The sequence below is a fragment of the Ensifer canadensis genome (assembly GCF_017488845.2).
GTDB lineage: Bacteria > Pseudomonadota > Alphaproteobacteria > Rhizobiales > Rhizobiaceae > Ensifer > Ensifer canadensis.
In genome coordinates this window covers 1,311,759-1,542,444 of the sequence record NZ_CP083371.1, presented here as the reverse complement: position 1 = coordinate 1,542,444, position 230,686 = coordinate 1,311,759, and the positions used below count along the sequence as shown (strand labels likewise).

At 61.8% G+C, this 230,686-nt stretch carries 205 protein-coding genes and 2 pseudogenes (2 of these 207 only partly in view); 115 read left to right on the top strand and 92 right to left on the bottom strand.

Going from position 1 to position 230,686, the window contains the following annotated elements; all coding sequences use genetic code 11:
* From J3R84_RS26885 to J3R84_RS26855, 7 genes are all read right to left on the bottom strand, one after another.
* A protein-coding gene (locus J3R84_RS26885) for an ABC transporter ATP-binding protein (protein ID WP_025428413.1) crosses the window boundary here: on the bottom strand, nt 1-10 show its 5' portion. The gene continues 899 nt to the left of window position 1, outside the view; 10 of the gene's 909 nt are visible here — the first part of the coding sequence; the start codon lies at nt 8-10; its stop codon lies off the left edge, out of view.
* Nucleotides 7-810, bottom strand: a complete 804-nt coding sequence (locus J3R84_RS26880; protein WP_025428414.1) for an ABC transporter ATP-binding protein — start codon at nt 808-810, stop codon at nt 7-9. Before J3R84_RS26880 ends, J3R84_RS26885 begins: the two co-directional genes overlap by 4 nt.
* On the bottom strand, nt 807-1,697 hold the full coding sequence (locus J3R84_RS26875) for an ABC transporter permease (RefSeq protein WP_025428415.1): 891 nt from the start codon (nt 1,695-1,697) through the stop codon (nt 807-809). The genes J3R84_RS26880 and J3R84_RS26875 overlap by 4 nt, the downstream gene beginning before the upstream one ends.
* A 1-nt stretch (nt 1,698) precedes the next feature.
* Nucleotides 1,699-2,676 carry an ABC transporter permease gene (locus J3R84_RS26870; RefSeq protein WP_025428416.1) on the bottom strand — a complete coding sequence of 326 codons (978 nt, stop codon included), beginning with the start codon at nt 2,674-2,676 and terminating at the stop codon, nt 1,699-1,701.
* Nucleotides 2,677-2,840: 164 nt separating this feature from the next.
* The gene (locus J3R84_RS26865) at nt 2,841-4,487 is read right to left on the bottom strand and encodes an ABC transporter substrate-binding protein (protein WP_025428417.1); all 1,647 of its coding nucleotides are present in this window, start codon (nt 4,485-4,487) and stop codon (nt 2,841-2,843) included.
* A 35-nt stretch (nt 4,488-4,522) separates the two neighbouring features.
* A complete protein-coding gene (locus J3R84_RS26860) occupies nt 4,523-5,545 on the bottom strand; it encodes a glycoside hydrolase family 3 N-terminal domain-containing protein (RefSeq protein ID WP_203529274.1) in 1,023 nt (340 codons plus the stop codon).
* 24 nt (nt 5,546-5,569) lie between these two features.
* On the bottom strand, nt 5,570-6,049 hold the full coding sequence (locus J3R84_RS26855; protein ID WP_057208907.1) for a GNAT family N-acetyltransferase: 480 nt from the start codon (nt 6,047-6,049) through the stop codon (nt 5,570-5,572).
* 521 nt (nt 6,050-6,570) lie between these two features.
* Here J3R84_RS26855 and napE point away from each other — a divergent pair.
* From napE to J3R84_RS26825, 6 genes are read left to right on the top strand one after another with little or no spacing between them, the layout of a single operon-like run.
* On the top strand, nt 6,571-6,762 hold the full coding sequence (gene napE / locus J3R84_RS26850) for a periplasmic nitrate reductase, NapE protein (RefSeq protein ID WP_025428420.1): 192 nt from the start codon (nt 6,571-6,573) through the stop codon (nt 6,760-6,762).
* Between the two features lie 8 nt (nt 6,763-6,770).
* Complete coding sequence (gene napF, locus J3R84_RS26845) at nt 6,771-7,265, top strand: ferredoxin-type protein NapF (protein WP_081788922.1); 495 nt, start codon at nt 6,771-6,773, stop codon at nt 7,263-7,265.
* Entirely contained in the window at nt 7,258-7,545 is a 288-nt protein-coding gene (locus J3R84_RS26840) for a chaperone NapD (protein ID WP_025428422.1), read from the top strand. The genes napF and J3R84_RS26840 overlap by 8 nt, the downstream gene beginning before the upstream one ends.
* Nucleotides 7,520-10,024 (top strand): periplasmic nitrate reductase subunit alpha, encoded by a 2,505-nt coding sequence (napA, locus tag J3R84_RS26835; protein WP_025428423.1) that lies wholly within the window; start codon nt 7,520-7,522, stop codon nt 10,022-10,024. Before J3R84_RS26840 ends, napA begins: the two co-directional genes overlap by 26 nt.
* On the top strand, nt 9,994-10,494 hold the full coding sequence (locus J3R84_RS26830) for a nitrate reductase cytochrome c-type subunit (RefSeq protein ID WP_038577799.1): 501 nt from the start codon (nt 9,994-9,996) through the stop codon (nt 10,492-10,494). Before napA ends, J3R84_RS26830 begins: the two co-directional genes overlap by 31 nt.
* 4 nt (nt 10,495-10,498) lie before the next feature.
* Nucleotides 10,499-11,194: a NapC/NirT family cytochrome c gene (locus J3R84_RS26825; protein WP_025428425.1), complete on the top strand. Its 696-nt coding sequence runs from the start codon at nt 10,499-10,501 to the stop codon at nt 11,192-11,194.
* Nucleotides 11,195-11,234: 40 nt separating this feature from the next.
* Here the strand turns inward: J3R84_RS26825 and J3R84_RS26820 are convergent, their stop codons facing one another.
* On the bottom strand, nt 11,235-11,603 hold the full coding sequence (locus J3R84_RS26820; RefSeq protein WP_025428426.1) for a YbaN family protein: 369 nt from the start codon (nt 11,601-11,603) through the stop codon (nt 11,235-11,237).
* 19 nt (nt 11,604-11,622) lie between these two features.
* Nucleotides 11,623-12,324, bottom strand: a complete 702-nt coding sequence (locus J3R84_RS26815) for a DUF2161 domain-containing phosphodiesterase (protein WP_025428427.1) — start codon at nt 12,322-12,324, stop codon at nt 11,623-11,625.
* Nucleotides 12,325-12,568: 244 nt separating this feature from the next.
* Here J3R84_RS26815 and J3R84_RS26810 point away from each other — a divergent pair, with 244 nt between their 5' ends.
* Nucleotides 12,569-13,933, top strand: a complete 1,365-nt coding sequence (locus tag J3R84_RS26810; protein WP_203529271.1) for an NfeD family protein — start codon at nt 12,569-12,571, stop codon at nt 13,931-13,933.
* 26 nt (nt 13,934-13,959) lie between these two features.
* Nucleotides 13,960-14,733 (top strand): slipin family protein, encoded by a 774-nt coding sequence (locus tag J3R84_RS26805; RefSeq protein ID WP_113567715.1) that lies wholly within the window; start codon nt 13,960-13,962, stop codon nt 14,731-14,733.
* Between the two features lie 22 nt (nt 14,734-14,755).
* Here the strand turns inward: J3R84_RS26805 and J3R84_RS26800 are convergent, their stop codons facing one another.
* The 4 genes from J3R84_RS26800 to J3R84_RS26785 form a co-directional block, all read right to left on the bottom strand.
* Complete coding sequence (locus J3R84_RS26800; protein ID WP_025428430.1) at nt 14,756-15,568, bottom strand: inositol monophosphatase family protein; 813 nt, start codon at nt 15,566-15,568, stop codon at nt 14,756-14,758.
* 122 nt (nt 15,569-15,690) lie between these two features.
* Nucleotides 15,691-16,752, bottom strand: coding sequence for an ABC transporter ATP-binding protein (locus J3R84_RS26795; protein ID WP_025428431.1), 1,062 nt, complete (start codon nt 16,750-16,752; stop codon nt 15,691-15,693).
* Complete coding sequence (locus tag J3R84_RS26790) at nt 16,749-18,986, bottom strand: ABC transporter permease (protein ID WP_203529268.1); 2,238 nt, start codon at nt 18,984-18,986, stop codon at nt 16,749-16,751. The genes J3R84_RS26795 and J3R84_RS26790 overlap by 4 nt, the downstream gene beginning before the upstream one ends.
* Before the next feature lie 136 nt (nt 18,987-19,122).
* Nucleotides 19,123-20,151 (bottom strand): ABC transporter substrate-binding protein, encoded by a 1,029-nt coding sequence (locus J3R84_RS26785; protein WP_057220161.1) that lies wholly within the window; start codon nt 20,149-20,151, stop codon nt 19,123-19,125.
* 192 nt (nt 20,152-20,343) lie between these two features.
* Between J3R84_RS26785 and J3R84_RS26780 the strand changes: the two genes are divergently transcribed.
* On the top strand, nt 20,344-21,345 hold the full coding sequence (locus J3R84_RS26780) for a LacI family DNA-binding transcriptional regulator (protein WP_057216274.1): 1,002 nt from the start codon (nt 20,344-20,346) through the stop codon (nt 21,343-21,345).
* 39 nt (nt 21,346-21,384) lie between these two features.
* Here J3R84_RS26780 and J3R84_RS26775 read toward each other — a convergent pair whose 3' ends face one another.
* Complete coding sequence (locus J3R84_RS26775) at nt 21,385-22,182, bottom strand: phosphatase PAP2 family protein (protein WP_203529267.1); 798 nt, start codon at nt 22,180-22,182, stop codon at nt 21,385-21,387.
* A gap of 277 nt (nt 22,183-22,459) precedes the next feature.
* On the bottom strand, nt 22,460-22,948 hold the full coding sequence (gene fabZ / locus J3R84_RS26770) for a 3-hydroxyacyl-ACP dehydratase FabZ (RefSeq protein ID WP_025428436.1): 489 nt from the start codon (nt 22,946-22,948) through the stop codon (nt 22,460-22,462).
* Between the two features lie 354 nt (nt 22,949-23,302).
* Between fabZ and J3R84_RS26765 the strand changes: the two genes are divergently transcribed.
* From J3R84_RS26765 to J3R84_RS26750, 4 genes are all read left to right on the top strand, one after another.
* Nucleotides 23,303-23,998, top strand: a complete 696-nt coding sequence (locus tag J3R84_RS26765) for a response regulator (protein ID WP_057216216.1) — start codon at nt 23,303-23,305, stop codon at nt 23,996-23,998.
* On the top strand, nt 23,995-25,167 hold the full coding sequence (locus J3R84_RS26760; protein ID WP_171521349.1) for an ATP-binding protein: 1,173 nt from the start codon (nt 23,995-23,997) through the stop codon (nt 25,165-25,167). Before J3R84_RS26765 ends, J3R84_RS26760 begins: the two co-directional genes overlap by 4 nt.
* Nucleotides 25,168-25,383: 216 nt before the next feature.
* Nucleotides 25,384-26,388 (top strand): DUF535 family protein, encoded by a 1,005-nt coding sequence (locus tag J3R84_RS26755; RefSeq protein ID WP_225906475.1) that lies wholly within the window; start codon nt 25,384-25,386, stop codon nt 26,386-26,388.
* A 144-nt stretch (nt 26,389-26,532) separates the two neighbouring features.
* On the top strand, nt 26,533-26,925 hold the full coding sequence (locus J3R84_RS26750) for a GFA family protein (protein ID WP_057216210.1): 393 nt from the start codon (nt 26,533-26,535) through the stop codon (nt 26,923-26,925).
* Nucleotides 26,926-26,950: 25 nt separating this feature from the next.
* On the opposite strand, the gene J3R84_RS26745 is transcribed toward J3R84_RS26750, so the two are convergent.
* From J3R84_RS26745 to J3R84_RS26735, 3 genes are all read right to left on the bottom strand, one after another.
* Nucleotides 26,951-27,580, bottom strand: coding sequence for a LysE family translocator (locus J3R84_RS26745; protein WP_025428441.1), 630 nt, complete (start codon nt 27,578-27,580; stop codon nt 26,951-26,953).
* 3 nt (nt 27,581-27,583) lie between these two features.
* Nucleotides 27,584-28,033, bottom strand: a complete 450-nt coding sequence (locus tag J3R84_RS26740) for an Lrp/AsnC family transcriptional regulator (protein WP_025428442.1) — start codon at nt 28,031-28,033, stop codon at nt 27,584-27,586.
* An 89-nt stretch (nt 28,034-28,122) separates the two neighbouring features.
* Complete coding sequence (locus J3R84_RS26735) at nt 28,123-29,181, bottom strand: LacI family DNA-binding transcriptional regulator (protein WP_057208922.1); 1,059 nt, start codon at nt 29,179-29,181, stop codon at nt 28,123-28,125.
* Nucleotides 29,182-29,423: 242 nt separating this feature from the next.
* Here J3R84_RS26735 and J3R84_RS26730 point away from each other — a divergent pair, with 242 nt between their 5' ends.
* The 8 genes from J3R84_RS26730 (at nt 29,424) to J3R84_RS26695 (ending at nt 37,875) form a co-directional block, all read left to right on the top strand.
* Nucleotides 29,424-30,416: an autoinducer 2 ABC transporter substrate-binding protein gene (locus tag J3R84_RS26730; protein ID WP_025428444.1), complete on the top strand. Its 993-nt coding sequence runs from the start codon at nt 29,424-29,426 to the stop codon at nt 30,414-30,416.
* Between the two features lie 183 nt (nt 30,417-30,599).
* Nucleotides 30,600-32,114 carry a sugar ABC transporter ATP-binding protein gene (locus tag J3R84_RS26725; RefSeq protein ID WP_203529264.1) on the top strand — a complete coding sequence of 505 codons (1,515 nt, stop codon included), beginning with the start codon at nt 30,600-30,602 and terminating at the stop codon, nt 32,112-32,114.
* Nucleotides 32,107-33,108 (top strand): ABC transporter permease, encoded by a 1,002-nt coding sequence (locus J3R84_RS26720; RefSeq protein ID WP_025428446.1) that lies wholly within the window; start codon nt 32,107-32,109, stop codon nt 33,106-33,108. Before J3R84_RS26725 ends, J3R84_RS26720 begins: the two co-directional genes overlap by 8 nt.
* Nucleotides 33,105-34,103 carry an ABC transporter permease gene (locus tag J3R84_RS26715; RefSeq protein WP_025428447.1) on the top strand — a complete coding sequence of 333 codons (999 nt, stop codon included), beginning with the start codon at nt 33,105-33,107 and terminating at the stop codon, nt 34,101-34,103. The genes J3R84_RS26720 and J3R84_RS26715 overlap by 4 nt, the downstream gene beginning before the upstream one ends.
* A 2-nt stretch (nt 34,104-34,105) precedes the next feature.
* Entirely contained in the window at nt 34,106-34,954 is an 849-nt protein-coding gene (locus J3R84_RS26710) for a sugar phosphate isomerase/epimerase family protein (RefSeq protein ID WP_025428448.1), read from the top strand.
* A gap of 93 nt (nt 34,955-35,047) precedes the next feature.
* Nucleotides 35,048-36,493, top strand: coding sequence for an FGGY-family carbohydrate kinase (locus tag J3R84_RS26705; protein WP_113567735.1), 1,446 nt, complete (start codon nt 35,048-35,050; stop codon nt 36,491-36,493).
* Between the two features lie 20 nt (nt 36,494-36,513).
* Complete coding sequence (locus tag J3R84_RS26700) at nt 36,514-37,209, top strand: class II aldolase/adducin family protein (RefSeq protein ID WP_025428450.1); 696 nt, start codon at nt 36,514-36,516, stop codon at nt 37,207-37,209.
* 78 nt (nt 37,210-37,287) lie between these two features.
* Nucleotides 37,288-37,875, top strand: coding sequence for a gluconokinase (locus J3R84_RS26695; RefSeq protein WP_203529262.1), 588 nt, complete (start codon nt 37,288-37,290; stop codon nt 37,873-37,875).
* A 370-nt stretch (nt 37,876-38,245) separates the two neighbouring features.
* Here J3R84_RS26695 and J3R84_RS38560 read toward each other — a convergent pair whose 3' ends face one another.
* The gene (locus J3R84_RS38560; protein ID WP_025428452.1) at nt 38,246-38,368 is read right to left on the bottom strand and encodes a hypothetical protein; all 123 of its coding nucleotides are present in this window, start codon (nt 38,366-38,368) and stop codon (nt 38,246-38,248) included.
* Nucleotides 38,369-38,988: 620 nt separating this feature from the next.
* Between J3R84_RS38560 and bcsN the strand changes: the two genes are divergently transcribed.
* From bcsN to J3R84_RS26630, 13 genes are all read left to right on the top strand, one after another.
* Nucleotides 38,989-39,966, top strand: a complete 978-nt coding sequence (gene bcsN, locus J3R84_RS26690; RefSeq protein ID WP_025428453.1) for a cellulose biosynthesis protein BcsN — start codon at nt 38,989-38,991, stop codon at nt 39,964-39,966.
* Nucleotides 39,967-40,078: 112 nt separating this feature from the next.
* On the top strand, nt 40,079-42,259 hold the full coding sequence (bcsA, locus tag J3R84_RS26685; protein ID WP_057208928.1) for a UDP-forming cellulose synthase catalytic subunit: 2,181 nt from the start codon (nt 40,079-40,081) through the stop codon (nt 42,257-42,259).
* Nucleotides 42,256-44,604, top strand: a complete 2,349-nt coding sequence (locus J3R84_RS26680; protein ID WP_203529260.1) for a cellulose biosynthesis cyclic di-GMP-binding regulatory protein BcsB — start codon at nt 42,256-42,258, stop codon at nt 44,602-44,604. The genes bcsA and J3R84_RS26680 overlap by 4 nt, the downstream gene beginning before the upstream one ends.
* Nucleotides 44,601-45,656, top strand: a complete 1,056-nt coding sequence (locus tag J3R84_RS26675; RefSeq protein WP_025428456.1) for a family 8 glycosyl hydrolase — start codon at nt 44,601-44,603, stop codon at nt 45,654-45,656. Before J3R84_RS26680 ends, J3R84_RS26675 begins: the two co-directional genes overlap by 4 nt.
* A complete protein-coding gene (locus J3R84_RS26670; RefSeq protein WP_025428457.1) occupies nt 45,653-47,863 on the top strand; it encodes a hypothetical protein in 2,211 nt (736 codons plus the stop codon). The genes J3R84_RS26675 and J3R84_RS26670 overlap by 4 nt, the downstream gene beginning before the upstream one ends.
* Before the next feature lie 283 nt (nt 47,864-48,146).
* A complete protein-coding gene (locus J3R84_RS26665; RefSeq protein WP_025428458.1) occupies nt 48,147-49,310 on the top strand; it encodes an isovaleryl-CoA dehydrogenase in 1,164 nt (387 codons plus the stop codon).
* Between the two features lie 53 nt (nt 49,311-49,363).
* Nucleotides 49,364-50,971 carry a carboxyl transferase domain-containing protein gene (locus J3R84_RS26660; protein ID WP_025428459.1) on the top strand — a complete coding sequence of 536 codons (1,608 nt, stop codon included), beginning with the start codon at nt 49,364-49,366 and terminating at the stop codon, nt 50,969-50,971.
* A gap of 10 nt (nt 50,972-50,981) precedes the next feature.
* Entirely contained in the window at nt 50,982-51,365 is a 384-nt protein-coding gene (locus J3R84_RS26655) for a RidA family protein (RefSeq protein WP_057208934.1), read from the top strand.
* 16 nt (nt 51,366-51,381) lie between these two features.
* On the top strand, nt 51,382-53,370 hold the full coding sequence (locus J3R84_RS26650; protein WP_203529283.1) for an acetyl/propionyl/methylcrotonyl-CoA carboxylase subunit alpha: 1,989 nt from the start codon (nt 51,382-51,384) through the stop codon (nt 53,368-53,370).
* Complete coding sequence (locus J3R84_RS26645) at nt 53,367-54,236, top strand: hydroxymethylglutaryl-CoA lyase (RefSeq protein ID WP_057208936.1); 870 nt, start codon at nt 53,367-53,369, stop codon at nt 54,234-54,236. The genes J3R84_RS26650 and J3R84_RS26645 overlap by 4 nt, the downstream gene beginning before the upstream one ends.
* Entirely contained in the window at nt 54,233-55,030 is a 798-nt protein-coding gene (locus J3R84_RS26640; protein ID WP_203529280.1) for a crotonase/enoyl-CoA hydratase family protein, read from the top strand. The genes J3R84_RS26645 and J3R84_RS26640 overlap by 4 nt, the downstream gene beginning before the upstream one ends.
* A 61-nt stretch (nt 55,031-55,091) precedes the next feature.
* Nucleotides 55,092-55,463, top strand: coding sequence for a DUF2384 domain-containing protein (locus J3R84_RS26635; RefSeq protein ID WP_025428464.1), 372 nt, complete (start codon nt 55,092-55,094; stop codon nt 55,461-55,463).
* A complete protein-coding gene (locus J3R84_RS26630) occupies nt 55,463-55,969 on the top strand; it encodes an RES family NAD+ phosphorylase (protein WP_025428465.1) in 507 nt (168 codons plus the stop codon). The genes J3R84_RS26635 and J3R84_RS26630 overlap by 1 nt, the downstream gene beginning before the upstream one ends.
* Before the next feature lie 15 nt (nt 55,970-55,984).
* Here J3R84_RS26630 and J3R84_RS26625 read toward each other — a convergent pair whose 3' ends face one another.
* From J3R84_RS26625 to J3R84_RS26600, 6 genes are all read right to left on the bottom strand, one after another.
* Nucleotides 55,985-57,349, bottom strand: a complete 1,365-nt coding sequence (locus J3R84_RS26625; protein ID WP_203529258.1) for an FAD-binding oxidoreductase — start codon at nt 57,347-57,349, stop codon at nt 55,985-55,987.
* A gap of 105 nt (nt 57,350-57,454) precedes the next feature.
* Entirely contained in the window at nt 57,455-58,579 is a 1,125-nt protein-coding gene (locus J3R84_RS26620; protein WP_107027179.1) for a sulfate/molybdate ABC transporter ATP-binding protein, read from the bottom strand.
* A gap of 15 nt (nt 58,580-58,594) precedes the next feature.
* A complete protein-coding gene (gene cysW, locus J3R84_RS26615) occupies nt 58,595-59,467 on the bottom strand; it encodes a sulfate ABC transporter permease subunit CysW (RefSeq protein ID WP_084815706.1) in 873 nt (290 codons plus the stop codon).
* Nucleotides 59,457-60,323: a sulfate ABC transporter permease subunit CysT gene (gene cysT, locus J3R84_RS26610; protein WP_225968517.1), complete on the bottom strand. Its 867-nt coding sequence runs from the start codon at nt 60,321-60,323 to the stop codon at nt 59,457-59,459. Before cysT ends, cysW begins: the two co-directional genes overlap by 11 nt.
* A gap of 239 nt (nt 60,324-60,562) precedes the next feature.
* The gene (locus J3R84_RS26605; RefSeq protein WP_373688559.1) at nt 60,563-61,600 is read right to left on the bottom strand and encodes a sulfate ABC transporter substrate-binding protein; all 1,038 of its coding nucleotides are present in this window, start codon (nt 61,598-61,600) and stop codon (nt 60,563-60,565) included.
* Between the two features lie 329 nt (nt 61,601-61,929).
* Nucleotides 61,930-62,988, bottom strand: coding sequence for a D-TA family PLP-dependent enzyme (locus J3R84_RS26600; protein WP_057211367.1), 1,059 nt, complete (start codon nt 62,986-62,988; stop codon nt 61,930-61,932).
* A gap of 160 nt (nt 62,989-63,148) precedes the next feature.
* Here J3R84_RS26600 and J3R84_RS26595 point away from each other — a divergent pair, with 160 nt between their 5' ends.
* The 4 genes from J3R84_RS26595 (at nt 63,149) to J3R84_RS26580 (ending at nt 66,175) form a co-directional block, all read left to right on the top strand.
* Complete coding sequence (locus J3R84_RS26595) at nt 63,149-63,988, top strand: transporter substrate-binding protein (RefSeq protein ID WP_025428471.1); 840 nt, start codon at nt 63,149-63,151, stop codon at nt 63,986-63,988.
* A 72-nt stretch (nt 63,989-64,060) separates the two neighbouring features.
* On the top strand, nt 64,061-64,723 hold the full coding sequence (locus tag J3R84_RS26590; RefSeq protein WP_203530078.1) for an amino acid ABC transporter permease: 663 nt from the start codon (nt 64,061-64,063) through the stop codon (nt 64,721-64,723).
* A 5-nt stretch (nt 64,724-64,728) separates the two neighbouring features.
* Nucleotides 64,729-65,391, top strand: coding sequence for an amino acid ABC transporter permease (locus J3R84_RS26585; RefSeq protein WP_057211365.1), 663 nt, complete (start codon nt 64,729-64,731; stop codon nt 65,389-65,391).
* A gap of 13 nt (nt 65,392-65,404) precedes the next feature.
* On the top strand, nt 65,405-66,175 hold the full coding sequence (locus J3R84_RS26580; RefSeq protein ID WP_057211363.1) for an amino acid ABC transporter ATP-binding protein: 771 nt from the start codon (nt 65,405-65,407) through the stop codon (nt 66,173-66,175).
* 160 nt (nt 66,176-66,335) lie between these two features.
* Here J3R84_RS26580 and J3R84_RS26575 read toward each other — a convergent pair whose 3' ends face one another.
* From J3R84_RS26575 to J3R84_RS26550, 6 genes are all read right to left on the bottom strand, one after another.
* Nucleotides 66,336-67,421, bottom strand: coding sequence for an ABC transporter ATP-binding protein (locus J3R84_RS26575; RefSeq protein ID WP_025428474.1), 1,086 nt, complete (start codon nt 67,419-67,421; stop codon nt 66,336-66,338).
* A complete protein-coding gene (locus tag J3R84_RS26570; RefSeq protein ID WP_057218278.1) occupies nt 67,418-68,353 on the bottom strand; it encodes a PfkB family carbohydrate kinase in 936 nt (311 codons plus the stop codon). Before J3R84_RS26570 ends, J3R84_RS26575 begins: the two co-directional genes overlap by 4 nt.
* A 3-nt stretch (nt 68,354-68,356) precedes the next feature.
* Nucleotides 68,357-69,382 (bottom strand): SIS domain-containing protein, encoded by a 1,026-nt coding sequence (locus J3R84_RS26565; RefSeq protein ID WP_162771110.1) that lies wholly within the window; start codon nt 69,380-69,382, stop codon nt 68,357-68,359.
* A complete protein-coding gene (locus J3R84_RS26560) occupies nt 69,379-70,224 on the bottom strand; it encodes a carbohydrate ABC transporter permease (protein WP_025428477.1) in 846 nt (281 codons plus the stop codon). The genes J3R84_RS26565 and J3R84_RS26560 overlap by 4 nt, the downstream gene beginning before the upstream one ends.
* The gene (locus tag J3R84_RS26555; RefSeq protein ID WP_057218272.1) at nt 70,224-71,105 is read right to left on the bottom strand and encodes a carbohydrate ABC transporter permease; all 882 of its coding nucleotides are present in this window, start codon (nt 71,103-71,105) and stop codon (nt 70,224-70,226) included. The genes J3R84_RS26560 and J3R84_RS26555 overlap by 1 nt, the downstream gene beginning before the upstream one ends.
* Nucleotides 71,106-71,308: 203 nt before the next feature.
* A complete protein-coding gene (locus J3R84_RS26550; protein ID WP_113567569.1) occupies nt 71,309-72,547 on the bottom strand; it encodes an extracellular solute-binding protein in 1,239 nt (412 codons plus the stop codon).
* A gap of 231 nt (nt 72,548-72,778) precedes the next feature.
* Here J3R84_RS26550 and J3R84_RS26545 point away from each other — a divergent pair, with 231 nt between their 5' ends.
* Complete coding sequence (locus J3R84_RS26545; protein WP_057220130.1) at nt 72,779-74,008, top strand: ROK family transcriptional regulator; 1,230 nt, start codon at nt 72,779-72,781, stop codon at nt 74,006-74,008.
* Nucleotides 74,009-74,040: 32 nt separating this feature from the next.
* On the opposite strand, the gene J3R84_RS26540 is transcribed toward J3R84_RS26545, so the two are convergent.
* Nucleotides 74,041-74,961: a LysR family transcriptional regulator gene (locus J3R84_RS26540; protein ID WP_057220129.1), complete on the bottom strand. Its 921-nt coding sequence runs from the start codon at nt 74,959-74,961 to the stop codon at nt 74,041-74,043.
* Between the two features lie 125 nt (nt 74,962-75,086).
* On the opposite strand from J3R84_RS26540, the gene J3R84_RS26535 reads away from it, so the two are divergent.
* The 3 genes from J3R84_RS26535 (at nt 75,087) to J3R84_RS26525 (ending at nt 77,399) form a co-directional block, all read left to right on the top strand.
* A complete protein-coding gene (locus tag J3R84_RS26535; protein ID WP_113567567.1) occupies nt 75,087-75,962 on the top strand; it encodes a pirin family protein in 876 nt (291 codons plus the stop codon).
* A gap of 93 nt (nt 75,963-76,055) precedes the next feature.
* Nucleotides 76,056-76,682, top strand: coding sequence for an isochorismate family cysteine hydrolase YcaC (gene ycaC / locus J3R84_RS26530; protein ID WP_113567596.1), 627 nt, complete (start codon nt 76,056-76,058; stop codon nt 76,680-76,682).
* 27 nt (nt 76,683-76,709) lie between these two features.
* Nucleotides 76,710-77,399 (top strand): isochorismatase family protein, encoded by a 690-nt coding sequence (locus J3R84_RS26525; protein ID WP_025428484.1) that lies wholly within the window; start codon nt 76,710-76,712, stop codon nt 77,397-77,399.
* Nucleotides 77,400-77,456: 57 nt separating this feature from the next.
* On the opposite strand, the gene J3R84_RS26520 is transcribed toward J3R84_RS26525, so the two are convergent.
* From J3R84_RS26520 to J3R84_RS26475, 10 genes are all read right to left on the bottom strand, one after another.
* Nucleotides 77,457-78,716 (bottom strand): Zn-dependent hydrolase, encoded by a 1,260-nt coding sequence (locus J3R84_RS26520; protein ID WP_203528130.1) that lies wholly within the window; start codon nt 78,714-78,716, stop codon nt 77,457-77,459.
* Complete coding sequence (locus J3R84_RS26515; protein ID WP_025428485.1) at nt 78,713-79,249, bottom strand: L-2-amino-thiazoline-4-carboxylic acid hydrolase; 537 nt, start codon at nt 79,247-79,249, stop codon at nt 78,713-78,715. Before J3R84_RS26515 ends, J3R84_RS26520 begins: the two co-directional genes overlap by 4 nt.
* A 235-nt stretch (nt 79,250-79,484) precedes the next feature.
* Complete coding sequence (locus tag J3R84_RS26510) at nt 79,485-81,980, bottom strand: fused MFS/spermidine synthase (RefSeq protein ID WP_225968516.1); 2,496 nt, start codon at nt 81,978-81,980, stop codon at nt 79,485-79,487.
* A gap of 137 nt (nt 81,981-82,117) precedes the next feature.
* Nucleotides 82,118-83,665 (bottom strand): arylsulfatase, encoded by a 1,548-nt coding sequence (locus J3R84_RS26505; protein ID WP_225906310.1) that lies wholly within the window; start codon nt 83,663-83,665, stop codon nt 82,118-82,120.
* 242 nt (nt 83,666-83,907) lie between these two features.
* The gene (locus J3R84_RS26500; RefSeq protein WP_063978341.1) at nt 83,908-85,272 is read right to left on the bottom strand and encodes a BatD family protein; all 1,365 of its coding nucleotides are present in this window, start codon (nt 85,270-85,272) and stop codon (nt 83,908-83,910) included.
* A complete protein-coding gene (locus tag J3R84_RS26495; RefSeq protein WP_113567563.1) occupies nt 85,269-86,840 on the bottom strand; it encodes a vWA domain-containing protein in 1,572 nt (523 codons plus the stop codon). Before J3R84_RS26495 ends, J3R84_RS26500 begins: the two co-directional genes overlap by 4 nt.
* On the bottom strand, nt 86,837-87,841 hold the full coding sequence (locus J3R84_RS26490; protein WP_203528126.1) for a vWA domain-containing protein: 1,005 nt from the start codon (nt 87,839-87,841) through the stop codon (nt 86,837-86,839). Before J3R84_RS26490 ends, J3R84_RS26495 begins: the two co-directional genes overlap by 4 nt.
* Nucleotides 87,828-88,355, bottom strand: a complete 528-nt coding sequence (locus tag J3R84_RS26485) for a DUF4381 domain-containing protein (protein ID WP_057211353.1) — start codon at nt 88,353-88,355, stop codon at nt 87,828-87,830. Before J3R84_RS26485 ends, J3R84_RS26490 begins: the two co-directional genes overlap by 14 nt.
* A 2-nt stretch (nt 88,356-88,357) precedes the next feature.
* Nucleotides 88,358-89,353, bottom strand: a complete 996-nt coding sequence (locus J3R84_RS26480) for a DUF58 domain-containing protein (protein ID WP_057218252.1) — start codon at nt 89,351-89,353, stop codon at nt 88,358-88,360.
* A gap of 16 nt (nt 89,354-89,369) precedes the next feature.
* A complete protein-coding gene (locus J3R84_RS26475) occupies nt 89,370-90,341 on the bottom strand; it encodes an AAA family ATPase (RefSeq protein WP_203528124.1) in 972 nt (323 codons plus the stop codon).
* 324 nt (nt 90,342-90,665) lie between these two features.
* On the opposite strand from J3R84_RS26475, the gene J3R84_RS26470 reads away from it, so the two are divergent.
* On the top strand, nt 90,666-91,595 hold the full coding sequence (locus J3R84_RS26470) for a formylglycine-generating enzyme family protein (protein ID WP_113567559.1): 930 nt from the start codon (nt 90,666-90,668) through the stop codon (nt 91,593-91,595).
* Nucleotides 91,596-91,738: 143 nt separating this feature from the next.
* Nucleotides 91,739-92,701: an HAD family hydrolase gene (locus J3R84_RS26465; RefSeq protein ID WP_057218326.1), complete on the top strand. Its 963-nt coding sequence runs from the start codon at nt 91,739-91,741 to the stop codon at nt 92,699-92,701.
* 61 nt (nt 92,702-92,762) lie between these two features.
* Here the strand turns inward: J3R84_RS26465 and J3R84_RS26460 are convergent, their stop codons facing one another.
* On the bottom strand, nt 92,763-93,446 hold the full coding sequence (locus tag J3R84_RS26460; RefSeq protein ID WP_057218245.1) for a hypothetical protein: 684 nt from the start codon (nt 93,444-93,446) through the stop codon (nt 92,763-92,765).
* Nucleotides 93,447-94,040: 594 nt separating this feature from the next.
* Here J3R84_RS26460 and J3R84_RS26455 point away from each other — a divergent pair.
* The gene (locus J3R84_RS26455; protein WP_038577818.1) at nt 94,041-94,313 is read left to right on the top strand and encodes a hypothetical protein; all 273 of its coding nucleotides are present in this window, start codon (nt 94,041-94,043) and stop codon (nt 94,311-94,313) included.
* Between the two features lie 223 nt (nt 94,314-94,536).
* Nucleotides 94,537-96,306, top strand: a complete 1,770-nt coding sequence (locus J3R84_RS26450) for a tetratricopeptide repeat protein (protein WP_203528122.1) — start codon at nt 94,537-94,539, stop codon at nt 96,304-96,306.
* 226 nt (nt 96,307-96,532) lie between these two features.
* Here J3R84_RS26450 and curA read toward each other — a convergent pair whose 3' ends face one another.
* From curA to J3R84_RS26435, 3 genes are all read right to left on the bottom strand, one after another.
* Nucleotides 96,533-97,561 (bottom strand): NADPH-dependent curcumin/dihydrocurcumin reductase, encoded by a 1,029-nt coding sequence (curA, locus tag J3R84_RS26445; RefSeq protein ID WP_113567555.1) that lies wholly within the window; start codon nt 97,559-97,561, stop codon nt 96,533-96,535.
* Nucleotides 97,562-97,782: 221 nt separating this feature from the next.
* Nucleotides 97,783-99,144 (bottom strand): O-acetylhomoserine aminocarboxypropyltransferase/cysteine synthase family protein, encoded by a 1,362-nt coding sequence (locus tag J3R84_RS26440; RefSeq protein ID WP_081788924.1) that lies wholly within the window; start codon nt 99,142-99,144, stop codon nt 97,783-97,785.
* A gap of 42 nt (nt 99,145-99,186) precedes the next feature.
* Nucleotides 99,187-100,224, bottom strand: a complete 1,038-nt coding sequence (locus J3R84_RS26435) for an isopenicillin N synthase family dioxygenase (RefSeq protein ID WP_113567553.1) — start codon at nt 100,222-100,224, stop codon at nt 99,187-99,189.
* 508 nt (nt 100,225-100,732) lie between these two features.
* On the opposite strand from J3R84_RS26435, the gene J3R84_RS26430 reads away from it, so the two are divergent.
* From J3R84_RS26430 to J3R84_RS26420, 4 genes and pseudogenes are all read left to right on the top strand, one after another.
* On the top strand, nt 100,733-101,026 hold the full coding sequence (locus J3R84_RS26430) for a hypothetical protein (RefSeq protein ID WP_225906296.1): 294 nt from the start codon (nt 100,733-100,735) through the stop codon (nt 101,024-101,026).
* A 96-nt stretch (nt 101,027-101,122) separates the two neighbouring features.
* A pseudogene (locus J3R84_RS38555) lies at nt 101,123-101,455 on the top strand (ABC transporter substrate-binding protein); the annotation flags it as partial.
* Nucleotides 101,341-101,649: a hypothetical protein gene (locus J3R84_RS38550; protein ID WP_255569846.1), complete on the top strand. Its 309-nt coding sequence runs from the start codon at nt 101,341-101,343 to the stop codon at nt 101,647-101,649. The pseudogene J3R84_RS38555 and the gene J3R84_RS38550, both read left to right, overlap by 115 nt.
* Nucleotides 101,627-101,872 (top strand): hypothetical protein, encoded by a 246-nt coding sequence (locus J3R84_RS26420; RefSeq protein WP_225906295.1) that lies wholly within the window; start codon nt 101,627-101,629, stop codon nt 101,870-101,872. The genes J3R84_RS38550 and J3R84_RS26420 overlap by 23 nt, the downstream gene beginning before the upstream one ends.
* A gap of 81 nt (nt 101,873-101,953) precedes the next feature.
* Here the strand turns inward: J3R84_RS26420 and J3R84_RS26415 are convergent, their stop codons facing one another.
* The 5 genes from J3R84_RS26415 to J3R84_RS26390 form a co-directional block, all read right to left on the bottom strand.
* Complete coding sequence (locus J3R84_RS26415) at nt 101,954-102,235, bottom strand: hypothetical protein (RefSeq protein WP_128090383.1); 282 nt, start codon at nt 102,233-102,235, stop codon at nt 101,954-101,956.
* A gap of 75 nt (nt 102,236-102,310) precedes the next feature.
* Complete coding sequence (locus tag J3R84_RS26410; protein ID WP_203528120.1) at nt 102,311-103,036, bottom strand: TfuA-like protein; 726 nt, start codon at nt 103,034-103,036, stop codon at nt 102,311-102,313.
* Nucleotides 103,033-104,283, bottom strand: a complete 1,251-nt coding sequence (locus J3R84_RS26405) for a YcaO-like family protein (protein WP_113567549.1) — start codon at nt 104,281-104,283, stop codon at nt 103,033-103,035. Before J3R84_RS26405 ends, J3R84_RS26410 begins: the two co-directional genes overlap by 4 nt.
* 277 nt (nt 104,284-104,560) lie before the next feature.
* The gene (locus tag J3R84_RS26395) at nt 104,561-106,417 is read right to left on the bottom strand and encodes an AfsR/SARP family transcriptional regulator (protein ID WP_162771107.1); all 1,857 of its coding nucleotides are present in this window, start codon (nt 106,415-106,417) and stop codon (nt 104,561-104,563) included.
* A 29-nt stretch (nt 106,418-106,446) separates the two neighbouring features.
* Complete coding sequence (locus J3R84_RS26390; protein ID WP_025428516.1) at nt 106,447-106,905, bottom strand: helix-turn-helix domain-containing protein; 459 nt, start codon at nt 106,903-106,905, stop codon at nt 106,447-106,449.
* A gap of 258 nt (nt 106,906-107,163) precedes the next feature.
* Between J3R84_RS26390 and J3R84_RS26385 the strand changes: the two genes are divergently transcribed.
* The 6 genes from J3R84_RS26385 (at nt 107,164) to J3R84_RS26360 (ending at nt 115,961) form a co-directional block, all read left to right on the top strand.
* Nucleotides 107,164-109,749, top strand: coding sequence for an SH3 domain-containing protein (locus J3R84_RS26385; protein WP_113567545.1), 2,586 nt, complete (start codon nt 107,164-107,166; stop codon nt 109,747-109,749).
* A 119-nt stretch (nt 109,750-109,868) separates the two neighbouring features.
* On the top strand, nt 109,869-112,010 hold the full coding sequence (locus J3R84_RS26380; protein WP_373688523.1) for a mechanosensitive ion channel domain-containing protein: 2,142 nt from the start codon (nt 109,869-109,871) through the stop codon (nt 112,008-112,010).
* 27 nt (nt 112,011-112,037) lie between these two features.
* Nucleotides 112,038-113,486, top strand: a complete 1,449-nt coding sequence (locus J3R84_RS26375; RefSeq protein ID WP_113567541.1) for an MltF family protein — start codon at nt 112,038-112,040, stop codon at nt 113,484-113,486.
* Nucleotides 113,487-113,721: 235 nt separating this feature from the next.
* On the top strand, nt 113,722-114,006 hold the full coding sequence (locus J3R84_RS26370) for a hypothetical protein (RefSeq protein WP_113567539.1): 285 nt from the start codon (nt 113,722-113,724) through the stop codon (nt 114,004-114,006).
* Between the two features lie 90 nt (nt 114,007-114,096).
* Complete coding sequence (locus J3R84_RS26365) at nt 114,097-115,194, top strand: glycosyltransferase family 4 protein (protein WP_203528117.1); 1,098 nt, start codon at nt 114,097-114,099, stop codon at nt 115,192-115,194.
* Nucleotides 115,191-115,961, top strand: coding sequence for a polysaccharide deacetylase family protein (locus J3R84_RS26360; RefSeq protein WP_057211321.1), 771 nt, complete (start codon nt 115,191-115,193; stop codon nt 115,959-115,961). Before J3R84_RS26365 ends, J3R84_RS26360 begins: the two co-directional genes overlap by 4 nt.
* On the opposite strand, the gene J3R84_RS26355 is transcribed toward J3R84_RS26360, so the two are convergent.
* On the bottom strand, nt 115,948-116,778 hold the full coding sequence (locus J3R84_RS26355) for an MBL fold metallo-hydrolase (RefSeq protein ID WP_025428523.1): 831 nt from the start codon (nt 116,776-116,778) through the stop codon (nt 115,948-115,950). The two genes, J3R84_RS26360 and J3R84_RS26355, sit on opposite strands and share 14 nt — an antisense overlap.
* Before the next feature lie 412 nt (nt 116,779-117,190).
* Between J3R84_RS26355 and J3R84_RS26350 the strand changes: the two genes are divergently transcribed.
* Complete coding sequence (locus J3R84_RS26350) at nt 117,191-118,351, top strand: DUF3095 domain-containing protein (protein WP_107027197.1); 1,161 nt, start codon at nt 117,191-117,193, stop codon at nt 118,349-118,351.
* Here the strand turns inward: J3R84_RS26350 and J3R84_RS26345 are convergent.
* Complete coding sequence (locus tag J3R84_RS26345; RefSeq protein ID WP_225906294.1) at nt 118,341-119,678, bottom strand: nucleotide sugar dehydrogenase; 1,338 nt, start codon at nt 119,676-119,678, stop codon at nt 118,341-118,343. The two genes, J3R84_RS26350 and J3R84_RS26345, sit on opposite strands and share 11 nt — an antisense overlap.
* Nucleotides 119,679-120,067: 389 nt before the next feature.
* Here J3R84_RS26345 and J3R84_RS26340 point away from each other — a divergent pair, with 389 nt between their 5' ends.
* From J3R84_RS26340 to J3R84_RS26300, 9 genes are all read left to right on the top strand, one after another.
* Nucleotides 120,068-121,417 carry an adenylate/guanylate cyclase domain-containing protein gene (locus tag J3R84_RS26340; RefSeq protein ID WP_107027199.1) on the top strand — a complete coding sequence of 450 codons (1,350 nt, stop codon included), beginning with the start codon at nt 120,068-120,070 and terminating at the stop codon, nt 121,415-121,417.
* An 8-nt stretch (nt 121,418-121,425) separates the two neighbouring features.
* Nucleotides 121,426-122,376, top strand: coding sequence for a polysaccharide lyase family 20 protein (locus J3R84_RS26335; RefSeq protein WP_107027200.1), 951 nt, complete (start codon nt 121,426-121,428; stop codon nt 122,374-122,376).
* Nucleotides 122,377-122,498: 122 nt separating this feature from the next.
* Nucleotides 122,499-124,391: an ABC transporter ATP-binding protein gene (locus J3R84_RS26330; RefSeq protein ID WP_025428529.1), complete on the top strand. Its 1,893-nt coding sequence runs from the start codon at nt 122,499-122,501 to the stop codon at nt 124,389-124,391.
* Nucleotides 124,388-126,289, top strand: coding sequence for an ABC transporter substrate-binding protein (locus J3R84_RS26325; RefSeq protein WP_057218195.1), 1,902 nt, complete (start codon nt 124,388-124,390; stop codon nt 126,287-126,289). Before J3R84_RS26330 ends, J3R84_RS26325 begins: the two co-directional genes overlap by 4 nt.
* Before the next feature lies 1 nt (nt 126,290).
* The gene (locus tag J3R84_RS26320; protein WP_057218193.1) at nt 126,291-127,289 is read left to right on the top strand and encodes an ABC transporter permease; all 999 of its coding nucleotides are present in this window, start codon (nt 126,291-126,293) and stop codon (nt 127,287-127,289) included.
* Nucleotides 127,286-128,461 carry an ABC transporter permease gene (locus J3R84_RS26315; protein WP_025428532.1) on the top strand — a complete coding sequence of 392 codons (1,176 nt, stop codon included), beginning with the start codon at nt 127,286-127,288 and terminating at the stop codon, nt 128,459-128,461. Before J3R84_RS26320 ends, J3R84_RS26315 begins: the two co-directional genes overlap by 4 nt.
* Before the next feature lie 75 nt (nt 128,462-128,536).
* Nucleotides 128,537-129,754, top strand: a complete 1,218-nt coding sequence (locus tag J3R84_RS26310; RefSeq protein WP_025428533.1) for a glycosyltransferase family protein — start codon at nt 128,537-128,539, stop codon at nt 129,752-129,754.
* 4 nt (nt 129,755-129,758) lie between these two features.
* A complete protein-coding gene (locus J3R84_RS26305; RefSeq protein ID WP_025428534.1) occupies nt 129,759-131,003 on the top strand; it encodes a glycosyltransferase family 4 protein in 1,245 nt (414 codons plus the stop codon).
* Nucleotides 131,003-132,166 carry a glycosyltransferase family protein gene (locus J3R84_RS26300; RefSeq protein WP_107027259.1) on the top strand — a complete coding sequence of 388 codons (1,164 nt, stop codon included), beginning with the start codon at nt 131,003-131,005 and terminating at the stop codon, nt 132,164-132,166. The genes J3R84_RS26305 and J3R84_RS26300 overlap by 1 nt, the downstream gene beginning before the upstream one ends.
* On the opposite strand, the gene J3R84_RS26295 is transcribed toward J3R84_RS26300, so the two are convergent.
* Nucleotides 132,144-132,818, bottom strand: coding sequence for a class I SAM-dependent methyltransferase (locus J3R84_RS26295; RefSeq protein ID WP_113567535.1), 675 nt, complete (start codon nt 132,816-132,818; stop codon nt 132,144-132,146). The genes J3R84_RS26300 and J3R84_RS26295 overlap by 23 nt on opposite strands.
* 317 nt (nt 132,819-133,135) lie before the next feature.
* Between J3R84_RS26295 and J3R84_RS26290 the strand changes: the two genes are divergently transcribed.
* From J3R84_RS26290 to nadE, 8 genes are all read left to right on the top strand, one after another.
* On the top strand, nt 133,136-135,838 hold the full coding sequence (locus tag J3R84_RS26290; protein ID WP_057211311.1) for an ABC transporter ATP-binding protein: 2,703 nt from the start codon (nt 133,136-133,138) through the stop codon (nt 135,836-135,838).
* A gap of 91 nt (nt 135,839-135,929) precedes the next feature.
* Nucleotides 135,930-136,394, top strand: a complete 465-nt coding sequence (locus tag J3R84_RS26285; RefSeq protein WP_025428538.1) for a cyclic nucleotide-binding domain-containing protein — start codon at nt 135,930-135,932, stop codon at nt 136,392-136,394.
* Between the two features lie 99 nt (nt 136,395-136,493).
* Nucleotides 136,494-137,264 carry an FkbM family methyltransferase gene (locus J3R84_RS26280; protein WP_113567533.1) on the top strand — a complete coding sequence of 257 codons (771 nt, stop codon included), beginning with the start codon at nt 136,494-136,496 and terminating at the stop codon, nt 137,262-137,264.
* 209 nt (nt 137,265-137,473) lie between these two features.
* Entirely contained in the window at nt 137,474-137,677 is a 204-nt protein-coding gene (locus tag J3R84_RS26275; protein ID WP_025428540.1) for a hypothetical protein, read from the top strand.
* A 143-nt stretch (nt 137,678-137,820) separates the two neighbouring features.
* Complete coding sequence (gene asnB / locus J3R84_RS26270; RefSeq protein ID WP_025428541.1) at nt 137,821-139,758, top strand: asparagine synthase (glutamine-hydrolyzing); 1,938 nt, start codon at nt 137,821-137,823, stop codon at nt 139,756-139,758.
* Nucleotides 139,759-139,785: 27 nt separating this feature from the next.
* Nucleotides 139,786-140,052, top strand: coding sequence for an acyl carrier protein (locus tag J3R84_RS26265; protein WP_025428542.1), 267 nt, complete (start codon nt 139,786-139,788; stop codon nt 140,050-140,052).
* Nucleotides 140,053-140,077: 25 nt separating this feature from the next.
* Nucleotides 140,078-141,625, top strand: a complete 1,548-nt coding sequence (locus J3R84_RS26260) for a class I adenylate-forming enzyme family protein (protein ID WP_025428543.1) — start codon at nt 140,078-140,080, stop codon at nt 141,623-141,625.
* Entirely contained in the window at nt 141,622-142,629 is a 1,008-nt protein-coding gene (nadE, locus tag J3R84_RS26255) for an NAD(+) synthase (RefSeq protein WP_057211307.1), read from the top strand. Before J3R84_RS26260 ends, nadE begins: the two co-directional genes overlap by 4 nt.
* Nucleotides 142,630-142,666: 37 nt before the next feature.
* Here nadE and J3R84_RS26250 read toward each other — a convergent pair whose 3' ends face one another.
* Together J3R84_RS26250 and J3R84_RS26245 are read right to left on the bottom strand one after the other, a co-directional pair.
* Nucleotides 142,667-143,782 carry a hypothetical protein gene (locus J3R84_RS26250; RefSeq protein WP_025428545.1) on the bottom strand — a complete coding sequence of 372 codons (1,116 nt, stop codon included), beginning with the start codon at nt 143,780-143,782 and terminating at the stop codon, nt 142,667-142,669.
* A complete protein-coding gene (locus tag J3R84_RS26245) occupies nt 143,779-144,450 on the bottom strand; it encodes a N5-glutamine methyltransferase family protein (protein WP_081789000.1) in 672 nt (223 codons plus the stop codon). The genes J3R84_RS26250 and J3R84_RS26245 overlap by 4 nt, the downstream gene beginning before the upstream one ends.
* Before the next feature lie 287 nt (nt 144,451-144,737).
* On the opposite strand from J3R84_RS26245, the gene J3R84_RS26240 reads away from it, so the two are divergent.
* The 11 genes from J3R84_RS26240 to J3R84_RS26190 all read left to right on the top strand — a co-directional run bounded on the left by J3R84_RS26240 (nt 144,738) and on the right by J3R84_RS26190 (nt 158,066).
* Nucleotides 144,738-146,060, top strand: coding sequence for a lipopolysaccharide biosynthesis protein (locus tag J3R84_RS26240; RefSeq protein WP_057226718.1), 1,323 nt, complete (start codon nt 144,738-144,740; stop codon nt 146,058-146,060).
* Nucleotides 146,050-147,189, top strand: coding sequence for a GNAT family protein (locus tag J3R84_RS26235; protein ID WP_057211301.1), 1,140 nt, complete (start codon nt 146,050-146,052; stop codon nt 147,187-147,189). Before J3R84_RS26240 ends, J3R84_RS26235 begins: the two co-directional genes overlap by 11 nt.
* Before the next feature lie 127 nt (nt 147,190-147,316).
* Complete coding sequence (locus J3R84_RS26230; protein WP_203528113.1) at nt 147,317-148,930, top strand: GumC family protein; 1,614 nt, start codon at nt 147,317-147,319, stop codon at nt 148,928-148,930.
* A 13-nt stretch (nt 148,931-148,943) separates the two neighbouring features.
* The gene (locus tag J3R84_RS26225; protein ID WP_057226712.1) at nt 148,944-150,275 is read left to right on the top strand and encodes an O-antigen ligase family protein; all 1,332 of its coding nucleotides are present in this window, start codon (nt 148,944-148,946) and stop codon (nt 150,273-150,275) included.
* On the top strand, nt 150,268-151,029 hold the full coding sequence (locus tag J3R84_RS26220) for a polysaccharide deacetylase family protein (protein ID WP_203528111.1): 762 nt from the start codon (nt 150,268-150,270) through the stop codon (nt 151,027-151,029). The genes J3R84_RS26225 and J3R84_RS26220 overlap by 8 nt, the downstream gene beginning before the upstream one ends.
* Nucleotides 151,030-151,039: 10 nt before the next feature.
* A complete protein-coding gene (locus tag J3R84_RS26215) occupies nt 151,040-152,284 on the top strand; it encodes a glycosyltransferase family 4 protein (protein WP_225968515.1) in 1,245 nt (414 codons plus the stop codon).
* A 371-nt stretch (nt 152,285-152,655) separates the two neighbouring features.
* Complete coding sequence (locus tag J3R84_RS26210; protein ID WP_225906306.1) at nt 152,656-153,756, top strand: glycosyltransferase family 4 protein; 1,101 nt, start codon at nt 152,656-152,658, stop codon at nt 153,754-153,756.
* Nucleotides 153,757-153,841: 85 nt separating this feature from the next.
* Nucleotides 153,842-154,231, top strand: coding sequence for a VanZ family protein (locus tag J3R84_RS26205; RefSeq protein ID WP_025428554.1), 390 nt, complete (start codon nt 153,842-153,844; stop codon nt 154,229-154,231).
* A 158-nt stretch (nt 154,232-154,389) separates the two neighbouring features.
* Nucleotides 154,390-155,388, top strand: a complete 999-nt coding sequence (locus tag J3R84_RS26200) for a glycosyltransferase family 2 protein (RefSeq protein ID WP_025428555.1) — start codon at nt 154,390-154,392, stop codon at nt 155,386-155,388.
* Nucleotides 155,388-157,553 (top strand): glycoside hydrolase, encoded by a 2,166-nt coding sequence (locus J3R84_RS26195; RefSeq protein WP_203528109.1) that lies wholly within the window; start codon nt 155,388-155,390, stop codon nt 157,551-157,553. Before J3R84_RS26200 ends, J3R84_RS26195 begins: the two co-directional genes overlap by 1 nt.
* 90 nt (nt 157,554-157,643) lie before the next feature.
* Nucleotides 157,644-158,066 carry a CBS domain-containing protein gene (locus tag J3R84_RS26190; RefSeq protein WP_025428557.1) on the top strand — a complete coding sequence of 141 codons (423 nt, stop codon included), beginning with the start codon at nt 157,644-157,646 and terminating at the stop codon, nt 158,064-158,066.
* A gap of 197 nt (nt 158,067-158,263) precedes the next feature.
* Here J3R84_RS26190 and J3R84_RS26185 read toward each other — a convergent pair whose 3' ends face one another.
* The 7 genes from J3R84_RS26185 to J3R84_RS26155 form a co-directional block, all read right to left on the bottom strand.
* The gene (locus J3R84_RS26185; protein WP_025428558.1) at nt 158,264-158,968 is read right to left on the bottom strand and encodes an OmpW/AlkL family protein; all 705 of its coding nucleotides are present in this window, start codon (nt 158,966-158,968) and stop codon (nt 158,264-158,266) included.
* A 175-nt stretch (nt 158,969-159,143) separates the two neighbouring features.
* Complete coding sequence (locus tag J3R84_RS26180; protein WP_025428559.1) at nt 159,144-159,890, bottom strand: ABC transporter ATP-binding protein; 747 nt, start codon at nt 159,888-159,890, stop codon at nt 159,144-159,146.
* Complete coding sequence (locus J3R84_RS26175) at nt 159,884-160,696, bottom strand: ATP-binding cassette domain-containing protein (protein ID WP_025428560.1); 813 nt, start codon at nt 160,694-160,696, stop codon at nt 159,884-159,886. The genes J3R84_RS26180 and J3R84_RS26175 overlap by 7 nt, the downstream gene beginning before the upstream one ends.
* Nucleotides 160,693-161,544 carry an ABC transporter permease gene (locus J3R84_RS26170; RefSeq protein WP_057211290.1) on the bottom strand — a complete coding sequence of 284 codons (852 nt, stop codon included), beginning with the start codon at nt 161,542-161,544 and terminating at the stop codon, nt 160,693-160,695. The genes J3R84_RS26175 and J3R84_RS26170 overlap by 4 nt, the downstream gene beginning before the upstream one ends.
* Nucleotides 161,541-162,506 (bottom strand): ABC transporter permease, encoded by a 966-nt coding sequence (locus J3R84_RS26165; protein WP_203528142.1) that lies wholly within the window; start codon nt 162,504-162,506, stop codon nt 161,541-161,543. The genes J3R84_RS26170 and J3R84_RS26165 overlap by 4 nt, the downstream gene beginning before the upstream one ends.
* A gap of 306 nt (nt 162,507-162,812) precedes the next feature.
* Entirely contained in the window at nt 162,813-164,270 is a 1,458-nt protein-coding gene (locus tag J3R84_RS26160; protein ID WP_225906304.1) for an ABC transporter substrate-binding protein, read from the bottom strand.
* Nucleotides 164,271-164,566: 296 nt separating this feature from the next.
* Nucleotides 164,567-165,247 (bottom strand): YoaK family protein, encoded by a 681-nt coding sequence (locus tag J3R84_RS26155; RefSeq protein ID WP_107027210.1) that lies wholly within the window; start codon nt 165,245-165,247, stop codon nt 164,567-164,569.
* Between the two features lie 250 nt (nt 165,248-165,497).
* Between J3R84_RS26155 and J3R84_RS26150 the strand changes: the two genes are divergently transcribed.
* The 7 genes from J3R84_RS26150 to J3R84_RS26120 all read left to right on the top strand — a co-directional run bounded on the left by J3R84_RS26150 (nt 165,498) and on the right by J3R84_RS26120 (nt 173,063).
* Entirely contained in the window at nt 165,498-166,601 is a 1,104-nt protein-coding gene (locus tag J3R84_RS26150; RefSeq protein WP_082523803.1) for a LacI family DNA-binding transcriptional regulator, read from the top strand.
* The gene (locus J3R84_RS26145; RefSeq protein WP_025428566.1) at nt 166,598-167,620 is read left to right on the top strand and encodes a polyamine ABC transporter substrate-binding protein; all 1,023 of its coding nucleotides are present in this window, start codon (nt 166,598-166,600) and stop codon (nt 167,618-167,620) included. Before J3R84_RS26150 ends, J3R84_RS26145 begins: the two co-directional genes overlap by 4 nt.
* Before the next feature lie 110 nt (nt 167,621-167,730).
* Nucleotides 167,731-168,558: an ABC transporter permease gene (locus J3R84_RS26140; protein ID WP_025428567.1), complete on the top strand. Its 828-nt coding sequence runs from the start codon at nt 167,731-167,733 to the stop codon at nt 168,556-168,558.
* Nucleotides 168,555-169,334, top strand: coding sequence for an ABC transporter permease (locus J3R84_RS26135; protein WP_025428568.1), 780 nt, complete (start codon nt 168,555-168,557; stop codon nt 169,332-169,334). The genes J3R84_RS26140 and J3R84_RS26135 overlap by 4 nt, the downstream gene beginning before the upstream one ends.
* Nucleotides 169,327-170,355 carry an ABC transporter ATP-binding protein gene (locus J3R84_RS26130; protein ID WP_203528105.1) on the top strand — a complete coding sequence of 343 codons (1,029 nt, stop codon included), beginning with the start codon at nt 169,327-169,329 and terminating at the stop codon, nt 170,353-170,355. Before J3R84_RS26135 ends, J3R84_RS26130 begins: the two co-directional genes overlap by 8 nt.
* 6 nt (nt 170,356-170,361) lie before the next feature.
* Nucleotides 170,362-171,285: a nucleoside hydrolase gene (locus J3R84_RS26125; protein ID WP_057220114.1), complete on the top strand. Its 924-nt coding sequence runs from the start codon at nt 170,362-170,364 to the stop codon at nt 171,283-171,285.
* 17 nt (nt 171,286-171,302) lie between these two features.
* A complete protein-coding gene (locus J3R84_RS26120; RefSeq protein ID WP_207207594.1) occupies nt 171,303-173,063 on the top strand; it encodes an adenine deaminase in 1,761 nt (586 codons plus the stop codon).
* A 363-nt stretch (nt 173,064-173,426) separates the two neighbouring features.
* On the opposite strand, the gene J3R84_RS26115 is transcribed toward J3R84_RS26120, so the two are convergent.
* Nucleotides 173,427-174,608 carry a M20 aminoacylase family protein gene (locus tag J3R84_RS26115; RefSeq protein ID WP_203528101.1) on the bottom strand — a complete coding sequence of 394 codons (1,182 nt, stop codon included), beginning with the start codon at nt 174,606-174,608 and terminating at the stop codon, nt 173,427-173,429.
* Between the two features lie 193 nt (nt 174,609-174,801).
* Between J3R84_RS26115 and J3R84_RS26110 the strand changes: the two genes are divergently transcribed.
* Entirely contained in the window at nt 174,802-175,482 is a 681-nt protein-coding gene (locus J3R84_RS26110; protein WP_057211279.1) for a phosphoribosyltransferase, read from the top strand.
* Nucleotides 175,483-175,508: 26 nt separating this feature from the next.
* Here the strand turns inward: J3R84_RS26110 and J3R84_RS26105 are convergent, their stop codons facing one another.
* The 11 genes from J3R84_RS26105 to J3R84_RS26055 all read right to left on the bottom strand — a co-directional run bounded on the left by J3R84_RS26105 (nt 175,509) and on the right by J3R84_RS26055 (nt 184,608).
* Nucleotides 175,509-175,973 carry a DUF411 domain-containing protein gene (locus J3R84_RS26105; RefSeq protein WP_203528140.1) on the bottom strand — a complete coding sequence of 155 codons (465 nt, stop codon included), beginning with the start codon at nt 175,971-175,973 and terminating at the stop codon, nt 175,509-175,511.
* 81 nt (nt 175,974-176,054) lie between these two features.
* Entirely contained in the window at nt 176,055-176,327 is a 273-nt protein-coding gene (locus J3R84_RS26100; RefSeq protein WP_057211277.1) for a copper-binding protein, read from the bottom strand.
* A gap of 26 nt (nt 176,328-176,353) precedes the next feature.
* The gene (locus J3R84_RS26095) at nt 176,354-176,839 is read right to left on the bottom strand and encodes a cupredoxin domain-containing protein (protein WP_057218308.1); all 486 of its coding nucleotides are present in this window, start codon (nt 176,837-176,839) and stop codon (nt 176,354-176,356) included.
* 38 nt (nt 176,840-176,877) lie between these two features.
* The gene (locus J3R84_RS26090) at nt 176,878-178,227 is read right to left on the bottom strand and encodes a multicopper oxidase family protein (protein ID WP_203528099.1); all 1,350 of its coding nucleotides are present in this window, start codon (nt 178,225-178,227) and stop codon (nt 176,878-176,880) included.
* A 14-nt stretch (nt 178,228-178,241) separates the two neighbouring features.
* Entirely contained in the window at nt 178,242-179,693 is a 1,452-nt protein-coding gene (locus tag J3R84_RS26085) for a TolC family protein (RefSeq protein ID WP_203528097.1), read from the bottom strand.
* The gene (locus tag J3R84_RS26080; RefSeq protein ID WP_063963374.1) at nt 179,690-179,920 is read right to left on the bottom strand and encodes a hypothetical protein; all 231 of its coding nucleotides are present in this window, start codon (nt 179,918-179,920) and stop codon (nt 179,690-179,692) included. Before J3R84_RS26080 ends, J3R84_RS26085 begins: the two co-directional genes overlap by 4 nt.
* Nucleotides 179,921-180,012: 92 nt before the next feature.
* On the bottom strand, nt 180,013-180,441 hold the full coding sequence (locus J3R84_RS26075; RefSeq protein WP_113567519.1) for a hypothetical protein: 429 nt from the start codon (nt 180,439-180,441) through the stop codon (nt 180,013-180,015).
* Between the two features lie 90 nt (nt 180,442-180,531).
* Complete coding sequence (cueR, locus tag J3R84_RS26070) at nt 180,532-181,002, bottom strand: Cu(I)-responsive transcriptional regulator (protein WP_025428581.1); 471 nt, start codon at nt 181,000-181,002, stop codon at nt 180,532-180,534.
* 108 nt (nt 181,003-181,110) lie between these two features.
* Nucleotides 181,111-183,633: a heavy metal translocating P-type ATPase gene (locus tag J3R84_RS26065; RefSeq protein ID WP_113567517.1), complete on the bottom strand. Its 2,523-nt coding sequence runs from the start codon at nt 183,631-183,633 to the stop codon at nt 181,111-181,113.
* 111 nt (nt 183,634-183,744) lie between these two features.
* On the bottom strand, nt 183,745-184,260 hold the full coding sequence (locus tag J3R84_RS26060) for a DUF4396 domain-containing protein (RefSeq protein WP_057211269.1): 516 nt from the start codon (nt 184,258-184,260) through the stop codon (nt 183,745-183,747).
* Nucleotides 184,261-184,410: 150 nt separating this feature from the next.
* Entirely contained in the window at nt 184,411-184,608 is a 198-nt protein-coding gene (locus tag J3R84_RS26055; protein WP_057218150.1) for a heavy-metal-associated domain-containing protein, read from the bottom strand.
* Nucleotides 184,609-185,041: 433 nt separating this feature from the next.
* On the opposite strand from J3R84_RS26055, the gene J3R84_RS26050 reads away from it, so the two are divergent.
* Entirely contained in the window at nt 185,042-186,334 is a 1,293-nt protein-coding gene (locus tag J3R84_RS26050; RefSeq protein ID WP_025428585.1) for an NCS2 family permease, read from the top strand.
* Nucleotides 186,335-186,465: 131 nt separating this feature from the next.
* Here the strand turns inward: J3R84_RS26050 and J3R84_RS26045 are convergent, their stop codons facing one another.
* Nucleotides 186,466-186,786: a 2Fe-2S iron-sulfur cluster-binding protein gene (locus tag J3R84_RS26045; protein ID WP_025428586.1), complete on the bottom strand. Its 321-nt coding sequence runs from the start codon at nt 186,784-186,786 to the stop codon at nt 186,466-186,468.
* A gap of 68 nt (nt 186,787-186,854) precedes the next feature.
* Nucleotides 186,855-188,108: a cytochrome P450 gene (locus J3R84_RS26040; RefSeq protein WP_057211383.1), complete on the bottom strand. Its 1,254-nt coding sequence runs from the start codon at nt 188,106-188,108 to the stop codon at nt 186,855-186,857.
* A 112-nt stretch (nt 188,109-188,220) separates the two neighbouring features.
* Between J3R84_RS26040 and J3R84_RS26035 the strand changes: the two genes are divergently transcribed.
* Nucleotides 188,221-189,069: a helix-turn-helix transcriptional regulator gene (locus J3R84_RS26035; RefSeq protein ID WP_057211266.1), complete on the top strand. Its 849-nt coding sequence runs from the start codon at nt 188,221-188,223 to the stop codon at nt 189,067-189,069.
* A gap of 71 nt (nt 189,070-189,140) precedes the next feature.
* Here the strand turns inward: J3R84_RS26035 and J3R84_RS26030 are convergent, their stop codons facing one another.
* Genes J3R84_RS26030 through puuE form a run of 3 tightly spaced genes read right to left on the bottom strand, consistent with a single transcriptional unit; the run spans nt 189,141 to nt 192,103 of the window.
* Nucleotides 189,141-189,626, bottom strand: a complete 486-nt coding sequence (locus tag J3R84_RS26030) for an ureidoglycolate lyase (protein ID WP_057211263.1) — start codon at nt 189,624-189,626, stop codon at nt 189,141-189,143.
* 29 nt (nt 189,627-189,655) lie between these two features.
* Entirely contained in the window at nt 189,656-190,678 is a 1,023-nt protein-coding gene (alc, locus tag J3R84_RS26025) for an allantoicase (RefSeq protein ID WP_084814347.1), read from the bottom strand.
* 9 nt (nt 190,679-190,687) lie between these two features.
* Nucleotides 190,688-192,103: an allantoinase PuuE gene (puuE, locus tag J3R84_RS26020; RefSeq protein ID WP_203528095.1), complete on the bottom strand. Its 1,416-nt coding sequence runs from the start codon at nt 192,101-192,103 to the stop codon at nt 190,688-190,690.
* Nucleotides 192,104-192,273: 170 nt separating this feature from the next.
* Between puuE and uraH the strand changes: the two genes are divergently transcribed.
* Genes uraH through xdhC form a run of 4 tightly spaced genes read left to right on the top strand, consistent with a single transcriptional unit; the run spans nt 192,274 to nt 197,366 of the window.
* Nucleotides 192,274-192,645 carry a hydroxyisourate hydrolase gene (uraH, locus tag J3R84_RS26015; protein WP_025428592.1) on the top strand — a complete coding sequence of 124 codons (372 nt, stop codon included), beginning with the start codon at nt 192,274-192,276 and terminating at the stop codon, nt 192,643-192,645.
* A gap of 6 nt (nt 192,646-192,651) precedes the next feature.
* Nucleotides 192,652-194,133, top strand: coding sequence for a xanthine dehydrogenase small subunit (gene xdhA, locus J3R84_RS26010; protein ID WP_057211257.1), 1,482 nt, complete (start codon nt 192,652-192,654; stop codon nt 194,131-194,133).
* Nucleotides 194,134-194,145: 12 nt separating this feature from the next.
* A complete protein-coding gene (xdhB, locus tag J3R84_RS26005; protein WP_203528093.1) occupies nt 194,146-196,497 on the top strand; it encodes a xanthine dehydrogenase molybdopterin binding subunit in 2,352 nt (783 codons plus the stop codon).
* Entirely contained in the window at nt 196,497-197,366 is an 870-nt protein-coding gene (gene xdhC / locus J3R84_RS26000; protein ID WP_162771104.1) for a xanthine dehydrogenase accessory protein XdhC, read from the top strand. Before xdhB ends, xdhC begins: the two co-directional genes overlap by 1 nt.
* Before the next feature lie 3 nt (nt 197,367-197,369).
* Here xdhC and J3R84_RS25995 read toward each other — a convergent pair whose 3' ends face one another.
* On the bottom strand, nt 197,370-197,747 hold the full coding sequence (locus J3R84_RS25995) for a winged helix-turn-helix transcriptional regulator (RefSeq protein WP_057218139.1): 378 nt from the start codon (nt 197,745-197,747) through the stop codon (nt 197,370-197,372).
* A gap of 99 nt (nt 197,748-197,846) precedes the next feature.
* Between J3R84_RS25995 and J3R84_RS25990 the strand changes: the two genes are divergently transcribed.
* On the top strand, nt 197,847-198,827 hold the full coding sequence (locus J3R84_RS25990; protein WP_113567511.1) for a quinone oxidoreductase family protein: 981 nt from the start codon (nt 197,847-197,849) through the stop codon (nt 198,825-198,827).
* A gap of 34 nt (nt 198,828-198,861) precedes the next feature.
* Here the strand turns inward: J3R84_RS25990 and J3R84_RS25985 are convergent, their stop codons facing one another.
* Nucleotides 198,862-199,776 (bottom strand): LysR family transcriptional regulator, encoded by a 915-nt coding sequence (locus tag J3R84_RS25985; protein ID WP_025428598.1) that lies wholly within the window; start codon nt 199,774-199,776, stop codon nt 198,862-198,864.
* A 147-nt stretch (nt 199,777-199,923) separates the two neighbouring features.
* Here J3R84_RS25985 and J3R84_RS25980 point away from each other — a divergent pair, with 147 nt between their 5' ends.
* Nucleotides 199,924-201,162 carry a urate hydroxylase PuuD gene (locus J3R84_RS25980; RefSeq protein WP_113567509.1) on the top strand — a complete coding sequence of 413 codons (1,239 nt, stop codon included), beginning with the start codon at nt 199,924-199,926 and terminating at the stop codon, nt 201,160-201,162.
* Nucleotides 201,159-202,514: a guanine deaminase gene (guaD, locus tag J3R84_RS25975; protein ID WP_203528091.1), complete on the top strand. Its 1,356-nt coding sequence runs from the start codon at nt 201,159-201,161 to the stop codon at nt 202,512-202,514. Before J3R84_RS25980 ends, guaD begins: the two co-directional genes overlap by 4 nt.
* 107 nt (nt 202,515-202,621) lie before the next feature.
* On the opposite strand, the gene J3R84_RS25970 is transcribed toward guaD, so the two are convergent.
* Nucleotides 202,622-203,443, bottom strand: coding sequence for an IclR family transcriptional regulator (locus tag J3R84_RS25970; protein WP_025428601.1), 822 nt, complete (start codon nt 203,441-203,443; stop codon nt 202,622-202,624).
* A gap of 169 nt (nt 203,444-203,612) precedes the next feature.
* On the opposite strand from J3R84_RS25970, the gene gcl reads away from it, so the two are divergent.
* From gcl to J3R84_RS25950, 4 genes are all read left to right on the top strand, one after another.
* The gene (gene gcl / locus J3R84_RS25965; RefSeq protein WP_113567505.1) at nt 203,613-205,397 is read left to right on the top strand and encodes a glyoxylate carboligase; all 1,785 of its coding nucleotides are present in this window, start codon (nt 203,613-203,615) and stop codon (nt 205,395-205,397) included.
* 26 nt (nt 205,398-205,423) lie between these two features.
* Nucleotides 205,424-206,239, top strand: a complete 816-nt coding sequence (gene hyi / locus J3R84_RS25960) for a hydroxypyruvate isomerase (RefSeq protein ID WP_057211251.1) — start codon at nt 205,424-205,426, stop codon at nt 206,237-206,239.
* 5 nt (nt 206,240-206,244) lie between these two features.
* Nucleotides 206,245-207,129 carry a 2-hydroxy-3-oxopropionate reductase gene (gene glxR / locus J3R84_RS25955; protein ID WP_057211249.1) on the top strand — a complete coding sequence of 295 codons (885 nt, stop codon included), beginning with the start codon at nt 206,245-206,247 and terminating at the stop codon, nt 207,127-207,129.
* 123 nt (nt 207,130-207,252) lie between these two features.
* Nucleotides 207,253-208,521, top strand: coding sequence for a glycerate kinase type-2 family protein (locus tag J3R84_RS25950; protein ID WP_113567503.1), 1,269 nt, complete (start codon nt 207,253-207,255; stop codon nt 208,519-208,521).
* Nucleotides 208,522-208,560: 39 nt separating this feature from the next.
* Here the strand turns inward: J3R84_RS25950 and hpaH are convergent, their stop codons facing one another.
* The 7 genes from hpaH to J3R84_RS25915 all read right to left on the bottom strand — a co-directional run bounded on the left by hpaH (nt 208,561) and on the right by J3R84_RS25915 (nt 220,565).
* Nucleotides 208,561-209,376 carry a 2-oxo-hept-4-ene-1,7-dioate hydratase gene (hpaH, locus tag J3R84_RS25945; protein WP_057211245.1) on the bottom strand — a complete coding sequence of 272 codons (816 nt, stop codon included), beginning with the start codon at nt 209,374-209,376 and terminating at the stop codon, nt 208,561-208,563.
* A gap of 146 nt (nt 209,377-209,522) precedes the next feature.
* Nucleotides 209,523-210,134: a LysE family translocator gene (locus J3R84_RS25940; RefSeq protein ID WP_025428607.1), complete on the bottom strand. Its 612-nt coding sequence runs from the start codon at nt 210,132-210,134 to the stop codon at nt 209,523-209,525.
* A gap of 207 nt (nt 210,135-210,341) precedes the next feature.
* Entirely contained in the window at nt 210,342-211,001 is a 660-nt protein-coding gene (locus J3R84_RS25935; RefSeq protein ID WP_057211243.1) for a response regulator, read from the bottom strand.
* A 317-nt stretch (nt 211,002-211,318) separates the two neighbouring features.
* The gene (gene pbpC / locus J3R84_RS25930; RefSeq protein WP_057218119.1) at nt 211,319-213,400 is read right to left on the bottom strand and encodes a penicillin-binding protein 1C; all 2,082 of its coding nucleotides are present in this window, start codon (nt 213,398-213,400) and stop codon (nt 211,319-211,321) included.
* Between the two features lie 8 nt (nt 213,401-213,408).
* Nucleotides 213,409-218,865: an alpha-2-macroglobulin family protein gene (locus J3R84_RS25925; RefSeq protein WP_207207586.1), complete on the bottom strand. Its 5,457-nt coding sequence runs from the start codon at nt 218,863-218,865 to the stop codon at nt 213,409-213,411.
* A gap of 150 nt (nt 218,866-219,015) precedes the next feature.
* Entirely contained in the window at nt 219,016-219,681 is a 666-nt protein-coding gene (locus J3R84_RS25920; RefSeq protein WP_025428611.1) for a GntR family transcriptional regulator, read from the bottom strand.
* 383 nt (nt 219,682-220,064) lie between these two features.
* Nucleotides 220,065-220,565, bottom strand: a complete 501-nt coding sequence (locus J3R84_RS25915) for a thermonuclease family protein (RefSeq protein WP_113567501.1) — start codon at nt 220,563-220,565, stop codon at nt 220,065-220,067.
* 222 nt (nt 220,566-220,787) lie between these two features.
* On the opposite strand from J3R84_RS25915, the gene J3R84_RS25910 reads away from it, so the two are divergent.
* Nucleotides 220,788-220,991 carry a cold-shock protein gene (locus tag J3R84_RS25910; RefSeq protein WP_113567499.1) on the top strand — a complete coding sequence of 68 codons (204 nt, stop codon included), beginning with the start codon at nt 220,788-220,790 and terminating at the stop codon, nt 220,989-220,991.
* A 50-nt stretch (nt 220,992-221,041) separates the two neighbouring features.
* On the opposite strand, the gene J3R84_RS25905 is transcribed toward J3R84_RS25910, so the two are convergent.
* The gene (locus J3R84_RS25905) at nt 221,042-221,320 is read right to left on the bottom strand and encodes an HU family DNA-binding protein (RefSeq protein ID WP_113567497.1); all 279 of its coding nucleotides are present in this window, start codon (nt 221,318-221,320) and stop codon (nt 221,042-221,044) included.
* Nucleotides 221,321-221,668: 348 nt separating this feature from the next.
* On the opposite strand from J3R84_RS25905, the pseudogene J3R84_RS25900 reads away from it, so the two are divergent.
* Nucleotides 221,669-222,571 (top strand): annotated as a pseudogene (locus tag J3R84_RS25900) (MBL fold metallo-hydrolase).
* A 108-nt stretch (nt 222,572-222,679) separates the two neighbouring features.
* On the opposite strand, the gene wrbA reads toward J3R84_RS25900, so the two are convergent.
* Nucleotides 222,680-223,309, bottom strand: a complete 630-nt coding sequence (wrbA, locus tag J3R84_RS25895) for an NAD(P)H:quinone oxidoreductase (protein ID WP_113567495.1) — start codon at nt 223,307-223,309, stop codon at nt 222,680-222,682.
* A gap of 306 nt (nt 223,310-223,615) precedes the next feature.
* Between wrbA and J3R84_RS25890 the strand changes: the two genes are divergently transcribed.
* The 7 genes from J3R84_RS25890 to J3R84_RS25860 all read left to right on the top strand — a co-directional run.
* Nucleotides 223,616-224,779, top strand: a complete 1,164-nt coding sequence (locus tag J3R84_RS25890) for a VOC family protein (protein ID WP_203528089.1) — start codon at nt 223,616-223,618, stop codon at nt 224,777-224,779.
* Nucleotides 224,780-224,821: 42 nt separating this feature from the next.
* Entirely contained in the window at nt 224,822-225,940 is a 1,119-nt protein-coding gene (locus J3R84_RS25885) for an iron-containing alcohol dehydrogenase (RefSeq protein WP_113567491.1), read from the top strand.
* Entirely contained in the window at nt 225,941-227,335 is a 1,395-nt protein-coding gene (locus tag J3R84_RS25880) for an amidase (protein WP_113567489.1), read from the top strand.
* 12 nt (nt 227,336-227,347) lie between these two features.
* The gene (locus J3R84_RS25875) at nt 227,348-227,776 is read left to right on the top strand and encodes a CBS domain-containing protein (protein WP_113567488.1); all 429 of its coding nucleotides are present in this window, start codon (nt 227,348-227,350) and stop codon (nt 227,774-227,776) included.
* Between the two features lie 97 nt (nt 227,777-227,873).
* Entirely contained in the window at nt 227,874-228,494 is a 621-nt protein-coding gene (locus J3R84_RS25870) for a glutathione S-transferase family protein (protein ID WP_113567486.1), read from the top strand.
* A 518-nt stretch (nt 228,495-229,012) separates the two neighbouring features.
* Nucleotides 229,013-229,726: a nitroreductase gene (locus tag J3R84_RS25865; RefSeq protein WP_113567484.1), complete on the top strand. Its 714-nt coding sequence runs from the start codon at nt 229,013-229,015 to the stop codon at nt 229,724-229,726.
* 114 nt (nt 229,727-229,840) lie between these two features.
* Nucleotides 229,841-230,686, top strand: partial view of a LysR substrate-binding domain-containing protein gene (locus tag J3R84_RS25860; protein ID WP_113567482.1) — the 5' portion only. Its footprint extends 72 nt past the window's final position; the window shows 846 of its 918 coding nt (coding positions 1-846); its start codon is at nt 229,841-229,843; its stop codon lies beyond the right edge, outside the window.

Genomic DNA, 230,686 nt, shown 5'->3' with positions numbered 1-230,686 from the left:
GGGCGGTCATAGCAGGACACCTCCATGGAGCGACGGGAAGGAGGTCCAAAGTTGTTTTGTGTAGTCGTGCTGCGGCGATCCGTAGATCGCCTCCGCCGTGTTCTGCTCGACGAGCTTGCCGGCGAGCATGATGCCGATCCGGTCGCAGAACTGCACCATCAGCCCGAGATCGTGGGTGATGAACAGAACGGCGAAGCCGAGGGTTCGCCGCAATTCGTTGATTCGCTGGAGGATTTCACGCTGGACGACGACGTCGAGCGCCGTCGTCGGTTCATCCATGACCACCAGCCTCGGATCGAGCGCCAGGCAAATGGCGATGACGATGCGCTGGCGCATGCCGCCGGAAAACTGATGCGGGTAGTCGCGCATGCGGTCCGGGGCGATATCGACGAGTTTCAGCATTTCGGCGGTGCGGTCGCGCGCCTGCGCACGGCTCATGCCTTTGTGGGTCTTCAGCACGTCGTAGAATTGCTGCTCGATGCGCAGCACCGGATTGAGCGAGTTCATCGCGCTCTGGAACACCATGGCGACCTCGCGCCAGCGAAAATCGCGCAAGGCCTTGTCATCTAGGTCGAGCACGTTGCGGCCATTGAGCAGAATGGTGCTTTCCCTCCTGATCAGCGCTGGTGGCTTGTGTAGCCGGCTGATGGCAAAGGCAATGGTGCTCTTGCCGCAACCGGATTCGCCGGCAAGGCCGAAGACCTCGCCGGGAGCGACGTCGAAGCTGACATTGTCGACGGCGCGAAAGTCCTTTTCCTCGCCGATATAGTCGATCGTCAGGTTTTTGACGGATAGCAGTGGCGCGGTCACAGGCGACCCTCCCCGGATCGGATGAGTGCGGACCAGCGACCGAGCCGATTGCCGGTGCGCAGCCGCGGGTTGGCGATCTCGTCAACGGCGAAGTTCAGAAGCGACAGGCCGATGCCGAGGAAGGCGAGCGCAAAGCAGGGCGTGAGAATGTCCCACCACGCGCCGACCGAAAGCGCCGACGCCTTCTGCGCGGCATAGAGCATGGTGCCCCAGGAGACGACCTTCGGGTCGCCAAGGCCGAGAAACTCGAGCGTCGCCTGGGTGATGATCGCGAAAATGACGCTGCCGATGAAGTTGATGCCGACGATCGAGATCAGGTTGGGGAAGATCTCGAAGGTCATGATGCGCCAGCGCGGCTCGCCCATCATCTCCGCCGATTTGACGTAGTCCTTCTGCTTGACGGAAAGCGTCTCGGCGCGGGTGACGCGGGCGCCCCAGGCCCAGGAGGTTCCGCCGAGGATCAGCGCGATGACCCAGGGGCTGGCCTGACCGATGAAGGCGGCGAGCACCAGGAGCAGCGGCAGGTTGGGAACCACTAGCACCATGTTGGTGAAGAAGCTGATGACTTCGTCGACCTTGCCGCCGCGATAGCCGGCGAGAATGCCGAGCGCCGTGCCGACGATTGTTATGAGCAGGCCTGCGCCGAAGCCGACGGCAAGCGAGGTGCGGGCGCCATAGATCAGCCGCGTGAACACATCCTGGCCGATGCGGGTGGTGCCGAGCCAATGGGCAAACGACGGCGCCTGATGCGGGCGGCCGACGCGGGCACCCGGATCGTAAGGGGTAAGCAGCGGTGCGGCGATCGCCACGATGAGGATGAAGGCGATGATGGCGACGCCGACCAGAGCCTTGCGATTGCGGATCAATCCGAAGGGTTGGGTCTTCATCTCACGCCTTCTTCAGTCGGGGGTCGAGCAGCACATAGCTGACGTCGACGATGAAATTGGCAACCAGCATGGTCGCAGTCATGATCAGCAACTGCCCCTGGATAACGGGATAATCACGGGCGAGGATCGCCTGATAGAGGATGTTGCCGAGACCCGGATAATTGAACACGACTTCGGTGACGAGCGAGCCGCCGAGGATCGTGCCGATGGCGATGGCAAGGCTCGATACGGTCGGCAGCAGCGCATTGCGCGCCGCGTACCAAAGCATCACATGTCCGTCCGATAGGCCCTTGGCGCGGGCCATGACGATATAGTCCTCGCCGAGCAGGTTGATCATGTTGTTGCGCATGGTGACGGCGAAACCGCCGGTCAAGACCGTGCAGAGCGTCAGCATCGGCAGAATGCCGTGATAGAGGACGCTGCCGAGATATTGCAGCGTAAAGGCCGGGTCGAGCGCCGGATCGGCAGCGTAGCCCGTCGGGAACCAGTTCAGCGTAAAGCCGAAGAAGAAGACGACGATCAGCGAGGTGACGACGGCCGGAACCGAGGTCGCGAAGATCGCACCGACCGAAACGATGACATCGAAAAGGCTGCCGCGGCGCCAGGCGGCGAGAATGCCGAGGAAGGTTCCCAGCGTGAAGCTGATGATGGTCGCCGTGCCCATCAGGCCGACCGTCCAGACCAGCGCGTTGCCGAGAACCGTCGTCACCGGAAGCGGGAAATATTTGATCGAGCGGCCGAGGTCGCCGCTGAAGATGCTGCCGAGATAGGTCAGATATTGCTGCCAGAGCGGGCCATCGACGAAACCGAAGGTGAGCTTCAGCGCCTGCAGGCTTTCGGGGGGAAGCTCCGCGCCCGCGCTCGAAAACATGATCTGCACGGGGTCGCCGGGCATCAGCCGTGGCAAAAAGAAGTTGATCGTCGCCGCCGCGACGAAGGCTGCCAGATAGAAGCATAGGCGGCGAAGCAGGAAAGCCATGGGGACTCCATCGACTGCGCCATGGCCCTGTTACCGGCAGGAAAGGCGGCAGAAACGCTTTGAAATGGCGCAAGCCTTTAATCGCGGAGCTATTGTGCTCCCGAGGCCGGCGCGAAAGCGGGAGCGGCCCGGTGATGAGCCACTCCCGCCAGTCCTGGGGGTGTTTAGTTGACCGGTTCGAGTGCCAGCAAATGCAGCAGGCGCGCCGGGTTGGTCCGCGAGATCGACGGATTGACGAACGGGGTCTCGGCCGTCACCCAGCCTTTGAAGCGCTTGGTGTTGTACTGGTACCAGTTTGGATTGTTGAAGACCGGCATCATCGGCAGGTTCTCGGCGACGATGCGCTGAGCCTTGTTCATGGCCTCCTTCTGCTTGGCGAGGTCAGCCGTGTGGGTGAACTCGGTCAAAAGCTTCTCGACATCGTCATTGAACCAACGCTGCGCGGTAAAGCGCGTCTTGCCCTTGTCCGAAGCACTGAAGGCGCGCTTGTACGGATAGTAGGGCGAGGCGGAGGCCGGCAGGCTGTTGATCGCCGCGTCGAACGTGCCGTTGATGAGATTGCCGGTCCAGACCGCTTCTTCCGGCGTCTCGATCTTGGCATCGAGGCCGACGGCTTGCAGGCCCTCGACGGCGATCGTCACCGTGTCGATCCAGTCGGTCCAGGAGCTCGGCACGATGATCGAGAAGGAGATCTTGCTACCGTCAGGATTGTCGCGGAAACCGTCGCCGTCCTTGTCGACATAGCCGGCCTCGTCGAGCAGAGCCTTGGAAGCATCGGCGTCGTACTTGCCGTAGGTGCCGAAGTCGGTCGCGACCGACGGATCAGCCCAGCTCTTGTAGAGTTCGCCCATGCCGGCCGGATCTTCGTTGAGCGTCGGATAGCCGTAGCCGGCAACGTCGACCATGGTGCCACGGTCGAGCGCCATGCTGGCCGCACGACGGAATTTTACGTCGTTGAAGGCCTTGCGGTTGTTCTCGTTGGCGGTTTCCTGGTTGAAGAGGAATGCCACCATGCTGCTCGGCGAGTACCAGAAATGGAAGTGCTCCGGATCCTTGGCGACGTAGACGTTCTCGATATCCGGGATGAAGGAAACGCCCCAGTCGAGCGTGCCCGACGCGGTCGCGGTCAGGATCTGGTTGTTGTCGGCGAGCTGCGGGAAGCGCATGCAATCGACCTTGAGCGCGGCGTCCCAATAGTGCGGGTTGCGGCACTGGTCGTAGGTCTGGCCGGTGAAGCGCGGGATCTCCGTCATCGGGCCGCTGCCAACAGGTGTTTCGTTGGCGAAGGTCACCGGTTCGGCGACATCCTTCCAGACATGCTCCGGCACGATCGGCAGCTGGGCAAGCTGTTCGGCAGCAAGCGAGCTTGGATTGGCGAGCGTGAAGCGAACGGTCTGGCCGTCGACGGCCTCGACGCCGGTGATGAAGGTCCAGATGCTGACGAAGTCGAGCGCCGGGAACTTCTTCAGGTAGTCGTAGGTGAACTTGACGTCAGCAGCCGTCAGCGGCTTGCCATCGGACCATTTCAGGTTTGGGCGCAGCTTGAACTCGATGCTTTTCAGATCGTCGGCAAGCTTGAAGCTTTCGGCAAGCCGGAAGACCGGTTTGTTGTCATCGAAGCGATTGAAGACGACCAGCGGCTCGTAGATGAAGTCGAGCGTGCTTTGGCGCGCCGACGTCTGGTTGAACGGGTTGAAGTTGCGAACCCAGGTCGTGGCCGGCTCGATATTGACCGTCAGGATCGACTGCGCCATGGCCGGTGCAGCGAAAAGGGTCAGCGCGGTCGCTGCCCAGAGAATGGATTTTTTCATTGTTTCTCCCCTCTTGATTTGTGAGTGGCGTCTCGTCAGGCGACGAGAACGCTCTTGAACATCTCTTCGACTTCGGCGTGGGCCGCGCGAATGTCGACCTTGAGCTTGCCGAGCCGGCTCTGGCCGGCGGCGATGCGCTTCTGGGCGGCCTCTGTCAGCGGACGGGCGGCCTTGGCGGCAGCCTCGCTCTCGGCCAGATCGCCGTGGCTGTGAAGTGCGACGTCGGAGCCGGCGTCGAGCACCTGCTTCACACGCTCGGGCAAGGTGCCACGCAGCGATTCCATGAAGATGCAATCGGACACCAGCACGCCCTCATAGCCCATGTCGTTGCGGATCACTTCATGCATCGTCGGCGAGATCGAGGCTGGCAGCTCGCTGTCATAGGCGGGGTAGACGACGTGAGCGACCATCGCCCAGGGCGTGTCCTTGAGGGCAACGAAAGGCTTGAAGTCGGTCGCGACGAGCGTTTCTCGCGATGCATCGACGACCGGGCGCTCCTTGTGAGAGTCGCGTGTGGCGCGGCCATGACCGGGGATGTGCTTCATGACAGGCATGTTGCCGGTCTCAAGCAGGCCATCGACCACCTCGCGGCCGAGGGCGGCGATGAAGTCCGGATCCGAACCGAAGGAGCGCGCACCGATGACGGCGCTGGTCGTTTCGAACACGAGATCGAGGACCGGCGAGCAGCCGCTGGTGAGGCCGAGTTCGCTCATCATCGTGCCCATTGCCTGGGACGACAGGCGAAGCGCCTTCTTGCCGAGCGCAAGGTCATGGCGCGCCAGTTCGGCAAACTGGCCGAAGCTGCGGAAAAGCGGCCAGGGACCGGCGTCGAGATGCTGGACGCGGCCGCCTTCCTGGTCAGTGAAGACAGGTGCGTCTTCGCGCCCGACCGCCTCGCGGAAGCGCTCGATCAGGATCTTGACCTGGCCGGGCTCGCGCAGATTGCGCCGGCCGACGAAGAGGCCGAGCGGGTTGGTTTCGCGAAACAGGGCGAACTCGTCGTCCGAGAGTGTTGGGTTTGGTAGGCCGACGAAGAGGGCGAGCGGTGTCGATGCCATTGGAGAGCTCCGATGTTCAGATGATTATTTGGATGGATTACGAAGCATGCCTTCGTAGATGCCTTTGTCGGCGGCGGGGATGGCAACGGCGCCGATGGTCTTGGCGTAGAAATCGACCGGGCCGGCATCGCCGATAAAGGCATAGGCATGGCCGAGCGTCTTCATGGTCTCGAGCGATGCGGTCAACAGATCGACGCCAATACCGCGCCCACGGCTCTCGCCGGCGACCCCGGTTGGGCCGAAGAAGCCGCGCGCCGTCGTGTCGTAGCAGGCAAAGCCAAGCAGCTTGCCACCTTCCACCGCGATCAGGCAGGCGATTGGCTGGCGGGAGAAGGCGACCGAAACCTCGCTCGCCCAATTCTCACTGAAGTTCTGCCTTACCCAGTCGACGACGACATGCATTTCCGGCGGAAGCGCCGGGCGAATGCGAATGCCGGTCGTGTCGGTTTTCCGCTTGAGATTGGCGAGCGTCGGCGAATACAAGCTGACAAGCAAGTCCGGCACCCCTAGTCCTCCGTATATTCCTTTATTAAGGAATTGATCCCTTTGTAATGCAATATGTGTCCTCATCTCCGGCGGGTTGTCAACCGGCAATCGCGGCGATGGGGTGGGAGGGTTGACGCTTCACCATGACGGCAGCGAGAACAGTCGGCTGCGCAAGTATTATCGCGTCACAGAGTCTTGGCTCCGGCGAACTCGTCGGCGGTCAAACGACGAATCATCGAGTTGCCTTCGAAAACCAATGGCTTCGAGACCGAACATGCGCGCACTGCCAGCACACGCGTCAAGCTGTCGCCGCCGCTCTCTGTTCTGCTATTGTTCTTTTCATATTGTAATTTACAAAAATACTAAGTTTGATTTTCGCTGTTTTTCTCCAAGGAACCACTGCAATTCCCAGGGCAAATATCTTGTTGAATTGACAGATGTTATTTTTATTCTTGATTACAAAAGTAGAGTTTGTTCCGCTTTATTTTCTGTCACGGATTGTTACTATGCTTTCGGTTCAACGAGCCCGGGAGCCAGGCGTGTCAGAGTTACCTCCACAGCACTTGACCGAGCAGGAGCCGCGATCTCGCCGGCGCCAGGAGCTTTTGACATTTCTTGTTCTTGCCTTTGGCATCTGGCCGTTGGTCGCCGTCGGCGTGGTCGGCGGTTACGGCTTCATCGTCTGGATGCTGCAGATCGTTTACGGCCCGCCGGGCCCGCTTGGGCATTGAGGTGATCGATGGGGGCAATGACAACCAGACGAGGATTGTTCTTGGGCCGGCAGGCGGAGCGAAGGCGCGTCCTGCCGCCGGGCGTCACGCTTGAAAGCCTGACGGCATGCACCGGTTGCGGCCAATGTGTGGAAAAGTGTCCCACCCGCATCATTTCGCTCCTGGACGAGCGTCCATCGCTCGATTTTTCAGGCGGCGAATGCACCTTCTGCGGCGACTGTGCGCGGGCCTGTCCGGAGCCGGTATTCGCAGCCGAAGGCGTAACGCGGCTTGCCCATGTCGTTGCGATCGGCGACGGCTGCCTCGCGCGCAACAACGTCGCCTGCCAATCCTGTCGCGATGCCTGTCCGCAGCAGGCGATCCGCTTTCGGCCCCGGACCGGCGGGCCGTTCCTGCCAGAGGTGGATGTCAACAGTTGCAGCGGATGCGGTGCCTGCATCGGCGTCTGTCCTGTCGGTGCAATCGGCATTGCGGATCGGGTTCAGGAGGGCGTCCATGCCTGATCCCTCCCGGCAATATCATATCTCAAGCGCCGTCGTCGTCGCTCTTCCGGCGATGAAGGATGCTGTCCTTGCCGCGCTGGCGCGCATGGCAAATGTCGAGGTTTACGGCCATGAGGGCGGCAAGATTGTCGTCGTCATCGAGGGAACGAGTACCGGCATGCTTGGCGAATGCCTGTCGACGATCTCCACGCTCGAGGGCGTGGTAGCGGCCAATATGGTTTTCGAACATGTCGAAACGGAAGGAGTGACGGACGATGACCACCGAACTGACGCGGCGTGATATCCTGAAGGCGCACGCGGCCGGCATCGCCGCCGCCACCGCCGGCATCGCACTGCCCGCCGCCGCTCAACCGGTGCCCGGCGGTATCAGCGCGCTCGAAATCAAGTGGTCGAAGGCGCCCTGTCGCTTCTGCGGCACCGGCTGCGGCGTCATGGTCGGCGTCAAGGAGGGGCAGGTCGTTGCCACCCATGGCGACATGCAGGCCGAGGTCAACCGCGGCCTCAACTGCATCAAGGGCTATTTCCTCTCCAAGATCATGTATGGCTCCGACCGGCTGAAGACGCCGATGCTGCGCAAGCTGAACGGCGCCTACAGCAAGGACGGCGAGTTCGAGGCGGTGAGCTGGGACGAAGCCTTCGACGTCATGGCCGAACAGTGCAAGAAGGTGCTGAAGGAAAAGGGGCCGACGGCGGTCGGCATGTTCGGATCCGGCCAGTGGACGATCTTCGAGGGCTATGCTGCGACGAAGCTGATGCGCGCCGGCTTCCGCTCGAACAACCTCGACCCCAATGCCCGCCACTGCATGGCCTCGGCGGCCTACGCCTTCATGCGAACCTTCGGCATGGACGAGCCGATGGGCTGCTATGATGACTTCGAACATGCGGACGCCTTCGTGCTCTGGGGCTCGAACATGGCGGAGATGCATCCGATCCTGTGGACAAGGCTTGCTGATCGCCGCCTGGGCCAGTCGCATGTGAAGGTGGCTGTTCTGTCGACCTTCACCCACCGCAGCATGGACCTCGCCGACATTCCGATGGTGTTCAAACCCGGCACCGACCTGGTGATCCTCAACTACATCGCCAATTACATCATCGAGAAGGGCCGGGTGAACGAGGACTTCGTTCGTAAACACACCACCTTCATGCGCGGCGTCACCGATATCGGCTATGGCCTGCGTCCGGACAATCCCATCGAAGTTAAGGCGGCCAATTCATCCGACCCCGGCAAGATGGAGCCGATGGACTACGAGGCGTTCAAGGCGTTCGTGTCGGAATACACTCTGGAGAAGACCGCCGAGATGACCGGTGTCGACCCGGCGTTTCTGGAGGAACTCGCCGAACTCTACGCCGATCCGCAGCGCAAGGTGATGTCGTTGTGGACCATGGGGTTCAATCAGCATGTGCGGGGCGTCTGGGCCAACCAGATGGTCTACAACATTCACCTTCTGACCGGAAAGATCTCGGAGCCCGGCAACAGCCCGTTCTCGCTGACCGGCCAGCCGTCGGCCTGCGGCACCGCGCGCGAGGTTGGCACCTTCGCCCACCGTCTGCCCGCCGACATGACCGTCACCAATCCGGAGCACCGCAAGCACGCCGAGGAGATCTGGCGCGTTCCGCATGGGATCATCCCGGAAAAGCCCGGCTATCACGCTGTCGAGCAGGATCGCATGCTCAAGGATGGCAAGCTCAGCTTCTACTGGGTTCAGGTCAACAACAACGTCCAGGCCGCCCCCAATACCAGCAACGAAACCTACCAAGGCTATCGAAACCCGGAGAATTTCATCGTGGTCTCGGATGCCTATCCGACGATCACGGCCATGAGCGCCGACCTCATCCTGCCGGCGGCCATGTGGGTGGAAAAGGAAGGCGCCTACGGCAATGCCGAGCGGCGGACCCATGTCTGGCACCAGCTGGTGCAGGCGCCGGGCGAGGCGCGCTCGGATCTCTGGCAGATGGTCGAGTTCTCCAAGCGCTTTATAACCGACGAAGTCTGGCCGGCCGAAATCCTCGCTGCCAACCCAGAGTTCAAGGGCAAGAGCCTGCATGACGTCCTGTTCCAGAACGGTGAGGTCAACCGCTTCCCCTTAAGCGAAGTCAGCGGCGACTACGCCAACAACGAGGCCGAAGCCTTCGGCTTCTACCTCCAGAAGGGGCTGTTCGAGGAATATGCCACCTTCGGTCGCGGCCATGGTCACGATCTCGCGCCCTACGACCGGTACCACGAGGAACGCGGTCTGCGTTGGCCGGTGGTCGACGGCAAGGAGACGCGCTGGCGCTATCGCGAGGGCTACGACCCCTACGTCAAGGCCGGCGAGGGCGTGAAATTCTACGGCCGCCCGGATGGCAAGGCGGTCATTCTTGCGGTGCCCTACGAGCCGCCGGCGGAATCGCCCGACGAGGAATTCGATCTCTGGTTGGTGACGGGTCGCGTGCTCGAACACTGGCATTCGGGTTCGATGACGATGCGTGTGCCGGAGCTCTATCGCGCCTTTCCGGGCGCCCGCTGCTTCATGAATGCGGATGACGCCCGCAAGCGCGGCATCAATCAGGGAGCGGAGGTGCGGATCATGTCGCGGCGCGGCGAGATCCGCTCACGCATCGACACGCGCGGACGCAATCGCATGCCGCCCGGCGTGATCTTCGTGCCGTGGTTCGATGCGAGCCAGTTGATCAACAAGGTGACACTCGACGCAACGGATCCCATCTCCAAACAGACGGATTTCAAAAAATGCGCAGTCAAGATCGTCTCAGTCGCTTGAAGCGACCAGAATGGGTGGTCGTTGCCATCGGCCTCGTCATGTTTGTCACGACGACGGCGATTGCCCAGGTCGTCCAGCAAATGGTGCCGCAGCTTGAAGGCCCGACACCACAGATGGAAACCGGGGCTGCCGCGAGCTTGCCGAAATGGGTGGTCGATGACAAACGCAAGATGCGCGCCTACCCGGACCAGCCGCCGATCATCCCGCACTCGATCGAGGGTTACCAGCTTTCGGTCAATACCAACCGCTGTCTCTCCTGCCACAAACGCGAGTTCACGCAGGATAGCGGCGCACCGATGATCAGCGTGACGCACTACATGACGCGCGACGGGCAGATGATCGCCGACGTTTCGCCGCGGCGCTACTTCTGCACGGCATGTCATGTGCCGCAGGCGGATGTTCGCCCATTGGTCGACAATGTCTTCAAGGACATGAGCGAACTCGGCGTCAAGCCGGCCGGAAGCGAGTGAGCCCATGCAGCGGATCCGGAGACTTATCCTGTGGGCGTGGCGGCTTGTCAGCACGCCGGCGGGCACGCTCAGCCTCGGCTTTCTGACGCTGGGCGGCTTCATCGGTGGCGTGATGTTCTGGGGCGCCTTCAATACGGCGCTGGAGATCACCAATACCGAGAAGTTCTGCACTTCCTGTCACGAGATGAAAGACAACGTCTATGAGGAACTGACGCGCACGATCCATTTTTCCAATCGTTCCGGCGTGCGCGCCTCCTGCCCGGATTGTCACGTTCCGCATCAGTGGACCGACAAGATCGCCCGCAAGATGCAGGCGTCGAAGGAGGTCTGGGGCAAGATCTTCGGCACCATCAACACCCGCCCCAAATTTCTGGAAAAACGGCTTGAACTGGCCCAGCACGAATGGGCGCGGCTGAAGGCCAACGACAGCCTGGAATGCCGCAACTGCCATTCCTCTGTTGCCATGGATCTGCAGAAGCAGACGGAGCGGGCCGCCACCATTCACACGCGCTACCTGCTATCGGGCAAGGCGACCTGCATCGATTGCCACAAGGGCATCGCGCACGAACTGCCGAACATGCAGGGTATCGATCCCGGCTGGAAGATGCCGAAGGAGCTGGAAGGCACAAGCACCTCGGGCATGACGCCGATCGACGATCTTCGCCGCGCGATGATGGAGCTTCACGCCAGCAATCTCTGACCGTCGCTTCCGGTAAATGCGCCGCGAAGGGGGTGACCCCTCAGGCGGTCGGCCTGGTGATGATAAAAAGGGCCGGGAGCAGCATCGCCCCGGCGACAACCGACGCAAGCGGCAGGCTCGGTTTGCTGACGATGCAGAAGAAGGCGAAGCTCGTAGCCATCAGCGAAATGGCTATGATCTTTGCCCGAGCCGGTATCGCACCTTTTTCCCGCCAGAGCCGCAAGGATGGACCGAAGGTCGGGTGTTCCAGCAGCCAGCGCTCAAGTCGCGGCGACGCGCGAGCGAACAGGCCGGCCGCCAGGAGAAGAAAGGGCGTGGTTGGCAAGATCGGCAAAAAGATGCCGGCGACGGCGAAACCGATCATCAGCCATCCAAGACCAAGACAGAGCAGCCGAAGAGGAAGGTTCATAGCTGGTCTCCAAGCCGGGTCAATCTTCGGAACATGTCGACATCGCCGCGGTATCATTCTCACCCGATACTCGGCCTTGCGGCCAGCGCCGAAGTGCTTCAGCTCCCATTCCGGTCAGCGCATAGATGCCGCGGTCGACCCGTTCGAACCAGCCATAGACATTGCCTTGCAGGATCTTGGCGGCATCGGGTGCGGCCTCACGCAGGTCGCGAGGACGTAGATTGCCATCCTGCAATGCCGCCGCGCAGGCGAGGGCCTGCTGGCGATAGGCGGTCATGATCGGCGCGCGCGTGCTGCCGCCGAGCGTCGGGTCGCCCTTGCGACGGCGGTGTTCCTTGATGAGACGCGCTCGCTTTTTCAGGTTCCTGCGCGGCATGGCGGCCGATGCCGCAACAATCACGTCGACCGTGCCGTTGTCGGCAACGGCGAGCATGCCGAACCCGAGCCGGCGGCAGAGATCGCGAAAGCGGCGGTCGCTCTCCCGCCCTTTGCCCTTGGCCGAGACACGCGCTGCGATCCAAACTTCGTCACCGGCATTGGCGCGATCCACTGCCTGCAGCACCAGTTCCAGATTGAACGTCAGCTTCAGCTCGCAGATAACGACGAGCGGCGGCTCGTCGTCGCTGAGCGCAAGGATATCGCAGCCCCCGACCTCACCTTTGACGGAGTATCCCGCCTCTTCGAGGAAGCGCTTGATCGGAAGATAAAGTGTTGTCTCCAAGCGGATGGGTTCCTGTCGAGATCGAAGGCGGTTCGTCTTGGCAAGTGCCGCCATGGTCGTTTGTTACGCGAGCCGGGGCAATTGTTCTGACATGCAGATAGCCCCGATCCGGGGCTTTGTCATCCGGTTGTCCGGTCGCAGCGCGGTGGTGCGTTGTGCTTCGTCTTAACTTTATGGTGTGTTAATATTGCTGCGTGGGCGGCCTTCGCCGGAGGGCGCCCGGTATCCGAGGCTTTGACGACAGATGTTGCGAGTCCTCACCCTGTTGCTGTCGCTGATATCAGCATTCGTGTTTCCCGCCGCGTCCGCGCCAGAAACCGAGAAGGTTGTTTTGGTGCTGTCTTTGAAGGGGGCGATCGGTCCGGCATCGGCTGAATATATCAAACGCGGATTGCAGAAGGCCAATGATCGGCACCTGCCGCTTGTCGTTCTCCAAATGGATACGCCGGGTGGTCTCGATACCTCCATGCGCGAAATCATCCAGGCGATCCTGGCATCATCCGTTCCAGTCGCGAGCTTCGTTGCACCCAGCGGAGCACGTGCGGCAAGCGCCGGCACCTACATTCTCTATGCAAGCCATATCGCTGCCATGGCGCCGGGAACCAATCTCGGGGCGGCAACGCCGATCGCCATCGGCGGAGACATGTTCGGCGGCCAGAAGGACGAGCGTCCCGACGAGAACGACAAAGATACTGCTGCCCAATCTCGGCCAACCCAGACGACAATCGAGGCCAAGCTCATCAACGATGCCGTCGCCTATATCCGCGGGCTGGCCGAGTTGCGCGGGCGCAATGCCGATTGGGCCGAACGGGCTGTGCGCGAGGCTGCGAGCCTGTCTGCGGCGGCTGCCGTTCAGGAGAAAGTCGTCGATTTCACTGCCACTTCGGTCGACGATCTGCTGAAGCGGGCGCAGGGACGAATTGTCCGTGTCGGGCAGACGGATATCGCGCTTGAAACGGCTGGGCTCGGCGTGGAGACTTTTGTGCCCGACTGGCGCACGCGCCTGCTTGGGGTGATCACCGATCCGAACATCGCGATCATTCTGATGATGATCGGCGTCTATGGACTGATCTTCGAGTTCCTGACCCCCGGATCGGTCGTGCCCGGCACCGTCGGCGGGATCTGCCTGCTGCTCGGGCTCTACGCTCTGGCCGTCTTGCCGGTCAGCTATGCCGGTCTCGGTTTGATCCTGCTCGGTATCGGCCTGATGGTCGCGGAGGCGCATTCGCCTTCTTTCGGTGTGCTCGGTGCCGGCGGCGCCCTGGCGCTGGTTCTCGGCGCTGCGATTCTTTTCGATACCGACACTCCGGGGCTGCAGGTCTCATGGGCGATGCTTGCCGGCGTCGGCATTGCCAGCCTCGGTTTCAGCCTGCTCGTCGCCCGTCTCGCCTTCAGCGCGCGGCGCCATGCGGTGGTGACCGGCGGCGAGCAGATGATCGGGCTGCCGGGCAAGGTCGATAGCTGGTCCGGCGCAAACGGCTATGTGATCGCCCACGGCGAACGGTGGCAGGCTGTCAGCAGCCAGACACTGGATGCGGGAGAAAATGTGAAAGTTGTCGGCCGCAACGGGCTGACGCTTGAGGTCGCGCGCGACGAGGCAAAGGCCTGACGCATGCGGTAGAAGGAGTAAAGATCATGGACATGCTTGGGAGCCTCGCTCCCTATCTCGCGATCCTGTTGTTCCTCCTGATCGTCATCGCCTATGCGATCAGGATCCTGCGCGAATATGAGCGCGGCGTCATCTTCACACTCGGTCGCTTCACGGGCGTCAAGGGTCCGGGGCTGATCCTGCTTCTTCCCTATGTCCAGCAGATGGTGCGGGTCGATCTTAGAACCCGCGTGCTCGATGTTCCAAGCCAGGACGTCATCTCGCACGACAACGTGTCGGTCCGCGTCAGCGCGGTCATCTACTTCAGGGTGATAGATGCCGAAAAGTCGACGATCCAGGTCGAGGATTTCATGATGGCGACGAGCCAGCTCGCCCAGACGACATTGCGCTCAGTACTCGGCAAACACGACCTCGATGAGATGCTGGCAGAACGCGACCGCCTGAACGAAGACATCCAGAAGATCCTCGACAGCCAGACCGATGCCTGGGGCATCAAGGTTGCCACGGTCGAGATCAAACATGTCGACATCAACGAAAGCATGGTCCGCGCCATTGCCCGCCAGGCAGAGGCCGAACGGGAACGTCGTGCCAAGGTCATCAACGCCGAAGGCGAGCAGCAGGCGGCGGCCAAGCTGCTCGAGGCCGCCGAGATCCTCGCCCGGCAGCCCGAAGCCATGCAGTTGCGCTATTTGAGCACCTTGAACGTGATCGCCGGCGAAAAGAACTCGACGATCGTGTTTCCGTTCCCGATGGAGCTCGTCAACCTGCTGTCGGCCAAGGTCGATAAGTCGACGAGCTGATCACGTTTGGGGTCTCGATGTTTCAGGCTGCCTTGCGTTCGAGTTGTGCGACCTTGAGCAGGTCGTCGATAGCACCGGGCGCTGCGACCAGAACAGCGCTTCCCCGGGTCAGGGCTTCGCCCTGTGTCGGGAAGGGCAGCGACCAGCCGCCTGCCTCGTTGACGAGGCAATAGCCGGCCAGGCAATCCCAGGCATGCATGTAGGGTTCGTAGTAGCCGACGAGCCGACCGGCGGCCACATAGGCGATCATCAGCGCGCCCGAACCGTTGCGCATGAAGTTGCCGCCGGCGGCAAGAAGGCGCTCGACGATCCCCGCGACTTCGGCCGGCGTCACGTGATTGTTGGCGCCAAGTCCTGTCACGGCATCGCGGATCGTCCGTGTCGCATCGAGGCGCAGGGTCTTGCCGTTCAGTGTCGCGCCCAGTCCGGAAGCAGCCGCATAGAGCTCGTCGTGACACGGCGACTGGATCACGCCGATCACGGGTTTGTCGGCATAAAGCACGGCGATCGAGATGCACCAGTTGGGCATGCCGTTGACAAAGGGCGTCGTTCCATCGATCGGATCGATCACCCAGGTGAAGCCCGAAGTGCCACTGACAAGGCCGTGTTCTTCGCCGAGCACACCGTCGTCCGGGAACGAGGCGCTGATGCGATCGCGGATCAGCGTCTCGACGTTCCGGTCGGCGATTGAAACAACGTCATGGGCGTCGGCCTTGGTTTCGATGACCAGAGTCTCGCGCTGCAGGAAGTAGTCATGGGCAAGCCGTCCGGCTTCCTCGGCAATGGTCTTGGTGAGCGCGAAGCGAGCTTCAAGGCCCGCGATTGGCGAAGTCATGCAATAGTCCTTCCTGTGTCGATCTCAAGACATCATACGCTACAGAGGCGCGCGTCAGTTGGGCGCGCAAAAGATGCTGTAACGCTCTAAATTTGCTGCATAATGTTCCCGGGTTTAAGGAGTTATGCAGTAATCAAAGCAAGGCCGCGGTTGCGGAAGCCGATGGCGACTTCGGTCGAGGGAGATAACATCTCCTCGATCGCATCATCAACCACGAATAGCAATCCATTCTGTGTTTCAACTTCATACTCGATGTGGCCGCCGAGATAGGCGGCGGTGCTGATCGTACCGGGCAGTGCTGCACCAGTCGCCGGCGTCAGCGTCACGGCATTGGGGCGCACGGCGAGCTTCGATGGGCCGGGCCGAGCATCGCGCGATGGCAGCCTGTGTTCGAGGCCGCCGACACGGATGGTGGCAAGGCCGGCGTCGGATGCGGTGATCTCGCAAGGCAGCACATTGGCCTCGCCCATGAAGTCGGCGATGAAGGCCGATGCCGGCGCCTCGTAGAGTTCGCGCGGCGCCCCCTCCTGGGCGATCTCGCCATCCTTCATGACGATGATCCTATCGGAGACGGCAAGCGCCTCGTCCTGGTCGTGCGTGACGTAGACGGCGGTAAAGCCGAGCCGTTGTTGCAGCTCGCGGATTTCGGTGCGGACGCGCCGGCGCAGCCGCGCGTCAAGGTTGGAAAGCGGTTCGTCGAGCAGCAGCACCTGCGGCTCGAGCACCAGCGCGCGGGCGACGGCGACGCGCTGCTGCTGTCCACCGGAGAGTTCGGCCGGAAGCCGCTGGCCCAGGCCGCCGAGGCCGACGAGCTTCAGGCCTTCCTCGGCCCGATCGCGCGCCTCCTTCTTCTTCATGCCGGAGGATTCAAGCCCGTAGGCGACATTGTCGAGCGAGGTCATATGCGGGAACAGCGCGTAGGATTGGAACACCATCGACACGTCGCGCTCGTTGGCCGGCAGCATGGTGACGTCCTTGCCGCCAATCAGGATTCGGCCGGCGGATGGATGCTCCAGGCCGGCGAGCATGCGCAGCGTGGTGGTCTTGCCGCAGCCTGATGGCCCGAGCAGGGTGACGAGAGTGCCGGGTTCGATGGTCAGCGACAGATCGTGGATGGCGGTGAAGGCGCCGAACTGCTTGCGCACGTTCTGGAAGACGACCGAGCCGGTGCGTGGGGTGCTCATGCGGGGTTCTCCTGGGAAAGGGTCTTGGTGGCAGCGCGGACCGGAGCCGCGCCGAAGACGCGGTTCTCCCGCCGGAGCTTGCGCTCGCCGACAAGCAGTTGCAGGCAGGTGATGACAGTGATCATCACCACGATGAGGGCCGACGAATAAGCGATCGCCACGCCGAACTCGCCGTTTTCGACGAGGCCGACGATATAGGACGTCGCCATGTTGTATTCGGCGCTCACAAGGAAGACGACGGCGCTGATCGAGGTAATCGCCCGGACAAAGGAGTAGACGAGGGCGGCGACGATGGCCGGACGCAAGAGCGGCAGGATGACCTTGCGCAGCGTGCGGAAGCTGGTGGCCCGCAGCGTCAGCGATGCCTCGTCCAGGCTTTTGTCGAGCTGGCTCATCGCCGCGATGCCGCCACGTACGCCGACGGGCATGTTGCGGAAGACGAAGCAGGCAACGAGGATCAGTGCCGTGCCGGTCATTTCGAGTGGCGGCAGGTTGAAGGCGATGATGTAGCTGATGCCGATGACCGTGCCGGGAATGGCAAAGCTCAACATCAAGGCAAATTCGAAGATATCCCGCCCGGCAAATCGCTGCCGGACGATCAGGTAGGCGGTCAGCAGCCCGACGAGGGCCGTCAGTGGCGCCGAGATCAGCGCGATTTCCATCGTCGTCCAGAACGAATTCCAGGCGACGCCGGTCCAGGCGATGACGCCGTCGGTGACCGAGAACGAGAAGGCCTTGATATAGTGCTCAAACGTCAGCGAGTTATCGAGACCCCAGGTTTTCACGAAGCCGCCAAACAGGATCATGCCATAGACGACGACCGTGAAGATCATCCACGGGATCACCACGGCGTGGACGCCGATCGACAGCGAGCGGGGCAGAGCGATATGCGAGCCTGAATCGCCCTTGCCGGTCACGGTCGAATAATTCTTGCCCGCCAGCCAATAGCGCTGGGCAAGGAACGCCGACAAAGTGAAGCACAAGAGGATGATGGCGAGCACGGCGGCGCGTGACGGGTCGTTCTGCGCGCCGACGACGGCAAAGAAGATTTCCGTCGAAAGCACGCCATGGCTGCCGCCAAGCACGAGCGGATTACCGAAATCGGCCATGCTCTCGATGAAGCCGATCAGGAAGGCGTTGGCAAGGCCCGGCTTCATCAGGGGGAGCGAGACGTTCCAGAATGTCCGCCAGCGGTCGGCCCGCAACGTCTGCGATGCCTCTTCCATCGAGGGACTGACGCCCTCGACGACGCCGATCAGCACCAGGAACGAGATCGGGGTGAAGGACAGCACCTGCGCGATCCAGATGCCGGTGAGGCCGTAGAGCCAGCGGCCCGGTTCGATGCCAAAAGCATCGGACAGGAACTCCGTAATGACGCCGGCGCGGCCGAAGAGCAGGGTGAGCGCCAGGCCGATGACGAAGGGCGGCGTGATGATCGGCAGCACCGTCAGCATGCGCATACCCTTCTTGAAGGGGAAGCGGGTGCGCGTTGCGACAAGGGCAAACGCTAGGCCGAGCAAGGTCGAGCCGGAAGCGGTCATCAGCGCCAGCCACAGCGTGCGCCAGGCGACGCCGCAGCGCTCGCCCCCGGTGACGCAGCCAAGGCTCCAGATCGAGCCGTCCTGGATGTTGCGCAGGAAACCATCAGGCTTGAACGAACCGTCGAAGTCCTGGACTGAAGCCGCAAACATGCTGCCGACAGGATAGAAGACGAAGACGACGACGAGGCAGACGAGCAGCGCGATGGAGGCGACGATGAAGGCATCGCCCTTCATGACGCCGCGCTCCGCCAGCCCAAATGCGAAGATGAGGATGAAGGCGAGGGAGGCGAGAACGGCGCCGGCGCCCATCGAGGGCTGTCCGTCGGCAAGCGGGCCGAACAGGGTTTCGCTGATCGTCCAGGTCCAACCGGTAAAGCCGATCGCCAGACCCTGGGCAGCGATGAAGAGAAGGCCGAGCGCGCCGGCTGCCGCCAACACCAGGCCGCGGCGGGCCGGATCGCGGACGAACCGGGCAACCGCGCAGATGCCGAGCAGGACGAGCGCGACGACGAGCCATGAACGCCCGTGGGCAAAGATTTGCGCAAGGCCGGGTGCCACGGCAGCATCGGAGGGGAAGCCGGAAAGCCAGCCAAGCCCGAAGAAGCCTCCCTCGATGCGGTACCAGGGCACAGCCAGGAATGCGGCCAGCCCGAGCCCGAGTGTGAGGTCGAGCCTACGGTTGCGATGTTCCATCACGGTCCTCGCGTCTCTTCAATATTGGAATGTCGATTTGTTGCAGGGCCGGCTTTCGGCCGCCGGAAACGCGTGCGGTCTTTCGAGATGTGATCGACCGGATCGTTCGATCCGGCCGATCGCAAACCGAATGCCGTCAGTTGGCGCTGGCGCCGACTTCGCGGTCCCAGCGCTCAAGCAGTGCCTTGCGCTTTTCGGAATCGCCATAGGTGGCGAAGTCGTAGTCGATCAGCTTGATATCCTCGAACTTCGGCGCTTCCTTCGGCACTTCCGCACTCTTGTTGGACGGCAGCTGGAAGGACTTGGCATCCTTCATGCGCGACTGAACGTCTGCCTTCAGCGCCCAGTCGTACCAGGCCTTGGCATTGTCAAGGTTCTTGGCGCCGCGAATGATCGACATCGAGCCGATCTCGTAGCCGGTGCCTTCACAAGGGGCGATCGCCTTGATCGGGAAACCCTCGGCCGTCTGGGCGACGGCATCATGCATGAAGACGATGCCGAGGCCGGCCTCGCCGCGTGCTGCCGACTTGACCGGCGCCGAGCCTGACTTGGTATATTGCGCAACGTTGGCGTTGAGCTTTTTCAGGTAATCGAACGCCTGATCTTCGCCCATGATCTGCACCAGCGATGCAAGCGCCGTATAGGCTGTACCCGACGAGTTGGGGTTTGCCATCTGGATCTCGCCCTTCAGCGACGCGTCCAGCAGATCGGCCCAGCATTTCGGCTCCTTGAAGCCCTTCTTCTGGAAGATCTCGGTGTTGTATCCCCAGCCGAGCGCGCCGGCATAGACGCCAACGGTGCGATAGCCCGAGCCTTCGGCCTGCTTCTTCGCCCAATCCTGGAGCTGGTCGAGCATCGGCGACTTGTATTCGAGCGTCAGTCCGTCGGATGCGGCCTGCAGATGCGGGTCGCCGGTGCCTGCCCACCAGATATCGGTCTTGGGGTTGCGCGCCTCGGCGCGAACCTTGGCATAGGTTTCGCCAGAAGACAGGCGAACCATGTTGACCTTGATCCCGCTTTCCTTCTCGAAATCGGCGGTCATCTGCTCGCAAATGACGACGTCTGCCGAGCAAATCAGATTGAGACTGCCTGCCGCCTGCGCCTCAGACGCCGCGAATGCTAGGCCGGTTGCGGCGAGCGCAACCGAAATGGATACAGCTTTCATAACTTCCTCCCAATGATGCGATGCCTCCACACCGCAGTAATGCAAGCGCGTGCAAGGTGTCACATGGATTGGAATGTTGTCAATCCAAGTCCAAACAAATACGGAAAGTTTAATCTATTGGGTTTGATCGAGCTTGCACAGACTTGAGATTTGTTGCAAGAAGTTTGCAAGGCCGTGCAAGATTGGTTCCCGATGAGCGACAAGATATTCGTCAGTGCCGAGGAAGTAGCAAGGAAGGCCGGCGTTTCCCGGTCCGCCGTTTCACGCGCGTTTACAGCGGGTGCAAGCATTGCACCGGAGACGCGCCGCAAGGTCATGGAGGCGGCTGAAGCGCTCGGCTATCACGTCAATCATCTTGCCCGCGGACTGATGCGCAACGAAAGCGGCATCGTCTGCCTCGTCGTTTCCGATATGGGCACGCCTTATCGTTCTGCGCTGATCAAGGCGCTGACGCAGCAACTGCAGAACGCCGGCAAGATCGCGATGCTCGTCAACACCGACCGCTCCGACGAACGTGTCGATATGGCGTTGCGGCAGGCGATCCGGTACCGGGCCGATGCCTCGATCGTGCTGTCCGGCATGCCGGACAAGTCGCTCGTCGACCTCTGTGTCAGGAATGGCCAGCGGTTGGTTCTGATCAATCGAAACGACGAGCATCAGGGACCGCTCCGGATAAACCTCGACGAGGACGACACGGCGCAGAGCGTTGTGACGGCGTTCCTGCGGGCAGGCTGCCGCCGTCTCGCCTTTGCCAATTCGGAAGCGGGAACGCCGAGCCTCATGGCGCGCGAAGTGGGCTTCGTTGCCGCCGCGCGGGAGCAGGGGCTCGATGTGACCGTCGAGCGCTTCGGCCCGACGGGTTACGAAAGCGGCAAGGTTCTCGCACAACGGCTGATGACCCGCCGCGAGCGCCCGGATGCAGTCTTTTGTGTCACCGATCTCGTTGCGCTCGGCTTCATGGACGCGGCCCGGCACCAGTTTTCGCTGTCGATCCCCGACGATCTCTGCGTCGTCGGCTTCGACGACATTCCGCAGGCGGCCTGGAACTCCTATGACCTGACGACATTTGCCCAGCCGATCGAGGAGATCGCGGCAGCGGCGGTCGCGTGGCTGATGAGTGATGATGTCGGGCAATCGCAGTCGCTGCGGCTCAACGCCCCCTTCGTCTGGCGCCGGTCCGTGCGCAGCGCCTGAGTAAGCAGAAACCGACCGGCAGCGAGGCTGCCGCCGATCTCATGTTTCGAGATGGCGTTGGCCGCGTGTCAGAGCGGCATCGATGCGCGTGCCTTGGGCTGCAAAGGCCGACCATAGCCACAGCATGATCCAGAGCATCAGCAACCAGGCGAGCACAACATCCGAGAGAAAATGGGCGCCGAAGGCGATGCGATTGAGCGAGAAGGCGAGCACGACGGGGATCAAGGCGATTATCGTCGTCAAGCGCCATCGTGTTGGTAGAAAGACCACCAATGCAATCAACGCAATCGCTGTCGCCGCCTCGCCGGAGGCGAACGAGCAACTGCGCGAACAGGCGCCGGACACCTGCCAGGCGGGCGTAAACGGCAGGGTTCCGCCGAACTCGATGATTTCGGAGGGGCGGGCGCGACCGACCAGTCTTTTCAGAAGCTGGATGGCAAGGCCCGGGCCGGCCGCATAGAAGGTCAGGAAAAACAACATGTTGTGCGGGCGTGGCAGCCAGGCGCGCGGCGCGCGCATCTGCACGGCTAGCGTGACTGCTACGGCAGGCAGGATCAAAATCGGGATCAGACGGTTGAAATCGCGCAGCAAACGCAGCGCGTGTTCTCGCGATAGCGGAAAATCCGCGTCACCGGCCGCCGCCCAGCGAGACACGGTGAGATCGATGCCGGGAAACGCCATGAAAATGAAGCCTACGAAGATCGTTGCCGATGCGGCTGCCTGGACCGGCTGTTCCTGGACGTAGGCGTAGCATCGCGCAAGCCATGTCTGGGGATTGGCAGCCTGCCACCGGCGGCCGGCGGCAGGTGTGATGGTGGATTGCAGGAAGCTGGACATTCCGAATGCTCGCGATGAAAAAATCTGAGGAGGTGCGAGCGGGAGAGTTGCGGTTGTCTGTCAAGGAAGGGCGGGGAACTCGAGAAGGCTCGGAGCGGACGGAAAATCAACCATTCGAAGTGGTGCTTAGGGCCGCTGGGGCAGGCATTCCTCCCCACGCGGCGCTGGGCAAGGCTGCGCCACCGCGAGCGCCAAAGTGACTGCTAAGCGGTTAACGCAAGCATCGATAAGAAACGGACGACCCATCGAATCGCCACGCGTGGCTGTCATGGCAAGCTCAAGCCGCCGCCACGGGTTGCTTCCCTTCGGTCTCCAGGTATGCCGAAATCTCGGCCTCGGCAACGAGCGCGCCGTCGACCAGGGCCTCGCCGCGGTAACGCCAGATATTGCGGCGATAGGCGAGCTTGGTCATGTGATAAGCGATGGCGTCGCCAGGGCGGACGGGCTTGCGGAACCGTGCCTTGTCCACCGTCAGCATGTAGATGATTTTGGGCGTCAACCCTTGCGCCAGCTTGGAGGCGGCACACATGACGCCTGCCGTCTGCGCCATGCCCTCGATGATGAGCGCTCCGGGAAAGACCGGATTGCCGGGGAAATGCCCTTGAAACTGCGGCTCGTTGATCGAAACATTCTTGATCCCTACGCAGCTTTCTTCGCCACGGATCGAGACGAGCCTGTCGACGAGCAGGAATGGATAGCGATGCGGGATGCATTGCAGAATCCTGGCAATGTCGGCCGACGTAAGATGGTTCGTTTCAAGAGGCATGAAAGTTTCCTTGTGGTTTTTAATGGTTGGCCCGCGTCCGGCCATGCGAGAAGAGGTGGCGGTCCGCCATTCGGCCCGATCCGGATGAGCGAGCCAGGCGTGTGCAGTTTCGATCGGTCGTGTTGGATGGGGCCGCAAGTTAGCGTTACCGGCACATGCACCGTGCTCGACAGCTATGGTCCGGGGGCGTCGGCGGGGACACTCTGTTCGATTTGTCAAGAAATGGCGGAGAAACGAAGAACGCTTGATGCGGAACGCTCTGTGATGCTGTCGAGCACTGCTCGGATGAATTGCATGCCGGATTTTTTCGTCCCATAAGTTCGAGACCACAACACATGCGCGAGGAATTTGCAGATGGTCGACAAGGGGCTCATCCTTTTGGTCGAGGACGAACCGGAGATCGCGCAGATCCTCGATGCCTATCTCGTGCGCGATGGCTTCAGGACTGTGCGTGCCGCGGATGGTGAAACCGCGCTTACCCACCATTCCGTGCTTTCGCCCGATCTCATTCTTCTCGACGTGCGCATCCCGCGGCTCGACGGTTTCGAAGTGCTGGCGCGCATCCGTCGCGAGAGCAACACTCCAACGATCATGGTGACGGCCCTTGCCGAGGATCTCGATCGACTGGCTGGCCTTAGGCTCGGCGCCGACGACTATGTCGTCAAGCCGTTCAATCCGCAGGAGGTCGTGGCTCGCGTCAATGCGGTGCTGCGGCGGACGCGAAACGGCGCCGGCGCCACGATATTGCGCTTCGAAAACGTCGAGGTCGACCTCGACGCCCATGCCGCCTTTATCGACAACAGCGGCAAGCGCCGGTCCCTGCCGCTGACGCTCAGCGAGTTCCGTATCCTGGCCCACATGATCCGCCGCCCGACGCACGCCTTTGATCGGGCCGACATACTCGACGCCTGCCTTCCGGATAGTGACGCGCTGGCGCGCACCGTCGATACCCACGTCGCCAACCTTCGGCGCAAGCTTGAGGATCTCGGAGCCTGCGGATTCTTCACCGCGGTTCGCGGCGTCGGCTACCGGTTCGTGGAGCCGAGATGAAAATCAGAATGTCGCGGCTGCCGCTCAGCGTTCTCACCGCCATGCTTCAGGCGGTCCTGCTCGTGGTCAGTGTTTGTATCGTCTATTTCGGGGTCATGTGGGTCGAGTCGGACCTTGAGGAGCGGATGCTCAAGCGGATGCCGTCTGGCGCGGCCCAGGCATATACCGACCTCAATGCCGGCCGCATGCCTCAGGAGGAGCACCTTCGGTCGCTCGTCACCAACATCCCGCAGATTGAGGAATGGGGCAACAACGAGATCGACCTGTCGATCATCACGTTCGGTGTCATCGCTGCGGCAACCTGCAGCCTGATCGGCTATTGGCTTGCCCGCAAAATCAGCCGCCCATTGGAATTGCTCGCGCAGGCAACCGAGGATCTGCGCGCGGGCGATTTCGCAGTCCGTGTTGGATCCGTGCGGAAGGGGGCGAAGGAAGTGGCGACGTTGATCAGGACTTTCGATGAACTTGCGGCGGAACTTGAAAGCATGGAAAGCCGTCTGCGCTTCAACACGATGGCCGTCGCCCACGAACTGCGCACACCGCTGACGATATTGCAGGGCAATCTGCAGGGCATGGCCGACGGGGTCTTTCCGCTGGAACAGGAGCGTGTGCGGCAGCTCCTCGTGCAGGTGGAAGGGTTGTCCGCCCTGGTCGAGGATCTGCGCACACTCTCGCTGGCGGCGGGCCAGAAGCTGGTCACCCAGCTCAGCGCCGTCGATCTTTCTGCCGAGGCGACACAGGTGCTCGGCGCCTCCCGCACCATTCTGGCATCCGCAGGCCTCTCGCTTGAGGCAGCGCTCGAACCAGCGGTCGTGTCGGGCGATTCCCAGCGCCTGCGCCAGGCCCTGCTCGCGCTCGTCGAAAATGCCTGCCGCTATGCGGCCTCCGGTGGCGTGCTTCGCTGCGAAACCGGTGCGCGTGGAGCCGATGAAGCCTTCATCCGCGTGCTCGATCGCGGGCCAGGGCTCCCGGACGACGTGTCGACCCATTCGATCGACCTGTTCTGGCGCGGCGATGCGTCACGATCGCGAGCAACCGGCGGAACAGGCCTTGGCCTCTCCGTCGTGCAGGCGATTGCCAAGGCCCACGGCGGCCGGCTGGAGTTCGCAGCGCGCCCCGGCGGCGGAGCGATGATCACCATAATGCTGCCGCGCGAAAGCGCCGCCTGATCACTATCTGAATGACCTTGAATAGGGCCGGGTCAGGTCCTGTGCAGCGTTCGGCGAAAGCCGAGCGGCGATTTGCACGCGGAGATGGATGCGCCACAAACGGCGCTCAATTCCCGATCACATCTCCGCATTCCCTTGACAAACAGAAGGCAAACCCAGCGGCGCCGGATATCCCGGCGATGCTTGGACAAGCATTTGCTTTCAAGGAATTGCATCATGTCCCTGGAAGGTCGTTTGCAGGAATACAGCGCTCGATCGGGTTTGCCATCGCTCCCCTTAGATGGCGGTGACACAGTAGAGGCCCTGCCGCCATCGGTGGGCTTTGTCGCTGCCGCCAATATGCCGGAGCGCGGTCGCTCGGGCCGGCAGATCCTGTGGCAGGTCCTCAAACTCGGCGGGCGGCTCACGTTGAAGCGAGCGGCCGTGTTCTCGATGCGCCTTTTGCTTCAGCCGGTGCTGACGACGCGCTGGCTCGCCTTTCTCGGCGCGTTCGGCGATCGCTACAAATTGGGGCTTCCGCATGACGATCTCATCCGCAAGTCGGTCCCGACCTTTCTGCTGCATGGCGCGTCCTCGCGGCGGCGTCTTGAACTGTTGATGGACCACTTCGATGTGGCGAGCGAAGTCCTGTCCCGCCGCTCGCTGATGGCGCTTTGGCGCGGCACACCGATGGAAATGGGCACCGTTGGCGGGCGCGACGAAAACTATCGCATCCAGTTGCTGCTGGCCGACCACTGCGGCGGCCGCCATGAGGGCGCCTTTGCGATCAGGCTCAGCCGGCAAAGCGATCGCTATGCGCTGTGTACCGTCAGTTTTGCCTTCGTGCGCTGCGGTGAAGGCGCCTATAGCCTGGCGATCGGCGGTATGCAGGGGCCGCGCGGAGGCGATGCGAAACGTGCGTTGATTACCGCGACCCGCGATCTTGGTGGTTTGCGGCCCAAGGACGCCGTTTTGCTGACGCTTCAGGGGCTCGCCTCCGAGGGCAACGCTCCGCACGTCTATGCCGTCTCCAACGAAAGGCATGTGATCAATCGCAGGCGGCGCAAACGCCGCCGGATGATGAGGGCCGATCTCGATGCCTATTGGCGCGACAGGGGAGGCGAGCCGTCTGATCCGTTCGGCTTCAGTCTTCCGACCGGCGAGGGCCAGGCCGCGCAAGGCGGAAACAGGCGCGACCAGAGCAAACGTGCGTTTCGCGACATCGGCGCGTGGTTCTACTGACCGCCGGCGCATGACTGCTCTTTTCCTGGACCTCTGACGGAGTGTGTCAATACAGCGCTACGCCAAGTTGCGTGCTGCACGCTATGTTGTGCGAATCGAAACTGCAACTGAGGGTAAAGAGTGACAAGAGCCGTGACCAAGAGGATGAAACCACATACTGGTGGATGCCTTTGCGGGGCGATCCGTTTTGAGGCGCAGGGGCCGGCTGGAAAGCCGCACACGTGCTCCTGCAAACTGTGCCAGCGGCATTCGGGTGCACTGACCGTCGCCTGGGTTGAATTCCCAACGGAAGCTGTTGCCTGGATCGGGCCGGGCGGTGCGCCCTCGACCTATCGCTCCTCGGACTATTCCAGTCGCGCCTTCTGCGGGAAGTGCGGGAGCACGATCGGTGCGCTCGATGACGCACCCGTCGTGGCATTGGTGCTCGGCTGTTTCGACAAGACCGGTGCCATTGATCTGATCCCGGTCTCGCATAGCTACCGCGGCGGACGACCGAAATGGTGGCATGTCGAATGCGTCAAGCCAGCGGCTGAATAGCCGTTGGCAGCTGTTGGCGTAGCTCTTAATCTGAGGCGAGGTTCACAACGACCGATCCGATGGCTATCGCACCGAAGGCAATCAGGACGATACCCGAAAGGCGTGAGACCCAGCTGACAAAACGGTCGGGCAGGCGTTGCCGGGCAAGGGCGATCCCGCCGCTCAAAAGCATCCACCAGGCGAGTGAACCGAGGAATACGCCGGCAACGACGATGGCGGCGTTCGCAAGCCCACCGGCTTTCGCCAGGCCGAGGACGGCGAAGAACGCGGCAAAGGACAGGATCGTCAGCGGATTGGCGATCGTCAGCGCGAAGGTCGCCGCGGTTGTCTGGATGAGGTCGCGCGCACCGACCTGGGCCGCGGCTGTGACCGGGCTCGGTTGAAGCCCACGCCAGCCAAGCCAAATCATGAAGGCGCCGCCGAGCAGGCTGAGCGGTGTCGATACCGTGGCGAGCAGGGTCGCAAAGGCAGCAAAGCCGGCGGCCGCTAGCAGCGCATAGCTGGCGTCAGCAAGCGCCGTGCCCAAGCCGCCGGCGACACCGGCCCAGAAGCCGCGCTCGAGCGTGCGGTTGATGCATAGCACACCGATCGGGCCGAGCGGGGCAGCAATGGCCAGGCCGAGCAACAGGCCTTTTCCAAACAGCAATGCAGACATGGATCAGCGCTCCGGGCTGGTGAACTGGGTTTCCCTTACAGTCGACAAGGCAATCACCGTCTCGCTACGAGCCAGGAAGCGGCGGTGCTTGAGCTCTGCCAGGAAGGGCTCGATATCGCCGAGCGATGGCATGCGTACCTTGACGCAATAGGACCAGGCGCCGGTGACGTGATGGCACTCCGCCACGCAAGGGTGATCGGCCATGAAGGTGCGAAACGCGGCTTCATCCGCATCGGGGGATAGTCCGACCCAGACATAGGCGAGCACGTCGAGCCCGAGCGCGCTATGGTCGGCGTCGATGGTGAAGCGGCGGATCACCCCGCTAGTGACGAGCCGGCGGATACGTTCGTTGACCGAGGAGGGCGAAAGCTCGACCGCAGCACCAATGTCGGTCAAAGACCGGCGGGCGTCCTGCGCGAGAATTCCAATGATTTTTCTGTCTATTTCGTCCATATCCAATGAATACGTGGAAATAGAATAGATGTACAGAAAAATCATCGGTGGAAATATTGCGCAGCCGAAAAATCAACGGAGATCGTAGCTCAGTCGATGTCCTTGAGGGCATCGAGCGGGCCAGTGAGCGCCGTGCGCGGTTGGACCAGCTCGGGGCTGATCAGGTGAATGCGTGGCTGGGGCCGCCCTTCTTCGATGACCTCGAACGCCTTGGCGATCATGCCTTCGACGTCCTGCCGGATCATGATGACCGGGAAGGGCAGGAAGGACGCGAAGGGGTCGTAGTCATAGCAGCCGACGGTGAGGTCGGCGAAGTTCTCGTGCGGATGACCGGCCATGAAACGCAACAGGCCCTCGAAGTTGATCGAGGAGTTGACGAACAGGGCGCGCGGCAGCTTGCCGTGTTTTTCGTAGAAGGCTTCGAAGGCGAGCCTGGCATTGTTGGGAGCGTAGCCTGTCGGCTGGATGCAGCCGTCCGGATCCTCTCCCAACAGCTCGCGTTTGACGGCGCGGAAGCCACGGATGCGCTCACGGCTGGCGTGGTCGTCGCGGCCACCGAAGAGGTAGAGCTCATCCGGCCGCAGTGGCTGATCCGCCGGGAAATGGCGGATGATCGCCTCGGTCAGCATCCGGCCGCCTTCGTAGTTGTCGCTGATGACGGACGGAACCTTGGTGCCGGGTAGGTCGATATTGATATGCTTCAGGCCCACGGTCTCGCAGACTTCGTGCACGCCGTCCGGGTCTGTCGCTCCGCAGATGAATAGCTCGTCGATCGAGTAGGAGATCAGCGTCTCTGCAGTCCGGCGCTCTTCTTCCGGGTCGCGACTGGCGCTGACGACGATCGGGCATTGTCCCTTGCTTCTGACATGCGCTTCGAAGGTCTGCGCCATCGAAGAGAAGTAACGGTTGTCATGGACGGGCAGCAGCAGGCCGATGAGGCCCGAGCGCGAACTGCGCAGGCCGCGTGCCTGGCGGTTGGCGGTGTATTGGTGGGTTTCGGCCAGGTCGCGGATCAGCGCCGCCGTGCTCTCCTTGATCCGCCGCTTCTGCCAGGTTCCATTCAGAACCGCACTCACGGTTGAAGGCGAACTGCCTGATAGCACCGACAAGTCGTAGATCGTCGCCTTCTTCTTGCTGCTCTTCGTCATCCACGTGCCTCCCTCATCGTCTTAGTGCCGATTTCCCCTTGACGAAAGATTAAGTCTGCACAATAGTCTTTGCACCATCGATTGTGCAAACAAGAAATATCGATTGTGCATGCGATGGTGTCGTCTGAGGAGGCGGCGATCAGGGAGGCGGGAATTCGTTCCCAGCCAGTTGCGATTTGAAACTGGAGGCCGGCGCTTTTGCAGCCGGGCGTGTCCCCTATGGGGGCGAGTGGAGGAGAGACATGATCAAGAAAATTCTGGTCGCCGCCCTGGCGACATCGCTGTCGCTTGCCGGTGCGGCTGCCGCATTCGCTCAGGACGCCGGAAAGGTCGGCGTCGTGGTCAAGATTGGCGGTATTCCGTGGTTCAACGCCATGGAGGCCGGTATCAAGGAACGTGGCCAAAAGCTCGGCATCGACGCCTTCATGGTCGGCCCGACGAGCGCCGACCCGGCGCTGCAGGTACGCGCCATCGAGGATCTGATCGCCCAGGGCGTGAAGGTCATCGGCGTCGTGCCCAACGATGCCAAGGTTCTGGAGCCGGTTCTGACCAAGGCGAAGGAAAAGGGCATCATCGTCATTACGCATGAATCGCCGAGCCAGAAGGGCGCCGACTGGGATTTCGAGCTGGCGTCCTCGACCGGCTTCGGCGAAGCGCATGGCAAGCTGCTCGCCGAGAAGATGGGCGGCAAGGGCGAATATGCCGTCTTCGTCGGCTCGCTGACCGTGCCGCTGCACAATGCCTGGGCCGATGCAGCGATTGCCTACATCAAGAAGAACCACCCGGATATGACGCTGGTCGGCGAACGCTACGGCGTTGCCGAAGACGTCGACAAGAGCCGCTCGACCGCGCTCGACCTGATTTCCGCCCATCCGGACCTCAAGGGCTTTCTTGCCTTCGGCAGCCAGGGACCGATCGGGGCAGGCCGCGCCGTGGAAGAGCGCCGCAAGGTCGGCGAGATCTTCGTGCTCGGCCCGTTCTCGCCGGGCCAGGGGCAGAAGCTGGTGAAGTCGGACGCGATCTCCGGCGGCTTCATGTGGAATCCGAAGCAGGCGGGCGAAGTGTTCGTGACGCTCGCCGACAAGCTGATGAAGGGTGAGGAAGTCAAGGACGGCGACGAGATCGAAGGTCTCGGCAAGGTCAAGCCGGACTTCGAGAACCACAACATCATCGTCGATCAGCTCGTGCCGATCAACAAGGATACAGTCGCGGACCTTGCGGCCATGGGTCTCTGACCCGCTACAGCGTCGCACGTCCTATTGGACGCGCAAAGACCGCTGTAACGCTATGAATTGTTGCATGTTTTATCCCTAGATCAGCAGCGATTTAAGGAAACATGCAGTGGGTTCTCCCGGCTGCTGGGCCGGCTTCGGCCGGCCTGGCACGTCCCTTCAAAACGGTATTCGGGGCACACGTTCATGCATCAGCTTGCGACCGCGGGAGGCAGCGAAATGCCGCTTCTGTCCCTGCACGACATCAACATGACTTTCGGTGGCGTCAAAGCGCTCAAAAATGTGAGCTTCGACGTTCGTCCGGGCGAGGTCCATTGCCTCGCGGGCGAAAACGGTTGCGGCAAGAGCACCCTGATCAAGATCATTACCGGCGTCTACCGCCCGGCCGAAGGCGCCTCGATCGAATATGACGGCGAGACCTATTCGCACATGTCGCCGGTGACCGCTCAGGATCGCGGCATTCAGGTCATCTGGCAGGACCTGGCGCTTTTCCCCGAAATGAGCGTCGCTGAAAACATCGCCTTCCAGACCGTTCTCGGTCGCTGGCCGAAGCTGGTCGATTATGGCCGCATGCGCAAGATCGCGACGGATGCGCTTGAGCGCCTCGGCATCACGCTCGACGTCGACCTGCCGCTCAAGGAATATGCGATTGCCCAGCGCCAGATCGTGGCGATTGCCCGCGCGCTCGTCGGCGAAGCGAAGCTCGTCTTCATGGATGAACCGACCGCATCGCTGACCCAGTCGGAGACCGATCATCTGCTCGACATCGTTCGTGGCCTTTCGGCCTCCGGCGTCGCCGTCGTCTTCGTCAGCCACCGCCTTGCGGAAGTGCTGGAAATTTCAAGCCGCATCACCGTGCTGCGCGACGGTGCGCTGGTCGGCGTCTATCCCGCCGCCGGCATGACGCAATCGCGCATCACCGAACTGATGACCGGCAAGACCTTCGACCAGCAGGTCCGCGCCAAATCCGGGCAGGATCAGCCCGTCGTGCTGGAGGTAAAGGGCCTGAGCCGCCCCGGCCAGTTTGATGACATATCGCTGACCGTCAGGCGCGGTGAGACGCTGGGGATTACCGGTCTTCTCGGCGCCGGTCGAACCGAACTCGCGCAGACGCTCTTCGGCATGCTGCAACCGGTGGTCGGTACGATTACGCTCGAGGGCAAGCCGGTCCGTTTCGCCTCCAATCGCGATGCCATCAAGGCGGGCGTCGCCTATCTCTCCGAAGACCGGCTGTCGCTCGGCCTCATCCAGCCGCAGTCGATCGGCGACAATCTCGTCATCAGCTCGCTCGGCAAGATCGTTTCGGGCGGCTTTCTTTCGGATGAGCGCAAGCGCAAGCTCGTCGCCGGCTGGATTGCCGATCTCGGCGTCAAGATCGGCCTGCAAGGCGACGCGATCTCGACGCTGTCAGGCGGCAATCAGCAGCGTATCGCCATCGCCAAATGGCTGGCGACCGATCCGAAGCTGCTCATCCTCGACGCGCCCACCGTCGGCGTCGACGTCGGCGCACGCGCCGGCATCTTCGACATCGTCGCCAAGCTCGCAGAGACGGGGCTCGCGATCATTCTGATCTCCGACGAGGTTCCGGAGGTCTATTTCAACGCGGACCGCGTCCTGCACATGGCGCAGGGTCGCATCGTCGGCAGCTATGATCCCCGCAGCGTTCCGCTCGCCGAAATCGAGGGGGCGGTCTATGCATAGTTTCGCCCGCACCCACGCGACGGAAGTCGCGCTGCTCGCCGTCATCGCCGTCATCTGCACGGTGCTGTCGTTGGCGACGGCCAATTTCTTCTCGCTCGGCAACGCCTTCGATCTCCTGAACACCAGTTCGGTCAACATCATCTTTGCCGTCGGCCTGCTGGTCGTGCTCATCGCCGGCGGCATCGACATCTCCTTCGCTGTTGCCGCCTCGGTGGTGCAGTACGGTACGGCGATCGCGCTTGGCTGGATCGGCGGCGGCGGCTGGATCTCCGGCCTGATCATCGCCGGATCGATCGGCATATGCCTTGGCGCCATCAATGCGCTGCTGATCCACCGTTTCCGCATCATTTCGATCGTCGCGACGATCTCGACCTTCAATATCTACTTCGGCCTGCTGATGTTCTTCACCAAGGGCGTTTCGATCTACGACCTGCCGGAATGGCTGACGGATCGCGTCGTGCTCTTCGAGCATGAAATGGCCGACGGCAGTTGGATCGAGATCACCCTTCCGGTGCTGGTAATGGTGCTGTGCGTCATCGCCACTTGGGTGCTGATCACGCGCACGACCACCGGTCGCCAGCTCTATGCCTTCGGTGATAATCCGGAAGGCGCGCGCCGCTTCGGCATCAACATCGGTGCCATGCAGTTCATCGCCTTCGGCTGGCTCGGTCTGATGGCCGGCATCGGCGGGCTGGTGCAGGCACACTATGCGCAGGAAGTGGTGCCGAACGCGCTCTACGGACGCGAACTCGATGTCCTCGCTGCCGTCGTTCTCGGCGGTGCAAGGCTCGGCGGCGGCAAGGGCTCGGTGCTTGGCTGCGTGCTCGGTGTGCTCTTGATCGCGATCACCCAGAACGGGCTGAACCTGATGGGCGTTTCCCCCTTTGCGTTCAAGATGATCGTCGGCGCCATCATCCTGATCGCCATCACCCTTTCCAACACCAGCATCGAACGGCTCCTGCCCTTCGCCAGCCAGAAAGGTGCACGCCGATGACAAGGTTTTCGGATCGCCTGAAGGCATGGATCGGACCAGAGATGGCAGGCCCAGGCTTGGCGCTGGTTGCCGTCATCCTGGTGTTCGGCCTGGCGTCGCCTCAGTTTCTGAGTGCCGCGACCTTTGGCTCGGTGGCGTTCCAGCTGCCCGAACTTGGGTTGCTGACCCTGGCGATGCTGCTGCCGATCCTGACCGGTGGCCTCAACCTTGCCGTAACCTTCACCGCCAACATTGCCGGGCTGACGCTTGCCTGGGTGCTGCAGGCAAACGGTGGCGCGGATGCCGGTGCCGGTGCCTTTGCGCTCGGCTGTGTGCTCGCTGTCACAGTCGGGGCCGCAAGCGGCGTCGTGATGGGCCTGGTCATCGCCTTTACCCGCGCACACCCGATCCTCGTCTCGTTGTCGATGATGATCTTCCTGCGCGGTCTCGGCGAATTTCTGACGCGCGGTGGAGACGTTTCGGGTTTTCCCCCATTCATCGGGCCGCTCGGCCATGGTTCGATCGCTGGCGTACCGGTCCCGTTGATCGTCTTCATCGTCTGCGTGCTCGCCTGGCATGTGCTGCTGACCCGAACCAGGCTCGGCTTCAACACCTACATGATCGGCTCAAACCTTGAGGCAACGCGCTATTCCGGTATCAACACCCGCAAGGTGATCGTGCTTGTCTACACGCTCTCGGGCGCCATGTGTGCGATTGCCGGCATCATCATGCTGGCGCGGTTCAACTCGGTGCGCATCGGCCATGGCGAATCCTATCTGTTGATCACCGTGCTCGCCTGTTTCCTCGGCGGCGTCAATCCGTTCGGCGGCTTCGGCCGGGTCATTCCGGTGTTCGTGGCGCTCGTCGTGCTGCAGCTGCTGTCGTCCGGTCTTAATCTCATCGGCGCCAATCAGCACCTCGCCACGGCGGTCTGGGGATTGCTGCTCGTCGGCGTCATGGTGCTGCGCTTCGCCGCCTCCAAGTTCAAGATTTCATTTGTCAGAAAAGGAACGTGATCATGCAGGGTTTTGGCGTCCATACGAGCATGTGGACCATGAATTGGGACCGGCCCGGTGCCGAGCGTGCGGTCGCAGCTGCGGTCAAGTACAAGGTGGATTTCATCGAGATCCCGATGCTCAATCCGCCGGCCGTCGACACCGCCCACACCAAGGCGCTGCTGGAGAAGAACAAGCTGCGCGCGGTCTGCTCGCTCGGTCTTCCTGAACGCGCCTGGGCTTCCGTCAGGCCAGATGCGGCGATCGAGCACCTGAAGATCGCGATCGACAAGACGGCCGATCTCGGCGGCGAGGCGCTGTCCGGCGTCATCTATGGCGGCATCGGCGAGCGTACCGGCGTACCGCCGACCGAAGCCGAATACGACAATATCGCCCGCGTGCTGACGGCGGCGGCAAAACACGCCAAATCGCGCGGCATCGAACTCGGCGTCGAGGCCGTGAACCGCTACGAAAACCACCTGATCAACACCGGCAGGCAGGCCGTCGACATGATCAAGCGCGTCGGCGCCGACAATGTCTTCGTGCATCTCGACACCTACCACATGAACATCGAGGAAAAGGGCATCGGCACCGGCATTCTCGATGCGCGCGAGCACATCAAATACATCCACCTATCCGAAAGCGATCGCGGCACGCCGGGCTATGGCAATTGCGCCTGGGACGAGATCTTTGCGACGCTTGCGGCGATCGGCTTCAAGGGTGGCCTTGCCATGGAGAGCTTCATCAACATGCCGCCGGAAGTCGCCTATGGCCTCGCCGTCTGGCGCCCCGTCGCCAGGGACGAGGAAGAGGTGATGGGCAACGGCTTGCCGTTCCTGCGCAACAAGGCCAAGCAATACGGGCTGATCTAGAGCGTTTCCGGGCCTCGTTTAAACCGGAAACGCTCAAATTGGGCGGCGATCCGATCCTTGGCGGCCGGGCATGTGACGGGAGGTGCGGACATCATGCCAACACCATCACGCAACGAGCAGGGCACGATCGCCGTGCTCGACGTCGGCAAGACCAACGTCAAGCTCAATGCGGTTACGGCAGATGGTGTGGTGCTTGAGACGCTCAGCATCCCCAATCCGGTGCTGCCCGGACCACCCTGGCGCCATCACGATCTCGGCGCCACCGGCGAGTGGGTCTTTTCCGGCATCGGCCAACTCTGCCGGCGTCACCCGCTTTCGACCTTCGTTGCCTCCGGACACGGTTCCGGAGGTGTCCTTGTCGGTGACTCTCCGGAGAGCGGTGACGGTACTGCCCTGCCGATGATCGATTACGAGCAGTCACCTCCCGACGCGATCCGGACCGGCTATGCCCCGCTCTCCGGATCGTTCTTCGATCGCGGCAGCGCGACGATGCATGCGGCAACCCATCAGGCCCGGCAGCTCTACTGGATGCAGGAGCGCGAACCGGAAGCCTTCTCGCGGGCGCGCTGGTACCTCGGTCTGCCGCAATACTGGGCCTGGCGGCTTTCGGGTGTGGCGACCTCGGAGGCGAGCCTGCTTGGCGCGCAGTCGCATCTCTGGAACGTGGCGGAGCGGCATTTCGCACCGATCGTCGCGGCGCGTGGCTGGGGCCGGCTGATGCCGCCCTTCGCCGACGCTTGGCAGAATCTCGGGCAAGTGCGCGCAGATTTGGCGCGGCGTCACGGCTTGCCGCAGGAGCTTCGTATCCTGGCCGGTGCGCACGACAGCAGCCTCAACCACTACCGATATCATGCCGCCGGACTGCACGAGTTCACCGTCATTTCCACCGGCACCTGGATTGTCGGTTTCTCCGGTCAGACCTCGATCGACAAGCTCGAAGAAAACAGGGGCATGACCTTGAACAGCGACGTCTTCGGCAATCCGCTCGGTGGCGTGCTGACCATGGGCGGGCGAGAATTTTCGCTGGTGGCCGGCCCCGGGCAACCAAGCGACCCTGTGCCCGAACAGATCGTCCGGCGATTGATCGCCGGCAGAACGATGGCGCTGCCTTCCTTCGGCGACGACAACGGCTTGTTTCCGGGCAGCGCCGGGCAGGGACGTATATCAGGGCCGAAGCCGGAGACTGCCATGGAGCGGAAGGCGGTGGCGCTCGTCTATTGTGCGCTCTTGACCGCCGAATGCATCGAGGCCCTGGGGGCGGGATCTCTGGTCGTTCTCGACGGCAGCTTCCTGGGCGACCCGCTTTATGCCCGCCTTGTCGCCGCACTGCTGCCGGACCGACAGGTCCGGTTCAATCTCGATGCCTACGGCGTTGCATCCGGCGCGGCCCTGCTTGCCGGCCAACATTCCCGCAGGCGGCCAGCGCCGCTTTCGCTGGCCGAGGCCAGCGATGTCGCATCACTCACGGCTGCGATCTCCGACTACGCGACTGAGTGGCGTGCGAGGGCGCGTCAGCCAGCCGAACCCGTTTTCCACTGACACTTCGAAAGGAACGACTGATGAACCAGCCCGATGTACTCTCCCTTCGCCGCGAGATGGTGGATATCTGCCGCCGGATGAATTCGAACGGCATCAACCAGGGGACGGCCGGCAACCTGTCGGTGCGCATCGGCGATGGCTTTCTGGTGACGCCGTCGTCGCTCGCCTATGAGACGATGCAGCCGGAAGATCTGGTCGAGATGGATTTTAAGGGCAACTACACAGGCCTTCGACCGTCATCCGAATGGCGTTTCCATCGCGATATCCTGCGCGAGCGCACGGATATCAACGTGGTTCTTCATTGCCACTCTATCTATGCCACCACGCTTGCTTGCCACCACAAAACCATCCCCAGCTTCCACTATATGACCGGCATTGCCGGTGGCACGACGATCCGCTGCGCCGAATATGCGACGTTCGGGACCCAGGCGCTGTCCAACAACGCGCTGGTGGCGCTCAAGGACCGCACCGCCTGCCTGCTCGGTCAGCATGGTCAGATCTCGCTCGGCAAGACGCTGGAATCGGCATTGTGGATGGCGATCGAAATCGAGACCCTCTCGCGCATGTATGTCCAGGCCCTCACGCTCGGCGAGCCGCCGGTTCTGCCCGACGACGAGATGCAGCGGGTGATCGCCCAGATGCGCCGGATGAGTTATGGCCAGGCACCTGATGATGAGGGCGTCAACGATCTCGCTCGCCCGCGGGCCGCCAGTTGACAGCAGCCGGGCTTGTGTCGTTGCTGGTGCAGCGCTATCAGCGACGTCGCGATTAGGCACCGGAGAGACGAGCGATCCATGGCGAGCCCCGATATGTCATCCCGTAGTCATGCGCCGAGGTTCCGTTGCTCGATTGTCGTCATGGGCGTTTCCGGCAGCGGCAAGACTTCTGTCGGCGAGGCGGTGGCACGGGGCTTTGGCTATCGCTTCATCGAAGGCGATGCTTTGCACCCGCAAGCCAATATCGCCAAGATGTCAGCCGGCATCCCGCTCACCGATGAGGACAGATGGCCCTGGCTCCGTGAGATCGGAAAGCAGCTTTCCTCGAGCGCCGACCCGCTCGTCGTTTCGTGCTCGGCGTTGAAGCGGAGCTATCGCGATCTGTTGCGCGAGAATGCAGGGGGAGATCTGGTCTTCGTCTATCTCCATGGCAGCCGCGACGTTCTCGCCGGCCGAATGCAACACCGCGAGGGGCATTTCATGCCGGCGTCACTGCTCGACACGCAGTTGGCGACGCTTGAAGAGCCGATCGGCGAGCCGCTCACGGTCGTCGTCGATGTCGATCAGCCCACGGTCGACGTGGTCAACGCAACGCTTGCCGCACTCGACGGCCTGGGTTTGTCGAACAATGCTGCGTCATCTGATACCGCATTCGGATCGCGCTAGACCCGTCATCATCTGGATCTCCAGCAATTGCTGTGTCAGCTCCGACCGGGTGTCGGAAAGGCACCGCAAGTGCAGCAGTGCCGACCGTGAAACCGGCAGTACCGCTATTGATGACCGTCTGGATGCTAGCAGCCCTGTCTATCGGTCTCCCCGGCTTTTGTTCAGTGCCACAAACGGATTTGATCAAAGCTGGCACATCGGGCGTGAGAGCGATAGGCGTGGCTGGCCGCGCCCATGGGCTTGACATCCGATGGTTCCGATCATGGCGTTGTCCAAGCGGCGTTGAAGCCAGAAACGCGGCGTGCCTTGCTGTTCAAGGTGTGGCTGCAGACGCAGATCGCATAAACAGGCCTGCTGTTGGTGCGCCTCGCTAGAGGATGCGACCAAACAAGGAGCCGTAGGCGATGACGGCGATCGCGAGAGTAAACCCGGCACCCACGAAGATGGGGGTGAAATCGTAGTCATGGAAACGGGCGGGAAGTAGGCTTCGCATGGCGAGCTCCAATTTTCACTCTGCTTGCGACGGCCGCCGGACGGTGCGGGCAGCACGCTGCGATGACGAAAATGCCTCAAAGGAACCCGCAGCAGAGGCTTTGGCTCGTTCAAGAATTCGATCAGGTGGATCAAATCTATTTCAGCGTAAATCTCGGCGCAGATTTTTGTTGAAGATGAGCTTCACCAAAGATTTTGTACGCAGAAAGTTTTTCTATCCTGCGCTTCGGATATTAATAAGTAAACGTCTGGCTGCGGCAAATCTTCATGGATTGCATCGCTTCTGATGTTTTCTATTATTACCTGTTCGGCGAAAGAATTTATTTGAGTATTTTTCCGATTTTCACCCGGTCTTTGTATGTGAGGCGCGATAGCTATGCGCCTGTAGCGCCGTTTATGTCGCCTTTTTCAACATAGCGGCGGGCTCGCGGCGGTTGATCTGAAATGGCTCTGTAGGTTGCGCCGGATTGCCCGAGTTGGCGACCGCTGATGGACGCGTTTTCGCGGGGCTACTGTGCCAACTGCAATAGCTGCAACGGTCACCCCGCCACCAGAGCTCGAAAAGCCATCCCCTATCCTTTGCGGGTTTGCGAAATTGCCTGAATCACCTAATGCTCGGGCATGGCAGGACGATTTTTCAGCAGGCGATTCGACGTATCGGACGACCGCTCCACGATCACCAACAAGCCGCTGGGCGTGGTCGCGCCTACAGCTCTGCTTGCGGCAGGCCTCCTCATGTCCGGCTGCGCGACGCACAATGACGTCGGTACGCCGACCAATGCGACGATTGTTCCGGCCGAGAATGCGCTGATCCTGCCGCCGCCAGGCGGGCCCGCCGTTCTGAATGTGGTCGAGCGGCGAAGAACCAACGCCATCGAGCAGGATATCTACCTCTACACTTCGGCCGCGACGCCGGGGCAGAACTTCCTGCGCGCGCAGTTCTTCGGGCCGATGGAGACCAGGTTCGACCAGCAGAAGAGCAGCGGCTACGTTGCGGTCAGGAGCTCCGAGATGATGCGGCAGGCGCGGCGTGCGCTTCCCGGTGTGTCGTTGGAGCAGTCGTCGGACTTTCTGCAGAACAATTACGGGCCCTTCGGTTATGCTTATGGCCGTGGCCGCGGCGACGACGCCTGCATTTTCGCCTGGCAGCAGATACGCGGGGCGGAAAATCATCGTTCTCCCCTTAAAGGCTACGGCACCATTCAGATCCGCTTCCGCTATTGCGCAACTGGCGCAAGCGAAAACGACCTTCTCGCACCCGTCTATGGCTATACGATCGTCGGCACATTCGGCGATCCCGCCTGGAACCCTTACGGCGCCCCGCCGCCGCTGGAGGCGGGCATCGGCCGCGTTGGCAACCCGATTTACCGCAAGGAGCCGGCGCCCACTGACACGCGACCCGTGACCGTGATGACGGCGCCTGCGCCGACCAGGCGCGTGGTCCGCGTCGAGCAACCCGCGCGTCAGCAGCCAGTCGCCGTGCCGGCGACGGCGAATTCGATCAGGTTGCCGGAACCGGGTGGCGCGGCAAAGACTGGAGCGACCGTGATTGTGCCGTTACCTGCCTGCGATGCACCGGCGGGGGGCAATTGTCCTTAATCAGCTCCTAACGATCGTTTGGTATGGGCTCGTATCGGGCTTGCAAAAGCCCAGATGAAGTCAGGTCAAGCGATACCAGTGGCATGATGCCGAATGCTGGAAGGCAGAATGAATGAGCAAGATCGGTCCCGTTGCAGCGTGGGCGTTTTTCTCCCTTTGCGTCATTGCCGTCATCACATTGCCGGTCAATCTTCAGACCCAGCTGATCGTGAGCGTGCTCGTCGTCACGTTCATGGCGATACTGAAGCTCATCAAGGCCGAAGGTCGCTGGCGCCTGATCGCGCTCGCCTTCGGAACGGCTATCGTGCTTCGCTATGTCTACTGGCGCACGACCAGCACGCTGCCGCCGTTGAACCAGCTTGAGAACTTCATTCCCGGCTTCCTGCTCTACCTCGCCGAAATGTACAGCGTGATGATGCTGTCGCTGAGCTTGTTCGTCGTCGCGATGCCGCTGCCGCCGCGCAAGGCAAAGGCCATCTCGCCGGGGGCGTTTCCGAAGGTCGACGTCTTCGTGCCGTCCTATAACGAGGATGCAGGGTTGCTGGCCAATACGCTGGCTGCCGCCAAAGGCATGGATTACCCGGCCGACAAGCTGCAGGTCTGGCTGCTTGATGATGGCGGCACCCAGCAAAAGCGCTACTCGATGAATCTGGTGGAGGCGCAGCGCGCCTCGGCCCGGCATATGGAATTGCAGGCTCTCTGCGACGATCTCGGTGTGCGCTACCTGACCCGCGAGCGCAACGAACATGCCAAGGCCGGTAATCTCAACAACGGCATGCTGCATTCAGACGGCGAGTTGATCGCCGTCTTTGACGCCGACCACGCGCCAGCTCGCGATTTCCTGTTGGAAACGGTGGGCTATTTCGAAAGCGACCCGAAGCTTTTCCTGGTGCAGACGCCGCACTTCTTTCTCAATCCTGATCCGCTCGAGCGCAATCTGCGAACCTTCGAAAAGATGCCGAGTGAGAACGAAATGTTCTACGGCATCATCCAGCGCGGCCTCGACAAGTGGAACGCGGCCTTCTTCTGCGGCTCGGCTGCCGTGCTCCGGCGCAAGGCGCTCGATGATACCGACGGCTTCAGCGGCATGAGCATCACCGAGGACTGCGAAACGGCGCTGGCGCTGCACGGCCGCGGCTGGAACAGCATCTATGTCGATCGGCCGCTAATCGCCGGGCTGCAACCGGCAACCTTTGCCAGCTTCATCGGCCAGCGCAGTCGCTGGGCGCAGGGCATGATGCAGATCCTATTGTTCCGTTTTCCGCTGTTCAAGCGCGGGCTGTCGATCCCGCAGCGGCTTTGCTACATGTCGTCGACGCTGTTCTGGCTCTTCCCGGTGTCGCGCACGATCTTTCTGTTTGCGCCGCTGTTCTATCTGTTCTTCGACCTGGAAATCTTCACCGCGTCGGGTGGTGAGTTCCTTGCCTATACGCTCGCCTACATGCTCGTGAACCTGATGATGCAGAACTATCTCTACGGCGCCTTCCGTTGGCCGTGGATCTCGGAGCTCTACGAATATGCCCAGACCGTGCATCTGCTGCCGGCGGTCATCTCGGTCCTGATGCGCCCGAGCCGGCCGACCTTCAAGGTGACGGCCAAGGACGAGTCGATCCTGGAGAGCCGCCTGTCGGAAATCAGCCGACCGTTCTTCGTCATCTTCGCCGTGCTTTTCATCGCCCTTCTGATGACGGTCTACCGGGTCTACACCGAGCCCTACAAGGCTGACGTAACCCTGGTCGTGGGAGGTTGGAACCTCCTCAATCTGATCATGGCGGGCTGCGCGCTCGGCGTGGTCTCGGAACGCGGGGAAAAGGCGTCATCGCGGCGCGTGAAGGTCAGCCGGCGCTGCGAATTCGGTGTCGCAGATCAATGGTATCCGGCAACGATCGAAGACGTATCGGCCAACGGCGCCCGAATTCAGGTCTATGGCGTCGATGCGGCGACGCTACCCGTCGACACGGACGGGCTCATTCGCTTCGAGCCCTATAGTGGCGATGGCACCTCCGAGACCTTGCCGGTCGCGATCAAGAACAAGGAGAGTGCCGGCGACATCACCACGATCGGCTGCCGTTATCTGCCGCAGGTCGCGCGTCACCACAGTCTGGTGGCGGATCTGATCTTTGCGAACTCCCAGCAATGGAGCGAGTTCCAGAAGGCGCGGCGCGGAAACCCAGGACTGGTCGCAGGCACGGCCTGGTTCCTGTGGCTGGCTTTCTATCAGATGAGCCGCGGCCTGATCTATTTCGCGCGCAGCTTGCGCTCCTCCGACAGGCAAGCGGAGGCGCGGCGATGAAGCGGATGCCGGTTGCCCTCCTCATCATGTTCCTTGCCGCGACGACACAGACGTTCGCGCAGTCGAACCCGTTCGACATGTCGCCGGAGCGGCCGGCCGTCGAGCCGTCTATCGAACTGCCGGAAGGGACGGATGAGGGCCAGCCGACCAGCGAGCCCGGCGCGGACGCAAGCAGTCCCGCAGCGGTTGGCGGCGGGCCCGATGGTTTCAGGCGGTACATCATTCCCTTCAGCGCGCTGTCGCTCACCGGTGAGGTCGATGAACGCGCCTGGTCGATGTATCTGACGCCGGCCCAGGCACAATCGGCTGCAACGTTGAATTTCGGTTATCAGAATGCGATCGTGATCGCGCCGGAGGCTTCGTCCCTTTCGGTTTTCGTCAACGGCGAGCTGGTCGGCGAGGGGCCGATCAAGGCGTCGGGCACCGCCGAGACCCGGAGTTACGCACTGCCGGCCGGTCTGCTGCGGGCCGGTTCCAATGACATCAGGTTTCGGGTGCAGCAGCACCACCGTACCGACTGCACCATCGAATCCACCTATGAACTCTGGACCGAAATCGCGCCGGAGACGGCTTTCATCAGCTTTGCGGATGCGCAGAGCGCGGCATTTGCGAGCGTGGACGATATCCGCGCCGTCGGTCTGGACGACAGGGGACACACGCAGTTCAATCTTGTCGTTCCGGGAATGCAGCAGCCGAGCCGCGCTGCGGGCCTGATGCGGCTTGCACAGGGGTTGGCCCTGCGCGGCCATATGCCGGCGCAGCGGGTCATTCTCAGCGAAGGACTGCCGGAGCTGGGCAAGCCCGGCGAGTTGACCGTGATTGCGGGCACCGTCGATGAGGTATCGCCGCTGCTCCCTTCGCTGCCCGATGGCGCTGCCAGTGGGTCGGTTGCGGCCTTCGTCCGCGATGGCGAGACGAATGCGCCGGTTCTGGTTCTCAGCGGCCCCGACTGGCCGGCCGTTCAGGCCGCGATCGAGGCTATCGCCGAGCCAATGGACCGGCCGAGCAATGTCCCCCGCGACGTCATCAACACCGAACGTTGGCTTTTGCCGGAAACACCTGTCGTTGCCGGCAACACGCGCTTGCGTTTCTCCGAGCTCGGCGTCGAGACCAGCGAATTCACCGGTCGTCGCTTCCGGTCCCGGTTTTCGGTGGCAGTCCCGTCGGATTTCTATGCGGACGCCTATGGCGAGGCGACGATCCTGCTGGATGCGGCCTATACCGAGACGGTGCGGCCCGGCAGCCGGATCGACATCTATGTCAACGGCAACATCGCCTCGACGGTCCCGTTCGATTCGGCGACCGGCGGCATCCTGCGGCATTTGCCGATCAATGTGACCATGCGCCATTTCAAGCCCGGGCCCAACCTGATCGAGCTCGAGGCCGTGCTTTTGACGGAGCAGGACAAGGCCTGTGCGCCGGGTGCGCCAGCCTCGACGGATCCGCGTTTTGCACTGTTCGACACGTCCGAACTTCATATGCCCAACTTCGCGCGGATCGGTCGGCGGCCCAATCTCGCCGCGATGTCGGGCGCGGCGGCACCCTATCGCAACAGCGCGGGCGTGATCCCGCTCTTCATTGACCGGGCCGATGCCGACACCTTGTCGGCCGCTGCCACGTTCCTGGCACGGTTGGCGGTGGCCGGCGGGCAGCCGATCGCGGTCGAGATGATTGCCTCGCCTTTGGCCGCTGGCACGCGCAATGCGCTCTTCATCGGTACGTTGCCCGAATTGCCGAAAACTGTGCTGACGCAAGTCGGTATCGATCCCAGCCGCCAGATGTCCTGGGGCAGCGCACAGGCCGTCGGGCGCGGCGCGGATACCCAGAAGGCGATCGATGAATGGCAGACGCGCCTGAGTGGCGGCGCCTGGCGCACCCAGATCACGGCTCTTCAGGATTGGGTAAAGCAGGAGTTCGACATCTCCCTGAGTTCGCTACGCATTCTGCCGCAGGAACAAAGCGATTTTGTCCCTCCGGAAACGGCAACCTTGCTCCTCGCTCAAGGGGCAAACCCCACGGATGACGCCACGTGGACGCTGGTTGCAGCGCCGTCCGCCAAACAGTTGAGCGATGGGGTGTCGGCACTTGCCGACATCGATCAATGGCGAGAGATCGCCGGGCACATCTCGACCTACGAGCCGGCAACCAACGCCGTCAAGGTGGTGCCGGTCGCCAATTTCAGTTTCGTGCAGACAAGGCCGGCCTCGTCTGGCAATTACCGGCTGATCATTGCCAACTGGCTGTCGAGCAACATTCTTTTCTACGCCGTGCTGCTCGTAACACTATCGGTGCTGCTGGGCCTCGCCACGTCATCCATGCTCAGTCGGCTCGGGCGCCGCCCATGATCTGGCGCACGGTTCTTCTCCTCACCCTGGCTCTTGTCGTCGCTCTGCCTCAGACGCGCGCGGCAGCCCAGGGACGGGGCGAGACCGTGAGCGCCGAGGATTGGCAGAAGTATAAGACAAAGTTCCTCGATCCCGGTGGGCGCATTATCGATGACGGTAACGGCGGCATCAGCCACAGCGAGGGACAAGGTTATGGTTTGTGGCTGGCGGTGCTTGCCGGCAGCGCTGCCGATTTCGAGCTGATCTGGTCCTTTACCCGTCGCGAGCTGCTTTTGCGCGACGACGGACTTGCCGCCTGGAAATGGAGCCCGAGCGAAAAGCCGCATGTGATCGATATCAACAATGCGACCGACGGCGATATCCTGATCGCCTATGCGCTGACGCTTGCCGGCGAACGGTGGAAGCGAAAGGACTACCTCTCGGCGGCCTCCAAGATCGCGAAAGCAATCCTCGACCGGACCGTGATCGACTACGGCGGCCGAACCTTGCTGCTGCCGGGGGTTGCCGGTTTTTCCGCAACCGATCGCGAAGACGGTCCCGTCGTCAACCCTTCCTACTGGATCTTCGAGGCCTTCCCTGTCCTTGATCGCGTCGCGCCTTCGCCGATATGGGCGGCGCTGGCGAATGATGGTCGCAAGATGCTTGATCAACTGCAGCTCGGCCCGCGAAAGATGCCGGCCGATTGGATCAGCGCCAAAACGCGCCTGAAGGCGGCGCAGGGCTTCCCGGCGGAATTCGGCTACAATTCGCTGCGCATTCCGCTCTACCTGGTTCGGGCAGACATCGATGACGCCGAATTGCTTTCAAGATTGCGGCAGGGCATGCTTGGTGCCAATGGCGAATTGCTCATCAGCGACGTAACGACAGGGGCTGTTCGGGCGACGCTGACGGACCCCGGTTATCAATTTGTTAACCATATTCTGGCCTGTCTCATGGAGCGGGCTCCGTTGCCCGACAGCGTCAAGGTGTTCAGCCCGACGCAATATTACCCTTCGACACTGCACCTCCTCGGGTTGTCTTATGCGAAGGAGAAGCGTCCGGAGTGTCTATGAAGTCCTCAACCGTTGTCATCGCCGGAATCATCCTCACGGCGGTCGGGATTGTCGGATTTACCGACGATGGGCTTCTGCGCAAGAATTGGGCCGGCAACGCCGGTGCGCCAGCGACGGGCCCTGACGGAGGCGCGCTTCCCGACGAGGCGTCGTTCGGTGTCGTGGACAGAGGTTCGAGAGGCGCAGCGCCTGAGTTTCGGCAGGTCACGCAGAATACGCAGCCCGCCGATGCGAGGCGGTCGCAGGCAACGGCGCCGGTGGTAGACGAATCGGCACTGCGCTACTTCGCCAGCAAGGGTGATACCGCTCGACTGCAGGCCGAGATATCACGGCTGAGGGCGCTCTATCCCGATTGGACGCCGCCCAAGGACCCACTTGCGGTTCCGCGTAACAAGGATGTCCAGCTCGAAACGATGTGGCAGCTCTATTCGGAGGGGCGCTACGCCGAGGTTCGAAAGGCGATCGCCGAGCGCCAGGCAAGCGAGGCCGCCTGGAAACCGCCGGCCGATCTGCTCGAGCGGCTGAACGTCGCCGAAGCACGGGCGCGCCTGGTGAATGCCTCCGATCTCAAGCAGTACGAGACGGTCATCGAGGTTGCGGCGAGCACACCGAGCCTGTTGACGTGCTCGGAAGTGGATGTGCTGTGGCGGGTGGCCGATGCCTTCACCGAGACCAAACGTCCCGATCGCGCCCGAGACGCCTATCTCTACGTGCTGAAGAATTGCGAGAACGCTCCGGAGCGGCTGGCGACGGTGCAGAAGGCGGTTTCCGGACTGCCCTATGAGATGGCGCAGGAGATTTTGGCCCACGAACGGACAGCACCTGGAGGCGCTGCCGAGTTCGAAAGCATTCGCGACGACCTGGCGCGCCGCTTCGTTGCGGAAGGCGACGCGGATGGCAAGCTGGCGGTCGATCCCAAATATATCCAGCGCCTCGAACGCCTGGTCGAAACCGAGGGCATGGCGAGTGACGCGCTGCTCCTGGGCTGGTACCAGCTTCGCCGGGAGAATATCAGCGCGGCCGAACAATGGTTCCGTCGCGCCCACGACAAGGAAGATTCAGCCTCCGCGTCGCAAGGCCTGGCGCTGACCTTGATCGCCCGCAAGGCGCATGAGGATGCGGAAAAAGTACTGTATCCCTGGCGCGATACGTCGACCGATGCCAAGGCGACCTATTTTGCCGCGACGGCAAACCTGCTGGCGATCGAGCCACCGGTCACGCTGAGCGAGGAAGTACTGACCCGGATCGCGCAGGAGACGACCAAAGGGCGTGATCCGGCCACGGCGCAGCAGTTCGGCTGGTATGCCCGTGCCATGGAACAACCGGCGACGGCCGCACAATGGTTTGCCACCGCGCTTCGCTGGAAGCCCGATGACGAACCTTCGGCCTATGGCCTGGCGCTCAGCCGCAACCAGCTGGGCGATGCTGCCGGCGTCGCCGAGATCCAGCGGCTCTGGGCGGGGCGCTCGGAGCGCATCGCCCTCCTCGGCGAGACCGAGGAGGAACGGCGCGACGCCATCGCCCGGCAACAACAGCCGCTTGCGCGAGAGCCGGCACCGATAGCTGATGCGGAGCGAAGGTCACCTGCAGTCGTGACGGAGGCCGCGCCACGAACGACGACACGCTATGTGGTCGAGCAGCCGGTTGCCGTTGCTCGCCGACCACAAGCGGCCGGCAGGGCGGTAACGGGATGCCGGACGACCATCAACCCGGCGCGGCTGTCGCCGCAGGCGGCGCTGACGCGCGGCTGGTGCCTGATGGATCTGAACCGCCCGCTGGAAGCGGCCGAATCCTTCGAGGTCGCCCTGCAGGCACCAGCATTGCAAATGCGCGAAGATGCCGCTTATGGCCAGAGCCTCGCCTATCTCAGGGCCGGGCTGACCAACAAGGCTGCGGTCGCCGCAACGAAATCAACACAGAGCCGTGGTCGGGCCGAAGAACTCCAGAGCGCGATCCTCGCCGACCGGGCGATTGCCGCTTTCGATGCCAAACGTTATCGCGAGACGCTGATTTTTCTCGATCAGTTGGGGCAGATCTCGACGCAGCGGTCCGACCTGATGGTGCTGCGCGGTTACGCCTATCTCAGTCTCAAGTATTACGCCGAAGCCCGACGTATCTTCGAGGCAGTCGCTGCCACCGGCAATCGTGAGGCGCAGCGCGGCCTTGCCGATGTCGGCAAGGCGCAGGAGATCTGGCCGAACAAGTAAACGCTTCGCAAGCGATTCCGTCGCGACACGACAGTTGCCGCGAGCCAGATTGGCCGAAGCACCTTCACGCAGCGGATGTATCGCCAAACGTTCCTAAACTTTGCAGATCGTGCTTCCCGGATTTCCTCTTTGGAAGGAAATTAGCGGGACGCGGTGTTATCGTCGCTCGACATCGCGGCGTTGATATCATTGCAATCGCCGCGTTGCGCGTAGAGGATGGAGCGCAGACCGGCCAGTTGGTGGTGAGGAGATCACTGATAGGGTCGAGGGGAGGAGACGAGAGATGTTTCAGGGCGGATTGAGCTTCGCGCTCGGCGAGGACATTGACGCGTTGCGCGATAGCGTGCGCCGTTTTGCGACTGAGCGTATCGCGCCGCTGGCGGCGGAAACCGATCGCAACAACGCTTTCCCGACGCCACTCTGGCGTGAGATGGGAGATCTCGGGCTGCTCGGCATCACCGCCGACGAGGCCTATGGCGGTGCGGGCATGGGCTATGTCGCCCATTGCGTCGCCATGGAAGAGATCAGCCGCGCCTCCGCCTCCGTCGGCTTGAGCTACGGCGCCCATTCCAATCTCTGCGTCAACCAGATCAGCCGCAACGGCAATGAGGCGCAGAAGGCGCGCTACCTGCCGAAACTGATCTCCGGCGAACATGTCGGCGCACTCGCCATGTCCGAACCGGGAGCGGGCTCCGACGTCGTTTCCATGACGCTTCGGGCCGAGAAGCGCGGCGACCGCTACGTTCTCAACGGTGGCAAGATGTGGATTACCAACGGCCCGGATGCGGACGTGCTGGTCGTCTACGCCAAGACGGACCCAAGTGCCGGTCCGCGCGGAATTACCGCCTTCCTCGTCGAAAAAGACTTTGCTGGCTTTTCCACCGGCCAGAAGCTCGACAAGCTCGGCATGCGCGGCTCGAACACCTGCGAGTTGATCTTCCGGGATTGCGAGGTGCCGGCGGAAAATATTCTCGGCAACGAAGGCGGCGGTGTCCGAGTGCTGATGTCGGGCCTCGATTATGAGCGTGTCGTCCTGTCCGCCGGACCGCTCGGCATCATGTCCGCTTGCCTTGACGTCGTCGTCCCCTATCTCCACGAGCGCAAGCAGTTTGGCCAGGCGATCGGCGAGTTCCAGCTCATGCAGGGCAAGCTTGCCGACATGTATGTGACGGCGAACGCGGCGCGCGCCTATGTCTATGCGGTGGCTGCAGCCTGCGATCGTGGTGAGACCACCCGCAAGGACGCGGCCGGCTGTATTCTTTATGCGGCCGAGAAGGCAACGGCGCTGGCGCTCGAAGCCATCCAGGCGCTCGGCGGTAACGGCTACACCAACGACTATCCGGCCGGGCGGCTGTTGCGTGACGCCAAGCTCTACGAGATCGGTGCCGGAACCAGTGAAATCCGCCGCATGCTGATCGGCCGCGAGCTGTTCACCGAGACCAGATAGACGCCAGGGTAGACCTCCGAAGCCACAATCAGGCTCGATCGAATGAGGACTTCATGACTGTTCTGAAATCTCACATCTCGCCCTCGTCCGACGTGTTCAAGGCCAATCAGGCGGCGATGGCGGAGGCGATTACGACTGTGGAGGACGCCGTCAAGATGGCGGCCGGCGGTGGAGGCGAGACGGCGCGCGAGCGCCATGTCAGCCGCGGCAAACTGCTGCCGCGCGACCGCGTCGCCTCGCTGATCGACCCGGCAACGCCCTTCCTCGAAATCTGCTCGACGGCCGCACACGGCATGTATAACGGCGATGCGCCGGCAGCGGGTCTCATCACCGGTATCGGCCGGGTGTCCGGCCGCGAATGCATGATCGTTTGCAACGACCCGACCGTCAAAGGCGGGACCTATTATCCCATGACGGTCAAGAAGCATCTGCGTGCGCAGGAGATTGCCGCCGAGAACCAGTTGCCGTGCATCTACCTGGTCGATTCCGGCGGCGCCAACCTGCCGAACCAGGACGAGGTCTTTCCCGACCGGGAGCATTTCGGTCGGATCTTTTACAACCAGGCCAACATGTCGGCGGCCGGAATTCCGCAGATCGCCGTTGTCATGGGATCGTGCACCGCAGGTGGCGCCTATGTGCCGGCCATGTCGGACGAGACGATCATCGTCGAGGGTCAGGGCACGATCTTCCTGGCCGGCCCGCCGCTGGTGCGCGCGGCGACCGGTGAAGTGGTCTCGGCCGAGGACCTTGGCGGCGCCGACGTGCACACGCGTCTCTCCGGTGTTGCCGACCATATGGCGCGCGATGATGCGCATGCGCTGGCGCTTGCCCGCCGTGCGGTCGCCGCACTCAACCGCCGCAAACCGACGTCGGTGGAATTGCAGAGCCCGGAGCCGCCGCTTTACGATCCGCAGGAGATCGCCGGCATCGTGCCGGCGGACCTGCGCACGCCCTATGACATCCGCGAAGTCATCGCCCGACTTGTCGATGGCTCCCGCTTCGACGAGTTCAAGGCGCGCTACGGCACCACGCTCGTCTGCGGTTTCGCGCATGTCCACGGCGTTCCCGTCGGCATCATCGCCAACAATGGCGTGCTTTTTTCGGAATCGGCGCTGAAGGGTGCGCACTTCGTCGAGCTTTGCGCCCAGCGCAAGATCCCGCTGGTGTTCCTGCAAAACATCACCGGCTTCATGGTCGGCCGCAAATATGAGACCGAAGGCATCGCCAAGCACGGCGCCAAGCTGGTCACGGCCGTGGCGACGGCGCAGGTGCCGAAAATCACCATGCTGGTCGGCGGATCGTTCGGTGCCGGCAACTATGGCATGTGCGGTCGCGCCTTCTCGCCGCGGTTCCTCTGGACCTGGCCCAACAGCCGGATTTCTGTAATGGGCGGCGAACAGGCGGCCGGCGTGTTGTCGACGGTGCGCGGCGAGGCGCTGAAGCGCGCCGGAACGCCCTGGAACGAGGAAGAGGAAGCCAAGTTCCGGCAGCCGGTTCTCGATCTCTTCGAGCGCCAGAGCCATCCGCTCTATGCCTCGGCCCGGCTCTGGGACGACGGCGTCGTCGACCCGCGCAAGAGCCGCGACGTTCTCGGGTTGTCCCTGTCGGCGGCGCTCAATGCGCCAATAGAAGATACGCGTTTCGGCCTGTTCAGAATGTAGGGAGATCGCGATGAAGCGCGAAAACGTCAACGCCAAGAATGCGCCGCAACCCCGTGGCGGCTATTCGCAAGCCGTGCGGCTCGAGAATTTCGAGCGACTGGTTTTCGTCAGCGGCCAGGTGCCGCTCAATTCCGACGACGTGCTGCCCGACGGCTTCGAGGCACAGGCGCGCCAGGTCTGGCTGAACATTGACGCCCAATTGAAGGCCGCCGGCATGAGCAAGGCCGATATCGTCAAGGTGACGGCCTTTCTCGCCGATCGCAACCACACCATGGCCAACCGCGCGGCCCGTGCCGAATATCTCGGTCCGCTCGCGCCGGCGATGACGGTGGTGATTGCCGGCATCTTCGATTCCGGTTGGTTGCTCGAAGTCGAAGTGATCGCGGCACAATAGGGCGGGCCATATGCCGATGTTTTCAAAGCTTCTGATTGCCAACCGCGGTGAGATCGCCTGCCGCGTCATCCGCACGGCCCGGCGCCTGGGCATCCGCACTGTCGCCGTTTATTCCGATGCCGATGTCGACGCTTTACATGTGACGTTGGCGGACGAGGCGATCCGCATCGGACCGCCAACAGCCTCCGAGAGCTATCTTTCGATCGAGCGGATCGTGGCTGCGGCTCGGTCCGTCAACGCGGATGCCATTCACCCGGGCTACGGTTTCCTGTCGGAAAACGCCAATTTTGCCGAGGCGGTCGAGGCCGCGGGCATGACTTTCGTCGGCCCGTCGCCGGACGCTATTCGCGCGATGGGGCTGAAGGATGCGGCCAAGGCGCTGATGCAACAGGCCGGCGTGCCCGTTGTCCCCGGTTATCAGGGTGACGAGCAGGAGCCATCCTTCCTGGCGGACCGGGCGGCTGACGTCGGCTTTCCCGTACTCATCAAGGCGCGCGCAGGTGGCGGCGGCAAGGGGATGCGCAAGGTCGAGCAGCCGCACGAGTTTGCTGCGGCCCTTGAAGCAGCGCGCCGCGAAGCCGAAGCCGCCTTCGGCGACGGCGCGGTGCTCATCGAGAAATACCTGACCAAGCCGCGTCACATCGAAGTCCAGGTCTTCGGCGACCGCCACGGCAATATCCTGCATCTGTTCGAGCGCGACTGCTCGCTGCAGCGCCGCCATCAGAAAGTGATCGAGGAGGCGCCGGCGCCCGGCATGACGGCGGAGGTTCGCCGCGCCATGGGCGAGGCCGCGGTCAAGGCTGCGCGCGCCATCGGCTATGTCGGTGCGGGCACGGTCGAATTCATCGCCGATGTCACCAACGGGCTCTGGCCGGACCAGTTCTATTTCATGGAAATGAACACCCGGCTTCAGGTGGAGCATCCGGTCACCGAGGCGATCACGGGCATTGACCTCGTCGAGTGGCAGTTGCGCGCCGCTGTCGGCGAGGCCTTGCCAAAGCGACAGAATGAAATCGCCATTGATGGCTGGGCGTTCGAGGCACGGATCTATGCCGAGGATCCGGCGCGCGGCTTCCTGCCGGCAACCGGGCGGCTCGCAACGCTCGATTTTCCTGTAGACGGCGTCCGCGTCGATGCCGGCGTCCGGCAGGGCGACGTCATCGCCCCCTACTACGACCCGCTGATCGCCAAGCTGATCGTACACGGGCCGAGCCGCTCGTCGGCGCTGGCGCGGCTGGAGAGCGCCCTCAAAGCCTGCCGTATCGGCGGTACCATCACCAATCTCGATTTCTTGGCCCGCCTCGCTGCAGAGCCCGAGTTTCGCGCCGGGCGGCCGGATACCGGCCTTATCGACCGGGCAATCGATCAATTGACGACGCCTGTGGTGCCGAGTGACGAGGCGCTGGCACTGGCGGCGATCGCCGCCACCGGCGTGCTGCAGCCGATGAAATCCGACGATCCCTGGTCGTCGCTCGGTCACTGGCAGATCTGGGGGGATGCTCATAGAAGCATTGCCGTCGACCACGCCGGCGGGCGATCGGTCGTCACGCTTGCCGCGCGCGGGCGCGATCAGTTCGCAGTGCGGGCTGGCGAAAGCACCTTTCCGGTGCTTGTGCTCGATCGGTTCGACGATGGCGCCCGTGTGGAGATCTCCGGCGAGCAACGCGTCTTCCGCTTCCTGCGCGAGCATGAAACCATCACGCTCTTCGTCAGTGGCGAGACCTTCGTTCTTCGCCTTCCCGATGCGCTCGCCACCGCCCACGCCGGTGAGGCGGCGGAGGACGAGCTTGCTGCTCCGATGCCCGGCATCGTCAAGCTCATCCATGTTCGCGCCGGCGACGTGGTCACGAAGGGCCAACCGCTCGTGGTGATGGAAGCGATGAAAATGGAGCTGACGCTGGCAGCGTCGCGTGCGGGCGTCATCGAGAGCGCGCTGGTAACGCCAGGCGAACAGGTAAGCGCCGGCGCGATCCTCGTCGTGTTGCAACCGGAGCGCAGCGAATGAGCGTGCTGGCGCCAGAACATGTCACACTTGTCGAAATGGCGCCACGCGACGGCTTGCAGAACGAGAAGCGGCTTGTCGACACGAAGGACAAGATCCACCTTGTCGATCTGCTGTCGGACTGTGGTTACCAGCGCATAGAGGTCACGAGCTTCGTCAGCCCGAAATGGGTGCCGCAAATGGCGGATGCGTCGGCTGTCATGGCCGGGATAAAGCGTCGACCGGGTACGCGCTACGCGGCGCTGACGCCGAACATGCAGGGCTTCGATGCGGCTCTGGCGGCCAAGGCCGACGAGGTTGCGATCTTCGCCTCGGCGTCTGAGACCTTCTCGCAGAAGAACATCAATTGTTCGATCGCCGAAAGCATCGAGCGCTTTCGCCCGGTTGCAGAGGCCTGCCGCGCCAGTGCTGTGCCGTTGCGAGGCTATGTCAGCTGCGTTGTCGAGTGCCCCTATGAAGGCGCGATCGCGCCGGAGAGCGCTGCCCAAGTGGCCGCCGCCTTGATGGTGCTTGGCTGTTACGAGATCAGCCTTGGCGACACGATCGGGCGCGGCACGCCCGAGGCGGTCGACGCGATGTTGGCGGCCGTGCTGGCTCATGTTCCGGCCGAACAATTGGCGGGCCATTTTCACGACACGTCCGGGCGAGCGCTCGACAATATCGGAGTCGCGCTCGAGCGCGGCTTGCGTGTCTTCGACGCTTCTGCCGGTGGCCTTGGCGGCTGCCCCTATGCGCCGGGCGCCGCAGGGAATGTCGATACGCTTGATGTCAATGCCTTTGTCATCGGGCGCGGGTTTTCGACGGGGCTGGATGCGGCAAGGCTCGAAGATGCGGCCGCCTTCGCACGATCGCTGAGGAGTGCTGGCTGATGTTCGAAACGATCCGATACGCCGTCGATGCGAAGGGCGTCGCCCGCCTGACGCTGGCGCAACCGCAGAAGCACAACGCGCTTTCCGCAATCATGATCGGTGAACTGACTGAGGCGGCGGAGCGACTGTCAGTGGATGTCACCGTCCGCGTCGTGGTGCTCGATGCCGAAGGCCGCAGTTTCTGCGCCGGCGGCGATCTCAACTGGATGCGCGAGCAGTTCGACGCGGACCGGCCGACCCGGATCGCCGAGGCGACCCGTCTGGCGTTGATGTTCAAGGCGCTGAACGAGATCGCCAAGCCGGTCATCGCACGGGTGCACGGCAATGCCTTCGGCGGCGGCGTCGGCCTCATGAGCATCTGCGATGCCGTCATTGCGTCGTCCGATGCGCGCTTCGGCCTGACCGAAACCCGGCTCGGCCTCATTCCGGCGACCATCAGCCCCTACGTCGTTGCCCGCATCGGCGAGGGCAGGGCGCGGCCTCTGTTCATGTCCGCACGCCTGTTCAGCGCCGAAGAGGCAAGGGATGCCGGTCTGGTGACGGCCATTGCTGGCCCCGATGCGCTTGATGCGGCAATTGCGGCCGAGGTCGAACCCTATCTCCAGACAGCGCCCGGTGCGACCGGACGGGCGAAACGGCTTGCCCGTTCGCTCGGACAGCCGATCACCGAAGAGACTATTGCCGCGACGATCGAGCAGCTTGCCGATTGCTGGGAGTCCGATGAGGCGCGCGAAGGCGTTGCCGCCTTCTTCGAACGGCGCGAGCCCTCTTGGCGACAGGCATCGCTTCCTTGATTTGAGCAGATTTTGAGCCTATTTTGATCAGGTGATGATCAAGATAAGATCGGAATGCGCCATGTCAGCCGTCGGCTTCAACATCTCTGCCTCCCATTTCGGCGAAAGCCAGTCGTCGTTTCTGTCTGCCCGGCTGGTCGCGGATCGTCTGGGCGTGACACTTGCGGAACTGGCGAAGCTGATCGGCGTCGCACGCAACACGCTGACGGCGAAGTCGAGCGCGCGCAAGGTCGACGCGGCTCTCAGCAAAGTCGTGCGTATCCTCGCCATGGCTGCCGAAATGGCGGGCGACGAGAGCCGGGCCGTGATCTGGTTCAAGCACCAGCCGATCCCCGGATGGGCGGGCAAGACTGCCTATGATCTTGCCCGAGAGGGCAAGGCAGACAAGGTGCTTGCCTATCTCGAGGCCGTGCGTTCGGGTGTCTACGCCTGATGTCGGAGAGTGAGCCGGTGCGCCTCTGGCGCGCCTATGTGCCCCGCTGGGCCCACGCTCCGCTTTCGGGCGATGGTGCCGCGCGCTTCGGCGGCCGCTGGAACCCGGTCGGCCTGCCGACGATTTACGCGGCGCGCGAACTGTCGACCGCCTGGGCGGAATATAACCAGAGCTTTGTCCAGCATCCCGCTTTGATCGCTCAGCTTGAACTGCGGCATGCGTGGCTGGCCGATATGATGGCGCCGGATGTGCTTGCGGATTTCGGCGTTACTGATGATATCCACCGGGAGGAGTGGCGCGACGCACTGGATCAAGGCGTGGTGCCGGCGACGCACCGTCTGCAGGCGGAGTTGACCAGCCGTGGTTTCGATGGGCTGATCTACCCGTCCTTCATGTCCCCGGGCGGCAGCTGCGTCGCGCTCTGGCGATGGAATGCCGGCGGGGCGGAGTTGACGGTGATCGATCCGGAAAGCCGCTTGCCGAAGACGCCGGCGTCCTGGCTCTGAGGCCGATACGCCCAGTCAAAAAACCTTGCCGGGGTTCAGGATGCCCTTCGGGTCAAGCGCGTGCTTGATCCGGCGCATGACCTCAAGCTCAGCCGCACTTCGCGAATGGCCGAGGAACTCCCGCTTCAAGGTGCCGATGCCGTGTTCGGCGGAGATCGAGCCGCGATAGCGCCGAACGATGTCATAGACGATGCCGTCGACCGCGTGCTGCGTGCTCTCGTCGCTTCCCGACGTGGAAAAAGCGATGTGCAGATTGCTGTCGGCAACATGCCCGAAGAAGGAGATGTGCGCCTGCGGGAAACGGGCGGCGAGCGCCGCGCCGCATTCGGCCGCGAAACGGCCGATTTCGCCGATCGGCAGGCTGACGTCGAGATTGATCAGCGCCGGCAGCAAGCGGTCCATCGCGTGGCCCTCGCGCACCTGCCAGAAGAGCCGGCTTTCTTTCTCCGACTGGGCGATCAGAGCATTGACGATGACATCGTCTTCCAGTGCGGCGCCGAGGAAGGTCTCAAATTCCTCGCTGTCGGTCTCGTGGCCCTGGACATCCTGTTCCACGATCACCGCAAAGGCGGGGGACGTCTCGAAAAAGCGCTGTCCCTCCGCCTCGCAGTTGAAGTGAAAATAGTCTTCCCACATGGCCTCGAAGGCCGAGAGGCCAGGAAGTCCTCTTTGTGCTCGCGCCAGGAAGGCGACGACCTGGTCATAGGTCTGAAGCGCGCAGAGCGCCGTCAGCCGTCCGGACGGCCGCGGCTTCAACCGCAGGACGGCGCGTGTGATGACGCCGAGCGTGCCCTCCGAACCGATGAAATACTGGCGCAGATCATAGCCGGTGTTGTTCTTGATCATCTTGCTGAGCGACGAGAGGATCGTGCCATCGGCAAGCACGGTTTCAAGCCCCAGGACGTTGTCACGCGTGACGCCATGGCCGATGACGCGGATGCCGCCGGCATTGGTGGCGAGATTGCCGCCGATCTGGCAGGAGCCGCGGGCGCCGAGGTCTATCGGCAGCAGGAAGCCTGCATCGTCGGCGGCGCGCTGGGCGACCTCGAGCGGCGTGCCGGCAAGGACGGTCATGGTTGCGGAAAGCGGATCGATTTCCTCAACGCCGGTCAGGCGTTCGAGCGAGATGGAAATCGCGTCCTCGTCCGGGTTCGCGCCGCCGGCAAGGCCGGTCAGCCCACCTTGTACGACGACCGCCTGGCCATGGGCGTTGCATATGCGGAGGGTCGCTGCGACTTCCTCTGTGTTCGCAGGGCGGATGACGGCCTTCGGAAGATAACGTCCGGTGAGGCTGGCGTCGCTGCGATAGCGCTCGCCGATGTCAGTGCCGGTCAGCACGGCATCGCCGAGTGCCTGTTTCAGATCGTCAATAACGGACATGCGCCTCGTCTCCCGCTTCTCTCACCGCATGAGGTGCTGTAGCGCATCTCGGCAGAAACGGGAAATGGCTTGGAGGCGAGATGAGGATCGGGCGCTGAGAAGCCGTCAGGTCCCGGTGCGTGCCAGTTCGAACGGTTGGACCGGCGCCTCCGCCTCGACGTCTGCGCTTGGCACCTCGTTGCCCGCCTTCTCGTCCCTGAACAGCTTCCACTTTGTCGGGCGGAATGCGACCCTTGCGCGGTCCTGTGTTGTGGTGCGTTCGGGTGGCAGTTCGATTTCGGCATGCGGATGGTTGCGGCCGAGGTCGAGTTCGAGATGGCGGGTACCGGCGACGCGGCGGCTGGCGGTGACCAGGCCGGCGAGACAGCCGCCGCAGCCATCGATCAGCTCGATGTCGTGCGGGCGGAAGTAGAGGGTGGCCGGGCCGTCGGGCTCGGTCGGAGCTCTGAGGCCGATCGGCCGGTCCTCGAACCAGATCTCGCCGTTGGCAAGGGTGACGGCAAGCGCGTTCGACTGGCCGATGAAGCCGTAGACGAACGGCGACACCGGATGGTCGTAGATCTCGTCGGGGGTGCCGACCTGTTCGATCGTGCCCTTGCTCATCACCACCACCCGGTCGGCAAGCTCCAGCGCCTCTTCCTGGTCATGGGTGACGAAGATGGTGGTGTGGCCGGTGCGGTCGTGGATCTCGCGCAGCCAGCGCCTGAGTTCCTTCCTGACCTGGGCATCGAGTGCGCCGAAGGGCTCATCGAGCAGAAGCACGTTCGGCTCGACCGCCATGGCGCGGGCGAGCGCCACGCGCTGGCGCTGGCCGCCCGACAGCTGCGCCGGATAACGCTTCTCAAGCCCGGAGAGCTGGACGAGATCGATGAGATCAAGCGCGCGCTTGCGGATGTCGGCCGCCGGTGGCCGGCGGTTGGCCGGACGCACCTTGAGGCCGAAGGCGACATTGTCGAGTACCGTCATGTGACGGAACAGGGCATAGTGCTGGAACACGAAGCCGATGTTGCGCTCCTGCACGGTCTTTTGCGAGGCATCCTCGTCGCCGAAGAAGATCGTGCCGTCGGTCGGGCTTTCAAGACCGGCGACCAGCCGCAACAGCGTCGTCTTGCCCGAGCCGGAGGGGCCCAAGAGCGCGATCAGCTCGCCCGAGCGGATGTTGAGCGAGACATCGTCGAGCGCCGGAAAGCGGCCGAATTCCTTGCGTATGTTCTGAACGCGGACTTCCATGACGATCCGGACCTTTCAATGCCTGCGGCTGGCGGCGATCTCGGCGCTGTAGCGAAGCTCGAGCGCCGTTTTCAAGACGAGGGTGACCAGCGCCAGCAGCGCCAGCAACGTCGCAACCGCAAAGGCGGCGACGAAGTTATATTCATTATAGAGGATTTCCACCTGCAACGGCATGGTGTTGGTCTGGCCACGAATATGGCCCGAGACCACCGACACCGCGCCGAACTCGCCCATGGCGCGGGCGTTGCACAGGAGCACGCCGTAAAGCAGCCCCCATTTGATGTTGGGCAGCGTCACATGCCAGAAGGTCTGCCAGCCGGATGCGCCCAAGGACAGCGCCGCCTCCTCGTCGCTGGTGCCCTGTTCCTGCATCAACGGGATCAGTTCGCGGGCAACGAAGGGGAAGGTGACGAAGACGGTGGCCAGCACCAGTCCCGGCACGGCAAACAGGATCTGGATGCCATGGCTCTGCAGCCACGGGCCGATGAGGCTGTGCGAGCCGAACAGAAGCACGAAGACCAGACCGGAGATCACCGGCGAGACCGAGAACGGCAGGTCGATCAGCGTCGTCAGGAAGGCCTTGCCGATGAACTCGAACTTGGCGATCGCCCAGGCGGCGGCGACGCCGAAGACGAGGTTGAGCGGCACGGCGATGGCGGCGACAATCAGCGTCAGGCGGATGGCGGAGAAGGTTTCGGCATCGCCAAGCGCCGACAGGAATTCGGCCGGTCCCTTGCGCAGCGCCTCGGTAAAGACGGCGGCCAGCGGCAGCAGCAGGAACAGGCCGACGAAGGCGAGCGCTGCAGCGATCAGACTTATGCGGGCAAAGCGGCTTTCCGAGGTGGCGGCACGCACGTGATGGGCGGCTGTAGTCAGATCAGGCGACATAGACATATCTCCGCCGGCTCCAGGCCTGGATCGAGTTGATGACGAGCAGCATGGCAAAGGAGATCACCAGCATCACCGCGGCAATGGCGGTGGCGGCGGGATAATTAAACTCTTCCAGCCGGATGACGATCAAGAGCGGAGCGATCTCGGAGACGTAGGGCAGGTTGCCGGCGATGAAGATCACCGAGCCGTATTCGCCGACGCCGCGGGCAAAGGCGAGCGCAAAGCCGGTCAGCCCAGCTGGCAGCAGCCCCGGCAACAGCACCCGGCGGATCGTCTGGAAGCGGCTGGCGCCGAGCGTGGCGGCGGCCTCCTCCACTTCCTTGTCGATCTCCTCCATGATCGGCTGCACGGTCCGGACGACGAAGGGCAGGCCGACGAAGATCAGCGCGATGACGATGCCGACGGGGGTAAAGGCGATCTTGATGCCAAGTGGGGCCAGCAGCGCGCCGATCCAGCCGTTCGGGGCATACAGTGTCGCCAGCGCAATGCCGGCGACCGCCGTCGGCAGCGCGAACGGCAGGTCGACCATGGCGTCGATCACCCGCTTGCCGGGGAAACGATAGCGCACCAGCACCCAGGCGAGGATGACGCCGAAGATCAGATTGACGATGGCGGCGACAAAGGCCGTGCCGAAACTGATCCTGAGTGCATTGAGCGTGCGGGTATCGAGCGCCAGCGTCATGAACTGCGACCAGCCAAGGCCGCTCGAGCGCCAGATCAGGCCCGACAGCGGAATGAGGATGATCAAAACCAGCCAGAATAGCGTGACGCCGAGCGCCAGACCAAACCCCGGAAGCACACTCGGCTGGCGAAACCGCCAGCGCCTGTTGTGGCCATGCTCTCTCAAATCCAACTCACCTCTCATGCCCAAGGCAAAAAACCCAAGCGGTCCTCAATGATGCCCGCAATCCCCATGTGGGCCCACTGCACAATTTCCTCCTCAAATCGGAAACGGTTTTACGAGGAAATTTGCAGCAAGTTCAAAGCGCTACAGCGTCCCTTTACGCGTCATATTTGACGCGCGGCGCTGTAGCACGGGATCGGCCGGATCGAATGGTCCGGCCGATCTTCTCATGTCATGAACAGGGTCGATTATTGCCCCGGCTTGTAGATCTGGTCGAACACACCACCGTCGCCGAAGAACTTCGGTTGCGCTTCCTTCCAGCCGCCAAAGTCCTCGATCGTCACCAGCTTGAGATCACCGAAGCGAGCGACATCCTTGGGGTCGGCAGCCGCCGGCTTGAACGGGCGATAGTAATGCTTCGCAGCGATTTTCTGGCCGGCGTCGCTGTAGAGGTAACCGAGATAGGCCTCGGCGACCTTGCGCGTACCCTTGGCATCGACATTGCCGTCAACCAGCGCGACCGGCGGCTCGGCCTTGATCGAGATCGACGGCGTGATGATGTCGAAATTATCCGGGCCGAGTTCCTCGAGCGAAAGATAGGCTTCGTTTTCCCAGGCGAGCAGCACGTCGCCAAGGCCGCGCTGGACGAAGGTCGTGGTCGAGCCGCGCGCACCGGTATCGAGCACCGGCACATGCTTGAACAGATCGGTAACGAATGCCTGCGCCTTGGCATCGTCGCCGCCATTGGCCGCACGTGCGTAGGCCCAGGCTGCCAGGAAGTTCCAGCGCGCGCCGCCCGAGGTCTTCGGGTTCGGCGTGATCACCTGGATGTCGTCCTTGACGAGATCGCCCCAGTCCTTGATGCCTTTCGGGTTGCCCTTGCGCACCAGGAAGACGATCGTCGACGTGTAGGGTGCGCTGTTATTTTCGAACTTGGTCTTCCAGTCTGCCGGGATCTTTCCGGTTTCCTTGGCGATCGCGTCGATGTCCGCCTCAAGCGCCAGCGTCACGACGTCGGCCTGCAGTCCGTCGATCACGGAGCGGGCCTGCTTGCCGGAGCCGCCATGCGATGTCTGGATCGTCACGGTTTCGCCGGTGTCCGCCTTCCACTTTTCACCGAAGGCAGCGTTGAAGTCCTTGTAAAGTTCACGTGTCGGGTCATAGGACACGTTCAGGATCGTCGTGTCGGCAAAAGCCACACTTGCAGCACCAAGCTGCAGGCCTCCGACTACAATTGCCAGTCCCACAATTCCGGTAATTCGTCCAAAGCCCATCTCGACCTCCATCGGTTACCAGATAAAACTATCAATTTAATTGACTGCTTCAACGCAAACTGATGATGCGGGAGGTGGCTATCGGGAAAAGTCCTATCGTTGTTGTGCCTTTTTAAGGAACGGTTTGCCCAACGCCCGTCTGGTCGCCGATCTCCTGTCAGTGGCGAACCGGGCGGAGAATAGCATGAGCCCTTTGACGCGCACATCAAAATTCCGGATGGGCTATGTGATCGGGCGGCCGTATGGACGCGGTTTGGGCACGCTAGGGATGCGACCCTTCTGGGACGAAGCGGGGCCTAGGAAAACTCAGCCAAAGAACGGTTGCCGCAGCAACAAACCCGCTAGAGCACGTGGCCACGGGCGACGATCGGCCAGATGGCCTTCGGCTCGTCGCCCTCGACGATATGCACGGCGTCGACCATGTTGGTCACGACGCAGGCATGATTGGGAACGATGCGCAGCTGCTGCCCGACCGTCAGGCCGATCGGTCCGTCGGTCACAAGTCGGCCGTGTTCCTCCGAGAGCTGGTCTATGCGGATGTCGTCGCGGCCAAGCACATGGCCATAGCCGGTGAGGCCTAGGAGGTCGGCGGTCAGAACCTTGCTGCCCGCATCGATGATCGCACGGTGCTCAGAAGGCACCGATACGACGGTCGCCAGTACGGTGAGGGCGCAGTCGTCCCAGGTTGCGACGCCGCGCGAAACGAGGGAGCGGTCGTTGTAGATATAGGTGCCGGGCCGATATTCGGATGCAATCGGCGCGCCGGCCGAATGCATCATGCTCGGCGTGCCGCCCGAGGTGATCGCAGGCACGGTCAGGCCGTCCGCCTCGATCAGGCGCTTGGCCTCGCTCATGAAGGCCTGAACCTTTGCCTCGCCGGCGATTGGCGGATAGGTCATCAGGCCGGCGAATTCGATACCCTTGGCATCATTGATCAGGCGGGCCAGACGGGCGGCTTCCACGGGCGAAGCGACGCCACAACGGTCCGCGCCGGTGTTGCATTCGACGAACACCCGAAGCGGCTTGCCCTTGGTCGAGAAGTGACGGGAAAGTCCATTGATGACCGTCTCGTTGTCGGCGACGACTGCCAGCGCGATGCGTCCATTAAGGCGCTCGAGCCGGTCGAGCTTGGGCGTTCCGAGAATGTTGTAGGTGATGAGGACATCGTTGATCCGCGCACTACCGTCCACCATCGCTTCAGCTTCGGTCACCTTCTGGCAGGTGATGCCGATGGCGCCGGCGTCGAGCTGCAGCTCGGCCATCTGCGGCAACTTGTGGGTCTTGATATGCGGCCGAACGCGGATGCCGTTGATGTCCGCGTAGTCCTGGAACGTGCGGATGTTGCGCTTGGCGATCTCGATATCGACCAGCACGGCGGGCGTTTCGATCGGCAGGGGCATCGCTCATCACTTCCTTTTGTCGGGCGCGGCACACGGGGAAGCTACATCATCCACCCTTGACAAGTTATGACCGTCGGCATTTCATACGTCAATCCATTATTCAGGATTGTAATACTGTATAATGGAATAATGACGGGAACCCAAAAATGGGAGAATGCAGATGATCAAGACAGTTCTCGCGGCTGCCGCCATCGCAGCCGCCTCCATTACCTTGCCGGCACAGGCGCAGCAGCCAGCGAGCAAACTCGACGAAATTCTCGCGCGCGGTCATCTCGTGCTCGGCACCGGCAGCACCAATGCACCGTGGCACTTCAAGAGCGCCGAAGACAAGCTGCAGGGCTTCGATGTCGACATGGGCCGGATCATCGCCAAGGCGCTGTTCGGCGACCCGGAAAAGATCGAATACGTCAACCAGTCATCAGACGCCCGTATCCCGAACATCACCACCAACAAGGTGGACATCACCTGCCAGTTCATGACGGTGACCGGCGAGCGCGCCCAGCAGATCGCCTTCACCATCCCCTATTATCGCGAAGGCGTCGGCCTGATGCTGAAGTCGGACGGCAAATATGCCGACTATGCGGCGCTGAAGGCGGCGGGTTCATCGGTGACCGTGTCGGTTCTGCAGAACGTCTATGCCGAGGCGATGGTTCATGCGGCATTGCCGGAAGCGACCGTCGATCAGTATGAATCTGTCGACCTCATCTATCAGGCGCTCGAATCCGGCCGGGCCGATACTGTGGCCACCGACCAGTCGTCGCTTGCCTGGTACATGACCCAGAACCCCGATCGCTACAAGGACGCCGGCTATGGCTGGAACCCGCAGACCTATGCCTGCGGCGTCAAGCGCGGGGATCAGGACTGGCTGAACTTCGTCAACACCGCGCTGCACGAAGCCATGACCGGGGTGGATTTCGATTTCTATGCGAAGTCGTTCAAGACCTGGTTCGGCAAGGACCTGACGCCGCCGCAGATCGGCTTTCCGGTCGAATTCAAGTAGGCGCTTCCGTTCGGTCGATCCCGTACTCGTGCGGGATCGACGCCTGTCCTGTCGGCATGGATGGCTGAAGACATGGGTTATCAGTTGAATTTCGCCGCAGTCTGGCGGTCTTTCGACCTTCTGCTCGAAGGTCTGGCTCTCAGTCTCGGCCTCGCCTTCGCGGCGATCCTCGCCGGTTGTCTCATCGGCCTCGTCACCGCCTTCGGGCTGGTGTCGAAGTCCATGGTTCTACGCGAGCCGGCCGGCTTCTATGTGACCGCGATCCGCAACACGCCGATCCTGGTGCTGGTGCTGTTCAGCTACTTTGCCCTGCCGCAGCTTGGCGTCAGGCTAGGTAAGATCGAGAGTTTCGTGCTGACGCTGGCGATCTATTCCGGCGCCTATCTCGCCGAGGTGTTCCGCGGCGGGTTGCTTTCCGTGCCTCCTGGCCAAAGGGAGGCGGGACTGGCGATCGGGCTCACGGAAATGCAGATCCGCACCTCGATTATCCTGCCGCTGATGCTGCGCAATGTACTTCCCTCGCTCGGCAGCACGATGATCTCCCTGTTCAAGGATACCTCGCTTGCAGCCGCGATCGCCGTTCCCGAACTGACCTTCGAGGCGCGCAAGATCAATGTCGAAAGCTTCCGGGTGATTGAGACGTGGATCGTCGCCAGCTGCCTCTATGTCGCCACCTGTTCGCTTCTCGCCGCATTGATGCGCGCGGTCGAGCGCCGACTTGCCGTGCCGAGGTGATCGCCATGGATCTTTCCGCATTCCTCGACCAGCTCTGGATCGCCCGCATCCCCCTTCTCAAGGGTCTCGGCGTATCGGTTTCCATTTCTTTCCTGTCCATCGTTGTCGGGACGGTGCTCGGCGTCTTCGTCGGTCTCGCCTTGACCTACGGCTACAAACCCGTGCGCTTCATCGTGCGCGGCTATACCGACTTCATCCGCGGCACGCCGGTACTGGTGCTGGTTCTCGCCAGCTACTACGTGCTCAGCACCATCGGCATTGATCTCGGGCCGTTCCAGGCCGGCATCCTTGCCCTTTCGGTTTTCTGCAGCTCGCATGTGGGTGAACTGGTCCGCGGCGCGCTTCAGGCGATCCCCAAGGGACAGACGGAGGCGGCCAAGGCGATCGGCCTGACATTCCCGCAGACTTTTGCCTATATCCTTGGTCCTCAGGCTTTGCGGCAGGCCTTGCCGGCCTGGGTGAATACCGCCGCCGAAATGGTCAAGGCTTCGACGCTGCTGTCGATCATCGGCGTCGCCGAGCTTTTGCTGCGCACGCAGGAGCTGATCTCGCGCACTTTCATGAGCCTCGAGTTCTATTTCTTCGCCGGCTTCCTCTATTTTGTCATCAACTACAGCATCGAGCGCTTCGGCCGTTACGTCGAGCGCAAGACAGCCGTCCCATCGTGAGGCACCGGATCCGATGACCCAGGCACTTCTTGAAATCCGCGACCTGCACAAGCGTTATGGCCCCGTCGAGGTGCTGAAGGGCGTCGATTGCACAATGGCGCAGGGCGAGGTTATTTCGATCATCGGCTCCAGCGGCTCGGGCAAGACGACGATGCTGCGCTGCATCAACATGCTGGAGGAGTTCCAGGGCGGGTCGATCCGCATTGACGGCCAGGAGATCGGCTATGACACCGTCGCCGGCGTCAGGCGGCGCAAGCGGGAAAAGGAAATCGCCCGCCAGCGGGCAATGACCGGCATGGCGTTCCAGCAGTTCAACCTCTTTCCGCACATGAGCGCGGCGAAGAACGTCATGCTCGGCCTTATCAAGGTGCGCGGCATGGGGCGGGACGAAGCACTGTCGGTGGCCGAGAAATGGCTCGACCGGGTGGGGTTGCTCTCGCACAGGGATCATTATCCCGGCCAGCTTTCGGGCGGTCAGCAGCAGCGCGTAGCGATCGCCCGGGCGATTGCCATGAACCCGAAGCTGATGCTGTTCGACGAGGTGACCTCTGCGCTCGATCCGGAGCTTGTCAACGAGGTGCTGCAGGTGATCAAGGGGCTGGCGGAGGACGGGATGAGCATGTTGCTCGTGACGCATGAGATGCGGTTTGCCTACGAGGTGTCTTCCCGGGTGATCTTCATGAACCAGGGGCGCATCGGCGAAGAGGGCAATCCGCGGGAGATGTTCCTGAAGCCGCAGACTGAGCGCCTGGCCGAATTCCTGAAAACCTCGTCGTTCAACTGATGCACAAATACCGTTGGCAGGGGCGGTCGTGGCATCCGGGCATGAGGGCCGCGGAACAGTGCTTGCGGCGCCTCCGCCGCAGGTCGACATATCGAACGTCACTTCGCCACTCGCTTTGGGTACGCGATAGGCGCCGGGACCGAGCGAGCCCCTTTCCGCATCAACCGGAAAGCAAGGACCGACCGGTTTCCGGGTCGAACAGATGCAAGGCGCCCTCGTCGAAAGCGAATGTTCGCTCCGCATCGATGGCCAGCTGCGTGCGCGGCGGCAGGCAGGCGGTGATGCGCTGGTCGCCGATGCGCGCCGTCACCACCAGTTCCGGGCCGGTCAGCTCGACAACCTCGACGCGCGCCGTCAGCCGCAGTGCATTGGACTCGGCTGTTGCCAGCCGCAGCGCCTCCGGGCGGATGCCGACCTTGACGCGTTGGCCATTCTGCACCTTGCCATGAAAACGCGCCGGCAGGGCGATCGGCTGGTCGCCGCCTTCCACGCGCAAACTGCTGTCTGATACTTCAGCCTCAAAAATGTTCATCGGCGGCGAGCCGACGAAGCCCGCGACATAAAGCGTGGCCGGGCGATCGTAGATCTCTTCCGGCGTGCCGAGCTGTTCGATGCGGCCGTCGCGCATGACGGCGATGCGCGTAGCAAGCGTCATCGCCTCGATCTGGTCATGGGTGACATAAACAACCGTCGTCTTCAGCAATTGGTGCAGGCGCTTCAGCTCGGTGCGCATCTCCATCCGCAGCTTGGCATCGAGGTTCGACAGCGGCTCGTCGAAGAGGAAAACCTGCGGGTTTCGCACGAGCGCCCGGCCGATGGCGACGCGCTGTCGCTGGCCGCCAGAGAGCTGGCTCGGCTTGCGCTCAAGCAGGTTTTCGATCTGCAGCAGCTTCGCTGTCTCAATGACCGCCTTTTCCCGTTCCGGCGCCGGAACTTTACGCATTTCGAGGCCGAAACCGATGTTGCGGGCAACGCTCATGTTTGGGTAGAGCGCATAGGATTGGAACACCATGGCGATGTCGCGATCCTTTGGGTGCATCCCGATGATCGACCGAGGCCCGATGCGGATATCGCCACCGCTCGGCTCGGCAAGGCCGGCGATGATATTGAGCAGGGTCGACTTGCCGCAGCCCGAAGAGCCGAGCAGCACGAGAAACTCGCCGCTTTCCAGCGCGATGTCGATGCCCTTCAGCGTTTCGACTTCGCCGTAGCGCTTGTGGATGTTGTGGATCTCAAGCGCGCTCATGCGATCGTCTCCTGAAGAAAGGCGGACAAGGGTTTTCCATAGCTGCGCGGCAGCGTCGAGATTGCCTCAGAGGCGATGGTGACGCCGGTGCGAAGGCAGTTTTCCAGCGGCATTCCGGCGGCAAGGGCTGCAAGGAACCCGGCGTTGAACACGTCGCCCGCGCCGATCGTGTCGATCACTTTGACCGTGGGCGCGACGACGGAGACGATGTCTCCGGTCGGGCCGAGGGCAAGGGCGCCGTTCGGCCCGCGCTTGACGACGACGATCGCGTCGGCCGGCATGTGGGACTTGAGCGCGCGCGCTGCCTCTGCCGCATCGACAAGGCCCGTCAGCGTCGTCGTCTCGACCTCGTTGAAGAGCGCGAGCCGACAGCGTTTCAGCCAGCCGATCGTCGCCGCGCAGTTGGCATCCGTCCAGCCGTCGAGCGGCCAGCCGGTGTCGAGTGCCACGGCGATGTCATGCGCCTCGGCCCAGTCGAAGACATCGTCATAGGCGGCGGTCAGCGCGTCGGTGAGGAAGGAGCCGGCAAGCAGCGCCAGACCGCCACGCAGGTGCTCGCCGTCGAGCATTGTCCGGATTTCGTCGAAATTTAAGAGCGGTAGGTGTCCACGGGTGGTGAAGAAGGTGCGCTCGCCGTCCGGATGGGTAATGCCGACCGACAGCGTCGTGCCGACGTTTTCGACCGGCCAGCCACTGGCCCGCTCGGCAAAGGCGTCTTTCAGCCAGGTGCCGAACTGGTCGTTACCGATGTTGGCGGCGATCGCATAATCGACCCCAAGCGAATCCCAGGCAAGCGCGCTGTTGCCGGCGCAGCCGCCGACGCGCAGCTCATCGTGATCGACGATGATTTCGGTGCCGGCCTTTGGCCAGGGTGCGGCCGGCCCGAGGATCAGATCGACGTTGACGTTGCCGATGACGACAAGAGGACGCATGCTTCATTCGCTCCGGGTAATCTTGGTCGATCGGACCGGCGTTCCGGCATCGACGACACGCGCCTCGGCAAAGGCGATCATGAACAACTGCGCCACCGGCAGCATCGCAAAGATCGCGGCCATGCCGGCGGCCGGTTTGAAGGAAAGCGTGGTCACGCCAGGGATTGGTGCCTCGCCGGAGGCATCAAAGACGACAACCGGAGAACCGGCTTCGGCTGCGGAAACCGCCATGACGCTGACGAGGCCGGCAGTTGCATCGGCGGCGCGAAACAAGACGACGCCGACCGACGGGCCGAGCATTTCCATTGGCCCGTGCCGCAGCTGCCCGCCTTCGAGCGAGAAGCAGGGCAGCCGGGACAACTCGGTCAGACCGAGCCCGATCGCTTCGGCAAGTCCCTGAAGTTGGCGGCCGGACGTTACCACGGCGCGGACATCCGCAAGCGCTGCGAGCGCCGAAGTCGTGTCGGGCGCCTGAGGCGCTTCGATCGCCTGCAATGTCGCAGATGCGTCGTCTCCGAGGGCGGCAAGGATCGAGAGGTGCAGCGCGAAGCTGATCGTCAGGCTGCGTGTCGCGGCAAATGCCTTTTCGGTGCCACCGACGCCGACCAGCGATGGGGCGCTGCGGGCCAAGAAGGAGCCCTCTTCGAGGGTCAGGCCGAAGGTGTCGCCGGTCGCCCCATTGGTCTCGGCGAACCAGCGCAGAACCTCCGCACTTTCACCGGACTGCGACGTGACGAGGATCGTCTTGCCTTCGATCGCCAGCGGCTGGCCCAGCTGTTCGGACAGCGGCAGCGCGATCGCGTCGATGCCGTGGGCCCGGTAGAGCGGTTCGAGCGCGCGACCAACCGCATGCGAGCCGCCCATTCCGAGCAGTAACAGCTTGCCGGTCGATCTGAGCGATGCAGCGATCCTGCCGTTGAGCGCCTGTGCGGCGTGGAACGAGGCGACGGCGTCTGAAGCCTGACGGGCCATTTCGCGGTCTATTGCAATGAGCCCGGCCGGGCGGTTTGTGGTATCGCTCATGGTCATCCCTTGACGCCGCCGCTGGTGAGCCCGGAGATCAGGGCTTTTTGCATGATGAGGCCGATCAGCACCGGAGGCAGGGCGGCTAGCACGCCGGCGGTCGCAATCAGTCCGTAGTCGGAAACGCGGCCGCCGGCGAGATCGGCGATGGCGACCGTCAGGGTTTTTGCGCGCAGGTCCGAGGTGAACAGCAGCGCATAGAAGAATTCGTCCCAGGCAAGCAGAAAGGCAAAGAGTGCCGAGGTCGCCATCACGGGGGCGGCGAGCGGCAGGGTGATCAGCCTGAGGATCTGATCCAGCCTGGCGCCGTCGATCATGGCAGCGCTCTCGATCTCCTTGGGAATGGAATCGAAGCCGGACTTCAGCAGCCAGGTGGTGAAGGGCGCAAGGATGGTGAGATAGACGAGTGCAAGGCCGAAGACCGAATTCAACAGGCCGAGAGTGGCAAGGCCCATATAGAGCGGCACCGCCAGCGCCACCGGCGGCAGCATGTAGGTGGCGATCACCGCGTAAAGCGACCAGGAGACGGTGGGCGTGCGCGACACGGCCCAGGCCGAGGGAATGGCAACGGCGATGGCGGCAAGCGTCGCCATGCCGGCGACCTTCAGGCTATTGAAGAGCGAAGCGACGAAGGCCGCGCCGGCGGTGTTTTCGAGCGTGGTCAGCAGCAGCCCATAGCGCGACAGATCGATCTCATCAGGCCACCAGTTGAGCGGCTTTGCCGAAAGGTCGGCCGCAGACGAGATGCTCATGACGAAGAGCCACACAACAGGCGCCAGGATGACGGCCGTCAGCAACAGGGCGCAGGCGTAGATGAAGGCAGTGAACAGTGGGCTCTGGCGTTCCATCAGGTGGCTCCCGCGGCTTTGCGCACAAGTGCGGCATAGGCGACCGCAAGTACGGTCACCAGCAGTGTGACGATCAGCGCCAGCGAGGCGCCGGACCCTGCCCGCTGAAACGAGAAAGCTTCCTGATAGACGAGGATCGACAGCGTGCGCGTGCTGTTGGCCGGGCCGCCGCGTGTCATCACCCAGATGAGGTCGAAGACCTTGAAGGCTTCGATCGTGCGCAGCACCAGCGCCACGAGCAACGGGCCGGCGAGATAGGGCATGATGACATAGCGGAAGCGGTTGAACGGGCCTGCGCCATCGACGAGCGAGGCGGCCGTGATGTCGCGCGGCACCGCCTGGAGAGCTGCAAGCGCGATCAGGGCAACGAGCGGAAAGTTCTTCCAGCAGTCGGCGACGATCAGGGCTGTCAGCGCCGAGCTGGGCTCGCCGAGCCAGGAGCGATAGCTGTCGATCAGGCCGATCTGCATCAGGGCCGCGTTCAGTGCACCATATTCCGGATTGTAGATCAGCCGCCACAGCGTCGCGTTGACGACCGTCGGCAGCGCCCAGGGCAGGATCATCAAGGCGCGCAATGCCGTGCGGCCGCGGAATTGCTGATTGAGCAGCAGGGCCGCCAGCACGCCGATCACCATTTCGGCGGTCACCGAGACAACCGCAAACCATGTGGTCGTGACCAAGGCCCGCATGAAGTTCGAACCGCCGAGCACCTTGGCATAGTTGTCGAGGCCGACGAAGCTGCCTTCGGTGCCGACGAGCTTTGCGTCAGTGAACGAAAGCCTGACGGTGTCGACCAACGGCCAACCGATGACAGCGATCATGACTGCGAGCAGCGGCAGCATCAGCAGCCACGCGCGTGTTGTTATCCAGGTACCGGACATGGGATGGAAACCTTTTAGGCCATCTACAGCGCCGCGCATCAGATATGACGCGCAAAGCACGCTGTAGCGCTTTAAACCTGCCGCATAATTCCTTAAGTCGATTCCGATTTAAGGAATTATGCCGTGGGCTCATGCTATTGCCGGTGAAACCGTTCCGGCAAGTCCCGGGCGGCAGGGCCACCCGGGAGGTCGAAGCCGTGGGATCAGAGACCGCTGTTTTCGGCGGCGGTCTTGAGTGCATCCTCGGCGGAGGCCTGTCCAAGCAACGCTTCCTGGATCGCCTGCTGCAGGGCTGTCGAAAGCTCCTGGTACTTCGGCGTCGTCGGGCGCGGATACATGGCGGCAAGGCCGAGCTTGGCGGCGGCGATCAGCTCTTCCTGGCCCTTGGTGACATTGGCGTCTTCATAGGACGAGGCCCAGATCGGCAGGCTCAGCTTGGCATAGGCATTCTGCGTCGGCTGCGATGTCATGTGGACGATGTACTTCCACGCTTCGTCCGGGTGCTTGCTGGTCGAGGTGATGCCGAGGCCCATCGACCCGTTGACGGCCGACACCTCGCTCTTGCCCGCAACACCCGGTGCCGGCACGACGCCGACCTTGCCGGCAACCTTGCTTTCCTTGGGGTCGTTGGCGAGGTTGTACATGTAGGTCCAGTTGAGCGCGAAGGCGGCTTCACCGTTCTGAAAGACCTTGCGAACGTCTTCCTCGAGGAATTCCTTCGAGTTCGGATTGGTCAGGCCCGACGAATAGCTCGTGACCATGTAGTTGAGCGCGTCGAGACCGCCGCCGGACGTAAAGGCAGGCTTGCCGCCGTCGATGAACTTGCCGCCATAGGCGCTGACAAGCGTGGTGTAGTCGCAGATCGCGGCTTCGGCCTGCGACCAGCTCCAGGCGATCGGCGTTGCGAGCAACCCCTTGTCCTTGATGATCTTGGCCTGTTCCGTCAGTTCGTCCCAGGTTTTCGGCGGCGCCTTGATCCCAGCCTTTTCAAGGATTTCCTTGTTGTAGAACAGGTATTTTGTGTCGAGGATCCAAGGCATGCCGTAGCGCTTGGCGTCATATTCGACCGTCGTCCAGGCGCCCGGCAGCACGCCGGATTTCATCTCGTCGGTGATCCGGTCGGAGATGTCGACCAGCACCTTGTTGGCGGCGTATTCGGCCGGCCAGATCACGTCGAAGAGCACGACGTCGTAGCCGCCGCCGGAGCCCTGCGCCAGCACGGTCTTGTCATGCAGGCCTTCGTAGGGAACGAATTCGAGGTTCACCTTCACGTCGGGATTGGCCTTGGTGAAGGCCTCGGTCATCGCGCGCACGTCGGCTTCGCTATAGGCCGCCTGCGCCATGAACAGCGCATTGAGTGTGGTTTCAGCATAGGCGTGGCCGGCAAAGGACAAGCCGAGCAAGGTTGCGCTGAGCAACGTGGTTTTAATGGATTTCAACATTCCTGCCTCCAATAACTGAGCGGTTCAGTTTTGCCGATACACCTCCCCGGTGCACCGAATATAAGAAATCCGCCCGCTTGCGGACGGCCGTCGACATATCTATCGGAGCGCTGGTGACGACCTTTGGCCATGACCTTCGTTCCCCTGGAGCTCTTTGCGGCTCTCAATTAAGTCAATTGTCTTGACTTATTTCTTGTTCAATATTCTAACAGTGTCAAGAGGGTTTTGAGGATGAATGATTTACGCCCGATCCGGGCAAAGAGCGGCACCAACCAGGAAGGGGCGAGCGCCCACAACCGTCGTGTCATGATCGACGCGTTGCGGCTGAACGGGCAGCTGTCCCGCGCCGATCTTGCCCGTGCGACGGCGCTGACGAAGCAGACGGTTTCAAACATCATCGAAGAGCTTGAGCGTGACGGGCTGGTTCAGTCGCTGGCAGTCGTTCGCAGCGGCCGGGGACAGCCGTCAACGCCCTATCGTCTGGTTGCCGAGGGCGCCTTCGCGATCGGCCTGCAGATCGACAGGCACGTCACACGCACCATCGCCGTCGACCTGGTGGGTACGGTCCTGGCGCGCCGGGAGGCCAACCTTCCGGCGGGCGGGCCGGTGACCGGCGTGAAAACCATTCTCGACCTGATCGAAAAGACCCGAAGCGACCTGGCGTCGATCGCGCCGCAATCGGAGGATCGCCTCGTCGGGCTCGGTGCGGCGATGCCCGGTCCCTTCGGTATCGACGCCGACGCTGACGATCCCTGGATGATGGCGGCGTGGCAGAATTTCCCGCTACTCGAAACGCTTGCTGCAGGCACAGGTCTCGATGTCGGCCTGCAGAACGACTCTGCCGCCGCAGCCACCGCCGAGCGCCTGGTCGGTGCCGCCCATGGCGTCGATCACGCGATCTGCATCTATCTCGGCTATGGCCTTGGCGCCGGGTTGATCCTCAATGGCGAGCTTTATCGCGGTGCCAATGGCAATGCCGGCGAGATCGGCATGATTCTCAGTCTGCCGCGCGGTGCTGCCGAGCATGAGCGCACGCCGCTTGAATACCGCGCTTCGATCGCCTCTCTGTGCAAGCTGCTCGCGCTCGATCCTGCCGATCCGGACCTCTATGCCCACATTGATGCGGCCGTGGAGAGTGAAGATATCAGGTTGCCCGGTTGGCTGGATGCGGCCGTCTACGAACTGCGCGCGGCTGTCCAGGCACTCGAAACCATCTTCGACCCGCAGACGGTGATCCTGTGCGGCGGGCTTCCGCCCGGCCTGGCGCGGCTGGTCACGGATGCGATGCAACCACTGCTTCCGTCACTCGCCGATCGCCGTGATCGCAGTCTGCCGCGCCTGCAGGTCGGCTTCACCGATCCCTGGGCGGTCGCGATCGGCGCTGCCGCCGAGCCGATCAGCCGCACATTTGACCCGCGCTTTTCGGCAATCCTGAAGACCCGCGCCGCCGACCATTCCTGAGGCTGCGGCTTGCGGCGCGTCATCGGCGCCGATCAGGTCCCCGGCTCGTCAAGGCGTGCAAGTTCGGCATATTCGGCCGCGAGAAAGTCGAGCAGAGCCCTGACCGAGGGAAGCAGGCCGCGCCGCGATGGAAAGGCTGCGTGAATGATGCCTGATCGGGGCGCCCAGTCGGGCAGCACGTCGACCAGCGTTCCGTCCTTCAGGTCCTGCCTGACGACCATGGTCGGCAGCTGGGTGACGCCGACGCCTTTCAGGGCGGCGAGGCGCAGGGCCACCATATCTTCGGTGACAAGCCGCGGGTGATGGCGGACAATGGCATTGGCACCATCAGGACCGTCCAGACACCACTCATGCTCCTGCCGGTTGGAATTCCATGCCAGGCTCGGAAGGTCCGTGAGATCGGCGGGCTTCAGCGGTCGTGCATCCTGACCGAGCAGTCCGGGGCTGGCGACCAGGCGCTGCCCGCTTTCAGCCAGCCTCTTGATCACGAGATCGCTCTCCTCGAGCGGTGGAAAACGAACGCGGATGGCCACGTCTATGCCTTCGCGCAGCACATCCACTTGCCTATTGGTGCTTTCGAGCACCACCTCGACCTTCGGGCAGCCGGCCATGAAGCGGGCAATCATCTCGCCGACCTGGAAATAGAGGACCGAGGAGGGACAACTGACATGCACGACGCCCTGCGGTTCGGAGCGCATACGGTCGATCACCTCCTGCGCGGCTTCCGCCTCGACCAGCATCGCCACACAATGGCGATAGTACTCCCTGCCGATATCCGTCACGACGAAGTGGCGCGTCGAACGCTGAACAAGGCGGACGCGAAGCTGTTCTTCCAGCAAGCCGATGCGGCGGCTCAGCCGCGAACGCGGCATATTGAGCTTGCGCGCGGCCGCAGCAAAACCGTTCTGCTCGACGACATCGACGAAAAGCTTAAGATCGTTCAGGTCCTGCATGGCGGATGATTGTCCTATTGATAGGACACAATAGTCCGATTTGGCTGTCTACCGCCAGATTTGTCGCGAGAATATGTTCCTCCCAACGTCATCGCTTGCAAGGCGATGCACAAGGAGAAACACCAATGCGCAAGATACTCGGCATTTTTGGAAACGCCCGGCAGCACTGGGTTGGCGATGGTTTTCCGGTCCGTTCGCTGCTGTCCCATGACAGCGTCGGCGAACATGCAAGCCCGTTCCTGCTGGTCGACTATGCAGGCCCGACAGAATTTGCACCGACCAGCCGGCCGCGTGGCGTCGGCGTGCATCCGCATCGCGGCTTCGAGACGGTGACCATCGTCTATCGCGGCGAAGTGGATCATCGCGACTCGGCAGGCAATGGCGGCCATATCGGTCCCGGCGACGTGCAATGGATGACGGCCGCCGCCGGCATCCTTCACGAAGAATACCATTCCGACGCCTTCACCAAACAGGGCGGGACGCTGGAGATGGTCCAGCTCTGGGTCAACCTGCCGGCGCGCGCCAAATCCGCAAAGCCTGGTTACCAGACGCTGGTCAACGGCGACATTCCGACGGTGACGCTGCCGGAGGATGCCGGGACGCTGCGGGTGATCGCCGGCGCGTTCGACGGTCGCAATGGACCTGCGAAGACATTTACCCCGATCAATCTTTGGGACCTCCGCCTGAAACGGGGTGGCTCTCTTGCACTCGACCTGCCTGAGAGCCATTCGGTCGGCCTGGCGGTGCTACACGGCACCGTGCTGGTGAACGGCAGCGATCTGATCGGCGAAGCCCAGTTCGGCCTCCTCGGCCGCGAAGGCGGCGCCATTACGCTCGACGCCAGCTCCGATGCGACCGTTCTCGTCTTGAGCGGCGAGCCGATCGATGAACCCGTGGTCATGCACGGCCCCTTCGTGATGAACACGGCCGACGAAATCCGTCAGGCCTTCGCCGACTTCCAGAACGGCAGCTTCGGCGCCGTTGCCGCACCGGCACTTTGAGTTCTCGTGAGCTCGGAACTCCGCGCCGAGCCCATGACGGCCGATCAACGGCCCGAGCACGCGGACAAGACAAAAGATGAAGGAGTCTTCACTATGGCAAAAACCTACAAGCGTCTCGACAAGGATCAGGTTGCGGTTCTGCTCGTCGACCACCAAGCGGGTCTGCTCTCGCTGGTCAGGGATATCGACCCCGACAAGTTCAAGAACAACGTTCTGGCGCTCGCGGACCTCGCGAAATACTTCAAGCTGCCGACGGTTCTGACGACCAGCTTCGAGGATGGCCCCAACGGCCCGATCGTGCCGGAACTGAAGGAAATGTTCCCGGATGCGCCGTTCATCCCGCGCCCCGGCCAGATCAATGCCTGGGACAATGAAGACTTCGTCAAGGCGATCAAGGCTACCGGCAAGAAGCAGCTGATCATTGCCGGCGTCGTCACCGAGGTCTGCGTTGCCTTCCCAGCCCTGTCCGCCCTCGAGGAAGGTTTTGACGTCTTCGTCGTCACTGACGCGTCAGGCACGTTCAACGAAATCACCCGCCATTCGGCCTGGGATCGCATGTCGCAAGCCGGCGCCCAACTGATGACCTGGTTTGGTCTCGCCTGCGAACTGCATCGCGATTGGCGCAACGACGTCGAGGGGCTGGGAACGCTGTTCTCCAACCATATCCCCGACTACCGCAACCTGATCAGCAGCTACACCACCACCAAGGCTTCCCGCTAATTGCGGTCTGGCAACAGGAGAATACCCATGACGAACGTCAACAATGTCGCCAACTTCAACGGCGCTCGCCCGGTCATCGATCCCGATGATGCGGTCATGCTTCTGATCGATCACCAGAGCGGGCTGTTCCAGACCGTCAACGACATGCCGATGCCGAAGCTGCGCGCCCATGCGGCGGCCCTTGCAAGCATGGCGACGCTGACGAAGATGCCTGTCATCACCACGGCATCGGTGCCGCAGGGGCCGAATGGTCCGCTGATCCCGGAAATCCATGCGAATGCGCCGCATGCCACGTACATTGCGCGTCGCGGCGAGATCAACGCTTGGGACAATCCGGACTTCGTGGCGGCCGTCAAGGCGACGGGCCGCAAGACGCTGATCATTGCCGGCACCATCACCAGCGTCTGCATGGCATTCCCGGCGATCAGCGCCGTCCATGAAGGCTACAAGGTCTTCGCCGTCGTCGACGCATCGGGTACCTACTCGAAGATGGCGCAGGAGATCACGCTTGCCCGCGTCGTCCAGGCGGGCGTTGTCCCGATGGACACGGCGGCCGTCGCTTCCGAGCTTCAGCGCACCTGGCATCGTGACGATGCGCAGCAATGGGCCGAGATCTACACCAAGATCTTCCCGGAATATCAGTTGCTGATCGAAAGCTACCTGAAGGCACAGCAGGTCGAGAAAGAGCACGAGCAATTGGATTCAGCCCGCGGCTGAACCAGCACGCACTGAGAAAACGTCGCCGGTGGGAAGCCCTGCCGGCGACATCTGTCGTCATTTCAGGTCGATCTGCAGGACCGTCTGCAGCAGGACGTCGGTACCGCGCGCGCATTCCTCAGGCGAGGAATATTCCGCCTCGTTGTGCGACAGCCCGTCCTTGGAAGGCACGAAGATCATGGCCGTCGGGCAGATGCCGGCGATATGGGCTGCATCGTGACCGGCACCGGAGACCACTTCGGTTGCGGAATAGCTGAGTGCCTCGGCGCTGGCGCGCACCGCTTCGACAGTGGCGGGTTCGAAGACGACCGGCTGCTTCGACCAGATGTGTTTGAGCCCGATCTCGGCATCGATCGCTGCGACAGCCTGCTCCAGCGCGGCCTGCATTTGGCTCAGGCCTGCTTCCGAAGGGTGACGCATATCGATCTGCAATTGCACTGTGCCCGGCACGACATTGCGGGAATTGGGGCCGACCGTGGCAAAGCCTGTTGTCCCGACACCGGGCGAATGACGGCGGGCGATGTCGCGCACGGCAAGCACGATCTCTGAAGCCGCGACCAGCGCGTCGTCGCGTTGCGCCATCGGGGTGCTGCCCGCATGGGCCTCGGTCCCGGTAATGGAGACGTCGAACCAGCGCACACCCTGCACGCCTGTGACGATGCCGATTTCCGTCGCCGCTGCTTCCAAGAGCGGGCCCTGCTCGATGTGGAGTTCGACATAGGCGGCAAAGCCCACATGTCCGACAGGGATTTCGCCGCGATAGCCGATCGTTTCGAGCGCCGTCTTCACGGTCGTCCCGTCCCGGTCAGTCAGGGCCTCGATCGCTTCCAGGCAGGATGCGCCGGAAAAGACGCCGGAACCCATCATCGCCGGCGAGAAGCGCGAGCCTTCCTCGTTCGTCCAGTTGACGACGGTCAGGCCATGCCGCAGCACTGTGCCGGTCTCCTTGAGCGTGCGGATCAGTTCAACCCCGGCAAGAACGCCGAGGACGCCATCGAACCTGCCGCCTTGCGGCTGGGTATCAAGGTGGCTGCCGACGGCGATAGGCGGCATTGATGGATCTTCGCCGGGGTAGGTGGCGAAGATATTGCCGATCCCGTCGACGTCGATCGTGCAACCAAGCGAGCGGCATTCGCCGACGAACCAGTCGCGGACCTGCCGGTCCTCTTCCGTCAGTGTCAGCCGGGTGACGCCGCCCTTGTCGGTGCCACCGAAGCGAGCGGTCGTGACGATATCAGCCCATAGCCGGTCGCCGTTGATCCGGGGCATGTTGGTGCCGGCGGCCGGGGTTTTGCTTGGCTGTCCCGCCGTGGTCATTTCTGCTCTCCGGTTGCTTCAGCATTCAGGCGGTAGCGGAAATCGCAATGGGACGCGCCCTGCATCACCGTTTGCGTGCGCTCGAGCGTGATGCGCGGATCGTAGCCGGTGCAGAACACGCCGTCGCGGTTGCAGGAAAGCAGGTGGCCGATATGGCCGAGCCCCATCTCGCGATAGGTCTCGGCGTAGCGACAGCGCTTGACGTTGTAGTGGAATTCGTCGTCGGTCGCCTTCGTCACCTCGATCGTCAGGGCATCGTCCTGCGTCCAGAGATCCTGCAATTCCTGGAACGTCCGCAGGTTGGTACCGCCAGGCGTTTTCGCCGCAAACGCCTTGCCGGCCTCGATCGCGGCGCGGCTGACGGCCTTGTCGAGAATAGCCTGGGCGCGCTCCTCGCCGATCTCTTCGCGCATTGCCTCATAGATCGGCGCGATAATGCCCGCCTCTATGCGTCGCCGTGCGAGAATGCCCAACTCGCCTTCCATCGCGGCGCGTGATGTCGCCGCGTCCCCGGTCTTGTCCTCGTTTGTCATGAAGATACCCTGCCTCCCTGTCCAACAGATGGTTGGTTCGATTGAGCGACAGGATACACCGTGATCGCGGGCGCCGGGTTGCAAATCCGTCCCATTCACAAGGGCTGTTGCGCAAATATTTCGCGCCCAGCTGCATTTCTCGCGGAATTATTCTTGATCGGTTGCGGTTGGCGGCGCGGCATGCAGGTGCCGGCGCGGGGCCATTGGAGCCGCATCGATCACCTCAGCCAATCCGTCATCGCTGACTGCTTGAAACGAACCATTTGTAATAGGGATTGGCCGGCTCGACCTGCATCAGCAGTTCCAAGTCGCGAGCCCATTCGGCGCGGTAGCCGGCATAGGCATTGAGCGAGGCCTGGTAGAAGAGCAGCAACCGGTTGTGCGCCTCGGCAATCGACGCTTTCGTCGTGGGGTCGGCGGCAACAAGCGGAAGTTCCGTCCGCAGGGCGATCAGCGCCGGAAGGATGCGCTGCAACTCGTCGGGGCGCACCCAGCTTGCATATTCGATCCGAGGCTGGTCGTCGGTCACCGGAAGTGCAGAACCCGCGTAACGTTCCAGCCCCGTGCGGTCCATCATCCAGGTCGCCAGCAGATCGGCCGGGCTGGATATGCCGACCTCGCCGAGGGCTGCGGCAATCGAGCGCTCTTTCATCCGGTCGGCAATTCGTGTCGCGTCGAGCTGTTGCGGTTCGAGCGAGCCGATGAGCAGCATCTCGTGCAGTTCCGTCGACCAGAGCGTAGCTTCGGGGAAGGTGTCGAGGAAGCTCCTGACGAGGGAGCGGGTGTCTTCGTCGTTCTGGGTTGCGATCGGCAGCCATTGCGCGACCATGCCATTCTCAGCCAGGCGGTCGCGCGCGAGGCGGTAGAAGTCCGACGAGTAGAGATTGACGACGCCGGCCGCCGATGGCGGCGGCGGCTCCAGGGTGATGAGGTCGTAGCGTTCCTGGCTGCGCAGCAGTTCGCGGCGCCCGTCGCGCAGCCGGACCTCAAGTCGGGGATCCTTGGCTGCGTCATAATTGCCCTTGAACAGGCTTGTTGCACGCGCAACGGAGGGCAATAGCTCCGCTGCCACGCGGCGTTCCAGCCCGGGATAGGCGAGCAGCGAGCCGGCGGTAATGCCGGTTCCAAGCCCGATCACCAGCGCCGACTTCGGTTCGCCCTTGTGGATGAGGAGCGGCAACAAAGCCTGCAGCCGCATGTAGCGCAGCGACGGCATGGCATCGCCGGTGTTGGAAACACCCTGGATATAGAGCCGGCGGAAGCGGCGGTCGGCTTGCCCCTGCTCGATAACCGCGACCGTGGCGCCGAGGCCCTCTTCGTAGGAAATGATTCTACCGTCGCTGCGCGACTTCGTCAGCAGAGTGGCGAGCCGGTCCGATGGCACGAGGACCGCAAGCAAAAGCGTGAGGGCGCCGAGCACGGGCACGACCAGGCGAGAGCCGGCAAGCACGCTGCCTTTGCCCCTGAAGATTGCGACAAGGCCGATCACGGCGGCGACGACCGCCAATATGGCAAAGCTGCGGATGATGCCGAGTGCCGGGATCAGCAGAAAGCCCGTGACCAGGGTTCCTGCGATGCCGCCGAGCGTGTTGAACGCCAGCACACGGCCGGTATCGCGCCCGACATGGGCGGGGTTGACCGCAAGGCGCAACGCGACTGGAAAGGCAGCACCGAGGATCAGCGTCGGAACGAAAACGATGCTCAGCGCCGCCACGACAAACCGCGCGCTCATGCCGGCAAAGATGCTGCCCGTCATGGCTGCGACCGTAGCTTCGGCATTCGTCTGCCAGGCGGTGAGCCAGGTGCCGAGCACAGCCAGTTCGAAAAGGGCGACGAGGCCGGCGGCGGTAATCAGCAGGCCGAACGCGGTCCAGGGATCGGCAAGCCGATCGGTCCGCCGCGCAAAGAGTGCTGCGCCCAGCGCAAGGCCGGCAAGGTAGGTGGCAAGCACAACGGAGAAGGCAAAGGAGCGGGTGGAGATAAATTGCACGATCGCCTGCGACCAGGCGACCTCGTAGCCGAGCGCGACGCCGCCGGCGAGCGCGTAGAGAACAAGCGCCAGGCGAGACCCACCTTCGCCAGTGGACGATGCCGGCGATGCGTCCGGCGCGGAGACGGCGAAAGCCGAACTGCGCAAGAAGCCGATAGCAGCGGCGGTTAGCCCGAGAGCGGCGGCGGCAAGGCCGGTGGCCTGGACCCCAAGCGCTGGAATGATGACGAAGGAGACGGCGAGGCAGCCGACGATCGCGCCAAGCGTATTGGCAGCGTAGAGGCGTCCGCCTTTGGTCCCGATCCCGCCGGGAGCCGACTGCAGGCCGCGCAGAAGAACAGGCAGCGTGCCGCCCATCAGAAAGGCTGGTGTGGCGACGAGCAGGATCAGCATCCCCCACGCGACAACAGGCAAGCTCGACTCGATCGAGACGAAGAGAGGCGCGATCCGCGCCAGTGCAAATGTGGCGACAACGCCGAGCAGGGCGACGCCGGTCTCAAGCAGCGCATAGAGGCGCAAGGGACGGCGGGCACGATCACCGAAGCGACCAATGGCGAAGCTGCCGAGGGCAAGGCCGAGAAAGAAGGCGCTGACGCCGGCGCTGACCGCATGCACATCGACACCGGTGACGAGCGAGAGTTGCTTGATCCAGAGAACCTGAAAGATCAGCGCGGCCGCGCCGGAAAGGAAAAGCATGAACCCGGCCATTGCGGGGCTGATGGCAAAGGCCCGTTGCTGCATGCCCTGTCTCTCGTTAGCCCCGTCGACATCGACCGAGCGTACGGGCGCGGAACTCTTTGCGGTCAATCCGGCTCACCATAGATTCTAAATGCAAAGAAAGAAAAGGCGGCGCTCGGGTGAGCGCCGCCTTCGTCAGCTTATTGGGCGGCCGGGGCCTTTTTCATGATTTCGTCGATCTTGGCATGCACGCCTTCCTCGACCTGGTCGACCGAGAAGCTCGCCGGCTTCTGGCTCGGCGGATACTCGATGAAGGTTTCCAGGAAGCTTGCGGCCTTCATGGTGGCTATCCCTGCAAGATAGACGTTCTTGGTCCTCCAGTCGTCGTACTGGTCGGAGACGATGTCGGCCCGCTCATAGGGGTCCATGCGCAGGTTGAAGATCTTCGGCACACGCAGGCAGGTGAACGGATCCTGCCAGACGTCGAAGCCACCGGGCTTGCGCATTTCGCAGAAGGCCGCTTTCCAGTTGTCCCAGCGAATGGCCACGAGCTTGGCGTCGTCGTTGAAGTAGAAGAACTCGTTGCGCGCGCCCTTCGGCTGCTCGCCTAGAAGGTAGGGAAGCTGGTTGTAGCCGTCGAGGTGAACCTTGAAGTCCTTGTCGCCGAGCTTGGTGCCCGTCAACAGCCGCTCCTTGACGTCCTTGTCACCGGCAGCGGCAAGCAAGGTCGGGAACCAGTCGAGACCGGAAACCATCTCGTTGGAAACACCGGGCTTGATCTTGCCCGGCCAGCGCACCATCGCCGGCACGCGGAAGGCGCCTTCCCAGTTGGTGTCCTTCTCGCTGCGGAACGGGGTTGTCGCCGCGTCCGGCCAGGAGAACTGATTGGGCCCGTTGTCGGTGGCGTAAACGACGATGGTGTTCTCGGCGATCTTCAGGTCGTCGAGTGCCTTCAACAGCTTGCCGACATCGTTGTCGTGCTCGATCATGCCGTCGGCATAGTCATTGCCCGGCATGCCGCTCTGTCCCTTATATTCCGGCCGGATATGGGTGAACAGATGCATGCGCGTCGTGTTCATCCAGGTGAAGAAGGGCTTGCCTTCCTTGACCTGCTTTTCCATGAAGCCGATGGCTGCTGCCGTGGTCTCGTCGTCGATCGTTTCCATGCGCTTGGTGTTGAGTGCGCCGGTATCCTCAATCTTGCCGTCGGCGAACGAATGCAGCACGCCGCGGGGCGTGGCCGCCTTGACGAAGGGATCATTGGGATCCTTCGGCCAGTAGGGGCGCTCCGGCTCTTCCTCGGCATTGAGGTGATAGAGGTTGCCGAAGAATTCGTCGAAACCGTGCGCTGTCGGGAGGAAACGATCCTGGTCGCCCAGGTGGTTCTTGCCGAACTGGCCCGTCGCATAGCCGAGCGGCTTCAGCGCCTGGGCGATCGTTACGTCTCGGTCCTGGATGCCGACGGGCGCTCCGGGAACGCCGACCTTCGACATGCCGGTACGAAGCACCGACTGGCCGGTGATGAAAGTGGAGCGGCCGGCGGTGCAGCTGTTCTCGGCGTAGTAGTCCGTAAACATCATGCCTTCAGAGGCAAGCCGGTCGATATTGGGCGTCTTGTAGCCCATGACACCCATGGAATAGGCGCTGATGTTGGTCTGGCCGATATCGTCGCCGAAGATGACGAGGATATTGGGCTTGGCCGCATCCTGGGCCATTGCTGGCATGACCGATGCCGATAGCGTCGACATCAGCACGGTGCCCGCAAGCGCAAGCGCTTTCGGCTTGATGGACCTTCGAACTGCTGAAGCAGCCAGCAGTCCGATGGCATTCTTCATATCAATGGGCATCTCATGTCTCCTCGAGGCACGATGGATTGCTTTTAGTCAGGTAGGCAAAGTCTCGGAACGTACCGTTGAACTTTGGGTTGAGGCGGGTGTTACGGGCAAGTACGTAACAGTTACGAAGGATCGTAACGCCCGGTCCGGCAGCGCTAGCGACTGGTTGGTAAATCGGCGTCGAACGCCGGGTTGAGATCGGGGAGTTCATTGGCCGGCACCGGCTCGTCGTCGAAGATTTGCTCGAGCCAGCGGCTTCTGGCTTTGCCAAGGCCGGCTCTAAGCGGCAGGAGATTCGGCTTCTGCGCCGCGTCCTGCTGGTCTCGATAAAGCGACTGCTGGTGGTTGGCGAAGGCGGCCCTTGTCTCCGGGTCGGCGAAGCGATCGAGCCACTGGGTCATTGGAACATTCCCCGTCTTGCGCGACCATGCGTCGATCGCCGCCTCGAACCGCTCTGCGTCGCCGCTGCGACATCCCTCGTCGACGCGATGGAAAGCCGTTGCCTCGGACTGCGCCTTGCGCGTCCGTATTTCGTCAAACCATGCCTGGATACGGCCGGCCATAACGGCGGCAAAGTGGATCAGGAGCGCCAGTGCCACCACCACCAGGCCTGCGCCGACCCACCACTGCCAGTCGAATGGCGCATTCTCAGGCGGCGGGTGCGGCGGGGCAAGGGCGGTCGCATCTGCAGGTGCTGCCGCAACCGAAACCTTGGCCAACGGCGCTTCGGCCGTTTGCGTCTTGCCGAGCGACGGATTGAACCACTGTAGGCTGATTGCGGGGATCGTGTAGGTACCGGCTTTCGCGAAGACATAGGTGGCCGTGTCCTTGCGGACGCCGCCCAGGAACACGCCGCGATCCGACCTATGCTCGGAGAGCAAGGGGTCGTGGACATAGACTTTGACACCCGCGGGTGCTTCGAAGGACGGCTCCGGGATCATCATCGCCGCCAGTCCATCCGCTTCGAAGGTAACGGTGCGAACCAGAGCGTCGCCGGCACGCAGGCTTGCCGGATCACGATCAAAGACTTGCGTGATCGTCACTTTCTCGGCGGTGACGCCGGCCTTGCCGTCAGCGCCGCCGGGCACCTCCGTCACTGTCAGCCGCAGCGTCGGCAATTTCACTCGCCCTTGCGTGGTTTTGCCGGGAACGGCCGCATAACCGAACGGGATATCGACAGGCGGTAAAGTGTAGTCTCCCGCCGCCTGCGGTGTGATGACGTAGGTCTTGCGGATACCGGAGAAATCGACGCCATCGATTGTCTCGTTGAGGTTCAGGCCGCGATCGTCTGGCATCGTCACGATGGTGCCGGGAAGGTCGAACAGCGGAAACTGTGGCGGCGACAGAAAGTAGTTCGGCGCGAAAACGTCGACGTCGACCTCAACCTGCTGTCCGGCGTAGATCGTTCCCTTGGTGGCGAGCGTGGCGCGGGCGAATGGATCGGCTGCCAGCGCGACGTTCGCCAGCGACAGCCAGAAGGCGGCGAGCGCAAGAAGAATGGGCTGGATACGTCGGTTCACGGCACTGCATCCTTCGCTTCGATCGCGAATTTCCGTGCCAGCAGATCGGCCGGGGAAACCTGGATATTGCGCATCCACATCTCAGCGGTCTGCGGCGCTCCCGCCACCGTGCCCTCCTTGCCCTTCTTGCCCTTGTCGTCGAACTGGATCTGATCCGGATCGAGCCCGGCCGCCTCCTGCTGGGCATCCTGATCCTGCTTGTCATTGTCTGCCTTGCGTTTCTCGGCCACTGCCAGGTTCTGCCTGGCTTCGGGCCAGTCCGGGCGGCGTTTGAGCGCCTGCTGGTAGGCGGCAATCGCCTCCTCGGCCTTGTCGAGATGCATCAGGGCGTTGCCTTGGTTATAGTAGCTTTCGGCCGTATCGCCCTGCGCAAAGGCATCGATGGCATCCTGATAGCGTCCGATACGAAAGAGGGCGACGCCCTGCCAGGCCGGGTCCTGGAAATCGCCGGCCGCTCCCTGGAAATCGCCGCGATCGATGGCCCGCTGGCCCTGCTGGTCCGGGGTGAACCAGAGATCGGCAAAGCTGCGATCGGCTGCCTCGGCCTTTACCCCTGGCAGCACCGTGCCGACGGCTACCAGATAGACCGCCCAACGGACTGTCCAGCCGCGGCGGAACCACAACGCGGCAAGGAGTGCGATCGGGATGGTCAGCCACCAGCCGGCATCGTACCAGCGCGTCAGGCCTTCGGCGGTCTTTTGCGCGAAGCTGCTCTGGATCCGCCTGATGATCCAGCGCACGTCGCTGTCGTCGGGCGTGACCGTCGCGACCTGCGCTTTCGACGCCGCTTGCAATGCCTTCAGCGCATCGACGTCGAGTTTGGCACGGACCCGCGCGCCCGTCGCGTCGGTGAGGAACTGGCCATCGGCCGTCTTCACCGGGCCGCCATCGGCGGTGCCGATGCCGAGCACCATCAGGTCGTTGCGGCCCTGATATCGCGCAAAGGCGTCGAATGCCGTGCGCTCGACGCCATCGGTCATGAACAGGATCGTGCCCGGTACGGTCTCGCTGGAAAGCGCATCCTCGGCGACCTGCAGCGCCCTGCCGGTGTCTCGGCCGGTTACCGGCATGATGCTCGGCGAGAGGGCGGCCAGATAGGTCTTTATGAGGTTTGCATCGTCGGTGAGCGGCAGCACCATGTGTGCTGTGCCGGCATAGGCAAACAGGGCAGTACGCGCGCCCTTTCGCAGAGAAAGGATATCCTGCACCTTCAACTTGGCTCGCTCGAGCCGCGTCGGCGAGACATCAGTGGCATTCATCGTTTCGGTCAGGTCGATCGCGATCGCCAGCGGCGCCGTATCCTCGACGAAGGGCGGCTTTTCACGCTGCCATGTCGGTCCGGCCGCCGCGATCGCGGCAATCACGATCAGCACGGCCGTCAGGTGAACCGGTTGCAGCCATCGCCTTCCGCCTTTCTCGATCAGCAGGTGGTCGAGAAGATGCGGCGCGATCATGTTCTGCCATTGCGAGCGCACGTCGGTGCGCCGGCCGATCAACATCACAAGCAGGGGGGCGGCTAGCAGCGCCAGCAGCCAGAGCGGCCGGAGGAAATGGAAGTCGGTGATCATGCTCCCGCCTCCCTTTCGCGACGCCGGTCTGCGCGGGCCGACAGCAGCCACATGATCGCGTGATAGGCGAGGACGAGGATCAACGCCGCGCCCAGCGGATAGTGGAACACTTCGATGCGCGGCCGCCAGGACAGGGTCTTTTGGTTTTCCGGCGTCAACTGATCGAGAAGCTCGTAGATATTCTGCAGCGAGGCCTGGTCCTGGCCGAAGAAATATCGTCCATGCGTCGCCGTCGCGATCTGTTGCAAGACTGACGTGTCGAGCTTCTGTTCCCCTTGCGCATTGGGATCGCCGATGCCGACCGTGTGGATGACGATGTGTTTTTCGGCGGCAATGCCGGCGGCCTTGTCGGGCGGCATCTTGCTCGCGGTGTCGTTGCCATCGGTCAGTAGGATCAGCACCTTGTCCGGTGCCGTGCTTTGGTCGAACATCTTGATCGCAAGGCCGATCGCATCGCCGATCGCGGTGCGTGGACCCGCCATTCCCGGCAGGCTGTCGGCCAGCATCGCCTTGACCGTCTTGTGGTCGAGCGTGAACGGCACGAGCGGGTAGGGGGCATCGCCAAAGGCGATGAGGCCGAGACGGTCTTCGGGGCGCTTGTCGATAAAATCGGCGACGACCGTGTGCACGGCATCGACCCGGGCCTGCAGATTGCCGGCCGGATCGTGAAAGTCGCGCGTATCCATCGATTGCGACAGGTCGATTGCCAGCATGAGATCGCGTTGCGGTTCGGTCTTTTCGATCGGCGGCTCGATATATTGCGGCCGCGCCAGTGCCAGTACGATCAGGCCCCAGCAGATCGGCGCAATCAGCTTCTGCCCAAAGTTCGACTTGGGCACGACCGATCCTTCGGTCGCGCCGATGCCCGCCGCTGCGGTGATGTCCTTGAAAAATGGGATCCGGACCGCCGCCGATTGCTCGCGATAGGCCGGAAGCAGCCACCAGATGACGGCCGGAAGTGGCAGCAGGACGAGCAGCCAGGAATGATCAAGGACGTACATGGTGCGCCTCGATCCAATATCGTGCCGCCGCAACATGGGCTTTCGCTTCGGCCTCGGGAACAGATGCCAAAACCACCGGCCCGCGGTACTCAGCCTCTTCGAAGAAATGCGCCGCGGTTGTGGGAAAGACAGGGCCACCGGAATGGGCGTCGAGGAAGCCGGTCCAGCCCTTGCCGCTCAGATTGGCGATCGTCTCGCGTGGCCAGACCGCAAGCGCGGTGCGCTTGAGAAGGGCGGGCAGGGCAGCGAGCGCATCGCCACGTGTTTGAGCAGCACCAATGCGCTGTTCTATCTGGCGAAGCTCGCCAAGCGCCTCGCGGCGGTAACGATTGAGCTCGCGGTGGCGATACCAGCGCCGGAGCGCGAAGGCGATTGCCAGTAGAACAAGTCCGGCGAGCACCGCCCAGGCCCAGGTCTGCGGCAGCATCGAGACGGGCGGTGGCAAGGCGATATCGGCAAGGCCGCGGAGCGCGGCAGCGAGGCCGGGATCGACCGCTGGCGTGGTCCCTTCCATCGCTACCGTCTCCGCTGACGCCAGGCCAACTGGCCGAGCATGGTGCGCAATTGCGGTGCAATCTCTTCCGCCGAGGAAATCGGCAGCATCGGCAGCCCCAGGTCCTCCTGCCATGCCTGAAGCGCGCGGCCGCGCTTGCGCGCGAAGCTGTCGATCGCCTCGCGGACGTTTGCATGACCGAATTGAAGCTCTGCCTGTTGCGCGCCGCCGCTGACGACGATGTCGCCCTTGCGCGGCAATTCCAGCATGAAGGGGTCGTAGATCAGGATGGCGATCACGTCATTATGGGCAGAGAGCTTGAGCAGCATGTCGCGCGTTTCCAGGCCGTGGCCGTCGAAATCGCTGATGACGATGATCAGATGGTCATGTTTGGCGATGTTGGCAACGGCCGAAAGCACGATGTCCAGTTGCTCGTCGCCTCTTGCAACCTTGGAGGTTGCGGAGAGTGCGATGTTGTGGCGAACGATGACGTCGGCAAACCGAATGACGGCCTCGCGGCTGCGGTAGGGCCTGATCTCGTCGACGGTCTCATCTCCGAATACAAAGCCGCCGACCCGATCGCCAAGCGCCGTGATGCGCCAGGCGCAGAGGGCGGCCACTTCCGCCGCGGCAACCGACTTCATGGCGCGGCGGCTGCCGAAGAACATGTTGATGCGCTGGTCGACGATCACAAGCGCCGGCCGATCCTTCTCCTCGTCATAAACCCGCACGACCGGTTTGCCGGTCCGCGCCGTCACCCTCCAATCGATGGTGCGGATATCGTCGCCAGGCAGGTATTCGCGAAGCTCCTCGAAGGAAAGCCCACGACCACGCATGCGCGATTCATGGCGTCCTGCCAGCAATCGCCGGACCGGCGCCTTACGCAGGAAGGTCAGGTCACGGGCTGTCGCCTCAAGGCCGACCAGTTCGTCGACGGAGGTGTAGGCGCCCGATGCCTCCACCTTCGGAGGATGGGCAATGCCCTTCGACCGGGCGAATGCGGACAGGGATATTGCCATCGGGCCTCTCCATCTCTCAGGCGACAGCGACCTGCTGCACGATCCGGTCTATGACCTGGTTGGCCCTCGTGCCGCCGGCATGGGCTTCATAGGAGAGGACGAGCCGGTGGCGGAAGACGTCGTGTACTGTCGCTTGCACGTCATCCGGCGTCACGAAGTCTCTTCCCTTCAGCCAGGCATGGGCGCGCGAGACCTTGTCGAGACCGATGACGCCGCGCGGACTGATGCCCACCTGGATCCATTTGGCCACGTCCTTGTCGAGCTTGTCCGGGTAGCGTGTCGCCATAACCAGGGCGACGATATAGTCCTCGATCGCGCTCGAGACGGTCACTGCCGAGATTTCCTTTCGTGCCGTAAACACCGCATCCTGAGCCAGCTTTTCGTTGGACTTCACTTTCGAGGCGGCAGCCGTTTCTTCCGACCGCACCAGCCGCATGATCTCGGCCTCCGACTTGGCGTCGGGATAATCGACCTGGATGTGCATGAGGAAACGATCGAGCTGCGCCTCAGGCAAGGGGTAGGTGCCTTCCTGCTCGATCGGGTTTTGCGTTGCCATCACCATGAAGAGCTCGGGAAGCTCGTGACTGTCGCCACCGACAGTCACTTGCCGCTCCTCCATCGCCTCGAGCAGGGCGGACTGCACTTTCGCCGGTGCGCGGTTGACTTCGTCGGCAAGGATGAGATTGGCGAAGATCGGACCCTGCTGAAAGCGGAACTCGCCCTTGCCGCCTTCGGTGAAATAGACCTCCGAGCCGGTGATGTCGGAGGGTAAAAGGTCCGGTGTGAACTGGATGCGTGACAGCTCGGCGTCGAGGTTCTTCGCCATGCTCTTGATGGCCCGCGTCTTGGCAAGCCCGGGCAGGCCTTCGACCAGCAGGTGGCCGTTGCTCAGGAGGCCGAGCAGCAGGCGTTCGATCATGCCCTGTTGGCCGACAATGGCTTCGCCGATCCGCTTGCCGAGCTGTTCGATGTCGTCACGTGTACCCATTGAGATTTAGCCCCTCCCGCCGGCCCGGCGGCGCCAACCCTTGTGAACTCTCATTTGTGAACTCTGAGGGGAGATTAAGGTGACATGCGGCCCGTTGGAAAGAACGTAACAGTAACGAAGCGGGCGATTGTGGTTCTCGATCAATCCACGGGCGGGGCAAACGGCGCCCGAATTCGATTCGTGCGCCGTCGTAACAGTTACGTACTTTGGAGTCGGAAAGTTTGCGTCTAGACTTCGGGCTATCAGGATGGACGCGACATCCGCCCGGGAGATCGAAGCCGTATGCAAACACTATCCACCAGGCCGACCCTCGACGAAACGCCAATGGCGATCAGCGCGCGCGAGCCGATCTGGATCGAAGGCGGCACCTTCACGATGGGGTCCGACAATCATTACCCCGAAGAGGCACCGGCTCACCCGGTGAAGGTCGACGGATTCTGGATCGACGTCACGCCTGTCACCAACCGGCAGTTTGGTGCATTCGTCGAGGCGACCGGCTACGTCACCGTTGCCGAGAAGGCGCCTGACCCGAAGGAATACCCGGGTGCACTGCCGGAAATGATGCGGCCGGGGTCGGTGATTTTCGATCCGCCGAAGCGCGTCACCAGCCGTGACCCCTCGCAATGGTGGAACTTCAAGTTCGGTGCCGACTGGAAAAGGCCATATGGCCGGCAGAGCAACATTCGCGGCAAGCTCGACCATCCCGTCGTGCAGATTTCCTATGTCGATGCCATGGCCTATGCGAAATGGGCCGGCAAGGATCTGCCGACGGAAGCCGAGTGGGAGTATGCCGCCAAGGGCGGCCCGAATGACGCGGAATATGCGTGGGGCGCCGAACTTGTCCCTGAGGGCCGTTTCATGGCCAACACCTGGCACGGCACCTTCCCGACCGAGAACCTGCGCCCTGACGGCTTCGAGCGGACGTCGCCGGTCGCCAGCTTCCCGCCCAACGGCTATGGCCTTTACGACATGATCGGCAATGTCTGGGAATGGACAAGCGACTACTGGTCGAGCAACCACCCGGGGCCTGCGCAAAAAAGCTGCTGCATCCCCTCCAATCCGCGCGGCGGCGGGGCTGAGGCAAGTTACGACCCGCGGCAGCCGGAGATCCTGATCGCGCGGCGGGTGGTGAAGGGCGGATCGCATCTCTGCGCGCCGAACTATTGCCGTCGCTACCGCCCCGCGGCCCGTCACGCGCATGAGGAAAATGCGGCAACGACCCATATCGGCTTTCGCTGCATTCGCCGGCCGTAGACGTCTAACACCGACAGTCTTGTTTCGGTTGAGGAGGACACCCGATGATTTTGAGGGCAGGAGAGTTCGCGTCGATTGATGTGGATACGCATCGGAAGGGCTGGTGGCGGACCTTCATGGGAGTTGCGGCATCATTCGCATTGATGCTGGCCGCGCCGGCGCTTGTGGTGGCCGCTGATGCACCTCCGGCTGGCCTTCCTTCCTGGAACGACGGTTTGGCGAAATCGGCAATCATCGACTTCGTGACGCGGGTGACGACCGAAGGCGGCCCTGATTATGTCACTGAAGTGGACCGTATCGCCGTGTTTGACAACGACGGTACGCTCTGGACCGAGCAGCCGATGTATTTCCAGGGCATGTTCATCAACGATCGCATCAAGGCTATGGCCCCGGATCACCCGGAATGGAAGGACAAGGAGCCGTTCGCATCGCTGCTGAAGGGCGATATGGCCGGCGTGGCTGCGGCCGGCGAGAAAGGTCTTGTCGAGCTCGCGATGGCGACACATGCAGGGATGACGACGGACGAATTCACGAAGATCGTCAAGGATTGGTTCGCAACCGCGAAACACCCGCGTTTCGACCGGCCCTATAACGAGATTACCTACCTGCCGATGAGGGAGGTATTGGATTATCTGCGGGAAAACGGCTTCAAGACCTATATCGTTTCGGGCGGCGGCATCGAATTCATGCGGCCGATGACCGAGCAGATGTACGGGATACCGCCGGAACAGGTTGTCGGCAGCACCATAACTACCAAGTATGAACTTCAGGGTGACACCCCGGTGCTCATGCGCGAACCGAAGGTGGATTTCATCGACGATGGCCCCGGCAAGCCGGTCGGCATCAACAAGTTCATTGGTCGCCGCCCGATCTTTGTCGCCGGCAATTCCGACGGCGACTACGAGATGCTGCGGTGGGTTACCTCTGGCGCAGGGCCGAGCTTCGGGATGATCGTGCACCACACCGACGGCGAGCGGGAATGGGCGTATGACCGCCAGTCGCATGTCGGCAAGCTCGACAAGGCGATGAACGAGGCGGAGCAGCGGAAATGGCTTCTCATCGACATGAAAGCCGACTGGAACAGGATCTACGCCTTCGAGAAATAGACAGTGTGCCGGGGACATCACTCGCCGCCAGCACGGCCGCGAGGGGTGTCAATTATACCCGCTATTTCGATGTAATCTGCGTGAAGGCGATGCCATCGATGTGGCCGCCTTTTAGCCGATAGACAAGCATTTGCATGACCGTCGTGTTCTGTTCGCCCTGTTGCTGGTGGGTGTAACGCACCATGCCTTGCTTCGGAGCTGCTCCGAAGCGTTCCTCCAGGGCTTCCGTGCCGTCCTTCAAGGTCGGAACCGGAAGCAACAACGGCGCGAGCGCAACGGTTGGGGTGTCACATTTATCGGCTTCGTCGGCAACTTCTTCGGTGGAGATGAATGTCACCGGTTTCTGGGCAGGCGTGGCTGCGTCAGATCTGTCGTTGGCGACGAACCAGATCCGCCGCGGCAGATCTCCGGTCGCAAGCTCGTAGCACAGCCAGCCGACCGTCATGCCCTCCACCGTCCGGCTGCGGATATTGCCTCCGAACGTGGCCTTGACCTCGTCGAGTGTCGTCTTCTCGAGCGTGATCGGGAGCGAGCCGGCATTGATGAGATTGTTGAAAGGCGTCTCGAACTGGAGTGTCTGCGCTGTCGCCGTCAGCCCACCAAGGACGAGTGAGGGCAGGCCGCTCAATTTGTCGTCGCTTGCCGCAAGCTCGGTGCTCAGCAGCGTCAGACCGGTCGCGGCGATCCCTGCAGAAAGGAACGCTACCAAACGTCCGCAATGAGATGTCTTGTCCAAGGATCGCATGGAAATCTCTCCGTTGTACTCAGCACGCGATACGGCCTGTCGCCGAATGTCATCGTAGGCATTCTAAACATCGCAGTATTCCGCATCGAAGTACGTAACAGTTACAATCGGCGATGAACCGCTGTGGAGAAGTGCAATATGTCAGCTGTGTCACCCCGTGGAAGCCAACTGTAGCGCAATGCCCATGCCAAGCAAGCCGTCGCGATTACGGTAAGCTGCACGTCGCTGGCCTGGGGAGTGGCGGTTGCGATTAACGTGCCCTGGCCTGGCTATCAATGCCGGATCCGACGAGGTGTCATCGGTGCGTTTTCGGGGACGGGATCGCTTCGCCGTCAAGCCAGCGGCGGCAATGTTACTGTTACGTACTTCCGGAAACGGACGGTTCCTGCGATTTTGCGGGGGCAGGAGAGGGATAGGTAGAAGTTGGTCGTTTAGCTGACCCGAGGCTGCACCCGTCAGGTAGGCATATCTCAACGAGACGCTGGCAATCAGAGTACCGGTGGCATTCCGGATCTGTACTGAGGCGCGCGAACGCTATTTTCGCGCGCAGGCGTGGCATGAAGCATCGATCGTCGTTCAAGCGGATAGAGCACAATGCCCAACGAAGCCAAACAACGGGGACTTTTGAAGCTGATGCTCAAGCTTCCGGCGTTGCGCGGCCAGTTGCAACTGCTGAGCGCCAAGAACATGCCGCTCGCAAGCCTTTGCGAGGCATATGACGAGGCGACCTCCATGCTGGATCGGCAGCGTCGGTGTGATCCGCAGGATGCATCGATGGTGGCAGAGTACGAACTGATCTGTCTAGAGATCGAAGAGGAGGTGATTTCCATCTGCCTCTCCAGTGCAAGCAGTGAATCTAATCCATAGTGATCAGTTGTTCGTTGGTCTGGAATTTTCGGTTTCTATCACGCAGCCCCTGTAATCTTATTGGATTTCCAGTTCACTGGCCGTTTCATTTTGGGGCTACGGCATTTGTTAGAAAAATGTTTTGTGACTGCCCTACATTTCTCTTTCCGCTCCCGGCTCTGTGATCTAGAGTTCACCTCGCATTTGCACTCTCTCTCGGGTTGTAGGTAAATGGGGGCGCGCTATGAACACAAGAGAAGACGCGGACCGAGCGGCTTACTGCCCAGTTGCCGAGCGCCCGGCGCGAGCCGAACTCGACCGTATGTTGGGCGACCCGCGCTTTCATGGGACAGAGCGACACCGCAAGCTCTTGCGATACCTGGTTGACGAGTTCTTCGCCGGTCGTTCAGCCTCGGTGAAGGCCTATACAATCGCGATCGATGTCTTCGCCCGGCCGAGTTCCTTCGACCCGGCGACCGATCCGATCGTGCGCGTCGAGGCGTCGCGGCTTCGAGCGGCCCTGGCACAATATTACGAGGCGCTTGGCGATGAAGCCGCCCTGCGCATCGAACTCCCCAAGGGCAACTACGTCCCGCTCTTCGTCAGGGCTGACGGAAAACCGTCACAAGCCGTCCTCGCTCCACCGACGATAGCGCCTGATGCCGCCGAGCCACCGCCGCCATCGCCTTCGGCCGTCGCCGTCGGGCGCCGCATCTCCATGGCGAATGTTGCCATTGCGAGCGCCGGGGTTTTGGCGATGGCTGCAGCGTTCTACGTTTCGATGGCCGACCATTTCCCGTGGAAACCGATCCTGTCCGAAAAGCCGACCGTCGTTGTCGACGTGCAGCCGCAACGGGTGAAAGACGGCGAAGAGCAGAGGAAGATTGGCGACTATCTGGTGCATGCCCTGTCGCAGTTCTCGTCGGTACGGACGCTGGCGCAGGAGCAGTCTGCCGGCATCGACGTCGCATCGGTGACAGGTTGGGTTGCACCCAGACCGGCTGTCCGCCTTGCCGGCAGCAAGGAATATAGACTGTCGATCAGCTACAGCATGGCGAACGATGCTCACGAGCTCGCCTGGCAGGTGGTGGACCCACAGAGTAGCGAGGCTTTGCGCTCCGGTGTCTCGAAGCTGCCACTAGAGAGCGGTGATGCCCACCAGATTCAACAAACGCTTCTGGTGAGACTTGCGCGCGCACTTGCGGGCGAAGACGGCGTCATCACCAGCCTGGAGGCTGCACGCCAGGTCAGTGCGCCATCCCTCGGTTATGGCTGCGTGTTGCAGGCCGATATGGCTTTGGCACGAACCGACTCCGAAAATCTCGCAAGCGCGCTTGCCTGCCTCGAGCGGTCGCTTGCCTACAATGCAAACGACGCGGATGTATCGGCAAGCCTGGCAATGATCCTGGTGGTGACGGGCGAAGCGGATACTTCGCCGATCGCTGGCAACAGGGCGTTGAAGCTGGCAGACAAGGCAGTCGCGCTCGCCCCCCAGGCAAGCCAGAGCTATGTGGCGCAGATGATGGCGCGCTTTGCGGCGGGGGATACGGAGGCGGCCTTTCTTTCAGGGCAGCGCGCCAGCGCGCTCAATCCGCTGGACGAGGCCATTCCGGCGAGGTTGGGGCTGTTGCAGTACATCTCCGGCCACTGGTCCGAAGGTGTAAGATTGGCGCGGCTGGCGGAGGCGAATGGGGAGTATGTGCATCACGATGCAGCGCTGACGCTGGCGCTCGACGCCTATCGCGGGCGCCGTTACGAGGAGGCCCTGCTTCGTGTGCGCCAGCTTGCAAACACATCGGACCTGGCCGTCAACCTGCTGCGCCTGGCCGTCGCCGGCCAGCTCGGATTGACGCAGGAGGCGGCCAGCGCTCTTGACGAGGTGCGCGCGCCGACGGGACCTGCGGATATTTCGCTTTTGGCGAAACCGGTGACAAGGAGCTATGCGCCGGAACTGGCGGCGATGATCGAAGACGGCCTCGGCAAGGCCGGTGTCCGACCGGCCGAAAATCCCTAAAGCGCGTCGCGATCTTTCAGATTCGCTTGCTGCGCTTTAAGTTCTTGTTTCTACGCAAAACCGGGGAACACTTTTGCGCGACATGCTCCACTGCATGTTTCCTTAAATCGTACCCGATTTATGGACAAAAACATGCAGCAATTCAAAGCGCTACAGCGACCTTTGCGCGTCTGAAAAGACGCGCGGCGCTGTAGGCGGCGACAAAGCCTGGCCGCCGCGCCAGGCGTTAGTTCTCGTCGGCGACGCGAATGACGAGCTTGCCGAAGTTGTGGCCCTCCAGCAGCCCGATGAAGGCTGTCGGCGCATTATCGAGGCCGTCGACGATGTCTTCCCGGTAGCGGATCTGGCCCGATGTAATCCAACCGGCCATTTCCCGATAGAAGTCGGGGCGCTGGTCGACAAATTCCCTTTGGATGAAGCCGCGAATTTGCAGGCTCTTGCTCAAGACGTCACGCATGACGAGGGGCAGGCGGTCGCCGCCCGTCTGTTCGCCGGGGCGGCTGTTGTATTGTGCGATCAATCCGCAGACGGGAATGCGGGCGAAATCATTCAGCAGCGGAAATACCGCATCCCAAACATGCCCGCCGACATTCTCGAAATAGACGTCGATCCCGCCAGGGCAGGCGGCTGCCAGTTGTTCGGGAAAATCGGCTGCGTGGTGATCGATCACCGCGTCAAAGCCGAGTTCGTCGCGAACGAAAGCGCATTTTGCGGCACCCCCTGCGATCCCGACGGCTCGCGCGCCTTTGATGCGGGCGATCTGCCCGACCGCCGAACCGACAGCGCCGCTTGCCGCCGCAACCACGACTGTTTCGCCCGCCTTCGGCTTGCCGATCGTCAGCAGGCCGGAATAGGCGGTAAAGCCGGGCATGCCCAGGACCCCGAGAGCGGTTGACAGCGGGGCCGCCGATGGGTCGAGCCTGCGCAGGGCTGCGCCATCGGAAACGGCGTATGCCTGCCAGCCGGAATGAGAAAGCACGAAATCGCCCTCGGCGAAATCCGGGTGACGCGAGCGCACGACGCGGGCTACCGTCCCACCCTCCATCACATCGCCGATCTCGACGGGCCTGGCATAGGATTTCCCGGCATTCATGCGACCGCGCATATAGGGATCGAGCGACAGGTAGACGATCTTCAGCAGGACCTGGCCATCGGCAGGTTCCGGGATCGCGGAATGACCGATCCTGAAATTGTCTTGTCTCGGCTTGCCGTCCGGGCGGGAGGCAAGAAGGATCTGGGTGTTTTCGGAGGTCATCGCACTTCCTTCCGCCGCTGGCGCATGCGCTCTGTGGCAGCGTAGCGGGTAAGATGTTTCTGGTTGGCTACCTTCGCGGGCGTCACTCAAGACGGCAAGCCGCGACTTCTGGCCCTGGGCTCGGTGCCGAACTTTCGAAGCTTTGGCCGATCATCGAATATGACAATGGCCCAACCGTTGCCGACGGTTGGGCCATTGAACCCATTGTTGATTTCGCCGGGTTACGCCGCGTCGATCGCCTGCTTCAGGTCGGCGATAATGTCGTCAGGATGCTCGATGCCAACAGACAGTCTGACATAGCCGGGGGTGACACCGGTTCTGAGCTGGTCCACCTCGGAGAGCTGCGAGTGGGTGGTCGTTGCCGGGTGGATCGCCAGCGACCGCGCGTCACCGATGTTGGCGACGTGGTAGAGCAATTGTAGTCCGTCGATGAAGCGGCGTCCGGCCTCGCGTCCCTCCTTCAACTCGAAGCCGACCAGTGCACCATAGTGGCCGTTGCGCAGGTATTTCTCGCCGCGTGCCTTGGCGTCGCCGTCCTGAAACTTCGGAAAGATCACACGCGCCACTTTTGGGTGCGCACGGAGGAAATCCGCGACCTTGATGGCGTTTTCGCTGTGCTGGCGGATGCGCAGCGGCAAGGTTTCCAGCCCCTGAATGAACTGGAACACATTCTGCGGGCTGATGGCAGCGCCGAGGTCGCGCAGGAGAACGGCGCGGGCACGCAAGATATAGGGGTGAAAGTCGATGGCGGCGGCTTTTTCCAGCCAGGTCTTGCCCTGATAGCTCGCATCCGGCTCGTGCAGATTGGGATGGCGCTCGGCGTGTTCGTGCCACGGAAAAGTGCCGCCATCGATGATGGCGCCGCCGATGGAGGTGCCGTGTCCGCCGATATATTTCGTGGTGGAATAGACGACGATAGCGGCCCCGTGATCGAAGGGGCGGATGGTCAGGGGCGCCGCCGTGTTGTCGATAATCAGCGGAATGCCGAACCGACGGCCGATCTCGGCGACTTCGCCGATCGGGAAGACTTCGAGGCTCGGATTGGGAAGCGACTCCGCGTAATAGGCCCGTGTCCTCTCGTCGGTCGCCTTCGCAAATGCCTCCGGATCGGACGCATCGACGAAACGCACCTCGATGCCGAAACTCTTCAGCGTTGAGGCAAAGAGCGCCCAGGTGCCGCCGTAGAGCCCGGCGGCACTGACGATATTGTCGCCGGATCGAGCAAGATTGAGCACGGCGAAGGCCGACGCCGCCTGGCCGGAGCCAAGCGCGAGGGCGGCGGCACCGCCCTCGATTTCGGCGAGGCGCTGTTCGAATGCGTCCTGCGTCGGATTGGACACGCGGGTGTAGAGATGGCCGGCCGCCTCAAGCGCAAACAGCTTGTCTGCGCCATCGGTGCCCGGCAGCTGATAGGACGTCGTCTGGTAGATCGGCACGGCGACGGCGCCGCTCACCGGATCGAAACGGTAGCTGCCGCCATGAAGCGCCAGCGTTTCGGGCTGAAGCGGTCGCGACGTATCGCGCAGGCCGCTCGGAGCCTTGATTTCGACTGCAGGCTCCTCAGGCTTTTGATGGATCGTCATGGATTGCTTCCTTCAGCGTTCGAGTGGTTGCAGTGGGATGGATCAGGCCGGCACCGGCGCCTTCAGCTGCTCGACAAGATCGGCATGGTGGGCAGCGGCGACGTCGGGGTGCGACCTGAGGCGTGATTTCAGGACATTGCGCCCGACCTCGTGGAACAGCGGGTTGAGCGGGTCCTGCGTCACGCCGCGAACCTCGGCCGCAAGTTCGGGCGGCAGATCGAGCACCGGGATGGTCGAGGCGAGGTTCGCGCCAAGGAAGAAGGCGACCGAGCGGCGATCGCCGCCGGCGGGCGGCGTGATGACGCGGTGGATATTGGCGAGCAGGTAGCCGTTCGATGCCAGTTCCAGCAGTTCGCCGACATTGATGACGAAGGTGCCGCGCTTCGGCGGCGCATCGATCCAGCCACCCTTGCCGTCATCGACCTGGAGGCCGCCGACTTCATCCTGAAGCAGGATGGTTACGAAACCGCCGTCCTTGTGTGCGCCGACACCCTGGTCGCTTTCGGTCTTGTCGCGGCCGGGATAGCGGATGATCTTCAACAGCTGGTTGGGGCCGTCGCGATAGATCGGCTCGAACACGTCGGCGCGCTGTCCGAGCGCCTCGGCGAAAACCTCGATCAGGCGGATGCCAAGTCGGGTCACCGCCTCGATCCAGGCGAGGATCGCCGGCTTCAGTTCGGGCAAGGCGTCCGGAAACTGGTTGGGGCCGACCAGGCGCTTCCACGGTGCATCGTTTGCGTGGATCGCGAGGGGCGCGCGCTCGGGTCCGAAATCCACCTGCTCGCGCCAATCCTGCGTCCCGCGGGTATATTCCAGGCCGGCGCGATTGTAGCCGCGAAAGTGCGGCGACTTGCGCATCTCGATCGCCAGCTTGTCCTGTTCCGGCAGGGTGAAGAAACGGCGCGAGAGATCGAGGACGCCATCGATCTGTTCCTGCGGGATGCCGTGTCCCTCGAGGTAGAAAAAGCCCACCGAGCGGGCGACGCTGCGCAATTCTTCAAGCGCCGTCGCCCGCTCGGGATGGCCCGCCGCAAAGCGTTGCAAATCGAGAATGGGCAAGGATGAGTTGGCGTCGGTCAATGGTGGCTCCCTTCATTTTCTAGGCTGCGACGGGTGGCGATGCCGTCTTCTCCTGTGTGAAGCCGACACGGCGCTGAAATGGCAGGCCGCAGATGCTGAGGGAAGCTTACCTGTCGGCGCCGGTAATTCAATATTGTCTATTGAAAATCTAGACTAAATACGGAGCCGCAGGCGCAGAAGCATTTGGGCAACAATCCCATTTGCGAGAATTTCTATTCTGCTCCGGATTGCTGGGGGAACGCCGGCCGTCGCATTGATGCCTCATGACCGGCATTGATCACTGCGATCGCCATGCGCCGGGCGCGGTGGACAAGCGAAAATGCGACCTCGGCCGTGGTGGAGTGTGGAGAGGGCGGCAGTTCTCTTCAGTCGCATCATTGTGGGAATGGTGTTGGCGTGCTGGGAGCAGCCAATCAGCGGCTGCTCCCGGCGGCTTCGTCAACGCAACGCAAAGCCACCGTCGGGATAGAGCGTCGAGCCGTTCATGAAACCATTCTCCATGAGGTAGATGACGGTATGCGCGGTCGTCGACGACCGGACCGTCGAGATCGGGCTGAAGAAAGTCTACGCGCCGTTCATCAGCAACACGCCGCTGATCCTTGTTCTCAACGAAAAGCTGATCAGGGAAAACAGCAAGGAAGAGTGGCGGACGGGTTATCTGGCCGATCACTCGGCCGGCGCCGGGCCTTACATGCTCTCATCCTGGCAGCGTCGCAGATGGTCGTCAATCGCTACGGGGGCTGTCACGGCGGCTGGAGCAAGGGTCAGCCGATCGACGAGATTCTTTCGTCATCACCCATGACGAAGCAACGGTGAAGGCGCTCGCGACCAAGGGCGAACTCGGCATGTCGGCGCGCGTCAAGGCAATCGAGACCTTCGAGGCGATCGAGAAGATGCGGGCTACAAGATCCTGCGCGGCACGACGGCAAACGGCTTCTACATCAAGATGAACACCAAGATGCCGCCGACGGATGATATTCACGTCAGGCGTGCGATTGCGCTCGCAACCGACTATGAAACGGTGCGCAACGTCCTTCATCCCGGCGAACCGATGAACGGACCGCTGGCATCCGTGTTCAAGGACGCCTATCTCAACGACCTTCCCCGGAGTACAACCTGGAGAAGGCGAAGGAAGAACTCGCCAAGTCGAAATATGCCGGCAAGGGGCCGATCAAGCTCAGCCATACCTATGTCACGGGCCTGGCTTTCGAAGAAGATATGGCGCTGCTAATGCGGGCCAATCTGGAGCAGATCGGCATCGAACTCGACATCAAGCCGGAACCGTGGAGCCGCATGAACTGGCGGCCAAGGTCGAGACGACGCCCGCGACCACGCAGGTCTTCTATGGCCCGACCTATCCGTCACCCGAAAGCGTCTTCAAGGCGAAAGGCACCTGGCCTCGATGGAATGGCTGCAGGATCCTGAGATCGACGCCCTGATTGACAAGTCACGCGAGACGCTGGATCCCGCCGCGCAAAACGATCTTTATAAGGAGATTCAGCGCAAGGTCGCCGATGCACAGGCCGATGTATTCCTGACGGTGGAGCGTTATGCCGCAAGCAAATGCCTGCAGGGTTACGCCTATATCCCGATGCAGAGCTGGGACCTGAACTTCTCGCGCTTGTGGTGGGATTGCCGGGCCGATTAAAATCAAAAGCCCTGCTTTGCGGGAGCGCGAAGCAGGGCCTTTTTCTGTGCCACCAGCGAAATTGAAGTCGACCTCGTCTGCTCAGCAGTTTCCGAGGCTGGCGCGGCTCATGAGTTCGTTGGTCAGCAGTGCGGTCTTGTCGCCGCATTCCTCGACTTCCTTAAGCAGCGCGGCGAGCGCCAGCTCGAGGCAATATTGAACGCCTTCGACATTCAGTGTGCGCGAAGAATCGCGCGCGTAGGTGACAAGGCGGGCCAGCGCGAGCAGCTCCTTCTCCTTGTCTTCAGGTTCAAAGGACATGGCGATCGAAGATTGCATGATTTTCCCCAGTTCCCTACGGATCGGTCCGATCCGCTTCAACATGGCAAATCATAGCGTGACTTTTTATTGATGCGCGTGACATCAGCGTGACACACGTTGCATGGGAAATCTGCATTCTTAGGATGAAGCGACAAGTTGATTGAGCAACCGCTTCCAAAGGCTTGTAGAATTGAATGCCCAGCCTTCCGGGGCCTTCGTCTTTTGGGCGGGGGCGGAGCGCATGATGCCGAGAAGATCCAGAGCATCGACACGCTTCTGGTCTATCGAGCCGGTTGTGAGAAGCGCCTCTATCCGTTTCAAATCCGTGGTGGGTGGAAGGTTGGCACGCGCCACGATCGCCGACCAGTTGCGGTGCTTGTAAAAGATCTCGGCGGACGCCAACCGCAGTTGCGCGGCAGACGCTGCGTCGATCTGTTGGCGTGCGCGCAAATCTTCAAGGGTCGCCACGACATTGACCAGCGGCAGGGTCAAGGCCAGATAGCCCAGTTCCGCCGGGCCATGGAGAAGGGCGACATCGGCATCGTCTTCAAGCTCGCCCGTCGCATATTGCTGATAGATCCTGCCGACGCCGATCATGCCGAAGGTCGCGCATTCGGCGGCGCGAAGCGCGCCCATGCTGGCGGCGCCGTAGATGCGCACACCTTCGGATAACGCAAACAGGATCTCCTTGTGCCAGACCGGCGCGACCTGTTCGAAGTGACCGTCGACAAGTCCGATGACAGTGGCGCCGTCCTGCGTGGCGTGCACGATGTCGCCCTGTACGGCTGGGGGGCACAACACGATGTCGGTGTCGATGAGCGCTTGCGCGTCCGGCAAGGTCGGGCCGGCAAAGAGGATCTTCATGCGACCTCCAGCGCGCGCGACAGTGCCCTTGCGCCAAAACGGCGCTTGCGTGCTCCATCGGGATTTTCGAGTTCCGGTACGAAGATTTTTATCACGGAGAACGGTAGCGGCGCGGCGAGTAGCGGAACCGCAACGACAGTCCCGATACCGGCGTGCTTCAGCGCTTCGAGCACGTGCTTGAGCAGCGAGTTGGCTCGGTTGCCAGCGACCGAGATGAGCGGGTTTCGTGCTCCCGGCACTGCCTCGAACAGTTGCTGCGTCTCGCGCGGCAGCCTGCGGGTGAAGGTTTCCGGAAAAACATCGTCGCGTGCGCCACTAATATAGGTGAGACGCGATTGCGCCGCCTCGGTGATGGCGCGGATTGCGGCGCGTCGCGGATCGGGATGGGCGCCATGCCCGACCGTGACGTCATGGTAACGCGGCTCTTTCGCCGCCAGAATGCCCACATCCGCGATAACGGCGGTCAGGCAGGGGATGCCGATGTCACTGGTCATGTCGAACAGGCGGAACGTCAGGCCCGCTGCAGCAATGCGGCGCGTCATGTCGTTAATGATGGGATCGTCGAGCAGATCGGCGTCGATGCAGGTGCGCAGTCGCGCCGTCAGGGACAGCAGCCGCCACAGGGTCTCGGCATCGCGTTCGATCCGCTCCAGCAGGCCGTGCAGCACCGCCTCGCTTTCGGTGTTGCCGGAGGCAAGCCCGTCCGACGACTGCCAGTAGCGGCAGCGCTCGAGCGTGCGATCGAGCAGTACCGCCTGAAGTGGAACGAAGGTCGCCTGTTGATCGAGAAGGTCGAAGCCGCGCAGCCACGCCGTTGCTTCGTCATCGTCAAGATCGGCTTCGCCGGCCGCTACAAGGCCCGGAAGGGTGAGCGCTCTTTCGCCCTTTTCCAGCAATGCACACCGCGTCGCGTGCGTTGTTGGTGCTGATGGGTTGCAGGCGACCGCGCGCTCCAGCGCTTCCATCGCCGCCGATACCTTCGCGTCGATATCGGTGATGCCTTTACCCTGGTTGATGACGATCGACTTCGCATTCGGCGAAACGGCGTTCCAGACGGGTATGCCGATGCTATCGAGCCCGGTCAGACGGGCAAGCCTGCTGATGCCGAATGAGGGCAACAGAGGAGCGACGCGCGCGAAGGTCTCTTCGGGCGCGCAGACACGGTCGGAGTAAAGATCTGCAATGTAAGGATTGTCCGAAATCGGGCGGCTTTCGCTCGCCCGATCTGAATGTGTGTCCGAAGCCATGCGCAAGCGCGCCGAGACTTAGCCGTCCATGAACCCGCCGGACACGGAGCCCGCGGAGTTTGCACGCACGGCCAAGTTGACACCCTTGACCACCGTTGCGCCTGCGTTCCTGTGCTCATTGCCGAAGCCAGGGCGCCCGTGAGCGGATCTACAATGCGTGTGACAGTTCCCGTCCCGAGATCGGCCAGCCACAGGCCATCGTCGCCCTCAACGCCAAATACAACTACCTGAGTGGTCGTCATCATCTTTCCCCTTGTCCCTCATGTGGTGATGATACTTAGAATCCGGCCTTGCGCAGGCCTTCGCAGTAATGGGTTCGCTGCCATTCCTCGCGGAACGGAACGATCGCAATCCATTTGTCCAGGTTGAAGTCCGGGTGGACCTCAAACGTCTTGCGCACGTATTGGCCAGCCTTCTTGCGATTGCCGAGCATACCCCAGCTCGCCGCGGCGAGACGATCGGCCGGGGTGGGATCGCGCATCCGCTCGATATAGTCAAGTGCTTGATCATATTGCGAAAGTGAGTAGCAGGCGCCGGCGGCGGTCCAGAAATATTCGTCCGGAGCCATCGGGTTGAGATTGATTGCGGCTTCGATCTTGCGCAGGCCGCCATCCGGGCGCGAGGCCTGTACAAGCGTATCGGCGTAGCTGGCAATCACATTGGCATGCTGCGGGCTGAGCGCTTCGGCCTTCTCATGGAATTCGATGCTTTCGTCGAATTGCCGGCTGTAGAGTTTGACGACACCGAGCTCGCGGTAGCCCGCCGCAAGCGTGTCGTCGATGGCGATCGCATCACGGGCGTGCTGTTCGGCAAGCGCCAGAAGTTCGCTGTCACCGCGGGCGGTCAAAAGCCACTCGACGAAATAGCTTCGCGCAAGTCCACTCATCGCCGGAGCCAGATCGGCATTCTGGCTGAGTGCCTCGCGGAAGCTCTTTCGAGCACGCCGAACCTCCGGCAGGTTGAGTTGCTTGAGATAACGCTGGCCGAGCAGGTAGCTGCGATAGGAACTGCCGTTGCTTTCATAGGTCTTGCGCATTGTCTCGTTGCGCTCGACCTGACTGGCAATGGCAAACGCGATCTGTCGCGCAATCTCCTGGCGTGACCTCATCAAGCCATCGTCATCGAGCGTAAAGCGATCGGCCCAGATCACTTCGTCGTTGGCAAAGAAGATCAGCTGCGTGAACAGTGTCTGTCGGCTGCCTTCGTTCGTCAGGCGCGTATCGAGGATATAGCTGATGGCGTGTTGTTCGTAGGTGCTGGCCTTGTCCGCCTGCAGGCTGATCTGCGCTGCCGTGTAGGGCGCTATCACCGAAACCGAGCGGAGCGCGCAAAGGCCGATGGTCACGTCCTCGATCAGGGAGTGAGCAAATAGCGTGGCAGCAGCGTCGGCATTGCCGGCACCCGGCGGCAACAGTACCACACGCGGCGGACGGGTTTCGCCCATGGTCTCCAGCAAGCTAGACGGTAGTGCCGCCTTGGCGGTTGCGGCCACCAGTCCGCCGCCCGAAAGAAGGCGCGTGTCATAGTGCCGGCCCTCCAGCGTCAGGACGGTCTTGAGGATTTTGCGAACCTCGTCGTCGTCGGGGTTCTTCTCCAGAAGCTTGACGGCAGCGGACCTGACGAGCTTTCGATCCGGGCCGGTCGCAATCTCGGCCGCATTGATCAGGCACTCGCGCAGCAGGGCTGCGTGATCGGCGCGCCGTTGCTCGATCCAGTCGTGAAGCGCTCGGCCCTGCGACTTCAAATCCTTGAGAAAATCGTCACGGAATTTCTCCCCGGCCCATTGGAAGCGCGATAGCGCGTCCTGCTCGGCGTTCCGGCCGATGTCGTCGAGGTCGCTCGCAATCGAATCCGGCTGCATCCGAACAGTCGATGGCGAAAAACTGAGGAACGTGTGGCCGAGTTCTTCCTGACGCGACGTGATGCGGGAGATTGTCTTGCGCAGATTGACGAAGGCCTGGCTCGGAACGACTTCGTTCCACAAGAGCTTGGCGACATCGTTTCGGGATTGCTCGCGATGGCCGCCGGCAATCGCCTGAGCGAGAATGAGCAGACCCTTCTCAGGGAAAGCGACATCGCAGTCGTCTTCGTCAACGAGACGTAATCGCCCGAGGGTCTGCAATCTAAATTTCATCTGGCTATCTCATCGGCAACCGGTGGCGGCTATCCATGCAGGTCTGGGGCGGGCGCAGTGCTGCCGTGGGCTGCGACTGTTTCCGCCTCGGGGGTCTGTGCGACGGCAGCCACCAGCGAGATGATTTTCTTGCGCAGGACCGGATCGGTAATCTTCAGGAAGGCCCGATTGAGCGCAATGCCCTCCTTTGACGAGACGAAGGACGAGATCTCGTTCGGCTCGCGGACATCGCCGAGGCCTGCCCTCGGGGATGCACCCTCTTCGCCTTCCTGGAAGAAGAAGCTCGGATTAACGCCGAGAACGTCGGCGATGGCTTGCAGCCGGCTGGCACCGATGCGATTCGTGCCCTTTTCGTACTTCTGGACCTGCTGGAACGTAATTCCGAGGCCGTCTGCGAGCTTTTCCTGGCTCAACCCGGCCATCAACCGACGCATCCTGACGCGGGAACCGACAAAGACATCAATCTGGCTGGGTGCTTTTGTGTTCACGTGTGTTTCCTCCGCATGTAGGCGTGACCAAATCATACATATGAGTTTGCTCGAATAAATGACTCGATGCAATCACTACGCGCCAAAACACGAATAATTGCGCTGTATGGCACGACTCATTCCCCATTGGATGGCAGGCGTTACGGCCGTTGTTACTGTTACGTACTTGCGCCCGGCCGGGGCAGCGGGTTGCTGTTGAGCAATGTGGGCCATGCCCGCCTGCAACGAAGTCCATTTCGGCAACGTCGGAGATGCGAGATGCGCGGAATAACCTTGACCTTGACGCTACTTTCCATAGCCGCTGCGCCGGCGTTGGCTGGTCCGGCCACGACGACTGCATCGGTCAATTTTCGGGCGGGGCCCGGCACTGGCTTCGATAGCATGGGGAAGATAGACGAGGGCGGACAGGTCGACGTCAAGGAATGTGACGATTCCGGCACCTGGTGCGCCGTCAGCTTTGAGGGGAAGGACGGTTTCGTCAGCGGCAAGTATCTGAACGCTGCCGATCCGAAAGCCCTTGGCTGGCCACGCGCCTACAAGACCGACAAGGGAGCGACGATCACACTCTACCAGCCACAGGTGAACGCCTGGAAGAATTTCGTCGATCTCGACGCCCTGATCGCCGCCGAATACAAGCAGTCCGACGATGCCAAGCCGATTTTCGGCGTCATCGGCGTCACCGGCAAGACCGTGACGGACAGTGGCTCGGACGAGGTCGTCGTCTCCGATATCAAGGTCAACGAGATCAACTTCTCGGTTCTCGATCGTCCGGAACTCGCCGACCTGGCACTGGAAGTCGGCAAGTTGATGCCTGTAGGCACGATAACGCTGTCGGAGGACAAGCTGACCGCGAGCCTTGCCGACTATGAGCGGCTCGGCAATGTCGAAGGGCTGAAAGCAGATCCACCGCCGATCTATGTCAGCAAGGAGCCGGCGGTGCTTGTCCAGACCGACGGCAAGGCTGTGTTTGCGCCGGTCAAGGGCGTCCAGGGTCTTTCCTTCGCCGTCAATACCAATTGGGACCTGTTCAAACTCGACGCCGACAGCACCTACTATCTTCGCAACGAAAAGGCGTGGCTGCAGTCGAAAGACCTGTCGAGCGGCTGGCAGGCCGCAACGTCGCTGCCGGATCTCTTCGGCAAGTTGCCGGATGATGACAACTGGAAGGACGCCAGGGCGGCAATCCCGCTTGCCACCGGTGAGGGCGTGACGCCAAAGGTCATCTATTCCGACAAGCCGTCAGAATTGCTCGTCTTCAACGGTGAACCGAAGCTCGAGGCGGTGCCCGGGACCGGCCTGAAGATTGCGACGAACACCGAGAGCGATGTCTTCTATCTGCCCGCGGATTCGAACTGGTACGTTCTTGTCTCCGGCCGCTGGTTCTCTGCCGCGTCGCTTGATGGTCCCTGGACCTTCGCCACGCCCAACCTTCCGCAGGATTTCCAGAATATTCCGGAGGCTGCCTCCTATTATACGGTCCGCTCTTCGGTTCCCGGTACCTCGGAGAATGCGGAAGCGCGACTGAAGGCGAGCATCCCCGAAAAGGCCCGCGTTTCGTTGGACGGCTCGGTCAAGGTTGACGTCGCCTATAGCGGAGACCCGAAATTCGAGAAAATCGACGGAACGTCGCTCACCTACGCCGTCAACACCAATGAGACGGTCATCAAGGTTGCCGACAAATATTTCGTGTTGAAGGATGGAGTGTGGTTTGTCGGCGATACGCCGACCGGGCCGTTCACCGTTGCGAGGGCCGTTCCGGACGAAGTCTACACGATCCCGCCGTCGTCGCCTGTCTACAATGCCACCTATGTCCGGATCTACGAGACCGAGCCGGACGCAGTTTGGTTCGGATATACCATGGGGTATCTCGGCGCGTATCTTGCCTGGGACACGTTCGTCTACGGCACCGGCTGGTACTATGACGACTACTGGGACTACGGCTGGGCGGGTGGTGGCTCTTGGCCCTATTATCCGCGCCCGGTAACCTATGGCGTCGGCGCATTCTACAATCCGGCGGTAGGCACATTCGGTCGTTACGGCTACGCCTATGGCCCCTATCGCGGCATCGCTGCCGGCGCTGCCTACAATCCACGCACCGGCACCTATATCCGCGGTGCGGCAGGCTATGGACCTGCGGGTGAACGCGGCTTTGTCGCCGCCTATAATCCCCGTACCGGCAACGCTGCAATTGCTCGCGGCGGGAACAATGTTTACGGCAGCTGGGGGACGGCCGCCGTCAAGCATGGCTCGGACTTCGCCCGTATCAGCGGCGGGTCGACCGCTGGCGGCGCCGGTGCGCATTGGCGCACGTCCGATGGCAACCACGGATTTGTCGCAGGCGGCAAGGGCGGCGACGTCTATGCCGGACGCGACGGCAATGTCTATCGCCGCGACGATGGCCAATGGCAGAAGCATACGCCCGACGGATGGCAACCGGTTCAAAAGCCATCGATTCAGGATGCGAAGAAAGCCGGCCAGCAGTTCGCGACCCAGCACCCGGATGCGGCGCAGAACCTGAACAAGCGCATAGACGATCGCGGTCAGATCGGCGACGGCAGCGCGATTGGTGACCGTGCACCCGACCATCTGGCAATCGACCGTGCGGGCCGCCAGATCGGCAATCAGCGTTCATTCGAACATCAGTCCTTCGACCAGCGGCCGTTGAATTTCCCGAGCGGCGGCGGCTTCGGAGGGGGCGGGTTCGATCGCCCCGGCGGATTTGGCGGTGGTGGCGGCGGATTTGGTGGCGGTGGCTTCCACGGCGGCGGGGGCGGATTCTCCGGCGGCGGTGGTTTTCACGGAGGAGGTGGCTTCCACGGTGGCGGTGGTTTCCGGCGCCGTTGAGCGCGGAAATGCGCACCGAAAACGGAAGTTGGTATAAACGTCGGGGACTGTGTTAGCGTTTGTGCAAATGAGAACAGGAATCGATCGGCTCTCGCCGGTCGTTGGGGGTATGGTTTAGCATGGTCGGTGTCAGTTCGTTGCGTGGATTCTGGGGGCCGATGGCCTGCGTTCTCGCTTTCTTGATGGTGTTCCTAGGATTTGCGTCCGCCAGCCAGGCGCAGAACCAAACCGCCACGCCCGGCGCGGAGCCGGCCAAGGTTCAGCAGCTGATCGAGCTGCTCGATGATCCGGAAGTGCGGCAATGGTTGGCCACCAAGCAGCCGGCGGCGCCTGGTGCGACCACACTGGGGGCAACGACATCGGCCGATGGCAAGACGGCGCCCGGATTTGCGGCCCGCTGGACGGCTGAAATCCGCCACCATCTGACCGGTATCACCAACGCGGTGCCGCGCATCGGCCCAGAATTCGAGGCGGCCCGCAGCCGCCTCGCTGGAGACATGGAAAACCATGGCTCCGCCCCGATCGTCAAGGGATTCCTATTGATCCTGCTGGTCGGGTACGGCGCCGAATACGCGCTGCGCTATCTTTTGAGGCGGACGTTGCGTTCGGCGGCCTTGACCGGGTCGGCGCGCACGATTCTGGTCAAGGTGCTGCCGCTCCTGGTGTTCGCTATTGCCACGACCGCCGTGCTCGCCGTCGCTGAGTGGCCATCGCGGCTTGAAGAAACCATCGCGCCGCTCCTGGTTGCCTGGATCGGAGCCCGCTTGCTGATCACCAATGGATCCGCAGTACTGTCTGGTGGAGCGGTCTATGCGACCGATCCATCCGGTCGAGCCGGCTATCTCTCGTTGACGGCTGAGGATGCGCGTTTTTGGTACCGCTCGTCAGTGGCAATCATTTGTACCGCGGCCGCCATCTGGGGTATCGGCGACGCCATGCAGGCTCTTTCCGTCGCCCCCGACGTTCGCAACCTTGTGGCGGCCGCGCTCGGTCTTATCGTGCTTGCACTTGCAATCCTCACCGTGCTGAGGAGACCAGCCGCAACCACAGGATCGCGCCGTGTGGTCGGCAACATTCTGCTGGTCTCCTTCCTGGTGCTGCTTTGGGTGCTGTGGGTGGCCGACATGAGGGTTCTGTTCTGGATCGGCCTTTACATCATCGGCTTGCCGCCGCTCCTGCGCTTCACCAGTGCCTTTGCCCGCACGATGCTGGATGTATCGGCGGACGACGATATGCGCGTCATGCGCAATGTGTTGATCGAACGCGGCGCCAGATTGGCGATCATTGCCTTGGCGGCCGGGTGGCTTGCGCTTGTCTTCCGCGTCAACGCAGCGATGATGGTCCAGGACGACGTTTTCAATCGGATTTTCCGTGGTGTGCTTGCCGGTGTCGTCATTCTGCTCGCGGCTGACTTGATATGGCAGTTGACGAAGAGCCTGATCAGCCTGCGCGTCAAGCACGCTACCGTCCAAGCGACTGACCCCTCCGAACGCGCACGCAACACCCGCTTGCTGACGCTAATGCCGATCCTGCGCAATTTCCTTGCGGCCTTCATCCTCGTGGTGGCGCTGCTGATGGTGCTTTCCGGCCTTGGCGTTCAGATCGGCCCGCTGATTGCCGGCGCTGGCGTTTTTGGCGTCGCCATCGGTTTTGGTTCTCAAACCCTGGTCAAGGATGTGATCAGCGGGATCTTCTACATGATGGATGACGCTTTCCGCATTGGCGAGTACATTCAAAGCGGCAGCTACAAGGGGACGGTGGAATCCTTTAGCATACGCTCGGTGAAGTTGCGGCATCATCGCGGCCCGGTCTTCACCGTGCCGTTCGGGTCTCTTGGTGCAGTTCAGAACATGAGTCGCGACTGGGTGATCGACAAGTTTATGATCAATGTGTCCTACGAGGCCGACATCGCCAAGGTGAAGAAGGTGGTGAAGGGCATTGGCGCGGCGCTTCTAGATGATCCCGAATTGGGGCCGACGATTATCGAGACGGTGAAGATGAAGGGCGTCGAGAGCTTCGGTGACTACGGCATCACCTTGAGTTTTGCGATGACCACCAAGCCGGGACATCAGACACAGGTCCGGCGCCGGGCACAGGCGATGATCAAGGAGGCCTTTGACAAGAACGGCATCTCCTTCGCTTCGCCGACAATGCACGTGGCCGGCGACGAACAGAACGCAGCTGCGGCAGCCGCGACGCGCGATGCGATCGCCAAGAAGAATGCAGCGGCAGCGCTCGCCGAGGGTGCACCACCGGAATAGGGTTTTCTCTGGCTGGGGAGGCCATAAATGAGACGCCTCGCATTGTTTCTGCTGTTCTTCGCCGTGGCGGGGACCGGACATCTATGGGCTCAATCGGACGAAAGTACATTCCAGCCGATCATCGCCCCGCATATGGGTGATCTCGACGTCATGGAGAAGCGGCGGCTGGTGCGGATCATCGTGCCCTTCAGCAAGACAATCTACTTTATCGATCGCGGTCGGCAGCTCGGCACAGCAGTCGAGTTCGGAACGGCGCTCGAAAAAGAGCTGAACGCCGGGCGAAAAAAGGAGATCGAAAAGATAAGGGTCGCATTCGTGCCGATGGCACGTGGGCGCCTGCTGACGGCGCTTGAGGAGGGCCTTGGCGACATCGTCATGGGAAACCTCACGATCACCGAGGCGCGGCTGGCCAAGGTCGACTTCACCGATCCGTTGTTCAACGAGGCCAAGGAAGTGCTGGTTACGGGGCCGTCGGCGCCGGCGATCGCCAATCTGGACGATCTAAGCGGCCGGGAAGTCCGTGTTCGCACGTCCAGCAGCTACCACGAGCATCTGGTCGCGCTGAGCGACGGTTTCGTCAAGGCTGGGCGCGCGCCGATCACGATCAAGGAGATGGACGACAATCTCGAGGACGAGGACATTCTCGAGATGGTGAATGCCGGTCTTTTGCCCTGGGCGGTGGTCGACAGATACAAAGGCAGCATTTGGGCTACGGTGTTCACGGATATCAAGATGCGTGACGATATCGTTGTGTCCGATCACGGACAGATTGCCTGGGCGATCCGCAAGGATAGTCCTCGGCTCAAGACCGCGCTCGATGCCTTCGTCAAGACCCACCGGGTCGGCACCACCTTCGGCAACATCCTGAAGAACACCTACTACAAGAGCGACAAGATGCTGAAGCGTGCCTATGCGCCTGAGGACATGGAGCGCTTCCAGCAGCTGGTCGAGATTTTCCGCAAGCACGGCGGTACCTATTCCTTCGACTACCTGATGCTGATGGCGCAGGGCTATCAGGAATCGCAGCTTGACCAGTCCCGGCGCAGCCCGCGCGGTGCAGTCGGCATCATGCAGCTTCTGCCGTCTACCGCCGCCGACAAGGCTGTCGGCATCCATGGCATCGACAAGGACCAGAACCTGAATGTCGAGGCCGGATCGAAGTATCTGAGGTACCTGATCGATACCTATCTCGATGACCCGGCGGTCACGCCGCGCAACCGCATGCTCTTCGCCTTCGCGGCCTATAACGCCGGCCCCGGCAATTTGCACAAGTTCCGTGCAAAGGCAAAGGACATGGGCCTCGATCCGAATTTGTGGTTCGGCAATGTCGAAAATGCCGCGGCCGCGATCGTTGGGCGCGAGACGGTTCAATATGTCAGCAATATCTACAAGTACTACGTTGCCTACGGGTTGCTGGCGGTACAGGCTCAGGAAGCCACCACGATACAATTCGCTGCCAATGCCAGTGCGCAGTAGATTTGCGTCACGTCGTCTTGAGTGGCCCGCGCCCTTCTTGACGACGGAGACCGGAAAGCCAGCTGGACCTGATGGCGCCGACCGGCCTATTGAATGATGCCTTCAGTCGGAATCGGGTGAATGCATTTTTGGGCGAGTGTGAAATGTTGCGGCGACCATGACGTATCGTTTTTGAGGCGTTGGATACTGGGTCACGAGCGCCTCGTCCGGGGCCGGCCCGAAGGAGGTTTTGGTGATGGTTGTATCGAAACGCGCGTTCCGTCCCTGCGGGCCATTGGTACTGCTTGCAGTGTTGGGCCTTGCTCTGGCCGGCTGCACCACTCCGGATCTGGAGCCGATACCGGGAAGCATCACCTATGGCGGGCAGCCGAGGACGAAGCTGACGAAGGCGCCGGTGGGCAGCATGGTGCCGCATACTTTTGTGAGCGGCAGCAGCTTCGTCAAAGAGACATACGTTATCCAGCCGGATCGCTCGCTCAGGCTTGTTCGAAGGGATTATTTCGACATACCTGTCAATTGATCCGGTTAAGGTCCGTGTGCGGCCCGAAGGCCGGCTTGTACTGCCGCTGCCGTTGACAGTGTCAAACGAAGACGCGATAGCTCGATCTGCATGAAAATCGCCTTCTACGCACCGCTGAAATCCCCCAGCCACCCCGTTCCATCCGGTGACCGGCTGATGGCGCGCCTGTTGATCGACGCGCTGCGGCAGGCGGGACATGAAGTGTGGATTGCCAGCGATTTGCGCAGCTTCATGGCGGATGCCAGCGAGGTACAATTCGCGTCGCTGGCGGCAGCCGCGGCCAGCGAAACGGAGCGTCTTCGCACGCTTTGGCAGTCCCTAACGCCACCTGATGTCTGGTTTTGCTATCACCCCTATTACAAGGCGCCGGATCTGATCGGGCCAGGGCTTGCTGCCGAGTTTTCCATTCCCTACGTCACAGCCGAGGCCTCCTACTCCTTCCGCCGCAATGAAGGCGTTCGCGCTGTTGCTCAACGGCATGTACTGCGCGCCATTGAACAGGCCGCGGTCAATATCTGCCTGACGCAGCGGGATCGAGATGGCCTGGTCGAGGCAGCACCCACCTCCCCGCAGGCGATGCTTCCCCCCTTCATCGATACGGCTCCGTTTACACGGGCATTCCGCAGTGCTGCGGATGGTTGTCGCCTCGTCACCGTGGCGATGATGCGCAGCGGCGACAAGATGGAGAGCTATCGTATGCTTGCCAGATCCCTGTCGCTGGTTGTCGATCGGCCGTGGACGATGACCGTTGTGGGTGATGGGCCGTGCCGGCAGGATGTCCACGACGTTTTTTCCACTTTGCCGGCAGACCGATTGATTTGGCTTGGCGAAAAAGATGCGAGCGACATCCCAGGCATCCTCGGTGAAAGCGCGCTTTATCTTTGGCCGGGCTGCGGTGAAGCCTATGGGCTGGCCTATCTCGAGGCACAGGCTGCCGGACTGCCCGTCGTTGCGCAGTGCACAGCGGGTGTGCCCGAGGTGGTGCGGGACGGTGAGACCGGGCTGTTGACACCCGAGGGCGACGTCGATGCCTATGCGGCAGCGATCCGCCGCCTGATCGATGAACCGGTTACCCGCCAGAAATTTGCCGACGAGGCTCGCCGCTTCGTCCTCGAAGAGCGGTCCTTCCCCGCCGCAGCACGGCGATTGGGCGAGATTTTCGATCAATTTCTGGAGGAGCCCGCGTGACCATTGATGCCAACTGGCACTTACTCGTCGATGAACTCGATCGCGCGCACGTGCGGGGACGAAAGGTCGACTTCTGGCTGAGGGACGACGATGCCATCGAGCCGAGTGTTCCGCTCGACCGGCTTCTGTTACTTGCCGCAAGCCATGCGGTGCCGGTGACGCTCGCCGTGCCGCCTGCGCCGGCAACCGAAGCGCTGGCGCGACGTCTCGCCGGCCTTGCCGATGTCTGCGTGACGGTGCATGGCTGGGCGCACCGCAATCATGCGCCGCCTGGCGAGAAAAAGCAGGAACTCGGTGCCCACCGGCCGCACGTCTTGATCCTCGATGAATTGCGATGCGGCGTCGAGCGTCTGCAAACGCTCTTTCCCGAACATTTCATTCCGATGCTCGTCCCGCCGTGGAACCGGATCGATCCGGCCCTGCTGCAACGACTGCCCGAGGCTGGATTTGCCGCCCTTTCGGTTTTCGGACCGGAGAAGCCGTCGCCTTTCCCGCTGGTCAACACTCATGTTGACGTCATGGATTGGCGCGGTACGCGCGGATGTCGGGACCACGGGCTTATCATTGCCGATATCGTCTCGCGCACGCGGCAGGTCAGCGGCGACATAGAGGGCAAGGAGCATCAGTCGGGCCGCACGGTCGGTCTCTTGACCCATCACCTCGTGCACGACGAGGCCGTCTGGGATTTTCTCGAGAAGCTCTTCACCGTCACGGCCGGGCACCCCGGTTGCCAGTGGCGTCAGGCGAAAGACCTCATAGATCGATGATCTGACCGTCACGGGCAGCGAACGCACCGGCAAACATGGACTGTACGTCGATTTCCATCGCGTCCAGCTGTGCGTCTGTTCGCGCGGGGTCGTGATGGAACATTGCCAAGCGCTTGACGCCGGCGGCCATCGCAAGGCGCGCGCCATGCATCCCGGTCGAATGACCAAAACCGCGAAAATGCGTCATCTCGCTTTCGAGATAAGTGCAGTCGTAGATCACCAATTCGGCGCCGGCGATGAGCTCAAGGACCGCCGGGTCGAGGATGCCGGGTTCGTGTTCGGTGTCGTAGACGAGCGCCACTGCGCGGCCGTTCCATTCGACGCGATAGCCGACGCAGCCGCCGGGATGGGTAAGGCTCGTCGTGCGGATCGTCACGCTCTCGCGCGGGGTCAGCACGTCTCCGGGCTTGAAGTCGACGCCTTCAAGGCTTGCCTGACAGATATCCGGATCGACGGGGAACCATGGCGGCCGCATGAAATCGCGGATCATTTCCTTGGTCGTCGTCAAGCCGTGCAGATGCCCCGACCAGAACCGCACCGACGACTGACACTTGTAGATTGGCTTGAAATACGGAAGGCCGATGATGTGGTCGTAGTGGCTGTGCGTAAAGAAGAGGTCGTAATTATCGACGCCTTCGGCAATCAAAGAGGCGCCCGCTTCGCGCAATCCTGATCCTGCATCGAAGAGCAACACTTCCTTGCCGCATCGAATTTCGATGCAGGATGTATTTCCCCCATAGCGCAGGAACTGCTCGCCGGACACCGGCAAACTCCCTCTTACGCCCCAGAACCGCACTCGAAAATTGTCTTCTTGCATTCCTGTTTCGGCTTCACGCTGTCCGCGCAAGCCTAGTTGCCTGCGCTTAACTGATAGACAAGCACATATGACCACCCCCCTGCAATGGCATGGGTTATTGTTTAGACATTAACCTTATCAATGCCCACAAATGACGATGGCATATTCGATGTTGTGTCGGGTGGTCCGAAGCCTTGTTGCGGGCAGTGGCCAACGGCCGTTTTGCAACAATCGTCAGGCTTTTCGGGAGCTTATCCGGCACGTGGCCATCAAAGCTGACGCAGCGATTTCTCGCAATCGCCCCGAGGGTCTCTTACGCTGCCGAGGTCGTCGCAACTCCTCTCGATACGCGTATCGGAATTTGAAACTTTTTCTTGCGGTCTCGCGTAGAACATCTATCGACATAGCCAGTGGGTAAAAGCTCGGAGCATCGATGGCAAAGACGAGTGAAACACGATTCTACGACAGCGTGCCGCTCTTCGATGCGTTCGAGGGGGTTGCCGATGAAACGAATTATCGTGCCTTGCCGGACGACTGGATGCTGGCGCTCGCCGATATCGTCAATTCAACCGGCGCGATCGCCGAGGGCCGCTACAAGACCGTGAACATGGCCGGCGCGAGCGTCATCTCCGCGCTGATGAACGGTCTTGACGAGAAATCCATGCCGTTTGTTTTCGGAGGCGACGGGGCACTCGCAGTCCTCCCAGCATCGATGGCGGAACGCGCGAAAGCGGCGCTTGCCGCGGTGAAAACGTGGGTCCTTGAAGAACTCGGGCTCGAGTTGCGCGCGGCGCTGGTGCCGGTCAGGGATATCAGGGCGGATGGTCTCGACATGCGCGTCGCCCGCTTCAAGGCGAGCGAAGAGGTCTCATACGCGATGTTTGCCGGCGGCGGTGCAAGCTGGGCGGAAGCGGCCATGAAGGCGGGGCGTTACCAGGTGGAGGCAGCACCGCCGGGCACTCGGCCCGATCTCACAGGGCTATCGTGCCGATGGAACCCAATCCAGTCACGCCACGGCTCGATCGCCTCGATCATTACAGTGCCCGGCGAAAAAGGCAGCGGACCGGAATTTCAGGCGCTGATCGCCGACATCGTTGCCCTTACCGACGAGGAAGAGCGACACGCGCATCCGGTTCCCGAGCTCGGGCCTGAACCACGCTTTTCCACCCAAGGCATCGAAGCCGAGGCGCGGGCGCGGGCGCCGCATGGTAGGCGGCTTCTGGCGCGCCTGTGGATCACGCTGCAGACATTGGCGCTGTTCATCTGTTTTCGCATGGGATGGAACCTAGGCACGTTCGATACGACCCGTTATCGGCGCGATCTCGCCAACAACACCGATTTCCGCAAATTCGATGACGGCCTCAAGATGACGATCGATATCAGCGCCGCGCGCCTCGCCTTGATCGAGGCGCGGCTGCGTCGGGCCGAGGCGGCCGGCGTCGGCCGCTACGGCCTGCACCAACAGGACTCCGCACTTATGACCTGCATCGTGCCCACCCCGATGAGCCGGGATCACATGCACTTCGTGGACGGAGCCTCAGGTGGCTATGCGGTTGCCGCCAGCAAGCTGAAGGCGGCCTTGGCTAGGCCTTGACGATGTGTGCGCCGGTCAGGCCGTGGCGGTGAAAAACGTTGCGCGTATCGACGATAAGCGGTGAGGCACTAGCAAGGGCGGCGTAATCGACCTGGTCGTGGTCGGTTGCCACCAGCACGACATCGAACTGCCGGATCGACTGCCCGTCGAGCGTCACGGACCGTCTGCCCTTCAGAGCGCTGTATTCGCGCGTCGACGGGATCTCGGCGACATAGGGATCGTGGTACTCGCACCGACCGCCGCGTTCCTCGATCAGTTCGATCAACTTCAGCGATGGGCTTTCGCGAATATCGGGCACGTTCTTCTTGTAGGCGAGGCCGATGACAAGGACCTTCGAACGGCTGAGCGCCTTGCCCGCATGGCGATCGAGCGCCTCGGCGAGCCGGCTGACCACGTGGCGTGGCATCGCCGAATTGATCTCTCCCGCCAACTCGATGAACCGGGTGGGCAATTCGTATTCGCGCGACTTCCAGGTGAGGTAAAAGGGATCGATCGGTATGCAATGCCCGCCGAGCCCGGGCCCCGGATAAAACGGCATGTAGCCGAACGGCTTGGTCTTCGCCGCCTCGATCACTTCCCATACGTCGATGCCCATCGCCTCGAAGACAATCTTCAGCTCGTTGACGAGGGCGATGTTGACCGAACGGAAGATGTTCTCGGTCAGCTTGACCGCTTCGGCGGTGGCGTTGGACGATACCGGTACGACCGTTTTGACGACCGCGGCATAGAAGCATTCCATCAGGCTTGCCGCGAGCGGCCCGTCGCCTGCCACGACTTTCGGAATGCTGGTCGTCTCGTAGACCGGGTTGCCGGGGTCTTCGCGTTCGGGTGAAAAGCCGACAAAGAAATCAACGCCCGACCTGAGGCCGGTCTCCTCGAGGATCGTGCGCACGACGCCGTCGGTCGTTCCCGGGTAAGTGGTCGATTCGAGCACCACGAGCTGGCTGGCCCTGAGCGTTGCTGCAATCGCACGTGCCGTATTCTCAACGAAGGAAAGGTCGGGATCGCGGTGTTTCGTCAGGGGCGTTGGCACGCAGATGACGATGACATCGCAACTGCCCAGATGTCCGAAATTGGTGGTGGAGCTGAAGCGCCCGGCTGTCGCCTGCTCGGCCAGCACGGCGTCCGGTACGGCTGCGATATAGGATTTGTGCGCGTCGAGCGCGACGATCTTTGCCGGGTCGATGTCGAATCCGGTCACCGAAAAGCCCGCGCGTGCCGCCGCAACTGCGAGCGGAAGGCCGACATAACCAAGTCCGATGACGCCGACATGGGCCGTGCGAGCCGAAATCGACGCCAGCAGTCTTTCGTGATGGGGTGAGGTCAATTTTCGGTTCCAGCTTTTGTGAACGGGAGGCGCCAGCCTGGCGACATGTCGTGGTTTGTTGGATAGAAACAAGGTACAAGTCAAGCGTGGCGCCGATGCCTTCCCCTGACTGCGGTGCATTGGCGTGCCATCAAATCTTCGTGTGGCCGCGGCGCGAAACAAAAAATTCGCGCGCCTCTGGAAATTGCAGAGGGCCATCAATATCTGCAGTATATAAGTGCCGCATTCCGGGTGCCTGCACGTCATCGACGCTGGAATCGGTTGGAGCATTTTCTTAACGGGCACGTATCATCATCAGCCGCCGCGAGCGAACGCCGACACATCGTCGGGCCGTTCGCCCATCGCAATTGGGCATGGTGCTGGACTGTCTGTCACGGTGAGGACGCGAAATGGGCCCGGTAAACGATAACGTATCTGAAATCCTGATCGACAAGGTCGCGGACTGGCTCATGCGGACGTCGCTCAGCGACGAGTCGCTGGAGACGATCGTCAAGGGCTTCTGCGAGCGGCTGGCAGCTGCCGGCCTGCCGTTAATGCGCGTGCACCTTTCCTTTTCCATGCTGCATCCGCTCTATGACGCGCTCGGCTTCACCTGGGCGCGCGGCAAGGGCGTCGAGGTCAGCGGCCTGCGGCACGAGGAACTCGCGCTCAATCCGGAGCGGTTCCTGCGCAGCCCCTACTATTACCTGCTCAACAACAATCTCGAGCATGTCCGTCGGCGCCTCTACAAGGATACGCCGTCCGAGTTCCCGATCTTCGACGAGCTGAAGGAACAGGGGGCGACCGACTACATCGCCTTCATGCAGTCGCTCGGCGCCGATTCCGGCCACGGTATGGTCGGCTCCTGGACGACGGACCGCCACGGCGGCTTCACCGATGACGTCATCGGCGCGCTGTTGCGCCTGCAGAACCATCTCGCTGTTGCGGCCAAGATGGCCGTTCTCGGCAAGCTCGCCGACAACATGCTGACCACCTATCTCGGCTCGAGCGCCGGCCGCCGCGTGATGAGCGGGCAGGTCCGGCGCGGTGACGGAGAGACGGTACGTGCGATCCTTGTCATGGCGGATATGCGCCGCTCGACCATGCTTGCCGAAAAGGAGGGCCGCCAATCCTATATCGAAACGCTGAACGGTTACTTCGATGCGATTGCTGCGCCGTTCAACCGCAACGGCGGCCATATCCTCAGCTTTGTCGGTGATGGTTTCCTGGCAGTCTATCCCTGCGGCCGGCACAAGGAACCTTCCGAATTTGCCGCGCGCGAGGCGTTCGGCGCGGTGCGCGCCGCAACCGCACGCATGGAATTGCTCAATTCCGAGCGGCGCAAGCAAGGGCGTGACCCGATCGGCTATGGCGTCGGACTTCATGTCGGCAATGTAATGTTCGGCAATGTCGGCCTTCGCGACCGGTTAACGTTCTCGGCCTTCGGCTCGGCGGTCAACGAGGTGCAGCGGCTGCAGAACCTGACGAAGAAATACGCGCACAGCGTTGTCGCCAGCGAGGCTTTCGTCAATTATTGCGGCGGCGACTGGACCGCGCTCGGGCAGGAAAAGCTGCGCGGCGTGCGCCAGAAATTCACCATTCTTTACCCGAATGAGGCAGCGCTTCTGCCAAAGCCGGATGAGCGCCTCGATGATGTTTTGCAGGATGGACTTTCGGAAGCAGAGCATGTCATGCTGCTCCATCGCAACACCCGCCCGCTGCAACCGCCGCGTGGCCTTATCGACAAGATGCTTCAGTAAGGACCTCAATGTTCCGAGCAGCCCTCATCGTCGCGAGCTTCTTCATCACTGGCGTTGCAGCAGCGCAGCCGTGGGAAACCAAGCTTTTCGACGGGTTCGAGGGAAAGGATTTCTCGCCGGACGGCGGGCTCTACTACCGGGAGAATTTCGAGCAGAGCGCGGGGACGGCCGAGTTTCAGAGCATCGTCAAGCGCAACGGCAATGGCGGACTCAAGCTGAGCGTCGTGCCGATCTGTCCGGATTCGCTCGACGGCTGCAGTGAGAGAGCGGAAATCTGGGAGAAGACGGCGCTGCGGGTGCCCTACGACCAGGGTATTTGGTACGGGTTCTCCATGAAGTTTGCCGACCCGATCCCCTCAGGTGATCATCGTTATCTCGTGGCGCAATGGAAACGCGAGATCGACCCGGGTGCTGAAGGCGATTTCAGCCCGTTCCTGGCGTTGCGCATGAACTTCGGCAAGTTGTTCGCAACTATCGAGACCAATTATATCGCGCCGGTTTCCACCGGGCCGGACGGGGTCGCCGCCGCCTGCAGGCCGGGTGAAGTGCCGGTATGGGGACGCCCGGGCGTCAACCAGATGCGCATGCTTGTGGCCGCTGATTCCGCGTGGAAGGCGGACGACGGCAATCTGTTCAACGCCTGCACAGATGCGATTACGGTGACGAACCACGGCAATCCATTGCCCGATCCGAAGTCGGGCTGGATCGATTTCGCGATTTATACGAAGCCGGGCGCCGACGGCACCGGACATATCGAGCTCTTTGCCAATGGTAAGCCGATCATCACGGTCAAGGGCCATGTCGGGCATGCTGACAAGGGGCTCGGCCGTAATCAGTATTTCAAGTTCGGCCCCTATCGCGCGGCCGATGCGACCGACTGGACGCTCTATTATGACGATTTCCGTCGATCGCCGCGCTGCGCCGACGTGCTGCCCCAAGAAACTTGCCCTCTTCCCTGAGATCGCGACGCGACCGTAAACTATGCTGTGGTTGCAAGGGGCTAAGCTGGACAGCCCCCTGAAGCTGCGATAGTCTTTTTTAGAGGCGGCGGATACAAGGGCAATGAGGGAAGTGTGTTGTGATGACATCAGGGGCGGACCTGCTTCGAGTTGAAGGTCTGCGGATCACATTCTCGGTGCTCGGCGGTGAAGTTGAAGCCGTCAAGGAAGCGAATTTCAGAATTTTGCCAGGAAAGGTGACCGCCCTCGTCGGCGAGTCCGGTTCCGGGAAATCGGCCATCAGTCAGGCCGTCATGGGTATCCTGCCGAATGTCGCGCGGGTCGGTGGACATGTCCTGTTCAACGATCCGGCGGCCAAGGGCAAGCCGATCGACCTGCTCTCGCTGGAGCGCGAAGGTGAAGAAATACGTGCCTTGCGCGGTACCCGCATCAGCAAGATCTTCCAGGAACCGATGACGTCGCTGTCGCCGCTCCACACGATCGGCAACCAGATCTCCGAAGTCTTGAAAATTCATACGGATGCGGAAAAAGCCGAAAGGCGCGCCAGAACGGAAGAGCTTCTTGGTTATGTCGGGTTTTCGAACCCGAAGCGTGCCTATGATATGTATCCTTTCGAGCTCTCCGGCGGCATGCGCCAGCGTGCCATGATCGCCATGGCGCTGATCTGCCGACCGGCGCTGTTGATCGCCGACGAGCCGACGACTGCGCTCGATGTGACGGTGCAGGCGCAAATCCTGCAGTTGCTGCGCGAGTTGCAGGTCAAGCTCAACATGGCGATGCTGTTGATCACCCACGACCTCGGCGTGGTTGCCAATATGGCTGACGAAGTCGTGGTGATCTATCACGGCCAGATTGTCGAAGCAGGTCCGGTCGATGCGATCTTCCGCAATCCGCAGCATCCCTATCTCAAGGGCCTGATGGCCGCGGTCCCGCATTTCGACATGAAGCCGGGCGAGCGGTTGAAGGCATTGCGGGAGGTGCCGGTCAAGGCTGGGACACTGCTGGGTGCCAAGGCCTCCACTAGGGCGGTTGGCCCCGACGTTCTCCTGTCCGTACGCAACCTTTCCAAGACCTATGGAACGCGCAAGACCTCGTGGTTCGGCAAGAAGGACCCGTCTCGCCATCGCGCGGTGGACGATGTCAGCTTCGATATCCGTCGTGGCGAGTGTCTGGGTCTGGTCGGCGAGAGCGGCTGCGGCAAGACGACGGTCAGCAAGATTTTGATGCGGGCCATCACGCCTGATGGCGGCAGCGTCAGCTTCGATGACGGCGAAGGTCCGATCGACGTGCTCAAGGCGGAAGGTGATGAGCTGAAGACGCTGCGCTCGAAGATCCAGATGGTTTTTCAGGATCCGGTGTCGTCACTCTCGCCACGAATGACTGTCAGGAATATCCTGAGCGAGCCGCTCGAAATCCACGGGCGCGGAACGGCGAAGTCGCGTGTCGAGACGGTGCGCTCGCTGCTGCAGGCCGTCGGGCTCGACCAGCGGTTCGTCAACCGCTATCCGCATAGTTTTTCGGGCGGCCAGCGCCAGCGCATCGGTATCGCGCGGGCGCTCGCTCTGGTGCCGCAACTGCTGATCTGTGACGAGCCGGTATCGGCGCTCGACGTTTCCGTCCAGGCCCAAATCCTCAATCTGCTCAAGGATCTGCAGAAGGAACTTGGGCTTACATGCCTGTTCATCTCGCACAATCTCGCGGTGGTCGACTATATGGCCGACCGGATCGCGGTGATGTGTGCGGGGCGCATCGTCGAACTCGCGCCGCGCGAAGTTCTCATGCGCAAGCCGGTGCATCCCTATACGAAGTCGCTGCTCGCTGCCGTCCCCTATCCGGATCTCGATCGTCCGCTGGACTTCGATCTGCTCAAGGCCATTGAGGGGTCGGATATGCGGCGCTGGGGACCGCAGTTCAGCGACGACGGCGAGGAAGGTGCGCTTTTTCCTGCTGACCTCGGTGGCGACCACTATGTTCTCGCGCGCAAGTCAGTGGATGCAAGGGAGTTACGGCCATGATCACTCGCCGAACTGCGCTCGCCCTGCTCGCAACAGTGGCGTTTCCCAAGTACCTTCTTGCAGCGGCAAGCGAGCCGAAATTTTTCGAGGCGCTTGTCGCCGAGGGAAAGCTGCCGCCCGTCAATGAACGGTTGCCGAAGACCCCGCGCGTCATCAACGTTGCGGCCATGGGACGCCAGCCAGGCAAACACGGCGGCACCGTGCAGAGCCTGATTGGCAGCGCGAAAGACATACGGTTGATGACCGTTTACGGCTACTCACGCCTGGTCGGCTACGACGAAGAACTCGAACTGCAGCCGGACGTGCTGGAAAGCTTCGAGACGGTCGAGGACCGGATCTTCACGTTCCATCTGCGCGAGGGACACAAGTGGTCGGACGGAAGCCCGCTTACGACGGACGATTTCCGCTACTGCTGGGAAGATGTTCTGCTCAACGAGAAACTGAGCCCGGCGGGCCTGCCGATGGCGCTGGTGATCGACGGCGAGGCGGCAAAGTTCGAGGTGCTCGACGAGCGGACCGTGCGCTACACCTGGTCCACGCCCAATCCTGATTTTCTGCAAAAGCTCGCCGCACCACAGCCCTTGGTGCTGGTGATGCCGGCGACGTACCTCAAGCAGTTCCACGATAAATATCAGGATGAGGACAAACTCAAGGCGCTTCTGAAGGAGCAAAGGGTCAAGAAGTGGAACCAGCTGCATATGCGCATGGCCCGTTCCTACCGCCCGGAAAATCCCGATCTGCCGACGCTTGACCCGTGGCGCAACACAACATCCTTGCCGGCCGAGCAGTTTGTCTTCGAGCGTAACGCCTTCTATCATCGGGTCGATGAGAACGGGTTGCAGCTCCCCTACATCGACAAGTTCGTGCTCAACGTCAGTTCTCCGGCGCTGATCCCGGCGAAGGCCGGCACCGGCGAGAGCGACCTGCAGGCGACAAATATCGACTTTATCGACTACACCTTCCTGAAAGATGCGGAAAAGCGCTATCCGGTAAAGGTTCTCCTCTGGAAGAAGACGCAAGGCTCACGGGTCGCGCTGCTTCCCAATCTCAATTGCTCCGATGCGGTCTGGCGGTCGTTGCTGCAGGATGTGCGCGTCCGCCGGGCGCTGTCGCTGGCGATCGATCGTTCTGAAATCAACAAGGCCGTCTTCTACGGACTGACCAAGGAGAGCGCCGACACTGTCCTGCCGGACAGCCCGCTGTTCCGGCCGGAGTTCGCCTCCGCCTGGATCGCCTACGACCCGGTGCAGGCCAATGCGTTGCTGGATGAGGCTGGCCTGACGAACCGCGGCAGCGATGGCATTCGTATTCTCCCTGACGGCCGTGCCGCTCAGATCGTCGTTGAGACCGCAGGCGAAAGCACCCTGGAGACCGATGTCCTGCAGTTGATCACCGACTACTGGCAGAAGATCGGCATTTCGCTCTTCATCCGCACGTCGCAACGCGACACCTTCCGCAGCCGTGCCGTCGGCGGTGAGATCGTCATGTCCATGTGGTTCGGACTCGACAATGGTGTGCCGACTGCGGACATGAACCCAGGCCAATTGGCGCCGACTGCGGACGATCAGCTGCAATGGCCGGTTTGGGGGCTCAACTATCTCTCGCATGGTGAGATGGGGCAGGCGCCCGATCTTCCGGCCGTCGTTGAGCTAACCGAGCTTCTGCAGCGTTGGCGGCACTCGGCCGAGGATGCCGAGCGCACCGAGGTCTGGGAGAGGATGCTGTCGATCTACACCGACCAGGTCTTCTCGATCGGCATCGTGAATGCCTCCCTGCAGCCAATTCTCGTTGCCAACAAGATCAAGAATGTCCCGGAAGCAGGGCTCTACGGATTCGATCCAACGAGCTATTTCGGCGTCTACAAACCCGATACGTTCTGGATCGAGCAGGAAGGCTGACATGCTGCGATACATCCTCTGGCGCATCGCGGCGATGGTCCCGACCTTGCTCATCATTTCAGCGCTCGTCTTCACCATCATTGAGCTGCCGCCCGGCGACTACTTCGAGAGTTACGTCGCCGAGATCAGGGCGCAGGGCGAAGGCGTCAACATGGAGCAGATCGAGGCTCTCCGGAAGGAATACGGCTTCGATCAGCCGCCGCTGCTGAGATATGTTCATTGGCTGGGCGGCATGCTGCAGGGCGATTTCGGTTATTCCTTCGAGTACGAGCTGCCGGTCAGCGCCGTCGTCGGCGACAGGATGTGGCTGACGATCCTTGTCTCGTTCGTCACCATCATCTTTACCTGGCTGATCGCCTTCCCGATCGGCATCTACTCCGCCACGCACCAGTATAGCTGGGGCGATTATGGGCTGTCGCTGGTGGGGCTGATTGGCATCGCCATTCCGAACTTCATGCTGGCGCTGATCCTGATGTACTTTGCCAATATCTGGTTCGGCATCTCGATCGGCCATCTCATGGATCAGAAATATCTGGCAGAGCCCATGAGTTGGGCGAAGGCGAAATCGATCCTCGAACATATCTGGATACCGGTCATCATTGTTGGTGCGGCGGGGACCGCCGGCATGATCCGGCGTCTGCGCGCCAACCTGCTTGACGAATTGCAGAAGCAGTATGTCGTGACCGCCCGCGCAAAGGGGCTTTCGCCGATGCGCACGCTGCTCAAGTATCCGCTCAGGATGGCGCTGAACTTCTTCATCTCGGATATCGGTTCCATCCTGCCGGCGATCATTTCCGGCGCGGAAATCACTGCGATCGTACTGTCTCTCGAAACGACCGGCCCGATGTTGATCAAGGCGTTGCAGAGCCAGGACATGTACTTGGCCGGCTCGTTCCTGATGTTCCTCGCATTTCTGACCGTCATCGGCGTGCTGATTTCCGATCTCGCGCTCGCCATTCTTGATCCTCGGATACGGCTGCAAGGCAGGAGCACCAAGTGACGTCATTCCTTCCGGCGCCCGGCGAACCGCTGCCGCACTACGTATCGACAGCACCATTCGATCCCTATTCCGTCGAAGCGATGACGGAAGAACAGGTGCGGGTTAACCAGGCTTCGCAGCTGCGGCTAATGTGGTGGAAGTTCCGCCGGCACAAGCTGGCGCTGATATCAGGCATTTTCCTGGTCGCGCTCTACCTGATGATCGCGATCTGCGAGTTCCTCGCACCCTACAATCTGCACACGCGCAATGTGGATTACATCTATGCGCCGCCGCAGTCTGTTCACCTGTTCCACGAGGGCAAGTTCGTTGGCCCGTTCGTCTACGGGCGGACGATGGAACTCGATATGGAGACGCTGAAGCGCAACTACACCGACAATCTGCAGGACGTCGAGCCGATCCGCTTCTTCTGCCGCGGTGACAGCTACCGCTTCTGGGGCCTGTTCGAAAGCAATGTGCACCTGGCATGCCCGGCAAAGGACGGTCAGCTCTTCCTGCTCGGCACCGACCGGCTCGGCCGCGATGTCCTGTCGCGCATCATCTATGGTGCGCGCATTTCGCTGACGATCGGCCTTCTCGGCATTACGGTGAGCTTCGTGCTCGGCATCGTCATCGGCGGTCTCGCCGGCTACCACGGCGGTGTCTTCGATCTCATCGTCCAGCGCATCATCGAAGTGCTGCAATCGATCCCGAGCATTCCGCTCTGGCTGTCGCTGGCCGCGATCATGCCTGCGACCTGGAGCCCGATCCTGATTTATTTGGGCATCACGATCATCCTCGGGCTTCTCGATTGGACCGGGCTTGCCCGGGCGGTGCGTTCGAAACTGCTTGCGCTGCGTGAAGAGGACTACGTTCTTGCCGCGCAATTGATGGGCGCAAAGAGCGGCCGTATCATCGGTCGGCACCTGGTTCCGGGCTTCATGTCCCATCTCATCGCCACAGCGACCATTTCCATTCCAGGGATGATCCTCGGCGAAACGGCGCTGAGCTTCCTCGGATTGGGGCTGCGCCCCCCGATCACCAGCTGGGGCATCCTGCTGACGGAGGCGAAAAGCGTGAGCGTCATCGCCTTCTACCCCTGGCTGCTATTCCCAACGATCCCGGTCATTTTTGTGATTTTGGCGTTCAACTTCTTGGGAGACGGGTTGCGCGATGCCGCCGATCCCTACAAATGAGGTTCGTTTCGACGCCGGCCGCAAGCCGGCGTCGCGAGTTTTGATTCGTTTTTTCCTGAGCGAAAGGTTTCTGGCATGACGCGGCGCTTAGAAGATGCCCGGATACTCATGTACAGCCATGACACTTTCGGGCTCGGCCACCTGCGCCGATGCCGCACGATTGCGCATTCGCTGGTGGAAGATTATCGGGGTTTGAATATCCTGATCATATCGGGTGCGACGATTGCCGGCGCCTTCGATTATCGCGCGCGCGTCGATTTCGTGAAGATTCCGAGCGTCATCAAGCTGCACAACGGCGACTACACGTCTCTCGATCGCCATATCGAGTTGGACGAGACGTTGAAGATGCGCCAGTCGATCATCCGTCACACGGCGGAAACCTTCAAGCCAGACATCTTTATCGTCGACAAGGAGCCGATGGGGTTGCGAGGCGAGGTCGAGGAGACGCTCACCTATCTCAAGGCCCATGGCACGACGCTCGTTCTCGGCCTGCGCGAGGTGATGGATGCGCCGCATCTGCTCGAAGCGGAATGGAAACGCCGCGACACCATGCGCAAGATCGAGCAGTATTACGATACGATCTGGGTTTATGGGCCGCCCGACTTCTACGACCCGCTGACGGAACTCGAGGTGCCGCCCGCCGTGCGCGAGCGCATGAACTTCGTCGGGTTCCTGCAGAGGAGCGTACCGCGCGAGGAATTGCCCGGTCACAAGCCGGAAGGCGACTATATTCTCGTCACCACCGGCGGCGGTGGCGATGGTGCCGACCTGATCCACGATTTTATTCACGCCTACCAGCAGGATCCGGAGTTGACGCATAAGGCGCTTGTGGTCCTTGGCCCCTATATGCCGGTCAAGAAGCGCGAAAAGCTGATCAAAAAAGGAAGCAAGATCCCTTTCATCAAGATCATCGAGTTCGATAATCGCATGGAAGAGCTAATTGCCGGCGCCAAGGGCGTGGTGGCGATGGGCGGTTACAACACCTATTGCGAGATCCTGTCTTTCGATAAACCGGCGCTGATCGTCCCACGGATTCAGCCGCGCGAGGAGCAACTGATCCGTGCACGTCGTGCCGCCGAGTGGGGTCTCATCGACATGCTGCTGCCCGACGAGGCGGTGGATCCCTTGCGTTTCGCCGCCGCGTTGAAGGCTTTGCCGCAACGCGCGCCGCCGTCGAAAAGTTGTGCCAACGGCCTGCGGCTCGAGGGGCTGGTGCATATCTCCGAAATCGTAGGCGGGTGGCTCGACGAGCAGTCGAGTGAGCACCTGAGTATTGTCAAGAAATCGAGCTGAAGCATTGCCAACGGACCGCAAGATTGCCGTCATTCTGAAGGGATATCCGCGCCTTTCGGAAACCTTCATTGCGCAGGAATTGCTCGGACTTGAGAAAGCGGGGCATGAGCTGGTCCTGATCGCGCTGAGGCGCCCGACCGACGGCAAGCGCCATCCCGTGCATGACGAGATCCGCGCCGACGTGCACTATCTGCCGGAGTACCTGCACGAGGAGCCATTGCGTGTCCTCAAGGGTCTGGTGCGTTCGCTGCCGAAGCCCGGATTCTGGAAGGCGCTTGGGCTGTTTGTGAAAGATCTGGGCCGGGACCTGACGCGCAATCGCTTCCGCCGTTTCGGGCAGGCGCTGGTTCTGGCATCGGAATGGCCGGGCGATCCGCGCTGGCTGCATGCCCACTTCATCCATACGCCGGCTTCCGTCACAGCTTATGCCAGCGTCATCGCCGGTACGCCCTGGACGTGCTCGGCGCATGCGAAGGATATCTGGACGTCGCCGGACTGGGAGCTTTCCGAAAAGCTCGGCCGCGCGCGCTGGACGGTGACCTGCACCCGGACGGGATATGAGCATCTGCAGAGCCTGACCTCGCAAAAGGCCAGAGTGCATCTGAGCTATCACGGCCTCGATCTCGAGCGTTTCCCGCGTTTCGACGGCGAACATTCGAGCCGCGACGGTTCCGATGAGGCAGACCCGGTGCGCATCGTCAGTGTCGGCAGGGCGGTGGGCAAGAAGGGCTACGATGTTCTCCTTCAAGCTCTAGCCCTCTTGCCTGAGGATCTTCACTGGCGCTTCGAGCATATCGGCGCCGGCGAATTGACAGCAAAGCTCAAGGTCCTGGGTAGCGAGCTCGGTATCTCGGACAGAATTGCCTGGAAGGGTGCGCTCGATCAGACCGACGTGCTCGCCCACTATCGCACCAGCGATATCTTTGCGCTCGCCTGCCGGGTGACGGCAGATGGCGACCGTGACGGACTGCCGAACGTGTTGGTCGAAGCGTCAAGCCAGCGGCTCGCCTGTGTGTCTACGGCAATCTCGGGCGTGCCGGAACTCCTGGTCGACGGAGAAAACGGTCGTATTGTGCTCTCCGAGGACGCGAAGGCACTGTCTCTCGCCTTGGAACAGCTGATCCGCGATCCAGAGGGTCGCCGCCGACTGGGCGCTGCCGCCGAGAAACGGGTGAGGGCGCACTTTGACCACCACTCCAGCATCGAACAACTGACGACCCTGTTTGCAAACGAATGGAAAGCGGCGTGATGCGGCAGCGGCGGGTCTTCTTTTATGTCCAGCATCTGCTGGGGATCGGCCACCTCGCGCGGGCAAGCCGCATTGCCAGCGCACTTGCCGCCGATGGTTTCGACGTCACGGTTGTCACCGGAGGCACGGCCGTTCCCGGCTTTCCAAGCGCCGACCTCAAACACGTAGCCCTGCCGCCGGTTGTTGCCGGCGACAAGGGGTTCTCCGGCCTGGCGGACGAAACCGGAAATCCGGTCGATGATGACTTCAAGGACCGCCGGCGGAAGATGTTGCTTGACGCTTTTCGCACCTGCGACCCGGATGTCGTGATCTTCGAGGCGTTTCCGTTCGGTCGCCGCCAGATGCGGTTTGAACTGATGCCGCTGCTCGACCTCATCGAGGCATCGAGCCCGCGCCCACTGGTGGCGACGTCCCTTCGCGATATCCTGCAGGAGCGGACGAAGCCCGGCCGTGCCGAGGAGATGCTGGATCTGGTACAGGAGCATTTTGACCTTGTACTCGTGCATGGGGATCCCGCCTTCGCTCGGCTTGAAGAGACCTTCCCTTACGCGCAGGAGATCGCCGACAAGGTTGCCTATACCGGTCTGGTCGCGGGCGATCCGCCAGCGCCGCCGTTGGAGCGTTTCGATGTGCTGGTCTCGGCCGGGGGCGGCGCAGTCGGCAAGGAGCTGATTGGCGCCGGTCTGGAAGCTGCGAAGCTCCTGCCGCCGGGGCTGCAATGGTGCATGATTACCGGGCCAAACCTTCCGCAGGTCGACTATGACGCATTCGAGGCCGCCGCGCCTGGCAATGTGAAGCTGTTCCGTTTCCGGCAGGATTTTGCCAGTCTGCTTTCGGGTGCGCGGCTTTCCGTCTCGCAGGCCGGCTACAATACGGTGTGTGACATCATTCGCGCCGGTTGTGCGTCGCTGCTGATCCCGTTCACGGCGGGCGGGGAAACGGAGCAATCAACGCGTGCGGTTCGACTGGAAAAGCTCGGGCTTGCCGGTGTCCTGCCGGAGAGCGAGGTAACGCCGGCCCGATTGGCGCGCGACGTTGAAACGCAGCTCGCACGGGCCAAGCCCACGATGCCGCCGCTCGACCTCGAAGGCGCCGCCCACACGGCGGCGATCCTGCGTGAGCGGCTTTCGCAAGTGGCGGTCAAACCGTCCCGATCAGCATGAACCTTGTATATTTCTTCGTCGGCAACGCACCGACGAAATCGAGCGTCGCGAGTTTCGCCTGGTCGGCGAAAGCATCGACGGACTCGACGCAGTTGATGTGCGTCGGTTCGCTGAAGTAATCGTTCGACTGCAGGAGAACACGTGTGCCTGATGGGATCAGCGCAAGCCAGCTCCGCAGATCGGCGATGTGCTCGCAACTCGTGTTGACGATCAGGTCGGCGTCGAGGCTTGCGTAGTCGATCGCGTACATGTCGGCCGTGATGGCCCGGAAACGATCGGCAAAGGTCGCGTTGAGGGTGCGGGCGACAGCCTCGACGGAGGCGTCAATGTCGTAGCTCTCAGCCATTGCGATTTCGAAGCGACAATCCTCAAGCAACATCGCCGAAAGAATGCCGTACCACCCGCCGAGAACGACGATCCGCTTATAAGACTTGCCCGCCGCCTCCAGTAGCGTGTCGCGCGCCCAGAGTTTGCAGGCAACCTGCCTATGATTGAAGGCATTGGCTATATCGGCGTCAGGGTGTCTGGCGATCACCTTGGCGATCCCATCGATCAGCGGGCTTCCGGTGTAGGCGGCGATACCGCGCGTCAGGTCGAAAGCGTTTTCGTACCAGTCGCTCGCAGGAGTAGGGGGATGGCTGGTGTGTTTCATGCACTCGTTGTAAGCTGGCAGACAATCGAGTGCAATATGGGCATTTTTCGTTCCCCACGCCTTGATCCGCCGCAGGGAGGCATGACCGCCGATCTTGAAGGTGCGTTCAGGCGTCCATTGCGGTTTTCTCGCGCTCCTGCATAATCTAATAAACCGGATTCGAAACCGGATCAGATTTTTGCCGAAACGCCTTCGCGACCGGCCGGCCGTGGCAGTTCAGTCGGAAAGGACCACAAGCAAGCATATCGTGGCCGGGTATCGGTGGCTGCCCGCGCCGCAAACAACGCAGTGTTCAATAAGGTCTCGTTGCCAGAAACATGGAACCACGCCTCTCCCGCTACATTTGGACTCATACGCGCAAGGACCAGCTCTGGATCCTGTTGGTCGTGGCGTTCTCGATGGTCCCCTACTTCCTGTCCTTCGATCTGCCCAAGCAGATCGTCAACGGACCAATTCAGGGCGACGGTTTTGACAGCCCGGAAGCGACGCAGGCGTTCCTGGCGATCTCCTTTGACTTGCCCTATCTCGGGACGATCAATCTTTTTGACGGCTTCCAACTCGGTCGCGAAGGCATGTTGCTGGCCCTGAGCCTCGTGTTCCTGCTTCTGGTTGTCGTCAACGGCCTCTTCAAATTCTATATCAACACCTTCAAGGGGCGGCTCGGCGAGCGTCTCCTGCGGCGGATTCGCTTCGAGCTTGTCGATCGCGTTCTGAGGTTTCCACCGACGCATTTCAAACGGGTGAAACCGGCCGAGATCTCAACGATGATCAAGGACGAGGTGGAGCCGCTCGGCGGCTTTACCGGCGATGCCTTCGTGTCGCCCGCACTGCTTGGCGGTCAGGCGCTGACGGCGCTGATCTTCATCCTGCTACAGAGCTTCTGGCTCGGGCTGATCGCCTCTGTTATCGTCGCCGTTCAGGCGGTGATCATCCCGCGCATGCGCAAGCGGTTGCTCGTCCTTGGCCGCGAGCGCCAGCTGACTGCGCGCGAATTGTCTGGCCGGGTGAGCGAAATCGTTGACGGCATCGGCACGATCCGCGGCCACGACACCTCCAATCTCGAGCGCGCCGACATCGCGTCGCGGCTCGCGCGCATCTTCAAGATCCGCTACGACCTCTATCAGTGGAAATTCCTGGTCAAGTTCATCAACAATTTTCTCGCCCAGGTGACGCCGTTCATGTTCTATTCGATCGGCGGCTATTTCGCGCTTCAGGGCCGCCTCGATATCGGCCAGCTTGTCGCCGTCATCGGCGCCTACAAGGACCTGCCCGGGCCGCTGAAAGAGCTCATCGATTGGGACCAGGCGCGCCAGGACGTGCAGGTGAAGTACGCCCAGGTGGTCGAGCAGTTCAGCATCGAACCGCTGCTCGATCCCAAGGTCCACGCCCTCGCAGCGGCAAGTCCGGCGCCGCTGAACGGCTCGCTCGCGGCCGTCAACCTGACGGTGACCGATGATGGTGGTGTGACACTCCTCGACCACGTCTCGCTGCAGGTGCAGCCCGGCGAGGCGGTCGCACTCAAGGCCGGCGGGGAAGTTCTGGCAGAGGCCTTCGCTCGACTGATCTGGCCGGCTGGCGGTCGTGTTGTCATCGGCGGTCAGGATATACTGGAGATGCCGGAGTCGGTCACTGGCCGGCGGATTTCCTATGCCTCCTCAGACGTGTATGTGTTTCAGGGCAGCCTTGGCGACAACCTGCTCTACGGCTTGAAGCACGCGCCAATGACCGAGGTCCGGTATGAAGGCGAAAGGGCGGCCCATCGCAAGTGGGAGCTGGTCGAAGCCAAGCTTGCAGGCAATCCATCCTTCGACGTCAACAGCGATTGGGTCGATTATCAGGCAGCCGGGGCGACCGGACCAGACGATCTTCTGATCAAGATCAGGCCTGTCCTTGATGCTGTCCTCCTGACCAATGACGTTCTGGCGCTTGCCGTGCGCTCCACCATCGACCCGAACCGCAATGCGGCCTTTGCCTCTGGTATCGTCGAGATGCGCAGCGCGCTTCGGGAGCGCCTTGAACAGGAAAAGCTCAGCGATCTCGTGGTGTTCTTCGAGCCCGGCTCGTACAACATCGAAGCGACCATCGGCGAAAACTTGCTCTTCGGCACGATTACCGATCAGGTGATGTGGGACGGTGCGCTCGAGGGACACCCGTTCTTCAAGACCGTGCTTCAGCGCGTCGGCTTGCGTGACGTCTTCTACGAAATGGGGCTGGAAATCGCCGAGAACGTCGTCGAACTGTTCCGCGACCTGCCGCCGGATCACCCGTTCTTCCAGCAGTTGACATTCATGACGGCCGAAGAAATTCCTGTTTATGAGGCGTTGCTGCAAAAGGTCCGTGGGCGACCACGCGCGGACGTTGCCGAGGATGACCAAGTCAAGATCATTCGGCTGTGCTTCGGCTACATCGAGCCTCGACACCGCTTTGGTCTCCTGACCGACGAACTGATGTCCAAGATCGTAGCTGCCCGGCGCGAGTTCGACGAGGGCCTGCCGACGGACCTCGCCGGCATGATCGAGCACTATCGTCCGAACCGCTACATCGCGTCCGGCAGCATCATCGACAACGTGCTCTTCGGGCGCATCGGTCACAAGCACGCCGATGGATCGGAGAAAATCCGGGCGATCGTGCGCGATCTTTTCGAAGCCGTTGGCCTCTATAACGAGGTGCTGGCCTTCGGCTTCGAATTCAATGTCGGCGCCGGCGGCAAACGCTTGACCGCAGGCCAGCGCCAGAAGCTTGACCTGGCCCGCGCGCTCATCCGCATCTGCGACTTCTATATCTTCAACCAACCGCTGCTGGCGCTCGACCAACGGGTCCAGGAGCAGGTGGTCCGAAACGTCTTTGCGCTCTTGCGGCAGGGCGGGCGCAATCCGGCAATCGTCTGGGTGGTCGCAAATCCGGCGGTGATGGAACTGTTCGATCGTGTCGCCGTATTCGAAAATGGCCGACTGGTTCGCGACAACGAAACGGAAGTGGGGGCTAACGAAGGACCCGACTATAAGGAAATGGCATCTTGATGTAATATTAATGTCAGGGCACCAGCATAAGGTCCCGCGGCAACGCGGGAGGCAGGTCGCCCCGGCTGGATACTCGGAGAAACGGATTGTGATGTTGCTCAAGGATGAAGTCGAAATGCTGCGCCGGATAACCCTGTTTTCAGGATTGCCGCCTGCAAAATTGAAACTCCTTGCCTTCACCTCTGACCGGGTCATGTACAGCGCCGGGGAGGCCCTTTTCTATCAGGGCGATATTGGCGATGCCGCCTATGTCATTCTCTCAGGCAAGGCCGACGTGCTGGTGACGACTGCAAGCGGGCCGCTGAAGCTTGCGGAAGTGGAACAGAATTCGATCGTCGGCGAAATCGCCATTCTCTGTAACACCCCGCGCACGGCGACCGTGCGCACCACGACACCGCTGGAAGCCCTGCGCATCCGCAAGGACGACTTCCTGAAGCTGCTGGCCGACTTCCCCGAAATGGCGGTGGAAATCATGCGCGTGCTCGCTGACCGCCTCAGCCAGACGACGGCCGAACTTACGGAAGCGCGCAGCCGAAACGAGCGCATGGAAGCGTGAAATCGAACCGGCGGCGCCCGTCGTTGGCATGTCCTGGCCGCATGGAAGACCTTCGCAAAAACGATTCCGCTTGACCGGGATATGGGCTAGAGAAGCGCCATGCGTGCGATCACCTACTTCTGCAAGACCGTCCATTTCCCTGACAAGCCTGAGAAGAAGCGCTTCTTTGCGCGGCTTCAAAGCGGCGAGTGGGAGCCGTGCACATTTCAAAACATCGAGCGGCTGGTCGACGGCAACACGACCTTTGTCGATATCGGCGGCTGGATCGGCGTGACGCCCTATTGGGCAGCTCAGATAGCCGACAACGTCATTACGGTCGAACCCGACCCCGTCTGCTTCGGCATCCTCAAGGAAATGGAACCGCAGAACGAAGGGGAGGTCGCGCTGATCAATGCTGCACTTTCCGAGGATGACGTCCTGGTGCTGAACTCGGTCGGCGGATTTGGTAGCTCGGAGACCTCAGCGCTGATCGCCGACGACACGGGGCAGGCGATCAAGGCGAAAACGATCACGATTGCCGAACTGCAGTCGCTGGCGCGAACCGACAAGCTATGCTTCAAGATCGATATCGAAGGCTACGAATACCGTTCCCTGGCCCAGTTCCGGGATATCGACCGCACGCGGACGACGGGCGTTTTGCTCGCCGTTCATCCGCAGATCCTGTTTGCGTCACTGAGCGGGCCGGCAATCGTCAGGGCATTGCGCACCGTCGTTGCCACCCTCGGGCTCGTGCGCAGCTTTCGCGGCTTCCGCCTCGACAATCCATCAGCGATATGGACTGCCCTCAAGAAATCCACCTTCCGGCGTGAATTCCGCGGGTTCGATCTACTCTTTGTTGCAAGGTCAGCGACCCGTAACGATGCGCGCTGAAGAGAAACAGTCGCTGACGTTCTGAGCCACGGCCGCAGCCAATACATGCCTTGTGGAAGCAGGACTTAGCTGAAAGGCGCTGAGTCCACGAATTAACCACGTCTGCAACAAGGTTAATTCTTGGTTTAAGAATGTTACTTCTGCTGGTATAAGCGGCTAGTTTCTATTTTCATTCCTCGGTTTTTCTGCTGTGCCATGAGAGCGGTCAGATGTCCTGGATGTATTTTGTTGGCGCAACCTATTGTATCGCTGCGCTTTTCCTGTTGGCGATGACCTATCTGGAAGGTCTGCAGGCGCACGCGCCCTGGAATGTCTATCGTGTCGCCGGCATTGTGATCTGTATTTTCTGGCCGGTGCTCATTTTCTATCTAATGTTTAAAATTGTAACGAAAAGAAAAATTCCGCAGGGGTAAAGGTATTTCTGTGGTGTTTTGATGACGTATTTTTGTCTTCCTGGAGAATTTACCATACAACCAGAAAACGCCGGCGGTTAACCCATGAACTCTTCATGCGGATTATGTTTCGGTTGTGATTGACCCGTGTGAAAGTTCTGAACATGTGCGGTTTTGGCGGCTATTTCGGTTCGGTCCGGGAAGCAGAAACCCTTCTCAAGAGGATGGTGACCGCGATCGCGCATCGCGGACCGGACGAGCATGGCACATTCGTGGCGCCGGAAGCCGGCCTCGGTCATGTCAGGCTCTCGATCGTCGGGCTTGGTGACGGCCAGCAGCCAATGTCAGATGCGACGGGCGAGCTAACAATCGCCTTCAACGGCGAGATCTTCAATTATGTCGAACTACGCGAGGAACTGCGCGCCAAGGGCCGGCATTTCCGGACTTCGAGCGACACCGAAGTTATCCTCCATCTCTACGATGAGATGGGCGAGGACTGCCTGTCCGTCCTCAATGGCGACTTTGCCTTTGCAATCTGGGACGCCCGCCGCCACCGAATGATGCTCGCTCGCGATCGCATGGGCGTGCGTCCACTTTTCTATACGACCAGAGGCGGCACACTCTACTTCGCATCCGAGATCAAGGCGCTGCTTCAGGTGCCCGGCATCGTAGCCGAGATCGACCCGATCGCGCTCGACCAGATCTTCACGCTTTGGGCGCCGATCGCGCCGCGGACAGGCTTTCGTGATATCCACGAGCTGGAACCCGCAAATTTCATGATCGCCGAGCGGGGGCGTCAGACGATCAGGCCCTATTGGCGTCTCGACTATCCGGATCGCGAGGCCACTTCACGCTTCGTCAATGAAGACGAAGCCGCCGACGAATTGCGGGCGCTGTTGAGCGACGCGACGCGGATCCGCATGCGGGCCGATGTGCCGGTCGGCTCCTATCTGTCGGGCGGTCTTGATTCCTCCATCGTCGCGGCGCTGGCGGCGGGTATGGCGCCGCAAGGATTGCGCACGTTCTCCGTCACGTTCGACAGCGTCGAGCACGACGAAAGCGCCTACCAGATGCAGATGGCCGCGGCCCTCGGCACGCAGCACAGCACCGTTGCCTGCCGTGCCGGCGATATCGCCAGGGTGTTCCCGGATGTGGTACGTTTTGCTGAAAGGCCGATCATCAGGACGGCGCCGGCGCCGCTCTATCAGCTTTCGGGCCTGGTGCGCGAACAGGGGCTCAAGGTCGTACTGACCGGCGAGGGGGCCGACGAGGTCTTTGCCGGCTATGATATCTTCAAGGAAGCGCGCGTGCGTCGGTTCTGCGGGCGTCAGCCTGGCTCGCACATCCGCCCGCATCTGTTCCGCAAGCTTTATCCCTATCTCCCTGGCCTACAGCAGCAGTCGGCTGAATATCTTGCCGCGTTCTTCGGGGCGGGAGACGTTGCGCTAGACGATCCGCTCTTTTCCCATCGCCCCCGCTTCAAGAGCACGGCGGCGACGAAGATCTTCTTCTCGCCCGATCTGCGCGCCAGCCTTGCCGGCTACGACGCGGCAGAGGAGCTGGCGAGCCGTCTGCCTCAGGATTTCGGCCGCTGGCATCCCTTGCATCAGGCTCAGTATCTCGAGGGTCGGTTCCTTTTGCCCGGCTATATCCTTTCGAGCCAGGGCGACCGCATGGCGATGGCGCATGGCATCGAAGGGCGTTTCCCGTTCCTCGATCATCGGCTGGTCGAGTTTGCGTCCGGTCTGCCGCCGGAGATGAAGCTCAAGGGGCTGGTGGAAAAGCACATCCTGCGCGAGGCAACCAAGGACCTGATGCCGGAAGCGATCGGCAAGCGCACCAAGCAACCCTATCGAGCACCCGATAGCCTTTCGTTCACCGGCGTCGGTGAACTCGATTACGTCCGCGAGGCAATGAGCCAAGACAGAATTGCCGCGGGTGGTCTCTTCAACCCGAAGGCGGTCACGAAACTCTACGAAAAGTGCCAATCCCAACCGGTATCCGGCTTCCGCGACAATGCAGCGTTCGTCGGAATCCTGTCGACACAGCTATGGCTGAAGACATTCACTGGCACGAGCATCCACGCCGCCCAGGCGGCCTGAACGACTGAGGAAAGGAAAGGAAAAGACATGACGGAGACGATCAAGGACAAGGTCAGGGCCTTTGTCATCGAGAACTTCTTGTTCGGCGACACGTCCTACGACCTTGCCGACACGGCATCGCTGATCGAGAACGATATCATTGACTCCACCGGCGTGCTGGAGCTGGTCGCATTCATCGAGGATCACTACGGCATCGCCATGGCGGACGCCGATATCGTACCGGCGAACCTGGATTCGCTCGCGCGCATCTCGGCTTTCATCGAAGCCAAATCTGGCGCGACGGTAGCGGCGTAAGCGACAACGGGTGAGGTCCACGCAGATGCGGTTCGAGCAATTCCTTATCGACAACGCCGCGGCGCATGCGGCGAAAACAGCATTGATCACCGACCGCAAGCGGCTGCGGTATGACGAGTTCGATCGGCTTTCGAGCCAACTGGCGGCCTCGCTTTCCAGGAACGGTGTCAAGCGCAATGACCGCGTGCTGGTGTTCATGGACAATTGCTGGGAAGCCGCTGTTTCGATCTTTGCCGTGCTGAAGGCAGGCGCGACCTTCAGTCCGATCAATTCGTCGACCAAGGCAGACAAGCTGGCCTACATCATCGGCGATTGCGAGGCAGCCGCCATCCTCACACAGGCAAAACTGATGCCGGTCGTGGGCGATGCCCGTGCGCTTGCCGGCGATGCGATGCTGTTCGTTGCTTCCACGGCGGCGCCCAACGGCCAGGTGCCTGCGGGTGCCACCGCATTCGACACATGCCTGGAAGGCGAGCCGCAGCCGGTTGTCCACGGCGGGATCGATGTTGACCTGGCGATGCTGATCTATACCTCCGGCTCCACTGGGCGCCCGAAGGGCGTGATGATGACACATCGCAATATCGATGCGGCGTCCGGATCGATCACCACCTATCTGCGCAACCAGCACGACGACATCATCCTCAACGTCCTGCCGCTCGCCTTCGACTACGGCCTCTATCAGCTGCTGATGGCGGTCCGGCTCGGAGCGACGCTGGTTCTCGAAAAGTCCTTCGCGTTTCCGCATGCGATCTTCGAGCGCATTCGCGAGGAGGGTGTCACCGGATTTCCGCTCGTGCCGACGATGGCGGCGATGATCTTGCAGATGCGCGATCTGGAGCCGGGTTTTCTACCCAGCCTTCGCTATCTTTCCAACACTGCCGCGGCGCTGCCGCCGGCACATATTGCCCGGCTAAGAGAACTCTTTCCCGGCGCGCGGCTCTACTCGATGTACGGGCTGACGGAATGCAAGCGCTGCACTTATCTGCCGCCCGAAGAACTTGATCGTCGGCCGGGCTCCGTCGGCATCGCCATCCCCAACACCGAGGCCTTTGTGGTCGACGATGAGGGTAAGCGCGTTCCGCCGGGCGTGCCCGGCGAACTCGTCATCCGTGGCCCGCACGTCATGCAGGGCTATTGGCGCAACGATGCCTCGACCGAACGCATGCTTCGGCCGGGACCGCACCCTTGGGAGAAGGTGCTCTACACCGGCGATCTGTTTCAGGCCGATGCGGAGGGCTTCCTCTATTTCGTCGGGCGCAAGGACGATATCATCAAGACCCGCGGCGAGAAAGTTGCGCCGAAGGAAGTCGAGACGGTCCTGCATTCCCATCCAGGCATTGCGGAAGCCGTCGTGCTTGGTGTGCCCGACCCGGTTCTCGGCCACGCGATCGCGGCACTTGTCGTGCGCTCGGACCAGACGCTCAGCGACAAGGACATCATCCGTCATTGCTCGCGCCATCTGGAGGACTTCATGGTCCCGAAGGTTGTCGAATTTCGCATCGAGTTGCCGAAGACGGACACGGGTAAGGTTAGCCGCCGACTTGCGGCCGAGACGATGGAGCCTGCAGAATGAACATTCGCCCGACCCAGGACACGGCTGCGTTTTCGGCCGAAACGCTTGATATCGACCATGCGGCTGAAACCGACCGCATCGTGGCAGGGCTGCGTGAGCAGCTGCGTGGAATGAAGAAGCGCGGCCTCGTGCTAGGTCTTTCCGGCGGCATCGATTCCAGCGTGTCTGTCGCCCTGGCTGTGCGAGCTGTGGGTGCGAAGAACGTCTTTTGTCTGTTCATGCCCGAGAACGACAGCGACCCGGAAAGCCTGAGGCTCGGCCGTCTGGTCGCCGAAACCTTTGGCGTCGATGCCGTGGTTGAGGATATCGGGCCGATCTTGCAGGCAATGGGCTGCTACGAGCGTCGCGACGCCTTCATCCGCCAACTTGTTCCTGCCTACGGCGAAGGCTGGGCATCGAAGATCGTGATCGCCAACGCGCTCGAAGGTGAGGGCTACAACATCTCGTCGCTGGTGGTCCAGGATCCACAGGGCAAACAGACCAAGCTGCGCATGCCGCCGCCTGTCTATCTCGGTATCGTTGCCGCCACCAACATGAAGCAGCGCACGCGCAAGCAGATCGAATATTACCATGCCGACCGGCTGAATTTCGCCGTCCTCGGCACGCCGAACCGGCTGGAATACGACCAAGGCTTCTTCGTGAAGAACGGCGATGGCGCCGCCGACGTCAAGCCGATAGCGCATCTCTACAAATCGCAGGTCTACGCGTTGGCGGCCTCTCTCGGCATTCCCGAGGAAATCCGCCGCCGCCCGCCGACGACGGATACCTATTCGTTGGAGCAGACGCAGGAAGAGTTCTATTTCTCGCTGCCCTACGACCGCATGGATCTATGCCTTTATGGCCTCAACAACGGACTGGCGATCGAGGCGGTTGCGCAGGCTGCGGGCTTGACGGCAACGCAGGTCGATCGCGTCTGGGCGGATATTGCCGCCAAACGCAAGGCGACGCGCTACCTTCATCTCGGGCCGCGACTCGTCCAGACCGTTGAGGAGATTGCTGACTGATTGGCATAGGGTGCGATGGCCAATCCGGCCGCATCGGTCAGTCGAAGCGGCCGCCCATAAGTCGGCTCCAATGTTCGCCGGCCAACCCGTTTATAAATCCTTGCGAATGGCGGAACGCCTGAACGAGTTCGTCGTCGCGCGAGTGGATCACGGTTGACGCCATGTGCACAAAGGCGATGCGACGACCGAGCATGGCCTCAAGGAGAGCTGGCTGCGTCCGACCACGCAGACCCGCGACACCGCGCGCGGCTGCGTGGTCGATCAAACAATCGATGACGGGGCCGGCCTGTCCGGGAAGGGCGAGGATCTGCAGCACGCGGCCGATATCGCCGGAGCGAGCGTGATAGGCAAAGGCGCCGACGACGGTTCCGGTGCGCGCGGTGACGGATGCGAAGATTGCGCTACCCTGATCAGGTTTTTGCACCGCGTCTGCGAGGATGTTGTTGAGCTGCCCTTCCGCCCAATCCGGGCGCAAAGGGAATTGGGCAGTGAGCGGACCGACGAGATCGGCGAAACCGCTTCTGTCGATTTCACCAACGCGAAAATTTGCCTGTCCCGTTCCGCTTTCGGGGACGGCCGACCAGCGCCGCTCCCCGCGACCCATCCTGTTGCGATAGAAACGATCAAACGCATGCGCGAGCGGATTGACCAGCCGAGCGAGCTTGATCCGGTGCTCGGCGACGCTGAGCGTGAATGCCGATGGCCGGATGACACGCACCCAATCAAGACTGTATTGCGGCAGTACGATACCGCGCAGTTTCGTCCACATCTGAGTCGATACTTCGCTTGCGGTCTCGCTGAACGACAGATCCTGTGGACCCGCGAGGAAGGCCTTCAGCAACCGTGCACCCGCCATCGGATCGCTTTCACGATCCTCGGCCATAAGGGAGCCGCATATGGCGGCTCGCAACGGCCGACCGTTAAACGTCATCGGCAGCGCGTTAACGCCAACGAAACCGGAGATGCGGCCGTCGCCGTTGACGTGGACGAGGGGCCGAATCTCGCGATCGCAGCCAGGTGCGTCCAGGTAGAGCTGCCGCATATAGTCGACGAGCGCAGCTGGCGGCTCCGTCTGATCCTTGCAGAAAACCCTCTGGAACATTCCAGCGATCGCAGGAATGTCTGCGGGTTCAAGCGGCCGGATGTTACTCATCGTTCCTCGTCCCCGGCACCCGCCGCAACGGATGCTTGAGCAACAAGTTTCCTGACGATGGCGACGCGTGGCCGGCCTTCCACATCGGTGGCGAAGGTGACGGCCTCATAGGCCTTGGTGCGGGCGAGAAGGGCTGATGCCTGTCGATCCTGGCCAGCGCCGAACTCGAAGAGCAGCCAGCCGCCCGGTTTCAGGAAAGCCACAGCATCGCGGATGAGGCGCTGATGGATCGAGATGCCGTATGGGCCGCCATCGAAAGCTTCCCGCGGTTCGGCTTCAAGCAGGTGGGCGCTGTCACCTTCGAGCCGAGATGTCGAAATATAGGGCGGGTTGCAGACGATCATATCGACCGAGCCCTCGAGATTGTCGTCGGCCAGCGCACCAAACAGATCGCCCTGTCGTATGGTGACGCGATCGGCGACGTTCAGGCGAGTGACGTTTCTGCGGGCCAGCGCAACGGTGCTATCGGTCAAGTCCGCACCCCAGACGCGGGCGGAAACGACATCGGCCGCAAGCCCGAGCGCCAGGTTTCCGGAGCCGCAGCACATGTCGATGACGGTTGCGCCGGATGGCCGGTCATGCAGGATCCTTGAAGCCGTGCGTCCGAGCAGCTCCGTTTCTTCTCGTGGCACCAAGACATCGGGTGCCAGTTCGAGTTCGACGTCCATGAAACGGTGCAGACGCGGCGCCTCGCCGCTTGCCTGATCATCCTGAAGGGGATTGTTGTTTTGCGGCACGGCCTCTCCTTCATGCGTCGATCGATGGCTGCACGATCCACACTACTGCAATCAGGTAAACGGAAGCTAAAATGCAATTGATGCGGGAGTGTTAACCGCGCAATCATTTCTAAGTGCTATTCTTTGCGATGATCGGAAGCGTGTGCTCGGCTGTTGCGGCAACGCCCATCCGGCATCGGACGCACATTTCGTCGGATTGTTGTCAAAGGCAGATCGGGATGGCATCGGAAGGTCTCAGAGAACCGGGCGCGCACAGACCGTTCCTGTCGATGATCATGTCCTATGCCGCCTCGGGCGGCAGCCTCATCATTGGATCCGCTGCCCAGCTTCTGACGTTCGCGATCCTCGCACGTTGGCTCGGCGTTCATGAGTTCAGTGTCTTCGTGGCGATCACGGCGGTTGCCAATATTGCCGTGCATCTCTGCGGGCTGGGGGCGATGGAGTGCCTCGTGCGCCGCGTCGCACGCGATCGGAGCATGTACTCTCGCATGCTCGGTCACAACGTCATCTTGACCGCCATCAGCGGCATCGTTCTGGTTTTGCTTGGCGCGATTGCGCTGCCGTTCTTCTTCACGCTGTCAGCTGACCCGGCTACCAACATTGCCGTGATTACGCTGATGCTGATCACCAACATCATCTTCGTTCGCGTCATCGTGCTGACGGAGCAGATCTTTCTCGCTCACTCGAATTTCGCATCTGCCAACAAGGTTGTCGTCGGCTTCGCCATCGCCCGCACCATCGCCGCGGCGCTCGCCTGTATCGTCTTTGGCGTGGCGACCGTTGCCTCCTGGGCGGTCTGGCAGTTCGTATGCCATGTGCTTGTCGCCATCGGTTGCTGGTATGCCGTAAAGGGCCTTGGCCGGCCCGTCTATGGGATCGTGCGCGAAGAGCTGCCGCAGGGGCTCTACTTCAGCATCCCCTTCATTCTGCGCGCGGTGCGCCAGAATGCCGACCTGCTCGTCCTGAGCCTCGTTGCCTCCGCAGAAGTGATGTCGAGCTATAGCGTCGCGCGGCGCATGCTGGAGAGCAGCTATCTCTCGGTCGAGGCGCTGAACCGGTTGATTTATCCCGGTTCGGCCAAGGCAACGGCCTCCGGCCTGCACCATGCCTTCGAGCGGGTACGCAAGGTGCTCGTTGCTGCCACTTCGATCAGTATTGCGGCGGCGATCGCGGTCTTCGTGCTTGCGCCGGTCCTGCCTTACCTCTTCGGCAAGGACTATGTCTCGTTGGTGTCCTTCGTTCGAATTCTCTGCTGGGTCGTCGTGCCGATTGCCATGTGGTCGGTCGCAATGGAAGCGCTCGGAGCATCCGGGCATCACCCTGCGCGTGCCTCTGTTATGGGTCTCGGCAGCGTCCTTGGCGCTGCGTTGACAGCGTGGGCGACTTGGTATGCGCCACCTGCGGGCACGTTCATCTCCTTCTATGTGATCGAGATCGCGATGGTCATCGTTTCCTGGAGTGTCTTCCTGCGCTTCGTCCGGCGCGACAGGGAGGGAGCGGTTGAGCACGTCGTCCCGGCGAGGATGGCGCATGAAGGCTGAGCTGAGGGAACTGGAAACTGCCACAGCCATCGGGCATCGCATGCAGCACCCGGGCCGCGTGAGACCGATGGAGCTGGGCGATATCCCTGCAGTTAGCTCGCTCTTCAGCAAGATTTTCCGCAAGCGCGACATTGAGCCAAGTGGTGACCTCCGGCAGTATCTTGAAGCGGTCTTCTTCGGCAGTCCGCTTTACTCTCCCGAGCATGGCAGTATCGTCTACGATGACGGCACCATCGCCAGCGCAATCCTGGCATTGCCGATGGAATTCTCGATCCACGGTCGCCATACCGTCGGCAAGCTTCTTTGCGCGTTCATGTCAGACGGCAAGGCGGGTGCCGTTGGTGCGGCATGTCTCGCTCGTACGATGCGCTCCGCGCGCCAGGACATGTGCTTCTCGGATAATTCGTCGCCGGTGAGTGCGGACCATTGGGTTGCCGGGGGCGGGGTCGTGCTTCCGATACAAAGCCTGGAGTGGCAGCGATCGTTTCGACCGGCTACCAGCAGCGCCATTCGTGCCAGCCGTCAATTTCCGGCATTGGGTTCGAAATTGGTGCTCGGTGTCCTTGGTGCATTCGACAGGGTGTTGCGCTGGCGAAGACCATCCGTCAAACCCACCCCGGCTTCAGGATGTATGACGAAGGTGATCGGGGCCGGCGAGTTTCTCGGTTGCGCCCGACCGATGATGGAACGGTTTTCGGTCAGGCCCGTTTGGTCAACCGAGGAGTTCGATTGGCTCGTCGCGATCGCCGGTAAGAACCAAGGCCTCGGTGAAGTGCATTTCCGACAAGTAACGGCGGATGGAAGAGCGATTGGCGTTTTCCTCTTTCTTGGCAGGGCGAACAGGACTGCGACGGTTCTGAATGTGCTTTGCCAACCGGGTCGGGAGTTTGAGGTGACGGCCGAGATGTTTGCCTGCCTCGACCGCGAAGGTTACGCCCAGGCCACAGGCGCCGCACAACCATTTCTGATGAACGCGATCTCGCGCCAACGCTGGCTGACGTTCCGCCACCGTGGCTATTTCTGCATGGTAACGCGCCATGGAGATCTCAAGGACGCGGCATTGCGCAACGACCTCTATATCGGCGGTCTGGCATCCGAAAGCTGGAGCCGGTTGCTGACGGACTTCTAAGCGTCAAGGTAAACGGCTGCCGGGCCGATTAACGGAATTTTCACCGTACAACTCTAATCCTTCATTGGAGATACGAGACGCGCAAGCCGGCGATTTTTGCGTCTTGAAGCGGGCGTGAGGGATGCGGATGTATAGGCCGAACGAGCCCCGACAACAAAGGTCGCCTCAGCCAGCGCACGGTCAACGTGCGATGGTCGGCGGCGGTTCGTTGCTCAACCTTCTGCCGACAGACGACGAGGACGCGCTCCCTCCTTTTGAAGAAAAGCAAGCGCCGCGAAGAGAGCCGGAAGTCCGGCGTTCCCAGGTGGTTGCGCGGGCACAGACCGAGACGCAGCCGACGCCGCATGTCGGTGGCCTGTTCTTCCCGCGGCTTCACCTCGTCAGCCAGATCGGGGTAGACGACGGTATTCGCTGGCTGCGCGACGGTATGCTCTGGATCATCGCCGCAGTGACGATTTGCACATTTGCGGCCCTTGTCTATGCAATGACTGCGTCGCCTCGATACACCGTCTACACGGATATCGTCGTCGACCCGTCCAATCTCAACGTTGTCAGCGACGATGTTTTTACAAGCAATCCGCAGCGTGACGCGCAGCTGTTGGAGGTGGAGAGCAAACTCCGGATCCTGACGTCACGCAATGTGCTGGCGCGGGTGATCGACGGATTGCAGCTCACGCGCGATCCCGAGTTCGTCAAGCCGGCATCCTTTGCATCGCTGCGCAACCTGTTTTCATCGAAGCAGGAACAAGAGGTCAACAACGAGCTTGCAGCCATGCGCGGGCTTTCGGAGCGCGTGGAGGCGCGGCGCGAGGAGCGTTCTTTCGTCGTCGTCATGAAGGTTTGGAGCGAGGAGCCGGCAAAGGCCGTGACCCTCTCGAACGCGATCGTCGATGCCTTCGAGCAGGAGCTGTTTCAGTCGGCGGCCGAAAGTGCAGGGCGTGTCGCCAAGAACCTCAACGCCCGGCTGGACGAATTGCGCCGCAACGTGACCGATGCCGAGCGGGCGGTGGAAGATTTCCGCAGGGTCAACGGCCTGCAGTCGACCAATGGTCAATTGGTCAGCAACCAGCTTTCCGGTGAACTCAACACCCAGGTCCTGGACGCACAGCAGCGCTTCATCCAGGCGGAGACACGCTACAACCAGATGAGTGCGGCAATCGCTCAAGGGAGAACCGCCAGCGCGTCGGAGTTCGAGTCCGAAAACATGACGAACCTGCGCGAGCAGTACAACTTGCTCCAGCAGCAGATTGCCTCGATGCAGCGCACGTTCGGCGAACGGCATCCCCGTCTGGTGTCGGCTCGATCCGAGCGCGCGACGATCGAGGGTGCGCTTGCCGACGAGGCCCGGCGCATTCTGGAGCGGGCCAAGGCGGACATGGATCGCGAGCAGCAGGCGCTTGAAGCCTTGCGCGGTAAGGCAAACGTCGAGAAGTCGAATGTCTTCACCGACAATGAGTCTCAGGTGCAACTGCGCGATCTGGAGCGCGATGCCCGTGCCAAAGCGGCGATTTACGAGACGCATCTTGCGCGCGCCCAGCAAATTACCGAACAGCAGCAGATCGATACGACCAATGTGCGGGTGATCTCGCGGGCGTTGCCGCCCAACGCACGCACGTGGCCGCCACGTACGGTGACCCTGCTGGTCGCCGGCGCTATGCTCGGCCTTTTCCTTGGTGTGTCGGCAGCGATCGCCCTCGGCCTGTGGAGATATATTCGCCGCCCGCAGCCGGCGACTGCCTGACGGGAGCGCGCCAATGACGAGCGCCGCCTACGCCGAAACCAATGCCGCCGAAACGCTGCGGCTGCGTGTCGGCACCGTCCTGTTCATGACGACGTTTCTGTTCTTCTGGATATCGATCACCCCGTTCGTCGACCTGACGGGAGCAGCAGTGCTTGATCCGTCGGCCGGTAATTCGAACCGATTGAACCAGATCGTTTCTCTTTTGTTGTTTACGGGCATGCTCGGTTACGGCCTATGCCATCCGATGCGAAATATCATCCTGCAGCCGCGGCCGCTGCTTGCAGTGCTGTTTACCTGGTTCCTTTTCGTATCGGTGATCTCAGCCCACCCAATGCTTGGGATCAAGGGCACCGTTCTTGCCATCATGGTCACGGTCAATGCCAGCATCTACCTGCTGTTGCCCGCCAGCGAACGGCATTTTGCCAAAATGCTGGGCATCGGTACGCTCATCATGCTCGGCGTTGCCTATTACGGCATCGCCTTTAAGCCGATGCTCTCTATTCATCAGGCGTCAGAACTGCGCGAGCCCATGAATGCGGGTCTATGGCGCGGCCATTTCCCGCACAAGAACAGTGCGGCCGCCGCGATGGTGATCGCGGCCTTCTTCGGGCTTTTCGTCATGAATAGCTGGTCGCGATTGGCCGGGATCGCCATCGTGCTGCTGTCGTTCAACTTCCTCATCCATACCGGCGGCAAGACCTCGACCGCGATGCTGCCGGCGATCCTATTGCTTGCCTGGATATTCGAGAAGATCCGTCTCCTGCGCATCCCGATCGTCATCGGTGGCGTCGGGCTGTTCAATCTGTTTGCCGTCGGATCAGCCGTATTCATGCCGCTCAGCGAGTTCATCACCGAACTTGGCATCGACGCGACGTTCACCAACCGGGCGGATATCTGGCGCTTCGCGTTCACCGCGCTCGCCGAGCAGCCTATCACCGGCTACGGTTTCAAGGCATTCTGGCAAACGGAAGAGCTGGTCCACAGCGGCGGAGCGATCGAGACCTGGGCGGTGGCGGCTGCCAACGGCCACAATTCCTATCTCGACATCGCCTTGATGACGGGCTTCCCCGGGCTGCTGCTCACGGTGTTGTGGATCCTCATCCTGCCGCTGCGCAATATTGCCCGCATGGCGTCCGCCGAGCAGCATTCACATCTCACGCGGCTCTTTACGCGCGTCTGGCTCTATACGATCTTCAACGCCGGCCTTGAGAGCTTGTTCTACGAGGGCGGCAACCTGCTGTGGTTCACCTTCCTGTTTTCGCTCTACGGTCTGCATTTGCAGGCCCGCGCGGTCCTTGCCTTGCCGTCTCAATCTGCCGAAAAAAGGGGCGTGGCCTATGCCTGAGTTTTTGCAAAAGGTTGACGGCCTTGTCGACCGGCTGGCAAATCGTCTGATCTGGCGCCTTGCTCAGAAGAAGCTCGCCGTTGCGACCGACGTTCCGCTCGTCTCGTTCACCTTCGACGATGTGCCTGACAGCGCCTTGCACCAGGGTGCCGAAATCCTTGAACGGCACGGCGTCCGCGGCACATTCTACATTGCCGGGGGGCTCGAAGGGCGGGTTGAGCCGGATCGAACCTTGATCACCGCTGCGGGTTGTGAGGCTCTCTCCAAGCGCGAACACGAAGTCGGCTGCCACACCTTCAGCCACAGCAAGATAAGACGTCTCACCGGGGGGGCGCTTGCGCGCGACCTCGACCGAAATGCGGACTATCTGGCAGCCAGTGGCGTCGCTGAGCCGGCAAGGAACTTTGCGTTTCCCTACAACGCCGCCTGGCTGATGGCACGCAGGGAATTGGGGCGGCGCTACCGAACGTGCCGGGCCGCAGGGGAGGCGATCAACCGCGGTGCAGTCGATCCAATGATGTTGAAGGCGGTCGAGATCCGCCAGCCCGAGGCGCACGCTCTTGCGCTGACCCGCTGGATCGATGACCTCGTCGCGCAGCCGGGATGGCTGGTCTTTTTCACGCACGACATCGCGCCACGACCGACGCCTTATGGCTGCACGCCGGAGACGTTCGAGCATCTGGTCCGCTATGCGGTCGAGAAGGGATGCACCGTCCTGCCGGTCGACAAGGCACTCGATCGGCTTGGCGGATGAGGAGAACGATGTGCTCAACACGATAGCCGCCGGCAAGCGACTTCTCGCCATCAACAACTACTTCTATCGACGCGGCGGCGCCGAAGCGGTGTTCTTCGACCATATGAAGATGTTCGCCGATATTGGCTGGGATGTCGTGCCCTTTGCCATGGAGCACGAGGACAACGAGCGCTCTGAATGGTCCAAGTATTTCGTCTCCGAAATCGAATTTGGTCGGCAAACGAGCTTTCTGCGGAAAATAGAGCAGGCGGCAAGCGTGATCTATTCGCGCGAAGGCCAGCGCAACATCGCCAGGCTGATTGACCGCGCGCGTCCGTCGGTTGCCCATGCACACAACGTCTATCACCACCTGTCGCCGGCGATCTTTTCGACGTTGAAGGCAGCGGGCGTGCCGGTTGTCATGACGGCTCACGACCTCAAACTTGCCTGTCCTTCCTACAAGATGCTGCGCGACGGCAAGATCTGCGAGGACTGTCGCGGCGGACGGGTCTACAACGTCCTGCGTCACCGCTGCGTCAAGGGCTCGGCGATCTTGAGCGGTGTCGTGCTGGCAGAAACGGTGCTGCATCGTACGCTGGGCCTCTATCGCAACAAGGTCGACCGGATCGTCGTTCCGAGCCGGTTCTACGTGGAGAAGCTTGTCGAATGGGGCTGGCCGCGTGAGCAGATGGTGCACATTCCGAACTTCGTGGATGTGGACGATTACAGCAGCGCCTGGGACGAGGGCGACTATTTCGTTTTCGCAGGCCGGCTTGCACCCGAAAAGGGCATCGCCACGCTGATCAAGGCGGCGGCACTTTCGAAACAGCGGTTGGTCGTCGCCGGTACAGGCCCCGAAGAGGCATCGCTTCGTCGGCTCGCGAGCGAGCTTAATGCAGACGTGACGTTCACCGGATATCTCTCAGGCGAGAGCCTGCACAAATTGATCGGATCATCCAGGGCACTCGTACTGCCGTCGGAATGGTACGAAAATGCGCCCATCAGCTTGCTGGAAGCCTATGCTCTGGGACGGCCGGTGGTCGGTTCAGCCGTCGGAGGCATTCCGGAAATGATCCAGGTCGGGGAAACGGGCATGACGGCAACGTCGGGAGACGCTGATGATCTGGCAAGGGCGCTGGCCGACATGACGGCTCTTGGGCCGACAGCGCGCGCCCGCATGGGCGCTGCCGGCAGGGCGTGGATATCCAGAGATTTCTCCGCCAATGCTTATCGCGACAGAACGCTTGATCTCTACGCTGCGCTCGGGGCGACCTAGTTGGCAGATTTATCCTTGCGTCATTAACCAAGGCTTGCGAATATACTTACCGCGGCATTAAATATGTTCGTTTATTGATCGAACAATTAGATATTTAACGATTTAATTACGATCTTATTAAGTATTGTTAACGTAAATGGCCTTGGGTGCGCAATCTTTGAGGCCACGCCATGGGCAGGAAGTTACGAGTCTCGCAAGTTGATCGTCGGCAACAGCCGTCGGTTTCCACTGAGATTGTACAATCTGGAATATTGGAAGGCGTCGACGGGAAGGGCGGTACTGCCCAGCGTGGAGTCCACCTCGTGCACAATCATCGCGAGCTGACAGGCAAAGATCGTCGGCTGAGCGCGCGAACCGGACGGCGGCGCGTGATGATGCTGGGCCTGCGCGGAATTCCGGATGTGCAGGGCGGCATCGAAAAGCATGTCGAGATCCTTGCCGGCAAGCTCACGAAGCACGGCTGGGACGTCGACGTGATCGGGCGGCGCCGATATCTTCCGGCATCTGTCCCCTTCAGCTGGAATGGCATTCGTGTCGTTCCTTTCTGGGCGCCGCGCCGGATGGCGCTGGAAGCCATCGTTCACACTTTCATGGGTGTTTGCTACGCGGGCTGGCAGCGTCCCGACGTGCTGCATATCCATGCGATCGGGCCAGCACTGTTCGTCCCGCTTGCGAGAATGCTCGGCCTGAAGGTGGTCGTGACCCATCATGGCTATGACTACGACCGGCAAAAATGGGGTGCTCTTGCCAAGGGTACGCTGAAGCTCGGTGAACGCCTGGGCATGCGCTTTGCAAGCGGGCGGATCGCCATTTCGAAGGATATCGCTGAGACCATGGGCGCGCGGCACAATGTGTCCATGGCCCTTGTGCCCAACGGGGTGTCGGTCACGCCGTCCAGGGGTGAGACCGGCATTCTTGCCGAGTTCGGCCTTGCGCCACGGCGGTACATTCTGCTTGCCGCACGGATCGTGCCTGAGAAGCGCCAGCTCGATCTGATCCGCGCCTATGCCAAATGTTCCAGTCCGGAGTTCCGGTTGGTTCTGGCCGGCGGTGCGGAATTCGAGACGTCCTACACCGAGGAGGTGAGAAGGCTGGCAGGTGATATCGCAGGTGTCGTTCTAACGGGCTTTCAGTCCGGTGACCGGCTTGCGGAGCTTTTCGGCAATGCGGCCCTGTTCGTTCTGCCTTCCAGCCACGAGGGCATGCCGATCGCGCTGTTGGAGGCCATGGCCTACGGCTTGCCGGTTCTTGCGAGCGATATCGTTGCCAATGTCGAGCTTGGCCTTGCACGCGACGAATATTTCCCGCTCGGCGATGTCGAGGCGCTGGCATCGGCCATGACGGCGAAGCTTGCCAATCCGCCCAGTGAAAGCGAGATGCGCGCCCGTGCGGCGCACGCCGAAGCCGCCTATAGCTGGACAAGCGTGGCGGAAAAGACCGTCGCGGTGTATAGCGCGTTGGTGGCAAAGTAGATCGCGCGCAATCGCACGCGACATCCCTGTTGCCGTCGGGCTGATTTTTGCCGTGTTGTGTGCGGTGCGGAGAGACAAGAACAGTATGAATATCAAACGCGCCGCTGGCCTATTTGGCTGGCTCATATTCGCCGTGATCGCCTATTCGACCCTATCACCACTCGATCTGCGCCCGCGTATGGGCACGTTCGTGCATGTCGAGCGGTTCGGCGCGTTCGGGCTGATGGGGCTGCTCTTTGCAATTGCCTATCCCCGGCGGCTCCTGCTTGTCCTCGGGCTCGTTTTGGCCACCGCCATCGGGTTCGAATTGCTGCAGGTGGTGTCGGCAGACCGTCACGCCCGGATCGGGGACCTCGCCATCAAATTGCTTGGCGGTGCATGCGGCGTGGCTTCGGGTTGGGTCCTTATCCGCAATCGGTCGCGTCTGCTGCAATTGCTGGTGCAAATAAACCAAAACTCAAAGTATCGCGGGTAGAACTGGCTGCGCCGGGACGCTTGGCTACTGCATAATTCCTTAAATCGGAATCGATTTAAGGAGAAAATTATGCAGCAGGATTCAAGCGTTACAGCGTCCTTCGCGCGTCATATTTGACGCGCGGCGCTGTAGACGCCCCGGTGATTTTGGAGGCGCGCTTGTCAGTATCCGTCATCATCAAGACGCTGAACGAAGAGAAGCGAATAGCGGCCACGATTGAAAGTGCGCTTGCTGCCCTCGGAGCGACAGGTGGCGAAGTCATCGTCGCCGACAGCGGCTCATCCGACCGAACGGTCGAGATTGCCGCGCAATATCCCGTCGTCATCGCCCAGATCAGCCCGCCGGCGCGGCCAAGCTGCGGCATTGGCCCGCAGCTTGGCTTTCAATACTCCAAAGGCGACCATCTCTGTCTGCTTGACGGAGACATGTTGCTCGACCGTGATTTTCTCGCCGTCGCCGTGGCGTTTCTCGCCGACAATCCTGAGGTTGCCGGCGTTACCGGCCATGTCCAGGAGATGCTGACGTCCAATCTCGAGTTCTCGCGTCGCGTCAATCGCAACTCGCCGGAAAACCGGATCGGATCGATCGACCGGATGAACGGCGGTGGGCTCTACCGGCGCGATGCGATCGAAGCGGTCGGTTACCTCTCCGATCGCAACCTGCATGGATACGAAGAATTCGATCTCGGCATCCGGCTGCGAAGCGCTGGATGGGGGTTGCATCGCCTTGACCGGCGTTTCGTCCAGCACTTCGGACATACTGTCAATTCCTATCGCCTGCTGGTTCGACGCTGGAAAAGCAAATATCTCTTCGGTATCGGCGAACTTCTGCGCGCGTCGCTCGGTCGGCCGTATTTCTTCCAGCTGCTGCGTGAGCTGCCCGAGCTGAAGCTCTGGTGTCTCGTCTATCTGTGGTGGGCGCTCTCGCTCTGTGTGCTTTTGTTCTCGCCGAGCCTGGCTGTCGGCCTGGGCATCGTCTTCGCTGTCCTCGCCGCAGTCATCGTGTTGATGAGCATTCGCAAAGGCAGCTTGAACATGGGGCTGTACACGGTCGTCGCCTGGTTCTTCCACGCCGCTGCACTGCCTGTCGGTTTTTTCGGGCGGCGGCGAAGACCGGAGGTTCCGATCGAGAGCAAGTTGCTTGGAGCGGTAGCTTGATGCGCCAGAGATGTCTGGCTACGGTGCTGGCGCTTGCGGTGATGTGCGTGCCTGCGCGCGCCGCGGATCAATGGGTTCCGGTGAAGGAGATCTCCCTCGAATTGCGACCAGGCAGCCCGCTCGACTTCTCGTCCATCCTGCCCAACGGCCGGATCGATGGCGGTCATAGACTGGTTGTCGGCAAGGAGGGACGTCTCGCCTATGCGAAAGCGCCGGATACGCCGGTCAGGATGTTGTGCGCCTCGCTTGCCTGGAGCCCTGCGTCCGGCGGCTTCCCCGATCATGAAGGCGCGGACCGTTATGCGCGCCAGCTGGCGATGCATGGCTACAACATCGCGCGCCTGCATTTCGTCGACGCAAGTCTGATGTTCGGGCGTGATCGGGATCTCGATTTCGACCCGGAAACGCTCGATCGGATCCAGTATCTGCTTGCGGCCCTGAAGCGCAACGGCATCCACTGGATTATCGACGGCCTGTCGTCGCCGCGTGGCGCCTATGGCGGTTTCGATGACCGCTGGGACACGGGCGGCGATGTAAAACTCATGCTACATCTGGACGATCGGACCTTTGAGCATTGGAGGCGGTTGCAGCAGGCGGTCCTCGGGCGCGTGAACCCTTACACAGGCGAAGCTCCGATCCGCGACGAGGCCCTGGCCCTGGTCATTCTGGCCAATGAGAATGGCCTGGAGTTTGAGGCGGTGGTTCATGATCGGCCCGGCCGGGCTCCCTATGACGACCGGTTGGCTCAGCCGTTCAATCTCTGGCTGAAGAAGCGTTACGGCACGACGGCGAGCCTGGCGAAGGTCTGGGGCGTGCTTGATTCCGGGGAAGTGCTTGAAACCGGCGGGATCAGGTTGCCTCGGGACCGCTATAACGACAGCCCGCGTCTGCGCGATCTTCAGGCATTCTTTGTCGAAACCGAGCGTGCCTCCACCGCACGCATGAGCAAGGTTCTGCGCGACCTTGGCTACACGGGCCTGATCACCAACTACAACAACTGGCCGTCGAGCCAGATGGCCCTCAGCAGGCGCGACCTCCAAGTCATCACGGCGAACACCTACCACGATTGGGTCGGCGGCTACACGCCGGGCAGCGAACTCCTTCAAACCAGCTCAATTGCCGATAGCGTCAACTACATCAGGATGATCGCTGCATCGCGCTGGCTCGGAAAACCGTTTGTCGTCAGCGAATACGACCACCTGTTCTGGAACCGCTACCGCTACGAGGGTGGTCTTGCCATGCCGGCCTATGCCGCCCTTCAGGGCTGGGACGCCCTTTGCCGCCACGGCCATGGACCGATCGCGCTCGCCTATGGTGAGCCGTTTCCGCATAAGCAAGCGATGCTGCCCTACGCGATCGCCCTCGATCCGGTTGCGCGCGCGGGCGAAACCCTGGCCGCCTTGCTCTATCGGCGCGGCGATGTCGCGACCTCGGATGTGACGATCCCATTTTCCGTGCGCGGCGAGGAGGATCTGACGGACGACATGCAGGCGCGCGAGCCGGAGTCTCTGACCGATCTTGCCCTGGTCGGTCGTATCGGTCTGGAACGCGCCGAGCGATTGGGTGATGCGATCGCGGTTACCCAGCCGCGGCGGGAAAGCAGCGACAATGTGCTGGCGCTGCTGCGTGCGAGCAGTAGGTTGAAGCCGGACAACGCAACGACCGTCGATGCCGGCATCTATCAAAGCAGCACCGGTGAAATCGTTCTCGATCGTTTCGCCAGGCAGCTGCGCGTAGCGACGCCGGCGACGGAAGCGATGGCGTTTGCGTCCCTGCGCGAACCGGTCGACCTCGGTGTGCTGCGGGTGGAGCGCGCCGACGGCAACGGTCTTGTCGCTCTCTCGGCGCTCGATCCTCCGGCAACCCTGTCCGACAGCCGGCGTTTCCTGTTGATCTTTGCAACCGACGCCCAGAACACGGACATGACGTTCCGTGACAGTGAAGAGAAGGTCATCGAGAGTTTTGGCCGGTTACCGGTGTTGATCCGGCAGGGGACTGTCGATCTCTCCCTGTCGAAGACGGCGGCCAAGTGGCGCATTTCACCGGTGGGTCTTGACGGAACAGTTCACCCACCGGTCGTCGATGGCGCCGGTGCGGTTAAATTTCGCCTGAGCAACTACGGCCCGTCCGGCCCGACGACCTACTTCCTGCTGGAGTTGCGATAAGCGACGTTCGGCGAACAAGTCGGCCGTCAGGATCAATGATTGGCCACGATCTTCGGCTATCGTCATTCCTCCAAACCGTAGGAGGATGCAATGAGAACGTGGGAAGCGATGCACCCCGGCGCGCGCTGGATAGCGCCTGAAACGGATTTGCGCACCGTGGCAAGGATTATGCGTGACGAAGACATCGGCGCTCTGCCGGTCGGCGAAAACGATCGCCTCATCGGCATGGTGACGGACAGGGACATTGCGTTGCGGGCATGGGCAAACGGGCACGACGACGCTGCGTTGCTGACTGCGCGCGATGTCATGACAAGGGATATCGTCTACTGCCGCACCAGCGAAACGATCGAGGAGGCTGTTCGCCTGATGGAGAGCAAGAAGATACGGCGCCTGCCGGTGATCGATGACGAAAAGCGAATGGTCGGCATGTTGTCGCTCGGCGATATTTCGCATGCGAGCAGCCGTGAATTGACGACCGGATTGGTCAAGGCCGTCACCGCCCATCACGCATGACGTACGACTGTCCGTTTGGTTGCTGCCCTCGCCGTGTAACGGCGAGGGCGGAGATTTTCCACTGCATGTTTCCTTAAATCCTATTCGATTCAAGGATAAAAACATGCAGCCATTCAAAGCGCTACAGCGACCTTGCGCGTCTAATATGGCGCGCGGCGCTGTAGACCTGAAGCGGTGTCATCCGCTGGCGAAAAACGTCAGAAGCGGTAGGTGATGCCTGTGCCGATCAGCCAGGGATCGAGTTTGACCTTGCCCGTCACCGTGCCGGCGCCCGGCAGGGTCGCGTTGACCTCTGGCTCGAGGAACAGTTTCTTCACGTCGAAGTTGATACCCCAGTGATCGTCGAGCTTGATGTCGACACCGGCCTGCAGGGCCACGCCGAAGGTGTTCTTGAGGTTGAAGCTGGAGAAGTCGCCCTGGGCTTTTTCATTGTAGAAGATGGTGTAGTTCACGCCGGCGCCGACATAGGGCTTGATCGTGTCGGTGAGATTGACGTGGTACTGCAGCGTCAGTGTCGGCGGCAGCAACCAGGCCTTGCCGATCTCGCCGAGACCGGCGATCGAACCGCTGCCCCTTGCGCTGTGCGGGGTCGTGCCCAGGACCAGTTCCGCCGCAAGATTGTCGGTGAAGAAGTAGGTGATATCGAGTTCGGGCACGACCGAGTTGCTGACGCCGACTTTTTCGCCGTCAAGTGACGTGCCATTCAACTGCAGCGATGCCTTGTCTTCGGGTAAAACGGCAAGCGCGCGGGCGCGGATCATCCATGGGCTCTGCTCGCTTGCAGCCGGTAGCTGAGCGGCGGCCTCGCTCGGCGCGGTAAGGTCCGCGGCTTGAGCCGCAGTGACCGAGGCCGCCAGCAAAACGAGTGCGGCGGCGGTTGGCAGGATGGAGCGAGTAGACATGATTCCGGACCCCCAGAAGAAGTTGAAAATTGCCATTCAGGGCATGCGGCGGCAGGGAATCTGCGGCCGGCGGCACTATGGGCAACTCCGCTCGACGGGGGGTTGTTCTAGATCAAGGTACTTTGTTCGTTGGTGAGGGGGTCGCTAACGGTAGATTCGTGAGTGACCGAAGCGCTCAGGCCGGCATGCGCGGAATGCTGGCAAGCAACCGCTGTGTATAGGGATGCTGGGGCGCCGTCAGGATATCGCGCGTCTTGCCGCTCTCGACCACCTGTCCCTTTTCGAGGATGACCATCTCTTCGCAAAGCGATGCGACGACACCAAGGTCGTGCGAAACGAACACCAGCGTCAGCGTTGCCGACAGCGTCTTGAACAGTTCGACGATCCGGATGCGGGTCGACAGGTCGAGAGCGCTGACGGCTTCGTCGGCAAGAATGATCTGTGGACGGGCGACGATTGCGCGCGCAATCGCGATGCGCTGGCGCTGTCCGCCGGAAAATTCGTGCGGGTAGCGTTGCATGGCATCGAGCGGCAGGCCCACAGCCTCCAGGGCTTGCGCCACCGCATCCTTGCGTGGACCGGCGATGCGCAGCGATTGCAGCGGCTCAGCGATGATGTCGAGCACCTTCTGGCGAGGATCGAGCGACGAATAGGGGTCCTGGAACACCGGCTGCACCGCGCGCCGGTAACGGCGCATGAACGCGCCATCGGCCGGATCGAGTGCATCGTCGCCGAAGCGGATCGTGCCGCTCGTGGGCCGCTCCAGACCGAGCAGCAGCCGCAGCAGTGTCGTCTTGCCCGAACCGGACTCGCCCACCAGTCCAACGCTGGCGCCGGCGCGCACGCTGAACGACACGTCGCTCAAAATCTTGCGGTGACGGGAATAGCCGAAGTTCACATTCTGCAGGTCCAGCATCACGATCCCGTCCGTCCAAGGGCCTCGTCGAACATGCGCGCGGCATCGACAAGCGTCTGCGTATAGTCGTGCGACGGGTTGCTAAACACGTCGACAACGGCGCCCTCTTCAAGCGCGATGCCGTCGCGCAGCACCATCACACGCTCGACCACTTCGGCAACAACAGGCAGGTCATGGCTGATGAAGAGCAGCGCCATTCCCGTTTCACGCACAAGCCCGTCGAGCAGCTTGAGGATTTCGGCCTGGGTGGTGACGTCGAGCGCGGTCGTCGGCTCGTCGGCGATCAGAAGTTTTGGGCGGCAGGCAAGCGCCATGGCGATCGCAACACGTTGGCGCTGGCCGCCCGACACTTCGTGCGGATAGGCGTTGGCAATGCGCTCCGGTTGCGGCAGGGCGACCTTGTCGAGCAGGTCGAGCACTTCGCGGTCGACCGCTGAACGCGTCGCGCGTCCCTGTTCGCGCACGAGCCTGCGGCGCACCGGCTCGGCGATCTGCTTGCCGATTCTCATCAGCGGATCGAGGGCTGTCAGCGGCTCCTGAAAGACGACGGCGGTTGCGACCCCGCGCAGCCGGTTCAGGCGCTTGTCTTCAGTGCCGACCACCTCCTGGCCATCGAGCACGATCGAGCCGGTGACGGAGATGTTCGCCGGCAAAAGGCCGGTAATGGCCATAGCGGTCATCGACTTGCCCGAGCCGGATTCGCCGATCAGTCCCATTCGCTCGCCGGAGCCGATGGAGAACGACAGGTCCGAGACCAATGTCTTGCCGCTAGCGCGGACGGTCAGGCCCTGAACGGAAAGCAAGGCGCTCATCGCGATCTCCCGCGTGTCGGGTCGCCGACGTCCCGCAGGCCGTCGGCAAGCAGGTTCATGCCAATGACCAGTGCGACGAGGGCAATGCCGGGTGCAATCGCGCCGACGGGGGCGGTATAGACCGTGCCCTGTGCCTCCTGCAGCAGCCTGCCCCAGGATGCGTTCGGCGGCGGTGCGCCCAGGCCGAGATAGGAGAGCGACGCTTCCGCGATCACTGCCAGGCCGAATTGCAAGGCGAAGTTCACCGAGAGCGTCGGCCAGATGTTGGGCAGTACATGGCGCACGACGACGCCGGGCCACGAGGTGCCGGAGGTCCGGGATGCGACGATGTAGTCCTGGCGCAGCACACGCTTGGCAAGGATCCGCGTCAAGCGGGCGACGATCGCCGAAATCGCCAGGCCAAGTGCCAGGGTCGCCGACCACAGGCTAGCACTGTCGCTGGCCGCGACCACCAGCATCGCCAGCAGCAGCGTCGGGAACGCGATCAGAATATCCAGGGTGGCGGCCATGACATCGTCGAGCAGGCGCGTCGCGAAAGCGGCGAGGATGCCGAGCGTCACGCCGATCGAGGCGCCGATCGCAACAGCGCCAGTACCGACGATCAACGCCGTGCGCGCGCCGATCATGATTTGCGTCAGGTAATCGCGGCCGAGCCGATCCGTTCCGACCCAATGCAGCAGCGACGGCGCTTCGAGCCGGCCGCCGGAGGCATTGAGCGGGTCATAGGGTGTCCAGAACAGGGTGAGGAGTGCAACCGCGACATTGAGGCCGACAAGGGCAAGCCCGATGGAAAGCGACAGCGAGTGTCTGCGGGCGGGTCTACCCGTCGAAAGGTCAAGCGCGGTCATGGCGCAGCTCCTGTCGCCCGTTCGCGCAAGCGGGGATCGATCAGCCGCTGAAGCAGATCGGCGGCAAAGCCGATCAGCAGCACCAGCAGGGTGGAGATGAACAACACGCCCTGGACGTTGGGGTAATCGCGCTGTTCGATCGCCAGCAGCAGCATCGAGCCAAGGCCGGGCAGGGCGAACACCCGCTCGACCACGACCGCGCCAAGCAGGGTCGTTGCAAGCTCGATGCCCAGGATCGAGACGATCGGCACGGCGCCGTTGCGAATGCCGTGCCGGATCAGCGCCTGCGAGAAACTGGCGCCGAGCGCACGCGCCGTCCGCAGATAGTCGCTGCCGAGAACATCTTGGGTTGCGGATCGGATGTAGCGGATCAGCGAGGCGGCCATGACCAGCCCGATCGTCAGCACCGGCAGCGCGAGCGCATAGAGAACCTGGCCCTCGTTCTGCCAGCCGCGCCGGGGATAACCGCCCGACGGAAAGAGCCGAAGATTGACCGCAAAGACGGTGACAAGCAGGATTCCGACCCAGAAGACCGGGATGGCGATGCCAAGCTGCGACACGGTCGATATGGCCGCGCCGTACCAGCGGTTGGCCTTGACTGCCGAAACGATCCCGAGCGGCACGGCGATCATAACGGCGAGCCCAAAGCCCACCAGCGCCAGCGGCACCGTTACGGTTAGACGGGCGGCGATTTCCTCGATAACGGGCTTGCCGCTGACGAAGGACGTTCCGAGATCGAAGCGCGCAAGGCTGCCGACGAAGCGCAGGAACTGCTCCCAGAGCGGTAAGTTGGAGCCGACCTGTTCGCGCGCTGCCTCGATCTGCTGTTGATCGGCGCCGACGGAAAGCAGGGCGTTCGCCGGGTCGCCCGGCAGCAGGCGCAACAGCACAAACAGCACCACCGCCGCAATCAGCAGCGACAGGATCAGGATGGCGAGGCGGCGCAGGACATAGGCGAGAATGGTCGGCTTCCTTTCGTCCGACGGGTGTAATACCCGGGGCCGGAGCGCTGGCTTTTGCACAAAATCAACGAGGAGGCTACTGCATAATCCCTTATACCCTCATCGATTTCACGGGAATGATGCAGCACGTTTCGAACGCTGATGCGTCCTTGGCGCGCCATGACTGTCGTGTTGCTTGGAAAAGATCTGACGTAGCGTTGTCGACGCAATGAATCGCCGTCAGCTGCAAGGCAAAGGGAGCCCCCAACTCGCTCGGGGGCTCCTTACATGTACGCGACTATAACGGATCGCTTGGGAAACGAGCGATCAGTTCCCGCTCTTCTTGATGTTGTAGGCGAAGAACTGTGAGTTCAGGCCGTTGACGGGGTAACCGGTGACGGCGGAACTCGAAACCACGATCTGCGGATAGAGATAAAGCCAGTTGCTTGCCGCGTCCTCGGCGATGATGCGGTTTGCCTCCGTCAGCTTGGCCGCCTGCTCGTCGGTGTTGGCCGCAGCTTCCGATTCCTTGATCAGGTCGACAACCTTCGGGTTGTTGTATCCCCAGTAGAAGTCGGGATTGCCGTAGAACACGATGTCGCGGTGGTTGACGTGTTCCTGCAGCGTCGCCTGGAAGTCATGCGCCTTATAGACCTTGGTGTACCACTCGTTGGCGGTGATGATGTTGATTTCGACCTTGATGCCGACCTTCGCCAGTTCGCTCTGCAGGAACTGGGCAACGATCGGATGCGGATCATAGTTGGGCGTGTCGAGCTTGAACGAGAAGCCATCGGCAAAACCGGCTTCCTTCAAAAGCGCCTTGGCGCTTTCGACGTCATAGGCATCGACGCCGGTCAGGTCGACGTACCACGGATCGGTCGGCGGCACGAAGGAACCGATCAGCGTGCCGTATTCGCCCCAGATCGACTGCAGCAGCTTCTTGTCGTCGATGGCGCGGGCGATGGCCTTGCGAACCTTGACGTTGTTGAACGGCTCGACCCTGTCGTTGAACGCCAGAAGCTCCTTGGTGGTCGACTGGCCGGCGGTCACCGTGAAATCAGGATTGTCCTTGAACTGGGCGATCGAATCCGGGCTCTGGACACTGGTGATGACATCGACGGCACCGGTCAGGAGCGCATTGTTCAGCGCAGTGGCATCGGTGAAGTACTGGAAGACGACTTCGCCATTGGTCGGCGCCGTGCCCCAGTACTTGTCGTTGCGGGTCAGCGCCAGCGACGAGCCGCGGCGCCATTCGTCCAGGCGGTAAGGGCCTGTGCCATCTTCACTGGCGTTCAGATCCTTCGCCGCGTCGTTGACGATCCAGACGTAGCTGAGGTTATAGGGCAGCGAGATGGAGCGGGCGGAGAGCTTGACCACCACCGTCTGGTCGTCGGGCGTCTGGATCTCGCTGATCGTCGCCAGGCTCTTCTTGCGCGAGCTCTTGGAATCCGGTGCCACGACGCGCTCGATGCTGTGCTTCACATCCTGCGCCGTCAGCGGGTCGCCGGAATGGAAGGTCACGTTCGGCCGAAGCTTGAACGTATAGGTCAGGCCGTCCTCGCTGATGGTCTGCTCGGCCACGAGGCCGGGAGCGACGTCACCCGCGTCGGTCAGCGTGAATAGCGCCTCGTAGACGTTGCCGTTGAAGGCTTCGTTGATGCCCTGGCCGGCGCCGGCGGTGTTGTCCAGGTTCTGCGGTTCATAGAGCGAGCCGATGACGATGGAGGCATCCGGATCGAAGTTTGCGTCCTGCGCGAGCGCTACCGTGCTCGTCGACAGAACCATGGCCAAGGCCGCGGTGGCGAGGATAGAACGCCTTCCTTTCCGGCCCTGTCCTGAAAGTCTGCCAAAGTCGATCGTGTTGCCAGTCATTTCCCTAACTCCTGCATATATGCTCATCACGCGAGGTCGCGCTTGCCATCCGAATGTACACATCGGGCGGTTGCGGCGCATCATACAAATTCCCCACCAATTTAGTGGGAATTTTGGTTCGTTTTGTTTGGCGAAGTTGAAATTTGCACCCGCTGTTGGCATCGGCAAGCGAAGGGCGTTCCTAAAACCGGAGGGCCGCTCCCGCCGGTTCAGCGCTGCGCATATCGCTGCGACCAGCGCCGCGGAATCATCAACACCAGCGTGAACAACAGACCGGAGAGGATTGTCGGGGCCCAGAGCGAGAGCTGTCCGAAGCGGTACTCGAGCATGGCGCCGACGATCGCCCCGCCAAGCATGCCGATCCAGGGCACGATCTGGATCGTCCATTGTATGTTGCCTGTGCCGATGATCCACCGGCCCAAGCCACGGCCGAAGCGGGACAGGGCGCCCGTTACATAGGTGAGACTGATCGGCAGGCCCTCGATATGCTCGACAGAGGCGTTCACGACGCCCATGGCAAGGACGATGAAATAGAAGCGCAGTTCGTTCGGCAGGTGGTCGCCACCTGCGGCGGTAAGGGCGAGGGTGACGGTGACGCCGAAAAGAACGCCGCCCGCACGAAACCTGCTTGAAACGATCGTTCCCATGGCATTGCCGACAACGAAGACCGCGAGCGAGCCGAGAAGGATGAGCGACCGCAGGATGTTGCCTTCGGCGACGGCTGTCGCGGCTCGTGTCGTGTTGCCGCTCATGAAAGAGACGAAGTCGCCGACTGTCAGCAGGCCGATGGCGTCGGTCATTCCGGCCAGAAAGGAAATGAGCGCGACCACGAGAAGCGCGGTCCCGGTTCGCTGGCGCCGCACGATCCGGCGCCTCCGCTGAAACGTCATGATGGTATCCTGCAGGGTTTTGCTGGGGCCGTTAAGTGATGTCGGTGAACAGGTGGCATTTGACCGCTTCGCTTTACTGTCAGCATTTCAGACTGAACCAATGGACGCGAGTCGGTGGCCGCTTGTCCACAGTCCACGGTCCGATTGGATCCACAATTTCATCCTGTGCCGGCAAAAGGATTCGACAGTTGCGGCATTCTGATATATCGCATGATTAATCGTTTAATCACCGATAACGGAAACCACGGCCTTGGCGCGTTCCGGACCAAAACTGACGAGGATTGCCAGAGCACTGGGCGTCTCCGCGGCGACGGTCTCCAACGCGCTCTCCGGTAAGGGGCGTGTCTCTGCCGAAATGGCCGAAAAGATCCGCGCGACGGCCGCCGAACTCGGTTATGTGCCGAGCCTCGCGGGCAGGGCGCTGCGCACCGGCCGCACCGCCGTCATCGGTCTGGTGCTTCCCGATATCGCCAATCCGCTCTTTCCGCAGATCGCGCAGGCAATCGAACTGGCTGCCTCTTCGGCCGGTTACGGCGTTCTGATCGCCGACTCCCGTGGGGACGTCACCACCCAGACCAAGGCCATCGAGCGGCTGATTGATCGCGATGTCGACGGCATGGTCATCGTGCCGCGGCGAGGGACCCGCATCGCCGATGTCGGCTGTCCCGTGGCGGTCATCGATACGCCGTCCACGCCAGGCAATACTGTTGCCGCCGACCATTGGGGCGGGGGCCGCCAGATCGCCGAGCATCTGAAAGCGCTCGGCCACCGGAGCGTGCTCGTCATCGGCAACAATCCGGCCTCCAACGTGCAGAATGACCGCATCGGCGGCATTCGCTCGGCGCTTGCCGAGGACGCATTCGTCGAAACCCTGTGGATCGAACCGCTCGAGCGCGAGCAGGGCAAGGGCTGTCCGCTCGGCCTTGCCGAGAAGGTCGCGCAAGGTTTTACCGCCTTTGCCTGCGTCTCCGATCTTCATGCGCTGAGGGCGCTGACCGAACTGCAGCGCGCCGGCATCAACGTTCCGGAGAGAGCAAGTGTTACCGGCTTTGACGATCTCATTTGGTCGCCTGTGGTAACGCCGGCACTGACCACGGCGCGCATGGACATGACGCGGATCGCCGCGATTGCCGTCGAAGCACTTGTAAAAGCGATCGGCGAGCGCGACCCGACCGATGCCGCCATCGGCGCACCGGTGACCGCCGCTAACGCCGAGGTGCCGATGCAGCTGGTCGTGCGCCAGTCGAGCGCCGCGCCGCCTAGAACACAGTTCCAGCCTGCCCAGACGATCGCCAACGCAAGTACGATTGCCGACGCCAGAACCTCAGCCCCCGAAGGAGAACACCAGCCATGAAGAAGATCCTGCTCGCCTCCAGCGCGCTTTTACTCGTCGCTGCACATGCCGCTTCCGCCCAGGAAAAGACGCTGACCATTTCCGTCTACGGTTTTGCCCAGGACGCTTTCAAGGAACTGGTCTACACGCCCTTCGAAGCCAAATGCGGCTGCAAGCTGGTCGTCGAGACCGGCAACAGCGTTGAGCGCCTCGCAAAGATGGAGGCCAACAAGGCAAGTCCGGTCGTCGATATGGCCGTCGTCTCCATGGCTGACGCTCTTTCGGCCTCGCGCGCCGGCCTGATCGAAAAGATCGACAACACGAAGCTCACGAACTTCAACAAGCTCTACGACCTTGCCAAGGACCCGAACGGCGACGGCATGAGCGTCGGCTACACCTTTTACGCAACGTCGATCGTCTACCGATCCGACAAGATGGAAGTGAACTCCTGGGCCGACCTGCTCGACGAGAAGAATGCCAGCCATGTCGCCTTCCCGAACGTCACCACAAACCAGGGCCCGCCAGCGCTCTACATGGTCGGTGAGGCGATCGGCAAGAATACGCCGGATCTGAAGGAAGCCATCGCCGCCGTCGGCGCGAAGAAGGACGAGATCGTCACGTTCTACGTCAAGTCTTCGCAGCTCGTGCAGCTGATGCAGCAGGAAGAAATCTGGGCAGCACCTATCGGTCGCTTCTCCTGGGAGGGTTTCACCAAGCTCGGCCTGCCGATCAAGTGGGCGACGCCGAAGGAAGGCCAGACGGGCGGCATGAACGTCATGGTTCTGACCAAGGGTGCCAAGAACCAGGATCTGGCGCTGGAATTCATGGACTTCTGGCTCTCGACCGAAATCCAGACGGCACTTGCCGAAAAGCTGGTCGACAGCCCGGCCAACAAGGACGTCAAGGTCGCGCCGGAAATCGCTGAAAACCTCACCTATGGCGAGGAAACCGTGAAGAGCCTCAAGCTCATTCCGTCGGCCGTCGCTCTCGACAACCGCGAAGCCTGGCTTTCCGAGTGGAACGCCCAGGTCGGCCAGTAACAGCCATCGACAAACGCCCCCATCGCCGTGATGGGGGCAGTTTTGCGGGTCGGCCGGCAACCTTTGAGCCGATCCCGCAGTGAATGAACGCGACGAAAGGAAGACCAGGGATGTTTCAGAACCGCGCCGAGGCACTGGCGCTCGCTTTGCCGGCGGCGGTCTTTGCGGCGATCGTCTTTCTGGCGCCCGTCGTCATTCTGCTCGCCGAAGGCTTTCGTAGCGCCGACAGCTGGTCGCTGACCGCTTATGTCGATTTCTTCACCGACCCGCTGAACCGCACGGTCTTCCTGCGCACGTTCCGGCTCGGTCTGATGGTGACTGCCGTCTCGGCCGTGCTCGGCTATGCCGCTGCCTTTGCGATCGTCAATCTTTCGCCGCGCAGCAAGGGGCAGATGATCGGCCTTGTCGTGCTGCCGCTGATGATTTCGTCGGTCGCCCGCACCTATGCCTGGATCGTCATTCTCGGGCGCACCGGCATTGTCAACCAGGCGCTGCAGCTCATCGGCCTTTCGGACGAACCGATCCGCTTTCTCTTCACCGAGACAGCCGTGTTTATCGGCCTGTTGCAGCTGTTCCTGCCGCTGATGATCCTGTCGCTGATCAGCGCGCTCGAGAACATGCCGAAGGATGCCATTCCGGCGGCGCGCGTGCTGGGTGCCAACTGGTTCCAGGTGTTCTGGAAGGTCATTCTTCCGCTCACAAAGGAAGGTCTCGTCATTGGCGGTACCCTGGTCTTCACCGGTTCGCTGACTGCCTATATCACCCCGGCAATCCTCGGTGGCTCCAAGGTGCTGATGCTCGAAACGCTGCTCTACCAGCGCGTCACCGTCGCCAATGATTTCGTCTCGGCGAGCGTCATTGCCTTCATCCTGATCGTCATGAGCTTTGCCGCCAATCTACTCCTGAAACGGCTCGCCACCGCGAGGAACAAGCGATGACCCCCCGCGTCTTTTCTCCCCTCGTCCTGTTTCTGGTGATCGCCTTCCTGATCGGGCCGTTCTTCATCATCGTCGCGGCATCACTGTCGGGCGGCGAGACCCTGGCTTTCCCGCCACAGGGCTTCTCGCTGAAATGGGTCGCCAAGGTCTTCACCGTCGAAAGCTTCCGTGAAAGCTTCGCCGTGTCGATGTTCCTTGCCATCGGTGGTACCGCGATGGCGCTGGTGCTTGGCATTCCCGCTTCCTACGCGCTTTCGCGCTACAAGCTGCCCTTCGGCGAAACCATCCGCACGATCGTGTCGTTGCCGATCATCGTGCCTGGTATCATCGTCGGCCTGGCGCTGCTGCGCTATATCGTCGTACCTTTCGGCTTCAACATCACGCTGGCGCTCTTCCTTGCGCATACGGCGCTGGTGCTGCCCTATGCTGTGCGTGTCGTCTCAGCGAGCCTCAACAATCTGCGCTCCGATATCGAGGAAGCGGCAGTGCTGCTCGGCTCTTCGCGCGCCGGAGCCTTCTTCCGGGTGGTGATGCCGAATATTCGCAGCGGCATTCTCGCCGCCTTCATTCTCGGCTTCGTCACGAGCTTCAACCAGGTGCCGGTCTCGCTGTTCCTGTCCGGTCCTGGCGTTCGCACGCTGCCGATCGACATGCTCTCCTATATGGAGATCACCTATGACCCGTCGGTGGCCGCTCTTTCAGCGCTGCTCGCCTTCATGTCCATCGGCATCGTTTTCCTTGCCGAACGCTTCCTAGGATTTTCCCGCTATGTCTGACGCTTCCTTCCTCAGCCTCGAAAAACTCACGCTCGCCTATGGCGATACCGTTGCGGTGAAGGATCTCGACCTGTCGATCCGCAAGGGCGAACTGGTGGCGTTCCTCGGTCCATCCGGCTGCGGCAAGACGACGACGATGCGCTCGATTGCCGGGCTGCTGACGCCCGCCTCGGGCCGCATTAGCCTCGACGGTGTCGACATCACGCGGGTTTCCGCCAACAAGCGTTCGGTCGGGCTCGTCTTCCAGTCCTATGCGCTTTTTCCGCATCTGTCGGTTTTCGAAAACGTCGCCTTCGGCCTGCGCCTGAAGAAGCAGCCGGCAAACGACATCGAGACGCGTGTGACCGCCGGCCTCAAATCCGTCGGCTTGTCGAAGTTCGCCACGCGCAAGCCGGCCGAGCTTTCCGGCGGCCAGCAGCAGCGCGTCGCGCTTGCCCGCTCGATGGTGATGGAACCGAAGGTCCTGCTGCTCGACGAGCCGTTGTCGAACCTCGACGCCCGGCTGCGGCTGGAGATGCGCACCGAGCTGCAGCGTGTGCAGAAGGAAACTGGCGTGACGATGATCTTCGTCACGCACGATCAGGGCGAGGCGCTGTCGCTTGCTGACCGGATCGTGGTGATGCTCAACGGCGCCATCGAGCAGATCGGCACGCCCGAGGATATCTACAACCGCCCGGTTTCCCGCTTCGTTGCCGACTTCGTCGGCTTCGAGAACATTTTTGCAGCCGAAGGCGGCAAGCTCAAAGCCGCAAACGGCCCGATTTCTCTTTCCGAATCCCTGCCGCCTGACACGGCAGGGCTTGCGTGGCGTCCGCGCATGGTGACCCTTGGTTCAGGTCCTTTCCAAGGCACTGTGCGCGGAGCCTCTTTCTCAGGCAGCACACGCGAATACCTGCTCGATACGCCGCTCGGCGCGATCAAAGCCGAAGAGGATGCGGGCCTGGTTGCGCACCAGCCGGGCACGGAACTTACCTTCGATCTGCCGGTCGCCAAGGCGGCCCGGCTTGAGCGGTTCGGGTAACCAACTATGGGCATCTGGATCGATACGGATATGGGTTTCGACGACATCGCTGCGGTGCTCGTCGTTCTTCATGCCAATGAAACGATTGACGGCATCTCGCTCGTGTTCGGCAACACGCCGCTCGAGCAGGTCAAGCGCAATGCAGCGAGTGCGGCGATGGCATTCGGCTGGTCGTTTCCCATCCATGAGGGCCGCGCCTTGCCGGTGCTCGGCAAGCTCGAAACCGCGGAGCGGATCCTCGGGCAAACCGGCATGCCGACCGTCGGCCTGACGCTTCCGGCGGCCCCGCCGCTGCCGACGAGCGACGCCTTCGCCGCGCTCTGCCGCTGGTTGGAGGAAGCCGAGGAACCGCGTCGTATCCTGGCGCTCGGGCCGCTGACCAACCTTGCCGCGCTCTGCCTTGCCCGCCCGGATCTGGCCGCGAAGATCACCGACCTGACCTGGATGGGCGGTGGCGTGACCAGCGGCAACCATACGGCCTCCGCCGAGTTCAACGCTTTCGCCGACCCGGAAGCACTGGCGATCGTGCTGGCGCACGAATTGCCGCTGCGCATGGTCGACCTCGACCTTTGCCGCAAGGTCTTCGCCTATCCCGATGATATTGCACCCATTCGTGCCACGGGCGGTGTCAATGCCACGCTGATCGCCGATCTGCTGTCCGGCTATGTGTCCATTGGTACCAGCCGCGGCCGGCCGGGCATGGCGATCTACGATCCGACCGCTGCGGTTGCATTCGTCAATCCGGGGGCGATTTCCTTCCGCAAGGCGCGCATCGATGCGGAGCTTGCAGGCTCGCTGACGCGTGGGCGCACCGTGGTCGAGATGCGTGAAAGCCACGCAGCCTTCAATGCCGAGTATGCGACTGACGTGCATGCGGAAACGGCGCGCGCGCAAATCCTCGGCGCCCTGATGAAGGAAGCCGCCAAGTGACGCGTCTGCAGGAACCGATGGACCTGATGGATCCGGCGCTGCGCACGCGCGCGGTTGCCGCGGCACGGGGTGCGGACGCATTCGATATGCTCATCACCGGCGGCGTCGTCGTCGACATGGTCACCGGTGAAAGGCGCGCTGCCGATGTGGGCCTTGTCGGTCCGCTGATCGCCAGCGTGCATGCCCCCGGTAGCCGCAGCGACGCCGCCTCGATGGTCGATGCCTCCGGCGCCTTCCTGTTGCCGGGCCTGATCGACACGCACATGCATGTCGAAAGCTCGATGGTCACGCCCGCAACCTATGCCAATGCGGTGCTGCCGCGCGGCGTCACGACCGTAGTCTGGGACCCGCACGAATTCGGCAATGTCTGCGGCATGGCCGGCGTTCGCTGGGCTGCAGACGCCATCGTGGACCTGCCGTTGCGCTGCGTTCTGCTGGCGCCTTCCAGCGTGCCATCAGCGCCTGGCCTGGAATTGGCGGGCGCCGACTTCGATGCCGATGCCATCGCCACGATGCTTTCCTGGCCCGAGATCGGCGGCATCGCCGAGATGATGAACATGCGCGGCGTTATCGATGGCGATCCGCGCATGCACGCAATCGTCCAGGCAGGGCTTGCCGCGGGCAAGCCGGTCAACGGCCACGCGCGCGGCCTTGCCGGTGCGGACCTGCAGGCATTCGTGACCGCGGGCGTCAGCTCGGACCACGAACTGGTTTCTTCGGACGACCTGATGGCCAAGCTTCGCGCCGGGCTCTCGATCGAACTGCGCGGCTCGCACGATCACCTATTGCCCGAGTTCGTCGAGGCGCTGAATACACTCGGCCATCTGCCGCAAACCGTGACGCTTTGCACTGACGATGTCTTTCCTGATGATCTCGATCGCTCGGGTGGGCTCGACGACGTCGTGCGGCGGCTCGTGCGCTATGGCCTAAGGCCCGAATGGGCGCTTCGCGCCGCGACGCTGAACGCCGCGACCCGCCTCGGCCGTGCCGACCTCGGCCTCATCGCCCCCGGACGGCGCGCCGATATCGTGATCTTCGAGGATCTTACCGATCTCGCGGCCCGTGCCGTGATCGCCGGCGGCAAACAGGTCGCCGTTGCCGGACGGATGATCGATGCCCTGCCGAGGACCAATGTAGAAGCGCTTGCCGGCACCATGAAAATCGAGCCATTGAGCGAGACCGATTTCGCCATTGCGTCGACCGGTTCAAAGGTGAGGGTCGCTACGGTCGATCGCCCGCGCTTCACGCAGTGGGGCGAGGTTCTGGCCGCGGTCGAGAATGGCTTCGTCGTTCCGCCGCAAGGCGCAACGTTGATCGCCGTCGCTCATCGCCACGGCCGCGCCGACAGCAAGCCGCGCGTCGGCCTGCTTACCGGTTGGGGAGAGTGGCGCGGTGCATTCGCGACCACCGTTTCACACGACAGCCACAACCTGACAGTCTTCGGCGGCAATGCCCGCGACATCATGGAGGCGGCCAATGCCGTCATCGCCGCCGGTGGCGGCATGGCTGTCGCATCGGCGGGCAAGATCGACGCGGTCCTGCCGTTGCCGCTCTGCGGCCTCGTCTCCGATGCACCGTTGGCCGATGTGTCTGCCGGCTTTGCCGCCCTGCGCGATGCTGTCGGGCGGATCGTCGATTGGCAGCCGCCTTACCTCGTCTTCAAGGCCTGCTTCGGGGCAACGCTTGCCTGCAATGCAGGGCCGCACCAGACCGATCGCGGCATCGCCGATGTGCTAACCGGAAAGCTTCTCGAAAATCCGGTGCTCGAAGTCCTCTGAGGCATCAAGCACGGCGACGATTGTCGCCCTCAGACTGCTGACAACGTCAGTACGAGGAGTAAGGAAGGCTCGGCGTTAGCCAAATTCTCCTTCATTCCTGTGCCTGTCACAGGAATCTGGCCAGCCCAAGTCCTTGGGCTGAACGGTCTTTTGACCTGACGGACGTCAGCTCGCTGGATTCCGGCACGGGGCAGGAATGAGGCAGAACTGAGCGAGCCTTTCGTCAACCAGGCATTCTCAAGCTTTGTCATCATGCTCAGGCGTCGATTGACGCCCCGCTGATCCCTTCGGCAACCACCGGCCTCTACCGAAGGGGCGCGACGTTTCGGAGCAGCGGACATTCTGAGCGACGGCGATACATGTTCAGAGGCCGGCCGAAGCACTCAGTTCCTGTTCCACCAATGTCGTCCAGAAGGTGGTGCCCGGACCAATCGCGTCGTCGTTGAAGTCATAGGCCGTGTTGTGGTGCAGTGCGCCGTCGACGGCGGGTCCGTTGCCGAGCCAGACGTAGCAGCCGGGAGCTTCGAGACCAAAGAAGGCGAAGTCGTCGCCGGCGGTCGATGGCGGAAACTGCGTGCGGGTCTTTTCGCCGAAGACGGCACGGGCTGCCGAAAGGGCGCGTTCGCTGGCGCCGGCGTCATTGACCACGGGCGGAATGCGACGCTCGAACGCGTAGTCGACCTTGATGCCATACATCTCGGCCGTACCGCGCGCCAGCCGGCCGATCTCTTCCTCGAGCTGATCGCGAACATGAGGCGTGTAGGCGCGCGCCGTGCCGCCGATCTCGACCGTATCGGGAATGACGTTGAGCGCCTTCGGGTCGCCGGCGCGAACGGAGCAGGCGCTGACGACGGCCGGCTGTAGCGGATCGACGACGCGGCCGACGATCGATTGCAGTGAGGCGAGGAACGTGCCGGCTGCCGTCACCGGGTCGCGGCCGAGATGCGGCTTGGCGCCGTGGGTGCCGACGCCGCGGAAAGTCAACCGCCAGCTGTCGGACGAGGCGAGCTGCGGCCCGGCGACGACGGCCATCTCGTCGGGGGCAAGGCCAGGCATGTTGTGCAGGCCGTAAACCGCGTCGCAGGGGAAGAGCCGGAAGAGGCCATCCTCGACCATGCGCTTGGCACCGCCACGACCTTCTTCGGCCGGCTGGAAGATGAAATGCACCGTGCCGGAAAAATTGCGCGTCCTGGCGAGATGGCGGGCGGCGCCAAGCAGCATGGCGGTGTGGCCGTCATGGCCGCAGGCATGCATCTTGCCGGCTTCCTTCGATTTGTACGGCCGGTCGGCAAGTTCCGGCATGGCAAGCGCATCCATGTCGGCGCGCAGGCCGATCGAGCGGGTGCCGTTGCCGATTTGCAGCGTGCCGACGACGCCGGTTTTTCCAAGGCCACGGTGGATTTTAAGCCCGGCTTCTTCAAGCAGTTTCGCGACCAGATCGCTTGTGCGAACCTCCTCGAAGCCAAGCTCCGGATGGGCGTGGAGATCACGACGGAATTCGGTGAGGAAGGGCAGATCGTTGGTGATCCCATCTGGCACGCGCATTGTCTGGCAGTTCCTTGCATGTCTGTCGGAGAAGGGCCGTCGAATTCCCCAGATTTGCGTCTGCCGGGGCGCCCTTTCGGTTTGATCGAAGTGGTAAACGGTATAGACGAAAACCGCCGGAACCAGAACAGTGCGCCGGCGTTTTCATCGCCTTTCGTTCGAAGCCTTGGTGGCGCAGAAGAGGACAGTACCGATGCAGCCGCATGAATTCTGGCAGGATGTGTTCCCGCCGAAAAGTTTCGATACTGGAAGCGGTTATCGGGATTTCTTCCCGGCAACTCTCGAAGACGGTCGCCAGATCCTGTTGCCGATCCGGCAGCTCTCCGATGGCAAACACGCGCTGGCCTCGCTGATCATCAACCAGGCGAGTTTTGCGGTCGAAGAAGCGCTGGCAACGGAACTGGCCACCAGGCTCGCGCCGTTAAAACCGGATGTCATCGCCGGTCTGCCGACGCTGGGGCTGACCCTGGCAGCTGCCGTCGCCCGCAAGCTCGGCCATGCCCGTTACGTGCCGCTCGGAACGTCGCGCAAATTCTGGTATGTCGACGATCTCTCTGTGCCGCTGTCGTCGATCACCACGCCCGACCAGAAGAAACGGCTCTACGTCGATCCGCGCATGCTGCCGCTGCTTGAGGGCAAGCGCGTTGTGCTCGTCGACGACGTCATCTCCAGCGGCACGTCGATCGTTGCCGGCTTGACGCTGATGGAGACTTGCGGCGTCGAGCCGATCGCAATCGGTGCAGCCATGCTGCAGACCGAGCGTTGGCGACAGCCTCTGGCCGATCTTGCGCCGCGTTGGCCGGAGTGCGTGGTCGGTGTGTTCCGCACGCCGTTGCTGGCCCGAGGGGAAGACGGCGCCTGGCGCGCCGCCTGAGCCTTATCGCCGATAAAGTGCCCGCGCTATTGCGCCGGCCGGACCTCGTAATAGACGGTCGCAGCAGTGCCGGCGGTCTTGGCGATGGTGTAGACGTCGTAGGACGCCTGCGGATCGTTGCCCATGCCAAGCGAACCTGCGGGCATGCCGGGCACGGCAATGCCAGCAATGTCCGGCTTTTCGGACACAAGCTTCTGTACGGCCTCAAGCGGCACATGCCCTTCTACGACATAACCGTCGATGACGGCGGTGTGGCACCCCTCCATGTCGGCCGGCACGCCGAGCCGGGACTTGATCGGCGTCATGTCGGCTTCGTCGCGGATATCGACCTTGAAGCCTGCTGCCTCCATGGCTTCCGCCCATTGTTCGCAGCAGCCGCATTGCGGATCCTTGTAGATCGTCATCGGGCCTGCTGCGATCGCCACACCGGCCGTGAGCATCGTCATGCCCATGATCGCACCGGCGATGAAATGTCTGCGTTTGAGGTCCATCATCGGACGCTCCTTTCTTTTCAGTTCGGCCTCGTCGTCCAAGGCCCGGAATTGTCGTTATACCGGGCCTTGGACATTGGATTACTTGATCTCGGTCACAGTGAGCTTGCCATCGACCCGGTCGGCGACGAATTCGATCGCAGTGCCTTCCTTGAGCTTGGCCAGTATCGCATCATCCTTGACCCGGAACACCATGGTCATCGCAGGCATGTCGAGGTTCTTGAGATCCTCATGGGCGATGGTCACCTTCTTGGCCGAGGCGTCGAGCTTCTTGACCGTCCCCTTGGTGAATTCCGCAGCTTGGGCGGAAGCGGCGATGGCGAGAGCGGCAAACAATGTGAGGAGCGTTTTCATAGTGTCATCCTTTCAGTGGGTTACAGTTATTTCTTCACGACTTCGAGCGGCCCATGCATGCCGGCGTCGTAGTGGCCGGGGACCAGGCAGGCGAACTGGAACGTGCCGTTGTTGGTGAAGGTCCAGACGATCTCGCCGGATTTGCCGGGCTCGAGCCGGATGGCGTTCGGATCAGCGTGTTCCATGTCCGGAAACTTCTCCATCGCGGCCTTGTGCTCCTGGATCTGCGCCTTGTCGTCGAGCACGAACTCATGTTCGAGTTCGCCGACATTCTTGATTGCGAAGCGCACGGTCTGCCCCTGGCGGACCTTGATGCTTGCCGGCGTGAAGATCATCTTGCCGTCGTCGGTTTCCTTCATCGTCACGCGTACGGTCTGGGTCGCCTTCTTGGCGTCGCCCGGTTTGCCGACCGACATGACATCATGACCGCCGGCGTGAGAGCCGCTGGCCAGCATCGGCGAGGCGAGCGAGGAAGCGGCGAGGAACGCCAGCGCGAAAAGTGTCGTCTTCATCTTGGTTTCCTTGGTTGTTTTGGAAGAGGTCATTGCGGTCAGCCCTTTTTTGCGGGAGGCGGCGTAATCACTGTCTTGGCATCGGTTGCCCGGGTGGTCTCCGGCAGCGCGCCGGTCCATTCCCAAGCCTGTGTTCCCGGAGGGTTTTCGTACCAGCCGGGGTCGCTGTAATCGCCGGCGGAGATGCCTTCGCGCACCTTCACCACCGAGAACATGCCGCCCATCTCCAATGCGCCGTGCGGGCCCCAGCCTGTCATCATCGGGATGGTGTTGTCGGGAAGCGGCATTTCCATTTCGCCCATGTCGGCCATCCCGGCCGTGCCCATGGGCATGTAGTCGGGCTTGATCTTGCGGATCTTGGCCGCGACCTGGGTCTTGTCGGTGCCGATGAAGGTCGGGATATCGTGGCCCATCGCGTTCATCGTGTGGTGCGATTTGTGGCAATGGATCGCCCAATCGCCTTCGTATTTAGCGTCGAACTCGTAGGCGCGCATTGCGCCGACGGGAATGTCGATCGAGACTTCCGGCCACCGGGCCTCCGGGCGAACCCAGCCGCCATCGGTGCAGGTCACTTCGAAATCGTAGCCGTGCATGTGGATCGGATGGTTGGTTATGGTGAGGTTGCCGACGCGCACGCGCACCCGATCGTTCTTGGAAACGACCAGCGGATCGATGTCCGGGAAGATGCGGCTGTTCCAGCACCACATGTTGAAATCCGTCATCTCCATGATGCGCGGAACATAGGTGCCGGGGTCGATGTCATAGGCGTTGAGCAGGAAGACGAAGTCGCGGTCAACCCGCATGAAGGCCGGATCCTTGGGATGGATGACGAAGAAGCCCATCATGCCCATGGCCATCTGTACCATCTCGTCGGCATGCGGGTGGTACATGAAGGTCCCGGACTTCACGAGGTCGAACTCGTAGACGAACGTCTTGCCGGCCGGGATATGCGGCTGCGACAGGCCACCGACACCATCCATCCCCGATGGCAGGATCATCCCGTGCCAATGGATCGTCGTGTGTTCCGGCAGTTTGTTGGTGACGAAGATGCGCACCCGGTCGCCCTCGACTGCCTCGATCGTTGGGCCGGGAGACTGGCCGTTATAGCCCCAGAGATAGGCGGTCATTCCGTCTGCCATCTCACGCTCCACCGGTTCGGCGACGAGGTGAAACTCCTTGACGCCGTTGTTCATCCGGTGCGGCAGCGTCCAGCCATTGAGCGTGACGACCGGGTTGTAGTCCGGCCCGCTCGTCGGCACGAGCGGTTTTTGCGTGGCGGCGTTGTCCATGCCTGCCGCCTCCGGCAGGCCGGAGGTCGAGGTTTGCGCCCAGGCGGTGGTAGAAACGAGTGCCGCGCCGGCACCGAGGATTTGTCGTCTGTTGAACATGGTCATCGTTCCTTTCAATCCGCATCCGCTGCGGCAGGAGCGGCGGTCTCGACCGCAGTGCCTTCTTCCCCGCCGCCATGGATGGCCGTCATCAGATCGGCGTCCGCCAGCCAGAAATCGCGTTTGGCGTTGATGGAGAGGATCACCGAGTCCACCTTGGCGCGCGTGTCGGCGAGCATTTCGAAGGTGCTGGTGATCATGCCGTTGTAGCTGAGGGTGGCCTCTTCCTCGATCTTGCTGCGCAAGGGCACGACGTTGTTGCGATAGTGTCTGGCGATATCGTAGCGCGATCGATAGGCCTGATAGGCCGAGCGAGCTTCCGAGCGGACGTTGACGGCCTTCTCGGCAAGCAGGTTGGCAGCGCGCATATGCGCCAGTTCCGCCTTGCGCAAGCGCGCCTGGCCGGTGTCGAAGATCGGGATGGAGAACTCCAACTCACCCTGGCCGGTGGTCTCGACCTTGGTGTCCCCGTCTTCGCGTTCGCGCTCGGCTTCTGCCCCTGCGACGAGCGTGAGTTCGCTGACGAAGCGTGTCACCTCGGTCAATCGATAGGACTTTGCCACGGCCTCAAGCTCGAGGCGGGCCATCTGCAGGTCGACACGGCGCTTGAGCGCTTCGCCCTCGATGCTGTTCCGGTGGGCGAGGGTCTTCGGCAGGTCGGGCAGTCGGTTCGGGACCTGGTAGTCGGCGTCCGCTCCCCAGAGACCCATTTTCCGGGTGAGGCTTTCCTTGGCAAGTCGTGCCGCAAGCCGGGCTTGCGCCACCTGGCCGGCGAGTTCGGCATTGAAGACGTGCTCGCGTGCCTGGTCACCCTTGCCCATAGAACCGGTTTCGCCCAGCTTGGCGGCGAGTTCGGAGGATGCGTCGGCTGCGGCCTGCGCCCGGTTGAGCTGCCCGACCGTTTCCCAGGCCGAAACCGTCTCGACCCATGCGCGCCGGGTTTCTGCCGCAAGCGCAAGCGTTCGAAGGGCCGCCGCAAGTTGCGCCTGGCGAAAGCGGGTGTCGGCAACGGCGATGGTCTTCTCCCGCGTCATGAGCGCCAGGATATTGGTGGTGATCAGCCCCTCAATGGCGCGATAGGCTTGAAGCTCCGGCGCCCCGATCCCGGTGGTACCGATCGAAACAGTCGGGTTGAGGAGCATCGTTGCCTGCCAGGCATCCGCCGACGCATCGCCGAGATCGGCATAGGCGGCCTGCAGGCCCCTGTTGTTGAGAAGCGCGATCTGCACGGCGGTGTCGGCATCGACCGATTTGCGTGCCAGCAGGGCTTTCACCTGTGCTTCAGCCTTTGCGGCCTGCTCGCGGTTCTGGATCCAGACGCTTCTCTTCGCAGTGCCTGCGCTGACCTTGGCCTCGACCGCGGTAAAGCCGGCGTCCTTTGCCGAATATTCTGCGGTTGTGGTGCAGCCGGCAAGCGCCAGCGGCAAGCCGATGATCGCGGCGAGCTTGAACCTTTGCCTGCTCATGATGCGCCTCCCTTGGCGGGAGACTGGGCGTCGTTGAGCGGCACCCAGCGTTTTGGACCGACAGGCTCACGGTGGACATAGCCGGCAACAGGGCTTCGGTAAGCCTGACCGCCGGCGCCAGTGGAACTTTGCGAGGGATCGGCGAGGCTTGTGACCTCGGCAGGCATCGTGGTGGCGCATCCGCCCAAAAGGATGGGCAGGAGCGCCATGGGAAACAGACGTTTCATGGTTCAACCTGAAATGTGAATGATGGATATCGGCGTCCGACCGGCAAAGCCGGGCAGGCCAAGACCGCGCGTGCGGTCAGCTGTTCACGAAATCAGGCTCTTGGAGGGCGATGCAGACCAGCGGGCTCGCCTGGGCTGAGTTGCGACTGCAGGCCGAAGCTTAAAGCGGAGCGTGGAAGACCGAAGCGGGCTTCACCGGCGTCGGCAAGAACGGCAACGGACGCACAGAAGGTCTTGCAGCAATCCTTCTTGTCGGCCTTGCTGCTATCGCCGATGGGTTTTGCCTTGCCGCTTTCGGCACTTGGGCAATGCTCGTTCAGCGCTGAGGCACTGATATCGACCGAGGCATCTGTCTGCATCGCCGCGTGCTTTTGCATCGCCGCGTGCATCTGCATGGCTGTGTGTGATGCGACATGGGTCATGCCGGCGGCGCTGGAAAAGGGCAGCACAGCCAGCGACAGCATCGTCACCAGCTTGAGCATCGTCAGCAGACGCTGATATGCAGTTCGTACCTTTTCCATCATCAATCCGTAGAAACGCTGTCGATTCCTGTCAATGCTACCGGCGGGACCGAGGCTCACGAATGCGTGAGCCTCGGTCAGTTTCGGTCTTCAGGCCTGTCGGCGATTGCGGACCGGGTCGATGCCGGCCGGGCCGAAGCGCGCGGGCTCGAGGGCCTTGCCCGGTTCGTTGGCCATGTCGGCGAGATCGTCGAGGATCGGGCAATCCGGTCGTCCGTCGCCGTGGCAGTTGGCGGCCAGATGCTTGAGCGTCCGGCTCATAGCCTTCAACTCCTCCGCCTTGCGCTCGAGGATATCGACGTGTTCGAGCGCGATCTTCTTCACCTCACTGCTGGCGCGCGAACGATCGCGCCAGAGTGTCAAGAGGTCGGTCATCTGCTCGACGGTGAAACCGAGATCGCGGGAGCGGCGGATGAAGCGCAGGGTGTGGACGTCGTTGTCGCCGTAGTTGCGATAGCCGGCCTCGCTGCGATCGGCCGGAGGAATGAGGCCGATCGTTTCGTAATAGCGGATCATCTTCGTCGAGACGCCGGAGGCGCGTGCGACTTCGCCGATGTTCATGGCTTCACCTTTCAAGAGGCGCGCAGAGCGCGGGCATTCATGTCGAATATAGGAACTCTCCCCGGCGGACGCCATGCGGGCGTGTCCCGCCGGGGAGAGGCTTTGATGTTATCGCGCCGCTGGCGTTTGCGCGACGACGCCGCGAAAACCCCTCAGCCGAAGCGCGTTTCCGAGCACGAAGACGCTGGAAAGCGCCATGGCACCGGCGGCGAAGATCGGCGACAGCAACAGGCCATAGGGCGGATAAAGCGCGCCCGCTGCAACCGGGATCAGGACCGCGTTATAGGCAAAGGCCCAGAACAGGTTTTCTTTGATGTTGCGGATCGTTGCCTTCGACAGCGCGATCGCGTTGGGCACGCCCAGGAGATCGCCGGACATCAGCACAACATCGGCGCTTTCGATCGCGACATCGGTGCCGGTACCGATCGCAAGTCCGACATCGGCTTCGGCAAGAGCAGGCGCATCGTTGATACCGTCGCCGACGAAGGCGACGGCGCAGCCGTCAGCCTTCAGGCGCTTCAGAGCGGCAACCTTGCCGTCGGGCAGCACCTCGGCGATGACTTCGTCGATCCCGAGCTTGGCGGCGATCGCTTCGGCCGTCCGGCGGTTGTCGCCGGTAATCATCGCCACCTTGAGACCGAGATCGTGCAACATGCGGATCGCCTGCGGCGTCGTTTCCTTGATCGGGTCGGCAACGGCGATGATGGCGGCAAGCTTGCCGTCGATTGCTGCATAGAGCGGGCTCTTGCCTTCCGACCCGAGGCGGGCTGCCTGGTCGGCAAACACCGAGACGTCGAGCTTCAGCCGGGTCATCAGCCGATCGGCGCCGACATGGATGCTCCGCCCATTCACCGTGGCGCTCGCGCCGAATCCGGGAACAGCCTCGAAGTTCGCGGCGGTCGGAATGGCGATGCCTTCGGACTTCGCCGCTTCGACGATTGCCTCGGCGATCGGGTGTTCCGATCGGGTTTCGACGGCGGCGACGAGTGCAAGCACCTCGCTGCGCTCAAAACCGGCTGACGTGTCGAGATCGGTCAGTTCCGGGCGACCCTTGGTGAGCGTGCCCGTCTTATCGACGGCAATGATCTCGGCATTGCGCAGTGTCTGCAACGCCTCTCCCTTGCGGAACAGCACACCCATCTCGGCGGCACGACCGGTGCCGACCATGATCGAGGTCGGGGTCGCTAGGCCCATCGCGCAGGGGCAGGCGATGATCAGCACCGCGACGGCGTTGACGAGCGCGAAGGTCAGCGCGGGATCCGGGCCGAAGACGAGCCAGATCGCGAAAGTAAGGACTGCCATGGCGATGACGGCCGGAACGAACCAGGCCGTCACCTTGTCGACCAGCGACTGGATCGGCAGCTTGGCGCCCTGGGCCTGTTCGACCATGCGAATGATCTGGGCAAGCACAGTGTCGGCACCGACCTTGGTGGCGCGGAAGGTGAAGGAGCCTGTTTTGTTGATGGTGCCGCCGACGACGTCGGCGCCGGCGATCTTCTCGACGGGAACCGGCTCGCCGGTGATCATCGATTCGTCGACGTAGGAATTGCCATCGACAACGGTACCGTCGACTGGCACGCGGTCGCCGGGGCGCACCAGCACGGTGTCGCCGGCATGCACGTCGGCGAGCGGAATCTCGATCGTTTCCCCATCGCGAACGACGCGCGCCGTCTTTGCCTGCAGGCCCATCAGGTGCTTGATCGCTTCCGAGGTGCGGCCCTTGGCGCGGGCTTCAAGCACCCGACCGAGCAGGATCAGCGTCACGATGACGGCCGCGGCTTCATAATAGACGTTGGCCGTGCCCTCGGGCAAAAGCCCAGATGCGAAGGTGGCGACGACCGAATAGCCCCAGGCGGCGGCCGTGCCGATGGCGACGAGCGAATTCATGTCGGGCGCGAGACGCAACAGGGCCGGTATGCCCTTCTGGTAGAAGCGCAAGCCCGGGCCGAAGAGCACGAGCGTCGTCAACACGAACTGCAGATACCAGCTCTCCTGCATGCCGATATTGATCATGACGAAGTCGTGCACGGCCGGGATGAAGTGCGAGCCCATTTCCAGGACGAAGATCGGCAGCGTCAAGGCTGCGGCAACCAGCAACGCGCGGCTGAGACGCCGGCTTTCGCGCTCGCGCTTTTCGGCCTCCTCATCGGTGTTCGCATCGCCGGTGATGCGCTTGGCGTCATAACCGGCGGCGCGCACGGCCTCTTCGAGACTGGCGACTGTTGCAATGCCCTTGGTGAGGCGCACCGAGGCGCGCTCGGTCGCCAGGTTGACGCTGGCGTCAGCGACGCCGGGCACCGCTTTCAATGCCTTTTCGATACGGGCGACACAGGAGGCGCAGGTCATACCTTCGATTGCCAGCTCGATCGATTCCTCAGCGGCGCCATAGCCGCTGTTTTCGATTGCCTTGACGATGTCGGCGGTCTTGGTCGATCCATCGAACCTGACATCGGCCCGTTCCGTTGCAAGGTTGACAGAGGCGGATGTCACCCCTGGGACTGCTCGGATGGCCTTCTCGACGCGCGCGACGCACGAGGCACAGGTCATTCCCTCGACCGGTATGCTGGCCGTCAGGGCGTTGCCGGCGATTGCTACGGCGCTCTTCGTTTCGATGGTGGTCACGGATCCCATGATCGTGCTCCTTTTCCTTTTCTTTTATCGGAAGATGGGGCTTCCAACGATGGGAAGGTCAAGGGCGGATTGAAACATTTCTTCATGCAGCAAGGCATCGCATTCAAATGCTCAGTGCTGGTGATGCGAATGCACGACGGCGTGACCCTTGCCACGTGCAATCAGCCAGCGATTGACGGGAAACGCGGCGGCCCCGGCAACAAGGAGCGCGACCGCAAGGCTCGCCCAGAAGAGGAGAGACGTTACGCCTGCATCCATCGCTCCGGGGATGAACAGCATCAGGGCGTTGTCGACGATTTCCATGATGACGATGGACGCCGTGTCGGCGGCAAGCGCCAGCTTCAGGACCACCGCGAACGGCATGCCTGCCTTCAGCAGCGGAAACATGGTCAGGCCGTAGCCGAAGACAAAGGCAAGGAAGACGGCGAGTGCAATGGTCTGGACATTGCCCCAACCAAGCGCCGAGCCGATGACCATGCCGAGCACCTCGCCGATGGCGCATCCTGTCAGGCAATGCACCGTGGCAGAGAGCGCGAGACAGTTGAGTGACATGCTTTCGGGTTTCGAGGGACTGGCGGTCACGCTGCGGTGATCATGTCGGTGCCCGTCGTGTTCGTCGTGTTGCATGCTCGGTCTCCGTGAAGATGCGGAGCCGGCAAGCTAGAGCTTCCCACCGTTGTAGGGTCAAGGCGTGCGGCGGCGTCAAACGACAAACGCCCCGGCTTTGGGAGCCGAGGCGCGCCAACCGGTGACTGGAGGCACCGTTGCGATCTTGATTTAGAGCTGGCGGCCCTCATAGCCTGCCGTCTTCAGCGCGTCGGCAATCGGGCCGGATGCGGCGGCGGTGTCGACGCTGATTTCGCGCGCGCCGAGATCGACCTTGACGGTTGCCTGCGGATCAACGCTCAGGATCGCCTTTTGCACGACGCCGGCGCAATGTCCGCAGGTCATGTTGTCGATCTTGTAATTCTGCATCGCTTGTCTCCTTCTTTTCGATGTGAGACAAACATGAGGTTTCCCACCGTTGGAAGGTCAAGAGGCCATTCCACTATATTTATTCGGCGTGCTTCGGCCGCCGAACCCGGTGGCGAAAGTGCCAGGAATCGGCCTGCCAATCGGCCGCAACTGCTCCGAAAAATTTGAAAGTCTTTCCTTGTCGAACCCTGGAATAGACGGCTAGCAGTCGGCCGCCGGACGACGCACAATCCGAAGGCTGTGCACAAGGGCATTCGCGTCGTCTCAAGGGGGCGGACGATCGCCCGCCCGGCACGGACCGGAAATGGTCCGTGATGCGATCGCACCGGATAATTCGGGGATGATCGAAATGCACTGGTCGGGTACTGGAGGAGACTGTGGCCCGATCTCTGTCGTTCGGCTGCGTCGTCGCGACGCCGCCAAGGGAGGAAATATGTTTGAACGACTATTCAAGTTAAACGAGCATGGGACGTCCGTGCGCACTGAGGTGATCGCCGGCGTCACGACATTCCTGACGATGTCCTACATCATCTTCGTCAACCCCGACATTCTGTCGTCCACGGGCATGGATAGGGATGCCGTCTTCGTCGCGACCTGTATTGCCGCGGCGCTCGGCTCGGCCGTCATGGCGCTCGTCGCCAACTGGCCGATCGGCATGGCGCCAGGCATGGGCCTCAACGCCTTCTTTGCGTTTACCGTCGTCGCAGCCCTCGGCTTTACCTGGCAGCAGGCGCTGGGTGCCGTGTTCATCTCGGGCATGATCTTCCTGATCCTGACGGTAACAGGGGTCAGAAGCTGGTTGATCGCCGGTATCCCGCATTCGCTCAGAAGCGCGATTGCGACCGGTATCGGTCTTTTCCTCGGCATCATCGCGCTGAAGAATGCCGGCATCGTCGTCGACAATCCGGCGACGCTGGTCGGTCTCGGCGACCTGAAGCAGACCGGACCGCTGCTGGCGATCCTTGGCTTCTTCGTCATTGCAGTGCTCGATTCGCTCAAGGTCCGCGGCTCGATCCTGATCGGCATCCTCGTCGTCACCATTCTGTCGATGCTACTGGGGGTGAGTGAGTTCAAGGGCATTGTTTCCGCGCCGCCGAGCATCGCGCCCACCTTCATGCAGCTCGATATCATGGGCGCGCTCCATGGCGGCTTGCTCCACGTGATCCTCGTCTTCGTGCTCGTCGAAGTCTTCGATGCTACGGGTACGCTGATCGGTGTGGCCAAGCGCGCCAAGCTGGTGGAAGAAGGAAAGCCAAGCCGCCTCGGCCGGGCGCTTCTGGCCGACAGCACCGCCATCGTTGCCGGCTCGCTGATCGGCACCAGCAGCACCACCGCCTATGTCGAAAGCGCCTCCGGCGTCCAGGCAGGCGGTCGCACGGGCCTGACGGCGCTGACCGTCAGCGTGCTCTTCCTTGCCGCCCTGTTCTTCTCGCCGCTGGCAGCGGCCGTTCCGTCCTATGCGACGGCACCGGCTCTGCTCTATGTTGCCGGCCTGATGATGCGCGAACTGACGGAAGTTGACTGGGACGACCTGACGGAAGCGGCGCCTGCCGCACTCACGGCACTGGCCATGCCCTTCACCTACTCGATCGCCAACGGCCTTGCCTTCGGCTTCGTGAGCTATGTCGTGCTCAAAGTGTTCACCGGCAAGTGGAGCGTCATCCATCCGGCAACGCAGCTGGTCGCAGCGCTCTTCATCGTGCGCTTCGCCTTCTTCGCCGAATAGGAAAAAGGCCGGGGCAGACAACGCCCCGGCCTCACATAACTTCCCCCGCGAAGCTGGCCGGACTGCAGGCGTTTCCTGCGGCTCCGGTCTTTTTGCGTTTGGCGGTGGTTGGTGGCGCGAGCGCTCCTCAATCAGTATTGCCCGGCCGGCAGATGCACCACGAGGCCGTCAAGCGCGTCGGAAACAGTGATCTGACAGCTGAGCCGGCTTCTTTCGTCCGGATTGACGACGCAATCCAGCATATCCTGCTCCTGATAGTCGGGCGATGGCAGCCGGCCGGCCCATGTCCCGTCGATATAGCAGTGGCAAGTGCCGCAAGCGCAGGAACCGCCGCATTCGGCGGCGATGGCATCTATGCCGTTCTGCACGGCTGCCGACATCACCGACTGGCCGATTTCGGCCTCAACCTCGGTCGATTTCCCCTCGGCATCCACAAAGACAATTCTGGGCATTGCATGGTCTCCACTCAAATCTGAAATCGTGCGAATTGCTTCGCGCTGGAGGGCGCATCTGTTGGCGTTCAGGCCGGCTTGATGGCGATCTGCAGCCGCTTGGGGCCGCGCACCGAAAGGCCTCGCTTGTATTCGGGCTCTTCGTCGACAAGCTCGATCGTCGGGAAGCGCCGCAACAAGGTGCTGAAGATGATGTCCATGTCGAGCCGGGCGAGATGGTTGCCGAGACAGAAATGCACGCCACCGCCAAAGGCCAGATGCCTGTTGGGGGTGCGACCGATGTCGAACGCATTGGCGTTTTCGAACTGCTTGGGATCGCGGTTGGCAGCGCCATAAAGCACTCCGAACTTCGTGCCGCGCGCGAAAGTCCGCCCGCCGATTTCCACGTCCTCGATGCAGTGGCGATGGAAGAACGGCAGCGGTGACTCGTAGCGGAACATCTCCTGCACGGCCGTCTGGATCAATGCAGGGTCCTTTCGCAGCCGCGCCATCTGTTCGGGAAACCGCAGCAGCGCATGCATGCCGCTTCCAAGCACGTCGATGGTCGATCCATGGCCGGCCATCAGGATCAGCATGCAGGTCGAGATGAACTCGTCTGAATTCATCGCGCCGGCACGTTCGGCCTCGATCAGGACCGAGATGAGGTCGTCCTTGGGGTTTCGCTCGCGCTCGTGTTTCAGAACCGTCAGGTATTCGTAGAATTCGGTGGTGTTGGTCTCGGCGATGCGCTTGCGTTCATCCGACCGGTCGACGTCGAAAAACTGGACGATGTTCTCCGACCAGATGCGCAACTGGGGACAGTCTTCGTCCGGAACGCCGAGCAGTCGGCCGATGATGTGACCGGGCACGTGGGCGGCGAGATCATCGACGAAATCGATCTGGCCGCGATCGGCGAGGCTGTCGATCAGCCTGTCGACATAGGCCTGGATCTGATCGCGTAGCTTGGCAATCATCGCCGGCGTGAACAGTTTGAAGACCTGTCTGCGCAGCCGGTCGTGTACGGCGCCATCGCTGTCAAGCAGGCTAAACTGCACAAAGCGGGAGTGGTGCGGCATGTCGTGCCAGTTGCCGGCGCGCTGGATCCTGGCGATTTCCTCTGATGTCGCGATGTCCTCGAGCGAGCGAACCATACGCTTGTCCATGACGATTGCCGAGACATCCTCGAAGCGCGAGGCCAGCCAGATGTCGAAGTCCTCGTAATAGTGCAGACCGTCCTTGTCGCGCAGCGCCTTGTAGGTCGGATAGGGATCGCGCGCGAAATCGGGGGACAAGGGAGTAAACGCGACCTCCACCTGGCTCTCCGTCGATAAGGTCTCTGCCATTTGCCGCACTCCCTGCAAAAACTGCATGATAGCGTCATCAGGCAGTACTGGGAAATGCAGCAATCTCGCGAGATAATGGACAAAACTCGCATCGCCATGCAGAGTGTCGCGCATGTTGGCTGAGCGCGAAGAGATCTATTTTCACACACCGGCACGTTTTGCAGGCGCGTTCCCCTACAAGGCGCTGGTTGCCGGCGCGCGGGTGGCGTTGCCGGAGGAGTCGCCGATACGCAAGCGCTTCCATCAGCACGTGCTCGTTCACACCACCTCGGGGCAGGGGCTGATAGAAGTGCGCGGGCAGCGGTTCGTCGCCGAGGAGGGCCTGTCGGTCTGGCTCGACACGTCGCAGGCCTATGAACATCGCTGCGCGCCCGACGCCCGTGAATGGCGATATCTCTGGATGGGTGTCGAGGGACATGGGTTGGACGAGGTCTATGCCTTCCTCAATGTGCAGCAGTCGCCGTTGTTCGAGCCGTCGGATCGCGAGGCGGCCCGCGTCGCGTTCCAGGCCGTCATCGGCTATCTCGACGATCGCTCGTCGGCAACGGATGCGCTGGTCAGTGCGGCGATTGCCGGCCTGATCGCCAACCTGAGTGCGCCGCGATTGGTGGGTGCTGCCGCACCCGACGATTCTGCCTCACGCGATCGCATAACCAGTGTGCTTGCCGCAGTCCGAAAAGACCTTGCCAAAGCCTGGACGATCGATGAGCTTGCGGTCCTCGCGCATCTCAGCCCATCGCAACTGTTTCGGAGATTCAAGGACACCATCGGTACGACGCCGATGGACTGGCTGCGCCATGAGCGCATCAACCAGGCAAAACGTCTGCTGGTCGAGCCGGAGGCGAAGGTTTCGGCAGTCGCGGCGCACTGCGGCTATCCCGATCCCTATCATTTCTCCCGCGATTTTCGCCGTTTGACCGGCTACACCCCGACGAGATTCAGGCGTGACGGTGGGTACTAGGGCTCGTGAACGAAAGGATGACGGGACCCACTCCGGTAGAGCGGGTCCGTCCTCTGGTGTCAAACCCGCCGTCAGCGCAGCAGGAATGGTTGCTCGAAGAAATGCTCCTCGAGATTGACGCCTTCGCCGCCGCGGTCGACCACGGCAAAGTCCGAGACGTCTTCCAACGGCGTCAGGATGCCGTGCCAGACATTGCGGGCGATATTGACGCCTTGGCCGGGCGCGGTCCGGAAGGCGATCGGTTCGCTCGGACCTTCAGCCGTCTCCTCCGAAACGACAACCAGGAACGGATTGTCGGTCAGGGGAATGAAGGCCTGACTGCCGAGCGGATGCCGTTCGACCATGGTCAGCTTCAACGGCAGCGGATAGGGCTCGCCGCGCACGAGGCTGATCATCGGCCGGGCCTTTTCGCCGGCGGTTTCGATCTTGGCGAGATCATGGTAGCGGGTGCATTTTCCACCGTTGATGGGAAAGCTGTGGGCGTTTTCAGTCTCGATCACGTCGCCGAATGGCGCGAATGCCTCGCGTGTCAGCGGCTTTATCTCGATCTCCTTCATGTGACGCTCCTCCGTCCTCTGTTGGTCGTTTACGGGGTGCCGGCCCTTGCAATGCGCCCGAAGACACGCAGCCGGCTGACGCCGCCATCGGGGTAGATGTTGAGACGAACATGGGTGGCGCAACCGACCTCTTCGATCAGGTCAGGGCCGTACTCATGAATGCTGTCGGCGCTCAGTTTCTGGCGCGGGAGCACGTCCCGCCAATAGAGCGAAGATGCTGTTAGCGCCGCATCGACCGTACAGTCCGTCTCGCCGTGGTCGGCCGCCTGCACCGAACAGGCGTCGGGATAGTTGCCCTTGAAATGGGCGGTATCGACGATGATGCGTTCGATCGACGTGCGTGCGGCCAGCCTGACGATGATCCAGTCGTTGCCGGGTTCGCGCCGCCGTCGCGTCTCCCAGCCGTCGCCCATGTTGATCCCCCGCCCGGGTGCCAGCAGTCGTTGATGGCCGTAGTGGCCGTTGGAGAAGACGACGATCCGGCCGCCGAGCAGCGAGGATGCGAGATCGACCACGTCGTCGCCGATCCGATCCCGGTCGAGGGCGGGCGTGCCATAGACCCGCAACCGGGCAACGCCACCGTCGGGATAGATCCGCAGCCTGATATGGCTCCAGGTCCCATCTGCAAGGGCTGCGAAGTAGTGATGGGCGCTTGGACCAAGCGGGCTCATGCCCAAGAGCTCGGTCCAAGCGGTTGCTTCATCCGGCCCATCAGGCGCCAGACAGGCGTCGATTGCGCAGGCGGAGGGGTAGTTGCCGGTAAAATGCGTCGTATCGACGTCGAAGCCGGCGATCCGGCCGGTGGCGGCAAGCGCGACGATCGCATGGTCGTGGCCGGGACCGCGTCGACGCCGCGTTTCCCAGCCATCCATCCATTTGCCGTGTTCGTCGTAGACGCCGGGATGAAAGACAGCGGGACAATCCTGCAACAGCCGTTCGAGCGGGGCGAAGAACTCGTCGGTGGCAAACACCGGCCTTGCCCCGAGGCCGGCGGAGGCGAGATTGATCGCCTTGCGCGCGAAGTCAGGCAGGCCGACGCTGTCGATCGTCATCGCCTGCACTCAGCTCGGCAGCATGTCTTTGAGGCGGAGAAGCGCAATCCTTTCCACCTGCCGGCAGGCCGTCTCGAGCTCGCTGTCGCGATCGTTCTCGATCCGGGTTTCGAAGGCCGCCAGGATGTCCTCCTTGCTGCGGCCTCTGACCGCGATGATGAAGGGAAAGCCAAATTTTTCGACATAGGCGCTGTTGAGTTCGGTGAAACGCGTGCGTTCAGCATCGGTCAGGGCGTCAAGGCCGGCGGAAGCCTGCTCGCTGGTCGAGCTTTCGGTCAGCCGCTTTGCCTGCGCCAGCTTGCCGGCGAGATCCGGGTGGGCGTTGAGCACGGCAAGACGCTCTTCCGGCCTCGCCTCGCGGAAGACTGCAGTGAGCGCTGCAGCAAGCCCGATCGCCGTGTCGTTGGCGGCCGATAGCTCGCTGGCAAAGGCGCGCCTGGCGATCCAATCGGAATGTTCGAAAACGCCACCGAAGCGAGCGACGAAATCAGCCTCGGAAAGCTGCGATGGACGGTCGTCCCAGGCCTTGAAGGGATAGGTCTTTGCCCAATGCCGTGCGATATCGACGCGACGAGCTAACCAGACCTTTTCGTGGCCCTTCACGTAGTCGATGAAACGCGCAAGCGCTGCGGCGCGACCCGGCCTGCCGACAAGGCGGCAGTGCAGGCCGATGCTGAGCATCTTTGGTGCGCCGGCCGCACCTTCCGCATAGAGCACGTCGAAGCTGTCTTTGAGATAGCTGAAGAACTGGTCACCGCTGTTGAAGCCCTGCGCCGTTGCAAAGCGCATGTCATTGGTGTCGAGCGTGTAGGGAATGACCAGCTGGTGGCGGCCCGCATGTTCATGCCAGTAGGGCAGATCGTCGGCATAACTGTCCGAGACGTAGTCGAAGCCGCCAGTCTCGGTCACCAGATCGAGCGTGTTGTCCGAACAGCGACCGGTGTACCAGCCGCGCGGCGGTTCGCCGGTGACGATCGTGTGCAGCCAGATCGCCTCTGTGATCTCTGTCCGCTCCCGCTCAGGGCTGAATTCCTTGTGCTCGATCCACTTCAGACCGTGCGAGGCGATCTCCCAGCCGGCGTCTTGCATCGCGGCCAGCTGCGCCGGGGAACGCTTCAGCGCTGTTGCGACGCCATAGACTGTCGCGGGCACGCCCTTTTCCGTGAACATGCGATGAAGCCGCCAGAAGCCGGCGCGGGCGCCGTATTCATAGATCGATTCCATATTCCAGTGGCGCTGTCCGGGCCAAGCCTGCGCACCGACGATTTCCGAGAGAAAAGCCTCTGATGCGGCGTCGCCATGCAGCACGCAGTTCTCGCCGCCTTCCTCGTAATTGATCACGAATTGCACGGCAATCCGCGCCTCGTCGGGCCAGACGATGGTGGGGTTCGGGCCATGGCCGTGAAGATCGCGGGGGTATCTCATGCAAGCAGTCCTCCAGACATTTGTCTCTGCACCTCGATTCCTAACGGGATTTTTCCGCCGTCATTCCCCCCAAAAATTTTGAAAGTCTCGAATGATCCGCCCGCTTCTCAATGCACTGGCTCACCGGGATACTGCGAAATGGAAAGATGACTTCGGGAGGAGCAAGACGCATGCAATCTCATGGTGGAAACGACGGCCGTCTGACGACCCATGTACTCGATACGGCCAGTGGCAAACCGGCCAAGGACCTGCGCATCGAGTTGTATCGCATCGAGGGCGAGCGCCAGACGCATCTGCGCTCGGTCAGGACGAATGATGACGGACGCTGCGATCAGCCGCTGTTGAGCGGATCGCTGATGCAGGCCGGCACCTACGAGCTGCATTTCCACGCCGGCGACTATCTTGGGTCCGAAGCTGCGCGCGGCGCCAACCCGTTTCTCGATGTCATCCCGATCCGTTTCGGTATCGACGATCAGGCGGCGCACTATCATGTGCCGCTGCTCTTGTCGCCCTACGGCTATTCGACCTATCGCGGGAGCTGATCAGCAATGACCATTCAGATACGCAACACGATCCGTTTTCTCCTGAACCACCGCCTTGTCGAGCTTTCCGACGTTTCTGCGGTGCAGACATTGCTCGATTTCCTGCGCATCGATCGCAACCTGCGCGGAACCAAGGAAGGCTGTGCCGAGGGAGACTGCGGCGCCTGCACGGTGCTGGTCGGCCGCCTGCTCGGCGGGCAGCTCAAGTATGAATCCGTCAATGCCTGTATCCGCTTTGTCGGTTCGCTCGACGGCTGTCACGTGGTGACGGTGGATTCGCTGGCAACACCGGGTGGTCCACTCCATCCCGTCCAGCAGGCGATGGTCCAGACGCACGCGTCGCAATGCGGCTTCTGCACGCCTGGCTTCGTGATGTCGCTCTACGGGCTTTGGATGGAAAACGCCAAGCCGTCGGTCACCGAAATCGAGAAGGCGCTGCAGGGCAACCTGTGTCGCTGTACTGGCTATGCCGCGATCATTCGCGCGGCCGAGGCGATTTCGACCATCGGCGATCTGGGGAAGGATCCATTGTTTGCCGAACGCGATCGTATCGCCGGCGAACTCGCAGCCCTTCAGGATGGCCGCCGCGTGGTGATCGGCGAGGGAGCGGAACTGTTCATGCTGCCGGCTTCCGTCGATGATTTTGCCGATGTGCTCGAAGCCAATCCGAAAGCGACGATCGTTGCCGGCTCGACCGACGTCGGCCTCTGGGTCACCAAGTTCATGCGCGATATCGCGCCGGTCGTGCATCTCACGCACCTGGAAGAACTTCGTCGCATCACCGTCGACGACAAGGGTGTGACGCTTGGCGCTGGTGTCAGCTATGCCGAAGCCTATCCCGTCATTACCGAACATTTCCCGCAATTGCGCGAGCTTTGGGACCGGATCGGCGGACAGCAGGTCCGCAACATGGGTACGGTCGGTGGCAACATCGCCAACGGATCGCCGATCGGCGACACGCCGCCGGCATTGATTGCGCTCGGCGCGTCGGTGACGCTGCGCAAGGGCGCTCGCCGCCGTACCGTGGCGCTCGAAGATTTCTTCATTGCCTACGGCAAGCAGGATCGCGAGCCCGGTGAATTCGTCGAAGCGGTTCACATTCCTTTCCTCGAAGCTGACACCAGCTTTGCCGTCTACAAGATCACCAAGCGTCTGGATGAAGACATCACCGCCGTCTGCGGCGCATTCCGCCTGACATTCGACGGTGCCGGTGAAGTCGCTGACGCGGTGATCGCCTTTGGCGGCATGGCCGGAACACCGAAGCGGGCTGTTCATGTCGAGGCGGCGCTGAAGGGCAAGGCCTGGCAGGAGCCAACGGTCGAGCAGGCGATCTCCGCCTTCGATCAGGACTTCACGCCGCTTACCGACTGGCGCGCCTCGGCGGAGTATCGCCAACTGGTGGCCAAGAACCTGTTGCGCCGCTTCTATCTTGAAACGCAGGCGACCGGAAACATCCGGATCGACCGCAACATTGCTGTTGCCGTCTAGGAGGTGAGACCCATGAATGTGATGCAGCCCATCGACCGCATCCGCGGTGGCGTCCACGAAAACGAACGGCACGAGTCCGGCCACAAACATGTGTCGGGAACGGCCGAGTATATCGACGATATTCCGGAACCAGCCGGCACATTGCACGGCTATCTCGGTCTGTCCCAGCGCGCCCATGCCGATATCCTGTCGATCGATTTCGACGCGGTCAGCGCCAGCGAGGGCGTCATCGGTATCCTCACAGCTGACGACATCCCGGGTGAAAACGACATCAGCCCCGCCCACAAGCACGACGATCCGGTGTTTGCAACCGGCAAGGTCGAGTTCTACGGCCAGCCGATGTTCGCCGTCATCGCCACGTCGCGTGAAGCCGCGAGGCGTGCAGCCGTCAAGGTCGAGGTCGAATACCGCGATCTGCCGCATGTGACCGACGTGCTTGAGGCTGCTGCCGCGAACTATCCTCTGGTCATCGATCCGCTGAAGCTGGAGCGTGGCGACATCGAAGCCGGTTTTGCCAAGGCGAAGAACATCGTCGAAGGCGAGATGCGCATCGGCGGTCAGGACCACTTCTATCTCGAAAGCCAGATTTCCTTTGCCATTCCCGGCGAGGACGATGAGGTCCTGGTTTATTCGTCGACCCAGCATCCGAGCGAAACCCAGCACATGGTGGCAACCGTGCTTGGCGTGCCGTCCAACGCCGTGACTGTCAATGTGCGCCGCATGGGTGGCGGCTTCGGCGGCAAGGAAACGCAGGCCAACATCTTCGCCGCCGTGGCGGCCCTGGCCGCAAAGAAATACCGTTGCGCCGTCAAGGTCAGACCTGACCGCGACGACGACATGTCGGCAACCGGCAAGCGTCACGACTTCCACGTCGACTACAAGGTCGGCTTCGATGACGAGGGCCGGATCGAGGCGGTCGATGCGGTGTTTGCGGCGCGCTGCGGCTTTTCCGCCGATCTCTCTGGACCCGTGACCGATCGCGCGCTCTTTCATGCCGACAACTGCTACTTCTATCCGAACGTCCGTCTTCGTTCGAAGCCGTTGAAGACCAACACCGTCTCGAACACTGCGTTTCGTGGCTTCGGCGGCCCGCAGGGCATGGTCGGCGGCGAGCGCATGATCGAGGATGTCGCCTATGCTGTCGGCAAGGATCCGCTCGAGATCCGCAAGCTCAACTTCTATGGCGGCGAGGGCCGCAACCTCACGCCATATCACCAGACGGTCGAAGACAACATCATCGGGCGCATCATCGAGGAGCTCGAAACGTCGGCCGATTACGCTGCGCGTCGAGAGGCCGTGATCGCCTTCAACCGCGAAAACCACATCATCAAGCGCGGCATCGCGCTCACCCCGGTCAAGTTCGGCATCTCCTTCACCAAGACCGAGTACAATCAGGCAGGCGCCCTGGTGCACGTCTATACCGACGGGTCGATCCACCTCAACCATGGTGGTACCGAGATGGGGCAGGGGCTTTACACCAAGGTTGCCCAGGTGGTGGCCGACGAGTTCCAGGTCGATCTCGATCGGATCAAGGTGACGGCGACGACGACGGGCAAGGTGCCGAATACGTCGGCGACAGCAGCGTCCTCCGGTTCGGATCTCAACGGCATGGCGGCCGCCAATGCGGCGCAGCAGATCAAGGCGCGGCTGGTGCGCTTTGCCGCCGAACGCTGGAATGTTGCCGAGGCCGATGTCGCCTTCGAGCCGAACACAGTGCGGATCGGCGCGGAACGCTTGCCCTTTGGCGAGTTCATCAAGCTTGCCTATGGCGCCCGTATCCAGCTGTCCGCCGCCGGTTTCTACAAGACGCCGAAGATCCACTGGAACCGCTCGGAAGGCCGCGGCCGTCCGTTCTTCTATTATGCCTATGGCGCGTCCTGCTCCGAAGTCAGCGTCGATACGCTGACCGGCGAATATCAGGTCGATCGCACCGACATCCTTCACGATGTCGGCCGATCGCTGAACCCGGCACTGGACCTGGGTCAGGTCGAAGGCGCGTTTGTTCAGGGCATGGGCTGGCTCACGACAGAGGAACTGTGGTGGGACGCCAAGGGTCGGCTGCGCACGCATGCGCCGTCGACCTACAAGATCCCGCTTGCCTCCGATCGACCGCGCGTGTTCAACGTTCGCCTGGCGGAATGGTCGGTCAACCGGGAGGAAACGATCCGGCGGTCAAAGGCCGTCGGGGAACCGCCGTTCATGTTGGGCATTTCGGTTCTGGAGGCGTTGTCGATGGCAGCGGCGAGCGTTGCGGAGTATCGTATTCCCCCGCGCATCGATGCGCCGGCGACGCCGGAACGGGTGCTGATGGCGATCGAGCAGCTGCGAGCCGCCGCAAGGCAAGGGGCTGTAGCACAGGGTTGATGGCGATGGTTGCGAGCCGAGAGGATATCAGGGACTTCCTGCGTCGCGAACCGGACTGCGTTCTGGTCGAGGTGACGGGTGCCGCAGGCTCGACGCCGCGCGACACCGACGCCTGGATGCTGGTGGCGCCGGACGGCCTCTTCGGCACCATCGGCGGCGGCCAGCTCGAATATATGGCGATCGACCACGGTCGGCGCGCGCTGAAGCGCGGCGATAGCGCCGACACGATGACGGTCCCGCTTGGTCCCGAGATCGGCCAGTGTTGCGGCGGGCGCGTCGCGCTCGCCTTCACGCGCATCGATCGGGAGAAAGCCGCCATGTTGATTGAACGCAGCGATCTGGAGATTGCCAGCCGCCCCCATGTCTACGTCTTCGGCGCCGGGCATGTCGGTGATGCGCTGGCGATGGCGCTATCGCTCGTGCCGGTGCGCACTATCCTCGTCGACACCCGCGAGGACGAGCTTTCGGCCGCCGATATCCACGGTATCGAGACCTGCCTGACGGCGATGCCCGAGGCGGTGGTCCGCGATGCGCCGCGCGGCAGCGCCTTCGTGATCCTCACCCATGACCACGCGCTCGACTTCCTGATTGCAGCCGAGGCGCTCAGGCGTGACGACGCTTCCTATGTCGGCATGATCGGCTCGAAGACCAAGCGTTCGACCTTCAAGAACTGGCTGTCACGGGAAATCGGCCGGCCCGATCTTTTCGACCGCCTTATCTGCCCGATCGGCGGCACGGCGGTGAAGGACAAGAGGCCGGCGGTCATAGCGGCCCTGGCCGCAGCCGAGATCATGACCGCCGCTCTCAATCATCATTGGGAAGCGCCGGCTGTCTCCTCGGTCAAGCCAGGCAAGCGCGTCGGCGCCTGACGCTCAGGCGCTTTGGCGCGGCCGGATGATGCAATCGCCGACCTGGTCGAATTCACCCAGTTCTTCGGCGTGACGCTGGCCCCATTCGCACAGGGCAAGCAGGACCGGCTCGAGGCTGTGGCCAAGCGCCGTTGCCGAATATTCCACCCTTGGCGGCACTTCGCGAAAGATCTCGCGATGAACGAGGCCATGTTCCTCCATTTCGCGAAGCTGCTGGATCAGGACTTTCTGGCTGACGGCCGGCACAAGCCGTCGCAACTCCGAAAGGCGCCTCGGACCGTCGAACAGGTGATAGAGGATCACTGCCTTCCATCGCCCGGAGATCACCTTGAGCGCACGCTCGGATGGCAGTGACGGCAGTCTCTTGATGATATCGGCCATGGTTACCAACCGGTCAGTATGGAACAAAAGGGTGTGTAGAGCCGAACGGGAGCCTAAGGCTATCTATGGATCAAAGCCAGTCAAATGAGGTCGAGATCCATGAAAGCAATCCAGTACCGCTCCTTCGGGAGCCCTGAAGTCCTTGAGCTGATCGATATGCCGAAGCCGGTGCCCGCGCACGGCGAAGTGCTGGTGCGGGTCGGGGCGATCGGACTCAATTTCTTCGAAGTTCTGATGCGGCAGGATCGATATGCGGTGAAGCCTGGTTTGCCGATGGTGCCGGGTGTCGAGGTCGCGGGCATTGTCGAGGCGCAGGGCGAAGGCGTGAAAACGCCGGCGGTCGGCACGCGTGTCGCCGTGCCGATGTTCGCCTTCGGCCGCGGGGCGGGCGGGTGCGCCGAATATGTCGCGATCGACGCTGACGCACTCGTGCCGATCCCCGGCGACGTTTCGTTCGAAGTGGCGACAGCGCTGATGATCCAGGGGCTGACGGCGCTTCATCTCGTTCGGCAAAGCAATCCGCAGGGAAAGACCGTGCTGGTGACTGCTGCGGCCGGCGGTGTCGGCTCGCTGCTCATTCAGCTTGCAAGAGAGGCGGGTGCAAAAACGGTAATCGCGCTTGCGGGCGGCAGCGAGAAGGTCGCGTTGACACGCTCGCTCGGCGCGGACCTTGCAATCGACTACAAGGCAGCGGATTGGCAGTCGGAGCTTGGACAGCATCTGGCGGGTGGGTCAGTCGAGACGATCTACGACATGGTCGGCGGATCCTTCACCAAATCCGCGCTTGGTGTTCTGGCGCAAGGCGGTGAGCTCGTCTTCGGCGCGATGGGTCGCTTCGAACTCGAAGCCGCTGACGTCGAACAAATGCTTTCGGGCAATCAATCCCTGCGTGGGTTCGCTCTATTGCCGTTGCTCACGCCGTCCGCCCTGAAAACCGATCTCGGCGATCTGTTCCGTCGCGTGGAGGACGGGCGGCTCAAGGTCCATCTGGGTGGTCGGTTTCCGCTGGAACAGGCGGCAGAGGCGCACCGTGCCATGGAAACACGAAGCACGACCGGTAAGATCGTGCTCGTGCCTTAACCGATCAAGCAGAGCGCTGTTTTAGGCAGGGCTGTCAGGCGAGCATCTTGCCGATCAGCCGCTGACAGCGCTCCGCCATATAGTCGATCATCAGCCGAACCTTCGGGTCCTGGAAGCGCTTGTGCGGATAGATGGCCGCCAGTTGCACGCCGAGCGGCGGTGTCGAGGCAAGGATTGGCACCAGCTCGCCGGTGTTGATGTAGCTCTTCACCTCGAAGAGAGGCTTGTTGATGATGCCGCGACCATCGAGCGCCCATTGGGTCAGCACATCGCCATCATCCGAATCGTAAGGCCCGGTCACTTCGAGCTTCCTGACACCCTCAGGCGTCTGCAATGTCCAGAAGTACTCCTTGGAACCGGGATAGCGCAGCAGCAGACAGTCATGCTTGTCGGCGATGAGCTCGTCGGGTGTTTGCGGCACGCCGCGCTTCTCGAAATAGGCCGGTGCGCCGCAGACGACGCGCTCGCAGTTCATGATGCCGCGCATGCGCAGGTTCGAATCTTCGAGGATGCCGAGCTTGAAGGCGACATCGACGCCTTCCGACAGGATATCGACATTGTGGTCGGAGAGCCTGAGCCGCACCTCGATATCCGGATATTTGTCGTGAAACTCCGGAATGCCCGAGGCGATCAGCCGCCGACCTATCCCCAACGGAGCGGTAATCTTCAGCGCACCCTTCGGATTGTGCGACAGATCCGCGATGGCGTTCTCCGCCTCATTGACAGCTTCGAGAATCTTGACGGCACCGTCGTAGAACACACGGCCGTGTTCCGTCGGGGTCAGCTTGCGTGTCGTCCGATTGAACAGCCGAACGCCCATGTGGCGCTCCAACTCTTTGATTCTATTACTGGCAACCGCCGGCGTTACGCGCTGGTCGCGACCAGCTGCCGACAGGGTTCCAAGCTCTACGACGCGTACGAAGACGCGAACATTGTCCAGATATGACATGCCTCCCGATCTCTCCTCCGGGCACTATTTAACGCATCCATTCCGTCGCGATTTTATAGATTTTTTTGAAAGTGTTGGTGAACCAGCGACGTTCCCGCGGCCTCCAGCAATGACACATAATGCGCCACGGAGAAATGGGAGAATTGCATGTACGAGTATGCCATAGCCTGGGATTGGCTCACCTTTGCCATGAGATGGCTACACGTCATCACCGCTATCGCATGGATCGGTTCGTCGTTTTATTTCGTCGCGCTTGATCTTGGCCTGAAGAAAAGACCCGATCTGCCTGTTGGAGCCTATGGCGAGGAATGGCAGGTCCACGGCGGCGGCTTCTATCATATCCAGAAGTATCTGGTGGCTCCATCAAACATGCCGGAGCACCTGATCTGGTTCAAATGGGAATCCTACGTCACCTGGCTTTCCGGTTTCGGCATGCTGTGCATGGTCTATTACGCCGGCGCTGACCTTTACCTGATCGACCCCAATGTGCTCGACGTGTCGAAGACGACGGCGATCGCCATTTCGCTGGCCTCGATCGGCTTCGGCTGGCTTGCCTATGACACGATCTGCAAGTCGCCGGCCGGCCGCGACAACACCAAGCTGATGGTGCTCCTGTATTTCATCCTCGTCGGCATGGCCTGGGGCTATACGCAGCTTTTCACCGGCCGCGCCGCCTTCCTTCATCTCGGCGCCTTCACCGCGACGATCATGTCGGCGAACGTCTTCTTCATCATCATCCCGAACCAGAAGATCGTCGTTGCCGACCTGATCGCCGGCCGCACGCCGGACGCCAAATACGGCGTCATCGCCAAGCAGCGTTCCACGCACAACAACTACCTGACGCTGCCTGTGCTGTTCCTGATGCTGTCGAACCATTATCCGCTGGCCTTCGGCACCCAGTACAACTGGATCATCGCCTCGCTGGTGTTCCTGATGGGCGTCACCATCCGCCACTATTTCAACACCCGTCATGCCGACAAGGGCAATCCGACCTGGACGTGGCTTGCGACCGCGCTGCTCTTCATTGTCATCATGTGGCTGTCGACCGTGCCGAAGATCCTGAGCGGCGACGAGGAGGCGAAGGTTTCGGCGGCGCAGCAGCCGTTCGTTACCGCCGAGGCCTTTCCGAAGGTTCGCGACACTGTGCTTGGCCGCTGTTCCATGTGCCACGCCAAGGAGCCCGGCTGGGAAGGGCTGGTCGTGCCGCCGAAGGGCGTGACGCTGGAGACCGACGGCGAGATCGCCGCGCACGCACGCGAAATCTATCTGCAAGCCGGCCGTTCGCACGCGATGCCGCCGGCCAATGTCACCGGCATATCGGACGAGGAGCGCAAGCTCCTCGTCGCCTGGTATGAGACGGTCGTAAAGGGAGAGAAGGTTCAATGACCGATTTGCTGATCCGCGGCCGCGTGCTGACGTTTGTCGAGGCGCCCAAAGGCATCGACGACCACGCCTCCTATCGCTACTTCGAAGATGGCGCCGTGCTGGTTCGCAACGGCAAGATTGCCGATATCGGCGAGCATTCGGACGTTGCCCGCAGGGCCGGGCCAGCAGTCAAGGTTGCCGATCATCGACCGAACCTGGTGTTGCCGGGCCTGATCGACACGCATCTGCATTTCCCGCAGACGCAGGCTATCGCGTCCTATGGTGCGCAATTGCTCGAATGGCTGAACACCTACATTTTCGTCGAGGAACAAAAGTTCCGCCAGCCGGAGCATGCTCAATTCATTGCCGGCCGGTTCATGGACGAACTGCTTTCCAACGGCACCACCACGGCCGTTGCCTATTGTTCGGTGCATCCGGAGAGTGTCGATGCCTACTTCGGCGCTGCCGAAAGCCGCGGCATGCTGATGATCGGCGGCAAGGTAATGATGGATCGCAATGCGCCCGATGCGCTGCGCGACACGCCTCAACTCGGATATGACGAGACGAAGCAACTGATCGGCAAGTGGCACGGCCGCGGCCGCGCCCACTACGCCATCAGCCCGCGTTTCGCCATCACCTCGACGCCGGAACAGATGGAGATGAGCCGGGCGCTCGTCGCCGAACATCCGGAATGCTACGTCCAGACGCATCTGTCCGAAAACAAGGACGAGATCGCCTTTGCGACGTCGCTCTACCCGGAAGCGAAGGACTATACCGACATCTATGCACGCTACGATCTTTTGACCCGCAAGACGTTGCTCGGGCACTGCATTTACCTCAGCGATCGCGAGATCTCGGTTCTCGCCGAGGCGGGCGCCGTCGGCACTTTCTGCCCGACCTCGAACCTGTTCCTCGGTTCGGGCCTCTTTGACCGCGACCGTTTCGACAAACTCGGCGCGCGCTGGTCGGTGGCAACGGACGTCGGCGCCGGCACCAGCTTCTCGATGCTGGAAACCATGGATGAGGCCTACAAGGTTCTTCATCTGCAGGGTCAGCGGCTTTCGCCGTTCAACTCGTTCTACATGATGACGCTCGGCAACGCGCGGGCGCTCGATCTCGACGACCGCATCGGCTCGCTGCATATCGGCGCCGACGCCGATATCGTCGTGCTCGACAGTCGCGCCAAGCCGTCGATGGAGCTGAGAATGCGCGTGGCCAAGACGCTCGCCGAGGAACTCTTCATCCTGCAGACGATGGGCGACGACCGATCGGTGGCCGAAACCTATGTTGCCGGCAAGCCGATGAAACATCGTGCCAGCAACCAGGCAGCCGAGACAGAAGCCACAGGCGGCCGGAAATTCGAGACGGTCTGAACCATCGCGGAAGCGTGGTCTCCCAACGTTCGACGCTGAACGTTCCAATCAACGCCGTACGCAAGCCTCCCCCACAAGGGGAGGCTTTCTTGTCAAAGATCTCCTTATCAGAGATCTTCGGGGCGCTTGCCGCCCATGGCCCGGGTCAAGGCATCGGCGCGCTCGCGCACGACCGGTCCCAGCACCAAGAGCTTGTCGTCATTGACGCGCACGGATGGTCCTGAGATCGAGATCCCGGCGATCGTTTCCCCATATTCGTTGAAGATCGGCGCTGCCACGCAGCGCATGCCGAGCGTGTGTTCCTCGTCGTCGATCGACCAGCCGCGCTGGCGGATCTTCTGGATGTCCTGCAGCAGCGCCGACAGGTTGTCGCGTGTCTTGTCGGTGAAATGCGCCAGGTCGCGTCCAGCCAGCAGATGCGCGACATCCTTGTCGGCCCAGGTCGACAGGATCGCCTTGCCGATTCCGGAGGCATGGATCGGCCCGCGCCGGCCGGGGCGGAAGAAGGCCCGCATCGGGGCATGGCTTTCCACCTGCGAGATGAAGACGACATCGCCGCCTTCTTCGATGCCGATATTGGCAGTCTCACCGCTTTCTTCCATCAGCTGTTTCAGAAACGGACGGCTGATGGTGCCGAGCTTGCGGAAGCGCAGATAGGCGTTGCCGATCTCGAATGCCTTGAGGCCGATCGTCCAGGCGCCGGTGTCGGGGTCGTTCATCACCATGCCGTGGTTGGCCAGAGACGTCAGCAGCCGGTGCACGGTCGATGGCGCCATGCCTGTGACATCGGACAAGTTCGTCAATGTCGAGCCGTCGCTTTCGGCAACGACCGCCAGCAGCGTCAGGCTACGGTCGAGCACCTGCACGGAGCCGGGCGCTGCGTTTTCGCCCGCCTTTCGGCCGCGTTTTCCCTTGCCTGTCGCATCCATGATCCATCCTCCAGCAGCCGAGTCATTCCTATCATCCTCTAGCAGGACCAGGATTGATTGTTTCGAAATTCTTGAAGATGTTTATTTCCATCTGGCGGAAATGAATTCCATTTAAATGTTGAACATTGATGACAATGGGGTATCGTCTCATCAAATAGGAGGAGTTCCCATGGCTAAGATGCGTGCCGTTGATGCGGCTGTTTACGTTCTTGAGAAAGAGGGCATCGATTGTGCTTTCGGCGTGCCCGGTGCGGCAATCAATCCGTTTTATTCCGCTCTGAGGGCGCGCGGCTCGGTTCGCCACATCCTTGCCCGCCACGTAGAGGGCGCCTCGCATATGGCGGAAGGCTACACCCGCGCCAAGCACGGCAACATCGGCGTTTGCATCGGCACGTCAGGCCCGGCCGGCACCGACATGATCACCGGCCTTTACTCGGCTTCCGCCGACTCGATCCCGATCCTCTGCATCACCGGGCAGGCGCCGCGCGCCCGCCTGGACAAGGAGGATTTCCAGGCCGTCGATATCTCCAAGATCGCAGCACCTGTCACCAAGTGGGCTGTCACCGTCATGGAGCCGGCGCTGGTGCCATTCGTCTTCCAGAAGGCTTTTCACCTGATGCGCTCCGGACGACCGGGGCCGGTGCTGATCGACCTGCCGGTCGACGTCCAGCTGGCCGAGATCGAATTCGATCCCGAGACGTATGAGCCGCTCGAGCCCTACAAGCCGAAGGCGACGCGCGCGCAGGCCGAGAAGGTCATTGCGATGCTGAACGAGGCCGAGCGGCCGTTGATCGTCGCCGGTGGCGGCATCATCAATGCCGACGCCTCGGATCTCTTGACCGAATTTGCCGAGATCACCGGCGTTCCTGTCATTCCGACACTGATGGGCTGGGGTACGATCCCGGACGATCATCCGCTGATGGCCGGCATGTGCGGCCTGCAGACGTCGCATCGCTACGGCAATGCCAGCATGCTCGCCTCCGACTTCGTGCTCGGCGTCGGCAACCGTTGGGCAAACCGCCACACCGGCAACATACCGACCTATACCGAGGGTCGAAAGTTCGTTCACGTCGATATCGAACCGACGCAGATCGGACGCGTCTTCGCGCCGGATTTCGGCGTCGTCTCAGACGCGGGGGCAGCGCTGAAGCTCTTCCTTGACGTTGCGACGGAATGGAAGACCGCCGGCAAGCTGCGCGACTGGTCGGGCTGGGCGCAAGAATGCCGCGAGCGCAAGCGGACCATGCTGCGCAAGACCCATTTCGACCAGACGCCGCTAAAGCCGCAGCGCGTCTATGAAGAGATGAACAAGGCCTTCGGCCGCGACACCTGCTATGTGTCGACCATCGGCCTCAGCCAGATCGCCGGCGCGCAGTTCCTGCACGTCTACAAGCCGCGCAACTGGATCAATTGCGGCCAGGCCGGTCCGCTCGGCTGGACCCTGCCGGCTGCCCTTGGCGTGCGTGCCGCCGATCCCGATAGGCCGATCGTCGCACTTTCCGGCGACTATGATTTCCAGTTCATGATCGAGGAACTGGCGGTCGGCGCCCAGCACAAGCTGCCCTACCTGCATGTTGTCGTGAACAATTCCTACCTCGGCCTCATCCGCCAGGCGCAGCGCGGCTTTAACATGGACTTCGAAGTCAGCCTCGCCTTCGACAACATCAATGCGTCTGAAGACGCGGAGAAGGGCTATGGGGTCGACCATGTCGCCGTTGCCGAGGGTCTCGGCTGCAAGGCGATCCGGGTGCGCAGCCCCAACGAGTTCCAGGAAGCGTTCGACCGCGCCCGCGCCCTGATGGATGAGCACCAGGTTCCCGTCGTCATCGAGTTCATCCTCGAGCGCGTCACCAACATCGCCATGGGTGCGGACATCAACGCCGTCGTCGAGTTCGAGGAACTGGCGGCGCGTGGCGAAGATGCACCGACCGCGATCGAAGCGCTTCTCGATTGAAAACTATCACAAGGAGGAAAAATCGCATGGCGAAGTTCGCTGCGAACCTGACAATGCTGTTTACCGAGGCGCCGTTCCTCGATCGCTTTGCCCTTGCTGCAAAAGCCGGCTTCGAAGGCGTCGAGTATCTCTTCCCTTACGAGTTCGAGAAGGTCAGCCTGCGCGCCGAGTTGCAGCGTTACGGTCTGAAACAAGTGCTGCACAACCTGCCGGCCGGCAACTGGGCCGGCGGCGAGCGCGGCATCGCCATCCTGCCCGACCGGATCGACGAGTTCCGCAAGGGCGTGGCGAGCGCCATCGACTATGCGACCACGCTTGATTGCAAGCAGGTCAACTGCCTGGTCGGCATCGCGCCGGACGGGGTCTCGGAAGCCGTGCTGCGCACCACGCTGGTCGCCAACCTCAAGCTGGCCGCGAGCGAACTGGGCAAGCAGGGCATTCGCCTGCTGATCGAGCCGATCAACCACTTCGATATTCCCGGCTTCTACCTCAACACGGTCGAGCAGGCCGCTTCGATCATCGACGAGGTCGGCAGCGACAACCTCTTCATCCAGTACGACCTCTACCATCAGCAGCGCACGCAAGGCGAACTCATCGGTACCTACAGGCGCTTTGCCGGCCGCATCGCCCACGTCCAGCTTGCCGATAACCCGGGCCGCAACGAACCGGGTACGGGCGAGATCAACTATCCCTACGTCTTCGATGCGCTCGAAGAGGCGGGCTACGACGGCTGGATCGGCTGCGAATACAAGCCGCGCACGACCACGGTCGAGGGCCTTGGCTGGCTTGGCACCGAGCGCAAGCGCACGCAATCCGCAGACATCATCAAGATCAGGAGTTAAGCACAATGGCAACGATCGGCTTTATTGGACTGGGCATCATGGGTACGCCGATGGCACGCCATCTGCAGGATGCCGGGCATACGATCATCACTTCGAAATTTGCGATCCCGCCGCGGCAGGAACTGCTCGACAATGGCCTGACGTTTGTCGAGACGCCGAAGGCACTTGCCGAGGCGGTCGACACGATCATCCTGATGCTGCCGGACACGCCTGAAGTGAAGGACGTTCTCTTCGGCGAGAACGGCGTCGCCTACGGCCTTTCCAAGGGCAAGTTGGTCATCGACATGAGCTCGATCTCGCCGATCGAGACCAAGGAATTCGCCAAAAAGGTCCGCGAAACCGGTGCGGAATACGTCGACGCACCAGTCTCCGGCGGCGAAGTCGGTGCCAGGAACGCTTCGCTTTCGATCATGGCCGGCGGCTCTCAGGAGAGCTTCGACCGGGCCTTGCCGTTGTTCCAGCTGATGGGCAAGAACATCACCCTCGTCGGCGATTGTGGCGATGGCCAGGTGACCAAGGTCGCCAACCAGATCATCGTTGCGCTGACGATCGAGGCGGTGTCCGAGGCGCTCGTCTTCGCGTCGAAGGCCGGCGCCGATCCGGCACGGGTTCGCGAAGCGTTGATGGGTGGTTTTGCCTCCTCGCGTATTCTCGAAGTGCATGGCGATCGCATGATCAAGCGCACCTTCGATCCGGGCTTCCGCATCTCGCTGCACCAGAAGGATCTGAACCTGGCGCTGCAGGGCGCAAAATCCCTCGGCATTTCGCTACCGAACACGGCAGCGACGCAGGAGCTGTTCAACAACTGCGCCGCCAATGGTGACAGCGGGCTTGACCATTCCGGCCTGGTGCGTGCCCTTGAGCGCATGGCGAACCATCAGGTCGCCTGAAGCACCGCTACGACAGCATGAAAATACGCATGATCGACCGGCGGCCCGTTCCGTCTGCCGATCGTGCCTCCGGGCGGCGGAAGGAGGAGCCGCCGCCCGAGATCTTGGATGAAGGGGAGAGACATGGCAGCCATTGCCGATCCGCGCACGTTTCTGGAAACGCTGTTCACATCGGCGGTTGCCGCTGCCGACCCGGCACTGGTGATTGCCGCCAACCTGCCGGAGCGGCCGAAGGGCCGGACCGTCGTCGTCGGCGCCGGCAAGGGTGCGGCGCAGATGGCACAGGCCTTCGAGCGACATTGGGATGGTCCGCTTTCCGGCGTCGTCGTCACCCGCTACGGCTACGCAGCCCTTTGCCAGCGTATCGAGGTGCTGGAAGCATCGCATCCGCTGCCGGATGAAAGCGGTCTGCAGGCCTCTCGGCGCCTGATCGCCGAGGTCAGCGGCCTGTCGGAAGACGATCTGGTCGTTGCTCTTGTCTGCGGTGGTGGATCGGCCCTGCTGCCGTCACCACCTCCAGGCCTTTCGCTGGACAATGAAGTCGCCGTCAACCGGGCGCTGCTCGCCTCGGGCGCGCCGATCAGCGCCATGAATGCGGTGCGCAAGCACGTCTCATTGATCAAGGGTGGCCGGCTCGCGGCCGCGGCCTATCCGGCGAAGGTCGTTTCACTCATCGTATCTGATATTCCCGGCGATGACCCGGCGCTGGTCGCCTCCGGTCCGACCCTGCCCGACGCAAGCACTCGTGCCGACGCCCTGAAGATCATCGAGCGCTATGGCCTGCAATTGCCCGAAAAGGTTCTGGCGTGGCTCGCCGATCCGGCTGCCGATGCGCCGTCGCCGTCCGACCCGCGTTTCGCTGCCAACGAAGTACGCCTGATCGCATCCGCTTCCGTCTCGCTCGAGGCGGCTGCCGCCAAGGCGCGGGAGGCCGGCATCGAGGCAATCATTCTCTCCGACGCGATTGAAGGCGAGGCGCGTGACGTCGGCAGTGTTCACGCGGCAATCGCCCGTGAGGTCGCAGGCCGCGGCCGCCCCTTCGCGAAGCCCGTTGTCGTTCTTTCCGGCGGCGAGACGACCGTTACCATGCGCGGGGCAGGCAAGGGCGGACGCAACAGCGAGTTCCTGCTGTCGCTGGCCCTTGGCATTGATGGCGCCGTTGGCGTTGCGGCGCTTGCCGCCGATACCGATGGCATCGACGGTTCCGAGGACAATGCCGGCGCCTTTGCCGACGGAACGACGATCGCCCGGCTCGCCGCACAGCGGCTCGACGCCTCAGCACTCCTGCAGCGGAATGATAGCTGGAGTGCCTTCGACGCGCTCGGTGATATCTTCAAGCCCGGGCCGACCGGCACGAATGTCAATGATTTCCGCGCAATCCTGGTGCAATAGGACGCGAGGATGGGTGCCTAAGACATTGGTGCCGCTGGGTCAGGCGGCGCTTCGGGCGAAGTGGCAGCTGACCGTGCCGTGATTGCCGAAATCCGCAACGAAGGTGTCGCCGCTGCGCGCCTCCACCGCACGCACGAACGAGCCGGAAAGCACGATCTGGCCCGGTTCGATCGCGTCGCCATACTGCGCCAAGCGGTTGGCGAGCCAGGCGATGCCATGGGCGGGATGATTGAGAACGCCCGCCCCCAATCCGGCTTCTTCCACTTCGGCGTTGCGCGAGAGGATGGCGCCCATCCAGCGCATATCAACCGCGTCGGGGCGCATCGGTCGTCCGCCAAGGATCAGCCCGGCATTGGCCGCATTGTCGGCGATCGTATCGGCGATCCCTCGGGCTTGCTGTGTCTCGGGATCGCGTCTGACGATGCGGGTGTCGAGGATCTCAAGCGCGGGGATCACGAAGTCGGTGGCGTTGAGCACGTTCAGGATAGTGACGCGCGGCCCTTTGAGCGGCGCCTTCATCACGAAGGCGATTTCGGCCTCTACGCGAGGCTGGATGAAGCGATCGGCGGGAATGGTTGAACCATCCTCGAACAGCATGTCGTCGAACAGCACGCCGGAATCCGGCGTGTCGATATCAAGCGCCTGCTGCATGGCCTTTGACGTCAGCCCGATCTTGAAGCCGATGATCCGTCGGCCGAGGTCCCGCTTGCGCCGCACCCAGGCGGATTGAACCGCATAGGCGTCGTCTATCGTCATCCCCGGATGTTTGAGGGATAACAGGCCGACCTGGCTGCGATCGATTTCGGCCTGGTGAAGGCTCTCGGCTGCTTGCGAAATCTCGGCAGGGCTGAGCATGCGACCGTTTTCCTCTCGCACGGACGTCATCCATAGCCTTGCGATGGCATCCGAAGGACTTCGAGCTTTGCGCTGACGTTCAAGGCCCGGATATCATCGCCGAAACAATCGGGATAGGAAAGGGTTTGATCGCAAGACCCCTCGTGTCAGACGGACTGCGTTGCCAGCATCATGCCGAGGCCGATGAGGATCGAACCGCAGGCGCGCGGGACCAGGCTGCTCTGGCCGGTGAAGCGACCAAGGGTCAGGGATGCGAGTATCACAGCGGCGACATCAGCGGCCGACAACGCCAGATTGACCAGCATGCCGAAGACCAGGAACTGCAGGGAGACCGGCATTGCCGCTGCCGGGTCGACGAATTGCGGCAGGAACGTCACGAAGAACAACGCCGTCTTAGGGTTGAGGATTTCGACGAGGATGCTGTCGCGCAGCACGCCGGGCTTGGCATCGGTCTTATGCGTATCATGCTTGCCGATGCCGAGCAGCATCGTGCCGCCAAGCCAGACCAGATAGACGGCGCCGGCAAGTTTGATTGCCGCATAGACAAACGGTGCATGGCTGAGAAGGGCGGCAAGCCCGAGGGTTGCGGCTGCAATATGCACATAGCAGCCGATATGGATGCCGAATGCGGCCAAAAAACCGGCTTTGCGGCCATGCGCCAAGGTCTGCGCCGTCATGTAGAGAATGGCGGGCCCCGGCATGCAGGCAAAGATCGCCGTAGCGACCGCAAACGAAATCCAGTGCTCGATCGAGGGCATCGCAGTTCCTCCGGTTTGCCGGCTGCCCCTCCGGCAGCGTGGCATTCGGCCCGACCCCGTCGGTGCGGAATCGGGTCGGCAGAGAACTACGCTTGGTTGTAGATCGGCGACATACGGCAGGTGCCGTATTTCGGAGCCTCGAACCTGCGGCCAATGATGTGGTGGTTAAGGGAATGTCACCGCTGGAGCCGGCGCGGCATGCGGATTTCAGCCAATGGGCAGGCCGATGCGCACAGCGTAGGCGGCGAGTTCGGCAGCGCTATGCAGGCTGAGCTTGCGCATCAGGTTTTCGCGGTGCTTGCGCGCGGTGAGCGGGCTGATGCCAAGCCGTTCGGCAATCTCGCGAGCCGTCAGGCCCTGAGCCGCGAGCGAAAGGATCTGCATCTCCCGCCGGGTCAGGGGAATGGGCGAAAGCGCTTCGTCGGTCGCGGACGGCAAGGTCCGTCGCTCCGGGTGGCTGACGGCAAAGCGTATCGATTGTGCGAGGTAGATTTCGTTGGCGCCAAGCGCGTCAACGGCAGAGGCAAGCTCGGCCGGGTCGCCGTTCTTCGTGAGATAACCGCTTGCGCCCGCATCTATGGCGGCGCGGACCGTTCGCGGTTCGATATTGGCGGTCAGCACTAGGATCTTCATTCTCGGAGCCAGTTCCCTGATGTCGGCGATGAACTGGATGCCTGCCACGCCCGGCATGCCGAGATCGAGGGTCAGAAGGTCTGCCGGCTCACTTCTCGCAAGCGCCAACACGGCTTCGCCGTCGGCGGCCTCGGCAACCACGGATATGCCCGCCATCGTCGAAAGTAGCATCTTCAAGCCTTCGCGAACGATGGCATGGTCGTCGGCAACGATGACGTTCATGGCCTTCGACATTTCAGCAATCCTTCATTGATATCAGCAATTGTCCGCAACCATAAACAGGTTCGCGTGCGGAGGCGATGCAAACAGCGTGAGCGACTGCAACCTCTCCTGATAGAACTACTATTTCGTCAATCTTACGCGGTGCTGGTCGCAAATTTGGTCATTCCACTACCGGTTGCCATTGATCCGAAGGAGTGGATGCGGTGAGACCCGTTGGCGGGATGCACCGTAACCCTCCATACGCGGACAGTCGGGCGCCTCGGCGGTATTCTGACCGTTCACGCCGGGTCGAGCGACGTGCGCAAACTGCAGCCGACTGAGGGTCTCATCTATTCGATAAAGACGCGCACGCTGGCGGCCCGACCCACGGCGTCGATGACCGTGAGGGTGGAATAGCCGGCGCCATCGGGCTGCCATTGCGTCGTCCGCCGGCGGGTCGGATCGGGCAACGGCTTGCCATTTGCGAGCCACCGGAAGGGCGCGCGGCCGCCCTGCAGCTTCAAAGTAAGCGGTGACATGGTCTCATGGTCGATGCCAAGTTCGACACGCGCGCCCTCGGGCGGAAAGACGATCTGTGGCGCCGGCTCGCGCGCCGAGGCGTTGACGAGGCCGCTTGCGGTCATCGAGAAGCGGCGCTGGCTGATCGGCAGCTCGATTTGGGAGATGCGCACAGCGCCCGGCGGTGCATCCGGCAGCGGCGTGATCGGCAATCCGGATTTGGCAAAGCCTTCAAAGAGAATGGGCGCGGCCGCGCCATAGCCGGTCAGCCCCGGAACGGCGCCATTGTCCGGCCGCCCGACCCAGACCCCGAGCACATAACGGCCGTCGTAGCCGACCGACCAGGCGTCGCGATAGCCATAGCTGGTGCCGGTCTTGTAGGCGATGCCGCGCTGCCGGCTTCCCGCCGGCGGCAAGACGGCCGAGAGCACATCCGAGACATGCCAGGCGGAAACGGGCGAAAGCAGCGGTTCGCCGTCGATCAGACCGGCCGTGCCGGTGATGCCATCGCCGAGCCGCACCGGGAAGCCGCGATTGGCAAGACCCGCATAGAGCTGCACGAGATCGCGCAGCGTCAGGCCGACCCCGCCAAGGCCGATTGCCAGCCCGGGTGCCTCGCCTGCGGGCAGCACAGGCTTCACCTCGGCGCGGCGGAACCTGACCATCAGCCGGGCAGGGCCGACGACGTCGAGCAGGCGAATGGCCGGAACGTTGAGCGACAGTTGCAACGCCTGGCGCACGCTGACGTCGCCTTGGTAGCTCATGTCGAAATTGCGCGGGCGGTAACCGAAGAAATCGGCCGGTCGATCCTCGATAATGGTTTCCTGGCTGACCAGGCCCTCCTCGAAGGCGAGACCGTAGATGAAGGGTTTTAGCGTCGAACCGGGCGAGCGGGTGATCCGCGTCATATCGATCCAGCCCGAGCGGCTCGCGTCGAAATAATCGGCCGAGCCGACTTCGCCGATGATCTCGCCCGTGCGTGCGTCGGCCATGATCATGGCGACGGACACTCTCGGTCCCAGTTTGGCCGCACCCTCGCGCGCAACCGCTTCGAGGCCGCGCTGGACATTGCGGCGCAGCGTCGTGTGATGCTGCACGGCCGTCGGTTGCTTGCGCAGCGCCGTCTCGGCCAGATGGGCGGCATAGGCCGGCAACTGAAGGCGGCGGTTCGGAATGGCCGTCATCGCGGCCCGTTCAGCTTCGCCTTCGCCGATCACGTCGGCAACCGCCATCCGAGTCAGGACGCGCTTGCGGGCAGCTTCGGCTGCGGCGTGGTTGCGGTCCGGCCGGCGCTTTTCCGGCAATTGCGGCAGCGCCACCAGCAGCGCGGCTTCGCCTACAGATAGTCGCTTCGGCTCCTTGCCGAACCAGGCCAGGCTTGCGGCGCGCACCCCCTCAAGATTGCCGCCATAGGGTGCGTGGCTGAGATAAAGGTCGAGAATCTGGTCCTTGGACAGCCGACGCTCGATCTGGATCGCGCGCGCAATCTGAAGCAGCTTGGCCGCAATGCTTCGTTGTTCGCGCGGTTCGATCAGCCGCGCCACCTGCATCGAAAGGGTGGAGGCGCCGGAAACGATGCGGCCGTTGGTGACGAACTGCAGCGCGGCGCGGCCGAGCGCCAGGAAGTCGATGCCGGCGTGCTCGCGAAACCGCTGGTCCTCATAGGCAACCAGCATCCGCAGAAACTGCGGGTCGACGTCACCGACAGTCGTGTTCAGCCGCCAGAGACCGTCAGGTGTTGCAAAGGCCCTGAGCAATTGGCCGTCGACGTCGAGAACCTCGCGAGACACGATGCCAGCCGCTCCCAGTGGCGGCGGAAATGCCTGGTCAGCCTTGTCGAGCGCAAAGGCAGACAGCCCCGTCAGCAACAGGCCGACGGGGATCGCGATCAGCAATTTTTGCCTTATCGACATTATCGGGCCTATTGGGCTGCCAGAACCTCCATACGCCCTGTCGCGGTGCGCGCCGAGAACTGCGGCCGGTACATGTCTTCGACGCTTGCGGCAGGATGATCGTAGACACCGGGGTTCACCGCGCGGACGACATAGGCGAGCGTCAGCTCGCGGCTATCGCCGGTAGCGCGGTCGAAGGCGGCGACGAAGCGATCGTTGCGGAACTCCGTATGCGTCGCGGTAATCTCGCCGAGCCATTCGAAGTTCGTCAGCTGGGCGCTGTCGACCAGGCTCGGGTTATCGATCTGGAAACCGGCCGGCAAAAGGTCCGAAACAAGCACGCGGGACGGCCAATCGTTGGTTTCGGTGACCTTCAGCACCACGACATAGCGCTCGTTCTGCCTGGCCTGGCTGACATTAGCTTCGGCACCATCGAGTGTGTAATAAGTGCGCTCGATGGCAAAGCCGTCACCGCCGGCCGACAGTGGCTGAGCCGGGGCGGCAACCGTGGTGACCACGGCGGAGACGGCGTCCGCCCCCTCGTTCTTGATCACCACCGGATGAGACAGAAGCGCATCGCCGGGCATCCGCGCGGCGTAGCCGCCGGTCTTCGACGCGCCATTGACGTCAAGCAGCATGTCCTCGTCGCCGCCCTGAACGGCACGGGCGGCAAGCAGCATCCAGGCCTGTTCCTGCGTGCTGGTATATTTCTTCTGCTCCCATTGCCGTGCCACGATCTTCGACAGTTCCGGAATGATCGGCGGAACCGGACGGCTTTCGGCGGCCAGAGCCAGGACGGCCGCGTCGTCGCGCAGCGAAGAACCGTAGTCGGAACGCGACAGGCTGACATTGACGAGGCCGGTCGACATGTTGGCCGAGGACGCAAAGATCTCCTGTGACCGCTGGGCATCGCCGTAAAGCGCCAGCGCCGCTGCGACCTGAGCCTTGGCCAATGGCGTCGGGAAATCATTGATCAGCGTGTTGGCGTAATAGCGGATGTCGTTGACGGCGGCCTTGCGGTTGCGTGCGAGCACGTAGAGCGCATAGGCGATCTCGTTGCCGCGATCCTTGACATTGGTGTCATAGCCGAGGCCGTTCTGCAGGTTTTCCAGTGCCTGCACCATCGCTGCCTCAGGCACGTCGTACTTCTGTTCACGTGCGCGTGTCAGGAAGTCGGTGACATAGGCGTCGAGCCAGAGGTCCCCATAGCCCGGCCCCCACAGGCCGAAGCTGCCGGACGACGACTGGTTGGAGAGCACGCGGTAGATCGCTTCCTGCACCCGCTTGGTCACTTCGCCGTCATCGGGAAGGCCGGACTGCTTGGCCAATTCACTCATATAGAGAAGCGGCAGCGCCCGGCTCGTCGTCTGCTCGGTGCAGCCATAGGGGTAGCGGTCGAGCGCCATCAGGATGGCGGGAATGTCGAAGGCCGCAGACCGGGTGACGCTCAGCGAAACCGACGCGCCCTGGAGCACGCTGTCTGCCAGCAACTGGCCGTCGATCGTCAGGCTGCTGCCCGCCGCAAGGTTGACCACCTGTCGCTGCGTGACCGGCAGTGTGGCCGGGCGCACCGGAATGTTGAGCGCCTGTTCGAGCGAAAGTCCGGAGGCGCCGGTGAGCTGGACAGTAACGAGCCCGTCGCCTGTGTGTTGGCCGACCAGCGGCAGCGTCAGAACCGATTTGCCGCCCTGTTCGAGGCGTACCGTTTCGCTGGCGCCGGTCTGTTCCACCGTCACCGGTCCGTTGGTGGTCAGTTGTACTTGGTAGTCACCGGCCGGAGCGTCGGTGTTGGCGATGTCGAGCCGCAGTTCGGCGCGGTCTCCCGGCGCAAGGAAGCGCGGCAGGCTCGCCGTCACGACGATCGGGTCGCGGATGACGACGTCGCGGACAGCATGGCCGACGCCGGACTTCGTCCAGGCGACGCTCATGATCCGCGCCGTGCCGTTGAACTGCGGAATATCGAAGCTGACGGTCGCCTTGCCATCGGCGTCGAACTTCACCGGACCTTCGAAGAACGCCACCAGCTTTTCGGTGGGCGGGCTTCCCTGCAGCGCGACCTGGCCGCCGTCGCCGCCGGTGCGCAATTTGCCGGTCGCCCCAAGCGAGCCATCGATCAAGCGACCGTAGAGATCGCGCATTTCAAGACCAAGCTGGCGCTGGCCGAAATACCAGGCGGCAGGATCCGGAGCTTCATAGCGGGTCAGGTTCAGGATGCCGACGTCGACCGCGGCAATCGTGACATAGGCTTCTTCGTTGGCGCCGGCCCCTGCCACCTGCAGGCTGATATCGAGCGGCTTGCGCGGTTCGGTCTTTTCGGGCGCTTCGATGGCCACGGCAAGCTTGCGCTCAGCGGGATCAACGGTCAGCCATTTGATGCCAATCGCGCGCATAGGCATGCGGCTTTCCTGTGCATCACCAGGCCGATAGAGTGTCGCGGTGACATAGGCGCCGGCCCCCCAATCGGCGGTGACGGGCAAATCGATCTCGCCACCCTCGGCGACAATCGTCGCGCTCTTTGTCGTGATCAGGCCTTCCGTGCCGACGGTTACCAGCAGTTCACCGGCAAAACGCGGTGAAACCTTGAGCTTGGCGGTTTCGCCGACGGCGTAGTTTTCCTTGTCGAGCGCGATTTCGAGGCCATCGGGCGTTTCGGTCGATGTCGATGCGACATACCAGCCGGCATCGAATTCGACGCTCGATGTCGGTCCGTCGAGGGCCGCCGTCTCGACTTCGAGACGGTAGCGGCCCCAGCCGACGGGCACGGCGATCTCGCCTCCATCGGCGGTCACGTCGAGCGTGCCGTTCGCAACCTGCTTGGTGGTGACCACCGGCTCGTATTTCCAGGCGGTTCCGTCTCGGTACCATTGATAGTTGCGCTCGACGCTGATCAGCTTCCAGAGCGCACCCGGCATGGCGGCCCTGGCACCGTCGGGGTCGATGGCGATCACGCGGAACTTGCCGACGGAGTTTTCCTGAAGGTCGCCCGAAAACTCGGGTTTGATGCCGATCATCGCGCCTTCCGGCTTTACCGGCAGCGTCAAGGATCGTTCGACGGCGCGACCGCCGGCCTCGCGCATCCGCACGGTGACATTGGCGTTGAGCAGTTGCGTCGTCGACGGCACTTCGCTCAAAGCCACGTCGAAGGTCGACTTGCCGTCGTCATCGAGAGCCGTCAGGTCCTCAAGCGGCAGACGCGTGTCCTCGCTCGCCTCTTCGTCGGCAAGGCCGAAGAAATATCCCTTGAAGGCAGCACTTTCGCGCGTCGGCTTCAGAACCACTTCGCCCTCAAGCTCGAGGCCGGCGGCCGGTGCGCCATAGAGATAGCGTCCATCGACCACGACTTGTACCGGTTCGCCGACAGCGATCTCCTTTGCTTCGCTCGTCAGATCGAACTCCGTGCGGTCCGGCACGAAATCGTCGACTAGAAACTGCTTCTCGCCGATCGGCGAGGCCTTGGGATCAGTGAAGATCTGCATCGTCCAGGTGCCACGCATGGCGTTTTCCTGAACATCGAGATCGAGCGTGTGGCCGCCGAGCTTGCCGCCGTCGCTGATCATCCTGCGGTATTCGACGCCGTCAGGGCGCAGGAACACGAAGGTGAGCGGCAGATTCTCGATCGCCTCGCCATTAACGTCTCGGGCAAGTGCTGACGCGTGCACCGTCTCGCCGACACGGTAGATGCCGCGCTCCGTCCAGGCGAGGACGTCGATGGCGCCGGGCGCCGCACGGCCGGTGACCCCACGATCCGACAGGTCGAATCCCGCCCTCGTCATGTCGAGGAAAACGAAGTCGTCTTCGCCGCTCTTGGCTGTGATCACGGCCGGGGTCAGGGCGGAGGTGCCGCGGATGAGACCAGCGGTGAAGGTGGCGCGGCCGTCGCCATCCGTCGTTGCCGTGCCGAGGATTTCGTTGTTCTTGGCGACAAGCTGCAGCTCGACACCTTCGATCGGCTTTGCGGTTGCGAGCGATCGGGCAAAGACGTTCAGGCCGTCGGTGCCGGCATAGGTCGACACGCCGATGTCGGAGACGACGAACCATTGGGTAGCGCGGGCGTCCCAATCCTGGCTGAGGCCGGTTTCGGATGCTGCGGTCAGCACGTAGACGCCGGCTTTGCGCTTCGGCAATGCTTCATCGACCGGGAAGCTGGTGACCACTTCCTTGTTGAGGACGCTGTCGATGGCGATCGAACCTTCCCAGACCAGTTCTCCGCTTTCGTCTTGAATGCGCTGGGCGCTGTAGCCGTCGATTTGCGTCAGGAACTGCGAGTTCTGCAGCACCTGCGCCAGGCTGCGATCGCCGATGCGGTAGAGCTTGAGCTTGGCGCTGTCGGTGTTGACGGAAACCAGCGGAATGCCGCGGCGCGCGGTCGAGGGCAGCACGAAGCTGTCGCCGGTAAAGCGCACGACCTGGCCGCGATCCTTGACGTAGACCTCAAGAGTGACCGGCGCCTCAAGCACTTCATCGACCGACGAGGGCAGGCCGGTGCGCAGCGTCAGCTTGTAACGCTGGCCATGCGACAGACCCTCAACGCAGATCTGGTCGCCCTTGGCTTCCACTGCGTTCGGGGCAGCGCCGTCTAGTGTGACGAAGGAGGCATAGTCGGCGCCGCTCTTTAGTAGCTGCTCCGAAAACTGCACGCAGGCGCGCGGCGAGGCGCTATCGGCATCAACGGTGTTTTCGATGACGCGGAAGCGCTTGCGTTCCTTCAGGTCGAGGTAGGCGGTCTCGACCGTTTTTGATTGCACCAGTTCGAGGCTGGCCTTGTAGGCATTGAGGGCGCCGCGGAAATTCTCGGCATTTTCCAGCGCCTTGGCGAGAACGGCCAGCGCATGGGCGCGGCTTTCTGCGGTCCGCGTCAGCTGATAGCCGTTGATCGCCGCAAGGGCGGCTTGCGTCGCGACATCGGTATTGCCGGTGACGCGATTTGCCGTGCGCGCCGTTTCAAGCCACAGCTCGCTGTCATCAGGGGTGATCGCAAGCGCGCCCTGGAACGCCTTCAATGCACCGTCGATAATGCCCGATTCCGCCTGCGCGCGCGCCGTTTCGATCAGGTTGTTGACACCGAAGCCCTGCTGATCGTCGGCAAGTGAAAGGTTCGCCTTGGCGTCGCGCGCGTCCTGAAGGATCTGGTCGGAGAGAAACGAGAGTCGCGGCGGCGCGCCGAGGTCCGGCTGCACGGCCTGCGCCTGGACGATCTTGCCGGCGATGGCGCCGGGGAAGTCGTTCAACTGATTGAAGTCGGACTTCAGGAAGCACCATTTCACCTTGGGATTGTAGGTGAATGCGCGGCAGGATTGGTCCGCGATGCAGGCGGTCTCGCACTGATCCAGCGAGACATTCTGTTCGGTTCGCAGATCGAAGCCGAAATAGTCACCATCCTGGGTGATCTCGACCTGGCGGCCGGTCTCAGCCGAAAAAGCCGGACATCCGGCGGCCAAAACAGAAACAAGAAGAGCGGAAAGGCCGAAAAACGCGCGCACAGACATAAGTCCTCCCAACGCAGCCGGTCTCGATAGGGCTTCACTTTTTCAAGGTTCCTGATGCCTTGTCAACCACGGACGTTCAAGAGTTGGACGACAATTTACGCGAGAGCGAGCAACATGTCCTAGTGAGGCGGCGCCACTGCGAATGGGCGCCTATCTTCTCTGCTCCTTCAGGAAAACGACGAGCGAACGGCCGGCGTCGAGGATGTGATCCCGGGTGAGCGACGATGCCAGATCGGCGTCACCTTTGGCGCAGGCATTGAGGATCGCCTCATGCTCGCGCGCTGCGCGCTTCATGCCATCCGTCAGCGTCAGCTGCGCGCGCAGATAACGATCGATGCGGTCGAGCGAGGCGCGCACGATCTGCAGGTAGTAAGGCCGCCGCGCGGCCTCATAGAGGCTGTAGTGGAAGTTCCGGTTGGTTTCGCCCCACTTCGCCGAATCGGATTCCTTGCCGAACTCGTCGCAATGCCTGCGGGCGAGTTCGAGCGTCCTTCGATCCATATTGGGCACGGCAAGCCGGATCACCTCCGCCTCCAGCAGAGCGCGAAATTCGAAGATCTCTTCGATCTCTTCGATCGAAAGGCCGGCAACGACAGCGCCTTTGTAGCGTTGCGTTGTGATCAACCCGTGCTGTTCAAGGCGCGAAAGCGCTTCGCGCACGGGGATGCGGCTGGTGTTGAACATCTGGGCGATCTGGTCCTGCCGCAGGTTCTCCCCCTCGGCAAGCGCACCCTCGATGATCGCCTTGCGCAATGCCTCGTAGACGATATCGGCTGCGGAAGCGGCTTGCCTGACATCAACGGCATCGAGTTTCATCGCGTCTAAACCCCGGCGGCTTTGTGTCCCTGACAGTTCGGAAACTGCCGTGGTTCTGGTCATAGGTCCATTCTCTTGGTCGGGCAACAGAGGTCGCGTGCTGAAAGCAACTAACTCTGCCTCATAGCGTTTTTTCCATTGATTTCATTAAGAAAATAGGAGCCCGATTCGAAATCAGCAACGCCGAATGCCCAAAACGAACCCTCGATTGGCCCATTTTACACACATAAAAAAAGACCCGGCAAAATGCCAGGTCAATTTTGCGCTTTTCTGAACAGCTTAGATTTGGTCGATCCGGTAGAAATTTGTGCCGACGCTGTCACTCGAGATTGCGGGCTTCAAACCACGACGCGAGCGAAGGTCGGCCATCGCCTGAAGTTCGCTCAGCAGGCAGGTTTGTGTCCAAATCGTTCTGCTCGTGCTTCGCAGGGGAGCTGGAATGCGCCCCGCCATATACCAATGCTCGATGACCGAGCGGTTAGCTCCGCACCTGCATACTTCCCGCGGCTGTAGCGTTCCCAGTCCAGGGCGTTTCCACTTTCAACCAACCAGCGATTTACCTCACGGCCGTCGGCGCGAAAACAAATGCCGACCAGCCTCTGATATCGATCGCGGTCGATCACGTCGCAGTGGATTGGCCGTGAGACGGCAAGAAAACGGTCGAGTTCGTTTGCTGCCATCTTGCCGCACCGATAAGTACCGCCGTCCCCGTCGGAGCATTTTTGCCAGCTCTCCGGTGTATCGACACCGTGTAGCCGTAGACGCTTGCCGGCGATTTCTATCGTGTCTCCGTCAATGACGGAAGCGCGGCCGCTGATCGTGTCCGAGCTGAATGCTGAGCTAGGCGAAAGCAATAGGGCGGCGAGTGCGATTTTCTTTAACAACGCTGGTAATTCCTATGGGGTGCTGGGCGCTGCAGGACTGGGTTTAAATGTTTGCAGGAGGAACAGTTCATAAAGCGTGCAGCGCGGCCCGCGAACGCCAAGCCCCGAGGCGTTCTATCTCCCGCCCCATCCGATGTTCGGAGCCGGAACAGTAGTGTCACTTCTTTAGCTTTTCGCGAAAATACGCTATCTCGACAACGTGTCGAACAGGTGAGGGTCAATATGGCGACTGGCAAGGTTAAGTTCTTCAATGGGGACAAAGGCTTCGGTTTCATAACGCCAGATGCGGGTGGCACGGATGTGTTCGTCCATGTCTCCGCGCTGCAATATGGCGATTTACTGAAAGAAGGCCAGACGGTCTCTTACGACCTCGGGCAAGATCGCAAGACGGGGAAATCAAAGGCCGAAAACGTCAGACCTTTCTGACGGAAAGTCTTTGAGAAAGGCTCCGGCAACGCCGGAGCCTTGTTCGTCGATTACTTGTTAAGCGCGTCCTTCAGTGCCTTGGCTGGGGCGAAGGTAAATTTCTTCGCGGCCGCTACCTTAATCGTCTGTCCGGTTGCCGGATTGCGTGCTTCTCGCTCGGGCGTGTCTTTCACCTTAAATTTGCCGAAGCCAGGGATCGAAGTTTCGTTTCCCGATACCGCCGCGGCCGAGATCGCCGCAAAGACGCTCTCGACGATTGCCTTGCCCTGCACGTTGGTCAGCCCGTGGGCGGTGGCAATCTGATCTGCGATTTCATTGGTCGTTGTCATGTTGTCCCTCGTTTGTTGACGTGAGAAACTTGGCAGGCTGGGGAGTCCTTGTCATCGGCGACCGAGAAAGGCCGGGCTTTTGCACCAGGAATTTCCACAAGAGACTGCCTACTGCTTTAGACGTCTAGCGCGACGCCGCAATGCTATGCTGTGACTGCGCTCGACCTAAAGGACGGGCTTCCCTGTCCTCGGATGTAGGCCGCGCACTTCCTCCGCTCAATCGACCGGAGCAACGCCGCACCTATAGACTCGGACCGTTGCCGCAGACGATGCGCCTCACGCACTCGGAGCGCATTAGTCGCAAGCATTGAACGCGTCCCCAAGATGATTGGGCACCAGGAGGCAAGCATGAGCTTGGACAAAGCATCGCACAGCGAACGACGTGACGAGTTGGTCCCCTCTCGTTACGCTATGCAGGTCGGAGATATCGATGTGTTCGTCGTCAGTGACGGCGTGATTTCCATACCGGCCGAAGTCATGGCCACCAATGCGGACCCGCAGTCCGGACGGCCTGGCTACACGACCGGCTTCAGCCCGAAGTGATGGACTGGGCACTGAACGAAGTCGTGGTTCGCAGGGGCGACACAACCATACTTATCGATTCCGGCCTTGGGATGGAGTTCCCGGGGTTTACGAGGACCGGGAGATGGGGGCACCGGATAGAAGCTGCGGGGATCGATCTCGCATCGGTGACGGACGTCGTACTCACCCACATGCATTTCGATCACATCGGCGGATTGTTGGTAGACGGCGTAAAGGATCAACTTCGTCCGGACCTGCGGACCCACGTGGCAGCCGCCGAAGCCGAGTTCTGGGAGTCGCCGGATTTCTCCCGCACCACCATGCCAGGCCCCTTGCCTGACCTGATCAGGTCGGCAGCCAAGCGGTTCCTCGAGCAGTACGGCAGCAAGCCAGACGTTTGAAACCGACTGCGAAGTGGTGCCGGGTATGGTCGTCACTCGCACAGGGGGGCACACTCCCGGGCACAGCATAGTCCGTCTCGCCTCCGGCGATGACAGGCTTACTTTCGCCGGAGATGCCGTGTTCCCGCACGGTTTTGATCACCTTGAATGGCATAACGGCTTCGAGCACGATCCCGAGGAAGCGGTCCGTGTCCGGACCCGCCTTCTTCGAGAATTAGCGGCGACCGGCGAGCCGCTGTTGGCTACTCATCTATCGTTCCCGTCTGTGTGCAGGGTGGCGATTGCTGGCGAAGGCTATCGCTGGGTACCCGCGTTCCGGGAACATTGAGGGTCTTTGCCAGACGTAGCCAATTTTCCCCCTCGTCACACGGTTGCGCCATTCGGCTCGACCTCTGATTGACGGCACGCTCGGCAGCGCCAGCGTGCCGTCATCTTCTCAGTTCGCGGATTCGGTGGTATTGGCGTGCTGAAGGCCGCGGGCTACCGAAGTGACACGGCGACCCTGGAACCGGCCAACGGCCAAGTGATCCTCGTCGGGCTTGAGGCTGTCGCGAGCTGAGACATGGGTCGCGCCATAGGGAGTTCCCGCCTTGAACATAGCCGGATCGGCGTAGCCGAGGGGCACGATGATCAAGCCGAGGTGAGCCATCGGCGTATAGATGGATAGCAAGGTAGATTCGTTCCCGCCGTGCTTTGACGACGTCGAACCGAATACGGATCCCACCTTTCCATTAAGCTTGCCCTGGAACCAGATGCCACCCAAACTATCGATGTATGCCTTGAGTTCGGATGAGATGGAGCCGAACCTGGTCGGCGTGCCGAAGATGATGGCATCCGCCCATTCGGCGTCTGCCTCGGTTGGAGCCTCGTATTTCTCATTCATGGCGCGCGCGTTTTCGCGCCAGCCTGGAACCTGGGACATCACGTCCTCGCCGACGAGCTCCCTGGCGCGCCGCAGACGCACTTCGGCGCCTTCCTGCACCGCGCCATCGGCGATCGCGTTCGCGAGAATGTCGGTCGAGCCATTGCGTGAATAAAACGCGATCAGCACCTTTGGTTTCGTCATTTCCTGCCTCCAGCAAGTGTTAGCGCTGAAGCAGCAGCCGCAGCGTTCGCTGAGAAATGGCCGACGCGCGGCCTCATCGAAAGCCGGTGAATGATGGAACGTGTGTCCAAGATTTTGGACGATGACCGTCAACAGCCTTCAGGCTCGGCGGAGCCGCATGGACTCGGCGTAAGGCGACAATCCGTCCATGAATTTGGACGCTTCGTCTCTTGTGCAGCAGCTTCTCATCGGGGTGTGGCGCGAACTAGCCTTCTGTCGATCGAGCTCACGCGGCCGATGCAGAACGATAAATCGCAAAGGTGGAACATGAACCAGATGGTAATAAGAGGCGTCAGCAGCCAAACCTTCGTCGCTTCGAACATCAAGCGTATCGAGGAATTCTACGGAAAGGTCTTGGGACTTTCAGTGGTGAAGAGAACCGTTCATCACCACGATGCCCGACTGCCGGTCGTTACCTTTGGCTTCCATCAGTACGGGGACGAGCAGCCGAGAAGCGAGTCCATCACCTACATCGAATGGAACCCCATCTTCTACATGATTCCGGAGACGGGTTTCCTCGAACAGGACGCGACCCAGGACGGCGTCGCAAACCCGCGCGTTGGCGACCCGAAGGGACGCTGGGGCGCAGGAACCAATCATCATCTCGCACTTCATGTCCCGAACCGCGACGGACTACTGAAATGGAAGCGGCGTCTTGCTGACCACGGCGTGCACGTCACCGGTCCCTACAATCGACACTACTTCCACGCCATCTATCTGCGCGATCCCGATGGGGCGATAATCGAGATCGCGACCACCGAGCCCGGCTTTGGACATGACGAAGCAGTGCTCGGTTCCGGATTCCGTGCGCAGCCGAAGGAAAACCTCATCGGAGGACGCGACGAACTTCAGGTCGCCGCCGAGACTTGGCCGCAGCCGGTGCCCGACGTAACCGCAGACTTCGCGCTTCGCGGATTTCACCACATTACGTCAATCTCCAGCGACGCCGAGCGAACCGAGAATTTCTTCGTCGAAAAGGTGGGATTGCGCCTGATCAAGAAGACCGACTATCTCGACGAACGCGGCGGAACGCACTTCTACTACGCATGTGACGAGGATCTCTCGCCCGGTTCCGTCCTGACGTTCTTCGGCTTACCGGGATACAAGCCGGGACGGCTTGGTACGGGTCTCTCCCACCACTTCTCGCTGGAAGTGGAGAATGATGCCGCATTAGGCGAGGAGCACGCGAGGTTCCGTCGGCTCGGCATCGAGGTATCGACGATACAGGATACCGTTTACGCGAAGCAGTTCCATTTCCGCGATCCGGACGGTCACATCTGCGCACTCTCTACGCCAAATCGCTTCACGGTCGATGAGGACATCAGCCGCCTTGGGCAGAAGCTCTGCCTCCCGGAAACCTTGGAGAAGGACCGAAGGACGATCGAACGCCAGTTGGCGTACCGGCCGGCCCCCGTGCCCGTGCTTCGTTGAGATTGGCGGCCACGGCCCTACAGAGCTGGAGCAATTTCAGAGATGGAAAAGATTGAATTTCTTCCGCAGGACAACGTCATCTGGGGCCGTGGGATTCTCGCTGACGCCTTAGGTCAGCTTACCCAGTACGGCATCAAGAAGCCTATCGTCTTCACAGTCGAGCCGCTCGATGCGCTCAGACGTTCCTCCGTAGCCCCCAACCTCCCCAATAGCGTGGGGACCTTCGTGGACCTACCTCCCCATGTCCCCGATTTCGCGGTGAATCAAGCTCTCGAAGCTTGTGAAGCCAGCGGTGCGAAGTCGATTGTCGCCGTAGGTGGCGGCTCGGTTCTCGATGCTGCCAAGGCTGTCTCGCATTTCCACCAAATCAGGCACGGGACATATCTTCCGATTGCGGCGTTGCCGACGACGTTGTCGGGCTCCGAGTTTTCGCATTATTTCGGCGTCACGGAAACGGCAAAGGAGATTAAGTTCAAGCGCAGCTATGCCGTCAAGCCGACGGTGCCGAGGGTCGTGATAGTCGACCCTGAACTGATCAGAGGAACGCCGAGGGCACTTCTGCTTTCATCTGCGATAAAGGGCATCGACCATGCTGTGGAAGGAATGCGGCTTGTCGGCCCGGATCATCCGCATGCGATATTGGCCGCCAGCGGCGTCCGTCGGTTTCTCGACGTATTGAGCTCGTGGCCGGCGAACGTCGAAACCGAAGAGGCCCTCCAGCGGCACGAAGTCGATCTCGATGACCTCCTCCAGCTCCAGCTCGCGGCCTGGCACTGCTACTTCTTTCCCGCCTCGGTAATCTACGGCTTGAGCCACCGCATCGGTCACATACTGGGTGGCACCTACGGAGTTCCGCACAGCGTGACGTCGTGCGTCACTCTTGCGCCGGTGATTCGTGCCTGCTCGACCTTCTATGGCGAGAAGCTTCGGATATTCAATGATGCGGTCTCCGGTGTCGAAGCTGCTTCAAAACTTTCGGGGGACATCGAAGCCGTTGTCACGCGGCTCGGTCTTCCCGCCCGTCTACGCGATCTAAATTTCGATCACGACAAACTGTCGGCGGTAGCGACGTTGCTGATCGAAAATTATCCACGCGAGGTCGCGGATCTCCGGGAGGGGGCCGCGCAGAGGCTTACAGACTTGTTGGAAAGGCTCTGGTAGATGCCCACGCACATCGAAGCAGATCGGGGCAGACCGTCGATCGGGAGACTGCTGGCTGAACTGGCCGCCGGAGCCATATCACCCGTGGATGTCATCGACGATGCGATATGCTATGCCCGGAATTGCCAAGCGGAAGTCAACGCGTTTGCGGAGATCGACGAGGTCGGTGCGCGCCATGCCGCGTCCCACGGCGAACGACGCTACGGTGAACGCCAAGCTCGTCCGCTGGAAGGGATCGCAATTGCCGTCAAGGACATGATCGATACCGGCGGCATTTCGACAAGATATGGTTCCATTGTCCATATGGATCATGTGCCGGGAAACGACGCCGAGGTAGTTCGAGTACTCAAGGACAACGGTGCTATCGTCGTCGGAAAAACGACGACCCATGAGTTCGCCTGGGGCGTTACAACCTCGAGCAAGGCTTTCGGCGACACGCTCAACCCGCACGACCATAGCCGAATCCCGGGCGGATCGAGCGGCGGGATGGCGGCCGCTGTGGCCTACGGCGCGGTCCGCGCGGGATTGGGAACCGATACCGGAGGATCAGTAAGAATTCCGGCGGCTCTATGCGGCGTGGTCGGGTTCAAGCCAACTTACGGACGTCTGCCGCTGGCAGGCGTATTCCCCTTGGCGATCTCGCTCGACCACATCGGCCTCCTGGGCCAGACCGTAGAGGACGTAGCCCGCGTTTGCAGACCGCTCGGGATCGACAGCGAGTCCGGCCATTCACCACGAAGGAAGCGCATTGGAATCTTTCGACAAGTCGGCAAGGTCCCGCTCGCCTCTGGAGTGGCCGAATCCTTCGACACGGCGTGCGCGGCCTTACGATCTGAACATGACCTCGTTGAATTGGACGGGGCTGACCTCTTCGCCCGGTGCTTTGCGTCATTTGCGGGAATAGTGCTTTCGGAGGGCGGCGCTGTCCATTTTCGCCGACATGACCTCGCATTCATCACAAAGCACTACGAACAGGAGACCGCGTCCCGTCTCAAGCTCGCGGCCGCGGTAGAGCTAGCCGAATACGCGGACTGCCAGGAGACCCGGCGCCGGTTCACAGAGGATATTGAACGCGTCATCGCTCAGTTTGACGTTCTTATTACGCCCACATGCCCCTGCATCGCTCCCCGCATTGGAGCGGAAGAGGTCACTATCGGGCACTGGAATGGGTCAATCCGAGAGGCTCTCATGACTTACACAGCGCCGTTCAACCTCGCAGGGCTTCCGGCCATTTCACTGCCGATCCAGGTTTGTCGGAACGACGGTCTGCCGGTCGGCCTGCAGATCATAGCGAAGCGGGGCTGCGATGAGGACCTGCTAGCAGCCGCGACCGAGATTGAAGGTCTTCTAACCCGGCGAGGATCGCCGGCCCCCTGCTCAAAGGAAGGCTCATAGAGGAGAAAGGATATGTCGGTACAGGGAATCCTGAAAGAGAAAGGATGCGTTGTCGTTACCGCGCCGCCGAAGGCTACGGTGGCGGACGCCTGCCGTGTCCTTCACGACAATCACATTGGCGCAATCGTCGTGGTTGACGAACAGAATGCCATCAAGGGGATTTTCACGGAACGAGACGTCGTCTCTGTCATCACAAGGAACGGCTCGCAGGCGTTGGCTGCGAACCTCCAGCAGGTGATGTGGAAAAACGTCTACTGCTGCACCAAGGATACGAGCATCAACGGCTTGATGGAGGCGATGAATCGTCACAAGGCTCGTCACCTGCCGGTCCAGGACAACGGTCGCCTTGCCGGCATCATTTCGATCGGAGACGTATTGCGTCATCACATCAAAGCAATTGAATACGAGGCCGAGTACATTCGCTCATACATCGCAGGTTGATGAGCGGAGCTGGGATAAAGCTTTGTTCTAATTGCCAAACCGCAGAACGCGAGGCTAAGGTAGGAGTCGTTCATCAAGATCGGTGAGGGGCCAGCCTATGCTTAAACTCTATGACAGCCGTTTCTCAGGCAATTCATGGAAGATAAGGATTTTGCTGAACCAATTGCGGAAGCCGTTCGAACGACACACGCTCGATTTGGAATTGGGAGAAACCAAAACCGACGAGTTCTACAAGCTCAATCGCTTTAGCCGAATTCCCGTACTTCAGCTAGAAGATGGACGTACGATCGTCGAGTCCGCTGCAATTCTGTTGTACCTGGCGGAAGGCTCGCCGCTCTTGCCCGCAGATCCATATGTGCGATCCCAGATCGTCGGATGGATGTTCTTCGAGCAGGGAGACCTGCAGCGTTCGATACCATTGGCTCGCGTGTATCATATCCGAGGCCTCGCGGACAAAATGTCCCAGCAGATCGAACGGCTTCATGCCGATGGGTACATGGGGCTCGAGAAGCTGGATCGCTGGCTCGCGAAGAATGATTGGTTGGTTGGAGACGGCTACACAGTCGCTGATCTTGCTCTCTTCCCTTACGTCTCACTTGCGCACGAGGGAAAATTCGAAATGCGCCGTTTTCCGTATATCAATTTGTGGCTAGACCGCGTGAGATCCCAACCGGGCTTCTTGGGGATTTTCGATCAGAGTAGCTACCACGCCGCTTAGCGCGCGATGCTGCCACGCGTAGTGCACGGCAGACCAGCAGGACTCGGCACCACAGTTTGACACGAGCGCATGGCCCGACAGCTAGAACCGCTCACGGCATTGACGGAAGGCTATCGAAAGCCCGTCAAAGGGATGTTTCGCCATGTCTCGAGGAACTTGCTTCCAAGGCTGATACGCTCGCTGCTCAACGGACCGGTAGCTGAGAAGGTGCACTCTATGGCAAGCCCAGGAGCGTATCGAGGTCCGACGCGTCGGCGTCACCGCCGCAGGAAGCCATGACCCTATCTCCCGCTCGCTTCTCAGTTTTTCCGCACGTCCATTTGGAGAGGTCGGACGAAATCGCGACTTTCCCCGTGGAGAGGTCGGGCAGAAACGAAGCCTCTAACACTACTATCACTTTATAAGAACGATCGAGATCGTTCGAGTCTTTCGGACCATGCGTACAAGCGGAGAAACTTCTAAAAACGAGGAGACGGATTAGTCTTCTTTCAGCTCAGAAAAACGAAAGGGGAGCTGTCATGCATGCTAACGCGAAATGGGAAGAAAGTGCTGTCGACAGGTCGACGGTCGTCGACCTGGTCATGACTGAAAGAAGGGCCAAGAGAGGCTTTCTCAAGGACCCGGTTTCACTCGACACTGTTTGTGGCATCCTTAATGCGGCGCGTTACGCGCCCAGTTCAAGCAACATCCAGCCTTGGAAGTGTCATGTTCTCACGGGGGATGCCCGCAACCGCATCACCACCAAGGCGGTGGATATCTTCCGCGCGGGGCCTGACAAGCTCGCCCCCGAATACCCATTCTTTCCGCAACCCCTTCACGACCCGTTCATCACTCGCTTCAATCTTTTTCGCGGGCAGCTCGGGGATGCAGTCGGCGTCCCGAGAAGCGACAAGTACGGAAGACTGAAAGATGTGGAACGGCAATTTCGCTTCTTCGGGGCCCCGGTCGGCATGATTTTCACAATGGATCGCACGCTCGAGTGGGCGAGTTTCATTTGCTATGGCTGTTTTCTGCAGAATCTGATGCTTGCCGCGAAGGCTCGCGGTCTGGATACCTGCGCGCAGCAGATATGGTCCCTGCAACATAACATGCTGCGCGAAGAGCTGGGCTTCGCGGACAGCGACATGGTGGTCGCCGGACTTTCCCTGGGCTACGCGGACAACAACTTGGCCGAAAACAACATGCCCAATCACAAGCTCGACATCGAAGAGTTCGTTACGTTCGTCAGTTGAGCCGCTGAGGATCTTGACCATTCTTGTCTAGGACGTCGATATTGAAAGCCATCACGCTCCCTGGTGATGGCTTTCATACGCTTCCGCTCTCTCGGCTCAGGATGGTAGGTATCGGTGCTTGATCTCAAAGACGTTTATTTCTTCGTTCAAGTTGTCGACCGCGGTGGCTTCACTGCGGCAGGCGAAAGCTTGCGAGTTCCGAAATCGACGCTGAGCCACAGAGTGCGCGAGCTCGAACGCTCGCTGGGCGTCCGCCTCATAAATCGGACGTCGCGACAGTTCGGCATGACGGACGTCGGCGCTGAATTTTATCAGTATGCATTGCAGATGTTGCACAGTGCAGACTTGGCGGAGGAGTTCGTCCGGCAACGGCTTAACGAACCCAGCGGGACGATCAGGATCACGACTGCAGTGGAAATTGCGCAGTTTGCGCTTCGAGATCTTATTCCTGTATTTCTGAACAAGTATCCCAAGGTGAAAATCGTCGAGATCGCCACCGACCGACTTGTCGACATGGTCGCGGAAGGCTTTGACCTGGCGTTGCGCGGGCACGTTGCATCACTCCAGAACTCCACGCTGGTTCAGCGCGGCATCGCCAGCGTGCCATGGTACCTCTTCGCCAGTCCGGAATATCTTAGGACCGCAGGCGAAATTACGGATCCGTCTTGTTTGAGCGATCATTCGACACTGGCGATGGATCGCCACGGTGCAGAGACGTGGAAACTGAAGGGACCTGACGGCAAGGAGACCGAGGTCCCCATCGATCCGAGATTTCTCAGCAACAACATGATCGCGCTGAAAGAGGCGGCTTGTGCGAATCTGGGCGTGGCCGCGCTTCCCGGATACATGTGTCGCGAAGAGATTGCGGCAGGCAGGCTGCATCAGATCTTACCCGGCTGGATGGCTGCCGACGCGCGCATGAGCGCATTGATCCCCTACCGAAACGGGTTGCTCCCCGCA

Bases quoted from the DNA above. Each gene is read 5' to 3' on its own strand.
- J3R84_RS26515 (WP_025428485.1), bottom strand. From the start codon at position 79,249: ATGACAAACGAGGACAAGACCGGGGACGCGGCGACATCACGCGCCGCG.
- J3R84_RS26115 (WP_203528101.1), bottom strand. From the start codon at position 174,608: ATGCGCGTGCCAGATGGGATCACCAACGATCTGCCCTTCCTCACCGAA.
- puuE (WP_203528095.1), bottom strand. From the start codon at position 192,103: ATGAGATACCCCCGCGATCTTCACGGCCATGGCCCGAACCCCACCATC.
- J3R84_RS26430 (WP_225906296.1), top strand. From the start codon at position 100,733: ATGACGGTATGCGCGGTCGTCGACGACCGGACCGTCGAGATCGGGCTG.
- J3R84_RS26365 (WP_203528117.1), top strand. From the start codon at position 114,097: ATGAAAATCGCCTTCTACGCACCGCTGAAATCCCCCAGCCACCCCGTT.
- J3R84_RS26600 (WP_057211367.1), bottom strand. From the start codon at position 62,988: ATGCCCCTGCCGATCGAAACGCCCGCCGTGCTGGTCGATATCGAGATC.
- J3R84_RS26575 (WP_025428474.1), bottom strand. From the start codon at position 67,421: ATGAGCGCGCTTGAGATCCACAACATCCACAAGCGCTACGGCGAAGTC.
- J3R84_RS26325 (WP_057218195.1), top strand. From the start codon at position 124,388: ATGATCACTCGCCGAACTGCGCTCGCCCTGCTCGCAACAGTGGCGTTT.
- J3R84_RS26190 (WP_025428557.1), top strand. From the start codon at position 157,644: ATGAGAACGTGGGAAGCGATGCACCCCGGCGCGCGCTGGATAGCGCCT.
- J3R84_RS26220 (WP_203528111.1), top strand. From the start codon at position 150,268: ATGCCTGAGTTTTTGCAAAAGGTTGACGGCCTTGTCGACCGGCTGGCA.
- J3R84_RS26735 (WP_057208922.1), bottom strand. From the start codon at position 29,181: ATGACGAAGAGCAGCAAGAAGAAGGCGACGATCTACGACTTGTCGGTG.
- J3R84_RS26675 (WP_025428456.1), top strand. From the start codon at position 44,601: ATGATCTGGCGCACGGTTCTTCTCCTCACCCTGGCTCTTGTCGTCGCT.
- J3R84_RS26775 (WP_203529267.1), bottom strand. From the start codon at position 22,182: ATGTCCAGCTTCCTGCAATCCACCATCACACCTGCCGCCGGCCGCCGG.
- J3R84_RS26240 (WP_057226718.1), top strand. From the start codon at position 144,738: ATGGCATCGGAAGGTCTCAGAGAACCGGGCGCGCACAGACCGTTCCTG.
- J3R84_RS26385 (WP_113567545.1), top strand. From the start codon at position 107,164: ATGCGCGGAATAACCTTGACCTTGACGCTACTTTCCATAGCCGCTGCG.
- J3R84_RS26745 (WP_025428441.1), bottom strand. From the start codon at position 27,580: ATGTCTGCATTGCTGTTTGGAAAAGGCCTGTTGCTCGGCCTGGCCATT.
- J3R84_RS26580 (WP_057211363.1), top strand. From the start codon at position 65,405: ATGACCCAGGCACTTCTTGAAATCCGCGACCTGCACAAGCGTTATGGC.
- J3R84_RS26625 (WP_203529258.1), bottom strand. From the start codon at position 57,349: ATGTCCGTTATTGACGATCTGAAACAGGCACTCGGCGATGCCGTGCTG.
- J3R84_RS25885 (WP_113567491.1), top strand. From the start codon at position 224,822: ATGGAAAAGATTGAATTTCTTCCGCAGGACAACGTCATCTGGGGCCGT.
- J3R84_RS26455 (WP_038577818.1), top strand. From the start codon at position 94,041: ATGCCCAACGAAGCCAAACAACGGGGACTTTTGAAGCTGATGCTCAAG.
- J3R84_RS26355 (WP_025428523.1), bottom strand. From the start codon at position 116,778: ATGCAAGAAGACAATTTTCGAGTGCGGTTCTGGGGCGTAAGAGGGAGT.
- J3R84_RS25870 (WP_113567486.1), top strand. From the start codon at position 227,874: ATGCTTAAACTCTATGACAGCCGTTTCTCAGGCAATTCATGGAAGATA.
- J3R84_RS26870 (WP_025428416.1), bottom strand. From the start codon at position 2,676: ATGGCTTTCCTGCTTCGCCGCCTATGCTTCTATCTGGCAGCCTTCGTC.
- J3R84_RS26755 (WP_225906475.1), top strand. From the start codon at position 25,384: ATGTCCCTGGAAGGTCGTTTGCAGGAATACAGCGCTCGATCGGGTTTG.
- J3R84_RS26645 (WP_057208936.1), top strand. From the start codon at position 53,367: ATGAGCGTGCTGGCGCCAGAACATGTCACACTTGTCGAAATGGCGCCA.
- J3R84_RS26720 (WP_025428446.1), top strand. From the start codon at position 32,107: ATGCATAGTTTCGCCCGCACCCACGCGACGGAAGTCGCGCTGCTCGCC.
- J3R84_RS26100 (WP_057211277.1), bottom strand. From the start codon at position 176,327: ATGAAAACGCTCCTCACATTGTTTGCCGCTCTCGCCATCGCCGCTTCC.
- J3R84_RS26630 (WP_025428465.1), top strand. From the start codon at position 55,463: ATGTCGGAGAGTGAGCCGGTGCGCCTCTGGCGCGCCTATGTGCCCCGC.
- guaD (WP_203528091.1), top strand. From the start codon at position 201,159: ATGACCGATTTGCTGATCCGCGGCCGCGTGCTGACGTTTGTCGAGGCG.
- cysW (WP_084815706.1), bottom strand. From the start codon at position 59,467: ATGTCGCCTGATCTGACTACAGCCGCCCATCACGTGCGTGCCGCCACC.
- J3R84_RS26655 (WP_057208934.1), top strand. From the start codon at position 50,982: ATGAAGCGCGAAAACGTCAACGCCAAGAATGCGCCGCAACCCCGTGGC.
- J3R84_RS26450 (WP_203528122.1), top strand. From the start codon at position 94,537: ATGAACACAAGAGAAGACGCGGACCGAGCGGCTTACTGCCCAGTTGCC.
- J3R84_RS26275 (WP_025428540.1), top strand. From the start codon at position 137,474: ATGTCCTGGATGTATTTTGTTGGCGCAACCTATTGTATCGCTGCGCTT.
- xdhA (WP_057211257.1), top strand. From the start codon at position 192,652: ATGACCATTCAGATACGCAACACGATCCGTTTTCTCCTGAACCACCGC.
- fabZ (WP_025428436.1), bottom strand. From the start codon at position 22,948: ATGCCTCTTGAAACGAACCATCTTACGTCGGCCGACATTGCCAGGATT.
- J3R84_RS26660 (WP_025428459.1), top strand. From the start codon at position 49,364: ATGACTGTTCTGAAATCTCACATCTCGCCCTCGTCCGACGTGTTCAAG.
- J3R84_RS25940 (WP_025428607.1), bottom strand. From the start codon at position 210,134: ATGCCCTCGATCGAGCACTGGATTTCGTTTGCGGTCGCTACGGCGATC.
- J3R84_RS26680 (WP_203529260.1), top strand. From the start codon at position 42,256: ATGAAGCGGATGCCGGTTGCCCTCCTCATCATGTTCCTTGCCGCGACG.
- J3R84_RS26495 (WP_113567563.1), bottom strand. From the start codon at position 86,840: ATGATCACCGACTTCCATTTCCTCCGGCCGCTCTGGCTGCTGGCGCTG.
- J3R84_RS26440 (WP_081788924.1), bottom strand. From the start codon at position 99,144: ATGACGATCCATCAAAAGCCTGAGGAGCCTGCAGTCGAAATCAAGGCT.
- J3R84_RS26540 (WP_057220129.1), bottom strand. From the start codon at position 74,961: ATGCAGGACCTGAACGATCTTAAGCTTTTCGTCGATGTCGTCGAGCAG.
- alc (WP_084814347.1), bottom strand. From the start codon at position 190,678: ATGACGATCGACAGCGTCGGCCTGCCTGACTTCGCGCGCAAGGCGATC.
- J3R84_RS26570 (WP_057218278.1), bottom strand. From the start codon at position 68,353: ATGCGTCCTCTTGTCGTCATCGGCAACGTCAACGTCGATCTGATCCTC.
- J3R84_RS26490 (WP_203528126.1), bottom strand. From the start codon at position 87,841: ATGTACGTCCTTGATCATTCCTGGCTGCTCGTCCTGCTGCCACTTCCG.
- J3R84_RS26395 (WP_162771107.1), bottom strand. From the start codon at position 106,417: ATGAAATTTAGATTGCAGACCCTCGGGCGATTACGTCTCGTTGACGAA.
- J3R84_RS26485 (WP_057211353.1), bottom strand. From the start codon at position 88,355: ATGGAAGGGACCACGCCAGCGGTCGATCCCGGCCTCGCTGCCGCGCTC.
- J3R84_RS26170 (WP_057211290.1), bottom strand. From the start codon at position 161,544: ATGACCGCGCTTGACCTTTCGACGGGTAGACCCGCCCGCAGACACTCG.
- J3R84_RS26825 (WP_025428425.1), top strand. From the start codon at position 10,499: ATGCAGCGGATCCGGAGACTTATCCTGTGGGCGTGGCGGCTTGTCAGC.
- J3R84_RS26465 (WP_057218326.1), top strand. From the start codon at position 91,739: ATGCTGGCCGCGCCGGCGCTTGTGGTGGCCGCTGATGCACCTCCGGCT.
- J3R84_RS25865 (WP_113567484.1), top strand. From the start codon at position 229,013: ATGCATGCTAACGCGAAATGGGAAGAAAGTGCTGTCGACAGGTCGACG.
- J3R84_RS26505 (WP_225906310.1), bottom strand. From the start codon at position 83,665: ATGTCGACGCTATCGGCATCGGTCATGCCAGCAATGGCCCAGGATGCG.
- J3R84_RS26800 (WP_025428430.1), bottom strand. From the start codon at position 15,568: ATGACTTCGCCAATCGCGGGCCTTGAAGCTCGCTTCGCGCTCACCAAG.
- J3R84_RS26705 (WP_113567735.1), top strand. From the start codon at position 35,048: ATGCCAACACCATCACGCAACGAGCAGGGCACGATCGCCGTGCTCGAC.
- J3R84_RS26260 (WP_025428543.1), top strand. From the start codon at position 140,078: ATGCGGTTCGAGCAATTCCTTATCGACAACGCCGCGGCGCATGCGGCG.
- cueR (WP_025428581.1), bottom strand. From the start codon at position 181,002: ATGAACATCGGCGAAGTCGCACGCGCCTCCGGCGTCTCGACGAAGATG.
- J3R84_RS25950 (WP_113567503.1), top strand. From the start codon at position 207,253: ATGGCAGCCATTGCCGATCCGCGCACGTTTCTGGAAACGCTGTTCACA.
- J3R84_RS26265 (WP_025428542.1), top strand. From the start codon at position 139,786: ATGACGGAGACGATCAAGGACAAGGTCAGGGCCTTTGTCATCGAGAAC.
- J3R84_RS26820 (WP_025428426.1), bottom strand. From the start codon at position 11,603: ATGAACCTTCCTCTTCGGCTGCTCTGTCTTGGTCTTGGATGGCTGATG.
- J3R84_RS26795 (WP_025428431.1), bottom strand. From the start codon at position 16,752: ATGAGCACCCCACGCACCGGCTCGGTCGTCTTCCAGAACGTGCGCAAG.
- J3R84_RS26830 (WP_038577799.1), top strand. From the start codon at position 9,994: ATGCGCAGTCAAGATCGTCTCAGTCGCTTGAAGCGACCAGAATGGGTG.
- J3R84_RS26105 (WP_203528140.1), bottom strand. From the start codon at position 175,973: ATGGACCTCAAACGCAGACATTTCATCGCCGGTGCGATCATGGGCATG.
- J3R84_RS25925 (WP_207207586.1), bottom strand. From the start codon at position 218,865: ATGTCTGTGCGCGCGTTTTTCGGCCTTTCCGCTCTTCTTGTTTCTGTT.
- J3R84_RS26285 (WP_025428538.1), top strand. From the start codon at position 135,930: ATGTTGCTCAAGGATGAAGTCGAAATGCTGCGCCGGATAACCCTGTTT.
- J3R84_RS26565 (WP_162771110.1), bottom strand. From the start codon at position 69,382: ATGACCATGAGCGATACCACAAACCGCCCGGCCGGGCTCATTGCAATA.
- J3R84_RS26480 (WP_057218252.1), bottom strand. From the start codon at position 89,353: ATGGCAATATCCCTGTCCGCATTCGCCCGGTCGAAGGGCATTGCCCAT.
- J3R84_RS26175 (WP_025428560.1), bottom strand. From the start codon at position 160,696: ATGAGCGCCTTGCTTTCCGTTCAGGGCCTGACCGTCCGCGCTAGCGGC.
- J3R84_RS26155 (WP_107027210.1), bottom strand. From the start codon at position 165,247: ATGACGTTTCAGCGGAGGCGCCGGATCGTGCGGCGCCAGCGAACCGGG.
- J3R84_RS26865 (WP_025428417.1), bottom strand. From the start codon at position 4,487: ATGAAAAAATCCATTCTCTGGGCAGCGACCGCGCTGACCCTTTTCGCT.
- J3R84_RS26230 (WP_203528113.1), top strand. From the start codon at position 147,317: ATGTATAGGCCGAACGAGCCCCGACAACAAAGGTCGCCTCAGCCAGCG.
- J3R84_RS26135 (WP_025428568.1), top strand. From the start codon at position 168,555: ATGACCCCCCGCGTCTTTTCTCCCCTCGTCCTGTTTCTGGTGATCGCC.
- J3R84_RS26085 (WP_203528097.1), bottom strand. From the start codon at position 179,693: ATGAGCAGGCAAAGGTTCAAGCTCGCCGCGATCATCGGCTTGCCGCTG.
- J3R84_RS25935 (WP_057211243.1), bottom strand. From the start codon at position 211,001: ATGTCGAAGGCCATGAACGTCATCGTTGCCGACGACCATGCCATCGTT.
- J3R84_RS25990 (WP_113567511.1), top strand. From the start codon at position 197,847: ATGAAAGCAATCCAGTACCGCTCCTTCGGGAGCCCTGAAGTCCTTGAG.
- J3R84_RS26730 (WP_025428444.1), top strand. From the start codon at position 29,424: ATGATCAAGAAAATTCTGGTCGCCGCCCTGGCGACATCGCTGTCGCTT.
- J3R84_RS26140 (WP_025428567.1), top strand. From the start codon at position 167,731: ATGTTTCAGAACCGCGCCGAGGCACTGGCGCTCGCTTTGCCGGCGGCG.
- J3R84_RS25970 (WP_025428601.1), bottom strand. From the start codon at position 203,443: ATGGATGCGACAGGCAAGGGAAAACGCGGCCGAAAGGCGGGCGAAAAC.
- J3R84_RS26210 (WP_225906306.1), top strand. From the start codon at position 152,656: ATGATGCTGGGCCTGCGCGGAATTCCGGATGTGCAGGGCGGCATCGAA.
- J3R84_RS26375 (WP_113567541.1), top strand. From the start codon at position 112,038: ATGAGACGCCTCGCATTGTTTCTGCTGTTCTTCGCCGTGGCGGGGACC.
- J3R84_RS25995 (WP_057218139.1), bottom strand. From the start codon at position 197,747: ATGGCCGATATCATCAAGAGACTGCCGTCACTGCCATCCGAGCGTGCG.
- J3R84_RS25880 (WP_113567489.1), top strand. From the start codon at position 225,941: ATGCCCACGCACATCGAAGCAGATCGGGGCAGACCGTCGATCGGGAGA.
- bcsA (WP_057208928.1), top strand. From the start codon at position 40,079: ATGAGCAAGATCGGTCCCGTTGCAGCGTGGGCGTTTTTCTCCCTTTGC.
- J3R84_RS26030 (WP_057211263.1), bottom strand. From the start codon at position 189,626: ATGAAGGAGATCGAGATAAAGCCGCTGACACGCGAGGCATTCGCGCCA.
- J3R84_RS26590 (WP_203530078.1), top strand. From the start codon at position 64,061: ATGGGTTATCAGTTGAATTTCGCCGCAGTCTGGCGGTCTTTCGACCTT.
- J3R84_RS26125 (WP_057220114.1), top strand. From the start codon at position 170,362: ATGGGCATCTGGATCGATACGGATATGGGTTTCGACGACATCGCTGCG.
- J3R84_RS26780 (WP_057216274.1), top strand. From the start codon at position 20,344: ATGAGCGACAAGATATTCGTCAGTGCCGAGGAAGTAGCAAGGAAGGCC.
- J3R84_RS26555 (WP_057218272.1), bottom strand. From the start codon at position 71,105: ATGTCCGGTACCTGGATAACAACACGCGCGTGGCTGCTGATGCTGCCG.
- J3R84_RS26300 (WP_107027259.1), top strand. From the start codon at position 131,003: ATGCGGCAGCGGCGGGTCTTCTTTTATGTCCAGCATCTGCTGGGGATC.
- J3R84_RS26420 (WP_225906295.1), top strand. From the start codon at position 101,627: ATGGAATGGCTGCAGGATCCTGAGATCGACGCCCTGATTGACAAGTCA.
- J3R84_RS26250 (WP_025428545.1), bottom strand. From the start codon at position 143,782: ATGAGTAACATCCGGCCGCTTGAACCCGCAGACATTCCTGCGATCGCT.
- J3R84_RS25980 (WP_113567509.1), top strand. From the start codon at position 199,924: ATGTACGAGTATGCCATAGCCTGGGATTGGCTCACCTTTGCCATGAGA.
- J3R84_RS26840 (WP_025428422.1), top strand. From the start codon at position 7,258: ATGCCTGATCCCTCCCGGCAATATCATATCTCAAGCGCCGTCGTCGTC.
- hpaH (WP_057211245.1), bottom strand. From the start codon at position 209,376: ATGCTCAGCCCTGCCGAGATTTCGCAAGCAGCCGAGAGCCTTCACCAG.
- xdhC (WP_162771104.1), top strand. From the start codon at position 196,497: ATGGCGATGGTTGCGAGCCGAGAGGATATCAGGGACTTCCTGCGTCGC.
- J3R84_RS26460 (WP_057218245.1), bottom strand. From the start codon at position 93,446: ATGCGATCCTTGGACAAGACATCTCATTGCGGACGTTTGGTAGCGTTC.
- ycaC (WP_113567596.1), top strand. From the start codon at position 76,056: ATGGCAAAAACCTACAAGCGTCTCGACAAGGATCAGGTTGCGGTTCTG.
- J3R84_RS26340 (WP_107027199.1), top strand. From the start codon at position 120,068: ATGGGCCCGGTAAACGATAACGTATCTGAAATCCTGATCGACAAGGTC.
- J3R84_RS26700 (WP_025428450.1), top strand. From the start codon at position 36,514: ATGAACCAGCCCGATGTACTCTCCCTTCGCCGCGAGATGGTGGATATC.
- J3R84_RS26810 (WP_203529271.1), top strand. From the start codon at position 12,569: ATGTTGCGAGTCCTCACCCTGTTGCTGTCGCTGATATCAGCATTCGTG.
- J3R84_RS26080 (WP_063963374.1), bottom strand. From the start codon at position 179,920: ATGAAACGTCTGTTTCCCATGGCGCTCCTGCCCATCCTTTTGGGCGGA.
- J3R84_RS26585 (WP_057211365.1), top strand. From the start codon at position 64,729: ATGGATCTTTCCGCATTCCTCGACCAGCTCTGGATCGCCCGCATCCCC.
- napF (WP_081788922.1), top strand. From the start codon at position 6,771: ATGGGGGCAATGACAACCAGACGAGGATTGTTCTTGGGCCGGCAGGCG.
- J3R84_RS26195 (WP_203528109.1), top strand. From the start codon at position 155,388: ATGCGCCAGAGATGTCTGGCTACGGTGCTGGCGCTTGCGGTGATGTGC.
- J3R84_RS26035 (WP_057211266.1), top strand. From the start codon at position 188,221: ATGTTGGCTGAGCGCGAAGAGATCTATTTTCACACACCGGCACGTTTT.
- J3R84_RS26185 (WP_025428558.1), bottom strand. From the start codon at position 158,968: ATGTCTACTCGCTCCATCCTGCCAACCGCCGCCGCACTCGTTTTGCTG.
- J3R84_RS26765 (WP_057216216.1), top strand. From the start codon at position 23,303: ATGGTCGACAAGGGGCTCATCCTTTTGGTCGAGGACGAACCGGAGATC.
- J3R84_RS26715 (WP_025428447.1), top strand. From the start codon at position 33,105: ATGACAAGGTTTTCGGATCGCCTGAAGGCATGGATCGGACCAGAGATG.
- J3R84_RS26405 (WP_113567549.1), bottom strand. From the start codon at position 104,283: ATGGCTTCGGACACACATTCAGATCGGGCGAGCGAAAGCCGCCCGATT.
- J3R84_RS25905 (WP_113567497.1), bottom strand. From the start codon at position 221,320: ATGACAACGACCAATGAAATCGCAGATCAGATTGCCACCGCCCACGGG.
- J3R84_RS26090 (WP_203528099.1), bottom strand. From the start codon at position 178,227: ATGTTCAACAGACGACAAATCCTCGGTGCCGGCGCGGCACTCGTTTCT.
- J3R84_RS26605 (WP_373688559.1), bottom strand. From the start codon at position 61,600: ATGGAGGTCGAGATGGGCTTTGGACGAATTACCGGAATTGTGGGACTG.
- uraH (WP_025428592.1), top strand. From the start codon at position 192,274: ATGCAATCTCATGGTGGAAACGACGGCCGTCTGACGACCCATGTACTC.
- J3R84_RS26620 (WP_107027179.1), bottom strand. From the start codon at position 58,579: ATGGAAGTCCGCGTTCAGAACATACGCAAGGAATTCGGCCGCTTTCCG.
- xdhB (WP_203528093.1), top strand. From the start codon at position 194,146: ATGAATGTGATGCAGCCCATCGACCGCATCCGCGGTGGCGTCCACGAA.
- J3R84_RS26160 (WP_225906304.1), bottom strand. From the start codon at position 164,270: ATGGTTCTGTCGACGAGCACGGTAGCGCTCGCGCAGGACGCAAACTTC.
- J3R84_RS26670 (WP_025428457.1), top strand. From the start codon at position 45,653: ATGAAGTCCTCAACCGTTGTCATCGCCGGAATCATCCTCACGGCGGTC.
- curA (WP_113567555.1), bottom strand. From the start codon at position 97,561: ATGACCTCCGAAAACACCCAGATCCTTCTTGCCTCCCGCCCGGACGGC.
- nadE (WP_057211307.1), top strand. From the start codon at position 141,622: ATGAACATTCGCCCGACCCAGGACACGGCTGCGTTTTCGGCCGAAACG.
- J3R84_RS26415 (WP_128090383.1), bottom strand. From the start codon at position 102,235: ATGTTGAAGCGGATCGGACCGATCCGTAGGGAACTGGGGAAAATCATG.
- J3R84_RS26050 (WP_025428585.1), top strand. From the start codon at position 185,042: ATGTTTGAACGACTATTCAAGTTAAACGAGCATGGGACGTCCGTGCGC.
- J3R84_RS26860 (WP_203529274.1), bottom strand. From the start codon at position 5,545: ATGGCATCGACACCGCTCGCCCTCTTCGTCGGCCTACCAAACCCAACA.
- napA (WP_025428423.1), top strand. From the start codon at position 7,520: ATGACCACCGAACTGACGCGGCGTGATATCCTGAAGGCGCACGCGGCC.
- J3R84_RS26045 (WP_025428586.1), bottom strand. From the start codon at position 186,786: ATGCCCAGAATTGTCTTTGTGGATGCCGAGGGGAAATCGACCGAGGTT.
- J3R84_RS26130 (WP_203528105.1), top strand. From the start codon at position 169,327: ATGTCTGACGCTTCCTTCCTCAGCCTCGAAAAACTCACGCTCGCCTAT.
- J3R84_RS26095 (WP_057218308.1), bottom strand. From the start codon at position 176,839: ATGAAGACGACACTTTTCGCGCTGGCGTTCCTCGCCGCTTCCTCGCTC.
- glxR (WP_057211249.1), top strand. From the start codon at position 206,245: ATGGCAACGATCGGCTTTATTGGACTGGGCATCATGGGTACGCCGATG.
- J3R84_RS26525 (WP_025428484.1), top strand. From the start codon at position 76,710: ATGACGAACGTCAACAATGTCGCCAACTTCAACGGCGCTCGCCCGGTC.
- J3R84_RS26110 (WP_057211279.1), top strand. From the start codon at position 174,802: ATGCAGCCGCATGAATTCTGGCAGGATGTGTTCCCGCCGAAAAGTTTC.
- J3R84_RS26225 (WP_057226712.1), top strand. From the start codon at position 148,944: ATGACGAGCGCCGCCTACGCCGAAACCAATGCCGCCGAAACGCTGCGG.
- J3R84_RS26545 (WP_057220130.1), top strand. From the start codon at position 72,779: ATGAATGATTTACGCCCGATCCGGGCAAAGAGCGGCACCAACCAGGAA.
- J3R84_RS26710 (WP_025428448.1), top strand. From the start codon at position 34,106: ATGCAGGGTTTTGGCGTCCATACGAGCATGTGGACCATGAATTGGGAC.
- asnB (WP_025428541.1), top strand. From the start codon at position 137,821: ATGTGCGGTTTTGGCGGCTATTTCGGTTCGGTCCGGGAAGCAGAAACC.
- J3R84_RS26040 (WP_057211383.1), bottom strand. From the start codon at position 188,108: ATGGCAGAGACCTTATCGACGGAGAGCCAGGTGGAGGTCGCGTTTACT.
- J3R84_RS26335 (WP_107027200.1), top strand. From the start codon at position 121,426: ATGTTCCGAGCAGCCCTCATCGTCGCGAGCTTCTTCATCACTGGCGTT.
- J3R84_RS25910 (WP_113567499.1), top strand. From the start codon at position 220,788: ATGGCGACTGGCAAGGTTAAGTTCTTCAATGGGGACAAAGGCTTCGGT.
- J3R84_RS26205 (WP_025428554.1), top strand. From the start codon at position 153,842: ATGAATATCAAACGCGCCGCTGGCCTATTTGGCTGGCTCATATTCGCC.
- J3R84_RS26320 (WP_057218193.1), top strand. From the start codon at position 126,291: ATGCTGCGATACATCCTCTGGCGCATCGCGGCGATGGTCCCGACCTTG.
- J3R84_RS26740 (WP_025428442.1), bottom strand. From the start codon at position 28,033: ATGGACGAAATAGACAGAAAAATCATTGGAATTCTCGCGCAGGACGCC.
- J3R84_RS25875 (WP_113567488.1), top strand. From the start codon at position 227,348: ATGTCGGTACAGGGAATCCTGAAAGAGAAAGGATGCGTTGTCGTTACC.
- hyi (WP_057211251.1), top strand. From the start codon at position 205,424: ATGGCGAAGTTCGCTGCGAACCTGACAATGCTGTTTACCGAGGCGCCG.
- J3R84_RS26560 (WP_025428477.1), bottom strand. From the start codon at position 70,224: ATGGAACGCCAGAGCCCACTGTTCACTGCCTTCATCTACGCCTGCGCC.
- J3R84_RS26235 (WP_057211301.1), top strand. From the start codon at position 146,050: ATGAAGGCTGAGCTGAGGGAACTGGAAACTGCCACAGCCATCGGGCAT.
- J3R84_RS26280 (WP_113567533.1), top strand. From the start codon at position 136,494: ATGCGTGCGATCACCTACTTCTGCAAGACCGTCCATTTCCCTGACAAG.
- J3R84_RS26065 (WP_113567517.1), bottom strand. From the start codon at position 183,633: ATGGGATCCGTGACCACCATCGAAACGAAGAGCGCCGTAGCAATCGCC.
- J3R84_RS25920 (WP_025428611.1), bottom strand. From the start codon at position 219,681: ATGAAACTCGATGCCGTTGATGTCAGGCAAGCCGCTTCCGCAGCCGAT.
- J3R84_RS26535 (WP_113567567.1), top strand. From the start codon at position 75,087: ATGCGCAAGATACTCGGCATTTTTGGAAACGCCCGGCAGCACTGGGTT.
- J3R84_RS26595 (WP_025428471.1), top strand. From the start codon at position 63,149: ATGATCAAGACAGTTCTCGCGGCTGCCGCCATCGCAGCCGCCTCCATT.
- J3R84_RS26635 (WP_025428464.1), top strand. From the start codon at position 55,092: ATGTCAGCCGTCGGCTTCAACATCTCTGCCTCCCATTTCGGCGAAAGC.
- J3R84_RS26875 (WP_025428415.1), bottom strand. From the start codon at position 1,697: ATGAAGACCCAACCCTTCGGATTGATCCGCAATCGCAAGGCTCTGGTC.
- J3R84_RS26075 (WP_113567519.1), bottom strand. From the start codon at position 180,441: ATGGAAAAGGTACGAACTGCATATCAGCGTCTGCTGACGATGCTCAAG.
- J3R84_RS26055 (WP_057218150.1), bottom strand. From the start codon at position 184,608: ATGCAGAATTACAAGATCGACAACATGACCTGCGGACATTGCGCCGGC.
- J3R84_RS26750 (WP_057216210.1), top strand. From the start codon at position 26,533: ATGAAACCACATACTGGTGGATGCCTTTGCGGGGCGATCCGTTTTGAG.
- J3R84_RS26410 (WP_203528120.1), bottom strand. From the start codon at position 103,036: ATGAAGATCCTCTTTGCCGGCCCGACCTTGCCGGACGCGCAAGCGCTC.
- J3R84_RS26380 (WP_373688523.1), top strand. From the start codon at position 109,869: ATGGTCGGTGTCAGTTCGTTGCGTGGATTCTGGGGGCCGATGGCCTGC.
- J3R84_RS26550 (WP_113567569.1), bottom strand. From the start codon at position 72,547: ATGTTGAAATCCATTAAAACCACGTTGCTCAGCGCAACCTTGCTCGGC.
- gcl (WP_113567505.1), top strand. From the start codon at position 203,613: ATGGCTAAGATGCGTGCCGTTGATGCGGCTGTTTACGTTCTTGAGAAA.
- J3R84_RS26295 (WP_113567535.1), bottom strand. From the start codon at position 132,818: ATGAAACACACCAGCCATCCCCCTACTCCTGCGAGCGACTGGTACGAA.
- wrbA (WP_113567495.1), bottom strand. From the start codon at position 223,309: ATGACGAAACCAAAGGTGCTGATCGCGTTTTATTCACGCAATGGCTCG.
- J3R84_RS26290 (WP_057211311.1), top strand. From the start codon at position 133,136: ATGGAACCACGCCTCTCCCGCTACATTTGGACTCATACGCGCAAGGAC.
- J3R84_RS26520 (WP_203528130.1), bottom strand. From the start codon at position 78,716: ATGACCACGGCGGGACAGCCAAGCAAAACCCCGGCCGCCGGCACCAAC.
- J3R84_RS25985 (WP_025428598.1), bottom strand. From the start codon at position 199,776: ATGTCATATCTGGACAATGTTCGCGTCTTCGTACGCGTCGTAGAGCTT.
- pbpC (WP_057218119.1), bottom strand. From the start codon at position 213,400: ATGTCGATAAGGCAAAAATTGCTGATCGCGATCCCCGTCGGCCTGTTG.
- J3R84_RS25890 (WP_203528089.1), top strand. From the start codon at position 223,616: ATGAACCAGATGGTAATAAGAGGCGTCAGCAGCCAAACCTTCGTCGCT.
- J3R84_RS26470 (WP_113567559.1), top strand. From the start codon at position 90,666: ATGGCGATCAGCGCGCGCGAGCCGATCTGGATCGAAGGCGGCACCTTC.
- J3R84_RS26805 (WP_113567715.1), top strand. From the start codon at position 13,960: ATGGACATGCTTGGGAGCCTCGCTCCCTATCTCGCGATCCTGTTGTTC.
- J3R84_RS26790 (WP_203529268.1), bottom strand. From the start codon at position 18,986: ATGGAACATCGCAACCGTAGGCTCGACCTCACACTCGGGCTCGGGCTG.
- J3R84_RS26350 (WP_107027197.1), top strand. From the start codon at position 117,191: ATGGCAAAGACGAGTGAAACACGATTCTACGACAGCGTGCCGCTCTTC.
- J3R84_RS26695 (WP_203529262.1), top strand. From the start codon at position 37,288: ATGGCGAGCCCCGATATGTCATCCCGTAGTCATGCGCCGAGGTTCCGT.
- J3R84_RS26510 (WP_225968516.1), bottom strand. From the start codon at position 81,980: ATGCAGCAACGGGCCTTTGCCATCAGCCCCGCAATGGCCGGGTTCATG.
- J3R84_RS26650 (WP_203529283.1), top strand. From the start codon at position 51,382: ATGTTTTCAAAGCTTCTGATTGCCAACCGCGGTGAGATCGCCTGCCGC.
- J3R84_RS26310 (WP_025428533.1), top strand. From the start codon at position 128,537: ATGACGCGGCGCTTAGAAGATGCCCGGATACTCATGTACAGCCATGAC.
- J3R84_RS26120 (WP_207207594.1), top strand. From the start codon at position 171,303: ATGGACCTGATGGATCCGGCGCTGCGCACGCGCGCGGTTGCCGCGGCA.
- J3R84_RS26725 (WP_203529264.1), top strand. From the start codon at position 30,600: ATGCATCAGCTTGCGACCGCGGGAGGCAGCGAAATGCCGCTTCTGTCC.
- J3R84_RS38560 (WP_025428452.1), bottom strand. From the start codon at position 38,368: ATGCGAAGCCTACTTCCCGCCCGTTTCCATGACTACGATTTCACCCCC.
- J3R84_RS26330 (WP_025428529.1), top strand. From the start codon at position 122,499: ATGACATCAGGGGCGGACCTGCTTCGAGTTGAAGGTCTGCGGATCACA.
- J3R84_RS26665 (WP_025428458.1), top strand. From the start codon at position 48,147: ATGTTTCAGGGCGGATTGAGCTTCGCGCTCGGCGAGGACATTGACGCG.
- J3R84_RS26145 (WP_025428566.1), top strand. From the start codon at position 166,598: ATGAAGAAGATCCTGCTCGCCTCCAGCGCGCTTTTACTCGTCGCTGCA.
- J3R84_RS26785 (WP_057220161.1), bottom strand. From the start codon at position 20,151: ATGAAAGCTGTATCCATTTCGGTTGCGCTCGCCGCAACCGGCCTAGCA.
- J3R84_RS26475 (WP_203528124.1), bottom strand. From the start codon at position 90,341: ATGGGTACACGTGACGACATCGAACAGCTCGGCAAGCGGATCGGCGAA.
- J3R84_RS26370 (WP_113567539.1), top strand. From the start codon at position 113,722: ATGGTTGTATCGAAACGCGCGTTCCGTCCCTGCGGGCCATTGGTACTG.
- J3R84_RS26060 (WP_057211269.1), bottom strand. From the start codon at position 184,260: ATGCAACACGACGAACACGACGGGCACCGACATGATCACCGCAGCGTG.
- J3R84_RS26245 (WP_081789000.1), bottom strand. From the start codon at position 144,450: ATGGACGTCGAACTCGAACTGGCACCCGATGTCTTGGTGCCACGAGAA.
- bcsN (WP_025428453.1), top strand. From the start codon at position 38,989: ATGGCAGGACGATTTTTCAGCAGGCGATTCGACGTATCGGACGACCGC.
- J3R84_RS26760 (WP_171521349.1), top strand. From the start codon at position 23,995: ATGAAAATCAGAATGTCGCGGCTGCCGCTCAGCGTTCTCACCGCCATG.